Origin of the sequence: Streptomyces sp. NPDC001410 (genome assembly GCF_042895235.1) — a bacterium.
In the GTDB taxonomy this organism is placed as follows: Bacteria; Actinomycetota; Actinomycetes; order Streptomycetales; family Streptomycetaceae; genus Streptomyces.
This window is the reverse complement of record NZ_JBIAWE010000001.1, coordinates 456,387-687,072: the sequence shown is the minus strand read 5'-3', so window position 1 is coordinate 687,072 and position 230,686 is coordinate 456,387. Positions and strand designations below refer to the sequence as shown.

The window sequence follows — 230,686 nt, the reverse complement described above, 5'->3', positions numbered from 1 at the left end:
GGGCCGGGTCGAGGAGGACGACACCGACCCGGTGGCCGTCGCCCTCACCCATGCCTCCCACGCCTTCCCGATCCCGCTCGGCGGCCTTGACGAGCTGATCGACGGCGTCCAGATGGACGTGCGCGGGGAGAGCTACGAGACCTGGGACGACCTGAAGGTCTACTGCCGCTGCGTGGCCGGCGCCATCGGCCGCCTCTCGCTCGGCGTGTTCGGCACGGAACCGGGGGCGCGCGGCGCCGAGCGCGCGTCCGAGTACGCCGACACGCTCGGTCTCGCACTGCAGCTCACCAACATCCTCAGAGACGTCCGCGAGGACGCCGAGGGCGGCCGTACCTATCTGCCCGCCGACGACCTCGCGAAATTCGGGTGCTCGGCCGGTTTCAACGGGCCGACCCCACCGGAGGGCTCCGACTTCGCGGGCCTCGTGCACTTCGAAGTGCGGCGGGCCCGCGCCCTTTTCGCCGAGGGATACCGGCTCCTCCCCATGCTCGACCGGCGCAGCGGCGCCTGCGTCGCCGCCATGGCCGGCATCTACCGCCGCCTGCTCGACCGCATCGAGCGCGACCCGGAGGCCGTGCTGCGCGGCCGTGTCTCGCTGCCCGGACGCGAGAAGGCGTACGTCGCCGTACGCGGACTGTCGGGCCTCGACACCCGGCACGTGTCCCGGCGGACCCTCAGGAGGCGCGCCTGATGGACTCTGTTGACGAGGCGGATTCCGACGGCCCGATGCGGCGGGCAACCCTCCGCTGCGGCGTGGCGTCCCTGACTGCGACGGCCGAGCGTGCACCGTTCATCCAGCACGCCCGGCAGGCACGGAAGGACGCACGATGAGCGACGGCGCACACCACTCGCAGGCGCACGCCGACACCCCGGCACCGGCAGGACGCAGCGCCGTCGTGGTCGGCGGCGGCCTCGCCGGGATCACCGCTGCGCTCGCGCTCGCCGACGCGGGCGTCCGGGTCACCCTGCTCGAAGGCAGGCCGAGACTGGGCGGCCTCGCCTTCTCCTTCCAGCGCGGCGAACTGACCGTCGACAACGGCCAGCACGTGTACCTGCGCTGCTGCACCGCCTACCGCTGGTTCCTCGACCGCATCGAGGGCGCGGCGCTGGCACCGCTGCAGGATCGTCTCGACGTGCCCGTTCTCGACGTGAACCGGCCCGAGGGACGCCGGCTCGGCAGGCTGCGGCGCGACGCCCTGCCCGTACCCCTGCATCTGGGCCGGAGCCTGGCCACCTATCCGCACCTGTCGCTCGCCGAGCGTGCCGCGGTCGGGCGTGCCGCGCTCGCGCTCAAGGGGCTCGACCTCGCCGATCCGACCCTGGACACCCAGGACTTCGGCAGCTGGCTGGCCGCCCACGGCCAGTCGGCGCGTGCCGTCGAGGCCCTGTGGGACCTGGTCGGGGTCGCCACCCTCAACGCGGTCGCGGGCGACGTCTCGCTGGGGCTCGCCGCGATGGTGTTCAAGACCGGTCTGCTGTCCGACCCGGGCGCGGCCGACATCGGCTGGGCCCATGTCCCGCTGGGCGAACTGCACGACCGGCTGGCCCGCAAGGCGCTCGACTCCGCGGGCGTCCGTACCGAGGTCCGTACACGCGTCACCTCCGTCTCCAACAACGAAAACGGGACCTGGAGCGTTCAGGTTCCCGGCGAGACGCTCCAAGCTGACGCGGTCGTCCTCGCCGTACCCCAGCGCGAGACGTACGACCTGCTGCCACCCGGCGCCCTCGACGCCCCCGAACAGCTGTTGAGGATCGGCACCGCGCCGATCCTCAACGTGCATGTCGTCTACGACCGCAAGGTGCTCGCCCGGCCCTTCTTCGCCGCCCTCGGCACCCCCGTGCAGTGGGTCTTCGACCGCACGGACGCGTCCGGGCTCGCCGAGGGGCAGTACCTGGCCCTCTCCCAGTCCGCCGCGCAGGACGAGATCGACGCACCGGTCGCCGAGCTGCGCGAGCGCTACCTGCCCGAGCTGGAGCGCCTCATCCCGGGCACACGCGGCGCGGCGGTGAAGGACTTCTTCGTGACCCGGGAGCGCACGGCGACGTTCGCTCCCACCCCCGGCGTCGGGCGGCTGCGGCCCGGCGCCCGCACCAAGGCCCCCGGCCTGTACCTGGCCGGAGCGTGGACCGCCACCGGGTGGCCCGCGACCATGGAAAGTGCGGTCCGCAGTGGAGTGAGCGCGGCCGACGCCGCGCTGAGCACCCTGGGCCGGCCCCGCCCCCGCCGCCTCTTCGAGTTCGAGGAGGCGGCGTGACGCTCGATCAGCACGCGGCAGGCCCCCGCACCCCCGGTACCGCAACAAGAGGAGAGACTGTGCCCACTGTTCCCCCGGCCTCGACGCCCGCTCGGAGGACCGCGGTGGACGTAGCCGCGCTTCTGGAGCGCGGCCGGACCCTGGCCACCCCGGTCCTGCGTGCGGCCGTGGACCGCCTGGCGCCTCCGATGGACACCGTCGCCGCCTACCACTTCGGCTGGATCGACGCGGCCGGCAACCCGGCCGACGGCGACGGCGGCAAGGCCGTGCGCCCCGCCCTGGCCGTCCTCTCCGCCGAGGTCACCGGCGCCGCACCCGAGGTGGGCATCCCCGGGGCCGTCGCCGTCGAACTCGTCCACAACTTCTCGCTGTTGCACGACGACCTGATGGACGGCGACGAGCAACGCCGGCACCGCGACACGGTCTGGAAGGTGCACGGCCCCGCCCAGGCCATCCTGGTCGGCGACGCCCTGTTCGCCCTCGCCAACGAGATCCTGCTGGAGCTCGGCACCGTCGAGGCCGGCCGCGCCACCCGCCGCCTGACCGCCGCCAGCCGCGCCCTGATCGACGGTCAGGCGCAGGACATCTCCTACGAGCACCGCGACCGCGTCAGCGTCGAGGAGTGCCTGGAGATGGAGGGCAACAAGACCGGCGCCCTGCTCGCCGCCTCCAGCTCCATCGGCGCGGTGCTCGGCGGCGCCGACGACCGCACCGCCGACACCCTGGAGAAGTACGGCTACCACCTGGGCCTCGCCTTCCAGGCCGTCGACGACCTGCTCGGCATCTGGGGCGACCCGGACTCCACCGGCAAGCAGACCTGGAGCGACCTGCGCCAGCGCAAGAAGTCCCTGCCGGTCGTGGCCGCGCTCGCCGCGGGCGGCTCCGCCTCCGAGCGGCTCGGCGAGATCCTCGCCGCCGACGCCAAGAGCAGCGACTTCGAGAACTTCTCCGAGGAGGAGTTCGCGGCCCGCGCCGCCCTCATCGAGGAGGCCGGCGGCCGCGAGTGGACGGCCGAGGAAGCACGCCGTCAGCACACCATCGCCATCGAAGCCCTCGGCGCCGTCGACATGCCCGAACAGGTGCGGGCCGCCTTCACGGCACTCGCCGACTTCGTCGTCGTACGAAAGAGATGATCATTATCGGTCGAATAGCCCTCGCGTAGTCGCCGGCCGGTGTCGAGGGACGACGGACACCGGCCGACGGCGGACCCACAGCAGCACGACTCGCACGACTGCACTAAGGGGAAGCCATGACAGCGACGACCGACGGAAGCACCGGGGCGACCATCCCGCCCCGCGCTGCCGCGGCCAGCGAAACCGACATCGCCACCCCCGCGGCGGCCGGGGTACAAGAAGCCGCCGAACGCGCCGCACGGCGCGCCACCGACTTCCTGCTGGCACGGCAGGACGCCGAGGGCTGGTGGAAGGGCGACCTCGAGACGAACGTCACCATGGACGCCGAGGACCTGCTGCTCCGTCAGTTCCTGGGGATCCGCGACGAGGCGACGACACAGGCCGCCGCCCTGTTCATCCGCGGCGAGCAGCGCGCGGACGGCACCTGGGCCACGTTCTACGGCGGGCCCGGCGAACTGTCCACCACCGTAGAGGCGTACGTCGCCCTCCGTCTGGCCGGTGACGCGCCCGACGCCCCGCACATGGCGAAGGCCTCCGCCTGGATCCGCGAGCGAGGCGGGATCGCCGCCGCCCGGGTGTTCACCCGGATCTGGCTGGCCCTGTTCGGCTGGTGGAAGTGGGAGGACCTGCCCGAACTCCCGCCGGAGCTGATCTACTTCCCCAGCTGGATGCCGCTCAACATCTACGACTTCGGCTGCTGGGCCCGGCAGACCATCGTGCCGCTGACCATCGTCTCGGCCAAGCGCCCGGTCCGCCCGGCGCCCTTCCCGCTGGACGAGCTGCACACCGACCCGGCGGACCCCAACCCGGCCAAGCCGCTGGCGCCGGTGGCCAGTTGGGACGGCGCGTTCCAGCGCCTGGACAAGGCGCTGCACCAGCTGCGCAAGGTCGCGCCGCGCCGCCTGCGCAGGGCCGCGATGAACTCCGCCGCCCGCTGGATCATCGAGCGCCAGGAGAACGACGGCTGCTGGGGCGGCATCCAGCCACCGGCCGTGTACTCGGTCATCGCCCTGCACCTGCTCGGCTACGACCTCCAGCACCCGGTGATGCGCGAGGGCCTCGCCTCGCTGGACCGTTTCGCCGTATGGCGCGAGGACGGCGCCCGGATGATCGAGGCCTGCCAGTCCCCGGTGTGGGACACCTGCCTCGCCACCATCGCGCTCGTCGACGCCGGCCTGCCCGTCGACCACCCCCAACTGGTCAAGGCCGCCGACTGGATGCTCGGCGAGGAGATCGTCCGGCCCGGCGACTGGTCCGTGAAGCGGCCCGGACTGCCGCCCGGCGGCTGGGCGTTCGAGTTCCACAACGACAACTACCCGGACATCGACGACACCGCCGAGGTCGCCCTCGCGCTGCGCCGGGTCAGGCACCACGACCCCGACCGGGTGGACGGGGCGATCGGACGCGCGGTGCGCTGGAACCTCGGGATGCAGTCGAAGAACGGCGCCTGGGGCGCCTTCGACGTCGACAACACCAGCCCGTTCCCGAACCGGCTGCCGTTCTGCGACTTCGGCGAGGTCATCGACCCGCCGTCCGCGGACGTCACCGCGCACGTGGTCGAGATGCTGGCCGCCGAGGGCCTCACCCACGACCCTCGCACCCGGCGCGGCATCCAGTGGCTGCTCGCCGAACAGGAGCCGGACGGCTCGTGGTTCGGGCGCTGGGGCGTCAACTACGTCTACGGCACCGGCTCGGTGGTGCCCGCGCTGACCGCGGCCGGGCTGCCCGGTTCGCACCCGGCGATCCGGCGGGCCGTGAGCTGGCTGGAGAGCGTCCAGAACGACGACGGCGGCTGGGGCGAGGACCTGCGCTCCTACAAGTACGTCAAGGAGTGGAGCGGCCGCGGCGCCTCCACCGCCTCGCAGACCGCCTGGGCGCTGATGGCCCTGCTCGCGGCGGGGGAGCAGGACTCCAAGGCTGTCGAGCGCGGTGTCCGGTGGCTGGCCGAGACCCAGCAGGAGGACGGGTCCTGGGACGAGCCGTACTTCACCGGCACCGGCTTCCCCTGGGACTTCTCCATCAACTACCACCTCTACCGGCAGGTCTTCCCGCTCACCGCGCTCGGCCGGTACCTGCACGGCGACCCGTTCGAGCGGCAACTGCTCGCCAAGACCGAGAAGCCGCTCTCCGAGGCCAAGGGGAGCTGAATGAGCGCCCAGCCCGCCCCGGCCCCGCTGCTGATCGCCTGCGCGCTCGGCATCGAGCACCTCGCCCTGCGCACCGGTGATCGGAGCGGTGCGGGTGGGTCGTTCACCGTCGTCCGTACGGGCATGGGTCCCAGGGCGGCGGAACGCTCCGTCACCCGGCTCCTCGCGGACCCGGCGCTGGCCGACGCGGCCGTCCTGGCCACCGGTTTCTGCGCCGGGCTCGCACCCGGGATGCACCCCGGCGACCTGGTCGTCGCCGAGGAGACCCGGGACCCGCACGGGACCGTCCCGTGCGTGGGCACCGACCTGCTCGTCAAGGAACTCGTGCGCATCCTGCCCGGGCGCACCGTCCACACCGGGCCCGTCACCGGCTCCGACCATGTCGTGCGCGGCCATGAGCGGTCCGCCCTGCTCGCGACCGGCGCGATCGCGGTCGACATGGAGTCCGCGGCCACGCTCCTGAGCGCCGTCCGCGCCGGCGAGCGCCCGGTTGCGGCCGTACGGGTGGTCGTGGACGCTCCAGAACATGAACTCGTCCGGATCGGCACGGTGCGCGGTGGAATATCAGCCTTCCGCGTTCTTCGTACCGTCCTTCCTGCTTTTTTCGAATGGCACCGTTCTTTGTTGCTCCCCCGGAGGTGAGCCAGATGGCCATGCCGCTGCGTCAGTCCATCAAGGTCGCTACTTACCTGGCTGAACAGAAGATCCGCAGGCGGGACAAGTTTCCGCTCATCGTCGAGCTGGAACCGCTGTTCGCCTGCAACCTCAAGTGCGAGGGCTGCGGCAAGATCCAGCACCCGGCGGGTGTGCTCAAGCAGCGCATGCCGGTGGCGCAGGCCGTGGGCGCGGTGCTGGAGTCCGGTGCGCCGATGGTGTCCATCGCCGGTGGCGAGCCGCTGATGCACCCTCAGATCGACGAGATCGTGCGCCAGTTGGTGGCCAGGCGGAAATACGTCTTCCTGTGCACCAACGCCATGTTGCTGCGCAAGAAGATGGACAAGTTCACACCCTCGCCCTACTTCGCCTTCGCTGTGCACATCGACGGGCTGCGCGAGCGGCACGACGAGTCCGTCGCGAAGGAGGGCGTGTTCGACGAGGCGGTGGAGGCCATCAAGGAGGCCAAGCGGCGCGGCTTCCGGGTGACCACCAACTCGACCTTCTTCAACACCGACACCCCGCAGACCATCATCGAGGTGCTCAACTTCCTCAACGACGACCTCGAGGTCGACGAGATGATGATCTCGCCCGCCTACGCCTACGAGAAGGCGCCCGACCAGGAGCACTTCCTCGGCGTCGAGCAGACCCGGGAGCTGTTCAAGAAGGCCTTCTCGGGCGGCAACCGCAGGCGCTGGCGGCTCAACCACTCCCCGCTCTTCCTGGACTTCCTGGAGGGCAAGGTCGACTTCCCGTGCACCGCGTGGGCGATCCCGAACTACTCGCTCTTCGGCTGGCAGCGCCCCTGCTACCTGATGAGCGACGGGTACGTGCCGACGTACCGCGAACTCGTCGAGGAGACCGACTGGGACAAGTACGGCCGCGGCAAGGACCCGCGCTGCGCCAACTGCATGGCGCACTGCGGCTACGAGCCCACCGCCGTCCTCGCCACCATGGGCTCCCTGAAGGAGTCGCTGCGGGCCATGCGCGAGACCGTCGCCGGAAACCGGGAGTGACGCCATGACCGCCGTCCCCTTGGGCGTTCCCGAGGTACCGGCCCGGCCGGTCGCACCGCGGCGCGTGTCGCGGCAGATCCATGTCGGTCCGGTGGCGGTCGGGGGCGGAGCCCCGGTGTCGGTGCAGTCGATGACGACGACCCGTACGTCGGACATCGGCGCCACCCTGCAGCAGATAGCCGAACTCACCGCGTCCGGCTGCCAGATCGTCCGCGTCGCCTGCCCCACGCAGGACGACGCGGACGCTCTCGCGACCATCGCCAGGAAGTCGCAGATCCCGGTGATCGCGGACATCCACTTCCAGCCGAAGTACGTGTTCGCGGCGATCGAGGCGGGCTGCGCGGCGGTCCGGGTGAACCCGGGCAACATCAAGAAGTTCGACGACCAGGTGAAGGAGATCGCGCGGGCGGCGAGGGACCACGGCACGCCGATCCGGATCGGCGTCAACGCCGGCTCCCTGGACCGGCGCCTGCTCCAGAAGCACGGCAAGGCGACGCCCGAGGCGCTGGTCGAGAGCGCGCTGTGGGAGGCGTCGCTCTTCGAGGAGCACGACTTCAGGGACATCAAGATCTCGGTCAAGCACAACGACCCGGTCGTGATGATCGAGGCCTACCGGCTGCTCGCCGAGAGCTGCGACTACCCGCTGCACCTGGGGGTCACCGAGGCCGGCCCGGCCTTCCAGGGCACGATCAAGTCGGCGGTGGCCTTCGGGGCACTGCTGTCGCGGGGGATCGGCGACACCGTCCGGGTCTCGCTGAGCGCCCCGCCCGCCGAGGAGGTCAAGGTCGGCATCCAGATCCTGGAGTCCCTGGGGCTGCGGCAGCGGCGCCTGGAGATCGTCTCCTGTCCGTCCTGCGGGCGGGCCCAGGTCGACGTGTACAAGCTGGCCGACGAGGTCACGGCGGGGCTGGACGGCATGGAGGTGCCGCTGCGGGTCGCGGTGATGGGGTGTGTCGTCAACGGTCCCGGCGAAGCCCGCGAGGCAGATCTCGGGGTTGCCTCGGGCAACGGCAAGGGCCAGATCTTCGTCAGGGGCGAGGTCGTCAAGACCGTCCCCGAGTCCAGGATCGTGGAGACCCTCATCGAGGAGGCCATGAAGCTCGCGGAACAGACGAAGTGAGTTGGGGTTGAAGCACGGCACGGACCGAGAGGGGGCCCAGCGTGACGATTCTGGAGAGCATCAGGGGACCACGCGACCTGAAGGCGCTGTCCGAGGCGGAACTCGGTGAACTGTCCGAAGAAATCCGTGAGTTCCTGGTGCACGCGGTGGCGAGAACCGGCGGCCACCTGGGGCCCAACCTGGGGGTGGTGGAACTCTCCATCGCGCTCCACCGGGTCTTCGAGTCGCCGGTCGACCGCATCCTGTGGGACACCGGCCATCAGAGCTATGTCCACAAGCTGCTGACGGGGCGTCAGGACTTCTCCAAGCTGCGCGGCAAGGGCGGCCTGTCCGGCTATCCCTCGCGCGAGGAGTCCGAGCACGACGTCATCGAGAACAGCCACGCCTCGACCGCGCTCGGGTGGGCCGACGGCCTGGCCAAGGCCAACCAGGTGCAGGGGGAGAAGGGCCACGTGGTCGCGGTCATCGGCGACGGCGCGCTGACCGGCGGCATGGCCTGGGAGGCGCTGAACAACATCGCGGCCGCCAAGGACCGGCCGCTGATCATCGTCGTCAACGACAACGAGCGGTCGTACTCCCCGACCATCGGGGGCCTGGCCAACCACCTGGCCACCCTGCGCACCACCGACGGCTACGAGAAGGTCCTCGCCTGGGGCAAGGACGTGCTGCTGCGGACCCCGGTCGTCGGCCACACCGTCTACGAGTCCCTGCACGGCGCGAAGAAGGGCTTCAAGGACGCCTTCGCCCCGCAGGGCATGTTCGAGGACCTGGGCCTGAAGTACGTCGGTCCGATCGACGGGCACGACATCAAGGCCGTCGAGTCGGCGCTGCGGCGGGCCAAACGCTTCCACGGGCCCGTCCTGGTCCACTGCCTCACGGAGAAGGGCCGCGGCTACGAACCCGCCCTCGCCCACGAGGAGGACCACTTCCACACCGTCGGCGTGATGGACCCGCTCACCTGCGCACCGCTCGTGCCGTCCAACGGGCCCTCCTGGACCTCGGTGTTCGGCGACGAGATCGTCAGGATCGGTGAGGAGCGGGAGGACGTCGTGGCGATCACGGCGGCCATGCTGCACCCGGTGGGCCTCGGCAAGTTCGCCGAGCGCTTCCCGGACCGGGTGTGGGACGTGGGCATCGCCGAGCAGCACGCGGCCGTCTCCGCCGCCGGTCTCGCCACCGGCGGACTGCACCCGGTCGTCGCCGTCTACGCCACCTTCCTCAATCGCGCCTTCGACCAGCTGCTGATGGACGTCGCCCTGCACCGGTGCGGGGTGACCTTCGTGCTGGACCGGGCCGGCGTCACCGGCGTGGACGGGGCGTCGCACAACGGCATGTGGGACATGTCCGTCCTGCAGGTCGTCCCCGGCCTCAGGATCGCCGCGCCGCGCGACGCCGACCAGCTGCGCGCCCAGCTGCGCGAGGCCGTCGCCGTGGACGACGCGCCCACTCTGGTCCGCTTCCCGAAGGAGTCCGTCGGCCCGCGGATCCCTGCGGTCGACCACGTCGGCGGCATGGACGTCCTGCACCGCGGCGAAGACCCCGAGGTGCTGCTGGTGGCCGTCGGCGTGATGGCGCCGGTGTGCCTGCAGGCCGCCGAGCTGCTGGCGGCGCGGGGCATCGGCTGCACGGTGGTCGACCCCCGTTGGGTCAAGCCCGTCGACCCGGAGCTGCCGGTGCTGGCCGCCGCACACCGGCTGGTGGCCGTCGTGGAGGACAACAGCCGGGCCGCGGGGGTCGGTTCGGCCGTGGCGCTCGCCCTCGGCGACGCCGACGTGGACGTGCCGGTACGGCGGTTCGGCATCCCGGAGCAGTTCCTCGTGCACGCCAAGCGCAGCGAGGTGCTGGCCGACATCGGCCTCACGCCCGTCGAGATCGCCGGCCGGATCGGCGCGAGCCTGGCCGTCAAGGACCCGGGTCTCGCCGTCAAGGAGACGCGTCAGGCCGTCAAGAACGCGGGGGGCAGAGTCAAGGAGAAAGCTGAATGACCAAGGAGTTCGACCTCGGCGCCCTCCTCGCCGACCGCGGAGCCGAGCGCTACGAGCTGCACGCGAAGTACCTGAACCCGCAGCTCCCGCGCATGCTGCACACCATCGGCTTCGACAAGGTCTACGAGCGCGCCGAGGGCGCCCACTTCTACGACGCGGACGGCAACGACTACCTGGACATGCTCGCCGGGTTCGGGGTGATGGGCCTCGGCCGCCACCACCCGGTCGTCCGCAAGGCGCTGCACGACGTCCTGGACCTCGACCTCGCCGACCTCACCCGCTTCGACTGCCAGCCGCTGCCCGGCCTGCTCGCGGAGCGGCTGCTCACCCACAGCCCGCACCTGGACCGGGTGTTCTTCGGCAACAGCGGCACCGAATCGGTCGAGACCGCCCTGAAGTTCGCCCGGTACGCCACCGGCAGGCCGCGCGTCCTCTACTGCGACCACGCCTTCCACGGCCTGACCACCGGCTCCCTGTCGGTCAACGGCGAGGACGGCTTCCGGGACGGCTTCGCCCCGCTGCTGCCCGACACCGCGGTACCCCTCGGCGATCTCGACGCGCTCGCACGGGAGCTGAAGAAGGGCGACGTGGCCGCGCTGATCGTGGAGCCGATCCAGGGCAAGGGCGTCCACGAGGCCCCGCCCGGCTATCTGCGCGCCGCGCAGGACCTGCTGCACCGGCACAAGGCGCTGCTCATCGCCGACGAGGTGCAGACCGGCCTCGGCCGCACCGGCGACTTCTACGCCTACCAGCACGAGGAGGGCGTCGAACCGGATCTGGTGTGCGTGGCCAAGGCGCTGTCCGGCGGCTACGTCCCGGTCGGCGCGACCCTGGGCAAGGACTGGATCTTCAGGAAGGTCTACTCGTCCATGGACCGCGTCCTGGTCCACTCGGCGAGCTTCGGGTCCAACGCGCAGGCGATGGCGGCCGGCCTCGCCGTGCTGTCGGTGATGGAGGACGAGCAGATCGTCGCCGGGGTGCGCACCACGGGCGACCTGCTGAAGTCCCGGCTCACCGCGCTGATCGACAAGTACGAGCTGCTCGCCGACGTCCGCGGCCGGGGCCTGATGATCGGCATCGAGTTCGGGAAGCCCGGCTCGCTGAAGCTGCGCAGCCGCTGGACCATGCTCCAGGCCGCGCGCAAGGGCCTGTTCGCGCAGATGGTGGTCGTACCGCTGCTGCAACGGCACCGGATCCTCACCCAGGTCTCCGGCGACCACCTGGAGGTCATCAAGCTCATCCCGCCGCTGGTCGTGAACGAGGCCGACGTGGACCGGTTCGTGGACGCCTTCACGGCGGTGATGGACGACGCGCACAGCGGCGGCGGCCTGATGTGGGACTTCGGCAAGACCCTGATCAAGCAGGCGGTGGCCAACCGCTGAAGCCGGGCTTTTGCCTCTGAGGCAAGTAATTTGCCGCAGAGGCAAGGATCCGGCTGAATGGAGGCATGAACGCCTCAGAAGCCGCGCCACCGGCGGGCCACGGCGACGACCTGCCCGCCGTGGCGCCGCAGCTGCGCGCCCTGCGCCGGCGCAACGGCCTCACCCTGGAGGCTGCGGCCCGGTCCGCCGGGCTCTCGCCTGCCCACCTGTCCCGGCTGGAGACCGGGCAGCGCCAGCCCTCGCTGCCGATGCTGCTCGCGCTCGCCCGTATCTACGGTACGACCGTCTCGGAGCTGCTCGGCGAGACGGTCGCCGACCGGGACGCCGTCGTGCGCGCCGCCGACATGGAGCCGACCCACGCGGGCGGCTGGACCTACTTCCAGGCCGGAGCCCCCGGTCGCGGCATGCAGGCGCTGCGCGTCCGGGTGCCGTACGGCACCCAGGGCGACATCGTGCGCGTCCACCCCGGTGAGGAGTGGCTCCATGTCCTCAAGGGGCGGCTCAGGCTGCGCCTGGGGGACACCGAGCACCTGCTGACGCCCGGCGACAGCGCGCACTTCGACTCGCTCACCCCGCACCGCCTCGCCGCCGAGGACCACGACGGCGTGGAGCTGCTGTTCGTCCACACCCTGCTGCAGAGCCCCACGGCCACGCTGTGCCTGGGCCCCGTCACTGGAGAGCTGTCATGAGCAACTTCGAGGAAAAGTTCCCCCGCTCGCTGTGGATCCGGCTGATCATCTACATCGCCGTCGGCCACCTGTTCGCCGCGTTCCTCTATCTGCTGTTCGCGGTGGGCGCCAAGGGCTGACCGCGCCCTCAGTCCAGCAGCCGCTCCCGCAGCCGCTCCCGGGTCTCGGGGGTGAGCCCCAGGCCCTGCGCGAAGTAGGCGTCGGTGCCGCCCCACGTCTCCTCGATGCTCGCGAAGGCCGCCTGGAGATACTCGGCGCGGGCGTCGAAGAGCGGGCTGAGCAGCTCCATCACCTCGGGCGTGTACGCGGTGTCCGGGCTGCCGTTGCGACGGACCTTGTAGCGCCGGTGCTTGGCGTTGGACTCCAGGTAGTCGGCGATGACGGCGTCGCGCTCCACGCCCACGGCCAGGAGTGTGACGGCTATGGAGATGCCCGCGCGGTCCTTGCCCGCCGCGCAGTGCATCAGCGCGGGGACGCTGTCCTCGGCGATGGCGTGCAGGACCCGTGAGTGCTCGGCGGTGCGCTCCTTGACGATCGTCCGGTACGAGGCGACCATCCGGGCCGCCGCCTTGCCGTCCGCGAGGATGCCGCGCAGCTGCTCGATGTCGCCGTCGCGGACCATCTTCCAGAACTCGGCGCCGTCCGCCGGGTCGCTCAGCGGCAGGTTCACGTTCCGCACGCCGGGCAGCTCGACGTCCGGGCCCTCCAGCTTCTGGTCGGCCGCGTTGCGGAAGTCGAAGATCGTGTGCAGGCCCAGGGACGCGAGGAAGGCCGCGTCCTCCTCGGTGGCGTGCGCGAGGTGGCCGCTGCGGAACAGCGCCCCGGGGCGCACCCGCCGTCCGTCCACGGTCGGCAGTCCGCCCACATCGCGGAAATTGCGCACTCCGGCCAGCTCGGGCTCGGTCGAGGGGACCTGCTGCGTCACGGGGGCTCCTCACGGTCGGCCCCGCCGGCGCGGCTCGTCGACGGGCGCTCCGTCGACGATACGACATCGATTACCTCGGGCAATGAGTTGTCCACAGGCGTTGCCACCAGGGGCTGCTGGGCCTAATGATGTTCGCACTTGAGCGGATCTGTTGGCACCTGTGAGGTCTCGATGGTGGACATCGCCGAAGACGGTCGTACCTGGCTCCTGTCGGGCCCCGGCAGCAGCTATGCGCTGCACCTGACCGAGGCGGACGAACTGCTGCACCTGCACTGGGGGCCACGGATCGCACTCGCCGACGCCGAGGCACTGGCGCTGAGCCCGCTGCCCGCCTACTGGCCCTTCGAGTCCCCGCTCGACGGCCGCGAGGAGTACCCCGTCGAGGGCGGCCCCCGCTTCGTCCGTCCGGCTCTGTCCGTGCGCACCGAGGAGCGGCGCGGCACCGAGTGGCGCTTCGTGTCGTACGACACAGAGGGCGGTACCGACGGCGACCAACTGCGGCTGCGCTTCGACGACGACGGGCTCGCCGTCACCCTGCACTACCGGATGCGCGGGGACGTCGTGGAGCGCTGGGTGACCATGGAAAACGGCTCGCACGCGCGCGTGGAGCTGCTGCGTGCCGACGCCGCCACCTGGACCCTGCCCGACCGTGAGGGCTGGCGGCTGTCCCAGCTGCACGGCCGCTGGGCCGCCGAGTCGCTGCTGACCACCGCCCCCCTCACCTACGGCGAGAAGGTCATCGGCAGCCGCCGCGGCCACACCGGCCACCAGCACCTGCCCTGGGTCGCGCTGGACGCCGACGCGACCGAGGAGCGCGGCGAGGTCTACGGCTGCGCGCTCGGCTGGTCCGGCTCCTGGCGGATCGCCGTCGCCCAACTCCCGGACGCGCGCGTGCAGATCACCGGCGGCGCCGGATACGACGACTCGGGCCTGCTGCTGCTCCAGCCGGGGGAGTCGTACACCACCCCCGTCTTCGCCGGCCTGTGGAGCGACGGCGGGTTCGGCGGGGCCAGCCGCACCTGGCACGCCTACCAGCGGGCGTACGTCATCCCGGGCGCGGAGCAGGACCGGCCGGTGCTGTTCAACTCCTGGGAGGCGACCACCTTCGACATCTCCGAGGAGCAGCAGGCCGCCCTCGCCCGGCGGGCCGCCGAGATCGGCGTCGAGCTGTTCGTCGTGGACGACGGCTGGTTCGGTGCCCGCACCAGTGACCGGGCCGGCCTCGGCGACTGGACGCCCAACCCCGACCGCTTCCCGCACGGCCTCAAGCCCCTCGCCGACCAGGTGCACGGCCTCGGCATGCAGTTCGGCATCTGGGTCGAGCCGGAGATGGTCAACCCCGACAGCGACCTCTACCGCGCCCACCCCGACTGGGTGCAGTACCAACCGGGACGTAAGCGGACGGAACTGCGCAACCAGCTCGTCCTCAACCTCGCCCGCGAGGACGTCCAGGAGTACCTCTGGGAGCAGCTGGACACCCTCCTGTCGAGCGCCCCGATCGACTACGTGAAGTGGGACTTCAACCGCTGCTTCACCGACGCCGGCTGGCCCGGGGAGCCGTACCCGCAGCGTCTGTGGGTGGACCACGTCCGCGCCCTGTACGCCCTGCTGGACCGGCTGCGCGCCGCCCATCCCTCGGTCGCCTTCGAGTCCTGCTCGGGCGGCGGCGGGCGGATCGACCTCGGCGTGATGAGCCGTACCGACCAGGTGTGGACCTCCGACAACACCGACCCGCTCGACCGGCTCGCGATCCAGCACGGCTTCAGCCAGATCCATCCGGCGCGGGTCATGGCCGCCTGGGTCACCGACAGCCCGAACACCCAGCTCAACGGGCGGGAGAGCTCGCTGCGGTTCCGCTTCGTCAGCTCGATGGCCGGGGTCCTCGGCGTCGGCGGCGACCTCACCGAGTGGACCGGGGAGGAGCTGGCCGAGGCTCGTCGCTGGGTGGACCTCTACAAGGAGATCCGACCGGTCGTCCAGCGCGGCGACCAGTACCGGCTGCGGCCCCCGACGGGCGGTCTGAGCGCCGTCCAGTACGTCCTCGGGGGCGAGGCCGTGGTCCTCGCCTGCCTCCAGGCGCAGCACTACGGCGAGCCGGTGCCGGCGCTGCGGCTGCGCGGACTCGACCCGAAGGCGTCGTACGAATGCCGCGAAACGAGCGAAGTGCACCGCGGGGTCGTCCTGCTGCACCACGGGCTGCGCACCGGACTGAAGGGTGACCTGGATGCGACGGTTCTCCGGCTACGCCGCATCTGAGTGTTCTGTCCGAATTGGAGCCTTCATTCCAACTCGCTCTGGAGTAAGGGGGCGTGGGAAGTCGGCGCGTGAGGAGCGTCATATTCGTGACCGTGCGTCGCGCGTCATGTCCACGTAATCCCCATAAAAGCGAAGGCAATTGAAAAGGGGGAGGATTCGGGAATTCACGGAGAGTGACCGTGAATTCCCGAATTCGATCACTTGAAACGCCGACGCCGGGAAACTGCTTCTTGTCCGGTTGCGTCTTGCTCGCTTACGTTCGCCACCAATCCGGACGGAACGCCGAATCCTGCCGCCGCCCGGAGTCCCCACACACTTCACCCGTGTTCGGCAGGAGCGGGGGACCCGCCAGGTACGACTGCCTGTCCCGGTCTCCGGAACAGGCTGGGGTGCAGCCACGCACCGCGCGGCCGGGCAGCTCCAGCCCGAACCCGTCAGCTCACCTCGCAGGCGCCGGAGAGGAAAGCGCCATGCCCACGAAGGGTAAGCACCGCCGTCCCAAGACCCCGCGTCTCACCCGCTCGATCGCCGTCGCCGGAACCGGCGGTGCCGCGCTGGCCCTGCCGCTCCTCGGGGCCACCGGAGCGCACGCCGCCACCACGCAGTCCGTTTCCGGAAAGGCCGTGCAGTCCCTTCCGGCCGTGGAAAAGACGACCGTGAAGAAGGCGGCCGCGCAGCTGAATTCGGGTGTGCGCACCTACACGGTGCAGTCCGGCGACTGGCTGGCGAAGATCGCCGACGCGCAGCACGTCAGCGGCGGCTGGCAGCGGCTCTACGACGCCAACCGGCAGGCCGTCGGCCAGGACCCCTCGCTGATCCACCCGGGCCTGAAGCTGTCGCTCGGCGCGAAGGTGGCCCGGACGCACACCGAGCCCTCCGCCCCGGCGCCGGCATCCCCGGCCCGGTCCCAGTCGGGCCAGGCCTCCGGTGCCGCCACCGCACCCTCCGCCCCCTCGGTGCCCTCCGTGCCTTCCACCGGCTACACCCTCCCGGTCGTCGGCGCCACCATCGGCACCGCCTACCACGTGGCCGGCAGCATGTGGTCCAGCGGCCACCACACCGGCGTCGACTTCGTCGTGCCGACCGGTACCCCGCTCAAGGCCGTCGCCGCCGGCACCGTCGTCTCCGCCGGGTGGGGCGGCGCGTACGGCAACCAGGTCGTCATCAAGCTGAACGACGGCTACTACGCCCAGTACGCCCACCTCTCGCAGCTCTCCGTCTCGGCCGGCCAGACCGTGACCGCGGGCCAGCAGATCGGCCTCTCCGGCGCGACCGGCAACGTGACCGGCCCGCACCTGCACTTCGAGATCCGCACCACGCCGAACTACGGCTCGGACATCGACCCGCTCGGCTACCTCCGCTCGCACGGCGTCGCCGTCTGAGCGTGTGCGCACCGTCAACACGCCTGACCGTGGCGTTATTCCAGGATTGGCAAATCATTTAAGGGTGTCTCATCTCACCGTTCGTCAACCCCTGCCTACGGTCGCGTAGGTCACATCCGAAGGTGAATCATGGTCCGACGTGGCAGACGATTCGAAGAATGACAACAGATCACTGATCGGGTCGTACGTGGCGGTGGGGGACAGCTTCACCGAGGGCGTGGGCGACCCCGGCCCCGACGGGGCGTTCGTGGGCTGGGCCGACCGGTTCGCGGTACTGCTCGCGGACCGGCGTCCCGAGGGCGACTTCGCGTACACCAACCTGGCCGTGCGCGGAAAGCTGCTCGACCAGATCATGGCGGACCAGCTCCCGAAGGCCGTCGAACTCGCCCCGGACCTCGTGTCCTTCTGCGCGGGCGGCAACGACATCATCCGGCCCGGCACCGACCCGGACGAGGTGGCCGAGCGTTTCGAGCGGGCCGTGTCCCAGCTCACCGACGTCGCGGGCACCGTGCTCGTGACTACCGGCTTCGACACCCGTGGCGTCCCGCTGCTCAAGCATCTGCGCGGCAAGATCGCCACCTACAACGGGCACGTCCGCGCCATCGCCGACCGGTACGGGTGCCCCGTGCTCGACCTGTGGTCCCTGAAGTCCGTCCAGGACCGCAGGGCGTGGGACGACGACCGGCTCCACCTCTCACCCGAGGGGCACACGCGCGTGGCGCTGCGCGCAGGCCAGGCCCTCGGCCTGCAGATCCCGGCCGACCCGGAGCAGCCCTGGCCGCCGCTCCCGCCCCGGGGCACCCTGGAGGTCCGCCGCGACGACGTCCACTGGGCCCGCGAGTACCTCGTCCCGTGGATCGGCCGCCGGCTGCGCGGCGAGTCCTCCGGCGACCACGTGACGGCGAAGGGCACCCTGTCGCCGGACGACATCAAGATGCGGATCGCGTCGGTGGCGTGACGGCCGGCGTCCGTGCCCCGCACCGCGCGAGCCCGGCGGTGCGGGGCACATCCGTACCACCGCACCGACCGGACGCTCACCGCTTCGGCTCGGTCAACGCCTCCCGGCCCAGCCCGAGTTCCCGGGCCAGGGCCTCGTCCGCCCACTGCCGCGCCCGGGACCGCGGCACCGAGCCCGGGTACGACGTGAGCTGCACCGCGAGACCGTCGAGGAGCGCGGTGAGCCGCAGCGCCGCTCCCGCGGGGTCGGCGCACTCGAACTCGCCCCCCGCCACGCCCTCCGCGATGACCGCGGTGATCGCCGCCTTCCACTGCTGGTCCAGATCGCGGGTGACCTGCCGGAGGGCGGGCTCGCGCAGTGCCACCGCCCAGCCCTCGATCCACAGTCGCCAGCCCTTGGCCTGGCCCGTGGGCGCGTACCAGCGCACGGCGGCCCGCAGGCGGCGCAGCGCGGAGGTCCGCCGGTCCAGCAGCCCCCGCAGATGCGCGAGGTCGTCCGCGGCCGCATAGGTGAAGGCCTCGGCGACCAGCTTCTCCTTGGTCGAGAAGTGGTACAGCACCAGCGCGTTGCTCACACCGAGCGCAGAGGCCACGTCGGCGATCCTCACCGCCGCCACGCCCCGCGCCTCGATCTGCTCGATGGCGGCCCGCAGCAACTCCTCCCGCCGCTCGGCCACACTCAACCGCACTCTCGCCACGCGGTCACCCTAATCCGTCGCCCAGGGCCGCACCGAAAGAGCCCGGCTCCCGCGGCCACTTCGCGTGCCGCGGTCCCGTGGGCGCCCGGCCTGTGTCAGCGGTACCACCCGAAGCGCTCCGCGATCACCGGCAGTCGGTCGGTCACCAGGGCGTGGGCGCCGGCTCGCGGCGTCGTACCGTCGGCCTCCGCGCGCGTGAGCATCAGGTCGACCAGGGCGCGCATCGAACGGCGGATGTGCGCGAACGCCTCGTCGGCGTCCGGGCCGATGTCGCCGAACAGGGTCCACCACCACCAGGCGTTCGTGGCGGAGTTGACCACCACGTCCGGCAGCACGGTCACCCCGCGCGCGGCCAGCAGAGCCTCCGCCTCGGGCAGGACGGGCATGTTGGCCGCCTCGACGATCCAGGGGGCGGTGATCCGCTCCTGTTCGGCGGTGCCGATCGCGTACGACACCGCGGCCGGCACCAGCACCTCCGCGTCCGCGGACAGCCACGCGTCGCCGGGCAGTTCACGGTCGCCGGGGCGCAGCACCGAGCGGTCGACCGTGCCGTAGGCGTCCCGCGCGGCCAGTAGCGCCTCCACGTCGAGACCGTCCGGGTTGGCGACGGTCCCCTTGATGTCGGCAACGGCCACCACCGTGAGGCCCGCGCGCGCGAGGAAGCGGGCCGTGGCCCCGCCCATCGTGCCCAGGCCCTGCACGGCCACCCGGGTGCCCCGGTACGGCACCGACGCCCGGTCCAGGGCGGCCAGCACCGACTCGGCGACCCCGCAGCCGCCCGCCAGCTCGTCCAGGCCGATGCCGTCCACCTCGACCGCGAAGGCGTCCGCGAGCCGCTTGCGAGCCGCCGCCTCGTCGTCCAGCAGCGGGTACACGGCCTGCACCGAGGAGACCAGGCCCGCCTCCGCCGCCGCGCGGTCCACCAGGTCCTGGGTGAGGCCCAGATCCTCGCCGGTGGTCCAGAAGCTCTCGATGTACGGCCGCATGGCCCGCAGGTAGCGCACGAGCAGCCCGTACGCCCCGGGGTCCTGCGGATCGCAGTCGATGCCGCCCTTGGCGCCGCCGAGCGGGACATAACGGCCCTCGGGGTTGTAGTGCAGAGCCTCCTTCATCGTCATGCCGCGGGCCAGTCCGGCGACCTCCTCCAGGGTGCAGCCGGGCCGCATCCGCAGCCCGCCGCTGGCCACGCCCCGCACCAGCCGGTCCACCACCAGGAAACCCCGGCGGCCGGTGATGTGGTCGGTCCAGACGAGCGACATCAGAGGGGCGGTCATGGGGGTCTCCCGGGTGAGGGTTACTGAATCGCGAGTCAGTATTCGGAGCCGGTGGACGGCCTGTCAACGTGCGACGGATCCTCAGCTGTGCGCGCAGGACGCCGGACTGTGACCCCGGCCACCCCGGCCTGTCGGGGGCGCCGACCATAATGGAGGACCTCAGCGACTCCACCAGGAGGTACCGTGACCGGTCTGCGTTCCCAGAGCTTCGGGCTCGGCATGCTTCAGCCCGAGGCCTTCGGCGCGGAACCGAGCGGTGAGCGCATGGCCCGCATCCGCCGCTCCCCCCACTTCAAGGACGGCGTCTTCCAGAACCCCGGCGGCACCGCTCGCACCCGGCCCTCCGGTTCCATGCTCGACTTCGCCAAGGTGTTCCTGGACAAGGACACCCGGCCGCTGCGCGCCCCCCGCGGCACCGTCCCGGTGCACGCCACCACCCTGGCCGACCTCGCCAAGCCGCCGGCCACGGGGCTGCGGGTGACGTGGATGGGCCACTCCAGCGTGCTCGTGGAGATCGACGGCCACCGGATCCTGTTCGACCCCGTCTGGGGCGAGCGCTGCTCCCCGTTCCCCTTCGCCGGGCCCAAGCGGCTGCACCCGGTGCCGCTGCCGCTGGCCGCGCTCGGCCCGGTCGACGTGGTGGTCGTCTCGCACGACCACTACGACCACCTGGACATGCCCACGATCAAGGCGCTGGCCGACACGGACACCGTGTTCGCCGTGCCGCTGGGCGTCGGTGCCCATCTCGAACACTGGGGCGTGTCCGCGGACCGGCTGCGCGAACTCGACTGGCACGAGGCCACCAAGGTCGGCGGACTCACCCTCACCGCCACCCCGGCCCGCCACTTCTGCGGCCGCGGCCTGCGCAACAACCAGCACACCCTGTGGGCGTCCTGGGCCGTGGCGGGCGAGGAGCACCGGGTCTACCACAGCGGTGACACCGGCTACTTCGACGGCTTCAAGGACATCGGCGCGGCCCACGGCCCGTTCGACGCCACGATGATCCAGATCGGCGCGTACAGCGAGTTCTGGCCCGACATCCACATGACCCCCGAGGAGGGCCTGCGCGCCCACCTCGACCTCCAGGGCGGCGACCCGCACGGAGTGCTGCTGCCGATCCACTGGGGCACCTTCAACCTTGCCCCGCACCCGTGGGCCGAACCCGGCGAGTGGACCAAGGAAGCCGCCGAGGAGGCCGGCCAGGCGGTGGCGCTGCCCCGACCCGGCGAGCCCTTCGAGCCCGCCGGCAAGCTCCCCGCCGAGCCCTGGTGGCGAGGCGTCTCCGGTACCGTCCGCCGCACCTGGCGGGCGCTCGGGGCACTGGCCGCCGAGCCCGGCGTGCGCAAGGGGCTCGACCACGGGTGATCGATGGCCCGCGTGCGGCGTCTGTCCGACCTTGAGCCAAGGCCATCGCTGATACTCTCCGTGACAATTTCTCGGAGCGGGTGGAGGGTGGCCGGAGCGCTTCGGCGGGGGTCTCGTGTCTCGTGCCGGGATTGAGGTGATGTGGAGGGGGCTCCGGAGCGCGGATCTCCCCCTCGTTCTCGTGACCGCTTTTGAGCAGGTTGTTTCGGTCTCTTTCGGGTTGGATCGATGGGTGCGACACGGTTATCGGTCTGTCGTACGAAGCCTCATACCAGAGCGGGATCCTCTGCGGGTGACTTTGTCAACTGCCCACCGCACGTGATGCTCATGCGACTACTGTGAGTGTCCGGATGGCAGCCCGACGGACCAGTACGAGGACGCAGATGTCTCACCTCCGTGCACCGGCCGCCCGTGCCGACCGCCGTGAGGGCGGTCGCCACGGACGACCGGTCGCCCGACCCGCTCCCGCACTGCCCGAGACGCATATACGGCCTCAGCTCATGCGGCTCGCCGTGCTGCCGCCCGTCGCGGTCGCGCTCAGCGCCAGCGCGGCGGTCCTGTTCAGCATCCGCTCCACCGGCGCACGCCCCGCGCCCACCCTGTGGGTCGTGCTCGCCGGAGCGGTCGCGGTGACCGTCGCGGGCATCATGATCGCCGCCGTGGCCGCGGACCGGGCCGCCCGCTCGGTCAGCGACCGTGTCGTCGCCCTGCGCCGCAGCGCCGCGCGTGGCGAGGCCGATCTGCGTGCCCTCGTCGAGGCACTGCGCCACGGCGAGACCCCGCCGCAGCAGGGGCCGCGCCGCCGCCCGCCGCAGGGCGCCGACGACTTCGAGCTGCTCGCCGCCGACCTGGCCCACGCGTACGACGGCGCCGTCACCGCCGTCGTGCAGGCCAGCCGGCTCTCCAGCCAGGCGGGCAGCGAGCAGAAGCTCGAGGTCTTCGTCAACCTCGCGCGGCGGCTCCAGTCCCTGGTGCACCGGGAGATCTCGATCCTCGACGACCTGGAACACGAGATCGAGGACCCCGCACTCCTCAAGGGCCTGTTCCACGTCGATCATCTGGCCACCCGGATCCGGCGGCACGCCGAGAACCTCGCCGTGCTCGGCGGCGCCGTCTCCCGCCGGCAGTGGAGCAACCCGGTGAGCATGACCGAGGTGCTGCGCTCCGCCATCGCCGAGGTCGAGCAGTACTCCCGGGTCAAGCTGGTGCCGCCCGTCGACGGCGAACTGCGCGGCCACGCCGTCGCCGACGTCATCCACCTGCTCGCCGAACTCGTCGAGAACGCCACGGTGTTCTCCGCCCCGCACACCCAGGTGCTGCTCCGCGCCAACCTCGTCACCTCCGGGCTCGCCGTGGAGGTCGAGGACCGCGGGCTCGGCATGCCGGTCGGCGAACAGAACAAGATGAACGCCCTGCTCGCCGACCCCGACCAGGTCAATGTCGCGAGCCTGCTGGCCGACGGCCGGATCGGCCTCTACGTCGTCTCCCAGCTCGCCCGGCGCCACGGCATCGGCGTGCGTCTGCAGACCAACATCTACGGCGGTGTGCAGGCCGTACTCGTGGTCCCGCAGGCGTTGTTGGGCACGACGCAGGGTGTACGGGGAGCCGCACCGCAGCCCCAGGATCCGGTGGTGACCCCCCAGGTGCCGCAGCAGGGGCGTGCGGCATCCGTCGAGCACCTGCCGGGAGCCGCGGCCGGGGCGGGTCCGGCCGGCGGACCCGGCACGAGTGACCCGGGCAGCGCGCGGGCCGGAGGGCAGGTCGGGAACGGACCGGACCCGGCAGCCGGACGGCGGCGGCACACGCAGTACGGATCCGGACACAGCGGCACCCCCGAAGGCGGGGGCATGCACAACGGGGGTGCCCAGAACGGGGGTTCACAGGGCACGGGTTCACCGCCCCCGCTGCCCGTGCGCGGCGCCCATGAGCAACGACCCAACATCGCCGAAGCCGTGCCCGGCATCAACGCCGAGGACCGGTCGGTGCTCGAGACCCACGCGGGCACCCCGCCCACCCCGCGCACCGGTGCGGTCCGCGGCACCATGGACAAGCCCCAACTGCCCCGCCGGCGCGCCCAGGAGCACATCGTTCCCCAACTGCGCGGCGGCCCGGTTCCCCGCCAGGACGGCGACGTCGTCCCGGGCCACGACCCCGGCCTGATGGCGGCCTTCCAGCGGGGGATCGGACTCGCCGAGGCACAGCAGAACATGGAGTCGGCACACGGGGATTCACCCCGTGTGGAGACCGCACCCGCGGTGCCCGGACACCCGGACGCGGGCCCGGCCCACAGGGCACCGGCCACGGTGTCGCCCCATGTGCACCCCGCACACGTCGACGCAAGCCCACTGGGCGCCAACCCCATGGCTGCCCACCCCATGGACGCGGCCAACCCCCTGGCCCAGACGCCCATAACCCAGATGCACACGCACGCGCCCGTATCCGAGGGCCCCGGCCGGTCCGACGGGAGCGCACCAGCCGGATGACCACCCTCGTCAGTCCCGCACCACCCCCCACCCCCAGCGCTCCCGCTGACCTTCGTACCCCAAGGAGTCGATCCACCATGGCGAGCGACGCGCCGACCGCCCCGGCATCCGACCTCGACTGGCTGCTGAGCGGCCTAGTGCAGCGCGTACCGCACACCAGCAGCGCGGTGCTCCTGTCGTGCGACGGACTGGTGAAGTCCGTCCACGGCCTGGACCCGGACAGTGCCGACCACATGGCGGCCCTGGCCTCCGGCCTCTACTCCCTCGGCCGCAGCGCGGGGGTCCGGTTCGGCGACGGCGGGGACGTCCGCCAGGTCGTCGTCGAACTCGACTCGACGCTGCTGTTCGTCACCACCGCCGGTTCCGGCACCTGCCTGGCCGTGCTCGCAGGCCGCGAGGCCGACGCCGCCGTGCTCGGCTACGAGATGGCGATGCTGGTCAAGAGCGTCCGCCCGTACCTGGTGACCGCACCCCGGCAGCACGCCGTCGAATCCACGGCGATGAGGCCTTGAACGTGGCCGCAGCCGGCGACGGGCCCTGGCTCGACGACGCGGCCGGACGGCTGGTGCGCCCGTTCACGGTCAGCAACGGCCGCACCGAGCCCAGCATCGCCCTCGACCTGATGTCGCAGGTGATGGCCACCGGTGTCACCCCGCTCGGCTACCTCGGCCCCGAGCACGCCCAGGCGCTCGACCTGAGCCGCGCGCCCGTCTCGGTGGCCGAGGTGGCCGCGCATCTGAAACTGCCCGCCGCGGTCACCAAGGTGCTCCTCTCGGACCTCGTCGACTGCGGGGCGCTGACCACCAAGCCCCCCGCGTTCCACCACAACCCCACTGACCGGTCTCTGCTGGAGGCAGTGCTCGATGGACTACGACGACAGCTCTGACCCGTTTCCGACCGCCCTCAAGATCCTGGTGGCGGGCGGGTTCGGGGTCGGCAAGACCACCTTCGTGGGAGCGGTCAGCGAGATCGCCCCGCTCAGCACCGAGGAGCTGCTCACCACGGTCAGCGCCGCCACGGACAACCTCGACGGCATCGAGAACAAGGTCGAGACGACGGTCGCCATGGACTTCGGCCGGATCACCCTCGATCCGGAGCACGTCCTGTACCTGTTCGGCACGCCGGGGCAGGAGCGGTTCTGGTTCATGTGGGACGAGCTGTCGGAAGGGGCGCTCGGCGCGGTCATCCTCGCCGACACGCGCCGTCTGGAGGAGTGCTTCGCGGCCGTGGACTTCTTCGAGGAGCGCGGCCTCGCCTTCATCGTCGCCATCAACGAGTTCGACGGCGGCTACCGCTACGACCCGGAGGAGGTGCGTGTGGCCCTCGACCTCGACCCCGAGATCCCGGTCGTCTGCTGCGACGCACGCATCTCCAGCTCCGGCGTGCAGACCCTGCTCACCCTCGTACGCCACCTCATCGCCCACGCCCCGGCGCCCGCGCCGAGCCACGGCGCCCACATGTGATCCCGCCATACCGCCCACGGAGCCGCCCTATGAGACACACCCACAGCGCCGGAGCCCGGCCATGAGCTACGAGCCGCCCCGACCGGTCCGGGGTCTGCTGCTCACCCCCGAGGACAGGGAGGCGCCCGCCCGCATCTCCCGACTGCGCCGACTCGGCCTGGGGGAGCGGCCCGAACCCGCTCTCGACGCCTTCGCGCACCATCTCGCCCAGCTCACCGGCGCGCCGTACGCCATGGTCAACTTCGTCGGCGAGAACCACCAGTACTTCGCGGGCCTGCGCACCCCGGTCGCCGCGCCGGTGGTCCGGGAGGACGGCAGCAGGCCCGAGGTCGGCCGTGTCCTGCCGCGCGACCATGGCTTCTGCCCCCACGTGGTGGTCCGCCGCAAGGCCCTGGTGCTGGAGGACGTCTGCGACTATCCCCGCTTCGCCTGCAACCCGGTCGTCGACGAGTACGGCATCCGCTCCTACCTCGGCGCCCCGCTCATCGACAGCTACGGCATGGCGCTCGGCACCGTGTGCGCCTTCGACATCGCACCCCGGGCCTGGGGGAGAGCCGGGCTGGAGACCATCAAGGCGCTGGCCGCCGAACTCGTCGTACGCATCGCACGGTCCGCGGACGACGGGCTGACGATCTGAGGTGCCCGCGGGGACGGACACGACCGTGGGGGTCCGGGAGGCGTGAAGGAAAGCTGAGGCGGCGGTTAAGAAAAGCTCGATGGACCCCGGCCCTCGCATACGGCAGATTGCAGGGTGATTCCACCCCTCTGACCCGGTGCGGGCTCCTTCGGCATGCCCTCGACCGGGACCTCACCCACAGGAGTCGTAGCGTTGAAGGCGCTGGTCAAGGAGAAGGCCGAGCCCGGGCTCTGGCTCGCGGACGTACCCGAGCCCGAAATCGGTCCCGGGGACGTACTGATCAAGGTCATGCGGACCGGTATCTGCGGCACCGACCTGCACATCCGGGCCTGGGACGGCTGGGCGCAGCAGGCCATCAGCACTCCGCTCGTGCTCGGACACGAGTTCGTCGGGCAGGTCGTCGAGACCGGCCGCGACGTCACCGACATCCGGGTCGGCGACCGGGTCAGCGGCGAGGGCCACCTGGTGTGCGGCAAGTGCCGTAACTGCCTGGCCGGCCGTCGTCACCTGTGCCGGGCCACCATCGGCCTCGGTGTCGGCCGCGACGGCGCGTTCGCCGAGTACGTCGCGCTGCCCGCGTCCAACGTCTGGGTGCACCGCGTCCCCGTCGACCTCGACGTCGCCGCGATCTTCGACCCGTTCGGCAACGCCGTGCACACCGCGCTGTCCTTCCCGCTGGTCGGCGAGGACGTCCTGATCACCGGTGCCGGACCGATCGGCCTCATGGCGGCGGCGGTGGCCCGCCACGCCGGTGCCCGCAACGTCGTCATCACCGACGTCAGCGAGGAGCGCCTGGAGCTCGCGCGCAAGATCGGCGTGAGCCTCGCCCTGAACGTCTCCCGGACCTCGATCGCCGACGGGCAGCGGGAGCTGGGCCTGCGCGAGGGCTTCGACATCGGCCTGGAGATGTCCGGCCGCCCCGAGGCCATGCGGGACATGATCGCCAACATGACGCACGGCGGCCGGATCGCCATGCTCGGCCTGCCCGCCGAGGAGTTCCCGGTCGACTGGTCCCGGATCGTCACCTCGATGATCACCATCAAGGGCATCTACGGCCGGGAGATGTTCGAGACCTGGTACGCGATGTCGGTCCTGTTGGAGGGCGGCCTGGACCTCGCCCCGGTGATCACCGGCCGGTACGGCTACCGCGACTTCGAGGCGGCCTTCGCCGACGCGGCGAGCGGCACGGGCGGCAAGATCATCCTGGACTGGACCGCGTAACCCCCCTTCTTCCGCCAGCACTTTCAGAGGAGCCCCCTCATGTTCAGCTCTGTCCGCGACGACCTGCGCGCCACGCTCGACGAGATCCGTGCCGCCGGCCTGCACAAGCCCGAGCGGGTCATCGACAGCCCGCAGTCCGCGACCGTCAACGTCAGCGCCGGCGGCCGCCCCGGCGAGGTCCTCAACTTCTGCGCCAACAACTACCTCGGCCTCGCCGACCACCCCGAGGTGATCGGCGCCGCCCACCAGGCCCTGGACCGCTGGGGCTACGGCATGGCTTCCGTGCGCTTCATCTGCGGCACCCAGGAGGTGCACAAGGAGCTGGAGGCGCGCCTGTCCGCGTTCCTCGGGCAGGAGGACACGATCCTGTACTCCTCCTGCTTCGACGCCAACGGCGGTGTCTTCGAGACCCTGCTCGGCGAGGAGGACGCGGTGATCTCCGACGCCCTCAACCACGCCTCCATCATCGACGGCATCCGCCTGTCCAAGGCCCGCCGCTTCCGCTACGCCAACCGCGACCTCGCGGACCTGGAGGCCAAGCTCAAGGAGGCGACCGAGGGCGGCGCGCGGCGCAAGCTGATCGTCACCGACGGCGTCTTCTCCATGGACGGCTACGTGGCCCCGCTCGGCGAGATCTGTGACCTCGCCGACCGCTACGACGCGATGGTCATGGTCGACGACTCGCACGCCGTCGGCTTCGTCGGCCCCAGCGGCCGCGGCACCCCCGAGCTGCACGGCGTCATGGACCGCGTCGACATCATCACCGGCACCCTCGGCAAGGCGCTCGGCGGCGCCTCCGGCGGCTATGTCGCCGCCCGCGCCGAGATCGTCGCCCTGCTGCGCCAGCGCTCCCGCCCGTACCTGTTCTCGAACACCCTGGCCCCGGTGATCGCGGCCGCCTCTCTGAAGGTCCTCGACCTGCTGGAGTCGGCCGACGACCTGCGTGTCCGGCTCACCGAGAACACCGCGCTGTTCCGCCGCCGGATGACCGAGGAGGGCTTCGACATCCTCCCCGGCGACCACGCCATCACCCCCGTCATGATCGGCGACGCGGCCGAGGCGGCCCGCATGGCGGAACTGCTGCTGGAGCGGGGCGTGTACGTGATCGGCTTCTCCTACCCGGTCGTCCCGCAGGGCCAGGCCCGCATCCGCGTGCAGCTGTCCGCCGCGCACTCCACCGAGGACGTCGACCGGGCCGTGGACGCCTTCGTCGCCGCCCGCGCGGAGCTGGCGGCCTGACCAGTGCGGACACCCTGAGATAATTGGTCCCATGATCGAAGCCCGGCGGCTCCACATCCTCCGTGCGGTGGCCGACCACCGCACGGTCACGGCGGCAGCCGCCGCGCTCTATCTCACCCCCTCCGCCGTCTCCCAGCAGCTGGCGGCCCTGGAGCAGGAGACCGGGCACCGCCTGGTCGAGCGCAGCGCCAAGGGCGTACGGCTCACCCCGGCCGGCGAGATCCTGCTCGGCCACACCAACGCGGTCCTGGCCCAGCTGGAGCGGGCCGAGGCCGAGCTGGCGGCCTACGGCTCGGGGGAGGCGGGCACGGTCACCGTGGCCGCCTTCGCGACCGGCATCGCCCAGGTGGTGGCGCCCGCGGTGGCCCGCCTCGCGGCCGCCGCGCCCGGCATACGCATCCGCGTCCAGGACGCCGAGGGCGACGCCAGTCTGCCCATGGTCCTGGACCGGCAGGTGGACGTCGCGGTGGCCGTCGAGTACCGCGGGGCCCCGCCCGCCGACGACCCCCGGCTCACCCATGTGCCCCTGTACGCCGAGCCCTTCGACGCGGTCGTCCCGGTCGGCCACCGCCTCGCCGACGTCCCGGAGGTTCCGCTGGCGGAGCTGGCCAAGGACGCCTGGATCGGCCCGTACCCCGGCAACCCCTGCCACGACGTGGTGGTCCTCGCCTGCGAGAGCGCCGGGTTCCAGCCCCGCCTCGAACACTCCTCCGACGACTTCCGTGCCGTCGTCGCCCTGGCCTCGGCCGACGCCGGCGTGGCCCTCGTGCCGCGCTCGGCCCTGCGCGGGATGGACCTCACGGGTGTGGTCGTCCGCCCCGTGGACGGTGTGGCCCCGACCCGCCGGGTCTTCGCGGCCGTACGGCGAGGAGCCGAGGGGCACCCGCTGATCCGTCAGGTGCTCCAGGCCCTGGAGGAGGCGGCGACTCAGGCGTGAGCCTTGCGTAACGCGCACGTCTCATATTCGGGATAACGTCCCGGATATGAGAAGCGAAGGTCCCGACCCCGTCGACGCCCGGATCGGTGCCCGGCTCGCCGAACTCCGGGCTCAACGCGGCTGGTCCCTGGGGGAGTTGGCCGAGCGGAGCGGAGTGAGCAGGTCGACCCTGTCCCGGGCCGAGCGTGCGGAGATCAGCGCCACCGCGGCCGTCCTCAACCGCCTCTGCCACGTCTACGGACGCACCATGTCGCAGCTGCTCGGCGAGGTCGAGGCGGAACCGGCCCCGCTGGTCCGGGCGGCCGAGCAGCAGGTGTGGCAGGACCGCGCCTCCGGTTTCGTCCGCCGGTCCGTGTCCCCGCCGCACGCCGGCCTGCGCGGCGAACTGGTCGAGGGCCGGCTCGCCCCGGGCGCCGACATCGCGTACGACCGCCCGCCCGTGTCCGGGCTGGAACAGCACCTGTGGGTCCTGGAGGGTGCGCTGGAGGTGACCGTCGGCGACACCGGCCACCGTCTCGACGCGGGCGACTGCCTGCGGATGCGGGTCTTCGGGCCGACGAGGTTCCGCTGCGCCGGGCCGCGAGAGGCCCGCTATGTGCTGGCGGTGGTGCGGCCGTGAGGGTGCTGCGCTGGAGCGAGGCCCAAGTGCGGGACGGCAGCGAGGAGTTGGCCGGACTGCTGACCGACACCGTGGCCGGGGGCGCCTCGGTCGGCTTCCTCGCGCCGCTCGGGCGGGCGGAGGCGGCCGCCTGGTGGCGGGAGCGGGCCGACGCGGTGGCGACCGGGCGGCTGGCGGTGTGGGTGGCCGTGGACGACACGGACCGTGTCGCGGGCACGGTGAGCCTGGCCCTGCCCGACAAGCCCAACAGCCGCCACCGCGCCGAACTCGTGAAGCTGATGGTGCACCGCTCCGCGCGCGGGCAGGGCCTCGGCCGCAGACTCCTTGCCACCGCCGAGGACGCGGCCACCGCCACCGGCCTCACTCTCCTCCACCTGGACACCGAGACCGGCAGCCCCGCCGAACACCTCTACCGCTCGGCCGGCTGGAGCGAGGCCGGCAGCCTCCCCGACTACGCCGCGAACCCGGCGGGCGAACTGCGCCCGACGACCCTCTACTACAAGCGGGTGGGTCCGCCGACCGGGTGACTGTCAGTGGCAGGGGCTACCGTGCGTGGCATGCCGGATGCTGAAGACGTACGCCGTATCGCTCTGTCCCTGCCGGACACCACGGAGAAGATCGCCTGGAGCATGCCCACGTTCCGGGTGGCCGGGAAGATGTTCGCCACGCTGCCCGAGGACGAGACGTCCATCGCCGTGCGCTGCCCCAAGGAGGAGCGCGACGAACTGGTCATGGCGGAGCCGGGGAAGTTCTGGATCGCCGACCATGAGGCCCAGTTCGCCTGGGTGAGAGCGAGACTCGCCGCGCTGGAGGGCGAGGAGGAGCTGCGCGACATCCTCGCCGACTCCTGGCGACAGGCTGCCCCGCCCCGACTCCTGGACGTTTACCCGGAGTTGGGCCTGCCCGGCGGCAGCTGAAAATCCCTCGGCGGAGGCAGGGGCGGCGTGGCATGATCCCGCGCGGCGGGGATGCCCCGGGGTGGGGAGGGGAGCGTACGAGTGACGGGTACGGACGCACGGCGTGACATCGTCGGCACCGGCACCGGCACCGACACCGGCACCGGGGTTCGGCACAAGGCCGGTGCCGAGCCACCGGCCGTCTGGTCGCGGGACTTCGCGCTGTTCTTCGTCGCCCGTGCCGTCGCCCGCCTCGGCGACACCATGCTGCCCGTGGCGCTCGCCGCCGGTCTGCTGGAGCACGGGTACGGCGCGGGCGCGGTCGGTCTCGCCATGGCCTCCTCCGTCGCCGCCTTCGCCGGACTCGTCGTCCTCGGCGGGGTCATCGCCGACCGGTTCAGCACCCGCAGGCTGATGATCGGCGCCGACCTGGTCCGGCTCGTCACCCAGTCCTTCGCCGCCGGTCTCTTCTTCACCGGGCACGTGGTCCTGTGGCAGATCTGCGTCATCGGTGTCGTCAACGGCGTGGCCGCGGCCGTCTTCCAGCCGGGGGTGGCCAGCACCGTGCCCCGTCTCGCCCCCGACATCCAGGGGGCGAACGGTGCGATCCGGATCGCCGAGTCGTCGGCGCAGCTTGCCGGACCGGCCGTCGCCGGCCTCCTGGTCGGCTTCGTCTCGCCCGGCGGCCTGTTCGCCGTGCACGCCACCACCTACGCCACCAGCGCCCTGTGCCTGCTCCTCCTCCGGCTGCCTCCGCTCCCCGCGGCCGCCCGCACCGCCGGTCCCGGCCTGCGCGCCTTCCGGGCCGACCTGGTGGAGGGCTGGCGGGAGTTCCGGTCGCGGACCTGGCTGTGGGGCGTGATCGCCGTGTGGTGCGTGTACATGATCGCCGTCTGGGGGCCGACGGTCCCGCTCGTCGCCACCGAGGTCGTCCAGCACCACGGTCCCCGCGCCTACGGCCTGGTCAACTCGGCCCTCGGCGCGGGCACCGTGATCGGCGGCCTGCTCGCCCTCAGACTGCGCCCCCGCCGCATGCTGCGGGCCGGTGCGCTCGCCCTGTTCGCCTTCTTCGGCTTCCCGGCGACCGTCGGCGCCGGCCTCGGCGTGCCGGCCATGGCGGCCGGGGCGGCGGTGGCCGGGGCCGGGATGTCGTTCTGGGGGGTGATGTGGGCGACCAGCGTGCAGACCCAGGTCCCGTCCGACGTCCTCAACCGCATCCACGCCTACGACGTGGCAGGCTCCCTGGCGATGATGCCCGTGGGCCAGGCCCTCGCGGGCCCGGCGGCCGCAGCCCTCGGCGCCGACCACGTCCTGCTGGTCTCCGCCGTGATGAGCGTGCTGGTGGCCGCGGCCCTGCTCTCGGTCCCGGCGATACGGGGCCTGGTGCGAGCGGAGACGCAGACACCGACGCACTGAGCAGGCGCCGCGGCCGGGCTGGTGTGGGTTCCCGCGGGTGTTCGGGACTGGGGTGCGATGGGCGTGGCGTGTTCGCGTGGCTGCCGTCCGCGTGCTGAGCAGGCGCTCCGGTCGGGTCCGCATGCCCTCCTGCCCGCGCCCCGGTCGGGTCCCCATGGCCCCCCGCCCGCGCCCCGAGCCGCCGCCGGTCTCACGCGCGCACGGATGGCCGCCCCGCCCACACGAACGCGCCGATCCGCTCCCGCAGAGTCCGTGCGTCGAGCCCGTGCGCGGCGATGTGCTCCGCGACCGTGCCGTACCGCCGCAGCTCACGGCGTCCCACGCCGAGGCCGAGCACCCGGTGCGGCGCATCCGCCAGTGCCTCGCTCACCGCTGCCGTCGACGTTCCCGCGAGGTACGGCTCGACGAGGACGACGTCCGTGCCCGCGGACTCCGTGGCCCGGCGCAGCCCGGCCGCGTCGAAGGGTCGTACGGTCGTCGCGTAGAGCACGGTCATGTCCAGGCCCTCCGTGGCGGCGAGTACCGCGTCCAGCATGGGCCCGACCGCGACGACCACCCCGGCGCGCCCCTCGCGGACCGTCACGAAGTGCTCCCCGTCGACCGCCAGCCCCTGCCGGTTGGCCTGCACGGAGAGCCGGACGTAGACCTTGTCGTCCCCCGCAGCGACCGCGCGCCGCAGCAGCGTCTCGGCCTCGTCGGGATGTCCGGGCACGTGCACGGTCCAGCCGTCCAGGGTGTCGAGCAGCGCCACGTCGGCGGGCGCCATGTGGGTGTAGCCCCCGGCCGGCCAGTCGAAGGAGGCGGCCGCGCTCACCAACACCGCTCCGGTGTCCTGGTGCCCGAGGTCCAGCTTGACCTGCTCGAAGGGCCGCTCCACGAGAAAGCTGGCGAAGGTGTGTACCACCGGCCTGAGCCCGGTGAGCGCGAGACCGGCGGCGGCCCCGACCAGCAGCTGCTCGCGGATGCCGACGTTGATCACCCGGTCCGGATGCCGGCGCAGGGCCTCGGCGAAGCCGTCCTTGCCGATCTCGGCGAGGACGACCGCGACCCGCGGATCCTCGTCCAGCAGCCGGGAGACGACGGGGGCGAAACGGTCACGCATGGTGTCCATGAGGGCTGGACCCTTTCCACTGAGTTCTGACGGGAGGGACGGGAGGGGCTAGAGGGGCGAGAGGGACGGGAGGAGCTGGAAGATTCAGGCGTTCTTCGGCTCGACGCGGGCCACGACCACATGCGGGCGCCCCGGGTGCGGCGCGGTGAACGCGGCGTACAGGGCCTCGTGGTCCCGCCCGTCGACGGTCACCGCGGACCAGCCCGCTGCCTCGAACCGGGCGGCGATCCCGCCGGGCCGGGCATGGCTGGCGGAGGAGTTGTCGATCACGATGGTGTGCAGCCGTTCGAGCCCGGCGGGCCCCGCGAAGGCGATCGCCTCGTGGTTGCTGCCCTCGTCCAGCTCGGCGTCCCCGATCAGCACCCAGACGCCCGGCTCGTGCAGCCCCTGCGCGCGCAGCCCCAGCGCGCTGCCCACGGCGATCGGCAGCCCGTGCCCCAGCGACCCGCTGCCGATCTCGGCCCCCGGCACCAGCACCCGGTCGGGGTGGTGCCCGAGCGGGGAGTCGTACGACCCGAACCCTGGCAGCCACTCGACGGGCACGAAGCCCTTCGCCGCCAGCACCGCGTAGTACGCCATCGGCCCGTGCCCCTTGCTCAGCAGGAACCGGTCCCGGGCGGGATCCTCGCGCCGCTCCGGCGTGACCCGGAGCACCCGGTCGTACAGCACCCACAGCGCGTCGAGCGTGGAGGTGGCCGCCGGGCCGTGCTTCTCGTCGCCCGTCATGAGCGCCATGAGCCGGGGCAGGTCGTCGTAGCCGTAGGTGCGGGTGTCGTCCGCTGCGATCTTCATGTCGAAGATCGTGCAACCTCAACCAAGCTTGAGGTCAACAGGAAAGAGTGCGCGACCACCGAGCCGAGTGCGGTATTGTTTCCCTGCACGTTTCGACCGGGGAAACCCCAGGTCAAACGGGCACCGGGACGTGGCGCAGCTTGGTAGCGCACTTGACTGGGGGTCAAGGGGTCGCAGGTTCAAATCCTGTCGTCCCGACCAGCTTTGTTGCCGGTCGGAGGCCGTCTTCTCAGAGATGAGGAGATGGCCTTTTCCGTGTCTGCTTCCGATTCCGTTTCCATTTCCGCGGGACTCTCGGTCTCCCCGTCGGGGAGCATCGGGCCGTGGCCGCCGGTGGCGATCCTGGCCGCCATCCCGGCCAGCTGATGGCAGGCATGCGCGATCTCCCGCTGGGTCGTGTTCCGCTCGCTGACGACTGCCGCGAGCAGCAGTGCGGTCAGCGCGGCGGAGCCGTTGAACGCCTGCAGGGTGATCATGTCGGTGAGCAGGTCGTGACCGGCGAACGGGCCGCTCTGCCGGCCGGCGGCGATGATCGCGAAGGTCGACACGGCCAGTGCGCAGGGCGCGGCCCCGGCCAGCTGGAAGCGGAAGGCCGCCCAGACCAGCAGCGGGAAGCCGAGGAACAGCAGCGGCGTGGGGCCGGTCTCGATGAAACCGATGGTGGCAGTGGCGGCCAGCAGCAGCAGCCCTTCCACCCACCGGGCCGGTGTCGCCTCCCTCGGCCGGCGTGCCGAACTCAGGACGAGCAGGACCGGCGTGACCACCAGGACACCCATCGCGTCGCCGGTCCACCAGACGGACCACGTGGGCCAGAAGTCGCCGGAGGTCAGTACCCCGGAGAGGACCAGGGTCCCGGTGCCCACCGTCGCGCTGACCAGCATCCCGGTGAACGCGCCGAGAAAGATCAGGGCCAGCGCGTCCCGGAAGCTGTCCAGCTCTTTGCGGAACCCGGAACGGTACAGCAGCCCGTAGGAGCACAGGGGCGCGAGGGTGTTTCCCGCCACGATCGCCAGCACGGCCGGGAGCGACGGCCCCAGCGGGATGTTGACCAGGAACGCGCCGAGCGCGATCCCGGGCCAGACCCGCGGGCCGCGCAGGAGCAGGCTCGCCACCGCGATACCGCTGGGCGGCCACAGCGGCGTGACCTGGCCGCGCACCAGCTGCTGGAGCAGTCCCACCTTGGCAGCGCCGAAATACAGCCCGGCGATGACACAGATCTCGAGGACGGCCAGCCCGGCGTGCCCGAGCCGTTCATGCGGTACGACAGCCATCGGGCGACCTCCGCGTCCATCGCCCCGAAGCCCATCATCCGTCGGATCCCGCGGATCCTCCACGCCACCGCTCAGGCGTCCGGAGTGCGCACGGCGAGGATGGCCATGTCGTCGTGACCGTCGCTGGGATGGTGCTCGGCCAGCGCCTGGACGAACTCCTGCAGGGGCAGGGCAGCATGTTCCGTGGCGAGCTTCGCCAGCTCGGCCAGACTCTCGTCGATGGCGTGGCCGGGATGTTCGATCAGTCCGTCGGTGAAGAAGACCACGGTGGCGGCCGGAGGCAGGAAGCGGGAGTGGTCGGGGCGCGTCTGCTCGGTGTCGACCCCGAGCGGCAGCCCGGGCTCGGCGAACAGGAACTCCATGTGGTGCTCGGGGGTGATCAGCAGGGGCGGGACGTGGCCCGCGGTGCTCCAGCGCAGCCGCCAGCCCGATCCCTCGGGTTCGATCCGGGCCAAGGTGGTGGTCGTGACGGGATTGTCCGTGGTGGCCTGCAGGGCCCGGTCGAGCTGGGTGAGGACCGTGCCGGGCGGATTGCTCTGGTCGAACAGCAGCGCGCGCAGCATGTTGCGGGTGGAGGCCATGGCGGCCGCCGCATGCAGGTCGTGCCCGACGACGTCGCCGATGACGACCGCCACGACGTTGTCGGGCAGGGGGATGGCGTCGTACCAGTCCCCGCCGACCTGACTGGGCTCGGCGGCGGGCTGGTAGATGGCGGCGGCGGTGAAGGGCCGCAGGTCGGGCAGGGTGGGCAGCAGCAGCCGCTGGAACTGCTCTTCCCGGACGCGTACCCGTTCGAACAGGCGGACGTTCTCGATCGCGATGCCGGCGGCGCTCGCCAGGGCGAGGACGACGTTCTCGTCGTGCACGTCGAAAGGCTGTCCGTCGCGCCGCTCGGCGAGGTAGAGGTCGCCGTAGATCTCGCCGCGCACGCTGATGGCGACGCCGAGCAGGGTGCGCATGCACGGATGGCCGGGCGGGAAACCGGCGGAGGACGGATGGGCCGGGATGTTCTCGACCCGCAGGGGTTCGGGGTGGCGGATCAGATGGCCGAGGACACCCCGCCCCCGTGGCAGGCCGACGTCGGCCAGATCGTTGCGTTCCTGCTCGGACAGTCCGGCCGTGATGAACTGTTCCAGGCGCTCCCCGGACTCGTTGAGCACCCCCAGTGCTCCGTAGCGGGCGCCGACCAGGTCCATGGCGGTGGTGACGATACGGTGCAGCACCGCGGGCAGCTCCACCTCCCGGCTGATGGCCACCACCGACTCCAGCAGACCCTGCAGCCGGTCCATGGAGGACATCAGGTCGCGCAGGATGTCGTCGATCCGGCCCAGCTCGGAACGCAGGCGCACTTGCAGGTCGGGCAGGCGCGGCTGCCTCGGCAGTCTCCCCGCCCTCTCCCTCGCCATTGGGTTCCGGCCTCCTGACACGATCCGATCAAGCGGCTGCGTTGCCTTTCGATTGTGGCATCGGTGAGCGGATTCAGGCGCTCCGGACGTCCCGCCGGGACAGTGCGAGGTACCCGACCAGCCCGAGGATGGCCACCGTCCAGGACAGCGTCACCGGGCCGAGGCCCAGTCCGAGGCCGCCCCGGTGCGGCTCCAGGGCCATCCAGTCGGCGAGCGAGGCGCCGAGGGGGCGGGTGATGACGTACGCCGTCCAGAACGCGGGCACCGCGCCGAGGGTGCCCGCCCCGTGGGCGAGGGCCGGGACGCAGATCGCCACGGCGAACAGGGCCGCCGAGCCGAGGTAGCCGAAGCCGATGGACGCGGTGAGGTCGCCCGCGGCCGTGCCGAGCGCGAACGTGGCGAGGACGGCGGCCCAGTAGAACGTCTCGCGGCGGCGGGTGCGGATGCTGTGGATCGACAGGGTCCGCTCGCTCGCGTACCAGAGGGCGAAGACGGCGGCCAGGGCGACCATGAAGAGGGGCGTCGAGAAGGCGTAGGGCACGCCGAGGCCCACGTGCAGCACGTCGGCCGCCATCGTGCCGAACACGCTGACCATGACGATCGCCGTCCAGTAGACCCAGGCCACGTACCGGCGGACGGCGAACTGCACCGCGAGCGACGCCGCCAGGGCCAGACCGCCGAGGCCGACCGCCGGGACGGGGCCGAGCAGGTGCGCCAGGAGGTCGGACGCGGTCTCGCCCATGCCGGTGGTGAGGACCTTGATGATCCAGAAGTAGACGGTGACCTCGGGCACCTTGTTCGCGCCCGCACGGATGCGGGCGCGGGCTCCGGCATGGTCGTGGGGCCGCTGGTCGAGGACGTGCTCTGTGCTCATGGCCGCACCCTCGCATGGTCAACTGCCCCTTCCCCAGACCCCTTTGCCATAGTTTTGGGGCTTCTGGTGCAGGTGTTGCCACGGGCCGCCACAGGCCTGAACACAACCTGAACGCATCCGGGAAGGCCCTGGTCAGAGACCTGACTGGCCTGATAGGCAGGCCAGTCACCCAGGCGACCTGCGTCAGGACACGACACCCACGTGGGCGAGGGCCTGCTTCAGCAGCACCCCGTGCCCGCCCGGCATCTCGCTCTCCACGACCGGCGAGAGGGCCTCCTGCGGGCTGAACCACACCAGGTCCAGCGCGTCCTGCCGGGGCCGGCAGTCGCCGGTCACCGGGACGACGTAGGCAAGGGACACCGCGTGCTGGCGCGGGTCGTGGTACGGCGTGATGCCGGCCGTCGGGAAGTACTCGGCGACCGTGAACGGCTGCAGGGAGGCCGGCACCCGGGGCAGCGCGACCGGGCCGAGGTCCTTCTCCAGATGGCGCAGCAGCGCGTCACGGACCCGCTCGTGGTGCAGGACGCGGCCGGAGACCAGGGTCCGGCTGACCGTTCCGTCCGGGCCGATGCGCAGCAGCAGTCCGATGCTCGTGACTTCGCCGCTGTCGTCCACGCGCACGGGCACGGCCTCGACGTACAGGATCGGCATCCGGGCCCTGGCCATTTCCAGCTCGTCCGTGGTCAGCCAGCCGGGCGTGGTTTCGGTCATGTCAGACATTGCTTGATCATACTTTCCGGGTGGGGCGCGCGCTCAGTCACGGGCCGGATCGTTTGCGGGGAGTCCGTACAGTCGGCGGGCGTTGTCACGGCCCGTCCAGGTCGCGATGCGCAGGGCGTCGGGCAGGCTCAACTCGTCGGCGTCCACCCGGGACTGGAGTATTCCGGCCAGTCCCCGCCGGAAGGACAGTGCGCCCAGGTGGTGGAACTCGGCCACACCGTAGGCGTCCGAGCTGTACAGCAGTTTGCGGAACGGGGTGATCTCCAGAGCCTCCTCCAGCACCGCCCGGGAGCGGGCCGGGCCGGTGTAGTGCAGGGCCAGGCCGACGTCCAGGTACACCTGCTCGAACACCGTGGCCAGGTAGGCCGCCTGGCGGTGGTACGGCCAGCAGTGCAGCAGCAGGACCGGGATCGTGCCCGCCGTCAGGTGCAGCCAGTCGGTGAGCAGGGCGGGGTCGGCGCAGTGCAGCCGCAGGTCGGCGTCGCCGAAGCCGGTGTGCAGCTGGAGGGGCAGGCCGAGGTCGACGGCCGTCCACAGCAGGTGCCGTACGAGGACCGGGTCGGTCAGACGCCCACCGCCCGCGAGCCAGTGCCGGGCGGCCTGCGTCACCTCCGCCTGCGCGGGGCGCTCGGGGGCGAGCGCGAAGCCGGTGCGGTAGGCGGCCACCGACTTCACCGCGACCACTCCGGGCCGCCGTACGGCCTCCTCGGCCGCCGCCGGGAACACGGCCGCGTACTCGCCCGCCTCGACACCCCGCGCGGCCACGGCCTCGGCGACCTGTTCGAGCCGTACGACCTCGTGGGCGGCGGCGCCCGCGGCCGCGGCCAGTTCGGCGGGGGAGGTGACGGGGTGCGGGGCGTAGCCGGTGTCGACGCAGAAGACCTCGGCTCCGGCGGCGGTCAGGAACCGGCGGTTGACCTCGCGCCAGCCGAGTTCGGCGCGCCGGGCCAGATAGTCGGCGGGAGGTGCGTGCCGGGGCAGGTCCAGCAAGGGCGCGCAGTGTCGGCGTACGGCCACGCCGACCGGGCTGTCGAAGGTCGAGCTGCCGGGCCAGGCCTCTCCCTCGGTGATCAGCGACTCGAACTGCTCGGGCGCGAGATCGGCCGCGACGGCGCCGTGGCAGTGGTGGTCGACCAGCGGCAGCGCGGCGAGCGCCTCGTGGACGGGGCCGGGGCCAGGGGCGGGCATGGTCAGTACTTCCAGCGGTAGGCGGCCGCCACCTGCGCGTCGTCCAGCCCGTCCACGGCGGCCGCCTCCCCGAGCCGTACGGCGGTCACCGCGTCCGCCAGGACCGGGCCCAGCGCGGCCCGCAGGACCTGGTCGGCACGGAACTCCTCGACGGCCTGCGGCAGCGAGGTCGGCAGGCGCGCGACCCCGAGGGCGGCCGCCTCGTCCGGGCCGTACCGGGCCGGGTCCCCGGTGATCTCCTCGGGCAGCGGCAGGGACGCCGTCATCCCGTCGAGGCCGGCGGCGATGACACAGCCCAGCGCGAGATACGGGTTGGCGGCCAGGTCGACCGGCTTGATCTCCATGTTGGCGTCCTGGTCCCGGCGGCCCGCCGTGCCGGTGACGATCCGCAGCGCGGCCTCGCGGGTCTCCCGGCCCCAGGCGGTGAACACGCCCGCCCAGCGGGAGGGTTTGAGCCGTAGATAGCTGGCCGGGCTAGGCGCGGTGACCGCCGTCAGCGCCGGCAGGTGGGCGAACACTCCGGCCACGAACGACTCCGCCTCGGCCGTCATGCCGTACCGGCCCTCGCCGCCGGAGTGCAGGTTCACCCCGCCGCGCCAGCAGGACAGGTGCAGATGGCCGCCGTTGCCGACGCCCTCGGGGAGGAACGCGGGCGCGAAGGAGACCCGCAGCCGGTGCCGTTGCGCCACCGCCCGGATCGTCTGCCGCACCAGCACGCTGCGGTCGGCCGCCGCCACCGGGTCCCGTGCGCCCACCGAGACCTCGAACTGCCCGGCCGCGTACTCGGGATGGATCTGGTCCACGTCCACGCCCTGTGCCGCGAGCGCCGCCAGCAGGTCGGCGGTGTAGTCGCCCAGCTCGATCTGCCGGGCCGCGCCGTACGCCGGCCCGGACACCGCCGGGACGAACTCCGCACCGGGCGCCGTGTCGAGGCCGACCGCCCACTCGACCTCGACGGCCGCCTTGAAGGCGAGGCCGTGCCGGTCGGCGGCGTCGGCGACGATCCGGCGCAGAAAGGTCCGGGCGCAGCCGGGGTGCCGCTCGCCCTCCTGCGTGATCCGGTCCACGGGCGCCCACGCCCAGCCGGGCTGCCCGGCCAGGACCACCAGCTGGTCGAGGTCGGGGTAGAGCCTGAGGTCGCCGTCGGGGGAGCCGAGGACGTCGGTGGTGACGATCGAGTCGTCGGCCAGGAACGTGTCGAACACCGGTGACATGCCGACACCCCAGGACACGGCGGCCTCCAGGCGTGCCGTCGGGATCGTCTTGACCCGGCCGATGCCCGCCGTGTCCACATAGGCCAGGACGATCCCGTGCACGCCCCGGGCGGCCAGCTCGGCGGTGAGCGAGGCCACCCGACGCAGGTCGCCGGGGCGCCCGCCGGGCACCGGGTCGGCAAGGGTGGTCATACGTCCTCCTCGGCGGGCCAGGTCCGGACAGGGCCCAGGCCCCGGTGTCGTCGGCCTCAGGGTTTCACGGCCACCGCGCCGTACTGCGGTACCGCGGCTGCACCGGGCTCGGCGTGCCATCGCGAGCACGGCACCAGACCCGGTTCGACCGGCTCCAGACCGTCGAGGAACGAGGCGATCTCGGCGCCGCTGCGGGCGGTGATCGGCGGGGTGGCGTTGGCGTTCCAGAACTCCATCGCGGCGATGTTGCCCTCGCCGCCCACCTCGGCGTCGAAGGTCGGGTGGGTGAGCACCAGGTGACTGCCGGACGGGACCGCCGCCATGATCCGCCGCACGATGTCCCGGGCCGCCTCGGTGTCCAGGACGAAGTTGAGGATGCCCAGCATCATCACCGCGACCGGCCGGTCCAGGTCGAGCGTGTCGCCGGCGCGGCGCACGATGGCGTCCGGGTCGTGCACGTCGGCGTCGATGTAGTCGGTGACGCCCTCGGGGGAGCTGGTGAGCAGGGAGCGGGCGTGCACGAGCACGATCGGGTCGTTGTCGACGTACACGATCCGCGACTCGGGCGCGATCCGCTGGGCGATCTCGTGGGTGTTGTCGACCGTCGGGAGCCCGGTGCCGACGTCGAGGAACTGGCGCAGCCCGCGCTCCTCGGCCAGGTACCGCACCGCCCGGCCCAGGAAGTCCCGGTCCGCACGGGCCACCGACCGGATCACCGGGAACATCCCGGCGACGTGCTCGCCGACCTGCTGGTCGACCTCGTAGTTGTCCTTGCCGCCGATCCAGTAGTTCCAGACCCGCGCGTTGTGCGCCACGGAGGTGTTCAGCCTCGCCGGTCCGGCCGTCGGGGAGTCGCCCGCGCTCACGTCGCCGCCCTTCTCCTGTGCGGTTGTCGTGGTCATTGTGCCGCCCGTTGATCTCGCTGTCCCGGGAAACGCGCAGCGTGAGGGTTTGGCCACCCTCCGGGGCATCCGGTTGCACCTCCGAGGCGTCCGGTCGCATGAGGAACACTGGAACCCTCGGTTCCTACCCGCCCGCCCACCGCGTATCCCGTTCCCGACCGGAAGAAGGACATGCCCGCCACGCCCGCGTCCCTGCTCGAAACCCCCGGCCTGCCCGCCGGCTCGGCCGACATCCGGCTCGTCGTCACCGACATGGACGGCACCCTGCTGGACGACGCCAAGCGGATACCCGACGGCCTGTGGCCGACGCTCGCCGAACTGCGCCGCCGCGGCGTGCTGTTCAGCCCGGCGAGCGGGCGTCAGTACGCCACGCTGGCCCGGCAGTTCGCCGAGGTCGCCGAGGGCATGGTGTTCATCGCGGAGAACGGCACCTATGTGGTCCGCGACGGTGTGGAGCTGAGCTCCGACGTGCTCGACCGGTCCGTCGCCGCGGACCTCGCCCGGATGGTACGGCGCCTGGTCGCGGACGGCGTCGACGTCGGCGCGGTGGTCTGCGGCAAGCGGTCGGCGTACGTCGAGCGGACCGACGGGGCGTTCCTGGCGGAGGTGCGCAAGTACTACGTCGAGCACCGGATCGTCGAGGACGTCACCGCCGTCGAGGACGACGTGATCAAGGTGGCGCTGTTCGACTTCGGTTCCGCCGAGCACACCACGGCCCCGGCCCTCGACGCGTTCACCGCCAGCCACCAGGTCGTCGTCTCCGGCGAGCACTGGGTCGACGTCATGAACCGCACCGCCAACAAGGGCGCCGCCCTGCGCGGCCTGCAGCGCGAGCTGGGCATCACGCCCGCGCAGACCATGGTGTTCGGCGACTACCTCAACGACCTGGAGATGCTGGACGCCGCCGACTGGTCCTTCGCCATGTCCAACGCCCACCCGGAGGTCGTCCGCCGGGCCCGCCATCTCGCCCCGTCCAACAACGAGAACGGGGTGCTGCGGACCATCGCGCACGTTCTCGGTCTCTAGCTGCGCCGTACGGCTCGACGGGACTGTCAACTCCTCATACGCGAAGCGCTCCGTCGTCGTCGGGGCCTTGGTTCAGCCGCTCGGGGGAGGGCGGGACCGAGGAGCTCGGCACGATCATCCGTGCCGATCGACTGGCAGGAGTGCTGACGCATGAACAACGCAAGGGCCGTCCGGCTTCTGGCGATCGCCCTCGTGGTGATGTCCGCCGCGCTGATGGCGGTGGTCGCCGCGTGGGGTGCCCGGGCCACCGGGGCGAGCTGGCCCGACGTTCTGCAGCGCGGCGGAGTCGCGTTCGGGGGCACCATAGGCGTGTCTGCCGCGCTCGCTGCTCTGTACCGGGCGATCGGGGGCAGTGGCGGACAGTGGCAGCCGCGCGCGGTTCAGCGCTTCAGGCCGACCGCGCCGTACAGCGAGATCGGTCCGTCCGGTTCGCTCTCGGGGCGCCAGTCCGCCACGGAGACGATGCCGGGCTCCAGCAGGTCGAGCCCCTTGAAGAACGTGCCCACTTCGGCCTGTGAGCGGGCCACCAGGGTCACCCCGCCGGCGGCGTACGCGGCGATGCCCTTGCGGACGTTCTCCGGTTCGAAGTCGGCCGTCATCGTGGACAGCACCAGGCTGCTGCCCGGCGCCAGCGCGTCGACCAGCGTGGTGACCAGTTCGTGGGCGCCGTCCTCGTCGGCGACGAAGTGCAGCAGGGCGATCAGGGACAGGGCGACGGGGCGGTCGAAGTCCAGGACGCGGCCCGCCTGTTCGAGGATGGCGCGCGGATCGCGGGCGTCGGCCTGGACGTACTCGGTCACACCCTCGGGGGTGCCGCGCAGCAGCGCGTTCGCGTGGGCCAGCACGATCGGGTCGTTGTCGACGTAGACGACGCGGGCGTCCGGGGCGACGGACTGGGCGATCTGGTGCAGGTTGGGCTCGGTCGGTATGCCGGTGCCGATGTCCAGGAACTGGCGGATGCCGGCCTCCTGGGCCAGCGCGCGCGTGGTCCGGCGCATGAACCCCCGGTTGGCGAGGGCGGCCCGCGGGGCGCCGCCCCCGTCGATCGCCGCGATCCGGCGGCCGAGTTCCTCGTCGACGGGGTAGTTGTCCTTGCCGCCGAGGAACCAGTCGTACACCCGCGCCGGATGCGGCCGGGTGGTGTCGATCTCCTGAGCGGCCGGCTCGGTCCCCGTCACGTCCTGCTCCTCCGTTCGAGAGGCCCCCTTGCAGTCCGGGGGCATGCCAGCAGTCTGACACGATCTTGGGGTGGGGCGGAGGTGGTCTTCGGTTGCTTGTCCGTCCGGAGTGTTCTGCCAACGTGCCTGTCGGCGCGGCCGGTTGGGGTTCTGATCAGTGGGGGAGTGCCGGATCCGCCGGGCCGGCCGGGTGCGCCGCGTGCGTTCCACCGGGACGCTGACGCAGCTCCGCGTCGAGGAAGCGGAGCACCTCCGCGAAGACGTCCGCGCGGTCCGTCTCGTTGAACACCTCGTGCCGCGCCCCGGCGAAGATCCGCTCGGTCAGCCGGCCGCCGCTGAGGCGCTCCACCCCGACCCTGCTCCCCGGCAGCGGAACCAGCCGGTCGTCGTCCCCGTGCAGCCACAGCAGCGGCAGCGGGCCGATGTCCCCGCCCTCGGCCACGGTCTCCAGGGTGCGGACGAACGCCCGTAGCGTCGGCCGCTTCATCGGGCCGTGCCAGACCAGCGGGTCGGCGGCGTAGGCGGCGCCCACCGCCGGGTCCCGGGAGAGCGCGGCCGGGCTGATCGGGGTGTTCGGGATCTCGGGCAGGGCCAGCAGCCGCCCGGGCAGCTCCCAGACGCCGATCACCGGCCCGGACAGGATCAGCGCGCTCAGCTCCGCGCCGTAGCGCTGGGCGTGCCGGGCAGCGATCAGGCCGCCCATGGAATGGCCGACCACGACGAGGGGCAGGCCCGGATGCGCGGCGCGGGCGAGGTCCGCCGCCGCGTGCACGTCGGTGACGACGTCCTCGAAGTCCTCGATCACCACCCGATCACCGGCAGATTTTCCGTGCCCGACGTGATCGGGCCCGTACACCGCCGCCCCGTGCGCGTTGAGAACGCCCGCCAGTTCGTCGTAGCGACCGGCGTGTTCCCCGTACCCGTGCACCACGAGGGCCAGATAGCGCGGCTCCGGGTGCGGCCACTCGCGTACGACGATGCCGTCGAGGATGTGCTCGCGGACGTCGGCCATGTCTCCTCCGGCTGTCTGGGTGAAGGTTCCGGAGGATCTTCCCAGGGAGCCGCTCGGAGGTCTATAGTCCAAAACTAGCAGTGCTAATTAAGTGCGCCTGGCGCACACCCGTAGATTCGTGCTGATCCACAGCGTCGTAGGTCAGGAGTCCCAGCCGTGCGTCCCGTCCACTTCGCGGCCGCCCGCCGCACCCCCATCGGCAAGCTCCGCGGAGCCCTGTCCGCCGTACGGCCCGACGAACTCGCAGCGACCGTGATCCGCCACCTGGTGGCCGACCTGCCGGCGCTCGACCCCGCCCGCATCGACGACGTCTACTGGGGCGCCGCCAACCAGGCCGGCGAGGACAACCGCAACGTCGCCCGCATGGCCGCGCTGCTGGCCGGCCTGCCCGAGACCGTGCCCGGCGCCACCGTCAACCGGCTGTGCGCCTCCGGCCTCGAAGCCGTCACCACCGCGGCCCGCACCATCGCCGCCGGCGAGGCCGACATCGTGATCGCGGGCGGCTCCGAGTCGATGAGCCGCGCCCCCTTCGTCCTGCCCCGCCCCGACGAGGCCCTGCCGCACCGCATCGAGACCTTCGACACCCGGCTCGGCTGGCGCCTGGTCAACCCGGCCATGAAAGACCTGCACGGCCTGCTGGCCATGGGCGAGACCGCCGAGGAGGTCGCCGAACGGTACGGCGTCTCCCGCGCCCGGCAGGACGAGTTCGCGCTGCGCAGCCACCAACTGGCCGCCGCCGCACGCAAGAACGGCCACTTCGACGACGAACTCCTGCCCGTGGAGCGCCCGGACGGCGTCACGGTCGAGCAGGACGAGTGCGTCCGCGAGGACACCTCACTGGAGAAGCTGTCCCGCCTCAAGCCGGCCTTCCGCGCGGGCGGCACGGTCACGGCGGGCAACGCCTCGCCGATGAACGACGGTGCCGCCGGGCTCCTGCTGGTCAGCGAGGAGGCCCTGAACGAGCTGGGCCTGGAGTCCCTCGGCCGCTACGTCGCCGGTGCCTCGGCGGGCGTCCACCCCGACGTGATGGGCATCGGCCCGGTCCCCGCCACCCGCAAGGTGCTCGCCCGGGCCGGCTGGGAGATCGGCGACCTCCAGGAGGCCGAGTTCAACGAGGCGTTCGCCGCGCAGGCACTCGCCTGCGTCGACCAGCTGGGCATCGACCCCGAGCTGGTGAACCCCACCGGCGGCGCGATCGCCCTCGGCCACCCGCTCGGCTGCTCCGGCGCCCGCATCCTGACGACCCTGCTGCACCGCATGCGCCGCACGGGTGCGGAGCGGGGTCTGGCGACCATGTGCGTGGGAGTGGGACAGGGGAGCGCGGTGCTGGTCGAGCGGCACTAGCGATTCGTCGACAGGGGGCGAGGGGGGCTCCCCGCATGGGGATCAACGGGGTTTTCCCGCAAGGGGATTCGGTACACGAGCCGCAGCAAGGAAACGGAGCACCACTCCATGGCAACCCTGTCCGTCGCCGCCATCCTCGCCGAGAACGCCCGGCGCCGCCCCGAGAAGACGGCTCTGGTCGAAGGTGATCTGCGGCTCACCTTCGCCGAGGTGTGGCAGCGGGCCCTCGCCCAGGCCGGGGCACTGGCCGGACTCGGCGTACGGCCGGGGGACCGGGTGGCGCTGATGGCCCCCAACACCGCCGAGTTCCCGGTCGCCTATTACGCGATCGCCGCGGCCGGCGGTGTCGTGGTCCCCGTGCACCTGCTGCTGTCGACCGGGGAGGTCGAGCACGTTCTGCGCGACAGCGGGGCGACGCTGCTCCTCGTCCACCCGGCCCAGGCCGGGACCGGCCGGGCCGCAGCCGCCGCCACCGGCGTCCAGGCGGTCGCCCTGGGCGAGCAGTTCGAGAAGCTCGCCGCGGACGCCGAGCCGCTCCCGGCGTACCTCACCCGCGCCGCCGACGACCCCGCCGTGATCTTCTACACCAGCGGCACGACCGGCGTCCCCAAGGGCGCCGTGCTCAGCCACTTCAACCTGGTCATGAACGCCACCGTCAACGCCTTCGACGCCAACGACATCCGCGCCGACGACATCGCGCTCGGCGCGCTGCCCCTCTTCCACGCCTTCGGCCAGACCGTCTCGCTCAACTCCACCTGGCGGGCGGGTGCCACGCTCGTCCTGCTGCCCCGCTTCGACGCGGCCCGCGCCATCGAGCTGATGGCGAAGGAGGGCGTGAACACCTTCCACGGGGTGCCGACCATGTTCGTGGCGCTCGCGGCGGCCGCAGCGGAGGCCGGCGCCCTGCCCGCACTGCGTGTGTGCATCTCGGGCGGAGCCTCCCTCCCGGTCGCCGTACTGGAGCGGTTCGAGGCCGCGTTCGGCGCGCGGATCTACGAGGGGTACGGGCTGTCGGAGACCTCGCCGACGGCCACTGTCAACCAGCCCGTCTTCGGCACCAGGGCCGGCACCGTCGGCCACCCGCTGTGGGGCATCGACGTCGAGGTCGCCCGCGCCGAGGTGGAGGACCGGATCGACCTCCTGCCGCCCGGCGAACTGGGCGAGGTCGTCGTCCGCGGCCACAACGTCTTCTCCGGGTACCTCGGCCGCCCCGAGGCCACCGCCGAGGCCCTCGTCGACGGCTGGTTCCGCACCGGGGACCTCGGCACCAAGGACGAGGACGGCTTCCTCCGGATCGTCGACCGCAAGAAGGACGTCATCATCCGCGGCGGCTACAACGTGTACCCGCGGGAGGTCGAGGAGGTCCTGATGCGGCACCCCGAGGTCGCCCAGGTGGCCGTCATCGGCCTGCCCGACGACCTGCACGGCGAGGAGGTGTGCGCCGTCGTCGTGCCGGCACCGGGCACCGCCCCCGACGCCATCGGCATCACCGAGTGGTCCAAGGAGCACCTGGGCCGGCACAAGTACCCGCGCCGCGTGGAGTTCGCGGACGAGCTGCCGCTCGGGCCGAGCATGAAGGTGCTCAAGCGGGAGCTGCGGGCCCGCTACGGCGCCCGCTGAGCCGGGCCCGGCACACCGGTCCCGGCACGCCGGGCGTGCGGACCGCCTTGCGAGACGGTCCTTACGACGCCGGATGCGTGCGCATAGCATCGGTTCCCGCATGAACACGATGACGCTCTGGCACATATCCGGCTGGGAGTTCGCCGCCCTCGCCTTCGCGGCCCTGCTCGTGGGCTTCTCCAAGACCGCCGTCAGCGGGGCCAACACGGTCAGCCTCGCCGTCTTCGCGGCGGTCCTGCCCGCCCGCGCCTCCACCGGCGTGCTGCTGCCGGTCCTGATCGCGGGCGACGTGCTCGCCGTCCTCACCTACCGGCGGCACGCCCACTGGCCCACGTTGTGGCGGCTGTTCCCGGCGGTGGCGGCCGGCGTGGTGGTCGGCACGCTGTTCCTGGTGTGGGCCGACGACGAGGTCGTACGGACCTCGATCGGCGCGATCCTGCTGCTGATGGCCGGGGTCACGCTGTGGCGGCGGCGCGGGGCCGAGGCGGGGGACGAGCCGGACGCGGTGACCACCCGGGCGGGCCGGATGAAGGCCCGCTCGTACGGCGTCCTCGGCGGGTTCACGACGATGGTCGCGAACGCGGGCGGGCCGGTGATGTCGATGTATCTCCTGTCGGCGGGGTTCCGCAAGCTCGGCTTCCTCGGCACGTCGGCCTTCTTCTTCCTCATCGTCAACCTGTCCAAGGTGCCCTTCAGCGCCGGACTCGGCCTGATCGACGGCCGCTCGCTGCTCCTTGACGCGGCGCTCGTGGTGTTCGTCGTGCCCGGCGCGTTGTTCGGCAAATGGGCTGTGAACCGGATCAACCAGCGGTTGTTCGAGCAACTGGTGATCGCCGCGACGATCGTGGGCGGCCTGCAGCTGCTACTGCGCTAGCCCGAGCAGCGCCGGGAGATCCGCGAAGGTGTCCACGACGTGGTCCGGGGTCCCGCTCGCGCCGGCGAGCGTCTCCGGCTGGTACTTCCCCGTACGGACCAGCACCCCCGCGATGCCGACGCGCTGTGCCGCGAGCACGTCCGACTCGACGTCGTCGCCGACCATCAGCGCCTGGTCCGCAGTCACACCCAGCCGGGCCAGTGCCGCCTCGAAGAACGCCGGGGACGGCTTGCCCATGACCTCCGCCTCGACCCGCGCGGCCTTCTCCAGCCCGAGCAGGAAAGCGCCCGAGTCCAGCTGCAGCCCGGCCTCGGTCCGCCAGTACAGGTTGCGGTGCACGGCGAGCAGCCGTGCACCCTGCTGCAGAAACCCGAAGGCCCGGTTGAGCGCGGCGTAGTCGAACTCCGGCCCGGCACCGCCCAGGACGACCACGTCGGGACGTTCGTCGACCAGGGTGATGCCACCGAGATCCTCCTCGATGTCCCCGCTGTTGACCAGAGCGCATCGGGCACCCGGAAAGTGCTCGGCGAGGTGGGCGGCGGTGAGCGCGGGCGCGGTGAGGACGTCCTCGGCATCCACCTCGAAACCGGCTCCCGCCAGGGTTTCTGCGATCGACGCCCGCGTCCGGGACGTCGTGTTGGTCACCAGGGCCACGCCGAGACCGGCCGCGCGGATCCTCCGCAACGCCTCCACCGCACCCGGCAGCGGCTTCCAGGAGACGGTGAGGACACCGTCGATGTCGATCAGCACGGCACGCACGGATTCCACGGATTCCATGGCCGGACCCTAGCGACCCGGGCGGCGGATCGCTGCCGCTGACCTCGTACGCTCACCCCCATGTCCCCGCACATCCTGATCCTCGGCGGCACCACCGAGGCCCGGCGCCTCGCCGCCGACCTCGCCGCCCGCCCCGGAGTCAGGGTCACCACGTCACTGGCCGGCCGGGTCGCCCGCCCAAGCACGCTGGTCGGCGAGGTACGGATCGGCGGGTTCGGTGGCGCGGAGGGCCTTGCCGACTGGCTGCGCACGCATGGCGTGGACGCCGTCGTCGACGCCACGCACCCCTTCGCCGAGTCGATCACGGCGAACGCGGCCCGCGCGGCGACGGCCACCGGAGTGCCGGCGGTCGTCCTGCGCCGCCCCGGCTGGAGCCCGGGCCCCGGTGACCGCTGGTACGAGGTCGCGTCCCTGGCCGCTGCCGCCGAGGCCCTGCCCGGCCTCGGCCGCCGGGTGTTCCTCGCCACCGGCCGACTGGGCCTCGCGGCCTTCGCCCACCTGACGGACCTGCACTTCGTCGTACGGTCGGTCGACCCGCCCGAAGCGCCCCTCCCGCCGCACACCGAAATGATCCTGGCCCGCGGCCCCTTCACCCTCGCCGAGGAGACCGAGCTGCTGCGCGCCCATGCCATCGACGTGCTGGTGACGAAGGACAGCGGCGGCGACGCCACGGCAGCCAAGCTGACGGCCGCCCGGGAACTCGGGCTGCCCGTGGTCGTCGTACGACGCCCCCCGCTCCCCGACGGCGTGACGGCGGTGCCGGACGTGACGGCCGTACTCGACCGGCTGGGGTTCGACGGCTCCTGATCACTGAACCCGTCGGTCCCGTCCTCTCGACCCGCCCGTCAGGACGTCAGGATTCCCGGAGACCGGGGTGCCTGCGCAGCAGATACGTGTCCATGATCCACCCCTTGCGCTCCCGGGCCTCGGCGCGCAACCGCTCGATGCGCGGGGCCGCCTCGGCGAGGGGACCGGAGACCAGGATCTCGTCCGGGGTGCCCAGGTACGCGCCCCAGTAGATGTCGATGTCCTCCTCGGCGTACTTCCGGAAGGTCTGGTGCGCGTCCAGCATCACGACGACGTCGTCCACCCCCTTTGGGAACCCCTCCGCCAGCCGCCGCCCGGTGGTGATCTGGACCGGCCGGGCGACCCGGTTCAGCCCCGTACGATGCCGGGCCACCAGCGAGGAGACGCTGCTGATGCCGGGCACCACGTCGTACTCGAACTCCACCGCGCCCCGGGCCAGCACCTCCTCCAGGATCCCCAGCGTGCTGTCGTACAGCGACGGATCCCCCCACACCAGGAACGCCCCGGTGCCGTCCTCGCCCAGCTCCTCGGCGATCAGCCGCTCGTAGATACCGGCGCGGGCGCTGCGCCAGTCCTCCACGGCCGGCGAGTACGCGGCCCCGCCCGCCCCGCGGTCCCGCTCCGGGTCACGGGCCTCCACCACCCGGTATCCGCCCTCGGGCCGGTGTGCGTCCACCATGTCCCGGCGGAGCTGGGTCAGATCGCTCTTCACCTCGCCCTTGTCGAGCAGGAAGAACACGTCCGTGCTCCGCAGTGCCTTGACCGCCTGCAGGGTCAGCTGGTCGGGATCGCCCGCACCGATACCGATGACATGAATCTTTCGCACACCCCGAGTCTGCCGCATGCCACCGACAGTGAACCCACCGCCTCCGCGGGCCCGCGACGGCGCCGCTCAGGAACGGAGCCGCGGCGCCTCGGCCCCGGCGTCGACGGGCCCCGCCCCCCGCTCCACCCGCCCGGCCAGGCCCCGGGCCCACCCGGCGAGCCCGGCGACATCCATCCCGTACGGCCGCGCATCGCCCCGCTCTGCCGCCCACTCCTCGATCGCACCCGCGCCGCGCCGCAGCAGCCGCGCCCCGCCGGTGGTGTTGCCGCGGGCCGCGTGCGTGAGCCCCACCGCCAGCTGGGCCAGCCCCCGCCACAGCGTGCGCTCCTCGTCGGGACCCGACTTCCAGGCGTCCTCGAACACCTCGTGCGCATGGAAGGGCTTGCCCGCGTCCAGCAGCGCCTGCGCCTCGGCGACCGTCTCCGCCGGGGTCCGTACGACTCCCTCCGGCTGACGCTCGACCCCCTGCGTCCCGTACGGCAGTGGCCGCCCCAGCCCGTCCCGCGGCCGGGCGCTCCGCGCCCGCCCGGCCACGTCCCGGTCCCGGCCGCCCGCCGGCCTCCCCGTTGCTGCGCCCGTGTCTCCCATACGACCGATTGTCCCGCCTCGCCCCGGTCCCTCTTCGGCGCACCCCCGCCGGTGGGGTAAAGTTCTGTTCGCGCGATCACGCGGGTCACCGCGAGTGAGCGCATCGGGACGTGGCGCAGCTTGGTAGCGCACTTGACTGGGGGTCAAGGGGTCGCAGGTTCAAATCCTGTCGTCCCGACTTTGCGAAGTCGCAGGTCGGAGGCCGTGCTGGAGTAATCCGGTACGGCCTCTTGATCATTCTTGGCCGCCGGTCAAGTCGTAGGCGGCAGCGCCTTGTTGTCTTGTGCCGGCTGCCGGGACTGGGCCTCCCGGTAGAGGTAGCCGGCCTGGAATCTGCTCGTCGCCCCCAGGATCGTCATCACCTCGGCCACGTGCCGCTGACAGGTGCGCTGCGATATGCCGAGCCGCTTGGCGATCGACCGGTCGTCGAGCCCGGCGGCGAGCAACGACATGATGGTGGCCCGCACGCCCTCGATCGCGCCCTTCGCGGTTCCGTCCGGTGCGGGTCTGGCGAACGGTTCTGCGGTCAGCCAGGTGCGCTCGAAGACCTGCGTCATGAACTGGACCACGTGGCGGTCGCCGACGATCAGGGCTGCGCTGCTGTTGTCCTGGATTTCGAGCAGCCCGCAGTGGTCGTCGAAGATGATCATCCGGGTGAGTTCCCCCGGGACGATGCGAACCTCCGCGCCCAGCGCGGTTAATCGCTCGACGTACGCGGCGGTCGGCTGGCTGTAACGCGCCGAGTGCTGGTACAGGGTGCGCAGTGAAACTCCGCGGCGGATCAGTGCCTCATCGCGGTACATCGCCTCGGCGAGGGATTCCTCGGGCCGGGCGCCGCCCGGCTGGGCGGTCAGCACCTGGGTGGTCGCCTTGTCGGCCAACTGGCTGATCACCTCAAGCACTGTCGTCAGATCGGTGATCAGCTCGATCGAACGCGAACCGCGGCCGGTCGTTGCGCAGTTCACATACCAGTCGGACAGTTCCTTGAAACCGGCCCGCATTTCGTCGATCGCCACCCGCTGTTCATGCGCCTGCCGCTCCAGCGGGGCCAGCGCCCGCGCCGCCGCCCGCTCCGGATCGACGCAGGTCAGTGAGGTTTTGCAGTGCACGCATGGTTGGACCAGCTGCAACGAGACCAGTTCCCGGACAGCGGATTTGGCTCGCTCCGCGGTGATGCCGAGCTCGATGTGCACTTGGTCCGGGTCGAACTCCACCTGGTTTGCGGCGTGCGCGTAGAGAAGAAGTGCGTCATCACTGGCGATCATTTGCGGCATCCGGTGTATCCAGCTGGTCGATCGGGTCGAGACGGCCGAATTGAGCATGGTGCGGGGCCTGGGTCAGTGAGGAGCGTGCGTCGCATAACCGACAGTCAGGGATACGACACTACCAGGCACCGATCGCCCCAGGTAGCCTCGCTTGCGGAGGTTCGCGGCGCGGCCGTCGATCTCCGTGGCTCCGGCGCGGTACGTGTCCCCGCGCCGGAAGGGCCGGCCCCGCATTCTCGACACCGATGAGGTGTGCTGCGGCAAGGCCGGCAGACATCGGAACGTGGGGCGTTCTGCATGGTGGACACGGATACGGGGGAAAAGTGACGCGTTCGTTGGTGGTATGTCGCTGTCTTGTCGGTGATGGCCAAGACACCGGTTGGGGCGGCAAACCGGTCGGCACCAGAAATCCTTAGCCGTTCCACGGTGGCGCCTATGGGGATGCCGGCTCGTCATAGTCACGGGGGAAGTTCTTGTCCAGAGGTGAGGTAATAGCCGACTGTATTCGGTCGGAACTGGCACGACTGTTGGACGTCGACCCGCGGAGCATCGGCGACGCGGACCGGTTCGCTCAACTCGGGTTGGATTCACTGCGTGCCGCGACTCTGATCCATGCCCTGTCGGATGAACTGGGCAGGCGGCTGTCGCCGGTGCTGCTGTGGCGGTATCCGACCGTCTCGGCGCTCTCCGAATGCCTGGCCTCCGGCGCCGACCTGGCGCTGCCGGAACCGGTCGGCAGCACAGAGCGCGACCGGCCTAGCGCGGTTGTCAACGAACCGATCGCGGTCGTCGGGCTGGCCTGCCGACTGCCCTCGGCGCCTGACGCCGCGGCGTTCTGGCAATTGCTGGAGAGCGGCGGCGACGCCATTCGCGACGTGCCGTCCGGCCGGTGGAACGTCGACGCGCCGCCCGATCCGCGGCTGGCTCCGGTCGCAGCGGCGATCTCCGGCAGAGCCGGATTCCTGGAACATCCCGTCGACGGGTTCGATCCGCTCTTCTTCGGCATATCGCCGCGTGAAGCACGGGAAATGGACCCGAACCAGCGGCTCTTCCTCGAAGTCGCCTGGGAAGCGCTGGAAGACGCCGGCCTGGCGAACGAAGCACTCGAAGGCAGTCGCACCGGTGTGTTCGCCGGGGCGATCTGGCACGACTACGCCGACCTCGCCGAGGAGGGCCGGGAGCCGCTCTCGTTCTATTCCGGTACCGGCCGGGCACTGAACATGGTGGCGAACCGCCTCTCCTACGTGCTCGGACTGCGCGGGCCCAGCGTCCTGGTGGACAGCGCATGCTCGGCATCGCTGCTCGCGGTGCACCTGGCCTGCCAGAGCCTGTGGGCCGGTGAGTCGACGACGGCGCTGGCCGGCGGCGTGAACCTGATGCTGAGCCCGACGACCACGGCGGCGCTGGCGAACATGGGCGGGCTCTCCCCGGATGCGCGCTGCAAGGCGTTCGACGCGGCGGCCGACGGCATCGCCCGCGGCGAAGGCTGCGGCGTCGTCGTGCTGAAGCCGCTGTCGCGCGCGCTCGCCGACGGCGACCGCATCCGGTGCACGATCCGCGGATCGGCCGCGAACAACGACGGAAGCAGCAACGGGCTGACCGCGCCGAGTCCCCTCGCGCAGGAGGAGGTGCTGCGCGCCGCCTACGCACGTGCCCGCGTCTCGCCCGCCGACGTGCACTTCGTCGAGGCTCACGGCACCGGGACCAGCCTGGGCGATCCGATCGAGGCGGCCGCGCTGGGCGCGGTCTTCTCGCCCGGGCGCCCGACCGACAGCCCGCTGCGGATCGGCTCGGTCAAGACGAACATGGGTCATCTGGAAGCCGCCGCCGGCGTCACCGGACTGATCAAGGCGATCCTCAGCCTGCAGCACCGCGCGCTGCCGGCGAACCTGCACTTTCACACCCCCAATCCGCACATCGCGTTCGAGGGCTGGGGACTGCGCGTGCCCACCGCGCTGGAGCCGTGGCCGCAGGACCGCCCGCTGCTGGCCGGGGTGAACTCCTTCGGCTGGGGCGGCACCAATGTGCACATGGTGCTGGAGGGCTGGCAGGAGCCGGCCATGCCCGCGCTGCGCCCGCCCGGCTCCCACGCTCCGGTCGGACCCGATGGCCGGGCGCAGTCCGGTGAGCCGGTCGGACTCCCTGCCCGGGCTTCGACCGGTACTTCGGTGGACCCCGATGCCAGGACGGCGTTCGTCTGCTCCCCGCACGGACATCAGTGGGTCGGCATGGGGCGGAACCTGTTCCGTACGGAACCGGCCTTCCGGGCTGCCGTACAGCGCATCGACGCCGAATTCGCGCCGATGGCGGGATGGTCGATCGCCGACGAGCTGTTCGCCGTGGACGCGGCGGAACGCGTGCACCGGGTCGACGTCGCGCAGCCGGTGTTGTTCGCCGTTCAGCTGGGGCTCGCCGCTGTGCTCCGGGCGCGCGGAGTCGAGCCCGACGCGGTGGCCGGCGCGTGCTTCGGTGAAATCTCCGCCGCGGCGATCGCCGGAATCCTCGACACCTCCGATGCCGTCCGCACGGTGTACCACTACAGCCAGGCACAGCAGCGACTGGCCGGCCAGGGCGGCGGAATGGCAGTCGTGGAGCTGCCCGCGGCCGAACTCTCCGAGTTCGTCACGGAACAGGTCGTCGTCGCCGCCGAGTACGGGCCGCGGTCCACCGGGCTGTCCGGCGAGGCATCCGCGCTGGAGGGCGTGCTCGCCCGGCTGAAGGAACGTGGCGTGCTGTGCGGGATGGTCCGTATCGACGTCGCCGTGCACAGTGCGGCGGTCGAGCCGGTGACCGCGGACTTCGCGGCGGCGACGGCCGGCATCTCCCCACGGCCGGGCCGCGTTCCGATGACTTCCGCGCTGACCGGCGCGGTCGTGCCGTGGCACGAGATGGACGCCGCCTACTTCGCCCGCAGTCTGCGTGCGCCGATGCGGCTGCTGGATGCCACCAGGGCGCTGCTCGCGGAGGGGATCGGGGTGCTGCTGGAGCTGAGCGCGCACCCGGTGCTCGGCTCGGCGCTGCGCCAGACGGTGGCGGACCTGGGCAGCGACGCGGTGGTGCTCGGCAGCATGTGCCGTGGCGAGGACGACCGCGTCGGCGTGCGCGACACGCTCGCCGCCCTCGACAGGCCCGGCCGCGGCCGGCGGCTCAGGCCCGAACTGGTCACCCTCTCCGCCAAGTCACCGTCGGCGCTGCGCGCCCTGGCCGGCCGGGTCGCCGAAGCCGCCGAGGCCGGCACGACCGATGTGGAGCCGCGCGACCTGGCAGGTGCGCTGGCCCGTCGGGCCGGCCAGCCGCACCGGTTCGCGGCGGTGGCCACCACGATGGACGAACTCGTCCAGGGACTACGTGCGTTCGCCGACGGCGCAGACCCGGAGGGCGCCGTTTCCGGGCGGGCCGCCGAGGCGCGGGAGAAGCTCGCGTTCATCTGCTCCGGGCACGGCTCGCAGTGGCTCGGCATGGGCACCGAACTGCTCCGCAGCGAGCCGGAGTTCGAGTCGGCGGTACGTACGTGCGACGCGGCGATCCGGCCCCACACCGGCTGGTCGGTGCTCGCGGAGCTGACCGCGGGCCCGGAGGAATCGCACCTGGACCGGGTCGACGTGGTGCAGCCCGTCGTCTTCACCGTCCAGGTCGCCCTGGCCGCGCTGTGGCGCTCCTGGGGAATCGAGCCGGATGCGATCGTGGGCCACAGCATGGGCGAGGTCGCGGCCGCGCACATCGCCGGTGCGCTGTCCCTCGACGACGCGGCCCGGATCATCTGCCACCGCAGCCGGCTGCTGCAGCGCGCAACCGGCCAGGGCGGTGCGATGCTGGTCGCGGAGCTAGACCTCGAGCAGGCGGCACAGGTGCTCACCGGCCATGAACAGGCCGTGTCCGTCGCGGTGAGCAACAGCCCGCAGTCGACGGTGCTGTCCGGGGACCGGGCAGTGCTCACCCGGATCGGGCAGCTGCTCGATGCGGACGACGTGTTCTGGCGGTGGATCAAGGCGGCGGACGCCGCCGGGCACAGCCCGCAGATGGATCCGCTGTGCGCCGAACTCCAGCCGCTGCTCGAAGGGATCACGCCACGAGCCGCGCGCGTTCCGGTGTACTCCACGGTGACCGGCGAACTGCTCGACGGAACCGAGCTGACCGAGCGGTACTGGGCGCGCAACCTCCGCGAGCCGGTGCTCTTCTCCCGTCAGCTGATGCGGATGATGACCGACGGGGTGCGCACCTTCGTCGAGCTGAGCCCGCATCCGGTGCTCCTTCCCTCGGTGCAGCAGACGGCCGAGTACGCCCGAACGGACGTGACCACCCTGGCGTCGCTGCGCCGGGACCACCCGGAGCGGGCCGCGCTGCTGTCCTCCCTGGGCAGCCTCTACGTGCGCGGTCGAGCCCCGTCGATGCGGCAGGTGCTGACCCCCGGGCGGCACATGACCCTGCCTTCCTATCCGTGGCAGCGGGAGCGGTACTGGCTCGGCCGGTCCGGCGACGGCGTGCCGCGGCCCCGGACGAACGCAGGCGCCCTGCTGGGCGAGCGCATCGACTCGGCGATCGAGCCGGGCACCCACTACTGGCAGATGGACTTCGACGAGAACACCGCGGCCGCGACGGACTACCGGGTGGCCCGCACGCCGGTTCTGCCCGGCGCCGCCATCGCCGAGATGGCGCTCAGCGCCGCGGCGCAGACCGCGCCCGAGGTCCGCTTCACCGTCACGAACCTCCGCTTTCTCCGGCCCCTCGCCCTGTCCGGCGACGCCTGGCGGCGGGTGCAGGCGGTGATCGTCTCCGGGCAGCAGCATGTCTTCCGGGTGTTCGAGCAGCGCGGCACGGACATGGACGAGTTCGCCTCCGCGGTCCTCGTGCCCGGCCGGCCCGAGGAGCCTTCGGCACCGCTGTCCGCCGAGCAGATCGGCGCCCGCCTGCCGGACGCCGTCAGCGGTGCCGACTACTACCGGGATCTGGCGGCCCGCGGCCTCGCCTACGGCCCCGCCTATCGGGGCATCGAACGCACCGCGGTCTCGGACCGGGAAGCACTGGTGCGCTTCGATCTGACGGCGGCCCGCGGCGCAGTGCCCGGGGCGCGCCCCTCCCTCGCGCTGCTCGAAGTCGCGCTCCAGGCAGCCGTCGCGCCCGCACTGCATGGGCAGCAGGACGCCGGGAAACCGCCGACGGCCGTGGTCACCGGCATCAGCGAACTCGACTGGTGGCGTGCACCGGTCACGGTCGGCTGGGTGCATGCCGTGGTGGCATCGCTGCCCGGCGATCCGGACCAACTGCGCGCCGAGCTACGGGTGTTCGGCGACGACGGCGCGGTCGTCCTCACCGCGACCGGCGTGCTGCTCACCCGTGGCGCGCAGCTGCCCGAGCCGGCGACCGCGGTCGCCGACGGCCAGGAGCCGGCGCAGGAGGACGGTGCGGTCCCGGTGCGCGACCTGCTCTCCGGACTGCACCAGGCGGCCGAGCGCCGCGCGGTGCTGCAGTCGGTGCTCTGCGAACAGGTCGCGCGCATCGTGAAACTCGCGGCAGCCCGCATCGAGCCCGAACGCCCCTTGCGGGAACTCGGATTCGACTCGGTGATGGCGCTCGAATTGCGCAACGCCCTGCAGAGCACATTCGGGATGCGGCTGCCCGCAACGGTGTTCTGGAACTACCCGACCATCATCGACCTGACCGCTTTCCTGGCGCAGAAGCTGGGGATCGACACCGAAGGCGCAGCCCCCGGCGAGCTCGTCGGCACTCCCGGTTCGACGGTCGATTCACCACCGATCGGCGGCGACGGAGAAAGTGCCGAAACCCTGACCGAGGAAGAACTTCTCGAGCGTGAGACCGCGGAGCTGATGAGCCGAGTGGATGCGATATAGATGACTACGGTGCCCGACACCACTGGATCCGGAAATTCCGGCCTGCACAAGGCCTTGGCCGCCCTCAAGGAGTTGCGCGGAAAGATCGACTCGCTGGAGCAGGCCAAGCGAGAAGGCATCGCCATCGTCGGCATGGGCTGCCGCTTCCCCGGAGGCGCCACCTCACCGGACCGGTACTGGCAGCTGCTGGAGAACAGCGTGGACGCCATCACCGAGGTCCCGGCCTCGCGGTGGAACCTCGACGACTTCTACGCCGCCGATCCCGATGTGCCCGGCCGTATGCCCATGCGGTTCGGCGGGTTCATCGACGACGTCGACCTGTTCGACCCGTACTTCTTCGGCATCTCACCGCGTGAAGCGGCCCGTATGGACCCGCAGCAGCGGCTGTTCCTCCAGGTCGCCTGGGAGGCGCTGGAGGACGCCGGGCAGACCCGGGACGGCCTGAAGGGCAGCGCGACCGGGGTCTACCTCGCCACCAACTGCCTCGACTACCTGCAGATGCAGATGGCGGACCCCGAGGACATCGACGGCTACACCATCACCGGTGGCCTCAACTGCGTGATTCCCAACCGGCTGTCCTATCTGCTCGACCTGCGCGGCCCCAGCCTCACCGTCGACACCGCCTGCTCGTCGTCGCTGGTGGCCGTGCACCTGGCCTGCCAGAGCCTGCGCAGCCAGGAATGCGACATGGCAGTGGTCGGCGGCGTCAACCTGATCATGTCGCCGATCACCACGATGACCCACGTCAAGGGCCTGCCCATGGCGCAGGACGGGCGGTGCAAGACCTTCGACGCGCGCGCCGACGGCTACGTGCGCGCCGAGGGGGTCGGCGCGGTCGTCCTCAAGCGGCTGTCCGACGCACAGGCGGCGGGCGACCGGGTGGTTGCGGTCATCCGCGGGACGGCCGTCAACCAGGACGGACTGACCAACGGGCTCACCGCGCCGAGCGGCCGGGCCCAGGAGCTGGTGATCAGGCGGGCACTGGAGAACGCCCGTCTGTCGCCGGCCCAGGTGACGCTGGTCGAGGCGCACGGGACCGGCACGGAACTCGGCGACCCGATCGAGGTCGAGGCCCTGAACGAGGTCTACGGCGGGCAGAACGAGGCCGGGGACGCGTGCGCGCTCGGCGCGGTGAAGTCGAACATCGGCCACACGGAGGCGGGTGCCGGGATCGCCGGGCTGATGAAGGTCGCGCTCAGCGTGCAGCACCGGGCGATCGCGCCCAACCTGCACTTCGAGCAGCTCAACCCCCATATCTCGCTGGACGGCAGCAGGTTGTTCGTACCGACGAAGCGCCTGCCCTGGGACGTCGAGGAGGACCGCCGGCACGGTGCGGTGAGCGCCTTCGGCGCGGGTGGCACCAACGCCCATGCGCTGATCGGGCCGGCTCCGGAGGCCGGCCCCGAGACCCGGGACGACGCCGGTACGGGGCCGGTGGTGATCCCGGTCTCCGCCCGGACGGCGCGGGCGTTGACGCGGACGATCGAGGCGTATCGCGACTACCTCGCCTCGCCCGCGGGTGCGGCGTACCCGTTGCGGGACATCGCCTTCACGGCGGCGCGCCGCCGTACACCGCACGAGCACCGGGCCGCCGTGGTGGCGCAGACCGCCGAAGAGGCAGCGGACCGGCTGAGCCGGTGGCTGGCGGACGGGGCCGGCCCGGGGGTGGTGACCGGCCGCACGTCGAGTGAGATCGGCTCCGGGACCGTGTTCGTCTTCCCGGGTCAGGGTTCGCAGCGGCCCGGCATGGGGCGCGAGTTGATGGAGCAGTGCCCGGTGTTCCGTGCGGCGGTCACCGAGTGCGACGAAGCGATGCGCCGGTGGCGGACCGGCTCGGTGATCGAAGAGATCCACGGGTTCCGCGGCGACGAACTCGACCGGATCGACCTCATCCAGCCGGCCCTGTTCGCCATCGGGGTCGGGCTGGCAGCCCGGTGGCGGTCGCTCGGCGTCCATCCGACCGCGGTGGTCGGGCACAGCATGGGCGAAGTGGCCGCCGCTCACGTCGCCGGGGCGCTGAGCCTCGACGACGCCGCCCGCATCATCTGCCGGCGCAGTGCGCTGCTGCGCAAGGTCAGTGGACAGGGCGCGATGCTGGTCGTGGGTCTGTCCATGGAGGATGCGGACAAGGCGATAGCCGACTGCCGCGACCGGGTGTCCGTCGCGGTGAGCAACAGCCCCATGTCGACGGTGCTCTCCGGCGACCCGGCAACGCTGAACGCGCTGGCGGAATCCCTGCGGGACCGCAATGTGTTCTGCCGGCATGTGAGCGTGGACGTCGCGTCGCACAGCCCGCAGATGGACCCGTTGCGCGACGAGCTGGCGGCGGAGCTGGCCGGGCTGACTCCGCGGAGGTCCACCATTCCGATCCTGTCCACGGTCACCGGCGAGCTGTGTGACGGCAGCGGCTTCGACACCGACTACTGGATCCGGAATCTGCGGGAGCCGGTGCTGTTCTGGCCGGCTGTGCGGTCGCTGGCCGAGCAGGGGAGCGGCGTGTTCGTGGAGCTGAGCCCGCATCCCATTCTGCTGCCCGCTGTCGAGCAGGGTCTGGCCCGGCTGGGCGGCGAAGGTGTCCTCCTGCCCTCCATGCGGCGCGACGAACCGGAGAGCTACGGCATGCTGGAGGGCCGCGCGGCGCTGTATGCGCACGGCGGCCGGCTGCCGGACGATCTCGTGCCGGCCACCGGACACGTGGTGCCGCTGCCGGCCTATGCCTGGCAGCAGGAGCGCTTCTGGTTCCACAGCCGGTCCGGTGCCGAGGCCGCGCAGGCCGCTCCGATGCGAGCGGCCACCCCGTCGTCGTCGGCCACCGCCTCGGCGCAGGCCCCCCTCGAACAGCCGGGTGGCGGCCTGCTCACGCGGCTACGCGCCGAGTCGGCCGCCGTACGGCGCGAGACCATGTTCGCCTTCGTGCTCGACGCCGTGGCCGAAGTCCTCGAATACCCGCCAGACCGCCTCGATCCCCGCTCGGGGTTCTTCCAGCTCGGCATGAGCTCCGTGCTGGCAACGCAGGTCCGCGTCCGGTTGGAGGCCGGACTCGAACGCAGGCTGCCCGCCCCGGTGATCTTCGAGTATCCGACGGTGGAGTCACTGGCCGATCACCTGCTCACCCTCGTACTCCCGCCGGAAGACTCGGCGAAGCAGCCCGCGCGACCCATCGGGAACCCCGCGCCCAGCCGCACGGAAGCGATCTCGGACGGGGACATAGACACGATGTCGGAAGACGAACTCATCGCGTTCCTCGCGGAGGAGATCGGAGCACCGCTCGCTCGGCAGGGAGGATCCGATGAGCAGCACGAAGGATGACATGCGGCAGTCCGTCCTGGCGCAGAGCCTGCGGGAGATCAGGACGCTGCGGAGCAGGCTCGAACAGGCCGAGCAGGCGTTGGCCGCGCCGATCGCCATCGTCGGCATGGCCTGCCGGATGCCGGGCGGGGCGCAGACTCCGGACGAGTTCTGGGAGTTCCTGCGCGCCGGCGGCGACGGAATCTCGGACATCCCCGCGGACCGCTTCGACGCGGACGCCTACTACGACCCGGCGCCGGGCGCGCCCGGCAAGACGGTCACCCGGCGGGCGGGTTTCCTGCCCCAGGTCGACCAGTTCGACGCCGGCTTCTTCGGGGTCGCACCCCGGGAGGCCGCATGGCTCGACCCGCAGCAGCGCCTGGTGCTGGAGGTCGGCTGGGAGGCGATGGAGCACGCGGGGATCAGCGCGGCAGGGCTGCGGGGCAGTTCCACCGGCGTGTTCCTCGGCGTGACCAACGGTGACTACGGCCAGCAGCAGCTGCAGCAGGTCGACCTGCCCGACCTGGAGGCGTACGGGCTCACCAGCAGCGCCTCGACGTTCGCCGCCGGCCGGCTGTCGTACTGGCTCGGCCTGTCCGGGCCGAGCATGTCGGTCGACACCGCGTGCTCGTCGTCGCTGGTCGCCGTGCACCTCGCCTGCCAGAGCCTGCGCTCGGGCGACTGCACGACCGCGCTGGCCGGCGGGGTGAACGTGCTGCTGTCGCCCGAGTGGTTCGTCGTCCTGTCCAAGGCGAACATGCTGGCGGCGGACGGCCGGTGCAAGACCTTCGACGCCGCCGCCGACGGCTATGTGCGCGGTGAGGGCGCCGGCATCCTCGTGCTGAAGCGGCTGTCCGACGCCGTCGCCGACGGAGACCGCGTCCACGCGGTGATCCGTGGCTCCGCGGTCAACCAGGACGGGCGGAGCAGCGGGATCACCGTGCCCAACGGGGCGGCCCAGCGGGACGTCCTGAGCCGCGCCCTGCGCGCCGCCTCGGTCACCGCCGCCGAGGTCGGCTATGTGGAAGCCCATGGCACGGGCACGCCCCTCGGTGATCCGATCGAGCTGCGTGCACTGGGTACCGTGCTCGGCGACCGCGGGGACAGCGGCCCGCTGCGGGTCGGTTCGGTGAAGACGAACGTCGGCCACCTCGAACCGGCCTCCGGGATCGCCGGGCTGATGAAGCTGGTGCTCGCGCTGCAGCACGAGGAGATCCCCCCGCACCGCAACCTCAGCACGCTCAACCCGGAGATCGCCCTCGAAGAACTGGGCATCGAGATCCCGACCGAAGTGACGCCCTGGCCGCGCGCGGACAAACCCCGCATCGCAGGGGTGAGTTCCTTCGGTGCGAGCGGCACGAACGCCCATGTGATCGTCGAGGAGGCACCGGCGGCGGCCCGCCCGGAGGCGGCACCGGACCGGCCGGCGCACCTGCTCACCCTGTCGGCCAAGAGCCCGGCGGCCCTCACCGACCTGGCGGCACGCTATCGACGCACCCTCACCCAAGCAGCGGACGGTGCGGCCCTGGCGGACATCTGCTTCACCGCGACCACCGGCCGCGAGCACTTCCCGCACCGGCTCGCCGCGGTCGGCGCGACGGCGGCCGAGCTGGCGGACACCCTGGCCGCGGCCGCCGGCCCGGACCGGGCCGCCGCGGAGGTACGGCGCGGCCACGTGTCGTTCGGCCTCCGGCCCAAGGCCGTGTTCCTCTTCACCGGGCAGGGGGCGCAGTACCCGGCGATGGCCAGGACGCTGTATGCCACCGAACCGGTGTATGCCCGGGTGATCGACCAGTGCGACGAGGTGCTGACGCCCGTGCTGGGGCGTTCGCTGCGGGAGGTGCTGGACGGCGGAGACGGTGGCGGCGCGCTCATCCACCAGACCGAGTACACACAACCGGCTCTGTTCGCGGTGGAGTACGCGCTCGCGCAGTTGTGGAAGTCGTGGGGCATCGAGCCCGCGGCCGTGCTCGGGCACAGCGTCGGCGAGCTGGTCGCGGCCTGTGTCGCCGGCGTGATGTCCCTGGCGGACGGGCTGCTGCTCGCCGCTCGCCGCGGCCAGCTGATGGCGGAGCTGACCGTGCCGGGAGCCATGGCCGGCGTCTTCGCCCCGGCCGAGGTCGTCGCCGAGGCGCTCCGGCCGTTCGCCACCGATGTGTCGATCGCCGCGGTCAACGGACCGCAGAGCGTCGTCGTCTCCGGCGCGGACGCAGCGGTCGGTGAACTGCTGGCCGCGCTCGCCGGGCAGGGCGTGAAGTCCAAGCGGCTGACGGTCTCGCGCGCGTTCCACTCACCGCTGATCGAGCCGATGCTGGACCAGTTCGAACGGGAAGCCGCCAAGATCGAGTACGCGGCGCCGCGCATCCCGGTGATCTCCAACGTCACCGGCAAGCCGCTCACGGGCGAGGGGGCGTTCAGCGCGGCGTATCTGCGGGAGCACGTGCGCGCCCCGGTCCAGTTCCTGGCGGGCATGAACGAGCTGTTCGAGCAGGGCTACCGGACGTTCGTGGAGGTCGGCCCGGCGCCCACGCTCCTCGGCATGGCCAAGCGCTTCGCCCCGGACGACGCCGCGTCCGGCGAAACCGCCGCGTTCCTGCCGTCGCTGCGACCCGGGCAGCAGGACCGGCGGGTGCTGCTGGACAGCCTCGGTGAGCTGTACGTCCGCGGCTTCGAGGTCGACTGGGCCGGCCCGGCCGACGGAGCGGACCGCCGGAAGGTGGTCCTGCCGACCTATCCCTTCCAGCGGAGCAGGCACTGGTTCCAGCCGAGCGACAGGACCGCGTCGCCTGCGCCGGACGCCCCCGCCGGGCCGCGGACGCTGCTCGGCCGGCGCATCCCTTCGCCGCTGGACGCGATCCAGTTCGAGTCCCGTCTCGACGCCGACGTGCACCCATGTCTCGCCGACTGCGTGGTGGACGGCCTCACCGTGGTCAACATCGGCGTCTACCTGGACACGGCGCTGGCGGCAGCCCGTGAACTCGGCCACCAGGGGCCGCTGCTCGTCACCGACTGCCTCATACCGCAGAGCCTGATCCTCGACCCGGAACAGCGGCGGCCGGTGCAGCTGGTGCTCCAGCCGCGGGACGACACCAGCGCCTCGTACCACTATTACGCCGCCGCGGACCAGGCCGGCATCGAGGACCAGTGGGTGCTGCACGCGCAGGGCATGCTCGGTCCGGCCGCTGCCATCGAGCCGTCCGGCACCCGCGCACCGGATCCGCAGACGGTCGCAGCGCAGCTCGCCGGCGAAACGCAGGGGGCCGACTTCTACCAACAGCTCTGGCGGCGCAAGAGCTACCTCGGCCCTTCGGTGCAGTGGATCGACCACATCTGGCACACCCCGGGTGAAGCCGTCGCCCGGATGCGGACACCGCGGCCCGGCGAGACCGACCCGTACCAGCTGCACCCCGGGCTCACCGACGCGGCGTTCCAGCTGCTGTTCGCCTGTCTGCCGCCGGACAGTCCGGCGGACGGGGTGTTCATGCTCGTCGGCATCGACCGGTTCACCTTCCACGGCCATGACGGCGCAGGACAGTTGTACTGCCACGCGAAGCTGCTGCCCGCCTCGGATCCGGCCGCGATGCTCACCGCCGACGTGCGACTGACGGAGGCCGACGGGCGCCCCGTCGCGGAGTTCAGCGGTGTCTACCTCAAGCGGGCCGACCGGTCCTCCCTGCAGCGCAGCGCGCCGGTGCCGGCCGCCTCGCGCCGGACGGCGGCCGAGCATGCCGTGGCGGACAGCACCCCCGTCGCCGCACTGGACGTACCGGCGCTGGTGACCAGCACGGTGGCCCGTGCCCTGCGTGCGCCGGAGGCCGAACTCGACCGGCACGAACCTCTCCCGAACCTCGGCCTCGACTCACTGATGGCGCTGGAGGTCAAGGACAAACTGTCCGCGCAGCTGGGCGTCTCCCTTCCCCTGGCAGCCTTTCTGGAGGGCCGCAGCGTCGCCGATCTCGGCGAGCACGTACGGTCCCTGCTCGCCGGCCCGGACCCGTTGTCCGAGGAGCCGGCGCATGACACGCCGCCCGGGACGGCCGACCGCAAGCTGGTGCACGACCGCGCGGCCCGGTTCGAGCCGTTCACCCTGACCGATCTGCAGCAGGCCTACCTGGTCGGGCGGTCGAGCGCCTTCGAACTCGGCAATGTGTCGACCTATTTCTTCATCGAGGTCGACCTCGACGACGTCGATCTCGACCGGCTGACCGCCGCGTTCCGGCGCCTGATCGACCGGCACGACATGTTGCGCGCGGTCGTCGATCCGGAGGGAACCCAACGGGTGCTCGCGGACGTGCCGCCGTACGAGCCGCATCTCGTCGATCTCTCGCAGTGCACCGAGCAGGAGCGCGAGCGGCGGCTGGCGGAGATCCACCACGAGATGAAGCACCAGGTGTTCGACACCACCGTGTGGCCGCTGTTCGACATCCGCGCCACCCGCATCGACCATCGGCGCACCCGGCTGCACATCGGGCTGGATGCGTTGATCATCGACGCCTGGAGCACCTCGCTGCTGTTCCGGGAGTGGGCGGCCGCGTACCAGGATCCAGGCGGCCGGCTTCCCGAACTGGCGGTCAGCTACCGGGACTACGTCCTTGCGGCCAGAGAGCAGCAGCAGTCGCCGGCCTATGCCGCCTCCCTGTCGTACTGGCGGGAACGCGTCAAGACGCTGCCGCCCGCGCCGGAGCTGCCCCTCGCCATCAGCCCATCCGCCCTCACCCAGCCCGAGTTCACCCATCGCTCCGGCCGGATCGAGGCAGACAGCTGGGCGCGCTTCAAGCAGTACGCCGCCGGCGCAGGGGTGACCCCCTCGGCCGCGCTGTGCACCGCGTACGCCCAAGTACTCGCCGCCTGGAGCAAGTCGAGCCATTTCACGCTCAACTTGCTGGTCTTCAACCGCGCGCCGCTGCACCCCGATGTGGAGAGCGTGGTGGGCAACTTCAGCGCGACCACCTTGCTCGAGGTGCGAGGCCCGGTGGCCGAGGCCTTCACCGCACGTGCCGAGAGGCTGCAGAAACAGCTCTGGCAGGACCTGGAACACAGCCGGGTCAGCGGGGTGCAGGTGCTGCGCGAGCTGCACCGGGCCGGCGGAAACGCGGCCGGCGCCGGCATGCCGGTGGTGTTCGCCAGCACCATCAACTTCGCCGCCAGAGACGGAGCGAGCGCGGCCGGAGGCTTCGCACAGCACCTGCTCGGCATGGGGGCGAACGGCCGGGAGGTGTCCAGCCAGATCCGCACCCCTCAGGTGTGGCTGGACCACCAGGTCGTGGAGGACTCCGGCGCCCTGGTGCTCAACTGGGACTTCCTCGCGGAACTCTTCCCCGCCGGCATGATCGACGAGATGTTCGACGCCTACGTCGACGTGGTGCGCGGCCTGTGCGAGGACGAGGGCGCCTGGCAGCGGCCGGCCGCGGTGCTCGTCCCCGGCGGCCAGCTGGAGGTGCGGCGCAAGGTGAACGCGACGGCAGCGCCCCTGACGGACGAACTGCTGCACGACGCGTTCGCCGGGCACGCGGCGCGCCATCCGGACCGGACCGCGGTCATCGCGCCGGATCGCACCCTGAGCTACGGCGAGCTGGACGGGCTGTCCAACCGGCTGGCCCGCCGGCTGCGGGCCGGCGGCGCGGCCCCGGGCGTCCTCGTCGGCGTGGTCATGGAGAAGGGCTGGGAGCAGGTCGCCGCGGCCGTCGCCGTCACCAAGTCCGGTGCGGCGTATGTGCCGATCGACGCCGCCGTACCGGCCGAGCGGCTGCGGCTGCTCCTCGCCGGCGCCGGCATTTCCCTCGTACTGACCCAGGCCCGGGTGGACGAGCGCTCGCAGTGGCCGGACGGCATCACGCGTATCGCGGTGGACGATCCGGACACCCTGACCGAGAGCGACGAGCCGCTCGCGCCGCCGGCCACCACGGCGAACGATCTGGCGTACGTGATCTACACGTCCGGGTCCACCGGCGTCCCCAAGGGCGTGATGATCGAGCACGCCGGTGCGGTCAACACCATCCGGGACATCAACGAGCGGTTCGGTATCACGAGCCGGGACCGGGTGCTCGCGCTGTCGGCGCTGAACTTCGACCTGTCCGTGTACGACGTCTTCGGCATGCTGGCCGCCGGCGGTGCCGTGGTGCTCCCCGCCGCGGACGCGCAGCGCGAACCGGCGCATTGGGCGCAGCTCGTCGACGACCACCAGGTCACGGTGTGGAACACGGTGCCCGCGCTGATGGAGATGTTCACCGAGCACGCGCCGGCCGGTGCGCGGACGACGCCGCCGCTGCGCGTGGTCATGATGAGCGGGGACTGGATCCCGGTGGCACTGCCCGGGCGCATCCGCCGGCTGCTGCCGGACGTCGCGATCTGGAGTCTGGGCGGGGCCACCGAAGCATCCATCTGGTCGATCGTCCACCCCGTCGAGCAGGTCGATCCGGCCGCGGCGAGCATCCCGTACGGGGTGCCGATGCGCAATCAGCAGTTCCACGTGCTGAACGAGGCGTTGCAGCCGTGCCCGGACTGGGTGCCAGGCCACCTCTACATCGCCGGCGCCGGCCTGGCCCGCGGCTACTTCGGCGACGAGCCGAAGACCCGGGCCGCCTTCATCCGGCACCCGGCCACCGGTGAGCGGCTGTACCGCACCGGCGACCTCGGCCGGTATCTGCCCGACGGCACCATCGAATTCCTCGGGCGCGAGGACTTCCAGGTGAAGATCGGCGGCTACCGGATCGAGCTGGGCGAGGTCGAGGCGGCGCTCACCCAGCAGCCCGGGGTCCGCACCGCGGTCGCCGTCGCGGCCGGCCCGCCCCGGGGCGCCAAACGCCTGGTCGCCTATGCCGTCGCCGACCGCGGCACGGAGTTGACCGAATCCGGTCTGCGGCAGGCGCTCGACCGGCTGCTGCCCGGCTATCTGGTGCCCCAGCGCATCGTGCTGCTCGACGAACTTCCGCTCAGCGCCAACGGAAAGGTCGACCGCGCGGCGCTACCGGAGCCGGACGGCCCGGCCGGCACCGGCAGGCGGATGCAGCCGTGCAACGGCATCGAGGCCCGGCTGGCGGCGATCTGGAAGGAGTTCTTCGGCACGGAATCGGTCGGCATCACCGACAGCTTCTTCGATCTCGGCGGCGACTCGATGCTCGCCGTGCGTCTGATGGCCCAGATCAAGCAGGGCTTCGGCCGCACGCTGCCACTGGCCACCCTGTTCGCGCACCCGACGATCGAATCGCTGGCCACTGTCCTGGGCGAGGCCGGGGCGGAACACAGCCGCAGGGCTCTGGTGCCGATCCAGAGCGGCGGCACTCAGGTCCCGCTGGTCCTCGTGCACCCGGTCGGCGGCGATGTGCTCTGCTATGCGGAGCTGGCCGGGCTGCTCGGCGCCGACCAGCCGGTCTACGCGCTGCAGGTCCCGGACACCGAGACCCCGCTGGCCACCGTGGCCGATCTCGCCGCGCACTACGTCGAGGCGATCACCGCGGCGGTCCCGGACGGGCCCTACCGGCTCGGCGGCTGGTCCATGGGCGGCGTGATCGCGCTGGAGATCGCCCGCCGGCTCACCGCCTCCGGAGCCCAGGTCGACCTGGTGGCGGTGATCGATCTCCTGGAACCGCCGGGTCCGGCGTCCGGCGAGATCACCGAGGCGGCGCTGCTGTCCTGGTTCGCCGGCGACCTGGCCGGGCTCGCGGACAGCGACTGGACCCTGCCGCCGGAGGCCTTCGGCGACGCGCACGGCGCCGATGCGCTGGCCGTGCTGTACGAGCGGGCCCGCACGGCAGGTGTACTGCCGCACGACATCGACGTGGAGAGCCTCGGCCGGGTGGTGCAGCGCTTCACCGTCAACTCCCGGGCCCTGCTGGCCCATCGGCCGCAGCCGTACGAGGGGACCGTCCGGTTCTACCGGGCCGAGAACGGCGGCGCGTCCAAGGAGACCGCCGAGCGGTGGCTGAGCCTGCTGCCCGGTGACGCCGAGGTGGTGGACGTACCCGGCGACCACTTCAGCGTCATGCGCTCGGCGCAGCTGATCACGCTGGCCGGCGAGCTGAGGGATGCGCTGCGCGCACCCGTGGACGGCGCGTCATGAAGGTTCGAATGCGATCACATCATCCGGTTGGGAGGGCCTGTGAGCATGCGGCTGAGTGAGCTGGGGGAGAACCTCCCCCTGGGCGAGATCCCGGAGCAGATGTATGCGTCGGTCATCCGCCCGCAGCGGTACGGCCGCCCGGCGGACGCGTTCCGCACCGAGGTGGTGGACGTGCCCGCGGTGGGCCGGGGCCAGGTCCTGGTGCGCATGATGGCGGCCGGGGTGAACTACAACAACGTATGGGCTGCGCTGGGCAAGCCGGTCGACGTCATCGCGGCCCGACGGCGCGCCGGCGACACCGAGGACTTCCACATCGGCGGGTCCGAGGGCTCCGGCGTGGTGTGGGCGGTCGGCGAGGGCGTGCGGCAGACCCGGGTCGGCGATCACGTGGTGCTCTCCGGCTGCCGCTGGGACGAGTCCGCACCGGACATCCGGGCCGGTGCCGACCCGATGACCTCCGCGACCCAGCGGGTGTGGGGATACGAGGAGAGCTGGGGCGCGTTCGCCCAGTTCACCGTGGTCGACGAGTACCAGTGCCACCCGAAACCCGAGCGGCTGTCATGGGAGGAGGCCGCCGGCTACCTGCTGGTCGGCGCGACAGCGTACCGGCAGCTGCTCGGCTGGCAGCCCCATGTGGTGCGGCCGGGCGATCCCGTGCTCATCTGGGGCGGCGCCGGCGGCCTCGGCACGATGGCCATCCAGATCGTCCGGGCGTTCGGCGGGATCCCCGTGGCCGTCGTCTCCTCCGAGGAACGCGCGGACTACTGCCTTGAACTGGGCGCCAAGGGCGTGATCAACCGGCGCGAATTCAGCCACTGGGGCCGGCTGCCGGACATCGACGACGCCGAGGCGACCGCGGCCTGGCTGAAAGAGGTCCGGCGGTTCGGGAAGCAGTTCTGGGACATCATCGGCGAGAAGCGCTCGCCGAAGATCGTGCTGGAGCACACCGGACAGGACACCATCCCCACCTCGATGTACCTGTGCGACACCGCGGGAATGGTGGTGATCTGCGGCGGCACCACCGGTTTCCACGCCGATGTGGACCTCCGGTTCCTGTGGATGCGGCAGAAGCGCCTGCAGGGATCGCACTTCGCCAACGTCGCCCAGTGCCGGGCGATCACCCAACTCGTGTCGGCCGGACTCGTCGAACCCTGTCTGTCCTGGACCGGGAGCTTCGACGACATCGGCAAAGCGCACCAGATGATGCACGACAACACGCATGCGATGGGCAACATGGCCGTTCTCGTCAACGCTCCCCAGCCCGGCATGACCTCCCTCGACGTGGCTTGAGAAAAGAGTGCGGAGTTCTCCGATGACAGACACCGAGGCCGGAACAGGGGTGTTTCCCCTCGGCCGGTCCTGCCCGTTCGACCCACCGAAGGAATACGAGGTACTGCGCGCCGAACAGCCCATCACCCGCGCGTCGTTGCGCACCGGCGGCCACACCTGGGTGCTCACCAGCCACGAACTGGTCCGGCAGTTGCTGGCCGACTCCCGGCTGACCGCCTACCGGCCGCCCGGCGCCCTGCGGGTGCAGGACCCGGATCAGCTGCCGCCACCGGAGAAGATCCCGCTGGTCGCGCTGGACCCGCCGGAGCACACCGTGCACCGCCGGATGGTGACCAACGAGTTCACCGTCAAGCGCATCCGGGGTATGCGCCCGTTCATCCAGCAGGTGGTGGACGAGTGCATCGACGCGATGCTCGCCGACGGCCGACGCTCCGCCGATCTGTTCACAGCGCTGGCCGTTCCGGTGCCCTCCCAGGTGATCTGCGAGCTGCTCGGCGTGCCCTATGCCGACCGGGAGCGGTTCCTGCACATCGCCGACGTGCTGGTCGACGGGGTCAGCACCGAGCAGGAGGTGGCCTCGGCCATCGGCGAGCTGCGCGAGTTCCTCGCCGAGCTGGTTGCCGCCAAGGCTCAGGCACCGGAGCAGGACCTGCTCAGCCGGCTGATCGTCAGGTACCAGGAGGCGGACGCCTACAACCCGGAACAGGTGATCAGCACGGCCCAGGTGCTGCTCAACGCCGGACACGAGACCACCACCAGCATGATCGGACTCGGCACGCTCGCGCTGCTGGACAACCCGGACCAGCTGGCCGCGTTCAAGGCGGACCCGTCGCTCGCGCCTCAGCTGGTCGAGGAGCTCCTGCGTTTCCTCACCATCGCCGACACCGTGAGTTTCCGCACCGCCACCGCCGACCTCGAGATCGGCGGCGTGAGCGTCCAACGGGGCGATGCGATCCTGCCGTTGTCCGCCGCGGCCAATCGCGATCCCGCCGTATACGAGAATCCCGACACGCTGGACATCCGCCGCAGTGCCCGCAAGCACATCGCATTCGGCTACGGAATCCATCAGTGCCTCGGGCAGAACCTGGCACGGATGGAACTGGAGATCGTGTTCACCACGCTCTTCGCCAGGATTCCCGGCCTGCGGCTCGATGCGCCGCTGGACGGTCTCCCGTACAAGAGCGACGGGATGATCTACGGCGTGACCAAAGTGCCGGTCGCGTGGTGACCGTCGGCCGGCACAGCCTGCGGGTCGCCGCCGACGTCGAGCGGTGCATCGGCGCCGGACAGTGTGTGCTCACCGAGCCGAGGGTGTTCGACCAGAACGACCACGACGGCCGGGTGGTGCTGCTGACCGACGACTTCGACGCGGAAACCGCACGCACAGCCGCGCTGGCGGTGGAGACCTGCCCGGTGCAGGCTCTCTCGCTCCTGCCCGCGCATGCCAGGAAGACCCACTCCCAAGAAGGCCCGCACACAACAATCCCGCACATGGGAAAGGAAGTCATGACCGAGTCGAAGTTCGTCTCGCACACCCCGGAGACCGCGCCGGAGGACAGCAAGCGCATGGTCGCCGGCGCCCAGCAGAAGTTCGGTTTCATTCCGGCCCCGGTGGCCAAGATGGCGGCGTCGCCGGAACTGCTCGCCACCTTCCAGCGCAACCTCGGAGAGTTCGACAAGACCACGCTGACGGCGATGGAACGTGAGGTCATGATCCTCACCATGGCCACCTTCGTGGAGTGCCACTACTGCGTCGCCATGCACTCGACCATGCTGGCCGGGCAGCAGGCCCCGGACGAGCTGATCGAGGCGCTGCGCAACGGCGAGCCGTTGCAGGACGCCCGGCTGGAGGCCATGCGGCAGTTCGCGCTGGCCGTACTGGAGACCAAGGGTGGGGTGGCCGACCAGGACATCGACGCGTTCCTCGGGGCCGGTTACACCCAGCAGAACGCCCTGGAGGTCGTGCTGGGCATCGGCACGTACACCATGTCGACCTTCGCCAACCGGCTGACTCGCGCCGAACTGGACGCGCCGTTCGAGAAGTACCGGTGGGAAGGCAAGTCGCACTGACCGGCTGACACGCGGAGTGGACACGGCGGGGCGGCCGGCAGCGGCCGTCCCGCCGGGGTTCACCCGGTCATCACAGGAAAAGCATTGATCAGACGGGGGTTTGACTGGATGAAGAAGTCGACAATGATCCGGGCCGTGATCGCCGCGGTCCTGTTCGTCTCGATCGCCGCGTTCGCCGAGCAGGGTGCGGCAGGGACCACGAGCGGCGATGTCGCCGACAGAGTCATCGTCGAGAACCGGCTTTCACTGGGCAACGGCTATGTTCAGTCGGTGTATTCGCGCGACGCGGACGGTGCGCCCAAGATGATCGGCATCACCGTCGACGAGGCCGCGGCACAGTCACTGCCGACCAAGCCGGTGAGCGACGGCAACACCTGCTACGACGTCGACGGCAACGGCAGCGTCGACCCGGCCACCGAGTGCAAGAGCGGGCACGAGCGGGTGCTGTGGTTCCCGAAACTCAAGGGGCTGCCGTTCCAGTGGATGATGTTCAACTGGCAGCCGTCCGGGCACGGCCCGGCACACGTCTTCGACAAGCCGCACTTCGATCTGCACTTCTTCATCCAGGACTACTACGCGCGCAACGCCATTCGCACCGGACCGTGCGGCGCGGTGCTGGTGAACTGCGACGACCACAAGAAGGCGATGCTGCCGGTGCCGGAGCCGTTCTACCCGCCGGGGTTCGGCATGCCCGGGGACGCGGGCCGCATGGGCAACCACATTGCCGACCTGAACGCGCCGCCGGTCAACGGCGGGCCGTTCACCCAGGCGTTCGTCTACGGTACGTACAACGCGCACATCTCCTTCTGGGAAACGGTGTTCAACACCGAATGGCTCACCCCGACCAAGCCGAACCGTGACTGCATCGCTCTCAAGCAGGCGCCTGAGGTCGAGCTGAGCGGCTACTACCCGCGCAAGTCGTGCGTGTCCTACCGGCCGGGGCAGCACGACTACCTGATGACGCTCGAGGACTTCGTCCACCGCAGCGCACCGGCGGGCACTCCGCCGCCGGACTGGGGGACCGCGCAGCAGACCGCGGGCACCACGCAGCCCGAGCAGGGTCACGATCATTCGTCGCACTGACCCCGCGTCGAGCCGCCGCCGACCGCCGGAGTCCGGGTCGCCGTCCATCGGTCCCGCGCTGCTCGCCCGCGTGCAGCGCAGGACCGTCGCCGGGCTGTTCGGTGCACAGCTCGTGGGCGGGATCGGCGTGGGGATCGGTGTCGCGGTCGGCGTTCTGTTCGCGGCGCGGCTGGCCGGTGAGTCCACCGCCGGCCTGGCCGGGGCCACGCTGGCCGTCGGCGCGGCGCTGCTCGCCCTGCCGGTCGCCGGCTGGATGCGGGTACGGGGCAGGCGGTTCGGCCTGGCCCTGGGCTATCTGATCGCCGCGGCCGGTGCGGTGCTGCTGGCGGTCACCGCGTGGCTGCGCCCGGTGCCGCTGCTGTTCCCGGCGATGTTCCTGTTCGGCTGCGCCACCACCGCCAACTTCCAGGCCCGGTTCGCCGCGGTCGATCTGGCGCCGCCGGGGGCTCGCGGTCGCAGCCTGTCCGTCGTGGTCTGGGCGACCACCGTGGGGGCGGTCGGCGGCCCGCTGGCCGCCGTACCCGCCGACCGGCTCTGCCGGCGACTCGGCGGCCCGCCGATGGCCGGCCCCTTCCTGCTCAGCGCGCTCACGCTGGCAGTGGCGGCGGCGATCGTCGCGCTGGTGCTGCGCCCGGATCCGCTGCTGCTGGCCCGTCAGGCAGGCCTGGCCGGCCCACCGCCGCGCTCCGGCGGCCGGCGGTCCGCGTTCACCGAGGCCGCCCGGCAGGCGGTGGCCGGCCGAGGTGCCCGGCTGGGTTTCACCGCGGTGGTCAGCGGTCACCTGGTCATGCTTGTCGTGATGTCCATGACCCCGGTCCACCTGGACCATGTGGGGCGCTCCGGCGTGGTCAGCGTGGTGATGAGCGTGCATCTGGCCGGCATGTTCGGCCTGGCGCCGGTGGTCGGTGCTGCGGGGGACCGGTTCGGCCGGCGGGCCGTGATCGGCGCGGGCGCGCTGCTGCTGGTGTGCTCGTGTGCGATCGCCGCCTCGGCCGGTGATGATCCGCTGCTGCTCGGTTTCGGTATCGGGCTGCTCGGACTCGGCTGGTCCGGCACGATGATCGCCGGCTCGACGGTGCTGACCGAGTCCGTCTCCCAGGAGAGCAGGCCGGCCGTTCAGGGGTTGGTCGACCTGGTGATGGGCCTGGCCGGGGCCGGCGGAACAGCCCTGGCCGGCGCGGTCGTTGCGACCGTCGGCTACCCGACCCTGGCCTGGTCCGCCGCCGCGGCGCTGCTGCCCCTGCCGGCTCTGCTCCTGCGCTCACGCGGGTGACTCGGGTTCGTTCACGCCGGCCACGAGCTTTCGACTGGGGCGGGGACGGGGCGTCCGGCTCATGTTCCTGGGACAGGTGGGCCGGAATGTTGGTCCGCGTACCGCACGGCCGGTCCCTCGGGGGCGTGACCGGTCGGCTCAGGAACGAGTAAGACGAGAATCTCTGCGGCCCGCTCGGCCATGGAACGCAGTCCGATGCCGCTTGACTTCGGGCCGGGGTCGTAGCTGAGGTGCAGCTCGATCCGGGTGCGGGCGTGGTCGAACCCCGAGACGAGCTGTCCCAGGGCGCAGCTGAGGCGCAGCTCAACCAGCGGCCCGGGGCCGAGGCGTTCCGTGATCCGCCGGACCTCCTGGATCGCCATGCCGAGTTCGTCGGAAGCGGCCCGGAGCGCGTCGTGTACCGGATCGACGGAGGGCAGGCGCGCGGTGGCGTTCTCGACGCGCAGCCTGAGGCGCGCCAGTGCCGGGCCGAGCCCGTCGTGGATGTCGCGCCGCAGATGGCGCCTCTCCTCCTCCCGCGCGGGCGCTGCACCACAGCGGTGTGGCCGTCCGGATCGCCGGCGCGCTCGGCGCGGACAGCTGCGAGATCCATGCGGACGTCGGCGGCGTCTGCACGGCCGACCCCGGCCTGGTCCGTGGTGCCCGCCCGCTGCCCGAACTGTCCTACGAGACGGCGGCGTTGCTGGCCCGGTACTGGGCGCAGGTGCTCCACCGGCCGTGCGTTCGGGCCGCCGAGCAGTACGGCGTCACGCTGGTCCGCCGCCGCAACCGGGCCCCGTACCCGGTGGCACCCGGATCGGTGCCACCGGAGTCCGGGCGGCCGCCGTCGTGCTCAACCGGAGTCCAGAGTGCTCGGTTACCGCACGGACGCCGAGGCCGACCACGCGTACGGCGTGCTCGGCACCGAGGGCGTCGACAGCGTGCGGCTCACCGGAGGGCCGCACCTCGCCGTCATCGGCGGCCACCGGGACCTCGACCGGCTGCACCGGGTCGAGCTGCCCGAGGCGGAGGTGCTGGGGGTTCTGGTCACCGAGATCACCGGCACCCGTGCGACGCCCCATGTCGCCCGTGACCCCGAGGACGCTGTCAGGCTCGCCCAGCGGCTGCACGACGCGCTCGTCGGTCCGGTGGGCGCACACGCCTGACCACGTGTGCGCCCCAGCGTCGGACGCGGCTCACCGACCGCGCGGCTCCCGCACCACCGCCACGTCCCCGGGCGCGACCGTGACCGTGCCGGCCGTCTTCTTGCCGGTGAGGAGTTCCGTGGCGCCCGGTGCGACGGGCAGGTCCGCGCCCCGGCCGGAGTGGTCGATCACGAAGACGTAGTCCGCCTCAGGGCCGCGCCTGCGGACCACCTCCACACCGGCCGGGGCGGTACGCACCGGCTCCACGCCCGCCTCGGTGCGGATGCGGTCCAGGAGGGCGGTCAGGGTGGCCGGGTCGGGGAGCGTGGCCAGGTACCAGGCGGCCCCGGTGCCGTAGGCGTGCCGGGTGACCGCCGGGACGCCGTCCAGAGGGCCGTCGGCGTAGGAGGCGAGCGCCTCCGCGCCCTCCAGCCGCAGCCGTTCCGACCACAGCGTGCCCGTCGCCCCGTCCGGCACCGCGCCGCTCAGGTCGACCTGCTGTCCGGGCAGCAGCGGGAACGGCTCGTCGGAGCGCACGCCCAGCACGTCCCGGAACGCCCCCGGGTAACCGCCCAGCCGCACATGGCAGTTCTCGTCCACCGCCCCGCTGTGGAAGCCGACGGCGAGGGTGCCGCCCCGCTCGGCGTACGCCGCGAGGTTCGCCGCGCCCGTGTCGTCGACCAGGTACAGGTTCGGCGCCAGGACCAGGCGGTAGGCGGACATGTCCGAGTCGGGGCGGACGAAGTCCACGGCCACGCCCGCCCGCCACAGCGGCTCGTACCAGGCTCGGACCAGGTCCAGGTACCGCAGTTCGCCACTCGGCTGGGAGGGCAGTTCCAGGGCCCAGCGGGCGTTCCAGTCCCAGACGACGGCGACCTCCGCGGGGCCGGTGCTGCCGCGGACCTCGGCCAGGGCCTTCAGGTCGGCGCCCAGGCGGACCACGTCCCGCCAGATCTGGCTGTCGGTGCCCGCGTGCGGCAGCATCGCCGAGTGCCACTGCTCGGCGCCCGCCTTCGCCGCCCGCCACTGGAAGTACGCGATGCCGTCCGCCCCGCGCGCCACATGCGCGAGCGCGTTGCGGCGCAACTCACCGGGATTCTTCGCCCGGTTGACGGGCTGCCAGTTCACCGCGCCGGTGGAGTGCTCCATCAGCAGCCACGGGCCGCCCGCGAGCGAGCGCATCAGATCGCCGCTGAGCGCGATGTCGATCTCCGGCTCGGGGTCGGCGGACATCAGGTAGTGGTCGTTGGCGACGACGTCCAGCTCCGGCGCCCAGCGCCAGTAGTCGAGGGCGTCGAAGGTGGCCATCACCATGAAGTTGGTGGTGGCCGGGATCGCGGGGGCCGCCGCCCGCAGCACCTCCCGCTCGGCCGTGTACAGCGACAGCAGCTCGTCCGAGCAGAAGCGGCGCCAGTCCAGCTGGTGCGTCGGGTTGGGTACGGCGCCGGTGGCGCGCGGCGGCAGGATCTCCTCCCAGTCGTAGTACCACTGGGACCAGAAGGTCGTGCCCCAGGCGTCGTTGAGGGCGCTCAGGTCGTCGCCGTAGCGGGCCCGCAGCCAGCGACGGAAGGCCGCCGCGCTGGTGTCGCAGTAGCAGGCCGCGTTGTGGCAGCCGTACTCGTTGTGCACGTGCCACATGGCGACGGCCGGATGACCGGCGTACCGCTCGGCCAGCGCGCCCGCGATGCGCAGCGCCGCCTCGCGGTAGGCGGGGCTGGACGGGCAGAACGTCTGGCGGCTGCCGTAGGAGAGGGTGCGGCCGTCCCGGTCGACCGGCAGCGCCTCGGGGTGGGCGCGGAAGAACCACGCCGGAGGCGCCGCCGTGGGGGTGGCCAGGTCGGCGGCGATACCGTTCTCGTGCAGCAGATCCAGGATCCGGTCCAGGCGCGAGAAGTCGAACTCGCCCTCGGACGGCTCCAGCAGGGCCCAGGAGAAGATGCCGATGCTGACCATGGTCACCCCGGCCTCGCGCATCAGGCGCATGTCCTCGGCCCACACCTCCTCGGGCCACTGCTCGGGGTTGTAGTCGCCGCCGTAGGCGAGGCCGGGGACGGACAGGGTGCGTTTCACTGGGTTTTCTTCGTTCTCTTTCAAGTGCGCGTGCCTCAGCCCTTGTTGGAGCCCAGGGTGAGACCGCTGACGAACTGGCGCTGGAGCGCGAAGTACACGATCAGCGTCGGGATCGCGGTGAGCAGGGCGCCGGCGGCCACCAGGTTCGGGTCGGTGAAGTACTGGCCGGAGAGGTTGTTCAGCGCCGAGGTGATCGGCATGTTCTCACCGGTCGAGATCAGCACGAGGGCCCAGAAGAAGTCGTTGTAGATCCAGATCGACAGCAGGGTCGCCAGGGCCGCCATCGCCGGCTTGCACAGCGGCAGCGTGATCTGCCAGTACAGCCGCCACACCGAGGCACCGTCGACCAGCGCGGCCTCCGTCAGCTCGTGCGGGAGCGAGCGCATGTAGTTGCTCAGCACGAAGGCGCAGAAGCCGGACTGGAACGCCACATGGATCAGCACGAGCCCGAGCGCGGAGTCGTACAGCTTGCCGCTCGCCGTGATGCCGGGCAGGTCCGTGAGCAGGTACAGCCGGTACAGCGGGGTGATGATGACCTGCTGCGGGAGCAGGTTGCCCGCCGTGAAGACCAGCAGCAGCGCCAGGTTGAGCCGGAAGTCGAACCGGCTGACGTAGAAGGCGACCATCGACGACAGGAACAGCGTCAGCAGCACGGCCGGTACGGCGATGATCAGCGTGTTGCCGAAGTAGTGCATCATGTCCGACTGGACGAACGCGTTCTTGAAGTTGTCGAAGTTCAGCGTGTCCGGCCAGGACACATAGCCCTTGGCGCTGGTCTCGCTGTACGGCCGCAGCGCCGAGAAGATCGCCCACAGCAGGGGCGCGAGCCAGGCCAGGGCCGTGCCGGCGAGGAAGACGTGCAGCATGACGCGAGCCGGCCGGACGGGAGTGCGCCGCTTCAGCGTGACAGTCGTGCTCATGCGCGCCGCTCCTTCCGGAAGGTGGCGATCAGATACGGGATGATCACCGCGAGGGAGATCACCAGCAGGACGAGGGCGATGGCCGAGCCGTAACCGATCCGGCTGGACTCGCCGATGATGTTGTTGGTCACCAGGATCGACAGCAACTCGGTGCCCTGGGCGCCCTTGTTGAAGACGAAGACCAGGTCGAAGGCGCGCAGGGCCTCGATGATGGTGACGACCAGAACCACCGTGTTGGTCGGGCGCAGCGTCGGGAAGATGACGTTCTTGAACGTCTGCCACTCGCCCGCGCCGTCGAGCGCGGAGGCTTCCCTGAGCGACGGGTCGACGCTCTTCAGACCGGCCAGGTACAGGATCATCATGTAGCCGGTGTGCCGCCAGGACGCGGCGATGAGGACGGCCCACAGGTTGAGCTTGGGGTCGCCGATCCAGTCGATGTAGTGGCCGGGCTCGTTGGCCCCGATGATGCTGTTGATCAGGCCCGTGTCCGGGTTGTAGACGAGCTGCCAGACGAAGCCGATGCACGCCATGGAGATGACGACCGGCAGGAAGAACGCGGTCTGGTAGACGCGGCTGAACCGGATCTTCTTGTCCAGCTGCACGGCGAGGAACAGGCCGAGCGGCGTCGGGATCAGGATCAGCACCACGAACCAGATGACGTTGTGCTGGACGGCCGGCCAGAACTGCGGGTTGTCGTTGAAGAGCTGGGTGAAGTTGTCGAGGCCGACCCACTTGATCGAGTCGAACCCGATGCCGTCCCAGGTGGTGAAGGCGAGCGCGATGGAGGCGAGGGCGGTGACCCAGACCAGGGCCACGTGCAGGACCGTGGGCACGCCCGCCATCAGGGCGAGCGTGAGCCGGTCACGGCGGGTCAGCAGGCGCCGGTGGCCCTGCGCGGCCCGCTTGGATGCGGAAGCAGCGCCCGGAGGCGGCACGGCGGCCGCCTCCGGGGTCTTCGTCGTCGTGTCGGTCGTCATGCCGCTGCTCACGAGGACGCGAAGATCTGCTTCTTCTGGCGCTCGATCGACGACAGCAAGCTGTCCACGCCCTTGGGGTTCTGGAGGAACTTCTGCAGTCCGGGCTGCATCACCGTCGAGGTGAAGTCCGGCCGTGAGTCGCGGTCCATGAACTGGGTGAGGCTCTTGGCGCCGCTGATCATGTCGAACGCCTTCTTCTGCAGCGCCGAGTAGGAGGAGGTGTCGGCCTTGCTGGAGGCGGCCACCACGCTCGGGTCGCCCTTGAGGTAGGTCTGCTCGGCGTCCGGGGAGCCCAGGTACTCCAGCAGCTTCACCACACCGGCGTGGTTCTTGGGGGCCTTGCTGACCATGAAGCCGTCGGTGGGCGCCTCGACGGTGTCCTGGCCGTAGGTGGGGTTGATCTCCGGGAAGGGGAAGAAGTCGAGGTCGTCCAGGTCGGCCTTGTTGGTGAACTGCTGGGCCACGAAGGAGCCCAGGAGGTACATGCCGGCCTTCTTGGACACCAGCGACTGGGCGGCGTCCTGCCAGGTGCGGCCCATGAAGCCGTCCTGGTGGTAGGGGAGCAGCTCGGCCCAGTGGTCGAAGGCGGCCTTGACCTTGGCGTCCGTCCAGGAGGCCTTGCCCGCCATCAACTGGACGTGGAAGTCGTAGCCGTTGAGGCGGAAGTTGATCTGGTCGAAGGTGCCCATCGCCGGCCAGGCGTCCTTGTCGCCGAAGGCGATCGGGACCAGGCCGTCCTTCTTCATCTGCTTGCACAGGGCGACCAGCTCGTCCCACGTGGCGGGGACCTTGTAGCCGTGCTGCTGGAAGACGCTCTTGCGGTAGAAGACCGCCCACGGGTACGTGGTCAGCGGCACGAAGTAGTACTTGCCGTCCTCGCCCTTGCTCAGCTTCTTCATCGCGTCGGGGAAGTTGCCCCCGATCTTGGCCCACACGTCGTCGATCGGCGTGGCCAGCTTCTTCGCCGCGAAGAACTGCATGCGGTAACCGGCGAACCAGTTGAACACGTCGTCCGGAGTGCCCTGCAGGTAGGAGTTGATCTGCTCCTGGAAGGTGTTGTGGTCCTTCGTGTTCACATCGACCGTGATGCCGGACTGCTTCTTGAAGGCCGCGTAGACATCCGCGAAGGCCTTCTTCGGCACGGCGTCCGAGGCGTTGGAGCCGAGGGTGACGGTCTTCGGGTCGGAGGACGAGCCACTGCCGCCGCAGGCGGACAGCAGGGGTATGCCGGCACCTGCGAGGAGGGCGGCACCGCCCGCTCCACGCAGCAGCGAGCGACGGCTGGGACCCGGGACCGAAAGACCGGAAGGGGAGAGGCGCATGGCGGCTCCTGAGGCATACAGGGTGCGGTCAAGGGGATGAGTCGATCACCGAAAGGTCCTCGAAACCGATCAGAAACCAACTCGACCGAACATCGTGGCGTAATAACAGCCCCATGTCCGCTCATGCGTCAATAGCTCGGGTCGCCCTGGGGTGTCTCTTGCCCGAAACGTAATCGTCATCGTTACCTGCAACTTTGTTGAAGAACAGGCAGAACGGCCCCCGCGGCAGCTGCGGCCGCGGGGGCTGTGTGAACACGAGTGATTCCGTTTCCTGGTCTGACCAGGACTGTCAGGGTCTGACCAGAAGCTGGAAGTCGAAGGCGTAGCGCGACGCCCGGTAGACATGGGTGCCGTACTCCACCGGCCGCCCGGTGTCGTCGTAGGCGGTGCGCTGCATGGTGAGCAGGGCCGCGCCCTCCTTCTCGTCCAGCAGGGCCGCCTCCTCGGCGGTGGCGCTGCGCGCGCCGACCGTCTGGCGGGCGCTGTGCAGGCTGATGCCCACCGAGCGCATCATCCGGTACAGGCCCGTCGACTCCAGCCGCTCGGTGTCGAGTTCGAGGAGCGCCGCTGGCAGGTAGTTGCACAGGAACGCCACCGGCTGGCCGTGGGTGCAGCGCAGCCGCTCCAGCACGACGACCTCGGCGCCCTCCGCGATGCCGAGGGCCGCGGCCACGTCGGCGCCGGCCAGGACGCGTTCGCCCCGCAGCACCCGGGTGGTCGGGCCCTGCCCGGCCGACTCCAGGTCGTCGTAGAGACTGCTCAGTTCCAGGGGTCGTTTGACCTGGCTGTGCACCACCTGGGTGCCGACGCCGCGGCGTCGCACCAGAAGCCCCTTGTCGACCAGGGACTGGATGGCCTGGCGGACGGTGGGCCGGGACAGGCCGAGGCGCACGGACAGGTCGACCTCGTTGCCCAGGAGGTTCCCGGGGGCGAGGATCCCGTGCTCGATGGCCGCCTCCAGCTGCTGGGCGAGCTGGTAGTAGAGCGGCACCGGACTCGTGCGGTCCAGGTCGAAGTCCAGTGAGTCGAGCGCGGAGCCGGCCACGGGACGAGCGGAGTCACCGGTCTTCGCCACGGGGCACCTCCTTCCAGAGCACGGACAGGGCGGGGCGGTTCACAGGTGCCGGCGGCGGCCGGCGACCTGGCGGTCGTAGTCCTCGCGGGCGTGTACGGCCGCCTCGCGGGTCGCGGTCTCGGCCACCGGTACGTCCCACCAGGCCTCGGCCCCGAGGGCGGTGGGCGCTGGGCCCGAGGTGTCCGTCTCCACGTAGACGCAGGTGGGGGTGTCGGCCGCGCGTGCGGTGGCCAGCGCCGCGCGCAGCTCCCGTACGGTCTTGGCGCGCAGGACGTCCATGCCGAGGCTGGCCGCGTTGGCGGCGAGGTCGACGGGCAGCGGGGCGCCACTGAAGGTGCCGTCGGCCGCGCGGTACCGGTAGGCGGTGCCGAACCGTTCGCCGCCGACCGACTCGGAGAGGCCGCCGATGGAGGCGTACCCGTGGTTCTGGATCAGGACCAGCTTCACGGGCAGCCCCTCCTGTACGGCGGTGACGATCTCGGTCGGCATCATCAGGTAGGTGCCGTCACCGACCAGCGCCCAGACCACCGTGTCCGGGGCCGCCTGCTGCACTCCGATCGCGGCCGGGATCTCGTAGCCCATGCACGAGTAGCCGTACTCCAGGTGGTACTGGCGCCGCGAGCGGGTCCGCCACAGCTTGTGCAGGTCGCCGGGGAGCGAGCCCGCCGCGTTGATGAGCACGTCGTCGTCCCCGACGACCGCGTCCAGCGCGCCGAGCACCTGCGTCTGGGTGGGTACGGCGTCCTCGTCGGCGGCGCCGAAGGCGCTTTCCACGACCTGCTCCCAGCGCTCCTTGCCCGCCCGGTACCCGGCCTCGTACGCCGGGTCGACGCGGAAGCCGGCCAGTTGCTCGGTGAGCGCCTCCAGGGCGGCCCGGGCGTCGGCGACCACGGTCCGCGCGGCGAGCTTGTGGGCGTCGAAGGCGGCGATGTTGAGGTTGAGGAAGCGGACCTCGGGGTGCTGGAACAGGGTGCCGGAGGCGGTGGTGAAGTCGGTGTAGCGGGTGCCGACGCCGATGACCAGGTCGGCGCCGCGGGCGAGGTCGTCGGCGACCGCGGTGCCGGTGTGGCCGATGCCGCCGAGGTCGGCCGGGTGGTCGTGCCGCAGGGAGCCCTTGCCGGCCTGGGTGGCGGCGACCGGGATGCCGGTGGCGTCGACCAGGGCCCGCAGTGCGTCCTCGGCGCGGCTGTGGTGGACTCCGCCGCCCACGACGAGGAGCGGCCTGCGGGCGGCCCGGACCGCCCGGACGGCCTCAGCCAGCTCCGCCGGGTCCGGCGCGGGCCGGCGTACGGTCCACACGCGCTCGGCGAAGAACTCCTCGGGCCAGTCGTACGCCTCCGCCTGCACGTCCTGCGGCAGGGCGAGGGTGACGGCGCCGGTCTCGGCCGGGTCGGCGAGCACGCGCATCGCCTGGAGCGCCGACGGGATCAGCTGCTCGGGGCGGGTGATCCGGTCGAAGTAGCGGGAGACGGGGCGCAGCGTGTCGTTGACGGAGACGTCGAACTGGCCGGGGTGCTCCAGCTGTTGCAGCAGCGGATCGGCCGGGCGGGTGGCGAAGTAGTCGCCGGGCAGGAGCAGCACGGGCAGCCGGTTGATCGTGGCCAGGGCGGCGCCGGTGACGAGGTTGGTCGCGCCCGGGCCGATGGACGTCGTCACGGCCTGCGCCGAGAGGCGGTCGAGCTGGCGGGCGTGGCCGACGGCCGCGTGCACCATCGCCTGCTCGTTGCGGCCCTGGTGGTACGGCATGACATCGCCGTATTCGAGCAGCGCCTGGCCGATCCCCGCCACGTTGCCGTGCCCGAAGATGCCCCAGGTACCGGCGATCAGTCGGTGCCGTTCGCCATCGCGTGCGGTGTACTGGGCGGACAGGAACCGCACCAGTGCCTGGGCGACGGTCAGACGGCTCGTCGATGCGCTCGTCGAGTGGCTCATGCCTCACAGGTGTATGCGGGAACAGGCGGCACTGTCAATGGTTTGTACTTACATTCTGACTAGCTCGTGAAATGATGTCTTAACAAAGTATTGACAGCGGGCTCTGCAGGGGCTTGTATCCCGTCCCAACGCAACAGCGTCCCTTCCCCCGTAGCACAGTGAGGTGCAGGACAGATGGACCGCTCTTCGCACTCCCGCCCCCGCAGACTGGCCCCCGTCGTGGCAGTGGCCGCTGCGGCAGCCCTGACCCTCGCCGGCTGCTCCAGCAGCTCCGGGGGGAAGAAGGCCGAAGAGGGAGGGTCGGGTGCCTCAGCCGGCAAGGCCAACACTCCCCGGATGACGGTCGCGCTGGTCACCCACCAGTCGCCGGGCGACACCTTCTGGGACATCGTCCGCAAGGGCGCAGAGGCCGCCGCCGCGAAGGACAACATCAAGCTGATCTACTCCGCCGACCCGAACGCCGGCAACCAGGCCAACTTCGTGCAGAACGCGATCGACCAGAAGGTCGACGGCATAGCGATCACCCTGGCCAAGCCGGACGCCATGAAGGGCGTGGTCAACAAGGCCGACGCGGCGAAGATCCCCGTGGTCGGCCTGAACTCTGGGCTCAGCGACTGGAAGAAGCTCGGTCTGCTGCAGTTCTTCGGACAGGACGAGACGGTGGCGGGCGAGGCGTTCGGCAAGAGGCTGAACGAGGTCGGCGCCAAGAAGGCCGTCTGCGTGATCCAGGAACAGGGCAACGTCGGCCTCACCCAGCGCTGCGACGGCGTGAAGAAGACGTTTTCCGGCACGACTGAGACGCTGTACGTGAACGGCACCGACATGCCGTCCGTGAAGTCCACGATCACGGCCAAGCTGAAGCAGGACAGCGCCATCGACTACGTGGTCACGCTGGGCGCCCCCTTCGCGCTGACCGCGGTGCAGTCGGTGGGCGACGCCGGCAGCAAGGCCAAGGTCGCCACCTTCGACCTGAACAACCAGCTGACCAGCGCCATCAAGAAGGGCACCATCCGGTTCGCGGTGGACCAGCAGCCGTACCTGCAGGGTTACCTCGCGATCGACTCCCTGTGGCTGTACAAGAACAACGGCAACTACAGCGGCGGTGGCGAGCAGCCGGTGCTGACCGGCCCGGCCTTCGTCGACAAGTCCAACGTCGACCGGATCGCCCAGTTCGCCGCGAAGGGCACCCGGTGATGAGCATGACTCAGCAGGCTGAGCCGGCGGTCGGGAGACCGCCGGCGTCCGGCCCCAAGCAGGCCGACGGCCGTACCGCCCGGCGCCCGCTGGTGATCCGGCTGCTGGCCCGCCCCGAAGTGGGCGTCTTCCTGGGCGCCGTGGCCGTCCTGATCTTCTTCCTGATCGCCGCGCCCTCGCTCCGCCAGGGCAGCTCGATAGCCACGGTCCTCTACCAGTCCTCGACCATCGGCATCATGGCCCTCCCGGTCGCCCTGCTGATGATCGGCGGCGAGTTCGACCTGTCGTCCGGTGTCGCCGTGATCAGCTCCGCGCTCGTGGCGAGCATGATCAGCTACCAGCTGACGATGAACGTGTGGGTGGGCGTGATCGTCGCGCTGTTCGCCTCGCTCGCCGTGGGCGCCTTCAACGGCTGGATGGTGGTCAAGACCGGCTTGCCCAGCTTCCTGGTCACCCTCGGCACCTTCCTGATCCTCCAGGGCGCCAACCTGGCCGTGACCAAGCTGATCACCGACAACGTCGCCACCGACGACATCAGCAACATGGACGGCTTCGACCAGGCGAAGAAGATCTTCGCGTCCTCCGTCGACATCGGCGGCGTCGAGGTCAAGATCACGGTCTTCTACTGGCTGGCCTTCGCGGCCCTGGCCACCTGGCTGCTGCTGCGCACCAAGTACGGCAACTGGATCTTCGCCGTCGGCGGCAACAAGGAGAGCGCCCGTGCCGTCGGTGTCCCGGTGAACTTCACCAAGATCACCCTGTTCATGCTGGTCGGCCTCGGCGCCTGGTTCATCGGCATGCACAACCTCTTCTCGTTCAACACCGTGCAGTCCGGTGAGGGCGTCGGCCAGGAGCTGATCTACATCGCCGCGGCCGTCATCGGCGGCTGCTCGCTCACCGGCGGCGCCGGCTCCGCGATCGGCCCCGTCTTCGGCGCGTTCATGTTCGGCATGGTCAACCAGGGCATCGTCTTCGCGGGCTGGAACCCCGACTGGTTCAAGGCCTTCCTCGGCGTGATGCTGCTCGGCGCCGTCCTGATCAATCTGTGGGTCCAGCGCACGGCGACCCGGAGGTAAGACCCGATGACAAGCAACGGAACCGGAACCCACGGCGCCGTCCTCCAGGACACCGCCCCCGCCGAGGACGGCCCCCTCGTCGAACTGCGCGGCGCGGGCAAGTCCTACGGCAACATCCGCGCCCTGCACGGCGTCGACCTCACGGTCCACGCGAGCCGGGTGACCTGCGTCCTCGGCGACAACGGCGCCGGCAAGTCCACCCTCATCAAGATCATCTCCGGGCTGCACCGGCACACCGAGGGCGACTTCCTCGTCGACGGCCGGCCGGTGCGCTTCAACAGCCCGCGCGAGGCTCTCGACAAGGGCATCGCCACCGTCTACCAGGACCTCGCCACCGTCCCCCTCATGCCGGTGTGGCGGAACTTCTTCCTCGGCTCCGAGGTGACCAAGGGCCCCTGGCCCGTTCGCCGGCTCGACATCGACACGATGAAGAGGACCGCCGACCGGGAACTGCGCAACATGGGCATCGTCCTGGACGACCTGGAGCAGCCCATCGGCACGCTCTCCGGCGGCCAGCGCCAGTGCGTGGCCATCGCCCGCGCCGTCTACTTCGGCGCCCGCGTCCTGATCCTGGACGAGCCCACCGCCGCCCTCGGCGTCAAGCAGTCCGGGGTGGTGCTGAAGTACATCGCCGCCGCCCGCGACCGCGGCCTCGGCGTCATCTTCATCACCCACAACCCGCACCACGCCTACATGGTCGGCGACCACTTCAGCGTGCTGCGCCTGGGCACCCTCGAACTCAGCGCCGACCGCAGCGAGGTCAGCCTGGAGGAGCTGACCAACCACATGGCCGGCGGCGCCGAACTCGCCGCGCTCAAGCACGAGCTGGCCCAGGTCCGCGGTGTCGACGTCGAGGAACTCCCCGAGGAGGAGGACCTCACCGCACCCGTGGCGACCCCCTCGGAAGGGACCTCCTGACATGGCGAACCCGTCTCCGCTCGACCGCATCCGGGTCGGCTCCGCCCCCGACTCCTGGGGCGTGTGGTTCCCGGACGACCCGCAGCAGGTCCCCTGGGAACGCTTCCTCGACGAGGTGTCCGAGGCCGGCTACGACTGGATCGAACTGGGCCCTTACGGCTACCTCCCCACCGACCCGGCCCGGCTCACGGACGAGTTGGGGCGGCGGAACCTGAAGGTGTCGGCCGGTACGGTCTTCACCGGCATGCACCGCGGCCCGTCCGTCTGGGAGGAGACCTGGACCCACGTCAGCCAGGTGGCCTCCCTCACCCAGGCCATGGGCGCGCGGCACCTGGTCGTCATCCCCTCCTTCTGGCGGGACGACAAGACCGCCGAGATCCTGGAGCCGCCGGAGCTGACGGCCGAGCAGTGGGCGCACCTGACCAAGGGCATGGAACGGCTCGGCCACGAGGTGCAGGAGACGTACGGCCTCGAACTCGTCGTGCACCCGCACGCCGACACGCACATCGACACCGAGGAGCACGTCGAGCGGTTCCTCGACTCGACCGACACCGAGCTGGTCAACCTCTGCCTGGACACGGGGCACTACGCCTACTGCGGCGGCGACAGCGTCAAGCTGATCGAGACCTACGGCGAGCGCATCGGCTACCTGCACCTCAAGCAGGTCGACCCGGCGATCCTCGCCGAGGTCGTGGCGAACGAGGTGCCGTTCGGGCCCGCGGTGCAGCGGGGCGTGATGTGCGAACCGCCCTCCGGCGTCCCCGCGTTGGGGCCGGTGCTGGAGGCGGCGCAGCGGCTCGGCGTGGAACTGTTCGCGATCGTCGAGCAGGACATGTACCCGTGCGAGCCGGACAAGCCGCTGCCGATCGCGGTGCGGACACGCAGGTTCCTGAGGTCGTGCGGGGCCTGAGCGGTTCGGCCCCGGGCCTGCCGGGAACGAACGGTGGCGTGCGCGCGTTCTGACCGACAACGGGGAACGCCCGCGAGTACGGGAGGACGGACCACATGGCTCACCGCACGGAACTCCGCGAAACGACCCAGCACGCCGCCGAGGCGGCCGACACCCCCGGCCGCTTCAGCCGGCTGCCCGAGCGGATACGCCCGGAGGACACGGTGGAGACGAGGCCGGCGACCCTGCCGGACCCGGCGCGGGACACGTACAACGCGGACGAGTGGCTGATCCGGTACTGCGGCTGAAGCAGACGCCGTTCCGGTGCGGCGCCTCAGGTGGAACGGGCCTTCCGGCCGGGAGCGGAAGGCCCGTGGCGGTGCGTGGTCAGGTGCCCGCGAGCGCGGGTTCGGGGTCGGACGTGCCCGACGGCGGCCGGGGGTCGTCGTGACGCCTGAACAGCCCGCTGGGCCACCACATCCAGCGGCCCACGTCCAGGGTCAGCGCGGTGACCAGCACCGAGCGGACGATCACGGTGTCCAGCAGCACACCGAACGCCACCGCGAACCCCAGCTCGGCCGCGAACACCAGCGGCAGCGAGGCCATCGCCGCGAAGGTGCCGGCCAGCACCAGACCCGCTGACGTGATCACACCCCCGGTGGCGGACAGACCCGTCAGCGCGCCGCGCCGGGTGCCGTGCAGCAGCGCCTCCTCGCGCACCCGGGTGACCAGGAAGATGTTGTAGTCGATGCCCAGCGCGACCAGGAACACGAACGTCAGCAGCGGGAAGGAGGCGTCCGCCCCCGCGAAGTGGAACACGTGGTCGAACATCAGACTGCTCACGCCGAGGGCCGCCGCGAACGACAGCACCACCGTCGCCATGAGCAGCAGGGGCGCGACGATCGCCCGCAGCAGCAGCGCGAGGATGAGGAACACCATCACCAGCACGATGGGGATGATCACCGCGGAGTCGCGGGCGGCCGCTTCCCGCGTGTCGAGGATGACCGCCGTGTTGCCGCCGACCTGGGCGTTCGCACCCTCGATCCGGTGGACCGCGGTTCTGGCCCGCTCGACGGTGCGCAGCGCGGCCGTACTGCTGGGGTCGTCCTCGAGTTCCCCGAGCAGGATGGCCTCACCGGCCACGACCCTCGGTGTCGACACGTCGACAACTCCCGGTACGCCGGACAGCGCGGCCCGCACCCGCTGCGCCGAGGCGGCCTCGGCCACGACATAGACCGGGTCGCCCGACCCTGCAGGGAAGTGCCTGGACTGGATCTCCTCGCCGACGGCCGTCTGCGGTCTGCCGGTGAACTGGTCCGTGTTGGAGAGCCCGTCGGCCCTGAGCCCGAACAGCCCGGTCGCCATGGCGCCGAGGACGAGCGCGGTGCCGATCCACACGATCCGCGGCCGGCCGGAGACGGCGGTGCCGACCCGCGTCCAGATGCCGTCCCCGGTCGCACCGGCCGATCCGTACGACGGTCGCACCGGCCAGAAGATCCAGCGGCCGCAGATGACCAGCAGGGCCGGCAGCAGGGTGACCATGGCGAGCAGCCCGACGAGGACGCCGACGGCGCAGGCGGGCCCGAGCCCCTTGGTGGAGTTGAGGGTGGCCAGCATCAGCAGCGTCAGGCTGACCGCGACAGTCGCGGCGCTGGCGACGATCGCGGGACCGGAGCGGTGCAGGGCCTCCGCCATCGCCTCGTGCCGGTCCTCGTGCCGCCGCAACTCCTCCCGGTACCGCGAGACGAGCAGGAGCGCGTAGTCGGTGGCGGCGCCGAACACCAGCACCGTCAGAATGAAGCTGGTCTGCTTGTTGACGGTGAGTCCGGCGTTCTTCGCCAGCAGGTAGATCACCGCCTCCGACGTGACCAGGGCGCCGCCCATGGTCAGCAGCGGCAGCACGGGCAGTACCGGGCTGCGATAGGTGAGCAGCAGGATCACGACCACCACCGCCGCGGTGATCGTCGTCAGACCGCCGCCCTTGCCGAACGCCTTGATCGAGTCCGACGCGTACCCGGCCGGTCCGGTGACGTGGAACCCGAGACCGCCCGTGTTCGCCTCGCCGACCCTGCTCATCGCATCGACGACCTTGCCGATTCCCTCCCAGCCCGTCCTGTCCTTGCGCACCTGGACCACGGTCTGGATGGCCTTGCCGTCCTGGGCCCTCACCGGGCCCTGCGGCTGCCCCACGACGTTCCTGATGCTCTTGAAGGCCTCGGCGTCGGCTCGGGCCTTGGCCATGTCGGCAGGGGTGACACCTCCGGGCCGGTCGTAGACCACGATCGCGGGCACGGTGTCGGCGAGCCGGAACTTCTCGGCCCGGTCGACGATCCGTGTCGACTCCGCGTTGCCGGGCAGCCAAGCCGAGTTGTCGTTCTCCTCGACGTCACCGAGCTTGCCGGCCAGCAGGAGGGCCGGGACCAGCAGGAGCGTCCAGAGAGCCAGGACGACCCATTTCGCCACCCTGCCACTGGGCAGGGACGCAAGTTTGCGCACCATGTGGATTCCTCGGCGTTCAGTCGACGTGAGCGAGCTTGTCGGGATTGGCGACGACATAGATCCCGCACACCTGGTCGCCGTCCGCAGTGAGGTCGAGGACGAGGACGGCGTAGAGGGTGTCGCCGGCGAACAGCAGCGCCGACGGGGCGCCGTTGACGGTGCGGTAGGCGATGTCGAGGCCCTTGCCGGAGTGGGGGGCGGCACCGGCGAGCAGACGGGCGACCTTGTCCCGGCCGTGCAGCGGCCGCAGGCCCGCCGGTGCCCGGCCCTTGCCTCCGGCGTCGCCCCACAGGGTCACCTCCGGTGCCAGGATCCTCAGGAGGGCGTCCAGGTCACCGCCGAGCGCGGCGGCCAGGAACCGTTCGGTCACCTGCTGCCGAACCTGCGGGTCGGGCTCGTAGCGGGGGCGGCGCGCGTGGACGTGCTCCCTGGCGCGATGGGCGAGCTGACGAATCGCCGAGGGACTGCGGCCGAGGATGTCCGCTATCTCGGTGTGGGCGTAGCCGAACACCTCGTGCAGGACGAACACCCCGCGCTCCAGCGGAGTGAGGGTTTCCAGGACCACCAGCAGCGCCATCGACACCGACTCGGCGCGTACCGCTGCATCAGCGGCGTTGTCGGGGGCGGGAGTGTCGGCGAGGGGGCCGATGAGCGGTTCGGGCAGCCACGGCCCGACGTAGCTCTCGCGGCGGCGGCTGACGGTGGCCTGGTGGGCGAGGGCCCGGTTCACGGCGATCCGCACCAGATAGGCGCGCGGGTTGTCGATCGGCTCCGCGTCCGGTGCCTGCTTCCTGGCCGTCCACGACAGCCAGGTCTCCTGCAGCACGTCCTCGGTGTCGGCGACGCTGCCGAGCATGTTGTAGACGATGGAGAACAGCAGTTCACGGTGGTCGTGGAACACCTGTGTCGCGGTGTCGGACATCGCGGGGCCTCTCGTCGCGGATGCTTTCCGAACTGAGAGCGCCCCGGGCACCCGGAGTGTGACATTCACTCACGGGATGTGATCCAGATCTCAGACCCCCCGCACCTCCGCGATCGTCACCGGACGGTGCTCGTGCAGGGACAGGGTGCAGGCATCTGCGATCCAGCCCGCCTCCAGGGCGTCCTCGATGGTGCAGGGGGAGGGGCGGGTGCCGGCCACGACCTCGGTGAACGTGGTGAGTTCGGCGCGGTAGGCCTCGGTGAAGCGGTCCATGAAGAAGTCGTGCGGCGTGCCCGCCGGGAACGTCACACCGGGTTCGACCGAGCGGAGCGGGAGCTTGTCGTCCAGGCCGACCGCGATCGAGTCCGCGAAGCCGTGGAGCTCCATGCGGACGTCGTAACCGCGGGCGTTGTGGCGGGAGTTGGAGACCACCGCGATCGTGCCGTCGTCCAGGGTGAGGATCGCGCCGGTGGTGTCGACGTCGCCCGCCTCCCTGATGTAGTCGGCGCCCCGGTTGCCCCCCACCGCGTACACCTCGGTGACCTCGCGGCCGGTCACCCACCGGATGATGTCGAAGTCGTGGACGGAGCAGTCGCGGAAGATGCCCCCGGAGGCGGCGATGTACGCGGCCGGCGGCGGCGCCGGGTCCAGGGTCGTCGAGCGGACCGTGTGCAGCTTGCCCAGCTCGCCGGCCTGCACCGCGGCCCGCGCGGCGACGAAACCGGCGTCGAAGCGGCGGTTGTAGCCGATCTGGATCGGCACGTCGCTGCCCTGCACGGCCCTGAGCACCTCGACGCCCTCCGCCATGGTGCGGGCGACCGGCTTCTCGCAGAAGACGGGGACGCCCGCCTCCACACCCGCCCGGATCAGCGCCGGGTGGGCGTCGGTCGCGGCCGCCACGACGATGCCGTCCACGCCGGCGGCCAGCAGCGCCTCGGGCGAGTCGGCGACCTCGGCCCCGAACCGCTCGGCCGCGGCCTTGGCCGCGTCCGCGAACGGGTCGGTGACGACGAGGGACTCGACGGTGTCGAGCCCGGAGAGAGTCTCGGCGTGGAACGCGCCGATGCGGCCGAGGCCGAGGATTCCAATGCGCATGAGGGTGCAGCTCCTAGGTGCGAGGGTGCTGAAGGAGAGAACTAGTCGAGGCCGCCGAGCACGTTCTGGTCCCAGTCGATCACCGAACCGGTGACCACCCCGGACCGGTCGGACAGCAGCAGGACCACGAAGTCGGCAATCTCGTCCGGTCGGCCGAGCTTGCCCATCGGCAGCCGGGCGGCGGCCTGCTCCTGCCAGTCGTCGCCCGCGTCGTGGAAGGCGCGCTGGGTGGCGTCCTCGCCCTCCGTCGCGGTCCAGCCGATGTTCAGGCCGTTGATCCGGATCCGGTCCCAGCGATGGGCGTGCGCGGCGTTGCGGGTCAGGCCCACCAGACCGGCCTTGGCGGCGACGTACGGCGCGAGGAACGGCTGCCCGCCGTGCGCCGACGAGGTGATGATGTTGACGATCGTGCCGGGCGCCTTCCGCGCCACCATGTCGGCCACCGCCGCCTGCATCGCGAAGAACGGCCCCTTGAGGTTGACCGCGATGTGCGCGTCGAACAGCTCGGGTGTCGTGTCGAGCAGGGTGCCGCGTGAGGTCAGGCCCGCCGAGTTGACCAGGCAGTCGATCCGGCCGTAGGCGTCGACCACCTCGGCCACCGAGGCCTTGGCCTGGTCGGCGTCCGACAGGTCGGCCTGGACGTACATCGCCCTGCCGCCGGCCGCGGACAGTTCGGCCACCAGGGCCTCGCCCGGTTCGGGGCGGCGCCCGGTCACGGCCACCGAGGCGCCCTCACGCACGGCGGCCCGAGCGATCGCCGCGCCGACGCCCTGGCTGCCGCCGTTCACGAGGACGACCTTGTCGTCGAGAAGTCCCATGAGTTCCTTGTTCTTTCAGCTCTCGCGCTACATCGTCGTCCTTCTTCCGTTCCCGGGGCGACGTCGTGCTGTCATTCTTGTCAGTACAAACCCCTCGAACAACCGGCAGCGATCCATCAAAAACCCTTCAAGGAGCCGAGCCGTGGGCCACCCCTTCCCGATCCGCGAGATCGCCCGTCAGGCCGGCCTCAGCGAGGCCACCGTGGACCGCGTGCTCAACGAGCGGGGAGGGGTGCGGGCCAGCACCGCGCAGGAGGTGCACCGGGCCATCGCCGACCTGGACCGGCAGCGCACCCAGGTCCGGCTCGTCGGCCGCACCTTCATGGTCGACATCGTGATCCAGGCGCCCGATCGGTTCACCACGGCCGTACGGGCCGCCCTGGAGGCCGAACTGCCCTCCCTGCACCCGGCCGTGCTGCGCTCCCGCTTCCACTTCCGGGAGACCGCGCCGGTGGGGGAGCTGGTCAGGATCCTGGACCGGATAGCCCGGCGCGGCTCCCAGGGGGTGATCCTCAAGGCCCCGGACGTACCCGAGGTCACGGCGGCCGTCGGACGGCTCACCGCGGCCGGCATTCCGGTCGTCACCCTGGTGACCGACCTGCCCGCGAGCGGCCGGCTCGCCTACGTGGGCATCGACAACCGCGCGGCCGGTGCCACCGCCGCCTACCTCATGGGCCAGTGGCTCGGCGACCGCCCCGGCAACGTCCTCACCAGCCTGAGCAGCGGCTTCTTCCGCAACGAGGAGGAGCGCGAGATGGGCTTCCGCAGCGCCATGCGCGCCCGGCACCCCGGCCGCGTGCTCGTGGAGCTGACCGAGGGGCAGGGCCTGGACGCCACGCAGTACGACCTGGTCCGAGCCGCCCTGGAGCGGGACCCGGAGATCCGGGCCGTCTACTCGATCGGCGGCGGCAACATCGCGACGCTGCGGGCCTTCGAGGACCTGGGCCGCGCGTGCGCCGTGTTCGTCGCGCACGACCTCGACCACGACAACACCCGGCTGCTGCGCGAGCACCGCCTGTCCGCCGTGCTCCACCACGACCTGCGCCAGGACATGCGCGAGGCCTGCCATCTCGTCATGCGCGCCCACGGCGCCCTGCCCCCGGCGGGACCCACCCTGCCGTCCGCGATCCAGGTGGTCACGCCCTACAACATGCCTACGGCGTCCGCAGGCTGACCCACGCCCCGCTCTCGGCCGACACCGCCATCGCGTCGAGCACGGCCGCGCTGTGCACCGCGTCGGCCAGGGTGGCGCCGTACGGCCGGCCCTCGGCGATCGAGCGCAGGAAGCGGTACGCCTCGATCACCTTCAGGTCGTCGTAGCCCATCGCGTTGGCCGCGCCCGGCTGGAACGCGGCGAACTCGCCGTCGCCCGGGCCGACGTACACCGTGCTCACCGGCTGGTCCTGGTACGTCGCACCGCGGCTGACCGCCAGCTCGTTCATCCGGCGGAAGTCCCAGAACACCGCGCCCCGGGTGCCGTGCACCTCGAAGCCGTAGTTGTTCTGCTCGCCGACCGAGACCCGGCAGGCCTCCAGGACGCCGCGGGCGCCGGAGGCGAAGCGCAGCAGGCAGCTGACGTAGTCCTCGTTCTCGACCGGGCCCGGCTCGCCGCCGGAGGCCAGCGCGTGACCGGCGGTGGCGCCCGTGGGGCGGGCCCGCTCCGGGACGAAGATCGCCGTGTCGGCGGTCAGGGAGGCGATGTCGCCGAGCAGGAAGCGGGCCAGGTCGGCGCCGTGCGAGGCCAGGTCGCCGAGCACCCCGCTGCCGCCGCGCTCCCGCTCGTACCGCCAGGTCAGAGCGCCGTCCGGATGGGCCGCGTAGTCGCTGAACAGACGGATGCGGACATGTGTGACCGTGCCGATCTCACCGGAGGCGATCAGGTCGCGGGCGGCCTCCACGGCGGGCGCGTTCCGGTAGTTGAAGCCGACCGTGCCCTGGACCCCGGCCTTGGCGACCGCGTCGGCCACCGCGCGGGCGTCCTCGCCGGTCAGACCCACCGGCTTCTCGATCCACAGGTGCTTGCCCGCCTCGGCCATCGCCACGCCGATCTCCCGGTGCAGGAAGTTGGGCGCCGTGACGCTGACGGCCCGGACCCGCGGGTCGGCGGCCACCGCACGCCAGTCGCGGGTGGCGCAGGCGAACCCGAACTGCTCGGCGGCCTCCTCGGCCCGGCCCGGCACCTCCTCGGCCACCGCCACCAGCTCGGGTCTCAGGGCGAGTTGCGGATAGTGGTGCCGGACGCGGGCGTAGGCCTGGGTGTGCACCCGCCCCATCCAGCCGAACCCGACGACGGCGACACCGAGAGCATCCACCATGACAGCCCCTCTTTGGACCGGTCCACATTCTGTCCGAGCCACCTTTGTACGGACATGGCGCGCACGTCAACCCATCCGTCAGGGAGAACGGACCCGTGTCAACCCTTTGACAGCTCGGCACACCACATGGAACGGTCCATCCCATGAGACCGCCGACGATCCGCGACGTGGCCGAACGAGCCGGAGTGTCGAAGTCGCTGGTCTCGCTGGTGCTGCGCGGCTCCGGCCAGGTACGCGCCGAGAAACGGGACGCCGTCCTCAAGGCCGTACGCGAGCTGGGCTACCGGCCGAACGCCGCCGCGCGCAGCCTCAGCGAGCAGCGCACCCGCACGGTCGGCGTCCTCCTCGACGACCTGCGCAACCCCTGGTTCGTCGACCTGCTCGACGGCCTGAACTCGCTGCTGCACACGGCCGGCCTGCACATGCTGCTCGCCGACGCCCGGCTGAACCGGCGCATGGGCCACGACCTCGCCGAACCCTTCCTGGACCTGGGCGCCGACGGCCTGGTGGTGGTCGGGACGGTGCCGGACGCGGGCGGACTCGGCGTGCTGGCCCGGCGGATGCCGGTGGTCGTGGCGGGCGCCCGCGAGCCGCAGCCGCCGGGTGTGGACGTCGTCGCCGGAGACGACGAACTCGGGGCCCGGCTGGCCACCGAGCACCTCCTCGGTCTCGGCCACCGCCGGATCGCCCATCTCGCGGGCCACGGCGCCGTCGGCGAGCTGCGGCGGCGCGGCTTCGAGGCGGCCATGCGGGCGCACGGCGCCGAACCGCTGGTCGAACCCGGCGACCTGACCGAGGAGGGCGGCTACCGGGGCACCGTACGGCTGCTCAGCCGCCCAGAGCGGCCCACGGCGGTCTTCGCCGTCAACGACATGGCCTCGGTCGGTGCGCTCTCGGCGGCCGGGGAGCTGGGCCTCACCGTCCCGCGCGACCTGTCGGTGGCCGGGTACGACAACACCAGCATCTCCCGGCTGCGGCACGTCTGGCTCACCACCGTCGACACCGCCCCGCACGAGGTCGGCCGGCGCGCCGCCGACTGCCTCCTGGACCGCTTCGAGCGGCCGGAGGGCGAGGGGAAACTGCATCTGGCCGCACCGACCCTGGAGATCCGGGGCACGACGGCGGCGCCGCCCCGCCTCACAGGTTGATCGCGTACGCCTTGCGCAGCGTCTCGTGCACGGTCCACGTCGTACGGTCGCCCGCGCGCAGCACCGCCATGTCCCCGGGACCCACCCGCAGCGTCGGCCCGCCCTCGACCTCGATCGTCGCCGACCCGCTGATCACCACGAACAGCTCGTCCGCCTCGGTGTCGGTGACCACGCCCGGGGTGATCTGCCAGATCCCGCGGATCTGCCGGCCGTCCGGCGACTCCCAGACCACCTTCCCGGTCACCTCCGGGTTCCCGGAGACGATCTGCTCCGGGTCGAGAGGCTCGGGTTCGAGGTCGGCGCCCGGGATGTGGAGCGCGAAGCTGTGCGTCATGGGCTGACCCTAACCAGCGCCGGCGCCGTCCGACCGTCGACAGAGTGTGCGGCATCGGGCCTGGTGGGAGGACACTTCGTCGGGCCGCGCGGACCGGCCGCGCGAACTGGCGGCGGCCCGGGGCGCGGGTGATCGTGGGGTGCATGGCTGACTCCACGGCGGCCGCCACCGAGCCGCACCGGCAGCACACCACGCGCGAGGCCGTCCTGTTCGGCGGGGTCTACGGCGCCGTCCTGGCCAGCTCGATGGTCGCCGCGCTCACCCAGTACGGCCACGGCTCCGCCGCCGACCGCCGCTACGACGCCCTCTGGCTGCTGGTCACCGCATGCGCCTCCGCACTGGCCCACGGCTACGCCCACTACATCGCCGAGCGCTCCTCGCACCGCCGCTGGGACGTCCTGCGCACCCTCGTCGACGAGTGGCCGCTGGTCATGGCCGTCGTACCGACGGTGTTCCTGCTCGTGGGCGCGGGCTGGGGCTGGTGGCCCCCGAGCGGCGTCGAGTACCCGGTGTTCGCCCTGAACATCGCGATCCTCTTCGCCCTCGGCCTGGTCACCGCCCGCTGGTCGAGGCGCAGTTGGCCGGCCGCCGTCGGTATCGGCCTGGTGGACTCGGTGCTCGGGGTGGTCGTGGTCGTGGCCAACGCGGTCATCAAGTAGGCGACCGGTGTGCTGCTGGGCATGGAGTCGGTATGACCACCGAAGACGCCGTAGCCGCGGCAGCCGCGACCGTAGAAGCCGTGAGCACAACCACCGCATCCGAAGCGGCCGTCGACGCCGTGACCCGCCAGGCCGTCGACAGCCTGTCCGCCACCGCCGCCCCCCGGCTGCGCGACCTGCTCACCGCCCTCGTCCGGCACCTGCACGCCTTCGCCCGCGAGACCCGGCTGACACAGGCGGAGTGGGAGCAGGCCGTCGGCTTCCTCACGGCCACGGGACAGGCCTGCACGGACACCCGGCAGGAGTTCATCCTCCTGTCGGACGTCCTCGGCCTGTCCATGCTGGTCGAGACGCTGCATGGCCACAGCGCGCCCGGCACCACCGAGTCGACGGTCCTCGGCCCCTTCCACCTCACACAGTCCCCGGACCGCGAACTGGGCGACAGTATCGACCTGGTGGGCGACGGCGAACCCTGCGTGGTCAGCGGCCGGGTCCGCACCGCCGACGGCACCCCGCTGCCCGGCGCGGCCGTGGACGTCTGGCAGGCCGACGCGCACGGCTTCTACGACGTGCAGCGCCCGGACGCCCAACCCCCCGGCAACGGACGCGGACTGTTCACCGCCGACGCCGAGGGTGCCTTCTGGTTCCGCACCTGCGTGCCCAGCCCGTATCCGATCCCCACCGACGGACCCGTGGGTACCCTGCTCAAGGCCTCCGGCCGCCACCCCTACCGGCCCGCCCACATCCACTTCATCGCGACGGCCGACGGCCACGCCCCGGTCACCACCCACATCTTCGTGGCGGGCGGCGCCCACCTCGACTCGGACGCGGTGTTCGCCGTGAAGGACAGCCTGGTCAAGGACTTCACCGCGACTGACGATCCCTCCCTGGCCCGCGAGTTCGGCGTACCGAACCCCTTCCGGCACGCCCGCTTCGACCTCGTACTGGAACGGGAGTGAGACGCCCCTCGTGCTGCGGGCCGGACGGGACGGGGGCACCCTGGAGACATGCTGGGCGCGGTGGGCCGTACGGCTTCCGACGCGGTACGGGACGCGGAGGTCTCCCGGGGCGTGCGGCGGTCACCCTCGCGCCGCGCCCGGACGGCGGCCCTGTGTGCCGCCGCGCTGCTCGCCGCGACGCTGCAGACGACGACGGCCGCGGCTGCCCCGCCCCCGGACAACGGCTGCGTCGCCACTGCGGGCAAGCCCGCAGGCACGGCCGGCCAGATCCTCGACATCGTGCGCAAGGCGCGCAGCGACCTCGATGTGAAGGCCGCGCTGGTCCGGGTCACGCAGGACGGGCGGGAGGTGGCCACCTTCGCGGACGGCAACTCGATGAACGGTGTGCCGGCCACCCCGGCGATGCACTTCCGGTCCGGCTCGGTCGCCATCGCCTTCATGGGCACGGCGCTGCTCCAACTCGTCGACGAGCACCGGGTCGGCCTGGACGATCCCGTCTCCCGCTGGCTGCCGGACCTGCCGCACGGCGACCAGATCACCCTGCGGATGCTCGGCGACTCGGCCTCGGGCCTGCATGACTACGTCACCGACCCGGCCTTCGTGAAGCAGCTCTACGCGGACCCGTTCCAGCACTGGACGCCGCAGGAGCTGGTCGCCTTCTCCCTCGCCCATCCCCTCTGGTACGAGCCCGGCACCGGCTGGAGTTACTCGCACGCCAACTTCGTGCTGCTCGGCCGCGCCCTGGAGAAGATCACCGGAACCCCGCTGGACAAGCTGCTGCGTGAGCACATCATGGATCCCCTGGGGCTGGGCGAGACCAGCAACGGCTTCACGCCCGAGATCCCGGCGCCCGTACTGCACGCCTACGACGACGAGCGCGGCCCCTACGAGGACGCCACCTACTGGGATCCGTCCTGGACCACCGCACCCGGCGCCGTACAGACCACGAACATCTGCGACCTGGCCCGCTCCGCCCAGGGCATCGGCTCGGGACAACTGCTCTCCCGCAGCTCCTACCAGGTGCAGCTGAACCCCGGCACCGTCGGCCTGGGCGCGCCGACCGCGAGTTGCCCCGCCACCGTGTGCTTCAAGCAGACCGAGGACTTCCACTTCGGGGTGGGCGTCGTCGTCAAGAACGGCTGGGTCCTGCAGAATCCGTCGTTCGCCGGGTTCGCGGCCGTGCAGGCCTACCTGCCGGCGCAGCGGCTGGCCATCGCCGTGTCCACGACCGTCGGGAAGAAGGCGCCCGAGGGCAACACGGCCCAGACGATCACCGAGCGCATCGCGGAGGCCCTCGCCCCCGACCACCAGCTGACCGGCTGACTCAGCGGCCGGTGCGCACCCCGTCCAGGGCGATCGCGAGCACCCGGTCGCGCTGGGCCTCGTTCTCGAACGCCGTCGCCGTGATGCCGGCGACCATCCGCAGCAGGTCGCCGAAGTCCATGTCCGCGCGGGCCACGCCCGCCTTCTGGGCACGTTCCAGCAGGGGGCCGCCGGCCGCGTACATCGACTCGCGGCAGGCGATGAAGATGTCGGACTCGTCGTTCAGGGCCTCTCGGACCGCGCGCTTGGTGACCATGTAGCCCGTGAACCGGTCCAGCCAGGCCGTCAGGGCCTCCCACGGCTCCCGTTCCGCCAGCTCGACGGCCGCCCGGCACAGGGCGTTGACCTCGTCCGCGTAGACGGTCTCGAAGAGGTCGCGGCGGGTGGGGAAGTTCCGGTACAGGGTGCCGATGCCGACGCCGGCCCGGCGGGCGATGTCCTCCAGGGAGGCCTCCGCGCCGTGCTCGGCGAACGCCTCGCGGGCGGCCGCGAGCAGCGCGTCGTAGTTGCGGGCGGCGTCCTTACGGTGCGGCCGGCGGGTCGCGACGATCTCGCTGACGGGGAACGGCGTGGCCGTCACTGCTGCCTCCCGGAAGGGAATCGGTTGAACCGGAGGTTGGCCTCCGTTACAGTGGAGGGGTACCTCCACTTTAGCAGTGCGGGGGTGGCTTCGCCGTGGACGGACGCGTCCCGGCGCCGGCCTCCCGCACCCCCGTGAGCACGGGCCCTGCGCGTCGCGCACCGCCCGTCCCCCAAGACATCCACCCTCCGCGTCCCGATTCCGGAGAGGCTTCTTCATGCCCCGCAAGTCCACCCGCCTCACCTTCGCGGTCCTGGCGACCGGTGCCGGCGTGTTCGCCATGCTGCAGTCGCTGATCGCACCGGCCCTGCCGACCGTCCAGCACGCACTGCACACCTCGCAGTCCACCGCGACCTGGGTGATGACGGCGTACCTGCTGTCCGCCTCGGTGTTCACCCCGATCCTCGGCCGCGTCGGCGACCTCGTCGGCAAGAAACGCACCCTCGTCGCGGTCCTGGTGACCGTGCTCGCCGGCTGTCTCGTCGCCGCGCTCGCCCCGAACATCGGCGTGCTGATCGTCGCCCGGGTCGTCCAGGGTGTGGGCGGCGCCCTCTTCCCGCTCTCCTTCGGCATCATCCGCGACGAGTTCGCCGCGTCCCGGGTGAGCGGCAGCATCAGCAACCTGTCCGCCGTGATCGCCGCGGGCGGCGGAGTCGGCATCGTGGCCGCCGGGCCCATCGTCTCCGCCCTCGACTACCGCTGGCTGTTCTGGATCCCGGTGGCCGTCGTCGCCGCGACCGTCCTGATCGCCCTGCGTTACATCCCCGAGTCACCCAACAAGGGCCAGGGGAAGGTCAGTTGGCTCGGTGCAGTGCTGCTCTCCGCCTGGCTGGTGGCTCTCCTGCTCCCGCTCAGCCAGGCCGGGCAGTGGGGTTGGGGCTCGCCGAAGGTGCTCGGTCTGTTCGCCGCCGCCGTCCTGCTGTTCGCGCTGTGGCTGACCACCGAGGCCCGCTCCGGCTCCCCCCTCATCGACCTGCGCGTGATGCGGCTGCCCGCGGTGTGGACGACCAACGCGGCCGCCCTGCTGTTCGGCGCGGGCATGTACGCGATCTGGTCCTTCCTGCCGGGCTTCGTCCAGACACCGACCGCGGCCGGCTACGGCTTCGGCGCGAGCGTCACCGAGTCCGGCCTGCTCATGCTGCCGATGCTCGTCGCGATGTTCCTGTCGGGCGTCCTGTCCGGGCGGCTCGAACCCCGCGTCGGCGCCAAGGCGTTGCTCACCGCGGGCGCCGCGCTCGGCGCACTGGCCTGCGGCTTCCTGACCCTCTGGCATGACGCGCAGTGGCAGATCGCCGTCGTCGCGGGCCTGTTCGGCCTCGGCATCGGACTCGCCTTCGCCTCGATGGCCAACCTGATCGTGGGCAGTGTCCCGCCCGAGCAGACGGGCGCGGCCACCGGCATGAACGCCAACATCCGCACCATCGGCGGCTCCATCGGCGCGGCCCTCACCAGCGTCCTGGTCACCGCCCACCTCCAGCCCTCCGGCCTGCCCCAGGCCTCCGGCTACACCCACGGCTGGGCCCTGCTCGCCCTCCTCTGCCTGGCCGCGACCGGCGCCGCCCTCCTGGTCCCGGTCCGCCGCGCCGCCCGTACGGCGGACCCCGTTGCGGCGGGGGCGACACCGGCACCCGTGCGCGTGCGGTAGGGTTGACCTGCGTGATCACGCGGAACACCCCGCGTGAGCCCGCAACGGGACGTGGCGCAGCTTGGTAGCGCACTTGACTGGGGGTCAAGGGGTCGCAGGTTCAAATCCTGTCGTCCCGACGTAAAGTCGCAGGTCAGAGGCGGTTTGCTCACACAGAGCAGGCCGCCTTCGACGGTTCTCGCGACAAGGGCATGCCTCGCCACCGATCAGGGTGATCGCACGGGTGCCCAGTTCTTTCCGCCTACCTCGTTTCCAGAGGGCCGCACGACTGGGGGCACAGCAGCGGGTCGCACGGGCAGGAGAGATCGGGCCCGCAGGACTGGGGACACCGTGCGGTATCGGCCTTCTTCTGCCAGACCGTGTCGTGGATCTCGCGGCGGATCTGCGCCAGCTCGTCCCCGTGCAGGATCTCCTGAAGCGTCTGCTCGAGGACGTCGCCGACAGCCCAGTCGCGGGACATCACGCAGGGGAACACCTTGCCGTCCGGCGCGACGGCGAGGTTGCCGTTCCAGCAGTGCCCGCACAGGCCCGACAGGCTCGCGCTCTGTCCGAGTAGGTCCTGCCCCCGGCCGAACTCCCGTACCTCCGACGTCCGTACCGGGCCGTCCACCCCGAGGTCGAGCAGGAACTGCCGGGTGCGTTCCGCGGCCTCGGTGTCACCCTTGACCGCGATGACACCCACCCGCGTCGGCACCCCCTTCTCGACGAGCCGGCGAAGGTTGGCAACGGTACGCCGGTGGCTGCCGCGCACGGTGGTGACGGCATCGTGCACCTCGGGGTCGTCGGAGTAGACCGAGGTCGCGAAGTGCACGGCGTTCTCCGCCGAGAACGTGAGCGTCTCCTCGTCCAGCCGGGTGAGGTTGGTGAACACCTCCACGAAGTCGAAACCGGTGTCCACACCACGGCGCAGCAGCTCGTCGAAGTCCGGGTGCAGCTGGGGCTCGCCCCCGATCAACTGGATCCGGCGACAGCCCAGGTCGTAGGCCTGGCCCAGCACCGACCCGTAGTCCTCCGTGGTCAGCACGTCCCGGTCGCCGCTGAGCGGATGCGACTCCGTGTAGCAGTGGACGCACCGCAGATTGCAGCGGTTCGTCAGTTCCAGCCAGAGGAAGTCCAGGACTCCGTCGACGTCTTCGAGCGTCGTGGGGGTCTTGGTCCGTGTAGTTTCCTGAGTGCTCACCGGCTTCCCTCCGCCTGATCCGGAATCGGCATCAGGGCCAGCTCCCCGTCCCAGTTCACCGGCGTCATCGTGAACCGGAGCCGGTACGCGACACCGTCGTCGGCCCGGAACTCCCACCCCTGGCCGATGGTGAACCACACATCACCGCCGGGCTTGGTCCTCGCCCGGACGGCGAACTGCGGGGGACCGGAAATGGTCGGCAGAGATTCCTCGTCCTGGGACACGGCTGTCGCCCTCCTGGCGGTCATGCGCTCGATGGACGCGACCCAGCATCACCGCATACCTGGGCACCGCGATCAGGGCACGCCCGCTTCAGGCACCGCATCGCCCGAACGGGCGCCGCCCGGACAAGTCCTAGTCCCGCGCCGCCCACAAGCTGCGCACATGCCCCAGATGCCGGGTCATGACCTCCTGTACGGCCTTCCCGTCGCGCTCCAGCAGTGCGTCCAGGAGTTCCAGGTGCTCCTCGGCCGAGGCGAGCAGGCGGCCCGCCTCGACCAGGGCGGTGAGGCCGTAGAGGCGGGAGCGCCCCCGCAGGTCGGCGACCACGTCGACCAGGTGGGTGTTGCCGGCCAGGGCGAGGAGACCGAGGTGGAAGCGGGTGTCGGCCTCGACGTAGGCGATCAGGTCGCCCGCCGCCGCGGCGGCGACGATCTCCCGGGCCGCCGGGCGCAGCGCCTCCAAGGAGACCCGGTCGGCCGTGCGGGCCAGGTCCACCACGGTGGGGATCTCGATCAGGGCGCGGATCTGCGTGTACTCGTCCAGCTGCCGGTCGGAGACCGCGGTGACCCGGAAGCCCTTGTTGGGCACCGTGTCGACCAGGCCCTCCTTGGCCAGATCCAGCATTGCCTCCCGCACCGGCGTCGCCGAGACGCCGAAGCGGGCCGCGAGCGACGGCGCCGAGTAGACCTCGCCGGGCCGCAGTTCGCCCGCGATCAGCGCGGCCCGCAGCGCGTCGGCGACCCGCTCGCGGAAGCTGCTCCGCCGGCCGCCCAGCAGGGGGAGTACGGGTGCGTCCGCGTCCTGCGGTTTCTGTGCCATGTCACGCATCATCGAAGTCTAGTCGGTGGCTAGAGGACGAACCCCTCCGGGAACGGGTCGGTCGGGTCGAGCAGGTACTGGGCCGTGCCGGTGATCCAGGCGCGGCCGGTGAAGCTCGGCAGGACGGCGGGGATGCCGGCGACCTCGGTCGTGCCCAGCAGCCGGCCGGTGAACCGGGTGCCGATGAAGGACTCGTTCACGAACTCGGTGTGCAACGGGAGTTCGCCCCGCGCGTGCAGTTGTGCCATGCGCGCGCTCGTCCCCGTGCCGCACGGCGAGCGGTCGAACCAGCCGGGGTGGATGGCCATCGCGTGCCGGGAGTGACGGGCGGTGGCACCGGGCGCGTACAGGTGGACGTGGTGGCAGCCGCGGATGGACGGGTCCTCCGGGTGGACCGGCTCCTCCTCGGTGTTGATCGCCTCCATCAGTGCCAGCCCAGCGGCGAGGATGTCGTCCTTGCGGGCCCGGTCGAAGGGCAGGCCGAACTCCTCCAGCGGCAGGATGGCGTAGAAGTTGCCGCCGTAGGCGAGGTCGTACGTCACCGTCCGCCCGTCGGCGAGCACCGCCTTGCGGTCCAGCCCGACGCTGAAGGACGGCACGTTGCGCAAGGTGACGGCGGTGGCCGCGCCGTTCTCCACCGCCACCTCGGCCACCACGACCCCAGCGGGGGTGTCCAGGCGGATGGTCGTCACCGGTTCCACGACCTCCACCATGCCCGTCTCGACCAGCACGGTCGCCACGCCGATCGTGCCGTGCCCGCACATCGGCAGATAGCCCGAGACCTCGATGTAGATCACACCCCAGTCGCAGTCGGGGCGGCTCGGCGGCTGCAGGATCGCACCGCTCATCGCGGAGTGCCCGCGCGGCTCGTTCATCAGCAACTGTTTGACGGGGTCGCGGTGTTCACGGAAGTACAGCCGCCGCTCGTTCATCGTCGCACCGGGTACGGTGCCGATCCCGCCGGTGATCACCCGGGTCGGCATGCCCTCGGTGTGCGAGTCGACGGCGTGCAGGACGAGCTTGCTGCGCATCTCCGGTTTCCTTCCCGTGGTCGGTCGTGGTGCCTTCCTTCCTGTCGTGCGTCACGCGAGTCCCGAGGCGGCCGCCTTTTCCGTGGCCGCGCGGACCGCTGCCTCCTGCTCGGGCAGCAGCGGGACGCGGGGCGGGCGCACCGGGCCGCCGTAGCGGCCTACCACGTCCATGGACAACTTGATGGCCTGCACGAACTCCACGCGAGAGTCCCAGCGCAGCAGCGGGTGCAGCTGCCGGTACAGGGGGAGTGCGGTGGTGAGGTCCCCGGCCACGGCGGCGCGGTACAGCTCGACCGAGGCCCGGGGGAGTGCGTTGGGGTAGCCGGCCACCCAGCCCTTGGCGCCGGCCACGGCCAGCTCCAGCAGGACGTCGTCGGCGCCGATCAACAGGTCCAGGTCCGGGGCGAGTTCGGCGATCCGGTAGGCGCGGCGGACGTCGCCGGAGAACTCCTTGACGCCGTGGATGTGGCCCTCCCCGTGCAGGCGGGCGAGGAGTTCGGGTACGAGGTCGACCTTGGTGTCGATCGGGTTGTTGTACGCCACCACCGGGACGCCCGCCCCGGCGACCTCCGCGTAGTGGGCGAGCACGGACCGCTCGTCGGCGCGGTAGGCGTTGGGCGGCAGCAGCATCACGGACGCGCAGCCGGCCTCGGCCGCCTGCTCGGCCCAGCGCCGTGCCTCGGCGGAGCCGTACGCGGCGACGCCCGGCATCACCCGCTCGCCGCCGATCGCGGCCACGGCCGTCTCCACCACCCGGGCGCGCTCCTCGGGTGTGAGCACCTGGTACTCACCGAGGGAGCCGTTCGGTACGACGCCGTCGCAGCCGTTCTCCACCAGCCAGGCGCAGTGCTCGGCGTAACGGTCGTAGTCCACCGAGAGGTCGGCGCGCAGCGGGAGCGCGGTGGCGACGAGGACACCGCGCCAGGGGCGGTTCTCCGGAAGGGTCATGAGTGGTCCCCAATCCAATAGAGTGTGACATATTACTGAGATCCGGAGGCGTGTGCACGCCCCCGGCACCGGTCAGTCGATACACCGGTCAGTCGGTGGGCCGGTCAGTCGGTCTCCTGCTCGGGCAGGCCCGCCAGCACCCCGAGCGGCACCGGCCGGGCGAACGGCCGGCGCCCGGGTGTGAGCGGGCATCCGGTCAGTCCGGCCACCGCGGGGCCGCACATCCGGCCCTGGCACCAGCCCATCCCGGCCCGGGTGAGCAGCTTGACGGTGCGCAGGTCCCCGGCTCCGAGCGTGCCGACGGCCGTACGGACCTGTCCGGCGCTGACCTCCTCGCAGCGGCACACCACCGTGTCGTCCGTGATCCGGTCGGCCCAGTCGGCGGGCGGGGCGTACACCGTGTCGAGCGCTGCGAAGAACTCCCGCAGCCGAGTGCGGGCGCGGGAGGCCGCGGCCCATCGGCGCGGGTCGGGCGTGGCGCCGTGCAGCCGGGCGGCGACGGAGCGGCCGGCGATGTGTCCCTCGGCGAGTGAGAGGGCGGCGCCGCCGATCCCGGTGGTCTCGCCGGCCGCCCAGACGCCCGGTACGTCGGTGCGCTGCTCGTCGTCGACACGGACGTCCGTACCGGACAGGGTGCAGCCGAGGGTCTCGGCGAGGTCGGTGTGCGGCAGCATGCCGTGTCCCACCGCGAGGGTGTCGCAGGGGATGCGGCGGGCGCTGCCGGGCCTGAGCCGTCCGTCCCGGTCGAGCGCGGCGACGGTGACCGCCTCCAGCCGGTCGGTGCCGTGCGCCTCCACGACGGTGTGCCGGGGCAGGGTGCGGACACCGTGCCGTATCAACCGACCTGCGTAACAGGCGCCTTCGGCGAGCTTGCCGGGCTGCGCGACCAGTGCCGGGGCCTGCCGCAGCAGGTCCTTCGGGTCGGCGGACTCGACCAGGGCGGCCACGCGGGCGCCCGCCGCCGCGAGTCCCGTGGCCACGGGCAGCAGCAGTGGTCCGGTCCCGGCGACCACGGCGGTCCGGCCCGGCAGCACGAGGCCGCCCTTGAGCATGGCCTGCGCGCCGCCCGCGGTGATGACACCGGGGAGCGTCCAGCCCGGGAAGGGCAGTACCCGCTCGCAGCCGCCGGTGGCGAGCAGGACGGCGTCGGCGCGGACGGTGACCCCCTCCTCCTGCGCGGGACCGCGCAGCGCGTGCACCGCAAAGGCCCCGGACTCACCTTCCACACACCAGACATGGTGATCCGTCAGGTGCGTGACCCGCCCGGCCGCGATGTGCCGGTCGAGTCCGTCCCGCAGCCGTTCCCAGGTGCGCCACTGGTGGTGCAGGGCCTGGGGGCGGCGGGCGCCGAGTGCGGCGGCGGGCTGCCGGTAGAACTGCCCGCCCGCCTGTTCGGCGGCGTCGAGCAGGGTCACACGCACGCCGCGCGCGGCTGCGGCCAGCGCCCCGGCCAGCCCCGCAGGGCCCGCCCCGACGACGGCGAGATGCGGTCGCTCAGTCATCGTCCCGACCCGTCCCCTCCTGTGTGCGGATCACATCACCCGGCCGTACCGGGACCAGACAAGCCCGCCTGTTCACTTGGCCGTTGACGGTCACCAGGCAGTCGAAGCACACCCCGATCCCGCAGAACACCCCGCGCGGCCGGCCCGCTCCGCGCGTACTGCGCCAGGAGGTCACGCCGGCCGCCCACAGCGCGGCCGCGACCGTCTGGCCGGGCAGCGCCTCGACGGGCCGGCCGTCGAAGGTGACGGTGAACGCGGCACCCGGCCGAGCCTGGGCCAACTCCCTCGGATTCATGGGGTGTCGTCTCCGTTCGTCCCAGGGGTGGCGGCCGCCTCGAACCGCTCCGGACGGAAGGGCGCGAGATTCAGGTCCGGCGTCTTCCCGGTCAGCGCCCGGGCGATGGACTGCCCGGTGCCGGTGGCCAGTCCGATGCCCGCGCCCTCGTGGCCGCAGGCGTGGTACAGGCCGGGCAGCCGGGGGTCGGGGCCGATCGCCGGGAGGTGGTCGGGCAGGTAGGGCCGGAAACCGGCGTACGTCCGCAGGGCGCACACCCGCTCCAGGAAGGGGAACAGCCCGATCGCCCCGGCCGCGAGCGCCCGTACCGCCGGAAGGGACAACGAGCGGTCGAAGCCGACCCGTTCACGGGTGGCCCCGATCAGGACCGGCCCGGCGGCCGTGCCCTCGACGACCGGCGAGGTCCGGAGCGCGGCCGTGTCGCTCGCCACGTCCGCCACATAGTCGGCGGCGTACACCTTGTGCCGGACCATGCGCGGCAGCGGCTCGGTGACCAGGACGAAGCCGCGCCGGGGGAGGACCGGCAGGTGCACGCCCGCCAGTGCGGCGAGGTCGCCGCCCCAGGTCCCGGCCGCGTTCACCACCGCCGGCGCGTGGATGTCGCCCTGGTCGGTACGGACGCCGAGCACCGCCCCGTCCGCCGTGCGCAGCACCCCGGTCACGGTCTGCCCGGTGAGCAGGCGGGCGCCGGAGGCGCGGATCAGGTGGGCGGCGGCCAGCGCGGGCATGACCTGCGCGTCCTGCGGATAATGGACACCGCCCGCCATGCCGGGGGCCAAGTAGGGTTCCAGCTCGTGGAGTTCGGTTGCGTCGACGGTCTCGGCGATGACACCGGCGGCGCGCTGGCCCGCTGCGAAGTCCGTCAGCGCACCGAGTGTGCCGGGCGTCGAGGCGACCACCACACCGCCCTTGGGCTCGTACTCGACCGACGCCCCCAGTTCCCCGGCCAGCTCCGCCCACAAGCGGGCCGACAGCAGGGCGAGTTCCAGTTCGGGGCCCGGCTCCTTGTCGGAGACCAGCAGGTTGCCCTCGCCCGCGCCGGTGGTGCCGCCGGCCACCGGGCCCCGGTCCACCACCGTCACGTCGAGGCCGGTCCGCGCGGCGTACAGCGCACAGGCCGCGCCCACCATCCCGGCTCCGACGACCACGACATCGCAGGTCAGTCGCTTCGCCACATCAGTACTATGTCACATGTCGCACTGCCTGAGGAGTCCCGCGCACCGTTCTCGTCACCCGCCTGCACATCGACCTGCTGCGCGTCTGCAGTGCGATCAGCCTTCGTGGCTGAGCCTTCGGGTTGAGCCTTCGGAGCCGAGGCAGGCCTTTCATGGCTCAGCGGGCCCACCGTTGCACCGAACCTGGTCCGGCACCCACCCCAACCCTCCGCACCCACCGACCGACGACGCTTCCGCCGCGCGTACCTCCACGCGCCCGCTTCAGGGGAGACGCATGTCCACCACTCCGCTCGCCGCCGTCCCGACCGCCCACCGCACCGCTCCCGCCTTCCGGGGCCGGATCGGCCGGGACGCGCGCAGCGGCCACTACGCCGTGCCGCACCGCTACCGGCTCCATCTGTCCACCGCCTGTCCCGACGGACTGCGCCTCGCCATCGGCCACAGCCTCCTCGGCCTCGACGACAGCTGTCCGGTCGCCTTCCTGCCCGCCGTCCCCGACCGTCCCGGCGGCGGCCACTCCGCCCTGCGCCCGCTGTACGAGGCGAGCGCCCACCACTGCACCGGACCGGCGCTCGCACCGGTGCTCAGCGACGACTGGTCCGGACGCATCGTCAGCACCCGCACCTCCGACATCCTGCGCGACCTGGACCGCTTCCCCCCAGGCGGGCTCCCCTTCCTGTACCCGTGTGGCACGGAGAGCCAGGTCGAGGCCGTCGAACGGCTCTGCGCCGAGGGGATCGAGGAGGCCGCGCAGCGTGCCGGACGGGCCGACGCCGACCCTGCCGAGCGGGCCGCCGCGCTCGATCTGCTGCTGGACACGCTGGGCCGGATCGAGCGGTACCTGGCGGGCGAGGAGTACGTCGTCGACGGCCGGCTCACCGCAGCCGACGTCGAGTTGTGGGTGACGCTGGTGCAGCTGGACACCGTGCACCGCTGCCATCTCGACGCCAGTGCCGTGCACCGTATCGCCGGCCACCCGGCGCTGTGGGGCCACGCCCGCCGCCTGGCCGCCCACCCCGCCTTCGGTGCCCACCTGGACCTCGACGGCATCGCCCGCCGCCACCACGGGCGCTGCCGGGGGCTGGAGGCCGCCGGAGCCGCCGGCCAGATCCTGGACTGGACGGGCCACGCCGCGGACGCCTCGGGTACTTCCAGCAGGTGAGAGCGGGTCGGGCGGGCGGTCTCGTGAAGCCGGTCAGGAGCAGAACCCGATGACACCGAACCCGGGCCGGGACTCCGCGTGCCGCATCCAGCCCAGGCACTGCATGACGGCGTCGACGACCTCGGGTTCGAGCGGGGGAGCGTGGCCGGCCGCCTTGGTGGCCTCGAACTGCTTCAGCGCCCGGGCCATCTGACCGGGCGTCCACTCACCGCATCCCGGAATGTACGTGTACGGCAGCGGATCGGGCAGGTCGGAGTAGCTGAAGGACTCCACGGACACGGCGGTCACGCGCAGCGCGGCGAGACCCTCGTCCACCACCGACAGCCAGTCGCCCCGGAACGGCATGAAGGAGTCGTTGGGCAGGAAAGAGCCGGTCAGCTCGCACAGCCGCCGGTACGCGTAGCCGTACTGGAAGGCGTGCTCCTTGTCCTCGCTGAAGGGCCCGCCGTGCACGACGGCCCGCAGCGCCTCGTACGCGGTGGGGGCGCCCCGCTCGATCTGGTACCGGAAGTAGTCGTCGTCGCGGGCGAGTTCGTCGCCGAAGCTGTCGCGGACGACCTGGAGGAGCTGGTCGTCACCCGAGCCGACCAGGGCCCGCGTCGCGGCGACGTCCAGCAGATACACGCTCAGTCCCGAACTCATGCCACGAACCTATCGGCCACCACCGACATCACGGTTCCGGGCAGCCGCAGACGCCGTTCGCCCAGGAGGCGAACGGCGTATCGGCGTGGTCGAGGGACGTCTCCCTCCCCCGAAGGCGACGTCCCTCGACCCGCTCCCCCGGTGCCGGACTGTGGCCTGGACTGACAGACTGCCGCCCCCGGGTGCCGGACGCCTGAGTCGGGGGCTACTCAAGTCGCCCTGTATCAAACCTGAGTAGTCGTGCTCCAGTTTGTGTGACGACTTACGAGCAGGCCGCGAAGACGCTCGAACTGCCCTGGCCCTTCACCGGCCGCGAGGACGAACTGGAGCTGGTGCGCAGGTCGTTGGCGGCCGGACGACCCGGCATCGTGGTGACCGGACCGGTGGGCTGCGGCAAGACCCGGCTGATCACGGAGGCGGTCCGGGGCACGGACTGCGCCCGGGTGACCGGGACACCCGAGACCCGCGGAGTGCGCTTCGCCGCCTTCGCGCACCTGCTGCCCGACACCGTCTCGCTGCACCGCGCAGTGCACCTCCTGTCCGGCGTACGGCTCCTGGTCGTCGACGACGCCCAGCTGCTCGACGAGGCCTCCGCCGCGCTCGTCCACCAGCTAGCCGTGCACGGACGCACCCGCCTGGCCGTGACCGCCACGGACGACGTGCCGGCGCCCGGCGCGGTGTCCCGCCTGTGGACGGGGGAGCTGCTGCCCCGCCTGACGCTGGAGCCGCTGCCCCGCGAGGACACCGCCCACCTGCTCGCCCCGGCCGGTCTGGAACCGCTCACCATGGGACGGCTGCACCGGATGTGCCGGGGCGATCTACGGCTGCTGCGCGACCTGCTGGGCGCACTGCGCCAGTCCGGCGGGCTCGCCAGGGTTCCGGGCAGCGACGAGTGGGCGTGGCGCGGACCGGTCCCGGTCACCGCGAGCGTCCGCGACCGCCTCGCCCCCGCCCTGGAGCGGCCCGACACCGCCGAGCGCGAGACACTCGATCGGCTCGCCTTCGCCGAACCCCTGCCGCTCGCCCTGGACGAGCTGGACCTGGACGTCCTCGAACGGCTGGAGTCGAACGGCCTGATCGACGTGGACGACGAGGGTTCCGTCACCCTTGCCCACCCCCTGCACGGCCCGGCCCTGCGCGCCACCGCCGGCCGGCTGCGGGCCCGGCGGCTGACCCGCGCACCCGACCGGTGCGGCCAGGCGCTGCAAGCCGAACAGGCTTCTTTGGAGCGCGGGTTGGAGCGGCAGGACGTGCGGGCCGTACCGACCCCGGTGGGGGACTGGCTGCTCTCCGAGGGACTACCCGTCCCCGCCGGGTACGCGGTCGTACGGGCCCGGTACGCCCGGCTGCGCGGAGAACTGCGGGAGGCGGCGGCATGGGCGCGGGAAGGGCTGCGGGCGGCTCCGGACGACACCGATTGCGTCACGGAACTCGACTTAATCGCAGGCCAGTTGGGGGAGACGACGGGAGCGGGCGTGTGGGCGGCGGCAGCCCGCGGTGACATCGAGAGCGCCCTGGCCACCACCACCGGGGACGATGTGTTCGCCCGCTACGACGCCGTACGCCTCGGCGCTCCCGAGCGGGTCGCAGGGCGGCTGCCGGACGACGGGGTGTTCGCCCGACACGCCGAAGCGCTCGCCCGGGGTGACGGGCCCGCGCTGGACCGAGTCGCCGAGGCGCTCGAAGGGCGCGGCTTCCTGCTGTTCGCGGCCGAGGCGCACGCGCAGGCGGTACGCGCCCACCGGGACCCGCGCGCCGCCCGCCTCTCAAGGACCCGCGCGGTCGCGCTGGCCCGCCGCTGCCAGGGTGCCCGCACCCCGGCGCTGTCCGGACTCGCTCTCGGCGAACTCACCGCACGGCAACGGCAGATCGTCACCCTCGCGGCGGCCGGACTGAGCAACCGGCAGATCGCCGAGAAGCTGACGCTGTCCGTCCGGACCGTCGGCAACCATCTGTACGGCGCGTACGCCAGGCTCGGCGCCAGCGACCGTGGGGCCCTGCCGTGGCTCACGGACCTGCTGGAGGCGGAACCCGCCTGAGCAGCACCACCGCTCAGGGCCGAGGGGCCCTCACGCCGCCCCGAACGCCGCGAACGCCCACCCCGTCGCCTGGTGGACCGGGTCGCCGGGCTGGGCGGCGCGGGCGTCGCGCAGGGCCTCGGCCAGGCTCAGGCCCGCGTCGAGGCCCTTGTGCAGGGCGAGCATCAGGGGGACCACCGCGGCGTCGTTGACGGGTGCGCTGCTCGCCACCACTCCGGCCGTGCCCAGCGGGAGCAACGCGGTGACCAGACCGAGGAGTTCGTCGGCGCCGACCGAGGCGAGGCGGGCGGTGTCGCAGCTGGAGAGGATGATCCGGTACGGGCTGCGGGCGAGGCGCTCGAAGTCGTGCACGATCAGCGGGCCGTCGGCCATCCGGAGAGCCGAGAACAGGGGGCTGTCGGCACGGAACGTGCCGTGCGCGGCCAGGTGTGCGAGGGCCGCGCCGTCGAGATCCTCCAGTACCTGGGGGACCTGTGCCGCCTCGCCCTCCAGGACCGTCGCCGTGCCGTACCGGTCGGCCAGTTCGGGCACCTCGGCGCCGCCCGTGGCGAGGCCGGGGCCGCGCACCAGGACGGGCCGGCCGCCGGGCGGCGGCTCGGTCTCCCGGGCCCGCAGCCAACTGCCCGCCGACGGCGACACGCTGAGCACCCGCTCCCGCAGCGCGGGCAGCAGCGCCCACGGCACCCGGTGCAGCGCGCCGGGCGGCACGATCACCACCGGCCCGGACCCGAGGTGCGGTACGGCACCGCCCAGCAGCAGCTCCTGCAGGCGCCGGCCCGCCGCCTCCACCAGCGGCAGCCGCGCCTCTCCTCCGGGGTGCGCGAGGCGGCGCAGCCCGGCCTGTACGTGCTCGGCCTCGGCCACCGCCTCCGCGAGCCGGCCGCCCGGGAACCGTCGTACCCGGCCCTGCCCGCACAGCAGGATATGCACCTGACCGTCCACGACGGCGAGTTCGACCAGCCGCGCCTCGCCCAGCCGATCCAGCAGGCGGCCCGCGTCGAAGCGGTCGCCCTCGCCGGGCCCGTCGCCGCGCATGTGGTGGGTGCGGGAGCGGATCTCCCGTTCCAGCCGCCGCTGTTCACGCTCCAGGGCCGGGACCGGGCGGCCCTCCCTGCGTGCCTCCTCCGCGCGGGCCGCTATCTCCCGATAGGCGGTGAGGCAGCCGAGCAGCGCCGGGTCGGCGGGCGGCCGGGCGGGCGGCGCGGACAGCACGGTCGCCCGCCAGCGCTCGCTCCACTCCAGCAGCCGCCGCGGACCGCCGTTCACGAGGCTCGCCTCCTGGGCGAGCGCGGCCAGTTCGGCGCCCTGCGCGGTGGCGCGGGCCCGCAGCTCGGAGGCGCCGAGCGTCATCCGGTGGTCGTCGAGGACGTCCAGGCCGCGCCGGCAGGCCTCCAGCACGCCGCGCCCGGAACCGGCCGCGCGGGCCCGCAGCGCCTGCGCGGCCCAGCCCGTCACCCGGGCCGGCGGGGGACCGGCGTGCCGGCTGCGCGCGGCCACCGCCAGGTGCCGCTCCGCCTCGGCCGTCCGGCCGAGCGCGAGCGCGATCCGGCCGGCGAGCAGCGAGGCCTCGGGCGCCACGGGCGAGCCGGAGGCGGCCAGCCGCCCGGCGACCGCCGCCGCGTCCGCGACCAGGCGACCCGAGCCGCGCCCGGCCGCAGCCCGCGCCTCGATGAGCACCAGCCGGGCATGCGTCTCCCACCAGGTCCGCCGCTGCCCCGCGAACAGCCGTACGGCATGGGCGGCGCGGGCGATGGCGGTGTCCGGGTCCCCGGCCGAGCGGGCGGCGCGCGCGGCCGCCAGCAGCAGCTCTGCCTTGCGGGTGGACTGCCCGCCCATCCGGTCCAGCAGCGCGATCGCCGTGTCCGCCTCCGCGAGCGCCTCCGGGGCGAGCCCCGCCGCCATGAGCACCTCGCAGCGCCGGATGGACAGCATGAACGTGGGCGTGCCGAGCTTGCCGTACCGCTCCTCGGCCTCGTCCAGCAGCCGCAGCGCCGCCGGGATGTCCCCGGACCGGAACGCGGCGAGGCCCCGGCTCTCCACGGCGTCCGCCTTGTCGTGCTCCTGGCCTGTGGTCTCCCACAACCGCTCGGCGGCCGTGAAGTCCGCGACCGCCCGGTCCACCGCGCCCTGCGCCAGATGCACCGTGGCCCGCAGGGTCAGCGCCCGCGCGGTCCAGATCCCGTCGCCGGCGTGCCGCAGCACCGGAAGCGCCCGCCGTACGTCCTCCAGAGACTCCCGGTGATGCCCCAGCACCCACCACACATAGGCCCGCCGGTACAACACCCGTGCCCTGGTGTGTCCGCTGCCCCGCGCGACACCCTGCTCGAACGACGCCAGTCCCTGGCGCGTGCGCCCCGCGTGCACCAGTGCGACCCCCAGCGTGGCGAGCACGTCCGCCTCGCGCTCGGCCGACTCGGCGCGCGCGGCGAGGTCCCGGGCCCGGCGCAGATGCCGGAGGGCGATCTTCAGGTCGCCGAAGTCCCGCTGCCAGATGCCGAGTACCTGATGCGCGACGCTGGCGTGCAGCGGCGACGGATCGGTGTGCAGTACCTGATCCGCGCGTGCCCGGGCCTCGCCCGGGTCGGCGAACACCATCGGCAGCAGCTGAAGAACCGACTCGCTTCCCGCTGTCACCCCTCGCATGGTAGTGGCCTGGGCAAACCCGTCACACGGGTTCTCCGCGGTCTCCTCGGGCTGTACCGGACTCAGGCCCTGTCTGACAAATTCCCGCCTGCCCCGCGGGCGGACGACGGGAATTTGTCAGACAGGACCTACTTGCGGGCTGTATCAATCGGTCGACGGGCGACTCTGACTGTCGGAGCACCGCCTCAGGGGGAGGACACACCATGGCACCACAGCGATTCCGCGAGCAGTTCCACCACATCCAGCGCTCGATGCCCGACGTGCCCCTGGCCATGGGCCCGGACGACGACGCCCACTTCCTCTACGAGAAGGGTGTCGTCCTCGCCCGCGACGGCGAGGAAGCCCGCCTGGTCGAGGACACCGTGCGCACCCATTTCACCGACACCCAGGGCCTGGTCCCCGACCACGTGCGCCGCACCGGCCCGGACACCAACCGCACCGGCGTCACCCGTATCCGGGTCGGCGACCCCACCCAGGGTGACGACGTCGTCCCGCACGCCCTGCGCGCCCTCACCGAGGCCGAGGGACGCCAGGGACGCCGGCTGGTCCGCCGCAACCACGTGATCCACATCGCCCCGGTCAACGCCTGCCCCGGTGACGAGCCCGTGCCCGCGCCGCGCAGCGAGCCGCCCAACCCGGCGTCCCAGGAAGGCGTCCACGACCCGGACACCGCCGTCGGCGTCCTCGTCATCGACACCGGTCTGGTGCACGACTACCGGTCCTACCCGCTCCTCGCCCACACCACCGGCGATCCGCAGGTGACCGAGACCGGCCCCGACGGAGTGCTCCGGCAGTACGTCGGCCACGGCACGTTCATCGCCGGGATCGTCGCGGCCGTCGCACCCAACACCGACGTCACCGTGCGGGGCACCCTCAGCGACGTGGGCGCCATGCTGGAGTCGGAGTTCGGCGCGAAGCTGTTCGAGGCCGTCGACGAGGGCGGCTGGCCCGACATCATCAGTCTCTCCGCGGGCACCACCACCGGGTCGGGTGAAAGCCTCATCGGTCTTGAGGCGTTCATGCGCGAACTCCGCGAGCGGCGCACGCTGCTGGTCGCCGCCGCGGGCAACAACGGCAGCGACGCCCCGTTCTGGCCCGCCGCCTATGGTGCCCTGCCGGAGTACGCGGACAGCGTGCTGTCGGTCGGCGCGCTGCGCGGGGACGGCGAGTCGGGCGCCTGCTTCAGCAACCACGGCCCCTGGGTGCACGTCTACGCCCCGGGCGAGCGCCTGACCAGTGCCCTCACCGGCTTCGACATCCCGGTGCCGTACGTGTACCAGCACTCCACCTACGACGCCTGCCGGTTCGGCTCCACCTACGCCTGCACCTGCCAGTACCCGCGCCACACCGGCCTGTTGAGCGAGACGGGCGAGGACAGCGCGGCCAAGCCCGACCAGGTGATGTTCCACGGTCTCGCGCAGTGGAGCGGCACCTCGTTCGCCACCCCGGCCGTCGCCGCGCTCGTCGCCGCCCACATGACGGCGCACAAGGAGCGCGACCCGCGCGCGGCCCGCGCGCAACTGCTCGCTTCCCTCACGGAATCCGCCGACGTGCGCGGGGCGCACGTTCCGGCGCTCCGGCCGCCCACCTGGCGCCCGGTTCCGGTCGCGATCCCGGCCCGGCCCGCATGAGTGCCGGAACCCTCCGCTCCACGGCGTACGATGACGTGCCGTACACGAGGGGTGGAGCCGTGGACCGTACAGAGGTCGGGGCGCTGGTCAGGTCAGCCGTCGACGGCGACGCCGCGGCCTGGAAGGCGCTGGTGGAAGGCATGAGTCCGCTGGTGTGGTCGGTGGTGCGCGCACACCGGCTCTCGGACGCGGACGGGCACGAGGTCTACCAGACCACATGGTTCCGTTTCGCCCAGCACCTCGGCCGGCTCCGGGAGCCCGACAAGGCGGGCTCCTGGCTGGCCAGCACGGCCCGGCACGAGTGCCTGAAGGTGCTCAAAGGGCTGGCGCGGCTGACGCTGACGGACGATCCGCAGGTGCTGGACCGGGCGAGCGAGGAGCGGACGCCGGAGCAGACGCTGATCGACGCCGAAGAAGACGCGGACCAGGCCGAGCGGATCCGTCGGCTGTGGCAGGAGTTCGAGGCGCTGGGCGAGCGGTGCAGGCAACTGCTGCGGGTGCTGATGGCCTCGCCGCCGCCGAGCTATCTGGAGGTGTCGGCCGCGCTCGGTATCGCGGTCGGCAGCATCGGGCCCCTGCGCCAGCGCTGTCTGCGCCGGCTGCGGGCCCGGTTGGACGCACGGGGGGCGGCGTGAGCGGCGTGAACGGGAACGGATTTCCCGAAGAGGACTTCGACGACGCCGGGTTCGACGGCGATCTGCTGGAGGAGGAGCTGCGCCAGGCGGCCGCCGTCCTGGACCCCGTCCCGGTCGAGCTGCGCCAACTGGCGCTCGACGCCTACGCGTTGCACGACCTGGACGCCCGGATCGCCGAGCTGACCTTCGACTCGCTCGTGGACGCGCTGCCGGTCAGGGGAGTACCGGACGCCCCGCGGATGCTGACCTTCCGCGCGGGCGAGCTGACCGTCGACGTCGAGGTCACCGGGGAAGGGCTGATCGGCCAGGTGCTACCGCCGCAGTCGGCGCGCATAGAGGTGCTGGGCGGCCCGCAGACGACCCGGCCGGTCACGGTCGACACCCTCGGCCGCTTCACCAGCGAGCAGCCGCCCGCCGGCCCGTTCGCCCTGCGACTGCGGACCGGCGGCGAGGTGATCGTCACGGAGTGGCTGCGGGCCTGAGCCGGCTCGCCGGGTCCCGAACCGGGTCACCAGGTGACGGGCAGCGTCCGCGGCCCGCGGATCATCGTCTTTTGCCGCCGGCGCACCTGCCCGGGCTCCACCGCGAGGCGCAGCCCGGGCAGCCGGTCCGGCAGCATGTCGACCGGCAGTTCGGTCTGCAGCCGGGCGAGCACGGCACCGGTGCAGTGGTGCGGGCTGCTACCGAAGGCCAGGCGCGGGTCGGGGGCGCGGCCGGGGTCGATGCGGTCCGGGTCCGGGAAGACCTCCGGGTCGCGGTCGGCGGCGAGGCAGGAGACGTACACGGGCTCGCCCGCCGTGATCCGGTGGTCGGCCGGCTCCACGTCCTCCAGCGCGATCCGGGCGAGCCCGACCGTGCGGTGGTGCGGGATGTGCCGCAGCAGCTCGTCCAGGACCGGTACGCGCGCCTCGGGACGGGCACGCATGTGTTCCATCAGCTCCTCCTGCGCGGTCTCGCCGCGCGTCACGGCCGCGCCGAGCAGCGCGTACACGCCCGCGCCCACGCCGTCGGACCGGGCCCGTACGGTCTCGGTGATCCAGCCGTACAGGCCCTGCTCGGCGGCCTCGGCGTCCTCATGCACCCCCCTTGTACGCGCCCCGCCCGCTGTCCTGCGGGAGTGCGCTCCAGCCGGAGTGCTACAGGGCGTTGACGAGCGTGGCCAGCGCGGTGGCGAGTCGCTCCAGGCCCGGTCCGGCCGGGCCGCCCGGCTCGGTCATGTACGTGTCCCGCCGGATCTCCACCATCAGCGCGCTCACCCGCCGGTCGCGCCCGTAGTACTCCAGCGGTACGTAGGTCCCGCTGAACGGGCTGTCCAGCCCCGTCTCCCCGCACGCGGAGAACGCCTTCCACGCCGCCTCCCGCAGCTCGGGCGGTGTGTGGAAGGCGTCCGTGCCGAGGCACACGGGCGGCCGCGGACCCGTGCCGTGCAGCTCGTACGGCAGCGCCTGGCCCGGGTAGGAGTGGACGTCGATCACGACCGCCCGCCCGGTCGCGGCGAGCCGCCCGGCCACCGCCTCGGTCATCGCCTGCGCGTAGGGCCGGAAGTACCGCTCGATCAGGGGCTCGGGGTCGGTGTCCGCAGCCCGCAGCTCGCCCCGGTGCGTGGTCCGCGTGTACACGGCCCCCATGCCGACGGCGAGCATCTCCTCCCGCTCGTCCGGGAACCGCTCCGGGTCCACGACCAGCCGCGACAGCCGGTTGACGAACCGCCAGGGGGTGAGCCCGGCCAGCCCCGCCGCCCGCTCGGCGATCCGGGAGGTGTGCGCGTCGGTGATGTGGTCGAGCTCCAGCCCGAGCGCCGTGTCGTCGAGCAGGATCCCCTTGCGGACGTCCTCCGGGATCGCCCGCGCGGAATGCGGCACGTGCAGCAGCACGGGCGACTCGGCGGCGCCGGGGAGGAGTTCGAACGAGGGGGCTGACTCGGTCACGGGCTGCTCCAGGGGCGTTGTCGGTGGCGCGGTGCAGGATCAAGCGGTGCAGGATCAAGGTGTCACACCGGCACCGGCGCCGGACACGACTCCGCCCCGGCCGGGGGCAACCCGACCGGGGCGGAGTCCGCTCACAGCTGCGGCTCAGGTGCCGCGGGCGTCAGCTCAGCGAGGCGAGGGCCTCGTTCCAGGTGGCCGACGGGCGCATGACCGCGTCCGCCTTGGCCTTCTCCGGCTGGTAGTAGCCGCCGATGTCGGCCGGGGAGCCCTGGACCGCGAGCAGCTCGTCGACGATCGTCTGCTCGTTCGCCGCGAGGGACTCGGCGAACGCGGCGAAGGCCTTCGCCAGGTCGGCGTCGTCGGTCTGCGCGGCCAGCTCCTGCGCCCAGTACAGGGACAGGTAGAAGTGGCTGCCGCGGTTGTCGATGCCGCCGACGCGACGGGTCGGGGACTTGTCCTCGTTGAGGAAGGTCGCCGTGGCGCGGTCGAGGGTGTCGGCGAGGACCTTGGCGCCGTTGTTGCCGGTGAACGTCGCGTACTGCTCGAAGGCCGGCACCAGGGCGAAGAACTCACCGAGCGAGTCCCAGCGCAGGTAGTTCTCCTTGACCAGCTGCTGGACGTGCTTCGGCGCGGAGCCGCCGGCGCCCGTCTCGAACAGGCCGCCGCCCGCCATCAGCGGGACGACCGACAGCATCTTGGCGCTGGTGCCCAGCTCCAGGATCGGGAACAGGTCGGTCAGGTAGTCACGCAGCACGTTGCCGGTCACCGAGATGGTGTTCTCGCCGCGGCGGATGCGCTCCACCGAGAGCTTGGTGGCCTCGACCGGGGACAGGATCCTGATGTCCAGGCCCTCGGTGTCGTGCTCCGTCAGGTACTGCTTCACCTTGGCGATCAGGTTGGCGTCGTGCGCGCGGTTCTCGTCCAGCCAGAACACGGCCGGGTCGCCGGTGGCGCGGGCGCGGGTGACGGCCAGCTTGACCCAGTCGCGGATCGGGGCGTCCTTGGCCTGGCAGGCGCGGAAGATGTCGCCGGCGGAGACGGTCTGCTCCAGGACGACGTTGCCGGCCTGGTCGACCAGGCGGACGGTGCCGGTGACCGGGATCTCGAAGGTCTTGTCGTGGCTGCCGTACTCCTCGGCCTTCTGCGCCATGAGGCCGACGTTCGCGACGGAGCCCATGGTCGACGGGTCGTAGGCGCCGTTGGCGCGGCAGTCCTCGATCACGGCCTGGTAGACGCCGGAGTAGGAGGAGTCCGGCAGCACCGCGAGGGTGTCGGCCTCCTGGCCGTCGGGGCCCCACATGTGGCCCGAGGTGCGGATCATGGCCGGCATGGAGGCGTCGACGATCACGTCGGACGGGACGTGCAGGTTGGTGATCCCCTTGTCGGAGTCGACCATCGCCAGCGCGGGGCCCTCGGCCAGCTCGGCCTCGAAGGAGGCCTTGATCTCGGCGCCCTCCGGCAGGGCCTCGATGCCCTTGAGGATGCCGCCCAGACCGTCGTTCGGGGTCAGACCGGCCGCGGCGAACGTCTCGCCGTACTTCGCGAACGTCTTCGGGAAGAAGGCGCGCACCACGTGACCGAAGATGATCGGGTCGGAGACCTTCATCATCGTGGCCTTCAGGTGCACGGAGAACAGGACGCCCTCCTGCTTGGCGCGGGCGACCTGCGCGGTCAGGAACTCGCGCAGCGCGGCGACGCGCATCACGGAGGCGTCGACGACCTCGCCCTCGAGCACCGGTACGGACTCGCGCAGGACGGTGGTGGAGCCGTCGTCGCCCTTCAGCTCGATGCGCAGCGCACCGGCCTCGGAGATCACCACGGACTTCTCGGTGGAGCAGAAGTCGTCCGCGCCCATGGTCGCCACGTTGGTCTTGGAGTCGGAGGTCCAGGCGCCCATGCGGTGCGGGTGGGTCTTGGCGTAGTTCTTCACCGACGCCGGGGCACGGCGGTCGGAGTTGCCCTCACGCAGGACCGGGTTCACGGCCGAACCCTTGATCTTGTCGTAGCGGGCGCGGATCTCGCGCTCCTCGTCGGTCTTCGGGTCGTCCGGGTAGTCCGGCAGCGCGTAGCCCTTGCCCTGCAGCTCGGCGACGGCGGCACGCAGCTGCGGGATGGACGCCGAGACGTTCGGCAGCTTGACGATGTTGGCCTCGGGAGTCTTGGCCAGGTCACCCAGCTCGGCCAGCGCGTCCGGGACCCGCTGGTCCTCGTTCAGGTACTCCGGGAAGTGGGCGATGATGCGTCCGGCCAGCGAGATGTCCCGGGTCGTCACGGGCACACCGGCCTGCGAGGCGTACGCCTGGATCACCGGCAGGAACGAATGCGTCGCCAGGGCCGGGGCCTCGTCTGTGTAGGTGTAGATGATGGTCGAGTCAGTCACCGGGTGCTCCGCTCCACGTCTGCAACATTGCTCGACATCAAGATATCTCGTGATCGGGCTGGGCTCGACAGGGGTCCTGGCCGGAAAACGTGCCGTACGGGTGCAACCGCTCGTTGCACCGGTCGGACCGGGCGGTCACGTGGGAGGGAGCGGCAAGGAGATCGGCTTCGGCTTCGTCAGCCGTCGGGGTTTCCTGGGTGCCTCCGCCGCCGGAGTGGCCGCCGTCGTGTCACCGGCGGCGGCCCCGGCGGTGGGCCGGCCGGCCGCCGATGCCGGGGAGCAGGGCCTCACCTACCGCGAGACGACCGGAGGATCGGTCACCGCCTGCCGGGCGGCTCGGTGGTGATCGCGGAGGTACAGGGAGTCCTGTGGCACGTCCCGCCCGCAGGCGGGGCGGCCCGCCGGCTGACGGACTGGACGCTGGAGGCGACCCGCCCGGCGCTGTCGCCGGACGGCACGCGGCTCGCCGTCTGCGGGTACCGGGGTGGCGCCTTCCCTCTGTGGTCGATGCGGCCGGACGGCAGCGCGCCGCGGCAACCGACCGACGGGCCGTGGGACGACCGTGGGGCGGCCTGGTCACCGGACGGGACGTACATCGCCTTCTCGTCCGAGCGCGGCGGCGACCCCGTGACCGGCACCGCGTTCGGCCTGTGGACCGTGGATCCGGACAGCGGCCGACTGCGTCGGCTGACCGGCGGGGACTTCGAGGACCTCGATCCGGCGTGGTGGCCGGACGGGCGGTCGCTGGTCTGCCTACGGGCGGCGCACCGGCCGACGGCGGAAGCGACGCCGGCCTGGCCCTGGTACGGGTGTCCGCCGCCGACGGCACGGCGGAGGCGGTGCGCACGGTGGCGGAGGGCAGGCTGCTGTGCCCGTCCGTCTCGCCGGGCGGACGGATCGCCCACCTGCACCTGTCCGGTGCGGCCGACTCGCCGTCCCTGCCGCCCACGCGGGCGGCGCTGATATTCGACGGGCACGTCGCAGCAAGCGTCCCGCCAGGTTGTGACAGGCCAGTCGGGAGCCGTCGCCGCCGTCCGCGAGCGTGCCCGGACCGCCCCCCACCCCGCAGCAACTGAGCGCCCTGGCAGATGGCCGACCAGCGGCGGCCGGCCGGCCAGGGCGCCGTGCTCGCCCTGGGCACCGACGTCCCGCTGGTTCCCGTCGGCCTGTCCCTGCATCTGGCGCTGCGTGCCCTGCACGCCCACGGGTTCACCGTGGCGCAGGCCCTGCACTGCGCCACGTCCGTCCTGGCCCGTCTCTTCGGCCTGGACGGCGACCTCGGCACCGTCGAGGAGGGCAGGATCGCCGACCTGACCGTCGTGAATGGCTCGAGGTCGCCCGCGCTCACCGGCGCGACTCGTGCTGCCACGCCGGAGACGGGGACACGTACTAGTCGGTCAGAGCCGGACCCGACACCGCGTCCTCCCCGCTGCGCTGCTGCGGGATCACCACCGCGCCCTGCTGCAGCGCCACCGTCCGGGTCGGGGCCGGGATGCGGATGCCCTCCTCGCGGTAGCGGCGGTGCAGGCGCTTGATGAACTCGTGCTTGATGCGGTACTGGTCGCTGAACTCGCCGACGCCGAGGATCACCGTGAAGCCGATGCGGGAGTCCCCGAAGGTGTGGAAGCGGATCGCGGGCTCGTGGTCCGGGACGGCGCCGGTGATCTCGGTCATGGTCTCGGCGATGACCTCGTGCGTGACACGCTCGACGTGGTCCAGGTCGCTGTCGTAGCTCACGCCCACCTGCAACAGGATCGTCAACTGCTGCTCGGGACGCGTGAAGTTGGTCATGTTGGACTTGGCCAGCTCGCCGTTGGGGATGACCACCAGGTTGTTGGACAGCTGGCGCACCGTGGTCTGGCGCCAGTTGATGTCCACGACGTACCCCTCCTCGCCGCTGCTCAGCCGGATGTAGTCGCCCGGCTGGACGGTCTTGGAGGCGAGGATGTGGATGCCCGCGAACAGGTTGGCGAGGGTGTCCTGGAGGGCGAGGGCTACGGCCAGACCACCGACACCGAGGGCGGTGAGCAGGGGCGCTATGGAGATGCCCAGCGTCTGCAGCACCACCAGGAAGCCGATCGCCAGGACCAGGACCCGGGTGATGTTGACGAAGATGGTCGCCGAGCCCGCCACGCCCGAGCGGGACTGCGTGACCGAGCGGACCAGACCCGCCACGACCCGGGCCGCGGACAGGGTCACCACGAAGATCAGCCACACCTGGAGGAGCTGGTTGGTGTGGTGCTGGACGGTGTGGGTCAGCGGCAGCACCGCCGCGGCCGACGCGAGGCCGCCCACGATCGCCGCCCAGGGGACGACGGAGCGCAGCGTGTCCACGATGACGTCGTCACCGCTCCACTTGGTCCGCTTGGCGTGCTTGGCCAGCCAGCGCAGCACCGTGCGGGACAGGAAGGCCAGCACCAGGCCGGCGGCCAGGGCGATGCCGGCGAGGACGAGGTCGTCCAGGGTCAGCGCGCGGTTCACCGGTCACCTCCAGGGCGCAAAGCTGCTGCGGAGAGCCTGATGTGAAGTGTCGTCACGTTGCCACCTGCTCGATGTCCGGAATGTGCGATCGCGCCGCCGCCGGGACAACGGCGGTCGGCGCGATCGCTCATCCTGCCGTATCCGGCGCACCAGTTCGTACCCGGACCGGTGCGCCGGGCGACGTCTCAGACGATGCCCTCCGCGAGTTCGGCCTGGTCGCGGTCGCTGCCGTAGGCGGCGGTGGTGGGCGTGCCGTACGAACGGCGGGCGACGTACCACCAGATGCTGGCCAGGACCAGCACGACGACGAGGGCCACGGCCGCGTAGTTCATGGTGTCGACGGTGACCGGCGAGGACTGCGGCAGGCAGAACAGCACCGTCACACAGGCCACCCACACCACCGCGATCCAGCCGACCGGTCTGCTCCACCGGCCCAGGTGCCACGGACCCGGCTGGAAGCGGTCGCCCGCGCGCAGCCGGAGCAGGACGGGGATGGCGTAGGCGGGGGTGATGCCGATGACGTTGATGGCGGTGACCGCGCCGTAGGCCGTAGCCGAGTACAGGGACGGCAGGGCCAGGACGCCCGCGACGATCACCGACAGCCACACGGCCGCGACCGGGGTCTGGGTGCGGCTGCTCACCTTGCGCCACAGGTGCGAGCCCGGCAGGGCGCCGTCCCGGCTGAACGCGAACACCATGCGGCTGGCCGCGGCCACCTCGGCGTTCCCGCAGAACAACTGGGCCACGATCACGACGAGCAGCAGCGCGCTCGCGCCGTCGGTGCCGAGGCCGTCGAGCAGGATCTGCGCGGGCGGCACGCCGGTGTCGGTGGTGCGCGTGGCGTCGTAGTCCTGGATGGCGAAGGTCAGGCCGGCGAGCAGCACGAAGCCCGCGATCCACGACACCCAGATGGACCGGACGATGCCCTTCGCCGCGGACACCGAGGCGTTGGAGGTCTCCTCGGAGAGGTGGGCGGAGGCGTCGTACCCGGAGAACGTGTACTGGGCGAGCAGCAGGCCGATCGCGGCCACGTAGAGCGGGTTCGACCAGCCCGTGTCGTTGACGAACTTGGTGAACACGAACGACGGCGACTGGTGGTGGTCCGGGACGATCGCCAGCGCCCCGACGATGAGCGCGACACCGGCCAGGTGCCACCAGACGCTGACCGAGTTGAGCACGCTGACCAGGCGGACGCCGAACAGGTTCAGCACGGCGTGCAGCAGCAGGATCGCGCAGAAGATCAGCATGGTCTTGCCCGGGGTCGGCTCGAAGCCCCACTGGAGGTTGGCGAAGGCCCCCGTGAACAGGGCGGCGCCGTAGTCGATGCCGGCGATCGCGCCGAGCAGACCGAGCAGATTCAGCCAGCCCGTGTACCAGCCCCAGCGTCGGCCGCCGAGCCGGTCGGCCATGTAGTACAGGGCGCCGGAGGTCGGATAGGCGCTGGTGACCTCGGCGAGCGCGAGGCCCACGCACAGCACGAACAGGCCGACACCCGCCCAGCCCCACAGCATCACGGCGGGCCCGCCGGCGCCCAGACCGAAGCCGTACAGGGTCATGCAGCCGGACAGGATCGAGATCACCGAGAAGCTGATCGCGAAGTTGCCGAAGCCGCCCATGCGGCGGGCCAGCACCGGGCGGTAGCCCAGCTCGCGCAGCCGCCGCTCCTCGTCGTGCTGCGGCCGGGCGGGCGTGGGCGATGGATCGGGGGACATGCTGAAACCTCCGGGGGTGAGGAAGGAGAACGGGCGTCAGGCGCCCTCGACGGCCGTGCGGCAGCGGTCCCTGGCCTGTAGGAAGACCTCCACGGCACGGCCCCGGTCCGGGGTGCGGTACATCCACGGCGGCGGCGTGACATACGGGCCGATCGAGTCGAACACCCGGGCCGCGTCCGGGAACTGATGCGCACCCCACAGGGCGTGCGCCAGATGGTTGAGGTCCAGCAGCGAGCGCTCGGCCCGGGGCGTCTGCTCGAACCAGGAGTGCAGCGCGCGCCGCGCCTCGCGGGTCGCGTCCTCGGCCACCCAGTGCAGGTCGAGCGCCGCGTCGTGCCCGCTGGAGCGCCGGTAGCGCTCGACCCGGACGTACAGCGGCAGCAGGTGCAGCGCGGACCCGGGCGGCGCCGAACCGGCCGCCCACTGGGCGTAGCCCGCGGCCTCGGCGAGCCGGCCCGAGGAGCCGATCGTGTACAGGAACTGCAGCATCCGGTGGTGGGCCTCGCGGTTGTGCGGGTCACGCCGGCCGGCCTCGGCCAGCAGCCCCCACGGGCCCGGCGGCAGTATCGGTTCCGGCGGCGGCGCCCGGTGTTCGTCCCAGCGCTGCTCCGGGTCCAGCTGGGCCAGCGCCAGCAGACAGACCCAGGGCACGGGGTCGTGCGGGGCGGTCTGGGTGGCGGACTGCGCGGCGTCCCACGCCTCGATCCACAACTCGTGTGTACGGCGGTGCCCCTCGCGCTGCGCCCGCAGGGCCCGCTCCACGCCGACCCGGGCGTGCATCACCGTGGCCGGCACGCTGTGCGGTTCCTCCGCGAGCCAGGCCCGCACCACGTCGGTACCGGCCGCGGCGGCCGCGAGGACCTGGGTGCGCTGGGTCCACTGCCACCAGCTCGTGGTGTCGGCGAGCAGTGCGCGCATCGCCATCCAGCGCCCCGTGCGCAGATCCTGGAGGGCGGTGCGTAAGGCCCCGTCGTGGCCGGCGGGGTCGTAGGAGGGGCGTGCTCCTTCTCTGGCCATCAGCCACCCGCCCCGGTCCGCGAGCGGACGGGCGGGGTGGCGGGGTGCGGTAGCAACAGCCCTCCTCTGGGCGGTGGTCGAGCGCCTCCTGCGGGTCGGCGGTCACTATAGGGGTGTCACTTCCGCCTTGCCATTGTTATCAACTCAACTATCTGGAGTGGTAGTTGGCCGAGAAACGGCCCAGCTTGACGCCGGACGCGGCCCGACGGCAGGCTGGTCGCGCCGATCTTCGAAGGGGCGTGCGGGAGGATGCGATGACGGGGCCTGTGCTCGCCGTCGACCAGGGCACGTCCGGCACCAAGGCCCTGGTGGTCTGCCCCGAACGCGGCGTACTCGGCACCGGGTTCGCTGATGTGACGCCCCGCCACCTGCCGGGCGGTCTGGTCGAGGTGGATCCGGCCGAGCTGTACGCCTCGGTCGTCGACGCCGGTCACCGCGCACTCGCCGAGGCGGGCGAGGACGTCGTGGCGATGGGCCTGGCCAACCAGGGCGAGACCGTCCTCGCCTGGGACCCGACGACCGGACGCCCGCTGACCGACGCCCTCGTCTGGCAGGACCGGCGCGCCGAGACCGTCTGCGCCGAACTCGCCGATCACGCCGAGGAGTTGCGGCAGCTGACCGGCCTGCCCCTCGATCCGTACTTCGCCGCACCCAAGATGGCCTGGATCCGCCGCCATCTCACCCGCGAGGGCGTCGTCACCACCTCCGACGCCTGGCTGGTCCACCGCCTCACCGGCGCCTTCGTCACCGACGCGGCCACCGCCGGCCGCACCCAGCTCCTCGACCTCGACCGCGCCCAGTGGTCGCCACGGGCGCTGGAGGCCTACGGGCTGTCGGACGAACGGCTCCCGGAGGTGGTCGACAACGCCCAACCCGTCGGCGCCACAAGTGTGTTCGGCCCCGAGATCCCGCTCACCGGACTCGCCGTCGACCAGCAGGCCGCCCTGCTCGCCCAGCGCATCACCGGACCCGGCGCCGCCAAGTGCACCTACGGCACCGGCGCGTTCCTGCTCGCGCACACCGGCAGCGCCCCCCGGCGCGGCACCTCCGGCCTGGTCAGCTGCGTCGCCTGGCGGCTCGCCGGAGACACCGGCTACTGCCTCGACGGACAGGTCTACACGGCCGCCTCCGCCGTGCGCTGGCTCACCGACCTCGGCGTCATCTCCTCGGCCGCCGACCTCGACCCGGTCGGCGGCGCCGTCCCCGACAGCGGCGGCGTCACCTTCGTCCCCGCCCTCGCCGGGCTCGCCGCCCCCTGGTGGCGCGGCGACCTGCGCGGCTCCATTACCGGGCTCGGCCTCGACACCGGACCCGGACACCTGGTGCGCGCCCTGTGCGAGGGCCTGGCGGCCCAGGTCGTCGAGCTGGCGGAGGCCGCCGCGGCCGACCTCGGCACTCCGCTAGGGCCTCCTGCGAAAGTCCCGCCTGCCCCGCGACGCCCGGCACGTACTCTCGCCGCACCGGGCGCAAGCCCAAGTACGTCCAGTACGAGGGCTTACACCCGGCACGCCGAGAGCACGCACCGGACGCCGCGGGGCCCGGCCTTCGGCCGGACGACGGGACCTTCGCAGCAGGCCCTGGACGCGCTGCGCGTCGACGGCGGCCTGACCCGCTCCGCCCTCCTCATGCAGACCCAGGCCGACCTGCTGCAACGCCCCGTCGAGGTCTCCGCGCTGCACGATGCCACCGCACTCGGCGCCGCCACCCTCGCCCGGCTCGGCGCGGACCCTACGCTGAGTGTGGAAGACGCCCTGCCCGACTGGAAGCCCGCCACCGTGTACGAGCCCCGTATCCCGGCCGACCAGGCCGCCGAACGCCTGGCCGGCTTCCGCAGCGCGGTCGCAGCCCTGCTCGACTCATGACGGTCACCGCGGAGGGGCCGCTGCCCGGGCAGACGTACGACGTGGTGGTCGTCGGCGCCGGAGTCGTCGGCTGCGCCGTCGCCCGCGAACTCGCCCGCCACCCCCGGCTGCGCATCGCGCTGGTCGAGGCCCAGGACGACGTCGGCCAGGGCACCTCCAAGGCCAACACCGCGATCCTGCACACCGGTTTCGACGCGACCCCGGGCACCCTGGAGGCCCGGCTGGTCCGCGAGGGCCACCAGCGGCTCGCCGCGTACGCCGCCGAGTCCGGCATCCCCGTCGAAGAGGTCGGCGCCCTGCTCGTCGCCTGGGACGAGGAGCAGCTCGCCGCGCTGCCCCGCCTCGCCGAGAAGGCCGAGCGCAACGACTACCCGCACACCCGAATCCTCGGCGCCGACGAGCTGTACGCCCGCGAACCGCACCTCGGCCCCGGCGCGCTCGGCGGCCTGCACGTGCCCGGCGAGAGCATCATCTGCCCGTGGACGACGACCCTGGCGTACGCCACCCAGGCGGTCCGCGCCGGAGTCGACCTGCACCTGAACACCCGTGTGGAGCAGGTGGGCCGGGACGCCCAAGGGCACCTCCTGACCCTCTCCAGAGGCACCCTGCACACCCGCCACCTGGTCAACGCGGCCGGACTGCACGCCGACACCCTCGACCGGGCGCTCGGCCACGACGACTTCACCGTCACCCCGCGCCGCGGCCAGCTCATCGTCCACGACAAGCTCGCCCGCCCCCTGGTCCGGCACATCCTCCTCCCCGTCCCGACCGCCCTCGGCAAGGGCGTCCTGGTCGCCCCCACCGTCTACGGCAACGTCCTGCTCGGGCCCACCGCCGAGGACCTGCACGACAAGCGGGCCACCGGCTCCACCGCCGAAGGCCTCGCATTGCTGCGGGAGAAGGGCGGCCGCATCCTGCCCGCGCTGCTGCGGGAGGAGGTCACCGCCGTCTACGCCGGCCTGCGCGCGGCCACCGAGCACGAGGACTATCGCATCACCGCCCACCCCGAGCAGGCGTACGTCACCGTCGGCGCCATCCGCTCCACCGGCCTGACCGCGTCCCTGGCCATCGCCGCCCACGTCCTCGGCCTGCTGACCGAGACCGGGCTCGACCCCGGACCGGCGCGCGACCTCGACCCGGTCCGCATGCCCAACCTCGGCGAGGCCTTCCCGCGCCCCCATCAGCGGCCCGAACGCATCGCCGCCGACCCGGAGTACGGCACCCTCGTCTGCCACTGCGAGCGCGTCTCCCGCGGCGAGATCCGTGACGCCCTCGCCAGTACGATCCCGCCGCGCACCCTGGAGGGCCTGCGCCGCCGCACCCGGGCCCGGGCCGGCCGCTGCCAGGGCTTCTACTGCGGGGCGGCGGTACGGCAGCTGTTCGAGGAGGCACGCACATGACCGCTGACCGCAGGGTCGACGTTCTCGTCGTCGGCGCCGGTCCCGCCGGACTCGCGGCCGCGGCCCGACTGGCCGCCGCCGGTGTCGGCCGGGTCGAGGTGCTGGAGCGGGAGGCACAGGCCGGGGGAGTGCCCCGGCACTGCGCCCACGGCGGCTTCGGCACGTGGACGCGGCGGCTGACCGGACCGGAGTACGCCCGGCTGCTCACCGAGGGCGCCACACACACCGGGGCCGTGCTGCGGACCGGTGTGACGGTCCTGGACTGGGCGGGCCCGCGCACGCTCACGACGGTCTGCCCGCAGGGACTGGAGACGATCGAGGCCGAAGCCGTCGTCCTCGCCACCGGCTCCCGTGAACGCCCCCGCGCGGCCCGGCTGGTGCCCGGCACCCGGCCGGCCGGTGTCTACACCACCGGCGAACTCCAGCAGGCGGTGCACCTGTTCGGGCAGCCGATCGGCACCCGCGCGGTGGTGGTCGGCGCGGAGCGGGTCTCCTACTCCGCGGCCGACACCCTGCGCACGGCCGGTGCGGCGGTCGTCGCCCTGCTGACCGAACACCCTCGGGCCCAGGCCCCGCTGCTGCGCGCCCAGTCGACCCGCCTCGGCCACCGCGTCCCGCTCCTCACGGACACCACGGTCACCGAACTCCTCGGCCACGGCCGCCTGTCCGGCGTCCGCGTCCGGCACCGCGACGGCCGTACGGCCACCCTGCCCTGCGACACGGTCGTCTTCACCGGTGACTTCGTCCCCGAGAACGAACTCGCCCGCCGGGCCGGCATCACGCTGGACGGCACCCCGCACACCTCGCGGCCGGGCGTCTTCGCCGTCGGCGCCGTGCTGCACCCCGGACAGCGGGCCAGGGCGGCGACCTGGGCCGGTGCGGAGGCGGGCGGCGCGATGCTGGAGTGGCTGGCGGGAGAGGAGTGGCCGGCTCACGGGCCCGGGTAGGACCGGTGCTTGCAGGTCCGGGTGGGACCGGTGCTTGCAGGTCCGGGTGGGACCGGTGCCTCCAGGTCCGCGTGGGGCCGGTGCTCCCAGGCCCGGGTGGGACCCGTGCTCCCAGGCCCGGGTGGGACCAGTGCTCGCAGGTCCGCGTAGGACCGGCGCTCACAGGTCCGTGCAGGGCCCCTGCTCACAAGTCCGCGTAGGACCGGTGCTCCCAGGTCCGCGTAAGCCCCCTGCTCACAGGTCCCCGTAAGACCCGTGCCGCCCCGCACCCCCGGCGAAGCGTGCCGCTCCCTCCAAGCCCTCCGCCAGCACGCTCATGCCGTACCGCAGCTCGCCGCGCAGGGCGCTCCGCTCGTCCATGCCCTCCTGGTCCAGCGCCGAGGCCCGGTCGCCGCGCAGGCAGGCCTGCGGGAAGCGGGCGATCCGGGCCGCCAGCTCCTCGGCCTCCGCGCGGGCGTGGCCGGTCGGGACGATTCGGCTGGCGAGCCCGATGTCGTAGGCCTCGCGGGCCGGGACCGGGCGGCCGGTGAGGATCATGTCCATGGCCCGGCCGGCGCCGATCAGCCGGGGCAGCCGTACCGTGCCGCCGTCGATCAGCGGTACGCCCCAGCGGCGGCAGAACACCCCGAACACGGCGTCCTCCTCGGCGACCCGGAGGTCGCACCACAGGGCCAGTTCGAGGCCGCCCGCCACGGCGTGCCCGGCGACGGCGGCGATCACCGGCTTGGACAGCCGCATCCGGGTCGGCCCCATCGGGCCGTCGCCCTCCTCGGCGACCCGGTTGCCGCGCTCGCCGCCCATCGCCTTCAGGTCGGCGCCCGCGCAGAACGTGCCGCCCTCGCCCCACAGCACCGCCACCCGCGCGTGCTCGTCGGCCTCGAACTCCCGGAAGGCCGTGGCGAGTTCGGCGGCCGTGGGCCCGTCCACCGCGTTGCGGACCTCGGGGCGGGACAGGACGATCGTGGTGACGTGTTCCTTGTGCTCCACACGGACCGGCACGGCGGATGCTCCTTCTGAGGGGGCGGCTCGGAGGGCCACTCTGCCTCAGATGACCTTCAGCCGCACCAGTGCCCCCAACGTCAACGCGCCCGGCAGCAGCGGGACCCAGACGGTGATGATGCGGTAGGCGAGCACCACCGCCGTGGCCACCGCCACCGGGCCGCCCGCTGCCACCAGCGCCACGATCAGTGCCGCCTCGACCGAGCCGAGCCCGCCCGGCGTGGGCACCAGCGCCACCGCGACCGTCGCGGCCAGGTACGCGAGCGCCATGTGCGCGGGCGGCACCGGCAGCCCCAGCGCCTGCCCCACCGCCACCAGGCCGGCCGCCTGGAGCGCGGGGAAGGCGAGCGAGCCGCCCCACAGCGCCAGCGCCCGGGCCGGACGCGTGTGCACCGAGCGGGCCTCGCCCAGGGCGGTGCGGACGAAGCCGAGCACGGGCGTGCGCAGGCGTCGTACGAGCGCCAGCGCCGCCACCGCCACCACGAGCACCGCGCCCGCGATGGCCAGCACCGGTCCGACATCCCCGTCGGGGAGGAGGGTGCCGAGTCGCAGCGCGTCGGGGAAGGCGACCAGCAGCGCGGCCAGCAGGCTCAGCCGGCCGACCGACTCGGCGAGCAGGTACAGCGCGAGAGCCGCGGAGGAGCGGGCCAGCGGCACCCCGCACACGCTCATGAACCGCAGGTTGACCGCGCCCGCGCCCAGACCCGTCGGCAGCAGGTGGTTGGCCGAGCCCGCCGCGAACTGCGTCGCCAGCAGCCGCCACCGGGGCAGCCGCTGGACGACGGCGCCCTGCCGGGTCACGGCCGCGGCCACCCAGGTCAGACAGGTGGCGCCGGCCGCCGCCAGCAGCCAGGGCCACGAGGCGGTCCGCAGCTGTCCGAAGCCCTCGGCGAGCACCGACCGGTGCCGCACCGCGACGACGGCGACGAGCAGGAGCGGAAGCAGGCACAGGATCTGCCGCACGGGGACGCGCCGGGCGAGCCGGGGGAGGCGTCCCTCATGGAGGTCGGGGAGTCGTACCGCTGTCACATCGGGAGAGGTTTTCCGCGCCGTGCCAACGGCGGGTGGCCGAAGCGGGGACGGCGGCTTACGGACGGGCAGCGGATGAGAGGGGAGGGTCATCGGGGCCTTCGCGTGCGAGGACGTAGAGGACGTAGATGGGGATGAAATGACGCGGACCTTGACCTCAACGAAGCTTGAGGTCCTACGTTCTCTCCCATGAGCATGGAGACCACCGCCTGGACGCAGCTGCACAGCGTGATGACCGCGCAGCAGGAACGCCGCCCCTTCGCCCGCGCCACGCTGCGCCGTATCGCCGCCTTCGCCCGCCCGCACCGCGCGGGCATCGTCCGCTTCGTACTGCTCGGGGTGGTGACCGCACTGCTCGCGGTCGCCACGCCCGTGCTCGCCGGCAGCGTCGTCGACACGATCGTGGCGGGTCACGACTCCGGGAAGGTCGTCCGGCTCTCGTTGCTCATCGCGCTGGTCGCCCTCGCGGAGGCGGGGCTCGGCATCCTCGGTCGGCGCCTGTCGGCGACGCTCGGGGAGGGACTCATCCTCGACCTGCGCACGGCCGTGTTCGATCATGTGCAGCGCATGCCTGTCGCGTTCTTCACACGTACCCGTACGGGTGCGCTGGTCAGCCGTCTCAACAACGACGTGATCGGCGCCCAGCGGGCGTTCGCCAACACCCTGTCGGGCGTGGTGACCAACCTGGTGACCCTGGTGCTCACCCTCGCCGTGATGCTCACCCTGTCCTGGCAGATCACCCTGCTCGCGCTGGTGCTGCTGCCGGTGTTCGTGCTGCCGGCCCGCCGCATGGGCAGCCGGATGGCCCGGATGCAGCGGGAGGCGGCGGCGCTGAACGCGGCCATGGGCACCCGGATGACCGAGCGCTTCTCCGCGCCCGGCGCCACCCTGGTCAAGCTGTTCGGCCGCCCGGAGGAGGAGTCGGCCGAGTTCGCGGACCGCGCCCGCCGGGTGCGCGACATCGGGGTGCGCACGGCGACCGCCCAGTCGGTGTTCATCACCGCCCTCACCCTCGTCTCCGCCCTCGCCCTGGCCCTCGTCTACGGCCTCGGCGGCTGGTTCACGCTGCGCGGCACCCTGGAGGCGGGCGCGGTCGTCTCCCTCGCCCTGCTGCTGACCCGGCTCTACGCCCCGCTCACCGCGCTCGCCGGAGCCCGCGTGGAGGTGATGAGCGCGCTGGTCAGCTTCGAGCGGGTCTTCGAGGTGCTCGACCTGAAGCCGCTCATCGAAGAGAAGCCGGACGCCGTCGAGGTGCCCGAGGGCCCGGTCGCGGTCGAGTTCGAGGACGTCACCTTCTCCTACCCGTCCGCCGACCAGGTCTCCCTCGCCTCCCTGGAGGAGGTCGCCGTACTCGACACCCGCGGCGGCGCCGAGGTCCTGCACGGCATCTCCTTCCGCGCCGAACCCGGCCGGACCGTCGCCCTCGTCGGCTCCTCCGGCGCCGGCAAGTCCACCATCGCCCAGCTGCTGCCGCGCCTGTACGACGTCGACGCCGGGGCCGTGCGCATCGGCGGGACCGACGTCCGGGACCTGACCGCCGCCTCCCTGCGGGCCACCCTCGGCATGGTCACCCAGGACGGCCACCTCTTCCACGACACCGTCCGCGCCAACCTGCTGCTCGCCCGCCCGACCGCCACGGACGAGGAGCTGTGGGACGCCCTCGGCCGCGCCCGCCTGGCCGAGGTCGTACGGTCCCTGCCCGACGGTCTGGACACGGTCGTCGGCGAACGCGGCTACCGGCTCTCCGGCGGTGAGCGCCAGCGCATGACCATCGCCCGGCTGCTGCTGGCCCGCCAGCGCGTGGTCATCCTCGACGAGGCCACCGCCCACCTGGACAACACCTCCGAGGCGGCCGTGCAGGAGGCGCTCACCGAGGCCCTGGAGGGCCGTACCGCCGTGGTGATCGCCCACCGTCTGTCCACCGTCCGGGCCGCCGACCAGATCCTGGTCGTCGAGGCCGGCCGGATCGTGGAGCGGGGCACGCACGACGAACTCCTCGCGGCGGGCGGCCGGTACGCGGAGCTGCACCGCACGCAGTTCGCCCAGAAGGACGACGAGGTGACCGCGGTCTGAGCCGGAAGCGGGGGGGTGGGCTGCTTCCCGGCTGCCGCCCACCCCTTGCTGCCCACCCCCTTGACTCCAGTGGTCCGGACCTTTAACTTCACGCCTTAAACAAAGACTCCGGATGCGCTCAACACCCAGCTGCCACACCTGTGTTGGGCATGCGCCCGGGCACCCCCCCACGCGAAAGGCCGCCCCCGCACATGGCCAGACCACTCCCCGCAGCCGTCTCGCTCGCCGCCCTGTCCCTCGCCACCGGCCTGCTCACCGCGGCCCCGGCCCAGGCCGCCACCGGCACCATCACCGGTCTCGCCGGAAAGTGTCTCGACGTCGCCGGGGCGAGTTCCGCCAACGGCACGGCCGTTCAGCTCTACGACTGCAACGGCACCGCCGCCCAGCAGTGGACGGTCGGCAGCGACGGCACCGTCCGCGCCCTCGGCAAGTGCCTCGACGTCACCGGGAACCCCACCGCCGACGGCGCCAAGGTCCAGTTGTGGTCCTGCACCGGCGGCGCCAACCAGAAGTGGACCGTCACCGCCGCCCACGACATCGTCAACCCGCAGGCCGACAAGTGCCTGGACGTCACCGACAACTCCTCGGCCAATGGCGCCCGCGCCCAGATCTGGAGCTGCAGCGGCGGCGCCAACCAGAAGTGGAACGCGCCCGCGGCAGACGGCGGCACCGCCCCGTCCGCACCGATGGCCGTGGCGCCGTACCTCTACAACGGCTGGGGCAGCCCGCCGAACCCGAGCACGATCACCCAGGCCACCGGCGTGAAGTGGTTCACGCTCGCCTTCGTGCTCAGCAACGGCTACTGCAACCCCCAGTGGGACGGCAGCCGCCCGCTGACCGGCGGAGTCGACCAGCAGACCGTCAACACCGTGCGGGCGAACGGCGGTGACATCATCCCGTCCTTCGGCGGCTACAGCGGCAACAAGCTGGAGAGCTCCTGCTCCAGCGCGGGCGAACTCGCCGCCGCCTACCAGAAGGTGATCAACGCCTACGGCCTGAAGGCGATCGACATCGACATCGAGGCCGACGCCTACAGCAACCCCACCGTGCAGCAGCGCACCGTGGACGCGCTCAAGACCGTGAGGGCCAACAACCCCGGTCTGAAGGCGTACATCACCATCGGCACCGGGCAGAGCGGCCCCGACACCAGCCTCATCAACCGGGCCGCCTCCTCCGGGCTGACCGTGGACGCCTGGGCGATCATGCCGTTCGACTTCGGCGGCGCCGGACAGAACATGGGCAACCTGACCACACAGGCCGCCGAAGGCCTGAAGAACGCGCTGAAGAACGCCTACCACTACAGCGACGACCAGGCCTACCGGGACATGGGCATCTCGTCCATGAACGGCATCACCGACAACAACGAGACCGTCACGGTGAGCGACTTCCGCACCATCCTGGCCTACGCCCAGCAGCACCACCTCGCCCGGCTCACCTTCTGGTCCGCCAACCGCGACCGCCCGTGCACCGGCGGCCCCGCCGACAGCTGCTCCGGCGTCTCCCAGTCCGCCTGGGACTACACCCGCGTCTTCGCCGGCTACACCGGCTGATCCCGCCCGCTAGGAGAACCCGTGCTTCCCCTCACCCGCCGTCGCAGACCGACGACCGGCGCGCTGGTCGCCGTGGCCGCCGCGTCCCTGCTCACCGCGGCACCCGCGCGGGCCGCGACCTCCGTGGCCGCCGCCCTGCCCACCGGCCTCGCCACCGTCGTCAACGCCGCGAGCGGCAAGTGCCTGGACGCCAAATCGGCCGGCACCGCCAACGGCACCGTCGTGCAGCAGTACACCTGCAACGGCACCACCGCACAGGAGTGGAGCTTCACCGCGACCGGCGACGGCTACGTCCGTATCGGCAACGGCAACAACACGGGCCAGGTCGTGGACGTCGCCGACGTCTCCACCGCCGACAACGCCCAGGTGCACCTGTGGAGTTACGGCGGCGGCGCCAACCAGCAGTGGCTGCCGGTGGACGACGGCGGCGGCGCCTTCCACTTCGTCAACCGGGGCAGCGGCAAGTGCCTGGACGATCCGGGCGCCTCGCTCGCGGACAGCGTGCAGTTCGTGCAGTACACGTGCAACGGCACCGCCGCCCAGCGCTTCCAGGTGGTCCCGGTGACCCAGTCCGCCGGCAACCCCGACCTCGGCCCGAACGTCGTCGTCTTCGACCCGTCGATGTCGTCCTCGGCCATCCAGGGCAAGCTCGACACCGTCTTCAAGCAGCAGGAGACCAACCAGTTCGGCTCCCAGCGCTACGCCGTGCTGTTCAAGCCCGGCGCCTACAGCGCGGACGTCAACGTCGGCTTCTACACCCAGGTGCTGGGCCTCGGCCTCACCCCCGACGCCGTCTCCGTCAACGGCGCGGTGCACGCGGAGGCGGACTGGTTCCAGGGCAACGCCACCCAGAACTTCTGGCGCGGAGCCGAGAACCTGTCGGTCAACCCCAGCGGCGGCAGCGACCGTTGGGCGGTCTCGCAGGCGGCGCCGTACCGGCGCATGCACCTGCGGGGCAACCTGGCCCTGGACGACGGCGGCTGGTCCAGCGGCGGCTACCTCGCCGACAGCAAGGTCGACGGACAGGTCAATTCCGGCAGCCAGCAGCAGTGGCTGACCCGCAACTCCCAGCTGGGCAGCTGGACCGGCTCCAACTGGAACATGGTCTTCGTCGGCAGCCAGGGCGTACCGTCCACCAGCTTCCCCAAGCCCCCGTACACGACGGTCGCGCAGAGCCCGGTCACCCGGGAGAAGCCGTTCCTGTACGTCGACGGCAAGGGCGCCTACCAGGTGTTCGTGCCGGCGGTGCGGTCCAACTCCACCGCGACCGGCTGGGCCGGCTCCGGCCCGGCGGGCAGCTCGCTGTCCCTGGACACGTTCTACGTGGTCAAGCCGGGCGCGACCGCCTCCCAGATCAACTCCGCGCTCGCCGCGGGCAAGAACCTCCTCGTCATCCCGGGCGTCTACCACCTGGACCAGACCCTTAAGGTGACCCGCCCCGACACCGTCGTCCTCGGCCTGGGCCTCGCCACCTTCGTCCCGGACAACGGCATCACCGCGATGACCGTCGCCGACGTCGACGGCGTGAAGATCGCGGGCCTGCTCTTCGACGCCGGCACCACCAGCTCGAAGACCCTGCTCGAGGTCGGGCCGACCGGCTCCGCCGCCTCCCACGCGGCCGACCCGACCTCCCTGCACGACGTCTACGTCCGCGTCGGCGGCGCGGGCGTCGGCAAGGCCGCCACCGGCATCGTCGTCAACAGCGACAACGTCATCGGCGACCACATGTGGATCTGGCGCGCCGACCATGGCAGCGGCGTCGGCTGGACCAGCAACACCGCCGACACCGGGCTCGTGGTCAACGGCGACGACGTGACCATGTACGGGCTGTTCGTCGAGCACTTCCAGAAGTACCAGGTGCTCTGGAACGGCAACGGCGGCCGCACCTACTTCTTCCAGAACGAGATGCCCTACGACCCGCCGAACCAGGCGGCGTGGATGAACGGCTCCACCCAGGGCTACGCCGCCTACAAGGTCGCCGACTCCGTGACCAGCCACCAGGCCTACGGCCTCGGCAGCTACTGCTACTTCAACGTCAACCCCTCCGTCACCGCCGCGCACGCCATCGAGGCACCGAACACCTCCGGCGTCCGCTTCACCAGCATGGTGACCGTCTCACTCGGCGGCACCGGCACCATCAGCCACGTCGTCAACAACACGGGCGGCCCCTCCAACTCCGCCACCAACGTGGCCGACCTCGTGAGCTACCCCTGACCGGTGCGACGGGCGAGGACAGGGGGACCTCGCCCGTCGCCCCCCTTCCGCAGGCCGATCTCCCGACACCGAGGCAGACTGGACCGAGGAGGACGGAAGGACCGCTTCGGTGACGGGTCTGCTGTGGGAGTACGACGGCTACGACCCCGCGGAGGAACGCCTGCGGGAGTCCCTGTGCACCCTCGGCAACGGCTACTTCGCCACCCGCGGGGCGCTGCCCGAGTGCGCCGCGGACGCGGTGCACTACCCCGGCACCTACGCGGCCGGCTGCTACAACCGGCTCACCTCCGAGATCGCCGGGCGCCGGGTCCAGAACGAGGACATGGTCAACCTGCCCAACTGGCTGCCGCTCCGCTTCCGCCCCACCGGGAGCGACTGGCTCACCCCCGACACCGCCCCAGTCATCGAACACCAGCAGGTCCTGCACCTGGACCCGGGCGTACTGGAGCGCCGTACCCGCTACCGGCTCGGCGCCGACGGCACACTCCTCGTCCGCCAGCTCCGCCTCGTCCACATGGCCGACCCGCACCTCGCCGCCCTGCGCACCGACCTCACCACCGAGGGCCGCACCGCCGAGCTGGACGTCGAGGCCGCGCTCGACGGGAGCGTCACCAACTCCGGCGTGGCCCGCTACCGGGACCTGGACGGCCGCCACCTCACCCATGTGGAGACGGGCAGCGGGACCGCGCCCGCCACGATGTGGCTGCGCTGCCACACCCGCACCTCGGACATCGCCGTCGGGCTCGCCTCCCGGCTGGTCGCCGACGTGCCGGTGTCGGACGCCCACGAGACGTTGCGGGCCGTACAGCACCTGCGGCTGTCCCTGGAGCCCGGACGTACGGTCACCGTCGACAAGACCGTCGCCCTGCACACCTCCCACGACCCCGCCATCAGCGACCCGCTGTGCGCGGCCCTCGACCGGGTCGCCGACGCGCCCGGCTTCGACGAGCTGCTCACCTCGCACCTCACCGCCTGGGAGCAGCTGTGGCGGCGGGCCGAACTCGACGTACCCGGAGATCCCGGCCGCATCCTGCGCCTGCACCTCTTCCACGTGCTGCAGACCCTCTCCCCGCACACGGCCGACCTCGACGTCGGCGTGCCCGCACGCGGACTGCACGGCGAGGCGTACCGGGGACACGTCTTCTGGGACGAGCTGTTCGTCCTGCCCTACCTCAACCTCCATCTGCCCGAGGTCTCCCGCGCCCTGCTCCACTACCGCCACCGCCGCCTGGACGCGGCCCGGCACGCGGCCCGCGAGGCCGGCCTGCGCGGCGCTCTGTACCCGTGGCAGAGCGGCAGCGACGGCCGCGAGGAGACCCAGGAGCTGCACCTCAACCCCCGCTCGGGGCGCTGGCTGCCCGACCACTCCCGGCTGCAGCGGCATGTCGGCTCGGCCGTGGCGTACAACGTGTGGCAGTACTGCGAGGCCAGCGGCGACATGGACTTCCTGCACACCGAGGGCGCCGAGACGCTCCTCGAGATCGCCCGCTTCTGGGCCGACTCGGCCACCTACGACGAACACCTCGGCCGGCACCGCATCCGGGGCGTGGTCGGCCCCGACGAGTACCACGACGCCTACCCCGGCGCACCCGAACCCGGCCTGGACGACAACGCGTACACCAACGTCACCGCCGCCTGGGTCCTCATCCGCACCCTGGACCTGCTGCGCTCCCTGCCCGAGCCGCGCCGCCGCGAACTCGTCGAGAGCACCGGCCTGGAGGAGGGCGAACTCGCCCGCTGGGAAGAGGTCTCCCGCACCCTCCACGTGCCCTTCCACGACGGCGTGGTCAGCCAGTTCGACGGCTACGGCAACCTCGCCGAACTGGACTGGCACGGCTACCGCGAACGGTACGGCAACATCCGGCGCCTGGACCGGATCCTGGAGGCGGAGGGCGACACCGTCAACCGCTACAAGGCGTCCAAACAGGCCGACGTCCTGATGCTCGGCTACCTGTTCCCACCGGCCGAACTCCACTCCCTCTTCGCCTGGTTGGGCCACCGCCTCGACGAGGACACCTGGACCGCCACGGTCGATTACTACCTGCACCGCACCACGCACGGCTCCACCCTCAGCGGACTGGTCCACGGCTGGATCCTGGCCCGCGCCCGCCGCGCCGACGCCTGGTCCTTCGTCCAGGAGGCGCTGCGCGGGGACATCGCCGACGTCCAGGGCGGCACCACCGGCGAGGGCATCCACCTCGGTGCCATGGCCGGCACCCTCGGCCTCGTCCAGCGCTGCCTCACCGGCCTGGAGACCCGCGACAGCGAACTCTGGCTCGACCCGGTCCCGCTCCCGGAACTCTCCTCGTACGGCTTCTCGTTGCGCTACCAGGGCCACTGGGGCGTACGGCTGCGGCTGCGCCACGGCCAGCTGGAGGCCGCCATGCCGAAGGCCTCGGGGCCCACACCCATCGACATCCGGCTGCCGGACCGCGTGGTGCGCGTCGGTCCGGGGGAGAGGGTGCGCATGCGGCTGCCGGACTGACAGTCTGGGTGTTCGCAGGGAAGCGGAGACGAGGAGATGCGGGAGATGCTGCGCGCACTCGCGGTGGACGACGAGGAACCCGCCCTGGAGGAGCTGCTGTACCTGCTGGGCGGGGACCCGCGGATCGGCACCGTCCTGCCCGCCCCGGACGCCACCGAGGCGCTGCGCCTGCTCGAACGGGCCAGGGTGTCCGGGCCGGACGGCGCCGAGGCCGTCGACGTCGTCTTCCTCGACATCAACATGCCCGGCCTCAGCGGCCTCGACCTGGCCGACCTGCTCGGCGGCTTCGCCGCACCGCCGCTGATCGTCTTCGTCACCGCCCACGAGGACTTCGCGCTGAGGGCGTTCGACCTCAAGGCCGTGGACTATCTCCTCAAGCCCCTGCGCAAGGAGCGCTTCGCGGAAGCCGTACGGCGCGTCACCGAGCTGACCCGGGCCGTGCAGGGCCCGGCGGGCGCGCTCGGCGACCAGGTGCCCGTGGAACTGGGCGGGGTGACACGCTTCGTCCCCATCGCCGACATCACCTACGTCGAGGCGCAGGGCGACTACGCGCGCCTGCACACCCCGCACGGCAGCCACCTGGTGCGGATCCCGCTGTCCGCGCTGGAGGAACAGTGGCGCTCCCGCGGCTTCGTCCGCATCCACCGCAGCCGCCTGGTCGCCCTCGGCCGCATCGAGGAACTGCGCCTGGACGGCGGCAACCTGACCGTCCGCGTCGGCGACCGGATCCTCGCCGTGAGCCGCCGCAACGCCCGGGAACTGCGGGACCTGCTGGCGCGGCAGGCCCAGGGCGCGGTGGGCAGGCCGCGATGACCGCGGCCGGCTGTGGCGAGCGTGTGCGAACCTCGTCCGGCGTCTACCTCACCGATGACGCGCTGCGTACACTCGCCGCAACAAGGTGATCACCGCGGCGTCGGGGAGTGCGTCATGGGTGCGGAGTCCGTCCCTCGCAGGGAAGTGGTCACCGGACGGCCCAGCACCGACCGCACCGACCGAACCAGCCTGCCTCGGCCCCGCCCCGCGGCCACCCGAGCCGACGACGACTCGGCCGTAAGATCGTTGATGCGCCGTCAGATCCGGGCGGCGCTCACCGCCACCCTCCTGCTCGCGGCCTCGCTGGGCCTGCTCCCCGTACTGCTGCGGATGCTTCCGCCCGCCGACACCTGGCCGAGCGTCTGGCTCGTCCTGGGCGTGGCGCCGTATCCCGCCCTGCTGTGCACCGGCGCCTGGTACGTCCACCGTGCCGAGCGCAACGAGGGTGACGTGACCGCGCGTTGAACCAGACGTACGGAATAGCCGGCGTGACGGCCGTGGTCCTGGCCACGGTGCTCGTCGGCGCGCTGGGTCTGCGGATCTCCCGGACCACCTCGGACTTCTACGTCGCCTCGCGCAGCGTGCCGCCCCGGCTCAACGCGTTCGCCGTCAGCGGCGAGTACCTGTCCGCCGCCTCCTTCCTCGGCGTCACCGGACTGGTCCTCGCCCAGGGCGTCGACATGCTGTGGTTCCCGATCGGCTACACCGCCGGATTCCTGGTCCTGCTGGCCTTCGTCGCCGCCCCGCTGCGCCGCTCCGGCGCCTACACCCTGCCCGACTTCGCCGAGGCACGGCTGGAGTCCCGGGCCGTCCGCCGGATCGCGAGCGTGCTCGTCGTCGGCGTCGGCTGGCTCTATCTGCTGCCCCAACTGCGCGGCGCCGGACTGACCCTGCGGCTGCTCACCGGCGCGCCCAGCTGGTTCGGCGGCCTGGTCGTCGCCGCCGTGGTCACCGTGGCGGTGGCCGCCGGAGGCATGCGCAGCATCACCTTCGTCCAGGCGTTCCAGTACTGGCTGAAACTCACCGCCCTGCTGGTGCCCGCCGTGTTCCTGCTGCTCGCCTGGCGCGCGGACCACACCCCGGCCCCGTCCTGGGACGAACGGCCCCTCTTCCACCGCTCCACACCGGTGCGGTTCGACAGTCCGCTGACCCTCACCGTCCATGAGCCGGTACGGATCACCGCGACCGGAACCGTCGACGGACGGGCCCTGGACGGCGGCCCGCTCACCCTCGACGCAGGCCCCCACCGGATCGGCGCCGACACCACCCTGCGCTTCCCGCCCGGCGCCCGCGTGCCCCGGCCCGACGAAGGCATTGCCCGGGCGGCCCCGTCGAGCTGGGCGAACCCGCTCTCGGCCGGCCGCGAACAGCAGGGCCTGTACGCCACCTACGGGCTGATCCTCGCCACGTTCCTCGGCACCATGGGCCTGCCGCACGTCGTCGTGCGCTTCTACACCAACCCCGACGGCCGCGCCGCCCGCCGCACCACCCTCGTCGTACTCGGCCTGCTCGGCGCCTTCTACCTGCTGATCCCGCTCTACGGTGCGCTCGGCCGCCTCTACGCGCCCGACCTGCTGCTCACCGGCGACACCGACGCGGCCGTCCTCGTGCTGCCGCAGCGGCTGATCGGCGGGGTCGGCGGCGACCTGCTCGGCGCCCTCGTCGCGGGCGGCGCCTGCGCGGCGTTCCTGTCCACCGTCTCCGGACTCACCATGTCCGTCGCCGGCGTCCTCGCCCAGGACGTGCTGCCGACCCTCGGCATCCGGCACTTCCGGCTGGCGACACTGCCGGCGATCGCCGTACCCACCGCCGCCAACAGCGTCGTCAGCGACCTGCCCGTGGCCGACGCGGTCGGCCTGGCCTTCGCCGTGTCCGCCTCCTCGTTCTGCCCGCTGCTCCTTCTCGGCATCTGGTGGCGCGGCCTCACCCCGCCCGGCGCCGTCGCCGGACTGCTCCTCGGCGGCGGCTCGGCGCTCACCGCGGTGACTGTGACCATCGCGGGCGGCGCCCGCTCCGGCCCGCTGCACACCCTGATGGCCTGGCCCGCCGTCTGGTCGGTGCCCGTGGGGTTCGCGGCGATGGTCCTGATCTCCCTGGCCACCCGCGCCCGCGTCCCGGCGAGCGCCGCCGCCACGATGGCCCGGCTCCATCTGCCGGAGACGCTCGCCGGGAGGCCCGCCCTGCTCGACGACTCCCAGGGGCGCCTGTGAGCGCACTCGGCACCGTCGTCCTGGCCGTCCGCGTCTGCGTCGCGGCGAGCGGCGCCGCCACGATGGCCCGGCTCCATCTGCCGGAGACGCTCGCCGGGAGGCCCGCCCTGCTCGACGACTCCCAGGGGCGCCCGTGAGCGCACTCGGCACCGTCGCTCTGGCCCTCGCCGCGCTCGCCCTGTTCGTGCTCGGTGCCGCCCTCGGTCATGCCGGCGCCCGCCGGCAGCAGGAGAACCCGGCGGGTCCCGGCACCCCCGTCGAACGGGCCACCTTCCACACCCTGCACACCGCCTCGCTCGCCGCACCGCCCCTGCGCGCCGGCCTCACCCCGGACACCGCCCGCAAGGCGGCTCGGCGACTTCGCCCCCTGCTCGGCACGGTCGCCCTCGCCCTCACCGACGAGGAGGCCGTGCTGGCCTGGGACGGCGTCGGCGACCACCACCGGGACCAGGCCGAGGCGCACCTCGCCCAGGCCCTGCGCACCGGCCGTACCCAGACCTTCGCGCTGTCCTGCGAAGACGACACCTGCCCCGTCCGCCGGGGGGTCGTGGCACCGCTCAGCGTCGACGGCCGGGCCCCCGGCACGCTCGCCGCGTTCGGCGACCAGGAGTCCGCCGTGATCGTGCGGGCCGCCGAGGAAGTGGCCCGCTGGGTCTCCGTCCAGCTCGAACTCGTCGACCTGGACCGGGCCCGCTCCGGCGTGATCGAGGCCGAGATCCGGGCCCTGCGCGCCCAGATCTCCCCGCACTTCATCTACAACTCCCTGGCGAGCATCGCCTCGTTCGTCCGTACCGACCCCGAGCGGGCCCGCGAACTCCTCCTGGAATTCGCCGACTTCACCCGCTACTCCTTCCGTCGGGGCGGCGACTTCACCACCCTCGCGGAGGAGTTGCGCTCCATCGAGCAGTACCTCGAACTCGCCCGCGCCCGCTTCGGCAGACGCCTGGAGGTGACCCTGCGGATCGCCCCCGAGGTGCTGCCGGTCACCCTGCCCTTCCTCTGCCTGCAACCCCTCGTCGAGAACGCGCTCAAACACGGTCTGGAGGACTCCGTCGAGCGCAGCCGCATCACGATCATCGCGGAGGACGAGGGCACCGAGGCCCGGGTCGTCATCGAGGACAACGGCGTCGGCATGGACCCGCAGCGCCTGCGCGAGATCCTGCGCGGCAGGAGCGACCCGTCCGCCGGCATCGGCCTGAGCAACGTGGACATGCGGCTGCGCCAGGTGTACGGCGACGCGCACGGCCTGGTCATCGAGACCGGCGTCGGGGCCGGCACGAAGATCACCGTACGCGTCCCGAAGTTCCGCTCCGGCGTCCGTCCGGCCCACCCGACGACGTGACGGCTACGACGTGACCGCTACGACATGAACGCGACGACCTGGGAGAGAAAGAGCGCATGGACACGAACACGGAGCCCGCCTTCCCCGCCGCCGACCGGGCCGTGGCCCTGCTGCGCGACCTGGGAGCGGAAGGCATGGCGCACCCCGGCGGCACCCTCCTCGCGCACCTGAGGCGCGTCCAGGACCGGCTCGCCCTGTGGCAGGCCCGCCCCGCCCTCCAGCTCGCCGGGCTCTGCCACGCGTTCTACGGCACCGACGGCTTTCCCACCGGACTGCTGCCCGTGGACCGCCGTACGGACCTCGCGGCGGTGATCGGCGCCGAGGCCGAGGAGATCGTCTACGTGTACGCCTCCTGCGACCGTAAGGCCACCTACCCGGACCTCGCCCGGCCCGGCGCCCCCGTCCACGACCGCTTCACCGGCCTCTCCCGGGTTCCGGAGCCGCAGCTGCGCCGGGACTTCGCAGAACTGTCGGCCGCGAACGAACTCGACCTCGCCCGCATCGACACCGCCTTCCGCGACCGGTGGGGCCCCGACCTCCTCGCCCTCTTCACCCGGCTCCAGGACCTGCTCAGCGCCGACGCCTGGCGCGACTGCCGCACGGTCCTGGCCGCGCCCGCGCAGTGATTCCTGCTTGCCTGTGCCGGGTGCCCGACGCAGGCTGTTCATATGGGCGCTCAGGACGGCCCGACGCTCATCACGTCCGTGCAGCGAGCCTTCCGGCTGCTGGAGGCGGTGAGCGCGCACGAGAACGGCGCGCCGGCGAAACAGCTGGCACGCGAGACCGGGCTGCCCCTGGCCACCGCCTATCACCTGCTGCGCACCCTGGTCCACGACGGATACCTGCGCAAACTCGACGACGGTGTCTTCGTCCTGGGCGAGAAGCTGGCGTCGCTGCACGCGGCGGGCAACACACAGGCCCTGCTCACCCGCGTCCGCCCGACGCTCGCCGGGCTGCGGGACGAGCTGGCCTGCGCCGCCTACCTCACGTTCTACGAGGACGGCGAGATCAGGGTCGCCGAGATCGTCGACGGCCCCCGCGCGCCCAGGGCGGAGCTGTGGGTGGGGTTCGAGGACGCCGCACACGCCACCGCGCTGGGCAAGTCCGTGCTGCGGGAACTGGACGGGGACGGCCGCCAGGAATACCTGTCCCGGCACCGCCTCCCCGATCTCACGCCGCGGACCATCACCAGCCGTCCGGAACTGCTGCGCAGGCTCGACACCTCCCCGCTGGCACCGGCCGTCACGGACCTGGAGGAGTACGCACTCGGCACGGTGTGCGTCGCCGTGCCCGTCTACTGCGGGGACACGCTCGGCTCGCTCGGTGTCTCCCTGCCGGTGGAGCGGCATGCGCAGCTCCAGGAGATCCGGTCCCGGCTGATCACGATCGCGAGCCGTGTGACCAGGAGCCTCTCGCTCACTATCTGAAAATCCACGCCTTGTGGCTGCCCACGCTCAGCCCGTTTCCTGGACTGACCGGACATTCCGGGATGTGTACCCCGTAAAGGCGAGGACTTCGGACTAGACATGAGCCAGGCGCGACACCACTGGCCGATACGGCTGTCGAGCAAGCGAGCGGACCTGCCCCGGACAGCCGCCCACCGGCGTGCCGCCGGGCCGCTCGCCGCCGGACTGCCCGTGCTGCCGGTGCTGATCGTCTCTGCCATCGTCATCGTCGACCTCGCCGGTGGCGCGGGGATGATCTGCCTGCCGCTGCTGGTGGCCGGGCCCGCGCTGGCCGCGACCACCAACGGGCCGCGTGGCGTGCTCTGCGTCGGTCTCCTGGCCGTGGTGCTGGGCGCGGTGCTGGGCACCAGTGGTGGGGTTCCCGCGCGCGAACTGGCGGCCGTGCTGTCCGCCCTGCTGGCCGTCACCGGGGCGAGTGCCCTGGCCAGCGCGCTGCGCGGCCGCCGGGAACGGGTCCTCGCGGCCGTCCGCACGGTCGCCGAGGCCGCCCAGCACGCCCTCCTCCAGCCCGTCCCGGAGACCGTCGGTCCGTTCCAGGTGGCCGTCCGCTACAGCGCGGCCGCGGCCGAGGCCCGGATAGGCGGGGATCTCTACGCCCTCGTGTCCACCCCGCACGGGGTCAGGCTGATCGTCGGCGACGTGCGGGGCAAGGGGCTGCCGGCGGTGGGGACCGCCGCACTGGTGCTCGGCGTCTTCCGTGAGGCCGCCTACGACGAGCCCGACCTGCTCGCCGTCGTCGGCCGGATCGAGCGGAGCCTGGCGCGCAATCTCGGCCCCGACGACTTCGTGACCGCCGTGGTCGCCGGCTACCCGGGGACGGGGCGGCTGGAGGTCGTGAACTGCGGACACGCGCCCCCGCTGATGATCTCCGCGTCCGGTGAGGTCGAGGCGGTGGAGGCCGACGATCCCGCTCCGCCGCTCGGGCTGCGCGCCCTGTCGGGTCAGGCCCCGCGCCTCCAGGTCCTGCCCTTCGCCGACGGAGACCAGCTGCTGCTCTACACCGACGGGGTGACCGAGGCCCGGGATCACGCTCGCGAGTTCTACCCGCTGGCCGAAGGAGTGGCCCGGCACGCGTGCGACGAGCCGGCGCGGACGCTCACCGCGCTCCATGACGAACTGCTGGCCCACGTGGGCGGGCGGCTGCACGACGACGCCGCCCTGCTTCTGCTGCGCAAGGAGACCGTGGCCGAACCCGTCTTTGCGCAGTCCCGGTCGGAGGCCGGGCCTCAGGCGGCGACGAGGTCGGCCCAGCGGGTGACCCCGCCGGCGTGGACGCGTATGCCGTGACGCGTCGCGAGGGCGTGCACGATCGCCTCGCCCCGGCCGTGCTCGTCCGGGTCGATCCCGGCCCGGGACTGTCCGCCCAGCAGTGCGGGACCGGTGTCGGTGACCTCGACGCGCAGGGCGCAGCGCTCGTCGGACCGCATCCACGACAGGCGGAGCCTGGCCGGGGGCAGGGCGTGCACGATCGCGTTGGTGACCAGCTCGGACACCATGAGCAGAGCGTCGTCGACGATCTCCGAGGACACGTCCCAGTCGGCGAGGACGGCGCGCACACGGCGGCGTACGGCCGGGACGGCGCCGGTGACGGGAGGCAGCGGACACACGTGTTCGCACGCCTCACGCACCAGCGTGTTGAGCTGAGCCGCCATGTTCACTCCTCGGGTGTTCCTGCCTGCCGCGCGCCGTTCCGTGGTCGCTTTTCCGGGCTGTGAAGCACGTTATGGAGACAAACCGGGCGGGTCAATGAACGACGGTCGGCATTACCGAACGCCCCGCGTCCCGCCCGAAGCCTCGGCGCCCCATCCGCCCGTGAAGCGAAGCGCCTGTGGCGGTAATACGCTCGCTACATGGCCGGCCCAGTCCAGTCGATCGAACGGGCGGCGGCGATCCTGCGGCTGCTGGCCGCCGGGCCCCGCCGACTCGGGCTAGGCGAGGTGGCGGCCTCGCTCGGCCTGGCCAAGGGCACCGCCCACGGCATCCTGCGCACACTCCAGCACGTGGACTTCGTGGAACAGGACGCGGCGACCGGAAAGTACCAGCTCGGGGCCGCCCTGCTGCACCTCGGCACCAGCTACCTGGACGTCAACGAGCTGCGGTCGCGCTCCCTCAACTGGGCCGACGCCCTCGCCGCCCGCAGCGGGGAATCGGTGCGCCTCGGGACCCCGCTGGAGGGCCGGGTTCTCGTGGTCCATCACGTGTTCCGGCCGGACGACACCTTCCAGACCCTGGAGGTGGGCTCGCTGCTGCCCCTGCACGCCTCCTCGCTCGGCAAGGTACTGCTGGCCTACGGGGCGGCGTCCCTGGAGCCGGGCCAGGAACTGCAGCTGGAGTCGTACACCCGGCACACCCTGGTCACTCCCGAGCAGCTGACCCGGGCGCTCGCCGAGGTCCGGGAACTCGGCTGGGCCGCGGAGATCCAGGAGATGAGCATGGGCGAGGCGGGGCTCGCCGCGCCGATCCGGGGCCACGGCGGCCTCGTCGTCGGCGCCATCGGGCTGTCCGGGCCCGTCGAGCGGATCTGCGACAGCCAGGGCCACCCCCGCCCGAGTCAGATCACCCTGATCCGCGAGGCCTCGCGGGCGATCTCCAGAGACCTGGGGGCCACTCGCTGGTAGACCCGGACCCGCCGCTCCCCGACCCGTCGGAAGGCAGACCCGATCATGGCTGAACGGTACGTAATGTCCATCGATCAGGGGACCAACTCCACCCGATGCATTCTGTTCGACCACCGTGGACGGCTGGTGTCGGTCGCGCAGAGGGAGCACCAGCAGCACTTCCCCCGGCCCGGCTGGGTCGAGCACGACGCCGTCGAGATCTGGCACAACCTGCGGCGGGTCGTGCCCGAGGCCCTGTCCGGCGTCGGCCTCGACACGGGACAGGTCGCCGCCATCGGCCTGGCCAACCAGCGGGAGACCACCGTGCTCTGGGACCGGCGCACGGGCGCCCCGCTGGGCCGGGCGATCGTCTGGCAGGACACCCGCACGGCGCCGCTCGTCGAGGCGCTCGGACAAGAACCCGGAGAGGAGTTCTTCCTGGAGCGGTGCGGTCTGCCGCCCTCCACCTACTTCTCGGCGCTGCGGATCCGCTGGCTGTTCGACCACGTCAAGGGCCTGGAACAGCGTGCCAAGGACGGCGAGGTGCTGTTCGGAACGATCGAGAGCTGGCTGATCTGGAACATCACCGGCGGCGCCGACGGCGGCCTGCACATCACCGACCCCACCAACGCCAGCCGCACGATGCTGATGAACATCCGCAGCCTCACCTGGGACGAGGAACTCCTGGCCTTCTTCGGCGTGCCCCACTCGATGCTGCCCGAGATCAGGTCCTCCGCCGAGACGTACGGCGACGCGCGCTCGCTGCTTCCGGGCGTCTCCATCACGGGCGCCCTCGGCGACCAGCAGGCCGCCCTCTTCGGCCAGACCTGCTTCTCCCCGGGCGAGGCGAAGTGCACCTACGGAACGGGCAGCTTCCTGCTGCTCAACACCGGCAACGACCTCGTACGGTCCCGGAACGGACTCCTCACCACCGTCGCCTACAAGATCGGGGACTCGCCGCCCGCCTACGCCCTGGAAGGTTCGATCGCCGTCACCGGCGCACTGGTCCAGTGGTTCCGCGACCGGCTGGGACTGATCAGCAGCGCTCCGGAGATCGAGACCCTCGCGCGGTCGGTCGAGGACAACGGCGGCTGCTACATCGTGCCCGCCTTCTCGGGTCTGTTCGCGCCCCACTGGCGCAGCGACGCGCGCGGGGTCATCGTCGGCCTCACCTCGTACATCACCAAGGGACACCTGGCCCGAGCCGTCCTGGAGGCCACTGCATGGCAGACGCGCGAGGTCGTCGACGCCATGAACGCCGACTCCTCGCTCGCCCTCAAGCAGCTCAAGGTGGACGGCGGTATGACGGCCGACAACCTGCTCATGCAGTGCGTGGCCGACGTGCTCGACGTCCCCGTGGTGCGGCCGATGGTCGCCGAGACCGTCTCCCTCGGCGCCGCCTACGCGGCCGGCCTCGCCGCCGGCTACTGGTCGGACCTGGAGGTACTGCGCCGCAACTGGCACCGGGCCGGCCAGTGGCTGCCCGACATGGACCCCGAGGTGCGGCAGTGGGAGTACGAGAACTGGCAGCGGGCCGTGGAGCGGTCGCTGGGGTGGGTGAGACCGCCGCGGCCTTCCTGAGCCGGGCTCTGCGTCAGGGCTGCGGTCCGGCCTGGGCGGCCAGGGCCGCGGACGTGGCGAGTGCCTGCGCGAAGGCTCCCACACGCGGGGCAGCAGACCCCCGCAGGACATGGCGGGCCTGTCCGCCTACCTGCTCGACCGGGAACGCCGGCACTGGACCCGGCTCTACGAACTCCGGCTGGAGGGCCTCGGCTTCGAGACCCCGCCCAGCTCCATGAGCCAGGTGGTCTTCACCGCGGCCCTCACCGGCGCCGCCGCGCACTCGGACGGCACCGCGCTGCTGGGCGGTCTCGGTCTGGAGCGTCCCGGGCGGCTGCTCACCGACCACACCACCTGTTACCCGCCCGAGGAGCCCGGCGCCGTCCTCGAACCGCTCTACCCCGACCGGCTCGCCGAGGACTTCCTCGCCCTGAGCCTGCCCGGACACCAGGTGACCGGCCATCCCACCGCTCCCTGGGCGGCGGACGTCGTCGGCGCGCTCGTCGCCCGCGCCCCGGACGGCTCGCCACCCGCCCACCTCGCCCGCGCCCTGACCTTCCTGGCCTCGGCGGCCGCGCCGCACCGCTGGCCGCACGCCGTCCGGCACCTGGAAACCCTGCTGCACGCGGACCCGGCCCTGGCGGTCGACGCCGGCGGTGCCGCCCTGACCGCGCTCGCCGCCCTCGACCTCGCCCCCGCCGTCCTGGAAGCCGTCGACGCGCATCTGCCCCGCCAGGGTCAGCCGGACCTCGACGCCGGGATCGCCGCCTTCACCCGGCGCCTCACCGACCACCGGCTCGCCGCCACCGACGACCCCGCCGAACACGCCCGGCTCTACCAGGACCTCGGGTTCCGCATGCTGCGCGCAGGCCATCGGGACGACGCCATGGCCGTCACCGAGCAGGCGGTCGCCATCCTCCTGCGGCTGGCCGCCGCCGACGGCGGTGCGTACGAGCCGGCTCTGGCCACCGCCCTGGCCGAGCTGAGCGAGCGAGCCTTCGCGGCGGACCGTGCGGAGGCGAGCCGCCGCGCCGTCGAGGAGGCCGTCGGTATCTTCCGGCGGCTGACCGCCGTCGACGCGGCGTACGAAGGGGGCCTCGCCGTCTCCCTGTCCTACCTGGGTCAGGGCATGACGGAGGCACGCGAGCCCGAGGAGGGCCTCGCGGCGACCGAGCGGGCCATGGGGATCTTCCAGCGGCTGGCGGCCACCGACCCCGCGACCTACGAGCCGGGTCTCGCCATGACGCTGTCGAACGCGGCCATCTACTCCTGGCGGTTGCGGCGTTGGTCGGACGCCCTGACCGCTGCCGAGCGCGCGCTGGCCGTCGTCCGGCGACTGGTGGCCGCCGGACCCGCGGCCCACGCGTCCGACCTCACCCGGGCCGTCGCGGTGGACGAGTCCGACCTGGCGACAGCCCTGTCCAACTTGGGCTTCTACCTGTGGGGCGCGCGCCGCCGGGACGAGGCGGTGATCGCCCTGAGGGAGGCGGTCGGGATCAACCGGCGGCTGGCCGAGGCCAATCCCACCGCCCATGAGGCCGAGCTGGCCAGGGTCCTGTCCTCCCCTCGGCACCTACCTCTCGCACAGCGGGCAGGGGAAGGAGGCCCTGGTCGTCAGCGAGGAGGCCATGGACCTCTGTCGGCGGCTCGCGGCGGAACGCCCCGCCGAGTTCGAGAAGCTGCTGCGCAAGGTGTCCGAGGCCCACGAGGCGGTGGGGAACCGGCTGAGCGGCGAGGGGAACAGGACCTGGACGCTGGAGGAGCACTACGTGACCCTCCTCAACCAGGACGAGGTCTGGCAGGACGCGCAGGACCGCCGCCACCGGCTCGACGACATGGACCCCGGTTACTGCGGGAACGTGCTGCGCTTCCTGCTCCGGCGGGCCGACGTCGTCTTCGAGACGCTGGCCGACGGGCTCGTCGTCTCCGCCGAGTCGCTCGGCCGGTGGGACGGCGAGGACGCCGAGGCGTGGCTCGCCCGGCAGCCGCTCGTGGTCGCGCTGCGCCGCCGCTCGGAGGGCAGGCCCGCCCGGCCGGAGTCCTGCCACTGCGGATACGCGATCCAGCCCGGCTGGAATCATGATCACTGCTATCCCGGCATCATCGTCGACTGAAGGCGCAGCCGGCCGGACGGACAAAGGGGGACTCGTGGGGGACGCGGCCGAGCTCGGCCAGACGGTGGTGGAGGTCGTACGCGAGCGCTGGGGCGTCAAGCTCGACGGCGACGGCCTCATCGCCCGCTTCACCGAACCGGGGTGGAGCTACGAGGAGGAGGTGCCGCGGCCCTGCCCCGAGTGCGACGGCAGGATGCACACACTGCGCAGGCCCTACGAGTCGGGCGGGCGCGTCTACCGCTACGTGGCCGTGGTCTGCCCGGTCTGCCCCGCGGCCTACACGCTCGCAGACCTCGGCGTGAAGACGTACGACAAGCTCGTCGCCCGGCCCGGGGTGCAGGCGAAGTCCACGCCGGAGGCGAAGAAGCCGACGGCCCCACGGCTGCGGGTGTCGCGGCCGACGACCGCGGCGCGGGTGTCGTCCCTGCTCCTCGGGCCGTGCCCCACGGAGCCCGGCGTCACCATCACCCCCCTCCACGCCTCCTCGCGCCCCGCATGGCCCGCCGACCTGCCGGTGCCGACGCAGAGCGAGGAGCGCCGGCTGCTGTGGTGCAAGGTGACCGACCCGGCCTGGCGGCCGCCCGAGGGGGCGGTGGCGGCGGCCGACGACGTCCGGGTCGTCCTGCCCGAGGGCCCCGCCTTCGCCGATCTGCGCGGCCACCTCGCCGACCGGGGAGTACCGTTCCGTGCCGTCCGGCACTGGACGGAGAGCGAACAGGTCGGCACGGTCTCCGACTTCGGCTCCGCCACCGGGCTGACGGCCCACCCCGCCCGTTCGTTCCCCACGGGCTCCGCGATGCCGCCCTCGCCCGTCGCCGGGCCCGGCGCCCATGCGGCCCGGGACGCGTTCGAGGCCCAGTGGGACGCCCTGGAGGACGTCCCGGACGCCGACGGCATCCCGTATGTGTCGGTGACCGACCTCGTCCCCGAGGGCTGGGCCCGGCTGCTGCCGCACCCCACCTTCAACCCGGCCCAGGCCGACGCCGTCCCCGCGGTGATGGAGGGGGACGACCATCTGATCGTCGTCGCCCCGACCGGCGCGGGCAAGACACCCATCGGCATGGTCGCCGCGCTGCGGGCCCACGCCGACGGCCGCAAGGCGGCCTGGCTGGTGCCCCAGCGGTCGCTGACCGACGAACTCGACCGCGAACTGGAGATCTGGCGGCGGCACGGGCTCACGGTCGTCCGGCTCACGGGGGAGTACGCCGTCGACGTCGACCTCATCCGCGAGGCCGACGTCTGGGTCGCCACCACCGAGAAGTTCGAGGCGATCTGCCGCAACGGCTCGCTGGGCGGCGCCCTCGCCGAGGTCGGTTGCCTGGTCGTCGACGAGATCCACCTGCTCGGCGATCCGGCGCGCGGCGCCGTGCTGGAGGCCGTGCTCACCCGGGTGCGCGAGGACAGCGCCCGCACACGCATCGTCGGACTGTCGGCGACCGTGGCCAACGCCGACGAGGTCGCCGACTGGCTGGGCGCCCGGCTGGTCCGTACCGCATGGCGGCCCACCCGGCTGACCTGGCAGATCCCCCTGCTCCCCGCGCCACGGGACGGCGAACGGACGACGCGGGCCGCCGTGGCCCGCACCGCCGCGGCCGTGCGGCTGGCCCGCACCGTCACCGACGAGGGCGGCAGCGTGCTCGTCTTCTGCAGCAGCAAGCGGGGCGTGCGCGCGACGGCCCTCGCCCTCGCCGCGGACCGGGGCGTGCCGACCCGCGGCGTCGACGCGGACGACACGGAACTCGTCGAGCGGCTGTGCGGCCAGGCCGGTGTGGGACTGCACTACCGCGACTGGCCGTTCAAGCGCGAGGCCGAGCGGGCGTTCCGGGCCCGCGAGACCGACGTCCTCGTGGCGACCTCGACCGTGGCCGCCGGCGTGAACCTCCCCGCCCGCGCCGTGATCGTGCGTGACGTCAAGCTCGGCCAGGCCCGGATCGAGGTGTCCATGGTGCAGCAGATGTTCGGCCGTGCCGGGCGGGTCGGCGCGGGGGAACGGGAGGGCTGGGCCTTCCTGCTGGCGGACGAGACGGAGCGCCCGGAGTGGCAGGCCCGGCTGACCGCCGGATACACCGTGCGCTCGCGGATCGGCGACCGGCTGCCCAACCACCTGCTCGCCGAGGTGGTGCAGGGACGGGTGGAGTCGCTGGAGGAGGCCGAGGACTGGTGGACCGGGACGTTCGCCTTCCACCAGGGGCACGACAGCGTGGAACCGCTCCACGACGCCGCGCAATACCTGGCGGAGGCCGGTCTCCTGCGCTCCGCCCGCGGGCCGCAGGGCCAGGAGTTCCTGCAGGCGACCGAACTCGGCATGCTGACCAGCCGGTTCATGGTCGATGCCGAGCTGGCGTACGAACTGGCCGAAGGGGTCGGCAGGTTGCCCGTACCGCAGGACGCGGACCGGGCCGAGCAGCTGCTGACGAGACTGCTGACCATGCAGCTCCCCGACCTGGCGGACGCGGCCTTCAGCGACCGGGCGCGGGCGACGCTGCGGCGGGTGCTGCGCCACCAGGGCCGGGTGGAGCAGCTGGAGCAGGACCAGGAGAAGCCGGACCAGGACGAGGGGCTGCTTCCCGGGGAACTGGCCTACGCGGTACTCCTGCTGGTGGCATCCAGCCCGCAGGCGTTCGCCACGCGCGGCGGTTACGTGCTCGGCATCCCGGCCGACAGCCTGACCGGCATCCTGGACGAGGCCCAGCGCTATCTGGCCTGGCTGGGCGCCCAGGGTGAGCTGGGCACCGTCCACCCCTGGGCGGCCGTCGTGGCCGCGGACCTCGCCGAACGCATCCGCTGGCGCACGCTGGGGCCGGGCCGCGGGGCCGGGCGGCTGCTGTGGATGTGCGGGCGCATGGCCACGCCCCAGCTCGCCCCCCGCCTCGTACCGCGGATGTGGCGGGCGGCGCGGGACCGCGGGGTCGGCGCCCCGGACTGGACGGGCACCACCCCGCCGCGCGACAGCGCGCTCCCGCCGGCGCGCTACGAGGCGCTGCTGAAGCAGCGGACCACCGGCACCGTCCTCACCCAGAACTCCGGTTCCGTGCAGGTGACGGCCCCGCACGGCGCGGTGATCTGCCTCTGGGACGGTGCGACGACGGTCCGCTACGCGTCGGACGGCACCCCGGCCCGGCTGGACCATCCGCCCGCCGCCCCTGACGATCCCTCGGAGGGCCGGCGCGGCGCGGCCGTCTTCACCCGCGGCGACCACCTGGCCGCCGGCTGGCTCGCGGCCTACAACGCGACCGGGAGCGGGTCATGAAAACGGGTCATGAACCGGTCACATGTGCGCGGCCCCGGCCTTGATGGCTTCGCGGATGCGGAAGTAGGTGCCGCAGCGACAGATGTTGCGGATGCCGTCGAGGTCGGCGTCGGTGATCTCGCGGCCCTCCTGCGCGGCTCGGCGGACCAGCGCCACGGCGGCCATGATCTGGCCCGGCTGGCAGTAGCCGCACTGGGCCACGTCATGGTCGAGCCAGGCTTGCTGCATCGGGTGCAGGTCTGCGCCCACCGTGGCCGCAAGGCCTTCGATCGTGGTCACTTCGTCGGTCGGCTTCAGGTTCTTGACCGGAATCGCACAGGGGTTGACGGCCTTGCCGTTGAGGTGACTGGTGCACGCCTTGCAGACGTTGATGCCGCAGCCGTACTTGGGTCCGGTGACGCCCAGGATGTCGCGCAGCACCCACAACAGCCGCAGGTCGTCGTCGACGTCGACGACGACCTGCTCGCCGTTGAGGCGGAATGTGTGCTCGGGCACGGGAGCTCCTTGCGTCAGTAGGCGTGGTCCAGGCCGTCGGCCGGGGACGGAGGGATCGGCGGGACGGTCGGTTTGGGCGTGAAGGAGAGCGTGCCGTGGTTGATCGGGAAGCGGGTGGGCATGGTGCCGGTGGCGCGGCCGTAGGCGCAGGCGACCGCGGCCATCGACGCGGCGACGCCGAGTTCCCCCGCACCGCCGGGTTCGCCGGTGGTGGTCGGCATGACGATGATCTTCAGCTCGGGTGGGGTGTTCCACTGCCGGGTGTAGAAGTAGTTGTCCCAGCTGGCTTCGAGGAAGTAGCCGTCGCGCAGATGCAGGCTGGACGTCAGGGCCAGCGCGATGCCGTCCATGACGCAGCCCATCATCTGGGCTTCCAGTCCGCGCGGGTTGACGGCGAGGCCGACGTCCACGGCGAAGACCGCCTTGGTGACGCGGGGGCCGGTCACACCGTCGCGGACGGGGCGGTCGACGGTCTCTGGCCGGCAGTCGATCTCCACCAGCGCCGCGCTGACGGAGTGGTACTCGGAGTGGAAGGCGATGCCCTGTGCGGTGCCGGCCGGCATCGTCCGGCCCCAGTCGCCGACTTCGGCGACCTTCTCCAGCACCGCCCGGGCGCGCTCGTCGTGCAGGAACTCGTGGCGGAACCGGAAGGGGTCCTTGCCCATCCTCCCCGCGAGCCGGTCGACGACGAGTTCTCGGGCGCAGGTGACGTCCGGCGAGTAGACGTTGCGCATGCTCCCGGTGTTGAAGTCCTTGTTCGTCTCGCTGAGCATCCGGCTGCTCGCACCGAACTCGTAGGGCATCGACTGGGAGAGCTGGAAGAACGTCTCGGAGAAACCGACGTCGCCCACGGGCAGCCTCGCGGCCAGGGAGGTGAAGACCTCGCCGAGCCCATGGCCGAGGTCGGTGGCGACGCTGGTGTGCCGCTGCTGGTAGCCGAGCACGGTGTCGCCGAGGTAGGCGATGCGCACGCGTGACGTGGCCATGGGGTGGGTGCGCCCCTGGCGGCAGTCGTCGGCCCGGTGCCACATGAGCTTGACGGGTTTGCCCATCTTCTGGGAGGCCTCCGCTGCTTCCAGCGCGGCGTCGAAGAACAGTTTCCGTCCGAAGGAGCCACCGCCCTGGGTGACGTGCACGCTGACCGCGTGCGCCGGAAGCCCGAGCCTGGCGGCGATGCTCTCCTGGGCGACGATCGGCGACTTGAGGGACGCCCAGATCTCGGCACGGTCGGATCGCACGTCGGCTATCGCACAGTTGGGCTCCAGCGCGCTGTTGCCGCGGAAGTGGAACGTGAACTTCCCTTCCACACCGGGGGTCAGCGGCGGGAGCCCGAGGGGCAGTTCGGCGGCTCGCAGATCGTCGAGCACGGACTCGTCGGACTGCCCTTCCGCGGTACCGGGCCGCCAGTCGACGTGCAGGGCGCGTACGGCGTCGATGCACTGGCCGAAGGTCCTCGCGCGCACCGCCACCCCGGTGGAGATCACGACGGCGTCGGTGACGCCCGGCATGGCGCGCACCTCGTCCAGGTTGGACACCGATCCGACCGTGCCGTTGACGGTCGGCGGACGGCACACCATGGTGGGCCCGGCGTCCGGGACGTCGAGGTCCATCGCGAACTTCTTGCGTCCGGTGACCGCGGCGAGCGCGTCGACCCGGCTGCGCGGTGTGCCGATGACGGTGAAGTCCTCGCGCGGCTTGAGCTCCACGGCCACCTGCTGGGTCCGTATGCTCGCCGCCTTCTCGGCGAGCGCGCCGATGCCGATGCTCCGGCCCACGAGATCGGTGACGACCCCGGCTTTCAGGGTGAGGTCGGTGACCGCCGCGCCGAGTTCGATCGCCGCGGCCTGCAGCAGCCGGCCCCGGGCGACCGCGGCGGCGACCCGGATCGGACGGTAGGTCGAGACGGTCGTGTTGGACGCGCCGGTGAGCTGGTTGAACAGCAGCTCCGGCCGCGCGTCGGCCAAGGTGACCCGTACCCGCTCCAGGGGTACGTCCAGTTCCTCGGCGATCAGCATGGCCGTCGACGTGGTGATCCCCTGCCCGACCTCGGCCCGCGGCAGCGCGAACGACACGGTGCCGTCCGCGTGGACCTCGACGGTGATCAGGTTCGAGGTCGGCAGAGCCGCCGCGGTCATCACGTCGTTGAGGTCGAGCAGTTCCGTGGGCTCCGGCGAGGGAATGCCGGCATCGGCCTCCGGTGCCGTACCCAGTTCGGCGGCGGCCACCAGGGTCGGGGCCGCCAGCACGTACCCGAGGAACCGTCTGCGCCCGACGCCGTGCGTCCCGGACTTCGGGTGCGTCGAACGATCAGCGCTGGTCATCGACGGAGACCTCCGCTCTGCGCCACTACGGCCCGCTCCGTGACCGCGTCACACTGTCACCACTCAACTCGGTGGTTCTATCACGGACTTCCGGCTCCTACACCTGGTCGGTGGCGGGTACGGAAGTCGTCATCACGCGGCTCCCTCGGCGCCGTTGCCCGACTTGACGAGGTCGGCGGCCTTCTCCGCGGCCATGATCGTGGGCGCGTTGGTGTTTCCGCGCGGCACCGACGGGAACACCGAGGCGTCGACGACCCGCAGGCCGGCCACGTCGTACACGCGCAGCTCGGGGTCGACCACCGCGCCGATGGCACAGGTCGACGTCGGGTGGTACAGCGTCTGCCCGGACCGCCGCGCCCAGGCGAGGAGGTCCGCGTCGGAGTCCGAGGCCGGCACGTCGCCGTACGGCCCCGTGACGACGTCGGCCACCGCCTGCTGCGCCGCGATCTCCAGGGCGATCCGGATCCCGGCGACGATGCAGTCCCGGTCCTCGGCCGTCACCAGGTAGTTGTGCAGGATCCGGGGCGCGGCGTCCGGCCGCGGGGAGCGCAGGCTCACCGCGCCGCGGCTGGTCGGGGCCACCACGCACGGGCCGAAGGCGAAGCCGTGCTCGGCGACCGCGCCGAGCCCCTCCTGATGGAAGAGCACGGGGGCGGCGTGGAACTGCACGTCCGGGGCTTCCAGGCCGTCCCGGCTGCGGAAGAAGCCGCCTGCCTCCCCGATGTTGGAGGTCAGCGGGCCGCGCCCCTCGCTCTGGAGCAGCGCGGCGTTCTCAGGGCTCGCCGCGCTGATCAGCGACTCGACATCGGTACGGAAGTTCAGCAGCGTCATGTAGTGGTCCTGCAGGCCCTGGCCGACCGGCAGATCGCGTACGACGTCGACGCCGAACGCGGACAGGGCGGCGGCGGGACCGATCCCGGACAGCATCAGCAGCTTCGGCGACTCGTAGGCACCCGCGGACAGGATCACCTCGCGCTCGGCGCGGATCACCTCGACGCTGCCGCCCCGCTCCACCTCCACACCCGTCGCCCGGCCGCCCTCGATCACCACGCGGTGGGCCCGGGCCGAGGAGAGCACGGTGAGGTTCGGCCGTTCGAGCGCGGGATGCAGATAGGCGACGGCCGTGCTGCAGCGCATGCCGCCGCGCTGCGTCAACTGGTAGCGCCCGACGCCGAACTGCGTCTCGCCGTTGAAGTCGTCGTTCGCCTTGTGCCCGGCCTGCTGGGCGGCCTGTACGAAGGCCGAGGAGAGCGGGTGCACGGACCGGCCGTCACTGACCGTCAGCGGCCCGCCCACCCCGTGGAACTCGTCCGCGCCGCGCTCGTTGTCCTCGGCGCACCGGAAGTACGGCAGCACGTCGGCGTACGACCAGCCGGTGGCCCCGGCCGCGGCCCAGCCGTCGTAGTCGGCGCGGCTGCCCCGGATGTAGATCATCGCGTTCATCGAGCTGGAGCCGCCGAACATCTTCCCGCGGGGCAGGTAGGTCCGCCGGTCGCCGATCCCCGGTTCCGGGTCGGAGTCGAGGTCCCAGTCGAGGCCGGACTTGAACAACTGCGGGAAGGCGGCCGGGACATGGATCTCCTGCGCGGTGTCGGGGCCGCCCGCCTCGATCAGCGCCACCCGGACCTCGGGGTCCTCCGACAGCCGGGCCGCCAGCACGGAGCCCGCGGATCCGGCGCCGACGATGACGTAGTCGTACATGCTCATTCCGTCCCCTTTGCTTGAAGCGTGCATTGCCTGCGCTCCCGGGCCGCTACGTCCGGGGAGCCCGGTGCCGTCCCCGCTGACCGGCCGAGGACGACTGCCACGGTCCCTGGTGGACGTCGAAGTGGTCGAGGGGGTATTCAGGCCAGGCAGGTGGCTCAGGAGGTTCCCCCGGCGGGGAGGGACTGCTGCGCCCAGATGACCTTTCCCTCGCGGCCGTGCCGCGTGCCCCAGCGGTCGGCGAGCTGGGCGACCAGCAGCAGGCCGCGGCCGCCCTCGTCGAAGGTCCGGGCGCGGCGCAGGTGCGGAGCGGTGCTGCTGGAGTCGAAGACCTCGCAGGTGAGCGTGGACTGGAGGATCATCCGCAGCTGGACGGGGCTCCTGCCGTAGCGGATCGCGATCGTCACCAGTTCGCTGACCACGAGTTCCGTGGTGAAGGACAGCTCTTCCAGGCCCCAGTCGGCCAGCCTGTCCGAGGCGTAGGCGCGGGCCCCGGAGACGGCCGCCGGGTCGGACGGGAGGTCCAGCGTGGCCACGTGGCCGGGATCGAGCGCGCGGGTGCGCGCCACGAGAAGGGCGACGTCGTCGGAAGGGCGGCTCGGCAGCAGCGCGGCCAGCAGCCGGTCGCAGGTCTCGTCCAGCGACTGCGGCGCCCGGACGAGGACGTCGCGCAGCATCGTGCGAGCGGTGTCCACGTCACGGACGCGGCTCTCGATCAGGCCGTCGGTGTACAGCGCCAGCAGACTGCCCTCCGGCAGCTCGAACTGGGTGGTCTCGAAAGGGAGTCCGCCCAGACCCAGGGGTGGGCCGATCGGCATCCTTGGGAAGACGACGGAACGGGACACCGGGGCATCGCCGTCCGTGGTCAGGGGAGTTGCCACGGCCGGCAGCACATGACCGGCACTGGCCAGGGAGCACAGCCGGGAGACGGGGTCGTAGACCGCGTACAGGCAGGTGGCGCTGATCTCGCCCTCGTCCCGGGCCTCCTCGCGCTGCAGGCGGATGACCACGTCGTCCAGATGCGTGAGCAGCTCGTCGGGCATCAGGTCGATGTCCGCGAAGGCCCGGACGGCCGTGCGCAGGCAGCCCATGGTGGCGGAGGCGTACAGGCCGCGGCCGACGACATCGCCCACGACGAGGGCGACGCGGGCCCCGGACAGCGGAATGACGTCGTACCAGTCACCGCCGACGCCCGCGCGGGACCCGGTGGGCAGATAGCGGGAAGCTGTCTCGACGGCGGACTGTTCCACCGCGCGCTGGGACAGCAGGCTGCGCTGGAGCGTGAGCGCGATGGACCGCTCGTGGGTGTACCGGCGGGCGTTGTCGATGTACACCGCCGCCCTGGCCGCGATCTCCTGGGCCAGGAGGAGATCGTCGTCGAAGGGGGCCGCGGTGCGATGGCGGAAGAACTGGGCGAGGCCCAGGGTGTTTCCGCGAGCCCGCAGCGGCAGCAGCAGGGCGGAGTGGAAGCCGAGGGAGCGCAGCGCGTCTTCGTGGTCAGGGGAGGGTGCCAGCCACGCGGGGAGGTCCGAGGCCGTGACGCGGTGCAGGAGGGGCTGCCTGGTGGCCAGCGCGTGAGCGGGCTCCGACTCCGCCGGGTAGGTCGACGGTGACGAGATCGGCGAAGTCGTCGGTGCCGACGTCCGCCGGCTCCTGAGCGGTGCGGGCGGTGTCGAGCGTGGTCCCGATCCGCCTGCTGGCCTCGTTGGTCAGGATCAGCCGCCGCTGCAGCCGGCGGTCGCGCTCGTCCTGGTATGCGGCGACGGTCTGTGCGGAGCTGCGGTCGACGTAGGCGAAAGCCGTCTCGACGAGCTTGATCGTCGCCTCGTTGACCAGCTAGCAGGCTCACGTGGCCGAGCCGGAAGGCACGCAGGAGCTTGCTGATCGATACGCCACGCTGGGCGAACGTGCGACCGACCTCCATGGAGTCGGGAGGCGCCTCGATCATCACGTCGACCGACTGGTCCACCCGTGGCCTGAGCACCTGAGCCAGCCGACGAAGGAACGCGTCGACATCGGTCCCCATGCTGAAAAACGTACCGAAGGACCCGAACCCGCGCCCCTCGCGGCAGCCGCGATGAAGCTCGACACCCCTGGTCCGGGTGCGGGCGACTCCGTGTGCAGGAATCCGGCTGCTGCCGGATGGTGGGGAGATGCGGACGTCCCAGGTGATGAGCGAGGCCGACTTCCGGTCGCTGTACCGACGGTTGAGGGACGCGGCACCCGGCGGCGGCGCGGGCCGGGGCGCCCTCGGGACGATCACCGAGGCACAGGTGCTGGCGGCCGTCCGCGAGGTGCGGTCCGGACGTTCGGTGTCGCTCGCGGCCCCCGTGAACACGCGTGTCGCACCGGACGACGCCGAACCGGCCGAGCACCGGCTCACCGCCCCGGAAGGCGGCCGCCCGGCTGCGAGCGGCCTGGATTTCGCACGCGACCGTTTCGCCATGAACGTTCACGGTGACATGAACAGCCACCTTGACGCGTTGTGCCACGTCATCTACGACGGCACGCTGTACGGCGGCCTGCCGGCGGCGGACGTGCTCTCGCCGGACGGCGCCGGGGCCCTGTCCGTCGAGCTGGCCCGCGACGGCATCGTCGGCCGTGGGGTTCTCCTGGACATCCCCCGACTGCACGGGGTGCCCTGGCTCGAACCCGGGTCGCACGTGACCGCCGACGACCTCGCAGCCGCCGAGGCCGAGCAGGGGCTTCGCGTGGGCCGGGGCGACATTCTCCTCGTGCGGGTCGGGCACCGCCTGCGGCGCGAGGAACTCGGCCCCTGGGACGTGTCCGGCGCTCGTGCCGGGCTCCATCCGGCCGCGATGGAGTTCCTGGCGGAGCGGGAGGTGTCGGTGCTCGGGAGCGACGGCAACAACGACACCGGCCCCAGCGCCGTGCAGGGGGTCGCGTACCCGGTGCATGTGCTTGCCGTCCACGCGATGGGGCTGCATCTGCTCGACTACCTGCGGTTCGAGGACCTCGCGCCGGTCTGCGCCCAGGAGGGCCGCTGGTCCTTCCTCTGCGTGATCGCCCCGCTCCGGCTGCCCTCGGCCACCGGTTCCCCGGTCAATCCCCTCGCCATCCTGTGACGGGCGCCCCGGCCCGGAAAGCCACTGCGCCCCGGCTCACCCGAACAGCCCAACTCGCCGGGTAGATCACCCGGAGCTACGTTGGTGTGCGGGGCGGGACGACGGCTGGGGTTGATTTCTTCACCCCGGGCAGGACCGGACGAGGCTCCTAGGGCGGTGGCCTGCATGACCGAAGCGCAGCACTACGACGTCATTGTCATAGGCACCGGTGCGGGCGGCGGCACCATCGCCCACCGGCTGGCGGGCACGGGAAAGCGGATCCTCCTTCTCGAACGTGGCGGCTATCTGCCCCGCGAACGCGACAACTGGGACTCGACCGCGGTGTTCGTCAAGGGCAAGTACCGCGCTCCGGAGTTCTGGTTCGACAAGAGCGGCAACACGTTTCCGCCCGAGGTCAACTACTACGTGGGCGGCAACACCAAGTTCTACGGCGCCGCGCTCTTCCGCATGCGCCCGGAGGACTTCGGCGAGATCCGCCACCACGACGGCATCTCGCCCGCCTGGCCGCTGCGCTACGAGGACTTCGAGCCCTACTACACGCAGGCCGAACACCTCTACCTGGTGCACGGCCGGCACGGCGAGGACCCCACCGAGGGTCCCACCAGCGCTCAGTACGCCTACCCGCCGGTCCAGCACGAGCCGCGCATCGAGCAGCTCAGCCATGACCTGGAGAAGCAGGGGTTGCACCCCTTCCACCTCCCGATCGGTGTGAACCTCACCCAGGACGACCGGGGTCGGGCCGTCCACACCAGCGCCTGCATCCGCTGCGACCGCGTCGACGGCTTCCCCTGCCTGGTCGGCGCGAAGTCCGACGCCCAGGTCATCTGCGTCGACCCCGCCCTGGAACAGGCCAACGTCGAGATGGTCACCCACGCGGACGTACGGCGCCTGGAGACGGACGCGACGGGCCGGAGTGTCACCAAGGTCGTCGCCACCGTGGGGGACCCAGACCCCGCCACCGTGGAGTTCAGCGCCGACATCGTGGTCGTGGCCTGCGGTGCCGTCAACTCCGCCGTTCTGCTGCTGCGTTCGGTCGGCGACCGGCATCCGCAGGGTCTGGCCAACAGCTCGGACGTGGTGGGCCGGCACTACATGCGGCACAACAACATGGCCCTCATGGCCGTGTCCCGGGAACCGAACGACACCAAGTTCCAGAAGACTCTGGCGCTGCACGACTGGTACCTGGGGTCCGACGACTGGGACTACCCCCTGGGCGGGATCCAGATGCTCGGCAAGTCCGACTCCGAGCAGATCCACGGCGAAGCGCCCCGCTGGGCCGGGGCGGTCGCCCCGGACATGCCGTTCGAGGTGCTGGCCCACCACGCGGTCGACTTCTGGCTGTGCGGGGAGGACCTGCCGGCCGCCGAGAACCGCGTCACCCTGGACCGGGACGACGGGATCCACCTCGCCCTCGACGAGAAGAACAACATCGCCGGTCTGGAGCGCCTGCGGCACAAACTGCAGGGCATGCTCAGCCACTTGGGCATGCACGAACACCATCTCCTGTCGCGCAGCATCTACCTGCACAAGGGGATGCCCATCGGCGCCACGGCACACCAGGCGGGCACGGTCCGCTTCGGCAGCGACCCCGCGACGTCGGCCCTGGACGTCAACTGCAAGGCCCACGACCTCGACAACCTCTACGTCGTCGACACGAGCTTCTTCCCGAGCATCGGAGCGGTCAATCCCTCGCTGACCGCCATGGCCAACGCCCTGCGGGTCGGCGACCGCATCGCGGAGCGGCTGCGATGACCTCCCACCCCGCGGCGGACGGCAGCATCCGGCACCGTACGCCGCAGGAGCGAGCCGCACTCGGCAAGGTGGCCCGGAGTTCCGTACCCCGCTCCAGCCACGCCGAGTTCGCCCCCGCGGAGAAGCGGCCCGACCCGGTGGACGTCATCGAGGCGCAGTCGGCGAAGCGGGTGCCCGAGCTGGTACCGATCCGGTACGGAAGGATGACCGAGTCACCCTTCCGCTTCTACCGGGGGGCCGCCGCCATCATGGCCGGGGACCTGGCCGGCACCCCGCGGTCCGGGATCACGGCGCAGCTGTGCGGTGACGCGCATCTGCTGAACTTCCGGCTGCTGGCCTCGCCCGAGCGCCGCCTGATGTTCGACATCAACGACTTCGACGAGACCCTGCCCGGCCCGTGGGAGTGGGACGTCAAGCGGCTGTCGGCCAGCTTCGTCATCGCGGGCAGGGCCAACGGCTTCAGTGCGAAGGAGCGCGCCCGCGTCGTACGGGCGACGGTGCGGTCCTACCGCGAGTGGATGCGGGAGTTCGCCACGATGGGCAATCTCCCCGTGTGGTACGCCCAGTTCGAGGAGCAGGGGGTGGAGTCCCGGTTCGTCAAGGACATGAGCGAGCGGGCTCGCGCCGTCTGGTCGGAGGCAGTGGCGAAGGCACGAACCCGGGACAGCCTCCAGGCTTACCGCAAGCTCACCCACGTCGTCGACGGGGAGGTCCGCATCGCGCCCGATCCGCCGCTGATCACGCCGTTCCAGGACCTGCTTCCGGACGCCGAGCGCGACACGCTGGAGAAACAGATCCGCCGGCTGCTCGAACGGTACGCGAAGACTCTGCAGCCGGACCGGCGGTTTCTGCTGGAGCAGTACCGGATCGTCGACATGGCTCGCAAGGTGGTCGGAGTCGGCAGCGTGGGCACCCGTTGCTGGATCGCGCTGCTGCTCGGCAGGGACGGCGAGGACCCGCTGTTCCTGCAGGCCAAGGAGGCCGACGAATCGGTGCTGGCACCCTTCGCCGGCGCCGGCCGCTTCCGGTCGCAGGGCGAACGCGTGGTCTTCGGCCAGCGGCTCATGCAGGCCACGAGCGACCTCTTCCTGGGCTGGGAGCGGGCCGACGGCATCGACGGCCGCCGACGGGACTTCTACGTCAGGCAGTTGCGCGACTGGAAGGGCATCGCCGATCCCGGGCGGATGCTGCCGCAGGGACTGCAGGCCTTCGGCGAGATGTGCGGTGCCTCGCTGGCTCGCGCGCACGCGAGGTCGGGTGACCGGATCGCCATCGCCTCGTATCTGGGCAGCGGTGACGCCTTCGACCGGGCGCTCGTGACGTTCGCCGAGCTGTACGCCGACCAGAACGAGAGGGACCACCAGGCACTCGTCGACGCCGTCCGTACCGGACGCGTCACGGCGGCAGCGGCCTGAGCAGGGGACCAGCAAGGAGACCGCCATGGATCGCTACCCGCCCATCGCCGACCACGGGCTCATCGGGGACCTGCAGACCGCGGCTCTGGTGTCGTCGCACGGCGTGATCGACTGGTTCGCGTCGCCACGCTTCGACTCGCCCAGCGTCTTCGCCGCCCTGCTCGACCACGACCGCGGCGGCTACTTCCTGCTTGCGCCGGAGCACCCCGAAGGGACCTGGAAACAGCTCTACTACCCGGACACCGCCGTCCTGGTGACCCGCTTCATGTCTCCCGACGGAGTCGGCGAGATCATCGACTACATGCCGGTCCAGCCGGGTTCGACGGCGAGCGACCGGCACCAACTGGTGCGGATCGCCCGCACGGTGCGCGGCACCGTGCGCTTCGAGCTCGTGTGCCGGCCGCGGTTCGACTACGCGCGGGCCGACCACCGGCTCGACCTCACGCCCGAACGGGCGACGTTCCACGCCCCGGGCTCGACCGCCCACCTGCAGAGCGCGATCCCGCTCGAACAGGACGGGCAGGACGTCCGGGGCGCCCGCACGCTCAACGCCGGGGAGACGGCCGCCGTGGTGTTCACCATGTGCCCGCCGGGCGGAGAGGCGCCGCCACCACCCACCACCGAAGAGGCCAGCGCAGACCTCTGGGCGAACGTCGACTTCTGGCAGCTGTGGGTGCGCACCTCGCGCTACCGCGGCCGCTGGACGGACACGGTGTACCGCTCCGCCATCACGCTCAAGCTCCTGACCTACGCCCCCACGGGCGCTCCGGTCGCCGCCGCCACCATGGGGCTGCCCGAGCAGGTCGGGGGTGAGCGCAACTGGGACTACCGGTACACCTGGGTGCGGGACGCGTCCCTGTCGGTCCGGGCCCTGCTCGATCTCGGCTTCGTGGAGGAGGCGACCAGCTTCACTCGCTGGCTCGGCGCCCGCCTCGGCGCTCACGGGGGACCGGACGGCGAACCCCTGCAGATCATGTACCGGGTGGACGGTGACCCTCATCTGACGGAGGAGATCCTGGAGCACTTCGAGGGGTACCGCGGCTCCTACCCGGTCCGGGCCGGCAACGCCGCCTCCGACCAGCTGCAGCTCGACATCTACGGCGAGGCCCTGTACGGCCTGGCCGAGGGCCATGAGATCGGCGAGCAAGTGGGCTATCACGGGTGGAAGGGCCTTACGGCCACCCTGGACTGGCTCGCCGACTCCTGGGACCGGCCCGACGAAGGGATCTGGGAGACCCGGGGCGGACGCAAGGACTTCACCTACAGCCGGGTGATGTGCTGGACCGCATTCGACCGTGGTCTGAAGCTGGCGGCCCGGTTCAGCAGGCCGGCCGACACCGTGCGCTGGACCCGCGCCCGGGACGAGATCCTGGAACAGGTCATGCAACGCGGCTGGAACGAGAAGGAGCAGGCCTTCGTCCAGTACTACGGAGGCGACGTCCTGGACGCGTCCCTCCTGCTCGCCCCCCGGGTCGGATTCATCTCCCCCCGAAGCCCCGGCTGGCTCACCACCCTGGACGCCATGGACCGGGTCCTCGTCTCCGACAGCCTGGTCTACCGCTACGACCCCCAGGCGTCTCCCGACGGACTGCGCGGGAGCGAAGGAACATTCAGTCTCTGCACGTTCCTGTACGTCGACGCCCTCGTCCGCGCGGGGCGGCTCGCCGAGGCCCGCTACGCCTTCGAGAAGATGCAGACCTACGCCAACCACGTCGGCCTGTTCGCCGAGGAGATAGGTCCGAGCGGAGAACAACTCGGCAATTTCCCGCAGGCTTTCACCCATCTGTCCCTCATCATGGCCGCCACGACGCTCAACGACGCGCTCGACCGGCTCTGGCGGACCCCCGACTGAACCCCGACCCGCGACCCCGCCTCCGATCGGGCGAAGATCGTCAGTCGGTCGGCCCAACGCGCGCTCACTCCCGCTGCGGCTCCTTGTCCACGGTGTTTGTGTGGCGCCTGAACCTCCGGGCCACGGCCCGGCTGATCCGGGCCACGCAGTGGAGGAGACAGACATCGTGAGTGCCGCCGCGGGTGCACCGCAGAACGTGATCCCCGCACATCTGCTCAAGGGACAGAAAGCGCTGGTCACCGGTGCCAACTCCGGGATCGGCCGGGCCACGGCCGTCGCCCTGGGCCGGGCCGGCGCCGACGTGGTCGTGAACTACGTGGCCGGGCGTGAGGACGCCGAGCAGGTGGTCGAGGAGATCACAGCCCTTGGGGTGAAGGCGGCGGCCTACGAGGCGGACGTGTCCGACGAGGCCCAGGTCGTGGCCATGATGGACCGGATGGTCCAGGAGTTCGGCACGATCGACATCCTGGTCGCCAACGCCGGACTGCAACGCGACGCCCCGTTCACCGAGATGACCGTCGCCCAGTGGCAGAAGGTGCTGGACGTCAACCTCACCGGGCAGTTCCTGTGCGCGCGCGAGGCGACGAAGGAGTTCCTCCGGCGCGGCGTCGTGCCCGAGGTCTCACGTGCCGCCGGAAAGATCATCTGCATGAGTTCGGTGCACCAGATCATCCCGTGGGCGGGGCACGTGAACTACGCCTCCTCCAAGGGCGGTGTCCAGATGATGATGGAGACCCTCGCCCAGGAACTCGCCCCGAAGAAGATCCGGGTGAACGCGGTCGCCCCCGGGGCCATCAAGACCCCCATCAACCGCAGCGCCTGGGAGACCCCGGAGGCCCAGAAGGACCTTTTGCGGCTGATCCCCTACGACCGTGTCGGCGAACCCGAGGACATCGCCAACGCGGTCGTCGGCATCGCCTCCGACCTCATGGACTACGTCGTGGGCGCCACCCTCTACGTGGACGGCGGGATGACCCTCTTCCCCGGCTTCGCCACCGGCGGCTGACTAGCCCTCTTCCCGTCGGCCCACCGAGAGACGCCCATGCACTTCACGGTCACCCTGCTGGCGGACGCGCCGGCGCAGATGCTCCCGGCCAGATCCCAGATGGCCTTCACCCTCGCCTCCCACATCATCCTGGTCCCGCTGGGCGTGGCCCTGCCGCTGATCACGCTGATCATGCACGGCTACGGCCTGCGCCGCGACGACGAGACCGCCCTGCTGCTGGCGCGCCGCTGGTCGGCGGTGATGGCGGTCCAGTTCGCCATCGGCGTCGTCACCGGCACCGTACTGTCCTTCGAGTTCGGGCTGCTGTGGCCGGGCATGATGGGCAGGTGGGGCGACGTCTTCGGCATCGGCTTCGGGGTCGAGGCATGGGCCTTCTTCCTGGAGGCCGTCCTCATCGCCATCTATCTGTACGGCTGGCGAAGGCTTCCCGCCCGCACCCACTTCCTGCTCGGACTGCCCCTGCCGTTCGCGGCCCTGCTCGGCGCCTTCGGCATCCTGGCCGCCAACTCGTGGATGAACACCCCGCGGGGCTTCACCCTGGACGCCGCCGGCAACCCCGTCGACGTGAAGATCTGGAAGGCGATCTTCACGCCCATGTTCGGTCCGCAGTACTGGCACTTCGTCATGGCGATGTTCGTGACGGCGGGCTACGTCGTGGCCGGCGTCTACGCCGTCGGCTGGTTGCGCGGGCGCCGGGACCGGTACCACCGGCTCGGTTTCGCGATCCCCTTCACCCTGGCGGCGGTGTGCACACCGGTGCAGTTCATGCTCGGTGACTCCATCGCCCGGCAGGTCTTCCACAAGCAGCCGGTGAAGTTCGCGGCCATGGAGATCGTCTGGAACACCGACACCCATGTCCCGGAGTACCTGTTCGGCCGGCTGCACCCGAACGGGACCATCTCCGGCGGCATCAAGATTCCCCAACTCGACTCGATCCTCGCCGGTTTCCGCCCGGACACCAAGGTCACCGGTCTGACGTCGGTGCCGGCCGGCGACCGGCCGACGGCCGCCGAAGCCACCATCACCCACTTCGCGTTCGACGCCATGGTCGGCCTCGGCTCACTGCTGCTCCTGCTCGCGCTCTGGTACGGCCTCGTGTGGCTGCGCCACCGCCGGCTGCCGGCCTCCAAGTGGTTCTACCGCAGTGCCGCGTGCGCGGGCGTGGCCTCCGTCGTGGCCGTCGAATGCGGCTGGGTCACCACCGAGGTGGGACGCCAGCCGTGGATCGTGTACCAGAACATGCGCGTCGCGGAAGCGGTGACGTCGACGCGTGCCAGCAGCTTGTGGATCATGTTCGGGCTGGTCGTCCTGGTGTACGTCTTCGTCTTCGGGTCGTTGCTGGTGGTGCTGCTGAAGATGCGCACACGCTGGCGGCTCGCCGACGCGCGGGGCGCACCGCAGGCTCCGGAGACGGACACGCCGTACGGGCCGCGCTCCGCGGTCGGGTCCGCGGGCACGCCCGGATCCGGAGGCGACGCGACCGCCTCGTCCGAGGGAGGCCGGACGTGATCGCCGGAGTCGTCGCCGTCGTCCTGCTGCTCGCGGTCGCCGCGTACGCCTGCGGTGGCGGCACCGACTACGGTGCCGGCTTCTGGGATCTGACCGCCGGCGGAGCGGAACGCGGCAAGCGTCCCCGATGGCTGATCGACCACGCGATGGCTCCGGTGTGGGAGGTCAACAACGTCTGGCTGATCTTCGTCCTGGTCATCATGTGGACGGGCTTTCCCGTGTTCTTCCAAAGGGTGTTCACGGCGATGTGGCTGCCGCTGGCGCTGGCCGCCGTCGGCACCGTGCTCCGCGGAGCCGGCTTCGCCCTGCGCAAGCCCCTGACGAGGCTGGCCGGCCGACGTCTGTACGGTGCGATCTTCGCCGTCGCCTCGCTGCTGACGCCGTTCTTTCTGGGCGCCGCGGCCGGGGGAGTGGCCTCGGGCCGGGTGACCGCTGCTGCGACGGCGTCGACGGACGCCTGGGCCAACCCCACCTCGCTGCTGTTCGGCCTGCTCGCCATCGCGGCCACGGCGCTGCTCGGGGCCGTGTTCCTGGCCGCCGACGCCCGGCGCTTCTCCGCGCCGGACCTCGACGGCTACTTCCGGCGGCGGGCGCTTGCGGCACTGGCGGTCGTCGCCGTCCTCGCCGTGATCACCATGGTCGTCACGCACGGGGACGCCCCCTATGTGTGGCACGGGCTCACCCACGGAGTGGGACTCGTCTTCGTGATCGTGGCCGTGGTGGCCACCCTCGCGACCGCATGGCTGCTCACCCGCCCCTCCGCGGACTGGTCCCGGGTCACGGCGGTCGGGGTGGTGGCGTCCGCCGTCATCGCCTGGGGCATGGCCCAGCGCCCCTACCTGATCCCGACCTCACTCACCGTCGCCGACGGGGCGGGCGCGCACACCACACTGCGCTGGCTCGGGCTCGTCACCCTCGTCGCCGTCCTCTTGGTCTTTCCCGCGGTCGTCCTGCTGTACTGGCTGGACACCCACGGCGAGCTGGAGGATCTCACCGACGCCGAGTTGCAGCGCGGCGGAGCAGGTCGCGAGAGATGACCTCGTGGGGCCCCTGGCGATCGGTGTGACAGGCCCGGATCGCTAGTGCTGCGGCCGCGCGGCGGCACGACGAGCCGCGCGGCGCCACAGATGCCGCTGCACGCGAAGGGTGATGACACCCATGGCCACCAGAACGACCACGTTGAGCAGGAGCTGGAACAGCGAGCCCCGCGCCTCGTGCCATTCGGAGAAGGCGAGCGAGACGGCGATGTCCGAGGCGGCGGGAATCGTGGTCACGGAGATGAAGACACCGAGCAGCGCACTGGTGCGTGCCTCCGTGAGCGAGACGACTCCGACCACGCCGGCGAGGACGGCGACGACGACCGAGAAGGTGTCCGGTGTGTCGATGAGGTGGGAGACGGGTCGCAGGCCCAGGTCGAAGGCCGTGGACTGCAGGTCGGCAGCCCGCGCCAGCAGGGCGAAGACCAGCGTGATCGCGATGGCCAGCAGGAAACCGGTCGTCAGCGCGCGGGTCCCCTCCCGGACCCGGCGACGGTGACGACGGTCGAGCCCGAGCGCGATGCTGGTGATCGCGTTGTACTCGGGGCCGACCACCATGGCCGCCACGATGAGGATCTGCGAGTTGGTCATGATGCCCACCGAGCCGATGAGGCCGGCGATGACCAGGAACAGGTAGAAGGACGGCGGGTACGTCCCGCCGGCCCGGATGTGGGCCTCGACCGCGGCCCACAGCGGCGCGTGGACGAGCGCGCTCGGCTGGTCGTCCTCGATCTGCTGCGCACGGTGCGAGAACATCAGGTCGACGTCGTCGACGGCGATCGCCCCCGCACGGTCGATCCCCAGCTTGCGCAAGCCGTCCAGCACGCCGTTCGCGGCACCCTTCACCACGTCGCACTCCAGCACGTCGCCGTCCGGTACGTGGGCCGACTTCACGACCACCAGGTTGAGGACGCGGTCGTTCGAGGTCAGCAGGTCGACGGCCCGCTCGGTGAGCGCGGGCGGCATGACCATGCGGAAGTGGATCAAGTCCATCCGAACCTCCTGTGGGGCGCGGACTACCGGGGCAGCTCGGCCGCTGCGCGCAGTGCCTGAGCCAGCACCTGCTCCCGGTCGCCGGACGCGTCGATGGTGACGCCCGGCTCGTCGGCCTCCAGAGGATCCAGAATCTCGTACTGGGAGTCGAGCAGCTGCGGGGGCATGAAGTGACCCCTGCGGCGCGCGATCCGCTCCGCGGCCACGTCACGGGCCAGCGCGAGATGGATGAACCACAGGTCCGCCCCGGTGCGCCGGAACTGGTCCCGGTACGCGCGTTTGAGCGCGGAACACGTGGCGACCCCCCCGTGCCCACCTGCCGCGGTCGCGCGAATCCACTCCGTGAGAGCCGCCAGCCAAGGCACCCGATCGGCGTCGTCGAGGGGTTGTCCCGACGCCATCTTGGCGCGGTTGGCCGCGGGGTGGAGGTCGTCGCCTTCCAGGAAGGGCACGCCGAGTCGCTCTGCGAGCCGTGGTCCCACGGTGGACTTGCCGGAGGACGACACGCCCATCACGATCACCACGCGTGAACCGCCGACCGCGCTGGTCAACGAGCCTCCCTGAGGTGACGGTGGAACACTGGTGCACATCCACTATCACCCGTCATTCCATGACGTGCTGCACGAGCCGACCCGCTGTCCCCCGACCGCAGCCGGCCGTCGCGCCAGGAGTCCGCCCGATGACCTCCGCCAAGACCTCGGACAGAGAGCGGCTCCTGCTGCCGTTCACGCCCGCCGACCTCGGCGGTCTGCCTCCGGGATGGCATGCGCTGGTCTGGGACGGCACGGGTCGGGCCCCCGACGGCCGGGCCCTGGACGCCGTCGAGTTCTTCGTCATCCCGTACACCTTCACCAGCGCGGCGCTGCCTCTGCTGCCCGCACTGCCGGCCCTGCGCGTGCTGCAGTCCCTGAGCGCGGGCGTCGACGACGTACTGCCCCACCTGCCCGCCGGAGTCACGCTCTGCAACGCCAGAGACGTCCACTCGACCAGCACGGCCGAACACGCGGTGGCGCTGACGCTCGCCGCACTGCGGGGCATCCCCGACTTCGTCCGCTCCCAGGACGCGCAGCGCTGGACACCCGGCTTCCGTCCCGCGCTGGCCGACCGGACGGTACTGCTGCTCGGCTACGGCTCCATCGCCGCCGCCGTCGAAACGCGCCTGACGGCGTTCGAGTGCAACGTGCTGCGCGTGGCCCGCACCGCACGACAACTGCCCCAAGGGCCGGTGCACTCCATGGACGAGCTGGAGTCCCTGCTCCCGCAGGCCGACGTGGTGGTGCTGACCGTGCCGCTCACGGACGCGACCCGCGGACTGGTCGGCACACGGTTCCTGGCACGGATGAGGGACGGAGCCCTGCTGGTCAACATCGCCCGAGGCCCGGTGGTGGACACCACGGCACTGGTCAGCGCCCTGCACAGCGGGCGATTGAGCGCGGCACTCGACGTCACGGACCCGGAGCCGCTGCCACCGGGCCATCCCCTGTGGACGACCCCCCACACCCTGATCAGCCCCCATGCGGCCGCAACCACCTCAGCGTTCCGCCCCCGAGCACTTTCGCTGGTCCGTGCCCAGCTGACCCGCTACACGGCCGGAGAGCCCCTGGCCAACGTGGTGACCACGCCCCAGGACCAGGGGAGAGACCGGCGAGCGTGACACGGCGGCGGTGTGCCGCCACGGGGTTGCGCGCACGCTCACGAGCGACCCCGGAGGGGTCTCCGTCTTCCACGACTCAGGAAGTCGCCCTGAGGAAGTCGATGAGCGCCGCGTTCACCTCGTCCGGGCGCTCCTGCTGGGTCCAGTGGCCGCAGCCCGCCAGCTTGAGGGGCTCGCGCCACAGGTTGGGCATCAGGGCGGGCAGGCGCTCGATGAGTTCGGGCGTGCCGGGGAAGGCGGGGACGACGTCACGGTCGCCGTAGACGTACAGGGCGGGCGGGGTGACGACGGCGCCGTGCCACGCAGCGGTCAGTTCCCAGTTGCGGTCGAGATTGCGGTACCAGTTGAGCGCCCCGGTGAAGCCCTGGGAGAAACTCTCGGTGAGCGCGTCGAGGTCGTCCTCGGTGAACCACTCGGGCAGTACCTCGGGGTCGGGCATGACCGCGAGCCAGCCGCGCTCGGGGTCGACCAGCGGCTGCCCGCCCTCGCCGGCGCCGGGAGCGTCGCCGGAAGCCCAGTAGAAGATCTTCCGCAGAGCGGTGCGCGTGTCCTTCGCCAGCTCGGCGTCGGCGACGCCGGGCCGGTTGAAGTAGTTCCAGTAGAAGCGGCCGCCGAACCGCTCGTCCATGGCGGCCAGCGGAGGCTGTGTCCCACGGAAGGGGGGCGGCACGCTCAGGCCGGCCACCCCGAGCACCATGTCCGGTCGCAGCAGGGCGGTGTGCCAGGCGACCGGCGCGCCCCAGTCGTGCCCGACGACGTACGCCTTCTCCTCACCCAGGGCCTGGACCAGTCCGACGACGTCGCCGACCAGGTGGAGGATGGTGTAGGCGTCGACATCGCGGGGGTGGTCGCTGCGTCCGTATCCACGCTGGTCGGGCGCGACCACTCGGAACCCCGCGTCGGCCAGGGGACCGAACTGGTGGTGCCAGGAGTGCCATGACTCGGGGAAGCCGTGCAGCAGCACGACCAGGGGGCCGTCGCCCTGCTCGGCGATGTGCAGCCGAACGCCGTTCACGTCAACCATGCGATGCTCAACCATGCACCTGAGCGTAGGCGCCGTGATCTTCGGGCGGCGGCTTCACCCGCCGACCGGACGGAAGCCGCACGCACCCCTGCGTCAACGGGGGAGGGCCTGCTCCCTCACGCGCCCCAGAGCGTGACGTACACCGGGGGCCGGAACCGGGAGGGCGGGACGCCCGCGCCGGGCGCGCGCATGATGCGGGTCGCCGCGGGCGTGTGCAGGAAGTGCAGGAACGCGTCGGTGGCCGGGGAACGCTGCTCCGGCTGCAGGACGGTGGCGTGCCACGTGGCGTCCGACGGCGTGGCCGGGGTCTCCAGGATGCGCAGCTCGTCACGGAGGATGCGGGGCGACACCAGATGGGCCAACGCCGGTGCCACCCCCGCGCCCTCGGCGGCGGCCGCCCAGGTCGCGGCCTGGTTGGGGAACACCCACACATGCCCTTCGGCCACACCGAGCCGACGCAGCAGCCGCCCGGAGTCCGCGTCCGGATCGGTCCCGGAGGAATCGACCAGCCACGACCACTGCGGCGGCGGACCGGGCGGCCGCGGCGACCTGGCGCCGGTCACCACGACCAGCTGGGTGCGGAACAGCGGCTCGCTGACCAGCTCGCCCCTGCGGGCGGCACCGGGATACGGCCCGAGCGCGACGTCGGCCAGCCGGTTCTCCACCAGTACGCGTATCTCGTTGCCGGAGGCCACCCCGAACGACGTCTCGGTCCTGCGCCCCGAGCGGCAGGCGAAGGCCTCCACGAGCGACGGGAGCACGAACTCGGCCAGCGTGCTCGTGGCGACGACCCGCAGTTCGTCGGGCGCACCCCGTGCCGCCCGCACCGCGGCCTCGGCCTCCGCGCTCAGTGCGACCATCCGCGACGCGACCGGCAGCAGCCGCGCCCCGGCGGGCGTCAGACGCATCCCACCGCCGCCGGTGCGCCGGATGAGCGGATCGCCGTAGTGGCTCCGCAACGCGGCGAGCGCCTGCGACACCGCGGACTCGCTCACGTCCAGAGCCCGCGCCGCGGCGCCCACCGAACCGAGCCGGGCAACCAGCACGAAGGTGCTGAGCTGCGTGACGGTCACCGTCCGATTTTCTCGCGTTCGCAGTGATAAGTGAATGCTTATCCACCCATTGCCTGGCCGGTCCGGAAGAGCGCAGCATCACTTCAGCAACGGGCACAGCGATCCAGGAGGGCCCGATGCAAGTACCGGCGGCATTCCAGTACGAGAGGGCCACCAGCCTTGAGCAGGCCATCGAGCTGCTCACACGGTACGGCCCCGAGGCCCGGGTGGTGGCGGGCGGACACAGCCTGCTGCCGATGATGAAGCTGCGGCTGGCCCAGCCCGAGGCCCTGATCGACATCAACGGCCTCGGCGAGCTGGCGCGGATCCGGGTGGACGGGCACGACCTGGCCGTCGGAGCGATGGTCCGCCACGCGGAGCTGCTCGCCTCGCCGGTCGTCGGCGAGCACTTCCCCATCCTGCGGGACGCGGAACGGGTCATCGCCGATCCGCTCGTCCGCAACCGCGGCACCGTGGGCGGCTCGCTGTGCCAGGCCGATCCGTCGGAGGACCTGTCCGCGGCGTTCTCGGCACTGCGGGCGACCCTCGTCGCCCAGGGCCCCGGCGGCAGGCGCACCATCGCGATCAGGGAGTTCTTCCTCGGACCGTACGAGACCGCGCTGGACGAGGCGGAGCTACTGGTGGAGATCCGCGTGCCCATCCGCTCGCACGCCAGCGCCTACCGCAAGGTCGAGCGCCGGGTCGGCGACTGGGCGGTCGTCGCCGCGGGCGCGGTGCTGGAGATCTCAGAGGGGGTCATCACCGAGGCCGGGATCGGGCTGACCGCGGTGGGTGCCCCACGGTTCGTGGCTGTGCAGGCCGAGGACTTCCTGCGCGGCGGACGGCCGGACGACGAAGCCTTCGCCGAGGCGGGCCGGATCGCCGCGCAGGAGTGCCGGCCGACGGCGGACCAGCGCGGTCCGGTCGACTACAAGCGGCATCTGGCCGGGGAGCTGACGACGCGGGCGCTGCGCGCCGCCGCCGCACGTGCCCAGGGGCAGGAGGCATGACATGCGGATCACCGTGACCGTGAACGGCGAGCAGCACACGAGGGACGTCGAACCCAGGCTGCTGCTCGTGCACTTCCTGCGCGACGAACTCGGACTCACCGGCACCCACTGGGGCTGCGACACCTCCAACTGCGGGGTGTGCACCGTCTGGCTGGACGGGACGCCGGTCAAGTCCTGCACCGTGCTCGCGGTGATGGCCGACGGCCATGAGGTGCGCACCGTCGAGGGCTTGGCGCACGGGACCGAACTCGACCCGGTGCAACAGGGGTTCATCGCCTGCCACGGGCTGCAGTGCGGCTTCTGCACGCCGGGGATGATGATGACCGCCCGCTGGCTGCTCGACCACAACGCCGATCCGTCCGAGGAGGAGATCCGCGAGGCCATCTCCGGACAGGTGTGCCGCTGCACCGGTTACGAGAACATCGTGCGCTCCATCCGCTGGGCCGCCGAGCACGGCGGCGGGGCGCGGACCGCGGACGCGGGCACCGAGCCGGCGCCCGCTCGCGAAGAGCCGGCGCCCGGCCGCGAGGAGGTGCGGGCATGACGACCACCGAGGAGCGGCCGGTCGGTTTCGGACGGATGCCCCGCAAGGAGGACGCGCGGTTCGTCCGCGGCCACGGCACCTACGTCGACGACGTACGGCTGCCCGGCATGCTGCACGGCGCCATTCTGCGCAGCCCGCTGGCGCACGCCCGGATCGTGTCGATCGACACCAGCGCCGCCGAGGCGCACCCCAAGGTCAAGGCCGTGATCACCGGGGAGACCCTGGCCGGTCTCGGGCTGGCCTGGATGCCCACGATCTCGTACGACACCCAGGCGGTGCTGGCCACCGACAAGGTGCGCTTCCAGGGCCAGGAGGTCGCCTTCGTCGTCGCCGAGGACCCCTACGCCGCACGGGACGCTCTCGAGCTGATCGATGTGGAGTACGAGCCGCTGCCACCGGTCGTCGACGCCCTGCGGGCGATGGAGCCGGACGCACCGGTGATCCGCGACGACAAGGAGGGCCAGCGGGACAACCACATCTTCGACTGGTCGGCGGGCGACAAGGAGCGCACCGACGAGGTCTTCGCGGGCGCCGAGGTCGTGGTGGCGCAGGACATGCTGTATCCGCGGGTGCACCCGGCGCCGCTGGAGACCTGTGGCACCGTCGCGGACATGGACGCCATCACCGGAAAGCTGACGGTGTGGTCCACCACGCAGGCCCCGCACGCCCACCGCACGCTGTACGCGATGGTGGCCGGCATCCCGGAGCACAAGATACGCATCATCTCCCCGGACATCGGAGGCGGATTCGGCAACAAGGTCGGCATCTACCCGGGTTACGTGTGCGCGGTCGTCGGCTCGATCGTCACCGGCAAGCCGGTCAAGTGGGTGGAGGACCGCTCGGAGAACCTGATGAGCACGTCCTTCGCCCGCGACTACCACATGCACGGCGAGATCGCGGCGACCAAGGACGGGAAGATCCTGGGCCTGCGCGTCCACGTCATCGCCGACCACGGCGCGTTCAACGCCACCGCGCAGCCGACGCAGTTCCCGGCCGGCTTCTTCGGCGTGTTCACCGGCTCGTACGACCTGGCCGCCGCGCACTGCACCGTGACCGGCGTCTACACCGACAAGGCGCCCGGCGGTGTCGCCTACGCCTGCTCGTTCCGCGTCACCGAGGCCGTGTACCTGGTCGAGCGGATGGTCGACGTGCTCGCCGCCGAACTCGACATGGACCCGGCCGAGTTGCGGATGCGCAACCTGCTGCGGCCCGGGCAGTTCCCGTACCAGACGCAGACCGGATGGGAGTACGACTCCGGCGACTACCCGCGCGCCCTGCGCCTCGCGATGGACATCGCGCACTACGAGGACCTGCGCCGGGAGCAGACCGAAAAACGTGAGCGTGGCGAGCTGATGGGCATCGGGGTCAGCTTCTTCACCGAGGCCGTCGGCGCCGGCCCCCGCAAGCACATGGACATCCTCGGTCTTGGCATGGCCGACGGCGCCGAACTGCGTGTGCACCCCACCGGCAAGGCCGTCCTGCGGATCTCCGCGCAGACCCAGGGGCAGGGCCACGAGACGACGTTCGCGCAGATCGTCGCCGAGGAACTGGGTATCCCGCCCGAGGACGTCGAGGTGGTGCACGGCGACACCGACCAGACCCCGTTCGGGCTCGGCACCTACGGGTCGCGCTCGACACCGGTGTCCGGAGCGGCGGCCGCGATGGTCGCCCGCAAGGTGCGCGAACGCGCGAAGATCGTCGCCTCCGCCATGCTCGAAGTGAGCCCGGACGACCTGGAATGGGAGAAGGGCCGCTGGTTCGTCACGGGAGACCCCGACCAGGGACGGACCATGGCCGAGATCGCGCTCGCCGCACACTCCAACCTGGAGCTGCCCGAGGGCGTCGAGGGCCACCTGGACGCCACCTGCGTCTACAACCCGCCGAACCTCACCTTCCCCTTCGGCGCGTACATCTGCGTCGCCGACGTGGACGCGGACACCGGCCAGGTGAAGGTCCGCCGGTTCGTCGCCGTGGACGACTGCGGCAACCGGATCAACCCCATGATCGTCGAGGGTCAGGTGCACGGCGGACTCGCCGACGGCCTCGGCATGGCGCTCATGCAGGTGATCGCCTTCGACGAGGACGGCAACTGCCTCGGCGGGTCGTTCATGGACTACCTCCTGCCCACCTCGGTCGAGTGCCCGTCCTGGGAACTCGGCGAGACCGTCACCCCCTCCCCGCACCACCCCATCGGAGCCAAGGGCGTCGGCGAGTCCGCCACGGTGGGCTCGCCCGCCGCGGTGGTCAACGCCGTGGTCGACGCGCTGAAGCCGCTCGGCGTACGCCATGTCGACATGCCGCTGACGCCCGCCGCGGTGTGGCGGGCCGCCCAGGGCCGGCCCCTGCGCACGGACCTGGCGATCACCTGAGGCGCCCGCGATGACGAACCCCGAACTCCTGACCCGGGCGGACGCGCTCCGGCACGGCCGGACCCCGTTCGTGCTGGCCACCGTCGTCCACGCGGAACGGCCCACGAGCGCCAAGCCCGGGGACAGCGCGCTGGTGCTGCCCGACGGCACCATCGAGGGCTTCGTGGGCGGCACCTGCGCCGAGACGACGGTGCAACTGCAAGGCCTGCGGGTGCTGCAGACAGGCGAGTCGCTGCTGCTGAGGATCACACCCGGCGTGGCCACCGGCACCGAAGGCGCGCAGGAGTCCGTCGAAGGCCTGGTCACGGTGGCCAATCCCTGTCTGTCGGGAGGGACGCTCGACATCTTCCTGGAGGCCAACCTCCCCCCGGCGCTGGCGTATGTCTACGGACACGCCCCCATCGCCCGCGCCCTGCTCGACGTCGGTCGCGTGCTCGGCCTCGACGCCCGGCCGGCCTCGCCCGGGGAGCCGCTGCCGCCCGACCTGGACGTCGTCGTCATCGCCACACACGGCCGCGACGAGGAGACCGTACTGCGCGAGGCCGCACGCGCCGGTGTCCCGTACATCGGGCTGGTGGCCAGTCCGAAGCGCGGCGCGGCGGTGCTCGCCGGGCTGGACGTCACCGAGGAACAACGCGCGCGCGTCCACACTCCGGCCGGTCTGGACATCGGCGCGCGGACCCCCGGGGAGATCGCGCTGTCGGTGTACGCCGAGTTCGTCGCCCTGCGTCCGAAGACGGCCCGAGCAGCGCGCCCCGGGATCGACACCGCCGCGCCGCAGACCGTGGCCGAGGGAGTGGATCCCGTGTGCGGCATGACCGTGGCGATCACGCCCGACACCCTCTCACTGGACCGGGCCGGCAGCAGGGTGTACTTCTGCGGGCCGGGGTGCCGGCACGCCTTCGCCGACGACCCCTCCCGTTACGCGCATGCCTGACCTCGACCCCCTCGTACCCGATGTCCCCGCCCTGCGCACGCGTCTCGACGCGGTCGGCTACCTGGCCGACGACGCCCTGGCCACGGCGCTGCTGCTGGCCGTGCGCATGCGGCAGCCGATCCTGCTGGAGGGCGAGCCGGGCGTCGGCAAGACCGAGGCGGCCCGCGCGCTCGCCGCCGTGCTGGACACCCCGCTGATCCGGCTGCAGTGCTACGAGGGCCTGTCCTCGGCCGAGGCTCTCTACGAGTGGAACTACCCACGGCAACTGCTCGCCATCAGGCTCGCCGAGTCCCGTGGGGAGCCCCTGCGGGACGCCGACCTGTTCACCGAGGACTACCTGCTGCCACGGCCGCTGCTCGCCGCGATCTGCCACCCGGGACCGCGGCCCGCGGTGCTCCTCATCGACGAAGTGGACCGCGCCGACGACGAGTTCGAGGCGTTCCTGCTGGAACTGCTCGCCGATGCCGCCGTCACCATCCCCGAACTCGGCACCCGCACGGCCGCGGTACCCCCGGTGGCCGTACTGACCTCCAACCGCACCCGGGATCTGCACGACGCGCTCAAACGCCGCTGCCTCTACCACTGGATCGACTACCCGGACACCGCACGAGTCGCCGCGATCATCCGCAGACGGGTGCCCGAGTCGGCCGAGTGGCTGGCCCCGCGCGTGGCGCACGCAGTGGCGCGCCTGCGGGCCCGGCAGCAGCTCACCAAGCCGCCCGGCATCGCCGAGGCGATCGACTGGGCCGGTGCGCTGCACACACTGGGCCTGACCGTCCTCGACGCCGACGCCGCCGACCGCACCCTGGGGGCCGTGCTCAAGTACGCCGAGGACCTCGAGGCCGTGCGCCGGGCGGGACTGGCGGAGCTGATCGACGCCGAGGCAGGCACCGATGCCTGATCTGCCGGAACTGGCCGCCTCGTTCACCGCCGCCCTGCACGACGCGGGGATCGAGGTGGGCCCCGACCGCACCCGCAGCTTCGCCCGGGCGCTCACCCTGCTGGCACCGTCGACGACGCGCGAACTGCGGCACTGCGCGCTCGCCACCCTGGTGTCCGACCCCGAGCAGATCGAGCCGTTCGACGCGGTCTTCCGGGACGTCTTCGGCGGCCCGGCCGACCGCGAAGTACAGCGCGGGCAGCCCGGTGACCCGGCGCGCGCGCTCCCGCGCACCCTTCCCGGCCGCGTCCCCGGCGCCCGCGCCGCCACCGCGGACGGACGCGGCCGGGAGGCCGACGCACAGCCGCGGCAGGCTCCGGTCCCGCTCGCCGCCAGTCCGCTCGACCGTCTCGCGAGCCGCGACTTCGCGGACCTGTCCGCCGAGGAACTGGCGCTGCTCTCCGAGGCGATGCGCACCCTCGTGCTCCGCACCCCGACCCGGCCGTCCCGCCGACACCGCACCGCACACCACGGTCCGCGCATCGATGTGCGCCGCACCCTCTGCGACAGCCGGCGCACCGGCGGACACCCGCTGCGGCTACGCCGCTTCGTGCCCCGCACCCGACCCCGCGACCTCGTCGTGCTCTGCGACATCTCCGGCTCGATGGAGCCCTATGCCCGCGCGATGCTGCAACTGCTCTACTGCGCCGCCCGCGCCACCCGCGCCGAGGTCTTCACCTTCGCCACCCGCCTCACCCGCCTCACGCCCGTCCTCCGGCGGGCCGGACCCGACGACGCCCTGGCACGGGCCGGACGGGCGGCCCCGGACTGGTCCGGGGGCACCCGGATAGCGGAGTGCCTGGCGGAGTTCAACGAGCGGTTCGGACGGCGCGGCATGGCGCACGGCGCCGTGGTCGCCATCGTCTCCGACGGCTGGGACACCGGCCCGCCCGCCGACCTCGCCACCCACATGGCGCGGCTGTCCCGGGTCGCCTACCGCGTCGTCTGGGTCAACCCGCGCACGGCGAGCCCGCGCTACCGTCCGCTCGTGGCCGGCATGGCCGCGGCACTGCCCTACTGCGATGTTGTCGTCAGCGCCCACAACCTCGCGGCCCTGGACGACTTCACCGCCGCACTGTCCGCGCCGCGCCGACGCCGATGACCACCGCTGAGGCGATCGTCACGCAGGTCTTCCAGGGCCGTTGAGTATCCGGTCACTGCGGCGCGCGGCCGGACGGCCGGCTCAGTCGGCGGTCGCCCAGGTGTGGCGTGCCCAGTCGGCGAAGCCGGTCCAACGGATCTCCGGGTGCGCGGCCCGGAGCGCGGGGATGTCGACGCGGTAGCCGGGCCCGTTCAGGAACGTCCACATCGCGTGCATGTCCGGATTGCCGATGGCCGCCAGCGGTACGTACTCATGGCGGACCTCCCGCCCCAGCGCCGCGCCGAGCGCGGCCGCCATCTGTGTGGGCGTGGGCGCATCGCTCGCCAGTTCGATGCGCTGCCCGACATATCGAGCGGGGCTGAGCAGCACTTCCGCGGCGAACGCGCCGAGGTCGGGCCGGGCGAGCTGCTGCAACGGCCGGTCGGGCGGCAGTGGCAGATCGAGCACGCCGTCGAGGATGCGCTCGGCTCCGCCGAGCGCGTTGTCGAAGAAGTACGTCGGACCCAGGATCGTGTACGGCACGTCTCCCGCGGCCAGTTCCGCCTCGATGCGCGCCTTGCTCTCGAAATGAGGTACCCCGCTGTCCTGGTCGGCCCCGGCGACCGAACTGAACACGAGGTGCGCAACGCGCTCCCGCGCCGCGGCGTCGACGATGGCCCGCCCCTGCTCCACCTCCGCCTCGACACCGGCCTCGAAGGGCGTGGTGAACGCGAAGACACCGGACACCCCCCGCATGGCCGCGGCGAGCGACCCGGCATCGCTCAGCGAGCCCGCGACCACGTCCACACCCTGGTCGGCCAGTTGCCGCGCGGCACTCCGGGCGGGGTCGCGGACCAGCGCCCTGATCCGGGTCCCGCGGGCCAGCAGCGCGTCGGTCACGGCCCTGCCCTGACCACCGGTCGCCGCAAGCACCAAGACCGGTTCATCGACCATCGAAGAACTCCTTTCCGAGCGGCAGGGGCGGCGGATCCGCGGCCGGCCCCGGCGTTCATCATCCGCGCCGGACGACGGCGCACGGTGCCGACAGGCGGGAGCGGGGCGCTGGAGGACTCGACATGGTGCACGCACAGTCATGGCGCTCGTGCGGCGGGCGCCTGTCGTTCCCCCATGTAGTTCGGCATCTTCACGGTCGGGGCCGCGCCCGAACCCTCAGGAACGCACCAACGGAGTGTCGACCAGGTGCTCGGCCAGGAACCAGGCCTGGAGTTCGCCGGTGCGGATGATCTGCGAGACCAGCAGGTCGTTGGTGCCGTCGTCGCCCAGCTCGGCGGTGCGGGCGGCCGCGTCATGGGCCTCGGTCAGGATGACCTCGTGGGCCTCCAGCAGCCGCGACAGCATGGCCGGTACCTCCTCCACACCGTCCGGCGGACGCGGGATCGAGGTGATCTCGGCGACGTGCCGGGAATCGCCCACGGCGACGCCGCCCAGGGTCTGGACGCGCTCGGCGAGGGCGTCGACGAGTTCCAGCTGCTCGCCGGCGTGCTTGTCCAGCAGCAGGTGCAGCTGGTAGAAGGTCGCGCCCCGCATGATCCAGTGGTGCTTCTTGTAGAGGCCGTAGAGGATCTGGGTGTCCGCCAGCACTTTGTTCAGGCGCTGGCAGGAGTACATGCGCGCCTCGTAGGACAGAGCGAGGGGGAACTGCTTGACGGTCCCGAACTCCTGGATGACCGCGCCCTTCTGGTGCAGCCGCGGCTGACTGCCGGCGGGCTTGGAACTGGTGGTCATGACGTGCCTCCTGTGATGTCGGTGCCGGATGCGCGGTCGACGCTAGGTGCCTGACCGGCGGTCGCGTTGCCCGGGAGTGCACGCGTTGATGCCCGTCAGCGCACCGGGTCCGGCGAGGGCGAGTGGGGTCGATGTGATCGTGCTCGGTGCAGGTGGCGGCGGAGGGGGCGCCCAGGGACAGGCACACGGCATAGGGGTCCGCAGCGGCGTACCGGAGAGCACGACGGGAAGGCTGGAGGCGGTTTGCACGAAGTGTCACCAGCGCGGCGCATGCGATGCGGCCCGGCGGCGCAGTGGCGCCGGCCGGCGATCCGCAGCCGCTCCTGCGCTGCGGCGAACGTCCGTCACCGGGCCCGCCGGCGCTGAACAGGACAGGCCGAGGCGTTCCCCGGGGGCAGGGAGGCCTCGGCCTGTCCGACGCAGCAGCGCGCCCCTTCCTCAGGACGGCGGCCGGACCCAGGCGGCATCGGTGCCGGAGAGCCGGTGCGTCACCATGGAGACGAGCGCCAGGAGCAGCAGGGCGAGTCCCAGGGTGAGCACGAGATGGCCGTGCAGGACGAGTTCGGCTCCGACCAGGGCGCCGAGCAGCATGGCCAGCACGGACAGCATCCGGCGGCCGGGCCTCGGCGCCGCGCCGCCGGCCGGGGTGGAGTCCGCCGCGAGCCCCGTGAGGGTCAGCGTCAGCACGGTCGTGGTGAGGTCGGGGACCCCGAGACGCCGGGCGACCGCGTTCTGCAGACCCAGGCCGAGCCCGAGGCACACGATCAGCGTGTACTGGACACCCGTGGTGACCCGGCCACCGGTGACCGCCGTGACGGCGACCGTGACGGCCACCAGGACCGTCTGCGCGGCGGTGGCCGTCCGCAGGAGGTGCCCGCGGTGGGTGGCGTACCGGGTTCCCATCCTGCCCCCGGCCAGCGCCCCGAGGAGGAACACCGCCAGCGCGACGACCGAGGCGAGTGCGGAGAGGTTCGGGGCACCCGCCAGCGCGAAGCCGAGGAACACCACGTTGCCGGTCATGTTGGCGACGAAGACGTGCCCGAGCGATAGGTAACTCACCGCGTCGACCAGACCGGTGACCACGGTCAGCGCCAGCATCAGGGGAGGCAATGGGCCATGGCGGTCTTCCCTGAGCGGTGCCAGCGTGCGGACCGCGTCAGTCAGCAGCCGGTGCATGGGCCTTCCCTCCCGGGGCCGAGGGCTGACGGTGCAGCACCAGGCGGGTCATCAGCCCGCTGGCGGGCCCGATCACGATCGCCGCGAGGGCGACCCACAGCGGCCACGGGGTGACGCCCAGCGCGTGGTCCGCGGACCACCGGCCCGGACCGGTGAGGGCCAGTGCCGCGCAGACGACGACGAGGACCATCGGGTACTCGTAGCCGTCGTTCTGCACCCACAGGCCCTTGGGCCACTTGACAGTGCCCGCGACCGTCATCACGCCCATGGCGGCCATCGCCGCGAGGGGCGTGAGCAGTCCGGCGGCAAGGAACAGGCCGGCGCCGATCTGACTGGCCCCCGCGACGACCGCGGTCAGCCGGCCGCCGCGGAACCCGTCGTGACGGAACTCCTCGGTTCCGCCTGCCAAGCCGTGGCCTCCCAGCCGGAAGCTCACCTTCTGCACTCCGTGGCCGGCGATGAGAAGTCCCGTCACCAGCCGGAGGACCAACAGTCCCGCGTCCATTTCTTCCCGCCTGTTCCTGACTCAGTCCGTGACCGTCGTGCGCGAGGGCGCGGATCAGCCGGCGGCGTGTTCGCCGATGACGGCCTGGGCGTACATCAGGCCGAGGCCGTACGCGCCGCCGTGCTGCTTGACGACCTCCGTCACCGGCACGTACGTCTCGGTGCGGGCCCAGTCACGCTGCAGCTCCAGCAGCACCTGCACCCAGGTGACCGGGACGGCGCCGGCCTGGATCATGCGCTGGACGGCGTGCTCGTGCGCCTGCGGGCTGACGCCGCCGCACGCGTCGGTGACGACGTAGACCTCGTAACCCTGAGCAAGGGCGGACAGCGCGGGCAGGACGACGCAGACCTCGGTCCACAGACCGGCCATGACGATCCTTCTGCGGCCGGTCGCCTTGACGGCCTCGACGAACGCGGCGTCCTCCCAGGCGTTCATCGTGGTGCGGTCGACGATCTTCTGGTCGGGGAAGACGTCCGCGAGCTGCGGCATGAGCGGGCCGGAGAAGGACTCGGCGGCCACGGTGCTCAGCACGACCGGGACGTCGAACACCTTGGCGGCCTTGGCCAGACCCACGGTGGCGTTGATGATCGCGGTGCGGTCGCCGCTGCCCGTCCCGAAGAACATCTGCGGCTGGTGGTCCACGAACAGGACCGCACAGTTGTCGGGCGTCAGCAGGTCGGGGCTCGGGGACGCGGTGACCTCGGCGATGTCGGTCATGAGGGTGTGCCTTTCCATGAGTAGCGGCGCGGACGGACGTCCGCGTCGGGAGAGAACCGTCCGGTGGACGGCTCGCTGAGTGGTGTCCCGGAAGGGGCGGCTCGTGGCCCGGCCCCCCTCCGGGAGCACTAGAGGGCGAAGCAGGGATCGAACGGGGCACTGGCGGTGTCCGGGAAGAGACCGCGTCGTACGCGCCACGCACGGTGCTGCTCCGATTCGGCGACGGCCTCGCCGAGCGACTCCGCCTGCCGCGCCCCCGCGGAGTACGGCCGCGACGCCTGGTAGCCGCCGAAGTGCGCCACCGGACTCCAGCCGGGGCTGACCGGCGGCAGCTCCTCGTCGAGCCCCTCGTACTCGCCGGCGGCGTAGACGATCCGCCCGCCGGTGACCGTGAGCAGCGACTCGATGTGAGCGATCTCCGGCTCCGGCACGGTGAAGTAGTCGTCGGAAAGCACCGCGAGGTCGGCGTAACACCCCGGTCGCAGTGCGCCCTTGACGTCCTCCTCGCCGGTCAGCTCGGCGCCGGACCGGGTGAACATCCGCAGTGCCGTCTCCCGGTCGACCCGGTTGGTCCGCGGACGGAGCACGAGGTCACCGACGGTGCGCCCGCTGACCAGCCAGTGCAGGGCCACCCAGGGGTTGTACGTGGACACCCGGGTGGCGTCGGTGCCGGCGGCCACGGTCAGCCCGCGCTCCAGCATCGCCCGGATCGGCGGAGCGTCGGCGGCCCGGCCGGGGCCGTAGCGGCGCAGGAAGGCCTCGCCCTGGAACGAGAGCCGGTTCTGGACGGACACGGCACCGCCGAGCGCGGCGACCCGGTCGAGACTCTCTCGGGACACGGTCTCCGCGTGGTCGAACAACCACCGGTTCCCCGCCGGGAAAAGCCCCTCGGCGGCCAGCTTCTCGAAGACCGCGAGGTCCCGGCGGATGGTCTCGTCGTACGTGGCGTGCAGCCGGAATCCCCAGCCGTTCTCCATGAGAAGACGCACTGCCTTCTCGAATTCCGCTTCGTAGTCCCCGAGTTCTGGACGCGGCTGGTTGAAGTTCTCGAAATCCGCCGCCGCCCAGGTGAGATTCTCGCCCGCGCCGTTGAGGCGCAGCCATGCGTCCCCGTCCTCGGGACGGACCATGTCGATCCAGCGGGCGAGGTCGGCTGTCTCCTGGCCCGCGGTCTGCGGGAAGAGGTGATAGGCGATGCGCAGCGACAACTGACCGGCTTTCGCCAGCTCGATGACGGTCCGGTAGTTGTCGGGGAAGTTCTGGAACCCGCCGGCGGCGTCGATCGCCGAGGTCAGTCCGAACCTGTTCAGCTCGCGCAGGAAATGACGGGTCGAGAGCTTCTGGTCCGCCTCTTCCAGAACCGGAGCCTTGGCCAGGGTCGAGTAGAGGATGAGGGCACCGGGCGCGGCCAGCAGCATGCCCGTCGGTTCCCCGTCCCGGCCGCGTACGATCTGCCCGCCCCTGGGGTCGGGGGTGTCCTTGTCGAATCCGGCGGCCTTCACCGCGGCCCGGTTGAGCACGGCGGACTGGTACAGGTGCAGGACGAAGACCGGCGTGTCGGGGGCGGCGGCGTTCAGCTCCGCGACGGTCGGCAGCCGCCGTTCGGCGAACTGCTCGGCCGACCAGCCTCCCACCACCCGAACCCACTGGCCCTTCGGGGTACGCGCGGCCTGGTCCCGCAGCATCGCCAGGCCCTGGCGCAGCGTGGGAACCCCGTCCCAGCGCAGTTCCAGCACGTAGTTGAGCCCGCCGCGAATGACGTGCAGATGGGCGTCGTTGAGCCCCGGGATCATCCGCCGGCCGAGCGCGTCCACCACCTTCGTGCCGGCCCCGACGTGCGGGGCCACGTCCTGGTCGTCACCGACGACCGTGAGGACACCACTTTTGACGGCGAGCGCCTCGGCCTGCGGGCGATGCGGATCCCCGGTATGGATTCTCGCGTTGCGGACGACGAGCTCCGCGGCATCGTCGGTGGCCTGGGGAACCAGTCCGCCGACCGGCATGGGAGACACGTGCGCAGGACCCCCTTTCGGAATGGGCGAATTCGATGTCCGCTGTGTTGGTCCGGCGGACGGGAAGAACGGCGATGGCGCGACGTCTCGCTGTGGAATCCCTGAGCGAATCGCGACCGCCGAGCCGACGCTAGGCGGGGTCACCGACGTCGTGTGTCCTGTCAGCGCACCGGAACATTGCTCACAGCGCAGGGGACGTGCGGCGGGAAGAGGGGGAGGCCTACACCGACAAGCGGCACAGCTGATGGGCGACGGGGATCATCCCGGCCGGCCGGAGACGGCCTTGGCCCAGCCCTTGGTGACGGTCTCCTTCGCCTTCTCCAGTTGCGCGTCCGTCGGGAACTGCGGCGTTCCCTCAACCGTCGGCAGTCGTTCGGCGGCGGCCTTGTCGAGGGTGCCGTCCTGCCTCATGGCGTCCATGAGGACCGGGCGGGCATAGGCGCGCAGCCGGAGGTTCTGGCCCTCCGGGCTGAAGAGGTACTCCTGCCAGAGGCGGGCAGCCGCCGGGTGCGGGGCGTTCTTGTTGACCGCGAGCGCGAAATACTGGGCGAAGCTGCCGTCGAAGGGGATCGCGACCTGCCAGTTCACGCCCTTGTCACGGAGCGTGTCGGCGTAGTGGAGGTTGATGTAGTCCCAGTTGATGCTGATGGGGGTCCGGCCGCTCGCGACCGTCGCCGAATTGGAATTGACGGGGGTGAAGTTGCCACGATTGTTGAGTTCGGCGAAGAAGTCGAGACCGGGCTGCACGTCGTCGAACGACCCGTTGTTCGCCAGCGCGGCCGCGTAGACACTGGCGAAGGCGGTGGCCGACCGGGGCGGGTCGCCTTCGAGTGCGACCTTGCCCCGGTAACCGGGCTTCAGCAGATCGGCGAAGGTCGCCGGACAGGGTTCGACCCGGTTGGCGTCGCAGCCGATGGAGATGTAGCCCCCGTAGTTGTTGGACCAGCGTGCCTTCGAGTCCTTCTGATTGGCGGGAATCGAATCGTAAGAGGCCACCTTGTACGGCGCGAGAAGATTCTGCGCCGCTGCTTTCCGTGCGAACGTGTCGCCCACGTCGATCACGTCGGGCGCTGTCGGCCGGTTCCCCCTCTTCCGCAGGGCGTCGATCTCGTCCTCGCTGTGGCCCAGCGGATTCTCGACCGTGACCTTGATCCCGTACTTCTTCTCGAAGCCGCTGATCAGGCGGCCGTAGTTGGCCCAGTCATGCGGCAACGCGATCGCTCTGAGCGTGCCCTCCTGTTGCGCCGCGGCGATCAGCGCGTGCATGCCGCCCATGCTCGCGGCGGACGTGGCCGTCGACGGCTTCGCGAGGCCGGCGGTCGGTGTGTCCTCGCAAGCGCTCGGGCCCAGTGCCACGAGAGCGAAGCAGCCGAGGACCGCCGCTGCTCGGGCACACGGTGTAGTCACGGCTGCTCCCGGACGTGGGGGATGAGGTGGTCGCCTCGACCGGCTGCCGGCAGCGCCACCGGGTCCGCAGTGGCGGGCCTCCCGCCGCGCCTCCCGGTCTCCTCGGCTACTCGGCGCCGACGAAGTGGCCATCGAGGCCAGGGTACCCGGCCGCCTCGACGGCGGAATGCCGCCCGGGAAGCCCGTGATCAACGTCTTCTCCCCGGCACTCGGCTTCTCCGTACGTTCTCCGTACGCCCCGGCCCCCCGCCCGGCCCAGCTCGGCACGCGGGCGTGCGCGACGGTGGCGGGAGGGGACGTACCGGCTCACCTCACAGCGCGGTGTCATCCCATTGGTCGAGCAGCAGCTCGCCGAGTCCTTCCGCCTCCGGCGTGGCGTCGTGATGCAGGGACTGTTCGGCCCAGATGACCTTGCCGGTGGTCGTGTAGCGGGTCCCCCAGCGTTCGGCGAAGCGGGCCACCAGGAAGAGTCCGCGGCCGCCTTCGTCGGTGACCTTCGCCCGGCGCAGCCGCGGCGAGGTACTGCTGCCGTCGGCGACCTCGAAGATCAGGCTGCCCGCCTCGGGGCTGCTGACCGGCTCCGTGCGGAGCAGCCGCACGGCGATGGGCTCGGCTCCGTAGCGGATGGCGTTGGTGATCAGCTCGCTGAGGATGAGTTCGGCGGTGAAACCGACCTGCTCCAGCCCCCACTCCGCCAGCCGGCGGGCACAGGCGGAGCGTACGGGGGCCACCGCCGCCGGGTCGCGGGGCACCTCCCACTCGGCCACCTGATCCGGTCCGAGCCGGCGCGTGCGGGCCACCAGCAGCGCGATGTCATCCCGGGGCCGGTCGGACAGCATGGCCTCCATCACCGCCGAGCAGATGGCCTCCGGCGTGCGACCAGGCCCTGCCAGAGCGTCGCGCAGGGCCTCCAGGCCGGCGTCCAGGTCGCGGGTGCGGTCCTCGATCAGCCCGTCGGTGTAGAGCACCAGGCGGGAATCCTCGGGCACGGTGAGCTCGGCGGTCTCGACCGGCAGGCCGACTCCGAGTCCCAGCGGCGGGGAGACGGGCAACTGAGGGAAGTCGACGGTGCCGTCGGGCCGGACCACCGCCGGCCCCGGGTGGCCGGCGGTGGCGATGGCCAGTCGGCCCGAGGTGGGGTCGTAGACGGCGTACTGGCAGGTCGCCCCTGTGACCAGCCCCTGTCCGTCCTCCGCCGCGGCGACCTCCTCGGCGTCGATCTGCGCCACCAGCTCGTCCAGCCGGCCCAGCAGCTCCTCCACGGGCATGTCCAGGCTGGCGAAGTTGTGCACGGCGGTGCGCAGCCGGCCCATCGTGGCGGCGGCGTGCAGACCGTGACCGACGACATCGCCCACGACCAGCGCCACCCGGGTACCGGACAGCGGGATGACATCGAACCAGTCCCCGCCCACCCCGGCCTGGGCCGGCAGATAGCGGTAGGCCACGTCGAGCGCGGACTGCTCGGGAAGCGCGCGGGGCAGCAGGCTGTGCTGCAGGGTGACGGCCATGGTGTGCTCGCGGGTGTAGCGGCGGGCGTTGTCGATGGACACCGCTGCCCGGGCGGCCAGCTCCTCGGCGAAGGACACGTCCTCGTCCTCGAACGGCTGGGAGCCCTGCGCGCGCCAGAAGTACACCACGCCCAGCACCACGCCGCGGGCGCGCAGGGGCACCACGAGCATGGAGTGGATGCCGTGATCGAGGATCCGCCGGGCACGTTCGGGCTGCTGGGCCCGCCAGGCGTCGGAGGCGCTCAGGTCCGCGACCAGGACCGGGCGGCCCTCGGCCATCGCCGTGGAGACGGGATGGGCGGGAACGAGCCGGATCAGCTCGCGGACGGGGTGGAAGGGATGGTCCGCGTCGAGACCGGCGACGGCGCTGCGGCGCAGCTCGGTGATCCCGGTGGGCGCACCGGAGGTTTCCTCGCCGTGCAGGACCGGGTCCAGCAGATCGACGGTGACGATGTCGGCGAACCGGGTCGCCGCCACCTCGGCCAGTTCCTCGGCCGTGCGCTTCACATCGAGTGTGGTGCCGATCCGCAGTCCGGCGTCGTAGAGCGACTGCAACCGTTCGCGCGCCACCTCCGCCCGGCCGGACAGGGCCCGCAGCTCTGTGGTGTCCCGGAGCGTGACCACGCTGCCGCCCGGTCCGTGAGGTGCGGTGAGCCGCTTGCTGACCGCGAGCAGCCGGTCGGCCGCCAGGTACACCTCGTCGGTGGCGGGGCGGTCGGAGGCCAGCAGCCCGGCGAGGTCCTCGTCCAGCCCCAGATCGGTGATGTGCCGCCGCTCCGTGTCCGCCGGCAGGTCCAGAAGCCGTCGTGCCTCGTCGTTGGCCAGCAGCAGCCGGCCGTCACCGCCGACGATCAGCACTCCTTCCCGCACCGCGTGCAGCACCGCGTCGTGGTGTTCGTACATCCGGGTCATCTCGGTCGGCCCCAGGCCGTGGGTCTGCCGCCGCAACCGCCTGCTCACCAGGCCCGACCCGCCTGCGGCGACCACCAGGGCCGTGGCGGCGCCGCCGAGGAGGAACGGCAGCTGCCGGTTCACCCGCTGCTGCACCGTCTCGACCGTGACGGGCACGGAGACGATGGCGATGACCGAGCCGTCGGGACCCCTGACGGGCACCGCCGAGATCACGGAGAGCCCCAGCGAGCCCTTGAACGTACTCGTGAACGGCTTGCCGGTCGCCGCCGCCGCGTAGGGCCCGATGACACGTTTCCCGATCTGACTCGGGTCGCTGTGGGCGAGGGTGATCCCGTTCAGCCCGTACACGATGACGGCGTCGACGTCTGCGGCCGTGCGGGCCGCCTGGACGTGCGGCTGCAGCGCCGCGGTCGGGTTCGCGCTGTCCAGGGCCGCCACGATGCCCGGGGAGTGCGCGAACGTCTGTGCCGCGGTGAGCGTCCGGTGGCGGGCGTCGGCCATCACGTCGCGTTGAGCCTGCACCACGAGCGCCACCAGGGCGGCGGCGACGAGCAGCATCACAACCGCCAGCTGGAACAGGAAGACCTGGCCCGCGACGCTGTGCACGCTCAGCAGTGAGCCCGACCGCCACGCCTGGCCCGCCTTACGGGGCCGACCGGGGCGCCGAGTCCTCTTGGACGCATCAGGCTCATCCCGCCCGGATTGACCTGAAACTCCGCTCATGTCCCCTTTCTATCGTTTCTGGGTGGCCGACCGCGAAGCGACCGGGACGGACTGGTCCACTCAGGGACGGCGACGCGCGCATGGCCCTGCCGGGTGCCCGAGGTCACCCGCAGCCTCTGATGTCCGGCTCAAGCCCACGGGGCGACGTCAATCAGCACCAGCACCGGCGGTCTTCCCTGTTCACGCGGGGAACGTCGGAGCCTGCCCGACCGAACGCGGAGACCGGTTCGGCTTCAATCCATGAGTTCACCGACGGTCACGGAGCGGACTTACCCGTGCGTATGCGAGTCGTGGAGTTCTACCGAGTGATCTCCCTGGCCACCATGGGCCCGGCGGTGCGCGGCATCGGGCTTCGTGCACAACGCCTACATGCTGGAAGACGTGGACAAGACCGTACTGCGCGCGCCGTTTGCACCCGCACCACGCGGCCTGCTCACCGGCTCTCCCTCCCTCTCGCCCCGCCCGCCGTACTTCGTCACCAGCCGTACGGGCCGTACGACGACGCAGCGCCTCATCGCGTACACCACGGACCCGCAGACGCCCAAGCTGGGAGGCATCTTCGTCTCGGCCCTGCGCGGCTGAGCGCGCTCGTGGGCACGCGTCCGTCGGCGCGGTCGAGGATCCGGTCGACGTCTTCGGCGGGCAGGGCGACGACGCTGTCGACGCCCCCGACGACGAGGTCGCCGGTGCGTACGGTGACGCCGCCGACCTTGACTGGACGTCCGAACACGCCGCGGAATCCTTGCGGGTGCCGAGGATCGCGTTTCGGTCTCGCCCCCAGTGGCCGAAGCGGGCGCCGCCGAGGTCGGCGACCAGGACGGATCCGGCGGGAGCGCGAAGCACCGCATGGTGCAGCGCCACGTCGTCGCCGGCCCCCTGCACGGTGAGGGCCGGGGCCGCACAGCCGGGCGCCGACCCACACCGACCGGATGCGGGGGGACAGGGTGATGGACAGCCCGGACGCCTCGGACAGCGTCGCGCTGGAGTGTCCGCGGGCGGCGTCGTTCGTCAGGCTGACGTGCACGAGGGGTCTTCCCGGGGCTGGAGCGAGCGGTAGCCGAGCTTTACCCTCGCTCCGCGGAGCGTGGCGCCTGCGCGCACGGTCTCGACGACGGCCTCTTCGACCCGGTCGATGTGCCGGGCGATGTCCGTGACCTCGTCCCACCGCGAGGCTGGGACCACTACGGCGCCGTCGTCGGCCACGAGGATGTCGCCGGGGTGGATGACGACGTCGTCGACGGTGAGGGCCGTCTGGACTGCGGCCACCCGGACGCGGTCCTTGCCGGTCCGCATGAACTGGGAGACCGACCCGATGGGGTCGTCGACCGGTTCGTAGGCGACGGTGCACACGGGCCCGACGATCCGCCGGCTGGGCGCAGCGCCCGCATGCCGTGGAAATGGAGGGCTACGAGGAGAAGCATGGCACCACGCATGAGGGCTGTCTCCGGGACAGCGCGGCGTCGTTCAGGGGCAGCTTGCGCAGGCCGGTGGCCGCCGGGTCGAGGCGGTCGGCGTGCCCACCGGCGCGGGCGATGCCGCAGCCGTGGATCCGGTCCTCGGTACGTTCGCCGGCAGCGCCGCAGCTCCAGCTGCGTGATGGCTCCACGACCTGACTCGACGCTTCGAACGCTCGACGAGTCGCACGGCCACCGTGCGGACACTTGTCTGTCGTCAGGCACCCTGATCAGTCCGGGGGCCTCCACCCTGTGCCCGGGCAATGCCGGGCACAGCGTGGAGGGCCGGGTGTCGCGTTACGGCGTCGGTGTCTTCCAGATGCCGCGGCCGTGCGTGGCCACGTACAGCCGGCTGCCGTCCGGGCTCGGCGAGAGGTAGACCGCCGGCGAGGTGGGCAGGTTCGTGCCCAGGCGCGCCCAGTGGCCCGCCGACGTGCTGGTGAACACGCCCAGGTCGGTGGCGACCACGAGGGTGCCGTCCTCGGTGACCAGCGCCGCGTTGGCCGGGGCGTCCGGGAAGGAGTCCGCGGCCGAGGCGTCGCCGCTGATGTCCGTCCAGGTCGTGCCGCCGTCCGTCGTCTTCCAGACGTGGCCGTAGCCCGCGCCGGGGCCCTCGTTCCAGTGCCGCGAGAAGCCGTTGATCACCGCGTAGACCGTCTTGCCGGAGGCGTCGGACGGGTCGATGGCCAGACCGGAGATGTAGCGGTTCGGGAAGGCGGCGGGCAGGTTCACCTCGTGCCAGGTGCCGCCGTAGTTGGTGGCGATGCCGCGCCCGAAGGAGCCGTCGACCCGGGAGCAGGGGCCGCACCAGGCCGCCCACGTCACGTGGTTGCGGCTGGCGACCGCCGAGGCGGAGTGGCCGGCGCCCAGGTCGTAGAGCTTGGTCCAGTCGGCGCCGGAGGTGCTGTTCCAGGTTTTGGTGTTGCCCCACACGTACTGGCCGCCCGCGACCCAGTAGCTGTTCGGGTCGGTCTCGTCCGCGCTGAACGGGGCGATGAAGCGGGCTCCCGGGTCGCCCGGCGCGATGTCGGTGATCACGTCCTCGGAGCCGTCGTCGCTCGCGGTGTAGCCGCAGTTGTTCGTGATCTGCAGTGCGAGGTCGACGTATTCGCCGACCGTCTGGCAGCCGTTGGCGGGGTTGACCAGTTGGTCGCCGCCGTCGCCGCCGAACGGGGAGACCATCTCGCCGTCCGGGTTGAGTTGCTGACCCTGGTAGGTGGCGCCCTTGGGTGCGAGCAGCGAGACGCCGTTGTCCTGGAGGCCGCCCCATACGGCGTCGCCGCTGCCGTCGGTCATCTTGCCCGCGCGCACCGAGTAGTACTGGAGGTTGCGCAGGGTGCCCGATTCGTTGAGGTTGCGCCAGCCGGCGGTGGTCTGCGTGGTGGGGCGGGCGTAGGCGCCGCCGTCGTTGCCGACGAACACCTCCGGCGTGCTGCCCTTCCACTGCGAGAAGGCGAGGGCGTGCTGGTCGGAGTGCATCACGTCGCCGTCGCAGGAGTTCGCGGCCGGGTCGTACGAGAAGCACGGCATGCCGAAGTTCCAGTACCGGCCGATCGACTTCCAGGTGGCGCCGCCGTCCCGGGACTCGAACATCTCCTCAAGGCCCAGGTAGACGTGGTCAGGGTCGCTCGGGTCGACCGCGATCACCTGGTCGTACCAGGACTGGGAGCCGGGCTGGTAGCCGGTGCCGATCTCGTTGACCTTCATCGCCGAGCCGCTCGTCGACAGCGACGAGGAGGTCGCTATCTGCTTGAACGAGCCGCCGGCGTTGCCGCTCTGGCTGACGTACACGCCGGCGAGGACCGAGTACACGCCGGAACCGGAGGCCTTGTTGAGGAGCTTCGGGGACTCCATCGAGACGTACAGCCTGCTGCCGTCGGCCGCGTAGGCGAAGGCGGCGTTGCCGATCTCGGCGGGGTTGATCGCACCGGTCGGGTTGGCGCGCTTCCACGAGGTGCCCGCGTCGTCGGAGTAGTAGAAGCCGTTGTAGTCGGCGCCGCTGCGCCAGGCCACGTTGGCCAGCAGCTTCTTCCCGCCGCTGCCGGGCTGTACGGCGATGTCGTTGGCGATGTCCGCGTAGTGGCCGTCCACCCCGCAGCTCACGCTGCTGATGCCGACGCCCGCGCAGGGGGCGAGGACCTTCGTCCAGGCGGTGGATCGGCCGGCCGACAGCGGGCGCCGGAAGACGCCGTGCGAGGAGGCCGCGAAGACATAGCCTGCTGCCTTGTCGAAGGTGACGGTGTGGATGGAGGACGAGTCCAGTTCCGTGCCGCCCACCTTGTCGCTCTCGCCGAAGGTGCCGGTGACCGGGTCCGCGAGACGGTAGACGCCGCTGCCGAGGTAGTTGTCGGAGGCGGTGGTGGCCTCGCCGGTGGCCAGCCACAGCGAGCCGTCGGGGGCAACCGCGAGGGCGCCCACGGACAGGGCGGGCAGCCGGTCGGCGATCGGCGTCCAGGTTCTGCCGTCGTCGGTGGAGCGGAACACGCCGCCGCCGGCGGCGCCCGCGTAGACCACGCCCTGGTGCGTCGGGTCGGTGGCCAGAGCGGCGATACGGCCCGCCGAGTGGCCTGCACCACCACCGGAGTTGGAGGCCGACTGGTCCCGGTAGTGCAGCGCGTCCTCGTTGTACGGGGAGGTGGTGACCTCGGACCAACTGCCGGCCTTGATCGGCATGTTCTTGATGTGCGTCCAGGCGTCGGCGTACGCGCCCGGCGCGATCTGGCCGCTGGGGGAGAGCCTCGGCTCGTTGAACGCGTCGAGGGATTCCATCAGTTCATGGGACTCCTCGCCCGCCACGTCATGGCGGCTGGAGTCCGTGTCGCTCGCCCCGAACGCGGCGACGGGTCCCGTCCCCGCTATCAGGAGTGCGGCGGCTGCGGCGGCGAGTGTCCTTCTGCCGCCGCTCTCCGCCCCGCGGCGCGGTCTGCGCCGTGCGGAATACCCACGCATGGATGTCTCCGGCTTCTTCGGCGTAGGCCGCGGCCGCCCCTACGGCCGCACTTGATCTCCTACTGCCGAGCGCCGGAACCGTACTCCCGCGCCCACCCTCAACCCCAGGGGTTTACAGCAATTTTATAGCCTGACAAACGTAACGATTGCCAAAAATGGCCTCGTTCGCCATCCGGCCTCTCCGAGTGACGGCACCCCTCATTACTTGCAGCGCAGCCGGCCGGTTCTCCATCACCCCAGCCCCTGCCACGGTCGACATCAGGCCTGGACCACTTCGAAGGCAGTCCAGGCCGGGCTCGCACTACACCGCCGCCAAGAGCGAGAAAGACCTGACGGAGTCCTACTAGGGCAGGGCGATCGGGAAGGTGAGGGACGGCTCCTCCAACAGGCTCAGCAGGGTGGGCAGGGCTTGCCGGTCGCCCTTGACGCTGATCGTTCCGGCGGACTCGGCCGCGGCGAAGGCCGCCGTGCCCATGAGCGCCCGGTCGAACTCGGCTCTGGTCAGCCGGAGTACGGCGTCCGGCTGCCCGCCGCCGGGGGCGTCGCCGCGCATGGGGGTGAGCACCCCGTTGGCCAGCAGCAGCGTCCAGGTCTCCGCCGTGTCGGTGAACTCCCACCGCAGCAGCAGCCGGTGGGCCGCGGCCGCCGGACCGTCGAGGCGGACCGCCCACGACTGGAAGATCTGCTGCGTGGAGAGGGCCGGGACCATCGCCAAGCCGGAGCTGCCTGCCGTGGCGCGCCGGGCCTCGGCAGGCTGGCGAAGTTCGCGGGCGCCACAGAGGTAGAAGTTGCGCCAAGTGCCGTTCTCCGCGCCGTGGGCGAGCCGTTCGAAGGTCGCGGCCTGCAGCTCCCGGGCCCCGGCGTGGTCGGGCTCGGCGAACAACACGTGATTGAGCACCTCCGCGACCCAGCGCAGGTCGCCGGCGTCGAAGGACTCGCGCGCCTTCTTCACCACGGCCTCGGCGCCGCCCATGAAGTCGACGTAGCGCCGGCCCGCCTCCTCGGGCGGGAGCTGCCACAGATGGGCCGGGTTGCCGTCGTACCAGCCCATGTAGCGCTGGTACACGGCCTTGCTGTTGTGGCTGAGCGAGCCGTAGTAGCCCCGGGCGTGCCAGGCGCTGCCCAGGTCTCCCGGGAATTCCTGCAGCTCCTCGGCGATCTCCGTCGCGGTCAGGCCGCGGTTCATCAGCCGTACGGTCTGGTCGTGGAGGTAGGCGTAGGCGTCCCGCTGCTCGCAGAGGAGCGTGGTGAGCTCCACGCGGCCCCAGGTGGGCCAGTGGTGGGAGCCGATCAGCACCTCGGCGCGGTCGGCGAAGAGCTGGACGGTCTCCGTCAGGTATCCGGCCCAGGCCTGGGCGTCGCGAACCTCGGCGCCGCGCAGGGTCAGCACGTTGTGCAGTGTGTGGTTGGCGTTCTCGGCCACCAGCAGGACCCGGTGGTCGGGCAGCAGGAAGTTCATCTCGCTGGGCGCCTCGGTGCCCGGCGTCAGCTGGAAGACCATCCGGACCCCGTCGACGACCATCTCCTCCCCGGTGCGGGTGATCAGCGCGGTCGGGGCGATCAGGCCGACGCGCCCGCTGGAGGTGCCCTGGCCCAGGCCGAAACCGATCATTCCCCCGGGATCGGCCGACAGCCACGTGCCGTACATGTAGGCGGCGCGGGCGAGCATGGCGGGCCCGGCGATGACGTTCTCGCCGACCGCGTGCTCCATGAAGCCCTCTGGGGCGATCACCGGCACGCGGCCGGCGGTGACGTCCGGACGGTCCACCACGCCGCCCACGCCGCCGAAGTGGTCGAGGTGGCTGTGGGTGTAGACGACGGCGCTGACCGGCCGCTCACCGCGGTGGCTGCGGTAGAGGGCGAGCCCGGCGGCGGCACACTCCTCGCTGATCAGCGGGTCGATGACGACCAGTCCGGTGTCGCCCTCGACCAGGGTCATGTTGGAGAGGTCGAAGCCGCGGATCTGGTACACGCCCGGCACGACCTCGAAGAGGCCGTCGAGGGCATTCAGCCGGGCCTGCCGCCACAGGCTGGGGTTGGCGGTCTCCGGGCAGTCCTGCTCCAGGAACGACCACCGCTCGTTGTCCCAGACGACACTGCCGGTCGCATCACGGATGATGCACGGGTCGAGACGTCCGACCAGGCCCCGAGTGGCGTTCTTCAGGTCGGTCGGGTCGTCCCAGTCGAGTTCGCTCGCGTTCAAGATTCCTGCTTTCGGTCGGTGGTGGTCAAACGTGAGTTGATCGGCGACGCTCTCGCGCCAGGCAAGCCACATGCTCAGTGGAGGCTGTCGGTGGTCTCCGTGCCGACGGTGGGCATGGGGAGGAGCGGGAGGCGCAGGGCTGCGAAGGCGGTGTGGGGCACGACGGGGCGGGTCGGCTCGACCGGAGGGGTGTAGCGGTAGGACTCGCCCTGGGCGGGCCGGGAGTCGCGTTCGCCCTTGTTGGGCCACATGGACATGGCGCGCTCGGTCTGGGCGGTGATGGTGAGGGAGGGGTTGACGCCCAGGTTGGCGGAGACGGTGGAGCCGTCGACGACGGTGACCCCCGGGTGCCCGTAGAGGCGGTGGTAAGGGTCGACCACGCCGGTTTCAGGGCTGTCGCCGATGGGGCAGCCGCCGATGAAGTGCGCGGTCAAGGGGATGTCGAGGAGTTCACCGACGGTGTGGCCCGGGAAGCCGTTGATCTCGTCGGCGAGCAGGCGGGCGGCCTGCTCGGCGGCGGGGATCCAGCTCGGGTTGGGGGCTCCATGGCCCTGGCGGGAGGTCAGCACGCCCTTGCCCCGGCGCACGCGCTTGAGGGAGACGGTGAGGGAGTTGTCCAGGGACTGCATGACCAGGCCGATGATGGCCCGCTCCGACCAGCGGCGTTTGCTCAGCGAGCGGGCGAAGAGGACCGGGTGCCGGACGGAGGTGGCGAGGAAGCGCAGCCAGCGCGGGCCGCGACCGCCGCCCGGGGCCTGGAGCACGGCCAGCAGACCCATGGAGTTGGAGCCCTTGCCGTAGCGGACCGGCTCGATGTGGGTGTTCTCGTCCGGGTGCATGGAGGAGGTGATGGCTACGCCCTTGGTGAAGTCGGCACGGCGTCCGTAGCGGCGATCGGTGGTCTGTGCGGTGACGATGGCCTCGGAGTTGGTCCGGCTGAGGTGGCCCAGCCGGTCGGAGATGTGCGGAAGGTCGCGGCGTGCCTTGAGGGTGTGCAGCAGGGTCTGGGTGCCGTAGGTGCCTGCGGCGACCACGACACGGCGGGCGGTGAAGCTGCGCTGCCCGCGCCTGCGGGAGTCGCTGCGACGGGTGTCGATGATGTAGCCGTCGCCCTCCTCCCTGATCCGGGTGACGGTGGTCAGCGGGTGGATCTCGGCGCCGCCGCGCTCGGCGAGGTGCAGGTAGTTCTCGGTGAGCATGTTCTTGGCGCCGTGGCGGCAGCCGGTCATGCACTCACCGCACTCGGTGCAGGCCCGGCGAGCAGGTCCCGCGCCGCCGAAGTACGGATCGTCGACCTCCTCACCCGGCTGCACCCGGCGGCTGCAGTCCGAGTCCCCGCCGTCCCCGAAGAACACGCCGACCGGTGCCAGATGGAAGCTGGACCCCACCCCCATGTTCTCGGCAACCGCCTTCAGATGGACGTCGGAAGGGGTGAGCGTGGGGTTGAGACGCACCCCGAGCATGCGCTGCGCCTGGTCGTAGAAGGGCGCCAGCTCCTCCTGCCAGTCGGTGATGTGGCCCCACTGGGGATCGCTGAAGAACGCCTTCGGCGGCACGTACAGGGTGTTCGCGTAGTTGAGGGAGCCGCCGCCGACGCCCGCGCCGGCCAGGACGAGCACGTTGCGCAGCAGGTGGATGCGCTGGATGCCGTAGAGGCGCAGAGCGGGGGCCCACAGGTAGTTGCGCAGGTCCCACGAGTTCTTCGGCAGGTCGGCGGCGGTGAAGCGGCGGCCGGCCTCCAGGACGGCGACACGGTAGCCCTTCTCGGTCAGGCGCAGCGCGGCCACCGAACCGCCGAAGCCGGAGCCGACCACGACGACGTCGTAGTCGAGCTCGTTCTCCTCCGGCGGCCGGCCGTGGTCACGGGGGGCGTCGGGAGTTGTCATGGTCAGCCTCCGAGGGAAGAGACGAGGGCGGCCACCGTCCGGGGAAGAGCGGAGCCACTGCGGCAGGCCGCCCCACGGGATTCGTCCGCGAGCGGTCGTCACTGGCGACCGCTGTGCGCCTCCCGCGACAGGTGTGGCCATACGTTAAGCCGGAACGACAGACCGGAAGGATGTGCGGCTGCCCAGCACCAGCAGTGTCCGTTGTGCCGCTGCACCAGTGTGGGTACCGTGAGGGCATGGAGTCGGCCGCCTCGGACATCGCGTCCTTGATCAAGCTGGTCGCCGGACGGCTCCTCGACGAGGTCGACGCCCTCCTCCTGGACATTGACGCGGCCATCTTCGAGGTGGCCCCGATCTTGGCCGAGGACCCGACGCTGGCCGCGGAGAGCCGGGCCAGCAGCCGGGCGAACGTGCTGCGCTGGCTGACCGCCATGCAGGTGCGTCCCGGCGAGCCGGTCTCCCGGGACGCACCTTTGGAGACCCTCGACCTGGCCCGGACGCTGGTGCGCCGTGGCGCCGAACTCGATGCCCTCGTGCAGTCCTATCGCAGGGGCCAGAACGTGGCATGGCGGCGGTGGATGGACCTCGCGGCCGCCGCCATCCCGTCCCGCGGCGACCTGGTCGAGGTGCTCCAGGTGTCCTCGGCCCTGATGTACGAATACGTCGACCGTGTGCTGGACGCCGTCATCACGCGCATGCAGCAGGAACGCCAGGACCTGCTCTCCGGGGCACTGGCTCGGAGAGCCGAGACGATCCGGCTCCTTCTCGACGGAGCCCCCATCAGCGCCGAACGAGCCGGCCGGCAGCTCAACTACGACCTCACCGGAAGGCACGTCGCCGCGGTGCTGTGGTCCGATCCGCCGGGCGAGGTCCACGGGATGCTCGAGCAAGCTGCCGGAACCCTCTCCACGGCGGCCTGCTCACGGCCGCCCCTCACCCTGCCTGCCGGCACGCGCACGCTGTGGGCCTGGCTTCCCGTCCGCCACGAACCTGACTGGCAGGAACTCCGCGATGCCATGGCCCACGCGGCTCCCAGGGTTCGCGCGGTCCTCGGACCGCTCCGCGACGGCGTCATCGGGTTCAGACGCAGCCACGCCGCTGCGCTCGCCGCCCAGCGGCTCCTCGTCGGCACACCCGACGGAGAGCAGCTCACCGCCTACCACGAGATCGAAGCCGTCGCCCTCGTCAGCCAGAACGAGGAGCGCATGGCGGAGTTCATCACCTCCACCCTGGGGCCTTTGTGCGGCGCCGACCCGACGCACCTCACTCTGCGGTCCACCCTGCGGGTCTACCTCGACGAAGGCGGAAACGCCCCGCGGGCAGCCGAGCGACTGCACACCCATCGCAACACCGTGCTGCACCGGGTCGCCCGCGCCGAAACGCTCCTGGGATACCGGGTCACCGAGCGCCGCCTGGCCGTGTCCCTCGCCCTGGAACTCCTCCACCGCCTCGGCAGCCGGGCGCTGCCGCGGTGAGCGCCGCCTCATCGGGGCGGAAGCTGTTCGGCAACGGCAACGCCGGCCCCTCCGGCGCGCGCCCCCTCCGTGAACCGAGCACCGGTTCCACGGCCTCCGCGGACCCCGGCGCGGACGCGCGTGACGGCGGGCAGCAGCTGCGGAGCTGCGAGTCGGGGTGGCCCACGTCAAGCGTGCGCTGCCGCCGTCTCGGACGTCCCGCTCTGCCGCTCCGTGCGCCGTACGGCGGAGGGCGTCATGCCGAACCAGCGCCGGCAGGCACGGGACAGGGCGCTCTGCTCGGCGTAGCCCAGCCGGCGGGCGATCCGGCCCAATGCCATGTCCGTCTCCGCGAGCAGCCGCTCGGCGGTGTCCCGACGCACCACGTCGACCAGGTCCGTGACGGACAACCCCTCCGCTGAGAGGCGTCGTTGCAGGGCGCGCGGGTGCAGACCCAGGCGGACGGCGATGTCCTCGACGGTAGGCACTCCCTTGGGCAGCATCTGCTCCGCCAGCTCGGTGACCGGGCGTACGAGGCAGGCACTGTTCCGCGGGGTGGTGTCGGCGAGGTGCTCCACGAGCACGCGGTGGGCGACCGGGTCGTGCTCCAGGGGGTGGCCCAGGTCTGCGGCGCTGATGGTGAAGCCCGGCCGGGGCTGGTTGAAGAGCACCGTGGTGGAGTAGTCGCTCTCATAGTCCGCCTGAGGCGTCAGCGGGCGGTGCGGAACGTGGATGTCGACAGGACGGAAGGACGAACCGGCCAGCAACTGAAGCACCGTCAGCGCACGCGCCAGGATCGCCTCGGCTCCCTGGGGATGGATCCACCGCCGGCCGAGGGTGCTGCGGAACTCCACAAACGCCAGGCCTTCGCCGGGTCGGGGGACCAGCCGGAGCGAGCAGGCCGTGGAGTAGGTTCCGAGGTAGCGGCTGAAGACCTCGACCGCCTCCGCGAGGGTACGGGCGGTGCGCGCGGCGGGTACCACGGGTCCGAGGATGTCTGCACTCTGCCGCCGGCCCAGCCTGCGCCCCAGATCCGGTGTGCCGGTGCTCTCGGCGGCGGCCTCCAGCACCTCCATGACTCGCCGAAAGGGCAGGTACTCCTCGTACCGGCCCGCCGCCACGGGCTCGATCCCGGCGGAGTGGAGCAGCTCGTCCGGCGCGCCGCCCAACTCCGTGACCAGCTCACGGAATTCGCTCAGCGCGGAACCGCGGACCAGCCCATGTCCTGCGGCGGTGTGCGGGCGGTTCGGCCGGCAGGCCCGGCTCTCGCCATGCACGCCGGTGGAGCGGCCCGGCCCAGGGCCCTGCGCGACAGCTGCTTCTCGGCTCATCGGCGACCGTACCTCCTCATCGGGCCACTGTGGTCCACCGGCACCGACCTGCGGCTCCGTATCGGCTGCGGGGTGCCGGGCCACGCCGTCGAGACCGCTGTGGACAGCGCGGGGAGGCGGCCTCGACCGGCGCGGGACGTCGTCGCCAGGGCATTTCGGAAAAGCCTAAGCAGCCGAGCGGGGAGTGACACTGTGCACGCGCACAATGTCGGGGTGGCAGACCGTGCGGTCGCACATGGTCGTGCGATCCCTTCCGTCCTGCCCCGCACAGCGCGGCGCCACCGGCACACGGTGTCGCGCGAAGCCAAATTGTCGGCACCCCAAGGCAAGACCCACCGCAGGGTTCTTCGCGATGGTGATGGCGGGCGCACCTCGCGGGGCTCATGCCGACACCGACGTGGCCGCTTGTGATCCGTACTGACCAGCGCTCGAAAAGGAACCATCCCGTGGTGAACCCGGCCCACCACGCCACACTGCCGATCAACGAGCCGGGGCGGCCGATGGCCACGCAGATGGAGCCTCGTCCTCGTTCGGTGGCCCCTGCCGGATGACCGACCAAGGCACCCCGGGCGCATCACGATCGCCGGCGTCCCGCTCGTCCGAGCCCCGTCCGATTCCTGTCCGCAACAGTCACCTTCCCGGAGCCATCGTGACCGACAACGACGTCGCCCCCGTCAGAACCACCGACCTCTCCCTACCAGGACCCCACTCCAGGCGACGGGCGTGGATCGTCACCGGGTTGCTCGTGGTCTTCATGATGGTCAATTTCGCCGACAAGTCCGTCGTGGGCCTTGCGGCCGACTCGATCCGCCGTGACCTCGGCCTGTCGGCGACTTCCTTCGGACTGGCCAACAGCGCGTTCTTCCTGCTGTTCTCCGTCTGCGGCGCGGCGGTCGGGCTGCTGGCGGACCGGGTACGGCCGCGGTGGCTGCTGCTCGGGATGGCGCTGCTGTGGTCGGTCGCCCAGCTACCCATGGCACTGGGCGGCGGGGTGGCCGTGCTGGTCGCCTCCCGGATCCTCCTCGGGGCCGCGGAGGGGCCGGCCTTCCCCGTCGCCCAGCACAGCGCCCTGTCCTGGTTCCCCAACCACAAGCGCAACCTGCCCGGCTCCCTGATCAGCGTCGGTACCACCCTGGGCGTCGTGGTGGCGGCCCCCGGGCTGACCTGGGTGATCCACCACCACGGCTGGCGCGCCGCCTTCGGCCTGGTCGCGGCCGTGGGCGTGGTCTGGGCCGCGGTCTGGGCCACCCTCGGCCGGGACGGCAGCCACGCGGCCGACACCCCCGTGAATGCCGTTACGGAGGCCGGCGACCCGGGCCCCGCCGACGCCCCCTACCTGCGCATCCTCCGCACCGGTAGCTGGATCGGCAGCACGGTCGCCTTCTTCAGCACCTACTGGTTGACGGCGCTGGCGCTGGTGTGGGTGCCCTCCTACCTGCGCGACGGGCTGGGTTACTCGGACACCGCCGCGGCGAACCTGGTCGCTGTGCTCTGGGCCGTCAACGGCGTCGCCATGCTGGGCCAGGCCGGACTGACCGGATGGCTGCTGCGCCGCGGCGTGCGCAGCCGCTGGGCCCGCGCCCGCGTCGGCGGCATCACGCTGATCGTGTGCGCCCTGTGTTGTCTCGGCCTGTCGGGACTGGCGGGCGGAGCACTCGCCGTCGTGTTGCTGATCGTCGGGTTCGGCCTGCCCGGGCTCATGGTGAGCGTGGCGGTGACCTCGGTGGCCGAAGTGGTCCCCGGTCGGCGCCGCGGGGGCGCCCTGGGCCTGATGACCGCCGTCGTCACGACGGCCGGCCTGGTCGCCCCCGTCCTGACCGGCCACCTCGTCGACACCCAGGGCACGGCCGGTTACCGGCACGCCGTGCTGCTCGTGGGCGCACTCCTGCTGATCGGCGGTACCGCTGCCGTCACCCTGATCGACCCGGCCCGCGACGCACGCCGCCTGGCTGCATGACGCACTCCGTTCCCTCTGTCCGCCACCAAGGAGTGACGTGAACAGCACCACCCTCGACACCTCCGCCCTCGACCGGGCCCTGCACGAACTGCGGGAGAACGCCGCGTCCTGGGCCGCCGCACCGCTCGCCGAGCGGATCGGCCTGCTGGAGCGGCTGATGCCGCGGATCCGCGCCGCCGCGGCCGAGCTGGCCGCGGCCGGCGCCCGCGCCAAGGGGTACAGCCCCGACTCCCCCTGGGCTGCCGAGGACTGGGCGGGCGGCCCGTGGGCGCTGGCCCAGAACGTCAGCGCCCGCCTCCGGGTACTGCGGCGGATCGCCGCCGGCCAGGACCCGCTGCCCGCGCGGGCGGTCCACGAGCACGGCGGCCGTACCTGGGTGGACGTCTTCCCCGCCACCGGCTGGGACCGGTTGCTGCTCAGTGGCTATTCGGCCCAGGTCCGGATGGGGGCGGGCACCACCGCCGAGCAGGTGCGCCACCGGGCGGCCGGACTGCACCGCGGCCGTCCGGAGCCGGCCGGGGTGGCGCTGGTCCTCGGCGCGGGAAACGTCGCCGCCCTGACCGCCGTCGACATCCTGCACAAGCTGTACGCCGAGGGCCAGGTCGTCGTCGCCAAGATGAACCCGGTCAACGCCTATCTGCGGCCCCACTTCGAGCGCATCTTCGCCGAGTTCACCGAGCGCGGCTGGTTGCGGTTCGTCGACGGCGGCCCCGCGGAGGGCGCGTACCTCACCACCCACGACGGCGTGGACTCCATCCACGTCACCGGCAGCGACCGCACCCACGACGCCATCATGTGGGGCACCGACGACCAGGCCGAGCAGCGCCGCCACGACGACCAGCCGTTGGTCGACAAGCCGTTCACCAGCGAGCTGGGGGGAGTCAGCCCGTGCATCGTGGTGCCGGGACAGTGGAGCGCAGCGGACTTCCGCTTCCAGGCGGAGCACATCGTCACCAGCAAGATGAACAACTCCGGCCACAACTGCATCGCCAGCCAGGTGCTGGTTCTGCCCCGCTCCTGGGCCGGCACCGAGCGCCTGCTCGACGAGATCCGCACGGTGCTGCGCACCCTGCCGGCCCGCAGCGACTACTACCCCGGCGCCGACCGGCGGCTGGCCGCGGTCCGCGCGGCACATCCGGAGACCGAGAGCTACGGCGACGGCGGCCGGCTGCTGGTGCCGGACATCGCCGACCACGATGACGTGCTGCTCAGCAGTGAGGTGTTCGCCAGCGCCCTCGGCGTGGTACGCCTGCCCGGCGAGACCCCGGCCGAGTTCCTGGGCAACGCCGTCGACTTCGCCAACGGCACCCTCCCCGGCACGCTCGGCGCGACCCTGATCGTCCACCCGGCCACCGAGCGGGCCCACCGGGCCGTGGTGGAGTCGGCCATCGCCGAGCTGCGCTACGGCACCCTGGGCGTCAACTGCTGGTCCGCCGTCGGTTTCCTGCTCGGCTACACGCCCTGGGGCGCCTACCCGGGCAACACCCGGCAGGCGATCGGCAGCGGCATCGGCTTCGTCAACAACGCCTTCATGCTCGAGGACGTCGAGAAGACCGTGGTGCGCGCGCCCTTCGCGCCCGCCTCGCGTGGCCTGTTCACCGGCTCGCCGTCACTCTCGCCCCGCCCCCCGTACTTCGTCACCAACCGCACCGGGCGCACCACCCTGCAACGCGTCACCGGCTTCACCACCGCACCCGGTATCACCCGACTGCCCGCCGTCTTCGCCTCCGCACTCCGCGGCTGATCAGGAACCGATCCCCTCATGAACCTCAACGACTTCCTCGCCCGCGCTGCCACCGAGCACGGCCACCGCCGCGCGGTCGAGCTGGGCGAACAAGGGCTGAGCTACGCCGAGCTGGCAACCCTCGCCGGTCGTACCACCGCACTCCTCGCCGCCCGTGGTGTCGGCCCCGGCGACCGGGTCGGCCTGATGCTGCCCAACCTTCTCGAGTTCCCCGTCCTCTACTACGGCGTGCTGGGCGCCGGTGCCGTCGTGGTGCCGATGAACCCCCTGCTCAAGCCGCGCGAGATCGCCCACCAGGTGTGCGACTCCGGCATGGCGCTGCTCCTGGCCCGGGACGGCGTCGCCGACCAGGCCCGGGCCGGCGCCGACGACACCGGAACCCCTGTGGTGCCGATCGTGCCCGGTGGGCTGGAGACGCTGCTGGCCGAGCACCCGGACCCGACAGCGGCCGTCCCGCGCAAGGACGACGACCTCGCCGTCGTCCTCTACACCTCCGGCACCACGGGCGCGCCCAAGGGCGCCATGCTCACCCACGCCAACGTGGCCCGCAACGCCGAGATCGGCGGGCTCACCCTGCTCCGGCTCACCCCCGACGACGTGGTGATGGGCTGCCTGCCTCTCTTCCACGCCTTCGGACAGTCCTGCGCCATGAACGCCGCCGTGGCGGCGGGTGCCCGACTCACCCTGCTCGCCCGCTTCGACCCGGGCCAGGCCCTGCGCACCATCGACGAGCGGCGAGTTACCGTCTTCGAGGGCGTGCCGACCATGTACGCCGCCATACTCGCCGAACACGAGCGCAGCGCGGAGCAACGCGACACGAGCTCGCTGCGCAGGTGCATCTCCGGCGCCGCCTCCCTCCCCGTCGAGCTGCTGCGCGCCTTCGAGGCCGCCTTCGGATGTCCGATCCTGGAGGGCTTCGGCATGTCCGAGACCTCCCCGATCGCCTCCTTCAACCACCCCGACCGTCCCCGCAAGCCCGGCTCCGTCGGCACGCCCGTCGAGGGTGTCGAGATGTGCCTCCTCGACCCGGTCGACGGCGTCGGCGAGCTCTGCGTCCGCGGCCACAACGTGATGGCCAGCTACTGGAACCGTCCCGAGGCGACCGCCGAGACCGTCGTCGACGGCTGGCTGCGCACCGGCGACCTGGCACGCGTCGACGAGGACGGCTACTACTACATCGTCGACCGCAAGAAGGACCTCATCATCCGCGGCGGCTACAACGTCTACCCGCGCGAGATCGAGGAGGTGCTGTACGAGCACCCCGCAGTGGCCGAGGCCGCAGTGATCGGCATCGCGCAGCCTTCCCTCGGCGAGGAGGTGGCCGCGGTGGTCGCGCTGCGCCCGGGCGCAGCGGCGGACGCGGACGAGCTGCGGGGGTTCGTCCGCGAGCGTGTGGCGGCCTACAAGTACCCGCGTGAGGTCTGGCTCGTCGACGCTCTGCCCAAGGGGCCCACCGGCAAGATCCTCAAGCGGCAGATCGCCGCCCCCGAGAGCCGCTGACCCGGCGCCTCTCGTCCCGGAACCGCCGCAACGGCGCGAAGTGCGCGCGATCCACCGGGAGTCGAGCCCACCCGCATCAAGCCCGCGGCTGCCGAGTCCCGGCGCGCACTGCGTCAGCAGACGGTCGCGGAACACGCGAAGCAGGTGGGCCCGATCGTGGCCGAGCGCGGACAAGGGCTGCCCGGACGGTGCGGAACCCGTGCTGCCGGAGGCGTCCTCGTCGGACTTCCGCTCATGCGATCACCGTTCCTGAGGTTCCGTCGTGGTTCCGTCCGACAACCGGGGTCGCGCGAGCCCCCAATGGACCGGCGTCGTGCCCGGCCCGGTGGGGACTTGGGCGCGCCGGCTCTCTCCGCGGGCGCGGACGACGACCCGTACCCGGTCCAGGCATACGATGCTCGGCGGACAGCGCGGGCGCTCGGGGCGGCAGACCTCGACGACGCGTTCACCAGCGTCTTCGGAATTCCGCCGCGCGACGGATGCCGGGCGGGTCGGTGTGAGGCCTCGAACACCCGGCGACAGCTGACCGGACATGCGAAACGAGGTAGCCTCCGGAGACCGCCCTTGACCTGCAGAGGCAGGCAGGGAGCAGACGAATCGGGAGTTTCTTCGTGCTTCGTACCATGTTCAAGTCCAAGATCCACCGCGCCACCGTCACCCAGGCCGACCTGCACTACGTGGGATCGGTGACCATCGACGCCGACCTCCTCGACGCCGCCGACCTGCTGCCCGGCGAGCTGGTCCACATCGTCGACATCACCAACGGTGCCCGCCTGGAGACGTACGTCATCGAAGGCGAGCGCGGTTCGGGAGTCATCGGGATCAATGGTGCGGCCGCCCACCTGGTGCACCCCGGAGACCTGGTGATCATCATCAGCTACGCTCAGGTAACCGACGCCGAGGCGCGGGAGCTGAAGCCGCGGGTCGTGCATGTCGACGGCGGCAACCGGATCGTGTCCCTCGGCGCCGACCCGTCCGAGCCGGTGCCCGGCTCGGACCAGGAGCGCAGCCCGCAGGCCGTCTCGGCCTGACCGGCGGACGAGGACCAGGAGTGTGCGCGTACCCATGAGTGACTTCGAGATCCGTGACGACCGGGCGGCGGGCCGCCTGGAGGCCGTCGGCGACGGCGAAGTCGTCGGCCACATCGAGTACTTCGTCCTCGAGTCACCCGCGCGCGCCCTGGTCCCGGTCCACACCATCGTGGAGCCCGCCCACGAGGGCAAGGGCATCGCGGGCTCACTGGCCCGTGAGCTGTACGCGGTGTCCGAGCGCGAGGGCATCCCGGTCGCCCCGCTGTGCCCGTACGTCATCAAGTGGGCCGAGCGCCACCCCGACGTGGCCCCGACCGCCGACCCGGAGCTGCTGGAGGCCGCGAAGGACTGGCTGCGGGCCCACCCCGGACGCTTCTGAGCACACCGACGCCATCCGGCCACCCGGGCCCGTCGCCCGCCGCCGTCGGGTGAGTGGCCGAGCGGGCCCCGGGTACGCGGGGAGTAGTCCAGGCGACGCCGGCGACTGCTCGGAGGCCCCCGATGACGAGCCCGTACCCCGATCCAGCATCCCCGGGACCACCACCGGCCCCGGGCCCCACTCCACCGGACCCTTACCCGACCCCCGTCCCACCCCCGGAACCGGGCCCGGCCCCGGCCCCGGAGCCCGTAGAACCGCCGGTGCCCACCCCACCACCGGCCCCCGGCCCTCCGGAACCCTCACCGTCCCCGATCCCCCCAGGCCCGGAACCCGAACCAAGCCCGGAACCGGGTCCACCCCTCACCTGAAAACCCCGGGCGGATCCAGCGCCCCGAAGGGGCGCGGGGCTGTGTCGATTTGCGGCTCCGCCGCGTGTGCGCGACCAGCCACAAAGCACCCGCACTCGCGCGACGACAGTTCCCCTCGCCCCATTAGGCGCACAGAACGTCCCTACGCGGAAACCTCACTCCGGTCCCCACCCCACAGCGTGTGGAACGACCCCTCCCGGTCCACCCGCCGATACGTGTGCGCCCCGAAGAAGTCCCGCTGCCCCTGCGTCAAAGCCGCCGGCAGGCGTTCCGCACGCAGCGCGTCGTAGTACGCCAGCGCCGCAGCGAAACCGGGCGTGGGCACCCCCTGCCGGGTCGCCGCGATCAGCACCTCGCGCCAGTCGTCCTGCGCCGCGGCGATCTCCTGCGCGAAGGCGTCGTCCGACAGCAGGCTCGGCAGATCGGCCCGGGCGTCGTACGCGGCACGGATGCGGTCCAGGAAGGCCGCCCGGATGATGCACCCGCCGCGCCAGATCGAGGAGACCGCGCCCAGGTCGATGTCCCAGTCGTACTCCTCGCTGCCCGCGGCGATCTCGTGGAAGCCCTGCGTGTACGACACGATCTTCGAGGCGTACAGCGCCTGCTCCACCTGGTCGGCGAACGCGGCCGCCTCCGACTCGCTCAGCGGCGAGGGCTTCGGCCCGGCCAGGCCCTGCGAGGCGGCCCGCAGCGCCGCGTGACCCGACAGCGACCGGGCGAACACGGCCTCGGCGATACCGGACACCGGCACCCCCAGGTCCAGCGCGATCTGCACCGTCCAGCGGCCGGTGCCCTTCTGCTCGGCCTGGTCGACCACCACGTCCACGAACGGCCTGCCGGTCGCCGCGTCCACGTGGGACAGCACCTCGGCGGTGATCTCGATCAGGTACGAGTCCAGGCGGCCCGTGTTCCAGGTGCGGAAGATGTCCGCGATCTGTGCGGGGGAGTACCCGGCGACGTCCCGCAGCAGCTGGTAGGCCTCGCCGATCAGCTGCATGTCGGCGTACTCGATGCCGTTGTGGACCATCTTCACGAAGTGACCTGCGCCGTCGGGGCCCACGTGCGTGACGCACGGCGCGCCGTCGGCCGCCTTCGCGGAGATCTTCTCCAGCATCGGGCCGAGCGAGTCGTAGGACTCCTTCGGGCCGCCCGGCATGATGCTCGGACCGTGCAGCGCGCCCTCCTCGCCGCCGGAGACGCCCATGCCGACGAAGTGGATGCCCTGCTCGCGCAGCGCCTTCTCACGGCGGCGGGTGTCCGCGAAGTGCGCGTTGCCCCCATCGATGATCATGTCGCCAGGCTCCAGGAGCGGGGCGAACTCCTCGATCACCGCATCCGTCGGGCCGCCGGCCTTGACCATGATGACGAGACGGCGCGGGCGCTCCAGGGCCGCCACGAAGTCCTTGGCGGTCTCGGCCGCGATGAAGTCGCCCTCGTGTCCGAACTCCTCCACCAGCTCCTGCGTCCGCGACACCGTGCGGTTGTGCACGGCGACCGTGTAACCGTTGCGCGCGAAGTTCCGGGCGAGGTTGCGGCCCATGACCGCGAGGCCCGTAACACCGATCTGCGCTGAAGTGCTCATACCGCCTGCTTCCTAACTGCCTCGTGACTACGGCTCCGTCAGTACGGGCCCGTTAGAGCCTGTCGTCACATTCCCGCCTGCCGTTCGGGCGGACGACGGGAATGTGACGACAGGCCCTAGCCCATCCTGACGTGCTGCTACGGCGAGCGCACATCCGACCCGCCACGCATGTGTACGCACGGAAGGCGCCCGTCTCCTCAGTGCCGCCGTCGCTCGCCGCCGAACTCGCCAAGGAAGGCCCGTTCCCGGCCACTTGGGAGCGGCATGCGGCTGATTTGCCGTCTTGTCATGGCCTGTTCGCGGCGCTTACTTTTGCCGCTCCTGACGCATGCCGAGGGGATTTCGGACATGGCCGTACGCGGCCGGCATCGCCGGTACCAGCCGAACAGGATCAACCGCGCCTCACTCACGGTCACGGCGGGCGGCGCCGGTCTCGCCATCCCGCTGGTCGCCGCCGGCACCGCAGACGCGGCCGACGCGTCCACCTGGCACAAGGTCGCCGCCTGCGAGTCCAGCGGCAACTGGAGCATCAACACCGGCAACGGCTACTACGGCGGGCTGCAGTTCACCCTGTCCACCTGGGAGGCCTACGGCGGCACCCGGTACGCGCCGCGCGCCGACCTCGCCACCAGGGACCAGCAGATCGCCGTCGCCGAGAAGGTCCTGGACGGGCAGGGGCCCGGCGCCTGGCCGGTGTGCTCGGTACGGGCCGGACTGACCCGGGGCGGCGAAGCGCCCGAGCTGCACACGGACAGTGCCGCGACCCGCCCGGCGAAGACCGGCAGGACCGGCTCCGTGCCGGACGTGCAGCCGCAGACGACCCCGCAGTCCCGTGCCGGCAAGGCCGAGATGTACACGGTGGTGCACGGCGACACGCTCTCCGGCATCGCCGGCGAGCACCACGTCCAGGGCGGCTGGCGCCGGCTGTACGCGGGCAACCGCGCCGCCATAGGGTCCGATCCCGACCTGATCCTGCCGGGCCAGCGGCTCAGCCTGCGCAGCGCCGCCTCCCCGGCGCCCGACACGCACACCGACGGCAAGTCCAAGTCTCCCAAGCGGAAAGCCCCTTCGGACAAGAAGACGCACCAGCGCCCGAGCCACGGCAGCGGCCACTCGCTCGTCGCCCCGGTGCACGGCGGCATCGGCACCGGCTACCGCGTGGCCGGGTCGCACTGGTCGAAGGGCTATCACACCGGCGTCGACTTCCTCGTGCCGACCGGTACCTCCGTCCACGCGGCGGCGGCCGGACACGTGGTCGCCGCGGGCTGGGGCGGCTCCTACGGCTACCAGGTGGTGATCCGGCACGCCGACGGGCGCTACACCCAGTACGCCCACCTGTCCGCCATCTCCGTGCGGGCCGGGCAGAGCGTGTCCACGGGCCAGCGCATCGGCCGCTCCGGGTCCACCGGAAACGTCACGGGCCCGCATCTGCACTTCGAGGTGCGGACGGGGCCCGGCTTCGGCTCGGACATCGACCCGGTCGCCTATCTCCGGGCCGGCGGCGTCAGGATGTGACCCGCGTACGGTGCCGCTCCACGACGGGCACCGGGATGTGGAAGCTGGCGGACAGCGGGAGGTACGAGGCGGGGAGGGCGTAGACGGCCGGTATGACGCCGCCGCGCCCTTCGCGACCGCCGTCCGGAGCCGCCACGAGCACGTCCTCGAAGGCGGGCATGTCCGGGAGGGCACGTACGTCCGGGAGGGCGGGCACGTCCGGGAGGAGGGAGCTGTCGGGCACGCCCAGGTCCTCCGCGGCAGGATCGCCCCCGGCCTCTCCGGCCTCCCCGTCCTTCCCAGCCTCCGACGGTTCCGCCGCCGACCGCTGCCGGGGCACGCTCCCGAGCACCTCCGCGGCGCCGGCCCCCGTCTCCGCGACCGGCTCCGCCGCCGGGGCGGGCTCCAGCCGCTCCGTCGTCAGCAGGATGAGACCGCCCGCGGCCACCACGCCGCAGCCCAGGGCGAGCACGGTGCCCGTGGAGGCGTAGCGGAACGTCTCGCCGAACATCATGATGCCGACCGCGGCGGCCAGCACCGGGTTGACCACCGTCAGCGTGGCCAGCGGCGCGGCGAGGCCGCCGCCCCGGTAGGAGGCCTGGGAGAGCATGATGCCGGCGGTCGCGAACACTGCGATCACCGCGAGGGAGGGCAGGTCGCCGAGGCTGATCCCGCTGTCCCAGTCGACCGCCACGGTCTTGGTGAACACGGACGACATGCCGAAGGCTATGCCGGAGCCGGTGGCCAGCAGCACGCTGCGCACGGCCGGGTGCCGGTGCACGGCCCGGCCCGCGATCATCAGCGCCACGACCGCTCCGCCGGTGACCAGCGCGACGGCCGTCCGCTGGGCGCCGTCGAGGGAGTGCGCGTCGGACGTGCCGACCAGGGACAGCAGGCCCGCGAGGCCCACGGTGGCCATGATGGCGCCGCGCCAGGCGGCCGCCCCGGCCCTGCGGGAGACGAAGAGCGCCGCCATGGGCAGGGCGAAGACGATGGTCAGCGCGCCCAGCGGCTGCACCAGGCTGAGCGGGCCGTAGGCCAGCGCCACGACGTGCAGCACGCCGCCGAGCCCGTTGAGTGTCAGCGCCGCCCACCAGCCGGCCCGGCGCAGTGGCATGTACGAACCGTCGGGGGAGGACACCGCGACCTGCTCCTGCACGATCGCTCCGCCGGCGTAGGCGACGGCGGAGACGAACGACAGGAGCACGGACAACGCCAGGGCGCTCATCTGCAGCTCCTCTGCGTGAGCCGGGACCCCCGGGTCCGGCGCGGCGTACGGTCGGCTTCCATGGTCGACACTCTGCCCGCTCGGGTCTCTTCCCGTCGTCGTACCTGAGCACGCAATGCGTCCTACTACCGATGGAGTACGCCGACCGCGCGATCATCCCCAAGAGGGGTGACCGCGGGTGGACACCCCGGGGTCCGCGCCGCGAACAAGCCTGGTACTAGTGCTCCTCGTGGACCTCGACCCCGAACTCGCCGCCCTCCGCCCGCTCGGCGGATTCTTCGTCCTCCGCACCGTCGGAGCGGTGCCGGAGCCGGCTTCCGAGCCCCTGCCGACGCTCGCGGAGACCTATGAAGCGGGGCCATCGGATGTTTATGGAAATCAGCTGACTTTCCGTGTCGAGACAGTGGGGCAGCGCCTGCGCACGACCGAGCCGCGGGTCGCCGCCTCCATCAGCCAGCAGGGACTCGCCGCCCGCCTGTGGTCCCCGGCCCTGGCCTGTGCGGCCCTGTACGGCCTCCTGCCCGACCTCGATCCGCGCCTGCTGCGCTGGGACGCCGCCGCCACCGCCCCGGACGACCTGTGGCTGACCGAGGTGCGCCCGCTGCCGGGCGACGCGGCGACGCTCGCGGACACCGTGCTGCACGGCCATCTCGAACCCCTAGGGGAGACCCTGAGAGCCCGCTACGGTGTCGCCGCCGGCCTGCTGTGGGGCAACGCCGCCTCGGCGCTCGCCGGAGCCGCCCGCGAGCTGGACCGCTGGGCCCGCGCGAGGGATCGTACCGAGGTGGCGGACCGGGCCCGCCGCCTCACCGGCGAACTCTTCGCCCACCCCCTCCTGCGCACCACCGGCACCCGCAGCGGCACGGCCTTCCGCCGCCGCAGCTGCTGCCTGTACTACCGCGTCCCCGGCGGCGGAGTCTGCGGCGACTGCTGCTTCACCCGCCCGCCGCGCTCTTCCCCGGAGGCCGCTTCTGGGTGACCATGAAGGGAACGTGCCGCCGTGGCAAGGGGGTTGTCGGGTGCGTGTGGGACTGCTGACCCGGGAGTACCCCCCGGACGTGTACGGCGGCGCCGGCGTCCATGTGGAGTTCCTCGCCCGCGAGTTGACCTCCCTGGTGGACCTGGAGGTGCACTGCTGGGGCGAGGGGCGCGGCGTCGGTGTCGTACGCCACCGCCCCTGGACCGTCCTCGACGGCTCCAACGACGCGCTGCGCACCTTCTCCGTGGACCTCTCCATCGCCGCCGCCCTGGAAGGCCGCGAGCTCGTCCACTCCCACACCTGGTACGCCAATCTCGCCGGCCACCTCGCCAAGCTCCTCCACGGCATCCCGCACGTGATGACCGCCCACTCGCTGGAGCCCCTGCGGCCCTGGAAGGCCGAACAACTGGGCGGCGGATACGCCCTGTCGAGCTGGGCCGAGCGCACCGCGGTCGAGGCCGCGGACGCGGTGATCGCCGTGTCGGGAGCCATGCGGGAGGACATCCTCGCCTGCTATCCGACGCTGGACCCGGCGAAGGTCCACGTCGTGCACAACGGCATCGACACGACGCTCTACCGGCCGAACCGGGGCACCGACGCCCTCATCCGCACCGGCCTCGACCCCGCCCGCCCGTACGTCCTGTTCGTCGGCCGGATCACCCGCCAGAAGGGCGTGCCCCATCTGCTGCGCGCGGTACGGGAGATCGACCCGCGCGCACAGGTCGTGCTGTGCGCGGGAGCACCCGACACCCCGGAGATCGACCGCGAGTTCCGGGATCTGTACGAGGAGCTGAGCCGGGTCCGCGAGGGAGTGTTCTGGATCCCGCAGATGCTGCCGCGCACGGATGTGATCCAACTCCTCACGCACGCCGCCGTGTTCGTCTGCCCGTCGGTGTACGAACCCCTCGGCATAGTCAACCTGGAGGCCATGGCGTGCGGCACACCCGTGGTGGCCTCCCGGGTCGGTGGCATCCCCGAGGTCGTCGAGGACGGTCGCACGGGCCTCCTCGTCGACGTGGACGACGACTTCGAGGCGGGCCTCGCCCATGCACTGGACGCCGTCCTCGGCGACCGGGAGACGGCCCGAAGGATGGGCGAGGCCGGACGGGACCGTGCGGTGGGCGAGTTCGGCTGGGACGCGGTGGCCCGGCGCACCGCCGGGCTGTACGAGGAGATCCTCAAGCAGGCCTAGTCCGGTCTGTTCGGGGCAGCCATGGTTCAACCAGGGTGAGGGGAGCGGCCATGCGTCGTGGTGGACCTTCGGTTCTCGGAATCGTTCTGGCGGGCGGAGCGGGCAAGCGCCTGATGCCGCTCACCGCGGACCGCGCCAAACCAGCCGTCACCTTCGGCGGCACCTACCGGCTCGTCGACTTCGTCCTGTCCAACCTCGTCAACGCCGACGTCCTGCGCATCTGCGTGCTGACCCAGTACAAGTCCCACTCCCTGGACCGGCACATCACCACCACCTGGCGGATGTCCAGCCTGCTCGGCAACTACGTCACCCCGGTCCCGGCCCAGCAGCGCCTCGGCCCGCGCTGGTACCTGGGCAGCGCCGACGCGATCCTGCAGTCGCTGAACCTCGTCCACGACGAACAGCCCGAGTACGTGGCCGTGTTCGGCGCCGACCACGTCTACCGCATGGACCCGCGGCAGATGCTGCAGCAGCACATCGAGGGCGGCGCGGGCGTGACGGTGGCGGGCATCCGGGTGCCGCGCTCGGAGTCCTCCTCCTTCGGGGTGATCACGCCGGGCTCGGACGGCATCGGTGTCGAGCGCTTCCTGGAGAAGCCCGCCGACCCGCCCGGGCTGGCGGACGACCCCGAGTGCGTGTTCGCCTCGATGGGCAACTACGTCTTCTCCACCAAGGCCCTCATCGAGGCGCTGCAACGCGACGCCGAGGACAGCCAGTCGGTGCACGACATGGGCGGCTCGATCCTGCCCCAGCTCACCGGCCGCGGCGAGGCACAGCTGTACGACTTCAGCGCCAACCACGTGCCCGGGGAGACCAGCCGCGACCAGGGCTACTGGCGGGACGTAGGCACCCTGGACGCCTACTACGAGGCCCACATGGACCTGATCGCCGAGCGGCCCGCCTTCAACCTCTACAACCGGCAGTGGCCCATCTACACCCACTCCAACCAGCTCTCCCCGGCCCGCTTCAACGCGGGCGGCATGGCGAGCGAGTCCATCATCAGCGCGGGCTGCCTGATCCGCGGTCAGGTCACCCGGTCCGTGCTGTCGCCGGGGGTCCGGGTCGACCCGGGCGCGGTCGTGCAGGGCTCGGTGCTGCACGACAACGTGCACATCGGCCGGGGTGCGGTCGTCCGCGGTGCCGTCCTGGACAAGAACGTCGAGGTGCCGCCCGGCGCGACGATCGGCGTCAACCCGGAGCGGGACGCCGAGCTGTACACCGTCTCCAAGGGCGGGGTGATCGCCCTGGGGAAGGGACAGCGGGTCTCCTGAGATCCCCTGCCCCCTTGACCTCCTGATCTCCTGGCCCCTGATCTCCTGCCCTCCTGGCGGACGCGCCGTCAGACCGCTTCCGACCGCGACGCGTTTGTCATCACCGTCCCGGAATGCCGGGGTTCGCCTCGTTCGGCCTTCACGATGCAGGCAACGATGTCGAACCTTCGGAGGTCATCCGACATGAGAGGGACCCGGCGCACGCGGCTGTGCCTGGCCGGGGTGCTGGCAGCGTCCACGCTGATCGCCACCCCCGCCGCACGGGCCGCCGAGCGGACCGACGGCCACCTCACCGACCTGGTCAACCCCTTCATCGGGAGCCAGAACGAGGGCAACACCTTCCCCGGCGCGGCCGTGCCCTTCGGCATGGTGCAGCTCTCCCCGGACACCGGGCACAGCACCGGCTACGACTACACGCAGCACACCGTCCGCGGCTTCTCGCTGGTCCATCTCTCGGGCGTCGGCTGCCGGATCGGCGGCGACCTGCCCGTGCTGCCCACCACGGGCGAGGTCACGCAGACGGACTACGCCAAGTACGCGGCGGGCTTCTCGCACGCCGACGAGGAGGCGAGCCCCGGCTACTACCGTGTCGGCCTCGACTCCGGCATCCGCGCCGAGCTGACCGCGAGCAGGCGCACCGGAGTGCAGCGCTTCACCTTCCCGGCCACCGACAAGGCCAACGTCCTGCTGAACGCGCGTCAGTCGCTGCACAAGCCGGTCGGCAGTACGGTCGAGATCCTCGACGACCACACCGTGCGCACCGCGATCACCGGCCACGGCTTCTGCCGTGACACCGGCCCCTACACCGTCTACACGATCACCCGCTTCAGCCGGCCCTTCACCGCGTACGGCACCTGGAACAGCGCCACGGTCACCCCGGGCGCCCGCACCGGGGGCGGCGGCGCCTACGTCCGCTTCGACGCGACGAGGGACCGTACCGTCGAGGCGACCACCGCCCTGTCGTACGTCGACGCGCGCGGCGCCGCCGTCAACCTGCGCGCCGAGGGCGGCCGGTCCTTCGACGCCGTACGGGACCGGGCCCGCGAGGCGTGGGAGCGGCGGCTCGCCACGGTCCGTGTCGAAGGCGGCGACCCGATCCTGCGCCGCACCTTCTACTCGTCGCTGTACCGCTCGTTCCTCGCGCCCAACATCGGCAGTGACGCGGACGGCCGCTACACCGGCTGGGACCGCCGTGTCCACCGGGCGGAGCGATTCACGTACTACCAGAACTGGTCGCTGTGGGACACCTACCGCACCCAGGCCCAGCTCCTCGCGCTGCTCGCGCCCCGCGAGGCGCGCGACATGGCCCTGTCGGTGGTGAAGGTCGACGAGGACGGCGGCTGGCTGCCCAAGTGGGGCTACGGCCCGGTCGAGACGAACACCATGAGCGGCGACCCCGTCACCCCGTTCCTCACCACCGCCTACCAGATGGGCCTGCTCAAGGGGTTCGAGGAACGCGCCTACCGGGCGCTGCGGAAGAACGCCGACGGGGTGCCGCCCACCGGCTACCCGGGCATCGGCCGGGAGGCCAACGCCGAGTACATCGCGCACGGCTTCGCGCCCTACGACAAGAGTCACCCGCTCGCCAAGATGGGCGACTCCGACTACCACCACGGCGCCTCCGTCACCCTGGAGTACGCCCTCGCCGACGCCGTGCTCGCCCAGATGGCCCGTGGCCTCGGCCACACCCACGACGCGGCCCGCTACGCCGCCCGGGCGCAGAACTACCGGACCGTCTTCGACCCCTCCACCGGCTTCTTCCGCGCCCGGGACGCCGCCGGCGCCTTCACGGGCTCGGCCGACCCGGCCCGCGGCATCGGCTTCCACGAGGGCACCGCCTGGCAGTACCAGTGGCTCGTCCCGCAGGACCTGCCCGGCATGATCGGCCTCATCGGCGGCGAGCGTGCGGCCAACGACCGCCTGGACTCCTTCTTCGCCTACGACCGGCTGCTGGCCGACCCCGGGAGGACCGCCCGCGAGGTGTGGGTGCACGGGGACGCGTACAACTACTACAACGCCGACAAGTACAACCCGATGAACGAGCCCGACCTCATCGCGCCCTACACCTACCTGGCCACCGGGCAGCCCTGGAAGACCACGGACGTCGTCCACGCGGCGCTGACCCTCTTCACCGACGGACCCGCCGGCATGACCGGAAACGACGACCTCGGCACCATGTCCGCCTGGAACGTGCTGTCCTCGATCGGGCTCTTCCCGATCCAGCCCGGCTACGACACCTGGGGCCTGTCCACTCCGGTCTTCGACCGCGTCGACCTCACCCTGGACCGCCGCTTCTGGCCCGGCGGCCGGCTGACGGTCACCGCGCCAGGCACCTCGGCGAGCGACCGCTACGTCCAGGCCGTCCGCGCGGACGGGACGCCCCACACGCGGACCTATCTGACGACCGACGCGCTGCGCTCCACGCGCTCCCTCGCGTTCACGGTCGGCCCGCGCCCGTCCGAGTGGGGTACGTCACCCCAGGCGGCACCACCGGTGCTGAAGTGACCTCAGGAGTCTCCTGAGTCCCGCCCCTCTCACAGGGGCGGGACTTAATCTGCTGTTAACTGAGCGTAGCCTGATCATACTTGACCGTAATCGAGGGTCGGGGATTGACTGCATATATCCAACCGTCGACGACGTGCGAGGCAAGCCCTTGACTTCCGACCTGCTTGCTCCCCTCGACCTGGCCTTCTGGAACATGGAGTCCGAACGGCACCCGATGCACCTCGGCGCACTCGGCGTGTTCACCGCACACTCGCCCACCGCCGGAGCCCACGCCGCCGACCTGCTCGCCGCGCGCGCCGCCGCCGTGCCCGGTCTGCGCATGCGCATCCGGGACATCTGGCAGCCCCTCGCCTTCGGCGGCGCCGCCCGGGAGACCGATCCGGACTTCGACCCGCTCAACCACGTACGGCTGCACGCCCCGACGGCCGACTTCCAGGAGGCCGCGGGACGGCTGATGGAACGCCCGCTGGAGCGCGGCCGGCCGCCGTGGGAGGCGCACGTCCTGCCCGGCGAGGACGGCGTGTCCTTCGCCGTGCTGTTCAAGTTCCACCACGCCCTCGCCGACGGACTGCGCGCGCTCAAGCTCGCGGCCGGCGTCCTGGACCCGGTGGACCTGCCCGAGCGCGGCCCCCGTGCCATCGAGCCGCCGCGCAACCTGCTCTCCGACGTGCGCCGGCTGCCCGGACTCGTCCCCGAACTGGTCAAGGGCACCCTCTCCGACGTGGGCCGGGCCCTCGACATCGGCGCCTCCCTGGCCCGCTCGACCCTGGGCATGCGCCCCTCGTCCGCGCTGACCTCCGCGCCCAGCGGTACCCGTCGCACGGCCGGGGTCGTCCTGGACATCGACGACGTCCACCGGGTCCGCAAGAGCGCCGGCGGCACCGTCAACGACGTCCTCATCGCCGTCGTCGCCGGCGCGCTGCGCCGCTGGCTGGACGAACGCGGCGACGGCAGCGAGGGCGTCGCGCCCCGCGCCCTCATCCCCGTCTCCCGGCGCCGCCCGCGCGCCGCCCACCCACAGGGCAACCGGCTCTCCGGGTACCTGATACGGCTTCCGGTGGACGACCCCGATCCGCTCCGCCGGCTCGACACCGTGCGTACGGCGATGGTCCGCAACAAGGACGCGGGCCCCAACCGGGGCGCCGGGGCCGTCGCCCTGCTCGCCGACCATGTGCCCGCACTCGGACACCGGCTCGGCGGGCCGCTGGTCGGCCAGGCCGCGCGGCTCTGGTTCGACATCCTCGTCACCAGCGTGCCGCTGCCCGGGCTCGGGCTGAAGCTCGGCGGGAACCAGCTCGCCGAGGTCTACCCCTTCGCCCCGCTCGCCCCCGGTCAGTCCCTGGCGGTCGCGATCTCCACGTATCGCGGCCGCGTGCACTACGGGCTCGTTGCCGACGCGCGGGCCGTGCCGGACCTCGATGTGTTCGCGCGGGCGGTGTCGGACGAGGTGGAGATGCTGCTGTCCGTCTGCGAGGCCTGAACACCACCCGGCCTTCGGCCGGGCCCGGTTTCCCACCCGCACCACCCGTGCGGCTTTCGTCGCCGGGTGCGGGTGGCCCCGGTGGGGCGGATGCGCCGTCGGCGGCTGACGGGTCTGCTGTGGTGTGTGTGACCGATGGGGCCGTAGTGGTGTGGTCCTCGGGCCCGGTGAAGCCCGGTGTGTGGGAGCGGTTTGGCGGGTGGGCCCCGTGCTCCGTAAAATTCCCCGTTCGAAAGCGGGCGCGAGTCGGAGCGCTGCGCGGGTGATCAGGGAAGCGGCAGCGCGATGACGGTGACAGAGGACGGCCCGACGGCCATGGACGAGGTCGAGTACGGCCCCGGCATCGACCCTGAGCGCCTGGCCGTATGCCTCAGCGTGCTAGAGGAGCTCGACAAGCTGGAGGTCGACCACCCCGACGCCATCACGGTGCGCCGGGCCACGGCCGGCATCTACCGCACGGTCAAGCAGCGCCGCCGCCAGGAGCGCCGCGCCGCCAAGACCGCCCACGACAAGGCGGTCACCGAGGCCACCGCGACCGGCTCCGCCCAGCGCATCGACGACGAGACCGAGGGCATCCTGCCGTCGTCGGTCACCGAGGCCGGGAAGATCGCCGGGATACTCCAGCGCCCGCGCTCCTGCTACACCTGCAAGACGCGGTACGTGGAAGTCGACTACTTCTACCACCAGCTCTGTCCGGACTGCGCGGGTCTGAACCGGACCAAGCGCGACGCCCGCGCCGACCTGACCGGCAAGCGCGCCCTGCTCACCGGCGGCCGCGCCAAGATCGGCATGTACATCGCGCTGCGCCTGCTGCGCGACGGCGCGCACACGACCATCACCACGCGCTTCCCCAAGGACGCCATCCGCCGGTTCAAGGCGATGGAGGACTCGGCGGACTGGATGCACCGGCTGGAGGTCGTCGGCATCGACCTGCGCGACCCGGCGCAGGCCGTGGCCCTGGCCGAGCGGGTCGCCGAGGCGGGTCCGCTCGACATCCTGATCAACAACGCGACGCAGACCGTACGCCGCCTGCCCACCGCGTACGCCGCCCTGGTCGAGGGCGAGAGCGCCCCGCTGCCCGCCGGTGAGCTGCCCGCCCACCACGTCATCGGCGCCTTCAACTCCGGCGCCGTGGACGGCATCGCCGCACTGCCCCTCGGCACCAGCGGCCTGGACGCGCAGAAGGTCGCCGACCTCGCGCTGGTCGCGGGCAACGCCAGCGTCGCCCGGCACCTCGACGGCACCGCCATCGACGCGGGCGGCCTCGTCCCCGACGTCGTCGACACCAACACCTGGGTGCAGACCATCGACCAGATCTCGCCGGTCGAGCTGCTGGAGACCCAGCTGTGCAACTACACGTCGCCGTTCATCCTGATCAGCGCCCTGCGCCCGGCGATGGCGGACGCCGCGAAGAAGGCCACCAGCGGCCGTTCCTACGTCGTCAACGTCTCGGCGATGGAAGGGGTCTTCGGCCGCGGCTACAAGGGCGCCGGACACCCGAACACCAACGCCGCGAAGGCCGCCATGAACATGGTCACGCGGACGAGCGCCCAGGAGATGTTCGAGACCGACGGCATCCTCATGACCTCCGTCGACACCGGCTGGATCACCGACGAGCGTCCCCACTACGACAAGCTGCGCCTGGCGGAGGCCGGCTTCCACGCGCCGCTCGACCTGGTGGACGGCGCGGCCCGCGTCTACGACCCTGTCGTGCGCGGCGAGCAGGGCGAGGACGTGTACGGCGTCTTCCTGAAGGACTACGTGCCCGGCAAGTGGTGAACCGGGGGCGGGAAACCGGTGGCCCGTCGGGCCACCGGTGATCTAGCCTCCAAGAGTCGTGCCGGGGTGCCCGGTGCGCAGGCGACGCGTTCTTCGTGGTTGAACTCCCATTGCAGGCCCCAGAGGGCCTGTGGCCCTTCGGGGGCCGGCTCGCGTCGCCGTCTAGACCTCGGGCACCCGGCGCAGACGTTCGTGCACGGCGTACACCCCCGCCCCGGAAGCGGCCCGCACCCGCGTCCCGCCGTCCACCAGCAGATCGGCGCCCGTGATCCAGTCGGCCGCGTCCGAGACCAGCCACACCACGGCCCGTGCCACGTCCTGCGGCTCCCCGATCCGCCCGAGCGGCAGCCCCGCGGCCACCTCCGCCTCGCCCGGCTCCCACACGAACCGCGCCATCTCGGTGCGGACGAGCCCGGGGGAGACCGAGTTGACCCGTACCCGGGGCGCGAGTTCGCCCGCGAGCTGCCGGGTGAGATGCAGCAGGGCCGCCTTGGTGGTGCCGTAGGCGCCGACGTGCGGCCCCACATGCCCGGCACCCTCCGTGCACACGTTGACGACGGCTCCGCCGTGCTCCCGCATCCACCCGCGCCAGGCGCACTGCACCAGCCGCAGCGGCGCCTCGACGTTGACCGCGAACGCCTCCCGCCAGGCCGCCGCTCCGGCCTCCATCAGCGGCCCGTACGGCCGGTTGGTCGCCGCGTTGTTGACGAGGACGTCCAGCCGCCCGAACTCGCGCAGCGCGAGATCCGTCAGCTCCTCGGGATGCCCCGCATCGGCCACGCTCCCGGCCAGCCCGATCCCGCCCAGCTCGGCGGCCGTGCGCCGCACCTCGCCGGCGTCCCGCGCGGTCACGCAGACCAGCGCACCGGCCGCGGCGAGAGCCTCGGCGACGGCACGCCCGATCCCACGCGTCCCGCCGGTGACGACTGCCGCCCTGCCCCTGAGCCCGTACGTCGAGGTCATCGCCGTACCGTCTCATGACGGTCTGTCAGAAACCAGGGGTGCGCGCGCCCGAAGGGGCGCGGGGCTGTGCCGATGTGCGGCTTGGCCGCGTGGGCGCGACCAGCCACGACGGCGCCGCAGACAAACGACGTCACCGCGCGGCACCTCCAGCGGAGCGCTAAGCGCCGAGCCGCGAATGCCGGGCCGCGACCAGCTCCAGTACGGTGCGCCAGTCCTCCAGCACCCCGGCGTCGAAGCCCGCGGTGCGGCCCTCCTCGGCGGCCTGGCGCAGCCGC

General features: G+C 71.8%; 180 protein-coding genes, 3 tRNA genes, 5 pseudogenes and 1 riboswitch (2 of these 189 only partly in view). Of the genes and pseudogenes, 111 read left to right on the top strand and 77 right to left on the bottom strand.

What is annotated here, in order from left to right; genetic code table 11:
- The 12 genes from hpnD to ACFY3C_RS02930 form a co-directional block, all read left to right on the top strand.
- Positions 1-691: the 3' portion of a presqualene diphosphate synthase HpnD gene (gene hpnD / locus ACFY3C_RS02985; protein ID WP_390769467.1), read on the top strand. The gene continues 260 nt to the left of window position 1, outside the view; only the last 691 of its 951 coding nucleotides appear in the window; the start codon falls outside the window, past its left edge; the stop codon is at positions 689-691.
- On the top strand, positions 691-831 hold the full coding sequence (locus ACFY3C_RS02980; RefSeq protein ID WP_390769466.1) for a DUF6380 family protein: 141 nt from the start codon (positions 691-693) through the stop codon (positions 829-831). The genes hpnD and ACFY3C_RS02980 overlap by 1 nt, the downstream gene beginning before the upstream one ends.
- Positions 828-2,255, top strand: coding sequence for a hydroxysqualene dehydroxylase HpnE (gene hpnE, locus ACFY3C_RS02975; RefSeq protein WP_390769465.1), 1,428 nt, complete (start codon positions 828-830; stop codon positions 2,253-2,255). Before ACFY3C_RS02980 ends, hpnE begins: the two co-directional genes overlap by 4 nt.
- A gap of 59 nt (positions 2,256-2,314) precedes the next feature.
- On the top strand, positions 2,315-3,388 hold the full coding sequence (locus tag ACFY3C_RS02970) for a polyprenyl synthetase family protein (RefSeq protein ID WP_386577807.1): 1,074 nt from the start codon (positions 2,315-2,317) through the stop codon (positions 3,386-3,388).
- Between the two features lie 116 nt (positions 3,389-3,504).
- On the top strand, positions 3,505-5,535 hold the full coding sequence (gene shc / locus ACFY3C_RS02965) for a squalene--hopene cyclase (protein ID WP_390769464.1): 2,031 nt from the start codon (positions 3,505-3,507) through the stop codon (positions 5,533-5,535).
- Positions 5,536-6,177 carry a 1-hydroxy-2-methyl-2-butenyl 4-diphosphate reductase gene (locus tag ACFY3C_RS02960; protein WP_390769463.1) on the top strand — a complete coding sequence of 214 codons (642 nt, stop codon included), beginning with the start codon at positions 5,536-5,538 and terminating at the stop codon, positions 6,175-6,177.
- A 5-nt stretch (positions 6,178-6,182) separates the two neighbouring features.
- Positions 6,183-7,205 (top strand): adenosyl-hopene transferase HpnH, encoded by a 1,023-nt coding sequence (hpnH, locus tag ACFY3C_RS02955; RefSeq protein WP_386577810.1) that lies wholly within the window; start codon positions 6,183-6,185, stop codon positions 7,203-7,205.
- Between the two features lie 4 nt (positions 7,206-7,209).
- A complete protein-coding gene (ispG, locus tag ACFY3C_RS02950; RefSeq protein ID WP_386577811.1) occupies positions 7,210-8,325 on the top strand; it encodes a flavodoxin-dependent (E)-4-hydroxy-3-methylbut-2-enyl-diphosphate synthase in 1,116 nt (371 codons plus the stop codon).
- Between the two features lie 41 nt (positions 8,326-8,366).
- Positions 8,367-10,310, top strand: coding sequence for a 1-deoxy-D-xylulose-5-phosphate synthase (gene dxs, locus ACFY3C_RS02945; RefSeq protein ID WP_390769462.1), 1,944 nt, complete (start codon positions 8,367-8,369; stop codon positions 10,308-10,310).
- On the top strand, positions 10,307-11,692 hold the full coding sequence (locus tag ACFY3C_RS02940) for an aspartate aminotransferase family protein (RefSeq protein ID WP_390769461.1): 1,386 nt from the start codon (positions 10,307-10,309) through the stop codon (positions 11,690-11,692). Before dxs ends, ACFY3C_RS02940 begins: the two co-directional genes overlap by 4 nt.
- Positions 11,693-11,757: 65 nt before the next feature.
- Positions 11,758-12,381: a helix-turn-helix domain-containing protein gene (locus tag ACFY3C_RS02935; RefSeq protein WP_390769460.1), complete on the top strand. Its 624-nt coding sequence runs from the start codon at positions 11,758-11,760 to the stop codon at positions 12,379-12,381.
- The gene (locus tag ACFY3C_RS02930; RefSeq protein ID WP_386577815.1) at positions 12,378-12,500 is read left to right on the top strand and encodes a DUF6126 family protein; all 123 of its coding nucleotides are present in this window, start codon (positions 12,378-12,380) and stop codon (positions 12,498-12,500) included. Before ACFY3C_RS02935 ends, ACFY3C_RS02930 begins: the two co-directional genes overlap by 4 nt.
- A gap of 8 nt (positions 12,501-12,508) precedes the next feature.
- Here the strand turns inward: ACFY3C_RS02930 and ACFY3C_RS02925 are convergent, their stop codons facing one another.
- Positions 12,509-13,306 (bottom strand): tyrosine-protein phosphatase, encoded by a 798-nt coding sequence (locus ACFY3C_RS02925; protein WP_390769459.1) that lies wholly within the window; start codon positions 13,304-13,306, stop codon positions 12,509-12,511.
- A gap of 171 nt (positions 13,307-13,477) precedes the next feature.
- Here ACFY3C_RS02925 and ACFY3C_RS02920 point away from each other — a divergent pair, with 171 nt between their 5' ends.
- The 3 genes from ACFY3C_RS02920 to ACFY3C_RS02910 all read left to right on the top strand — a co-directional run bounded on the left by ACFY3C_RS02920 (position 13,478) and on the right by ACFY3C_RS02910 (position 17,902).
- On the top strand, positions 13,478-15,562 hold the full coding sequence (locus ACFY3C_RS02920; RefSeq protein WP_390769544.1) for an alpha-galactosidase: 2,085 nt from the start codon (positions 13,478-13,480) through the stop codon (positions 15,560-15,562).
- A gap of 303 nt (positions 15,563-15,865) precedes the next feature.
- Positions 15,866-16,028, top strand: a riboswitch (cyclic di-AMP (ydaO/yuaA leader).
- A 4-nt stretch (positions 16,029-16,032) separates the two neighbouring features.
- Positions 16,033-16,944, top strand: a complete 912-nt coding sequence (locus tag ACFY3C_RS02915; protein WP_390769458.1) for a peptidoglycan DD-metalloendopeptidase family protein — start codon at positions 16,033-16,035, stop codon at positions 16,942-16,944.
- Between the two features lie 172 nt (positions 16,945-17,116).
- Positions 17,117-17,902 (top strand): SGNH/GDSL hydrolase family protein, encoded by a 786-nt coding sequence (locus ACFY3C_RS02910; protein WP_386577899.1) that lies wholly within the window; start codon positions 17,117-17,119, stop codon positions 17,900-17,902.
- 76 nt (positions 17,903-17,978) lie between these two features.
- Here ACFY3C_RS02910 and ACFY3C_RS02905 read toward each other — a convergent pair whose 3' ends face one another.
- Together ACFY3C_RS02905 and ACFY3C_RS02900 are read right to left on the bottom strand one after the other, a co-directional pair.
- The gene (locus tag ACFY3C_RS02905; protein WP_386577818.1) at positions 17,979-18,599 is read right to left on the bottom strand and encodes a TetR/AcrR family transcriptional regulator; all 621 of its coding nucleotides are present in this window, start codon (positions 18,597-18,599) and stop codon (positions 17,979-17,981) included.
- Between the two features lie 95 nt (positions 18,600-18,694).
- On the bottom strand, positions 18,695-19,873 hold the full coding sequence (locus ACFY3C_RS02900; RefSeq protein ID WP_386577819.1) for a Glu/Leu/Phe/Val dehydrogenase dimerization domain-containing protein: 1,179 nt from the start codon (positions 19,871-19,873) through the stop codon (positions 18,695-18,697).
- Between the two features lie 183 nt (positions 19,874-20,056).
- On the opposite strand from ACFY3C_RS02900, the gene ACFY3C_RS02895 reads away from it, so the two are divergent.
- The 13 genes from ACFY3C_RS02895 (at position 20,057) to ACFY3C_RS02835 (ending at position 32,149) form a co-directional block, all read left to right on the top strand.
- Positions 20,057-21,238, top strand: a complete 1,182-nt coding sequence (locus ACFY3C_RS02895; RefSeq protein WP_390769457.1) for an MBL fold metallo-hydrolase — start codon at positions 20,057-20,059, stop codon at positions 21,236-21,238.
- A 383-nt stretch (positions 21,239-21,621) separates the two neighbouring features.
- Positions 21,622-23,721 carry an ATP-binding protein gene (locus ACFY3C_RS02890; RefSeq protein ID WP_386577821.1) on the top strand — a complete coding sequence of 700 codons (2,100 nt, stop codon included), beginning with the start codon at positions 21,622-21,624 and terminating at the stop codon, positions 23,719-23,721.
- A gap of 77 nt (positions 23,722-23,798) precedes the next feature.
- Positions 23,799-24,233: a roadblock/LC7 domain-containing protein gene (locus ACFY3C_RS02885; RefSeq protein WP_386577822.1), complete on the top strand. Its 435-nt coding sequence runs from the start codon at positions 23,799-23,801 to the stop codon at positions 24,231-24,233.
- A gap of 2 nt (positions 24,234-24,235) precedes the next feature.
- Positions 24,236-24,607 (top strand): DUF742 domain-containing protein, encoded by a 372-nt coding sequence (locus tag ACFY3C_RS02880; RefSeq protein ID WP_386577823.1) that lies wholly within the window; start codon positions 24,236-24,238, stop codon positions 24,605-24,607.
- The gene (locus ACFY3C_RS02875) at positions 24,585-25,184 is read left to right on the top strand and encodes an ATP/GTP-binding protein (RefSeq protein ID WP_386577824.1); all 600 of its coding nucleotides are present in this window, start codon (positions 24,585-24,587) and stop codon (positions 25,182-25,184) included. The genes ACFY3C_RS02880 and ACFY3C_RS02875 overlap by 23 nt, the downstream gene beginning before the upstream one ends.
- A gap of 61 nt (positions 25,185-25,245) precedes the next feature.
- Entirely contained in the window at positions 25,246-25,821 is a 576-nt protein-coding gene (locus ACFY3C_RS02870; RefSeq protein ID WP_390769456.1) for a GAF domain-containing protein, read from the top strand.
- A 192-nt stretch (positions 25,822-26,013) separates the two neighbouring features.
- The gene (gene tdh, locus ACFY3C_RS02865; RefSeq protein WP_389184625.1) at positions 26,014-27,042 is read left to right on the top strand and encodes an L-threonine 3-dehydrogenase; all 1,029 of its coding nucleotides are present in this window, start codon (positions 26,014-26,016) and stop codon (positions 27,040-27,042) included.
- Between the two features lie 39 nt (positions 27,043-27,081).
- Positions 27,082-28,281: a glycine C-acetyltransferase gene (locus ACFY3C_RS02860; protein ID WP_390769455.1), complete on the top strand. Its 1,200-nt coding sequence runs from the start codon at positions 27,082-27,084 to the stop codon at positions 28,279-28,281.
- 31 nt (positions 28,282-28,312) lie between these two features.
- Complete coding sequence (locus ACFY3C_RS02855; RefSeq protein ID WP_386577828.1) at positions 28,313-29,218, top strand: LysR family transcriptional regulator; 906 nt, start codon at positions 28,313-28,315, stop codon at positions 29,216-29,218.
- A 46-nt stretch (positions 29,219-29,264) separates the two neighbouring features.
- Positions 29,265-29,837, top strand: coding sequence for a helix-turn-helix domain-containing protein (locus tag ACFY3C_RS02850; RefSeq protein WP_386577829.1), 573 nt, complete (start codon positions 29,265-29,267; stop codon positions 29,835-29,837).
- The gene (locus ACFY3C_RS02845; protein ID WP_390769454.1) at positions 29,834-30,364 is read left to right on the top strand and encodes a GNAT family N-acetyltransferase; all 531 of its coding nucleotides are present in this window, start codon (positions 29,834-29,836) and stop codon (positions 30,362-30,364) included. Before ACFY3C_RS02850 ends, ACFY3C_RS02845 begins: the two co-directional genes overlap by 4 nt.
- A gap of 30 nt (positions 30,365-30,394) precedes the next feature.
- A complete protein-coding gene (locus ACFY3C_RS02840) occupies positions 30,395-30,754 on the top strand; it encodes an MmcQ/YjbR family DNA-binding protein (protein WP_386577831.1) in 360 nt (119 codons plus the stop codon).
- Between the two features lie 81 nt (positions 30,755-30,835).
- Complete coding sequence (locus tag ACFY3C_RS02835; RefSeq protein ID WP_390769453.1) at positions 30,836-32,149, top strand: MFS transporter; 1,314 nt, start codon at positions 30,836-30,838, stop codon at positions 32,147-32,149.
- A 190-nt stretch (positions 32,150-32,339) separates the two neighbouring features.
- On the opposite strand, the gene ACFY3C_RS02830 is transcribed toward ACFY3C_RS02835, so the two are convergent.
- Positions 32,340-33,260, bottom strand: a complete 921-nt coding sequence (locus ACFY3C_RS02830; protein WP_390769452.1) for a transketolase family protein — start codon at positions 33,258-33,260, stop codon at positions 32,340-32,342.
- Positions 33,261-33,344: 84 nt separating this feature from the next.
- Positions 33,345-34,052 carry a transketolase gene (locus ACFY3C_RS02825; RefSeq protein ID WP_390769451.1) on the bottom strand — a complete coding sequence of 236 codons (708 nt, stop codon included), beginning with the start codon at positions 34,050-34,052 and terminating at the stop codon, positions 33,345-33,347.
- Positions 34,053-34,176: 124 nt separating this feature from the next.
- On the opposite strand from ACFY3C_RS02825, the gene ACFY3C_RS02820 reads away from it, so the two are divergent.
- Positions 34,177-34,253: transfer RNA gene (locus tag ACFY3C_RS02820), tRNA-Pro, on the top strand.
- Here the strand turns inward: ACFY3C_RS02820 and ACFY3C_RS02815 are convergent.
- From ACFY3C_RS02815 to ACFY3C_RS02785, 7 genes are all read right to left on the bottom strand, one after another.
- Positions 34,232-35,323, bottom strand: coding sequence for an MASE1 domain-containing protein (locus tag ACFY3C_RS02815; protein ID WP_386577836.1), 1,092 nt, complete (start codon positions 35,321-35,323; stop codon positions 34,232-34,234). The genes ACFY3C_RS02820 and ACFY3C_RS02815 overlap by 22 nt on opposite strands.
- 71 nt (positions 35,324-35,394) lie before the next feature.
- Positions 35,395-36,729: a PP2C family protein-serine/threonine phosphatase gene (locus ACFY3C_RS02810; protein ID WP_390769450.1), complete on the bottom strand. Its 1,335-nt coding sequence runs from the start codon at positions 36,727-36,729 to the stop codon at positions 35,395-35,397.
- Positions 36,730-36,802: 73 nt separating this feature from the next.
- The gene (locus tag ACFY3C_RS02805; RefSeq protein WP_390769449.1) at positions 36,803-37,603 is read right to left on the bottom strand and encodes a hypothetical protein; all 801 of its coding nucleotides are present in this window, start codon (positions 37,601-37,603) and stop codon (positions 36,803-36,805) included.
- A 183-nt stretch (positions 37,604-37,786) separates the two neighbouring features.
- Positions 37,787-38,314, bottom strand: coding sequence for an NUDIX hydrolase family protein (locus ACFY3C_RS02800; protein WP_386577900.1), 528 nt, complete (start codon positions 38,312-38,314; stop codon positions 37,787-37,789).
- Positions 38,315-38,356: 42 nt separating this feature from the next.
- On the bottom strand, positions 38,357-39,511 hold the full coding sequence (locus ACFY3C_RS02795) for an amidohydrolase family protein (RefSeq protein WP_390769448.1): 1,155 nt from the start codon (positions 39,509-39,511) through the stop codon (positions 38,357-38,359).
- 2 nt (positions 39,512-39,513) lie between these two features.
- Complete coding sequence (locus tag ACFY3C_RS02790) at positions 39,514-40,917, bottom strand: glutamine synthetase (protein WP_390769447.1); 1,404 nt, start codon at positions 40,915-40,917, stop codon at positions 39,514-39,516.
- A gap of 56 nt (positions 40,918-40,973) precedes the next feature.
- On the bottom strand, positions 40,974-41,819 hold the full coding sequence (locus ACFY3C_RS02785; RefSeq protein WP_386577841.1) for an SAM-dependent methyltransferase: 846 nt from the start codon (positions 41,817-41,819) through the stop codon (positions 40,974-40,976).
- A gap of 171 nt (positions 41,820-41,990) precedes the next feature.
- Here ACFY3C_RS02785 and ACFY3C_RS02780 point away from each other — a divergent pair, with 171 nt between their 5' ends.
- Positions 41,991-42,845 carry a Cof-type HAD-IIB family hydrolase gene (locus ACFY3C_RS02780; RefSeq protein WP_386577842.1) on the top strand — a complete coding sequence of 285 codons (855 nt, stop codon included), beginning with the start codon at positions 41,991-41,993 and terminating at the stop codon, positions 42,843-42,845.
- A 380-nt stretch (positions 42,846-43,225) separates the two neighbouring features.
- On the opposite strand, the gene ACFY3C_RS02775 is transcribed toward ACFY3C_RS02780, so the two are convergent.
- Together ACFY3C_RS02775 and ACFY3C_RS02770 are read right to left on the bottom strand one after the other, a co-directional pair.
- Positions 43,226-44,023: an SAM-dependent methyltransferase gene (locus ACFY3C_RS02775; RefSeq protein ID WP_390769446.1), complete on the bottom strand. Its 798-nt coding sequence runs from the start codon at positions 44,021-44,023 to the stop codon at positions 43,226-43,228.
- 154 nt (positions 44,024-44,177) lie between these two features.
- Entirely contained in the window at positions 44,178-45,035 is an 858-nt protein-coding gene (locus tag ACFY3C_RS02770) for an alpha/beta hydrolase (protein ID WP_386577844.1), read from the bottom strand.
- A gap of 156 nt (positions 45,036-45,191) precedes the next feature.
- On the opposite strand from ACFY3C_RS02770, the gene ACFY3C_RS02765 reads away from it, so the two are divergent.
- The 3 genes from ACFY3C_RS02765 to ACFY3C_RS02755 all read left to right on the top strand — a co-directional run bounded on the left by ACFY3C_RS02765 (position 45,192) and on the right by ACFY3C_RS02755 (position 48,873).
- Entirely contained in the window at positions 45,192-46,379 is a 1,188-nt protein-coding gene (locus ACFY3C_RS02765; protein ID WP_390769445.1) for a thiolase family protein, read from the top strand.
- Positions 46,380-46,487: 108 nt separating this feature from the next.
- Positions 46,488-47,999, top strand: coding sequence for a long-chain fatty acid--CoA ligase (locus ACFY3C_RS02760; RefSeq protein WP_390769444.1), 1,512 nt, complete (start codon positions 46,488-46,490; stop codon positions 47,997-47,999).
- Between the two features lie 100 nt (positions 48,000-48,099).
- Complete coding sequence (locus ACFY3C_RS02755) at positions 48,100-48,873, top strand: sulfite exporter TauE/SafE family protein (RefSeq protein ID WP_390769443.1); 774 nt, start codon at positions 48,100-48,102, stop codon at positions 48,871-48,873.
- Here the strand turns inward: ACFY3C_RS02755 and ACFY3C_RS02750 are convergent.
- Positions 48,862-49,641 carry a TIGR01458 family HAD-type hydrolase gene (locus tag ACFY3C_RS02750; protein ID WP_390769543.1) on the bottom strand — a complete coding sequence of 260 codons (780 nt, stop codon included), beginning with the start codon at positions 49,639-49,641 and terminating at the stop codon, positions 48,862-48,864. The genes ACFY3C_RS02755 and ACFY3C_RS02750 overlap by 12 nt on opposite strands.
- Before the next feature lie 69 nt (positions 49,642-49,710).
- Between ACFY3C_RS02750 and ACFY3C_RS02745 the strand changes: the two genes are divergently transcribed.
- The gene (locus ACFY3C_RS02745) at positions 49,711-50,457 is read left to right on the top strand and encodes a cobalt-precorrin-6A reductase (protein ID WP_390769442.1); all 747 of its coding nucleotides are present in this window, start codon (positions 49,711-49,713) and stop codon (positions 50,455-50,457) included.
- Positions 50,458-50,503: 46 nt separating this feature from the next.
- Here the strand turns inward: ACFY3C_RS02745 and cobF are convergent, their stop codons facing one another.
- Together cobF and ACFY3C_RS02735 are read right to left on the bottom strand one after the other, a co-directional pair.
- The gene (gene cobF, locus ACFY3C_RS02740) at positions 50,504-51,283 is read right to left on the bottom strand and encodes a precorrin-6A synthase (deacetylating) (protein ID WP_390769441.1); all 780 of its coding nucleotides are present in this window, start codon (positions 51,281-51,283) and stop codon (positions 50,504-50,506) included.
- A gap of 66 nt (positions 51,284-51,349) precedes the next feature.
- Positions 51,350-51,871 carry a DUF309 domain-containing protein gene (locus tag ACFY3C_RS02735; RefSeq protein ID WP_390769440.1) on the bottom strand — a complete coding sequence of 174 codons (522 nt, stop codon included), beginning with the start codon at positions 51,869-51,871 and terminating at the stop codon, positions 51,350-51,352.
- Between the two features lie 104 nt (positions 51,872-51,975).
- Between ACFY3C_RS02735 and ACFY3C_RS02730 the strand changes: the two genes are divergently transcribed.
- Positions 51,976-52,049, top strand: a tRNA-Pro gene (locus ACFY3C_RS02730).
- 73 nt (positions 52,050-52,122) lie between these two features.
- On the opposite strand, the gene ACFY3C_RS02725 is transcribed toward ACFY3C_RS02730, so the two are convergent.
- Entirely contained in the window at positions 52,123-53,193 is a 1,071-nt protein-coding gene (locus ACFY3C_RS02725; RefSeq protein ID WP_390769439.1) for a LuxR C-terminal-related transcriptional regulator, read from the bottom strand.
- 416 nt (positions 53,194-53,609) lie between these two features.
- Here ACFY3C_RS02725 and ACFY3C_RS02720 point away from each other — a divergent pair, with 416 nt between their 5' ends.
- The 8 genes from ACFY3C_RS02720 (at position 53,610) to ACFY3C_RS02685 (ending at position 76,048) form a co-directional block, all read left to right on the top strand.
- The gene (locus tag ACFY3C_RS02720) at positions 53,610-58,985 is read left to right on the top strand and encodes an acyltransferase domain-containing protein (RefSeq protein ID WP_390769438.1); all 5,376 of its coding nucleotides are present in this window, start codon (positions 53,610-53,612) and stop codon (positions 58,983-58,985) included.
- Positions 58,986-62,294, top strand: a complete 3,309-nt coding sequence (locus tag ACFY3C_RS02715) for a type I polyketide synthase (RefSeq protein WP_390769437.1) — start codon at positions 58,986-58,988, stop codon at positions 62,292-62,294.
- The gene (locus ACFY3C_RS02710) at positions 62,275-70,332 is read left to right on the top strand and encodes an amino acid adenylation domain-containing protein (RefSeq protein ID WP_390769436.1); all 8,058 of its coding nucleotides are present in this window, start codon (positions 62,275-62,277) and stop codon (positions 70,330-70,332) included. The genes ACFY3C_RS02715 and ACFY3C_RS02710 overlap by 20 nt, the downstream gene beginning before the upstream one ends.
- Before the next feature lie 45 nt (positions 70,333-70,377).
- On the top strand, positions 70,378-71,622 hold the full coding sequence (gene ccrA, locus ACFY3C_RS02705) for a crotonyl-CoA carboxylase/reductase (protein WP_386577855.1): 1,245 nt from the start codon (positions 70,378-70,380) through the stop codon (positions 71,620-71,622).
- Between the two features lie 22 nt (positions 71,623-71,644).
- The gene (locus ACFY3C_RS02700) at positions 71,645-72,850 is read left to right on the top strand and encodes a cytochrome P450 (RefSeq protein ID WP_390769435.1); all 1,206 of its coding nucleotides are present in this window, start codon (positions 71,645-71,647) and stop codon (positions 72,848-72,850) included.
- On the top strand, positions 72,844-73,692 hold the full coding sequence (locus ACFY3C_RS02695; RefSeq protein ID WP_386577857.1) for a 4Fe-4S domain-containing protein: 849 nt from the start codon (positions 72,844-72,846) through the stop codon (positions 73,690-73,692). Before ACFY3C_RS02700 ends, ACFY3C_RS02695 begins: the two co-directional genes overlap by 7 nt.
- Positions 73,693-73,800: 108 nt before the next feature.
- Entirely contained in the window at positions 73,801-74,775 is a 975-nt protein-coding gene (locus ACFY3C_RS02690) for a hypothetical protein (protein ID WP_386577858.1), read from the top strand.
- Between the two features lie 70 nt (positions 74,776-74,845).
- The gene (locus tag ACFY3C_RS02685; RefSeq protein ID WP_386577859.1) at positions 74,846-76,048 is read left to right on the top strand and encodes an MFS transporter; all 1,203 of its coding nucleotides are present in this window, start codon (positions 74,846-74,848) and stop codon (positions 76,046-76,048) included.
- Positions 76,049-76,107: 59 nt separating this feature from the next.
- Here the strand turns inward: ACFY3C_RS02685 and ACFY3C_RS02680 are convergent, their stop codons facing one another.
- Positions 76,108-76,545, bottom strand: a complete 438-nt coding sequence (locus ACFY3C_RS02680; protein WP_390769542.1) for a histidine kinase — start codon at positions 76,543-76,545, stop codon at positions 76,108-76,110.
- Between ACFY3C_RS02680 and ACFY3C_RS02675 the strand changes: the two are divergent.
- Positions 76,509-76,787: pseudogene (locus ACFY3C_RS02675) on the top strand (aspartate kinase); the annotation flags it as partial. The gene ACFY3C_RS02680 and the pseudogene ACFY3C_RS02675 overlap by 37 nt on opposite strands.
- A gap of 109 nt (positions 76,788-76,896) precedes the next feature.
- Complete coding sequence (locus ACFY3C_RS02670; protein WP_390769548.1) at positions 76,897-77,193, top strand: hypothetical protein; 297 nt, start codon at positions 76,897-76,899, stop codon at positions 77,191-77,193.
- A 30-nt stretch (positions 77,194-77,223) separates the two neighbouring features.
- On the opposite strand, the gene ACFY3C_RS02665 is transcribed toward ACFY3C_RS02670, so the two are convergent.
- From ACFY3C_RS02665 to iolD, 6 genes are all read right to left on the bottom strand, one after another.
- Positions 77,224-79,242, bottom strand: coding sequence for a beta-galactosidase (locus ACFY3C_RS02665; protein ID WP_390769434.1), 2,019 nt, complete (start codon positions 79,240-79,242; stop codon positions 77,224-77,226).
- Between the two features lie 35 nt (positions 79,243-79,277).
- Positions 79,278-80,162: a carbohydrate ABC transporter permease gene (locus tag ACFY3C_RS02660; protein WP_390769433.1), complete on the bottom strand. Its 885-nt coding sequence runs from the start codon at positions 80,160-80,162 to the stop codon at positions 79,278-79,280.
- Positions 80,159-81,139, bottom strand: coding sequence for a carbohydrate ABC transporter permease (locus ACFY3C_RS02655; RefSeq protein WP_390769432.1), 981 nt, complete (start codon positions 81,137-81,139; stop codon positions 80,159-80,161). The genes ACFY3C_RS02660 and ACFY3C_RS02655 overlap by 4 nt, the downstream gene beginning before the upstream one ends.
- A gap of 8 nt (positions 81,140-81,147) precedes the next feature.
- Complete coding sequence (locus tag ACFY3C_RS02650; protein ID WP_390769431.1) at positions 81,148-82,461, bottom strand: ABC transporter substrate-binding protein; 1,314 nt, start codon at positions 82,459-82,461, stop codon at positions 81,148-81,150.
- 289 nt (positions 82,462-82,750) lie between these two features.
- Entirely contained in the window at positions 82,751-83,536 is a 786-nt protein-coding gene (locus ACFY3C_RS02645; protein WP_390769430.1) for a GntR family transcriptional regulator, read from the bottom strand.
- A gap of 39 nt (positions 83,537-83,575) precedes the next feature.
- Entirely contained in the window at positions 83,576-85,468 is a 1,893-nt protein-coding gene (gene iolD, locus ACFY3C_RS02640) for a 3D-(3,5/4)-trihydroxycyclohexane-1,2-dione acylhydrolase (decyclizing) (RefSeq protein ID WP_390769429.1), read from the bottom strand.
- A 174-nt stretch (positions 85,469-85,642) separates the two neighbouring features.
- Here iolD and ACFY3C_RS02635 point away from each other — a divergent pair, with 174 nt between their 5' ends.
- From ACFY3C_RS02635 to ACFY3C_RS02615, 5 genes are all read left to right on the top strand, one after another.
- Positions 85,643-86,662, top strand: a complete 1,020-nt coding sequence (locus tag ACFY3C_RS02635; protein ID WP_390769428.1) for a sugar ABC transporter substrate-binding protein — start codon at positions 85,643-85,645, stop codon at positions 86,660-86,662.
- Entirely contained in the window at positions 86,662-87,738 is a 1,077-nt protein-coding gene (locus tag ACFY3C_RS02630) for an ABC transporter permease (RefSeq protein WP_386577867.1), read from the top strand. Before ACFY3C_RS02635 ends, ACFY3C_RS02630 begins: the two co-directional genes overlap by 1 nt.
- A gap of 6 nt (positions 87,739-87,744) precedes the next feature.
- On the top strand, positions 87,745-88,656 hold the full coding sequence (locus ACFY3C_RS02625; RefSeq protein ID WP_390769427.1) for an ATP-binding cassette domain-containing protein: 912 nt from the start codon (positions 87,745-87,747) through the stop codon (positions 88,654-88,656).
- Between the two features lies 1 nt (position 88,657).
- Complete coding sequence (locus ACFY3C_RS02620; protein WP_386577869.1) at positions 88,658-89,566, top strand: sugar phosphate isomerase/epimerase family protein; 909 nt, start codon at positions 88,658-88,660, stop codon at positions 89,564-89,566.
- Positions 89,567-89,661: 95 nt separating this feature from the next.
- A complete protein-coding gene (locus ACFY3C_RS02615) occupies positions 89,662-89,853 on the top strand; it encodes a hypothetical protein (RefSeq protein WP_386577871.1) in 192 nt (63 codons plus the stop codon).
- 79 nt (positions 89,854-89,932) lie between these two features.
- Here the strand turns inward: ACFY3C_RS02615 and ACFY3C_RS02610 are convergent, their stop codons facing one another.
- The 4 genes from ACFY3C_RS02610 to ACFY3C_RS02595 form a co-directional block, all read right to left on the bottom strand.
- Entirely contained in the window at positions 89,933-92,044 is a 2,112-nt protein-coding gene (locus ACFY3C_RS02610) for an MMPL family transporter (protein WP_390769426.1), read from the bottom strand.
- A 16-nt stretch (positions 92,045-92,060) separates the two neighbouring features.
- Entirely contained in the window at positions 92,061-92,966 is a 906-nt protein-coding gene (gene sigJ / locus ACFY3C_RS02605; RefSeq protein WP_390769425.1) for an RNA polymerase sigma factor SigJ, read from the bottom strand.
- Positions 92,967-93,056: 90 nt separating this feature from the next.
- Positions 93,057-94,061 (bottom strand): Gfo/Idh/MocA family oxidoreductase, encoded by a 1,005-nt coding sequence (locus ACFY3C_RS02600; RefSeq protein WP_390769424.1) that lies wholly within the window; start codon positions 94,059-94,061, stop codon positions 93,057-93,059.
- 41 nt (positions 94,062-94,102) lie between these two features.
- Positions 94,103-94,879, bottom strand: a complete 777-nt coding sequence (locus tag ACFY3C_RS02595) for an SDR family oxidoreductase (protein ID WP_386577875.1) — start codon at positions 94,877-94,879, stop codon at positions 94,103-94,105.
- A gap of 142 nt (positions 94,880-95,021) precedes the next feature.
- Here ACFY3C_RS02595 and ACFY3C_RS02590 point away from each other — a divergent pair, with 142 nt between their 5' ends.
- Positions 95,022-96,053, top strand: a complete 1,032-nt coding sequence (locus ACFY3C_RS02590) for a LacI family DNA-binding transcriptional regulator (protein ID WP_386577876.1) — start codon at positions 95,022-95,024, stop codon at positions 96,051-96,053.
- On the opposite strand, the gene ACFY3C_RS02585 is transcribed toward ACFY3C_RS02590, so the two are convergent.
- Positions 96,034-97,194 (bottom strand): Gfo/Idh/MocA family protein, encoded by a 1,161-nt coding sequence (locus tag ACFY3C_RS02585; RefSeq protein ID WP_390769423.1) that lies wholly within the window; start codon positions 97,192-97,194, stop codon positions 96,034-96,036. The genes ACFY3C_RS02590 and ACFY3C_RS02585 overlap by 20 nt on opposite strands.
- Before the next feature lie 143 nt (positions 97,195-97,337).
- Here ACFY3C_RS02585 and ACFY3C_RS02580 point away from each other — a divergent pair, with 143 nt between their 5' ends.
- Positions 97,338-98,342, top strand: coding sequence for a LacI family DNA-binding transcriptional regulator (locus tag ACFY3C_RS02580; RefSeq protein WP_390769422.1), 1,005 nt, complete (start codon positions 97,338-97,340; stop codon positions 98,340-98,342).
- On the opposite strand, the gene ACFY3C_RS02575 is transcribed toward ACFY3C_RS02580, so the two are convergent.
- Complete coding sequence (locus ACFY3C_RS02575; protein ID WP_390769421.1) at positions 98,332-98,676, bottom strand: cupin domain-containing protein; 345 nt, start codon at positions 98,674-98,676, stop codon at positions 98,332-98,334. The two genes, ACFY3C_RS02580 and ACFY3C_RS02575, sit on opposite strands and share 11 nt — an antisense overlap.
- 143 nt (positions 98,677-98,819) lie before the next feature.
- On the opposite strand from ACFY3C_RS02575, the gene ACFY3C_RS02570 reads away from it, so the two are divergent.
- From ACFY3C_RS02570 to ACFY3C_RS02560, 3 genes are read left to right on the top strand one after another with little or no spacing between them, the layout of a single operon-like run.
- Positions 98,820-99,335, top strand: coding sequence for a hypothetical protein (locus tag ACFY3C_RS02570; protein WP_386577880.1), 516 nt, complete (start codon positions 98,820-98,822; stop codon positions 99,333-99,335).
- 32 nt (positions 99,336-99,367) lie between these two features.
- Entirely contained in the window at positions 99,368-100,294 is a 927-nt protein-coding gene (locus ACFY3C_RS02565; protein ID WP_390769420.1) for a dioxygenase, read from the top strand.
- A gap of 48 nt (positions 100,295-100,342) precedes the next feature.
- Positions 100,343-101,617, top strand: a complete 1,275-nt coding sequence (locus ACFY3C_RS02560) for a serine hydrolase domain-containing protein (protein ID WP_390769419.1) — start codon at positions 100,343-100,345, stop codon at positions 101,615-101,617.
- Between the two features lies 1 nt (position 101,618).
- Here the strand turns inward: ACFY3C_RS02560 and ACFY3C_RS02555 are convergent, their stop codons facing one another.
- Positions 101,619-102,197, bottom strand: coding sequence for a TetR/AcrR family transcriptional regulator (locus tag ACFY3C_RS02555; RefSeq protein ID WP_386577883.1), 579 nt, complete (start codon positions 102,195-102,197; stop codon positions 101,619-101,621).
- Between the two features lie 217 nt (positions 102,198-102,414).
- On the opposite strand from ACFY3C_RS02555, the gene ACFY3C_RS02550 reads away from it, so the two are divergent.
- Positions 102,415-103,842 carry an MFS transporter gene (locus ACFY3C_RS02550; RefSeq protein WP_390769418.1) on the top strand — a complete coding sequence of 476 codons (1,428 nt, stop codon included), beginning with the start codon at positions 102,415-102,417 and terminating at the stop codon, positions 103,840-103,842.
- 45 nt (positions 103,843-103,887) lie between these two features.
- Positions 103,888-103,961: transfer RNA gene (locus ACFY3C_RS02545), tRNA-Pro, on the top strand.
- Between the two features lie 122 nt (positions 103,962-104,083).
- On the opposite strand, the gene ACFY3C_RS02540 is transcribed toward ACFY3C_RS02545, so the two are convergent.
- The 8 genes from ACFY3C_RS02540 to ACFY3C_RS02505 all read right to left on the bottom strand — a co-directional run bounded on the left by ACFY3C_RS02540 (position 104,084) and on the right by ACFY3C_RS02505 (position 111,014).
- Positions 104,084-105,022: a radical SAM/SPASM domain-containing protein gene (locus ACFY3C_RS02540; protein WP_386576937.1), complete on the bottom strand. Its 939-nt coding sequence runs from the start codon at positions 105,020-105,022 to the stop codon at positions 104,084-104,086.
- A complete protein-coding gene (locus ACFY3C_RS02535; RefSeq protein WP_386576936.1) occupies positions 105,019-105,246 on the bottom strand; it encodes a hypothetical protein in 228 nt (75 codons plus the stop codon). Before ACFY3C_RS02535 ends, ACFY3C_RS02540 begins: the two co-directional genes overlap by 4 nt.
- A gap of 130 nt (positions 105,247-105,376) precedes the next feature.
- Positions 105,377-106,075 carry a GntR family transcriptional regulator gene (locus tag ACFY3C_RS02530; protein WP_390769417.1) on the bottom strand — a complete coding sequence of 233 codons (699 nt, stop codon included), beginning with the start codon at positions 106,073-106,075 and terminating at the stop codon, positions 105,377-105,379.
- Positions 106,076-106,092: 17 nt separating this feature from the next.
- Positions 106,093-107,094: a proline racemase family protein gene (locus ACFY3C_RS02525; protein ID WP_386576934.1), complete on the bottom strand. Its 1,002-nt coding sequence runs from the start codon at positions 107,092-107,094 to the stop codon at positions 106,093-106,095.
- A 51-nt stretch (positions 107,095-107,145) separates the two neighbouring features.
- The gene (locus tag ACFY3C_RS02520; protein WP_386576933.1) at positions 107,146-108,042 is read right to left on the bottom strand and encodes a dihydrodipicolinate synthase family protein; all 897 of its coding nucleotides are present in this window, start codon (positions 108,040-108,042) and stop codon (positions 107,146-107,148) included.
- Between the two features lie 104 nt (positions 108,043-108,146).
- Positions 108,147-109,544, bottom strand: coding sequence for an FAD-dependent oxidoreductase (locus ACFY3C_RS02515; protein WP_390769416.1), 1,398 nt, complete (start codon positions 109,542-109,544; stop codon positions 108,147-108,149).
- Complete coding sequence (locus ACFY3C_RS02510) at positions 109,537-109,839, bottom strand: (2Fe-2S)-binding protein (protein WP_390769415.1); 303 nt, start codon at positions 109,837-109,839, stop codon at positions 109,537-109,539. Before ACFY3C_RS02510 ends, ACFY3C_RS02515 begins: the two co-directional genes overlap by 8 nt.
- On the bottom strand, positions 109,836-111,014 hold the full coding sequence (locus tag ACFY3C_RS02505; protein ID WP_390769414.1) for an NAD(P)/FAD-dependent oxidoreductase: 1,179 nt from the start codon (positions 111,012-111,014) through the stop codon (positions 109,836-109,838). The genes ACFY3C_RS02510 and ACFY3C_RS02505 overlap by 4 nt, the downstream gene beginning before the upstream one ends.
- A 274-nt stretch (positions 111,015-111,288) precedes the next feature.
- On the opposite strand from ACFY3C_RS02505, the gene ACFY3C_RS02500 reads away from it, so the two are divergent.
- On the top strand, positions 111,289-112,176 hold the full coding sequence (locus tag ACFY3C_RS02500; protein WP_390769413.1) for a glutathione S-transferase C-terminal domain-containing protein: 888 nt from the start codon (positions 111,289-111,291) through the stop codon (positions 112,174-112,176).
- A 33-nt stretch (positions 112,177-112,209) separates the two neighbouring features.
- Here the strand turns inward: ACFY3C_RS02500 and ACFY3C_RS02495 are convergent, their stop codons facing one another.
- On the bottom strand, positions 112,210-112,818 hold the full coding sequence (locus tag ACFY3C_RS02495) for a hypothetical protein (RefSeq protein WP_390769412.1): 609 nt from the start codon (positions 112,816-112,818) through the stop codon (positions 112,210-112,212).
- 254 nt (positions 112,819-113,072) lie between these two features.
- Between ACFY3C_RS02495 and ACFY3C_RS02490 the strand changes: the two genes are divergently transcribed.
- Positions 113,073-114,857 (top strand): LuxR C-terminal-related transcriptional regulator, encoded by a 1,785-nt coding sequence (locus ACFY3C_RS02490; RefSeq protein ID WP_386576927.1) that lies wholly within the window; start codon positions 113,073-113,075, stop codon positions 114,855-114,857.
- A 30-nt stretch (positions 114,858-114,887) separates the two neighbouring features.
- Here ACFY3C_RS02490 and ACFY3C_RS02485 read toward each other — a convergent pair whose 3' ends face one another.
- Entirely contained in the window at positions 114,888-117,500 is a 2,613-nt protein-coding gene (locus ACFY3C_RS02485; RefSeq protein WP_390769411.1) for a CHAT domain-containing protein, read from the bottom strand.
- 203 nt (positions 117,501-117,703) lie between these two features.
- Here ACFY3C_RS02485 and ACFY3C_RS02480 point away from each other — a divergent pair, with 203 nt between their 5' ends.
- Genes ACFY3C_RS02480 through ACFY3C_RS02470 form a run of 3 tightly spaced genes read left to right on the top strand, consistent with a single transcriptional unit; the run spans position 117,704 to position 120,248 of the window.
- On the top strand, positions 117,704-119,131 hold the full coding sequence (locus ACFY3C_RS02480) for a S8/S53 family peptidase (protein WP_386576925.1): 1,428 nt from the start codon (positions 117,704-117,706) through the stop codon (positions 119,129-119,131).
- Entirely contained in the window at positions 119,128-119,766 is a 639-nt protein-coding gene (locus tag ACFY3C_RS02475; protein ID WP_390769410.1) for an RNA polymerase sigma factor, read from the top strand. Before ACFY3C_RS02480 ends, ACFY3C_RS02475 begins: the two co-directional genes overlap by 4 nt.
- A gap of 5 nt (positions 119,767-119,771) precedes the next feature.
- Positions 119,772-120,248 carry a hypothetical protein gene (locus ACFY3C_RS02470; RefSeq protein WP_386576956.1) on the top strand — a complete coding sequence of 159 codons (477 nt, stop codon included), beginning with the start codon at positions 119,772-119,774 and terminating at the stop codon, positions 120,246-120,248.
- A 26-nt stretch (positions 120,249-120,274) separates the two neighbouring features.
- Here ACFY3C_RS02470 and ACFY3C_RS02465 read toward each other — a convergent pair.
- The 3 genes and pseudogenes from ACFY3C_RS02465 to ACFY3C_RS02455 all read right to left on the bottom strand — a co-directional run.
- Positions 120,275-120,856, bottom strand: a pseudogene (locus ACFY3C_RS02465) (cytochrome P450); the annotation flags it as partial.
- A gap of 46 nt (positions 120,857-120,902) precedes the next feature.
- Positions 120,903-121,694: an N-formylglutamate amidohydrolase gene (locus ACFY3C_RS02460; RefSeq protein ID WP_390769409.1), complete on the bottom strand. Its 792-nt coding sequence runs from the start codon at positions 121,692-121,694 to the stop codon at positions 120,903-120,905.
- A 160-nt stretch (positions 121,695-121,854) separates the two neighbouring features.
- Positions 121,855-124,074 carry an NADP-dependent isocitrate dehydrogenase gene (locus ACFY3C_RS02455; protein WP_386576922.1) on the bottom strand — a complete coding sequence of 740 codons (2,220 nt, stop codon included), beginning with the start codon at positions 124,072-124,074 and terminating at the stop codon, positions 121,855-121,857.
- Between the two features lie 139 nt (positions 124,075-124,213).
- Between ACFY3C_RS02455 and ACFY3C_RS02450 the strand changes: the two genes are divergently transcribed.
- Positions 124,214-124,420: a twin-arginine translocation signal domain-containing protein gene (locus ACFY3C_RS02450; RefSeq protein ID WP_390769408.1), complete on the top strand. Its 207-nt coding sequence runs from the start codon at positions 124,214-124,216 to the stop codon at positions 124,418-124,420.
- A gap of 742 nt (positions 124,421-125,162) precedes the next feature.
- Positions 125,163-125,435 (top strand): annotated as a pseudogene (locus ACFY3C_RS02445) (amidohydrolase family protein); the annotation flags it as partial.
- Between the two features lie 28 nt (positions 125,436-125,463).
- On the opposite strand, the gene ACFY3C_RS02440 reads toward ACFY3C_RS02445, so the two are convergent.
- The 3 genes from ACFY3C_RS02440 to ACFY3C_RS02430 all read right to left on the bottom strand — a co-directional run bounded on the left by ACFY3C_RS02440 (position 125,464) and on the right by ACFY3C_RS02430 (position 129,284).
- Positions 125,464-126,555, bottom strand: coding sequence for a mechanosensitive ion channel family protein (locus tag ACFY3C_RS02440; protein WP_386576919.1), 1,092 nt, complete (start codon positions 126,553-126,555; stop codon positions 125,464-125,466).
- Between the two features lie 185 nt (positions 126,556-126,740).
- The gene (locus ACFY3C_RS02435; protein WP_386576918.1) at positions 126,741-128,267 is read right to left on the bottom strand and encodes an amino acid permease; all 1,527 of its coding nucleotides are present in this window, start codon (positions 128,265-128,267) and stop codon (positions 126,741-126,743) included.
- A gap of 36 nt (positions 128,268-128,303) precedes the next feature.
- Entirely contained in the window at positions 128,304-129,284 is a 981-nt protein-coding gene (locus ACFY3C_RS02430; protein ID WP_386576917.1) for a hypothetical protein, read from the bottom strand.
- Positions 129,285-129,538: 254 nt separating this feature from the next.
- Between ACFY3C_RS02430 and ACFY3C_RS02425 the strand changes: the two genes are divergently transcribed.
- The 3 genes and pseudogenes from ACFY3C_RS02425 to ACFY3C_RS02415 all read left to right on the top strand — a co-directional run.
- On the top strand, positions 129,539-131,146 hold the full coding sequence (locus tag ACFY3C_RS02425) for an FGGY family carbohydrate kinase (protein ID WP_390769407.1): 1,608 nt from the start codon (positions 129,539-129,541) through the stop codon (positions 131,144-131,146).
- The gene (locus ACFY3C_RS02420; RefSeq protein WP_390769406.1) at positions 131,143-132,546 is read left to right on the top strand and encodes an FAD-dependent oxidoreductase; all 1,404 of its coding nucleotides are present in this window, start codon (positions 131,143-131,145) and stop codon (positions 132,544-132,546) included. The genes ACFY3C_RS02425 and ACFY3C_RS02420 overlap by 4 nt, the downstream gene beginning before the upstream one ends.
- A pseudogene (locus ACFY3C_RS02415) lies at positions 132,543-133,481 on the top strand (NAD(P)/FAD-dependent oxidoreductase); the annotation flags it as partial. The gene ACFY3C_RS02420 and the pseudogene ACFY3C_RS02415, both read left to right, overlap by 4 nt.
- 246 nt (positions 133,482-133,727) lie before the next feature.
- Here ACFY3C_RS02415 and ACFY3C_RS02410 read toward each other — a convergent pair.
- On the bottom strand, positions 133,728-134,492 hold the full coding sequence (locus ACFY3C_RS02410; protein WP_386576914.1) for a crotonase/enoyl-CoA hydratase family protein: 765 nt from the start codon (positions 134,490-134,492) through the stop codon (positions 133,728-133,730).
- A gap of 45 nt (positions 134,493-134,537) precedes the next feature.
- Entirely contained in the window at positions 134,538-135,521 is a 984-nt protein-coding gene (locus ACFY3C_RS02405) for a YbhN family protein (protein WP_390769405.1), read from the bottom strand.
- A gap of 195 nt (positions 135,522-135,716) precedes the next feature.
- Here ACFY3C_RS02405 and ACFY3C_RS02400 point away from each other — a divergent pair, with 195 nt between their 5' ends.
- The 12 genes from ACFY3C_RS02400 to ACFY3C_RS02345 all read left to right on the top strand — a co-directional run bounded on the left by ACFY3C_RS02400 (position 135,717) and on the right by ACFY3C_RS02345 (position 150,961).
- Positions 135,717-137,594, top strand: coding sequence for an ABC transporter ATP-binding protein (locus ACFY3C_RS02400; RefSeq protein WP_390769541.1), 1,878 nt, complete (start codon positions 135,717-135,719; stop codon positions 137,592-137,594).
- Between the two features lie 191 nt (positions 137,595-137,785).
- Entirely contained in the window at positions 137,786-139,144 is a 1,359-nt protein-coding gene (locus ACFY3C_RS02395; RefSeq protein ID WP_390769404.1) for a lectin, read from the top strand.
- Positions 139,145-139,165: 21 nt separating this feature from the next.
- Entirely contained in the window at positions 139,166-141,358 is a 2,193-nt protein-coding gene (locus ACFY3C_RS02390; RefSeq protein ID WP_390769403.1) for an RICIN domain-containing protein, read from the top strand.
- 109 nt (positions 141,359-141,467) lie between these two features.
- A complete protein-coding gene (locus tag ACFY3C_RS02385) occupies positions 141,468-143,843 on the top strand; it encodes a glycoside hydrolase family 65 protein (protein WP_390769402.1) in 2,376 nt (791 codons plus the stop codon).
- A gap of 45 nt (positions 143,844-143,888) precedes the next feature.
- On the top strand, positions 143,889-144,656 hold the full coding sequence (locus ACFY3C_RS02380) for a LytR/AlgR family response regulator transcription factor (RefSeq protein ID WP_390769401.1): 768 nt from the start codon (positions 143,889-143,891) through the stop codon (positions 144,654-144,656).
- Between the two features lie 249 nt (positions 144,657-144,905).
- Positions 144,906-145,121, top strand: coding sequence for a hypothetical protein (locus tag ACFY3C_RS02375; protein WP_390769400.1), 216 nt, complete (start codon positions 144,906-144,908; stop codon positions 145,119-145,121).
- The gene (locus ACFY3C_RS02370; protein WP_390769399.1) at positions 145,118-146,866 is read left to right on the top strand and encodes a cation acetate symporter; all 1,749 of its coding nucleotides are present in this window, start codon (positions 145,118-145,120) and stop codon (positions 146,864-146,866) included. Before ACFY3C_RS02375 ends, ACFY3C_RS02370 begins: the two co-directional genes overlap by 4 nt.
- Positions 146,863-147,003 (top strand): hypothetical protein, encoded by a 141-nt coding sequence (locus ACFY3C_RS02365; protein ID WP_390769398.1) that lies wholly within the window; start codon positions 146,863-146,865, stop codon positions 147,001-147,003. Before ACFY3C_RS02370 ends, ACFY3C_RS02365 begins: the two co-directional genes overlap by 4 nt.
- Complete coding sequence (locus ACFY3C_RS02360; protein WP_390769397.1) at positions 147,000-148,208, top strand: sensor histidine kinase; 1,209 nt, start codon at positions 147,000-147,002, stop codon at positions 148,206-148,208. The genes ACFY3C_RS02365 and ACFY3C_RS02360 overlap by 4 nt, the downstream gene beginning before the upstream one ends.
- 56 nt (positions 148,209-148,264) lie before the next feature.
- Positions 148,265-148,834, top strand: coding sequence for a DUF6817 domain-containing protein (locus ACFY3C_RS02355; protein WP_390769396.1), 570 nt, complete (start codon positions 148,265-148,267; stop codon positions 148,832-148,834).
- A gap of 42 nt (positions 148,835-148,876) precedes the next feature.
- Positions 148,877-149,635, top strand: a complete 759-nt coding sequence (locus tag ACFY3C_RS02350; protein ID WP_390769395.1) for an IclR family transcriptional regulator — start codon at positions 148,877-148,879, stop codon at positions 149,633-149,635.
- Positions 149,636-149,734: 99 nt separating this feature from the next.
- A complete protein-coding gene (locus ACFY3C_RS02345) occupies positions 149,735-150,961 on the top strand; it encodes a PP2C family protein-serine/threonine phosphatase (protein ID WP_390769394.1) in 1,227 nt (408 codons plus the stop codon).
- Here ACFY3C_RS02345 and ACFY3C_RS02340 read toward each other — a convergent pair.
- Positions 150,901-151,326, bottom strand: coding sequence for an ATP-binding protein (locus tag ACFY3C_RS02340; protein ID WP_390769393.1), 426 nt, complete (start codon positions 151,324-151,326; stop codon positions 150,901-150,903). The genes ACFY3C_RS02345 and ACFY3C_RS02340 overlap by 61 nt on opposite strands.
- 198 nt (positions 151,327-151,524) lie before the next feature.
- Between ACFY3C_RS02340 and ACFY3C_RS02335 the strand changes: the two genes are divergently transcribed.
- The 4 genes from ACFY3C_RS02335 to ACFY3C_RS02320 all read left to right on the top strand — a co-directional run bounded on the left by ACFY3C_RS02335 (position 151,525) and on the right by ACFY3C_RS02320 (position 159,195).
- Entirely contained in the window at positions 151,525-152,292 is a 768-nt protein-coding gene (locus ACFY3C_RS02335) for an IclR family transcriptional regulator (RefSeq protein WP_386576900.1), read from the top strand.
- Positions 152,293-152,337: 45 nt separating this feature from the next.
- Complete coding sequence (gene glpK / locus ACFY3C_RS02330; RefSeq protein WP_390769392.1) at positions 152,338-153,852, top strand: glycerol kinase GlpK; 1,515 nt, start codon at positions 152,338-152,340, stop codon at positions 153,850-153,852.
- Positions 153,853-153,961: 109 nt separating this feature from the next.
- Positions 153,962-155,914, top strand: a complete 1,953-nt coding sequence (locus ACFY3C_RS02325) for a tetratricopeptide repeat protein (protein WP_390769391.1) — start codon at positions 153,962-153,964, stop codon at positions 155,912-155,914.
- 65 nt (positions 155,915-155,979) lie between these two features.
- Positions 155,980-159,195 (top strand): DEAD/DEAH box helicase, encoded by a 3,216-nt coding sequence (locus ACFY3C_RS02320; protein WP_390769390.1) that lies wholly within the window; start codon positions 155,980-155,982, stop codon positions 159,193-159,195.
- Between the two features lie 18 nt (positions 159,196-159,213).
- Here ACFY3C_RS02320 and ACFY3C_RS02315 read toward each other — a convergent pair whose 3' ends face one another.
- From ACFY3C_RS02315 to ACFY3C_RS02300, 4 genes and pseudogenes are all read right to left on the bottom strand, one after another.
- The gene (locus tag ACFY3C_RS02315) at positions 159,214-159,690 is read right to left on the bottom strand and encodes a (2Fe-2S)-binding protein (RefSeq protein WP_390769389.1); all 477 of its coding nucleotides are present in this window, start codon (positions 159,688-159,690) and stop codon (positions 159,214-159,216) included.
- 14 nt (positions 159,691-159,704) lie between these two features.
- Complete coding sequence (locus ACFY3C_RS02310) at positions 159,705-162,011, bottom strand: molybdopterin cofactor-binding domain-containing protein (RefSeq protein ID WP_390769388.1); 2,307 nt, start codon at positions 162,009-162,011, stop codon at positions 159,705-159,707.
- Positions 162,012-162,143: 132 nt separating this feature from the next.
- Entirely contained in the window at positions 162,144-163,718 is a 1,575-nt protein-coding gene (locus tag ACFY3C_RS02305) for a GMC family oxidoreductase (protein ID WP_390769387.1), read from the bottom strand.
- Positions 163,719-163,873: 155 nt separating this feature from the next.
- Positions 163,874-165,741: pseudogene (locus tag ACFY3C_RS02300) on the bottom strand (SpoIIE family protein phosphatase).
- Between the two features lie 127 nt (positions 165,742-165,868).
- Here ACFY3C_RS02300 and ACFY3C_RS02295 point away from each other — a divergent pair.
- From ACFY3C_RS02295 to ACFY3C_RS02265, 7 genes are all read left to right on the top strand, one after another.
- The gene (locus ACFY3C_RS02295) at positions 165,869-166,801 is read left to right on the top strand and encodes a cyclase family protein (protein ID WP_390769386.1); all 933 of its coding nucleotides are present in this window, start codon (positions 165,869-165,871) and stop codon (positions 166,799-166,801) included.
- A 165-nt stretch (positions 166,802-166,966) separates the two neighbouring features.
- Positions 166,967-168,553 carry a GMC oxidoreductase gene (locus ACFY3C_RS02290; protein ID WP_390769385.1) on the top strand — a complete coding sequence of 529 codons (1,587 nt, stop codon included), beginning with the start codon at positions 166,967-166,969 and terminating at the stop codon, positions 168,551-168,553.
- Positions 168,550-169,968 (top strand): DUF2252 domain-containing protein, encoded by a 1,419-nt coding sequence (locus tag ACFY3C_RS02285; protein ID WP_390769384.1) that lies wholly within the window; start codon positions 168,550-168,552, stop codon positions 169,966-169,968. Before ACFY3C_RS02290 ends, ACFY3C_RS02285 begins: the two co-directional genes overlap by 4 nt.
- Before the next feature lie 25 nt (positions 169,969-169,993).
- Entirely contained in the window at positions 169,994-171,820 is a 1,827-nt protein-coding gene (locus ACFY3C_RS02280; RefSeq protein WP_390769383.1) for a glycoside hydrolase family 15 protein, read from the top strand.
- Between the two features lie 166 nt (positions 171,821-171,986).
- Positions 171,987-172,826 carry an SDR family oxidoreductase gene (locus ACFY3C_RS02275; protein WP_386576893.1) on the top strand — a complete coding sequence of 280 codons (840 nt, stop codon included), beginning with the start codon at positions 171,987-171,989 and terminating at the stop codon, positions 172,824-172,826.
- A 36-nt stretch (positions 172,827-172,862) separates the two neighbouring features.
- Positions 172,863-174,335, top strand: coding sequence for a cytochrome ubiquinol oxidase subunit I (locus tag ACFY3C_RS02270; protein WP_390769382.1), 1,473 nt, complete (start codon positions 172,863-172,865; stop codon positions 174,333-174,335).
- Positions 174,332-175,372, top strand: a complete 1,041-nt coding sequence (locus tag ACFY3C_RS02265) for a cytochrome d ubiquinol oxidase subunit II (protein ID WP_386576890.1) — start codon at positions 174,332-174,334, stop codon at positions 175,370-175,372. Before ACFY3C_RS02270 ends, ACFY3C_RS02265 begins: the two co-directional genes overlap by 4 nt.
- A gap of 42 nt (positions 175,373-175,414) precedes the next feature.
- Here ACFY3C_RS02265 and ACFY3C_RS02260 read toward each other — a convergent pair whose 3' ends face one another.
- Together ACFY3C_RS02260 and ACFY3C_RS02255 are read right to left on the bottom strand one after the other, a co-directional pair.
- A complete protein-coding gene (locus ACFY3C_RS02260; protein ID WP_386576889.1) occupies positions 175,415-176,365 on the bottom strand; it encodes a DUF389 domain-containing protein in 951 nt (316 codons plus the stop codon).
- Positions 176,366-176,388: 23 nt separating this feature from the next.
- The gene (locus ACFY3C_RS02255; protein WP_390769381.1) at positions 176,389-176,916 is read right to left on the bottom strand and encodes a gluconokinase; all 528 of its coding nucleotides are present in this window, start codon (positions 176,914-176,916) and stop codon (positions 176,389-176,391) included.
- Positions 176,917-177,044: 128 nt separating this feature from the next.
- Here ACFY3C_RS02255 and ACFY3C_RS02250 point away from each other — a divergent pair, with 128 nt between their 5' ends.
- Positions 177,045-178,019, top strand: coding sequence for a 2-hydroxyacid dehydrogenase (locus ACFY3C_RS02250; RefSeq protein ID WP_390769380.1), 975 nt, complete (start codon positions 177,045-177,047; stop codon positions 178,017-178,019).
- A 76-nt stretch (positions 178,020-178,095) separates the two neighbouring features.
- Here the strand turns inward: ACFY3C_RS02250 and ACFY3C_RS02245 are convergent, their stop codons facing one another.
- Together ACFY3C_RS02245 and ACFY3C_RS02240 are read right to left on the bottom strand one after the other, a co-directional pair.
- Positions 178,096-179,058 carry an alpha/beta fold hydrolase gene (locus ACFY3C_RS02245; RefSeq protein WP_390769379.1) on the bottom strand — a complete coding sequence of 321 codons (963 nt, stop codon included), beginning with the start codon at positions 179,056-179,058 and terminating at the stop codon, positions 178,096-178,098.
- A gap of 101 nt (positions 179,059-179,159) precedes the next feature.
- Positions 179,160-180,116 carry a LysR family transcriptional regulator gene (locus tag ACFY3C_RS02240; protein ID WP_390769378.1) on the bottom strand — a complete coding sequence of 319 codons (957 nt, stop codon included), beginning with the start codon at positions 180,114-180,116 and terminating at the stop codon, positions 179,160-179,162.
- Positions 180,117-180,232: 116 nt separating this feature from the next.
- Between ACFY3C_RS02240 and ACFY3C_RS02235 the strand changes: the two genes are divergently transcribed.
- The 6 genes from ACFY3C_RS02235 to ACFY3C_RS02210 are packed head-to-tail and all read left to right on the top strand — an operon-like array spanning position 180,233 to position 186,997.
- A complete protein-coding gene (locus tag ACFY3C_RS02235; protein ID WP_386576884.1) occupies positions 180,233-181,105 on the top strand; it encodes an FAD binding domain-containing protein in 873 nt (290 codons plus the stop codon).
- 1 nt (position 181,106) lies between these two features.
- Positions 181,107-181,649 carry a (2Fe-2S)-binding protein gene (locus ACFY3C_RS02230; RefSeq protein ID WP_386576883.1) on the top strand — a complete coding sequence of 181 codons (543 nt, stop codon included), beginning with the start codon at positions 181,107-181,109 and terminating at the stop codon, positions 181,647-181,649.
- Complete coding sequence (locus ACFY3C_RS02225; RefSeq protein ID WP_390769377.1) at positions 181,646-184,018, top strand: aerobic carbon-monoxide dehydrogenase large subunit; 2,373 nt, start codon at positions 181,646-181,648, stop codon at positions 184,016-184,018. Before ACFY3C_RS02230 ends, ACFY3C_RS02225 begins: the two co-directional genes overlap by 4 nt.
- Before the next feature lie 10 nt (positions 184,019-184,028).
- Positions 184,029-184,955: an XdhC family protein gene (locus ACFY3C_RS02220; RefSeq protein WP_390769376.1), complete on the top strand. Its 927-nt coding sequence runs from the start codon at positions 184,029-184,031 to the stop codon at positions 184,953-184,955.
- Positions 184,948-185,856 (top strand): AAA family ATPase, encoded by a 909-nt coding sequence (locus tag ACFY3C_RS02215; protein ID WP_389184920.1) that lies wholly within the window; start codon positions 184,948-184,950, stop codon positions 185,854-185,856. The genes ACFY3C_RS02220 and ACFY3C_RS02215 overlap by 8 nt, the downstream gene beginning before the upstream one ends.
- On the top strand, positions 185,849-186,997 hold the full coding sequence (locus ACFY3C_RS02210; RefSeq protein WP_390769375.1) for a VWA domain-containing protein: 1,149 nt from the start codon (positions 185,849-185,851) through the stop codon (positions 186,995-186,997). The genes ACFY3C_RS02215 and ACFY3C_RS02210 overlap by 8 nt, the downstream gene beginning before the upstream one ends.
- Positions 186,998-187,078: 81 nt before the next feature.
- Here the strand turns inward: ACFY3C_RS02210 and ACFY3C_RS02205 are convergent, their stop codons facing one another.
- The 8 genes from ACFY3C_RS02205 to ACFY3C_RS02170 all read right to left on the bottom strand — a co-directional run bounded on the left by ACFY3C_RS02205 (position 187,079) and on the right by ACFY3C_RS02170 (position 197,682).
- The gene (locus ACFY3C_RS02205) at positions 187,079-187,930 is read right to left on the bottom strand and encodes an NmrA/HSCARG family protein (RefSeq protein ID WP_386576878.1); all 852 of its coding nucleotides are present in this window, start codon (positions 187,928-187,930) and stop codon (positions 187,079-187,081) included.
- A gap of 216 nt (positions 187,931-188,146) precedes the next feature.
- Positions 188,147-188,722: a Dps family protein gene (locus ACFY3C_RS02200; protein WP_390769374.1), complete on the bottom strand. Its 576-nt coding sequence runs from the start codon at positions 188,720-188,722 to the stop codon at positions 188,147-188,149.
- Between the two features lie 438 nt (positions 188,723-189,160).
- Positions 189,161-189,898, bottom strand: a complete 738-nt coding sequence (locus tag ACFY3C_RS02195; RefSeq protein WP_386576876.1) for a YoaK family protein — start codon at positions 189,896-189,898, stop codon at positions 189,161-189,163.
- Positions 189,879-190,403 carry a DoxX family protein gene (locus tag ACFY3C_RS02190; RefSeq protein ID WP_390769373.1) on the bottom strand — a complete coding sequence of 175 codons (525 nt, stop codon included), beginning with the start codon at positions 190,401-190,403 and terminating at the stop codon, positions 189,879-189,881. Before ACFY3C_RS02190 ends, ACFY3C_RS02195 begins: the two co-directional genes overlap by 20 nt.
- 54 nt (positions 190,404-190,457) lie before the next feature.
- Positions 190,458-191,120: a hydrolase gene (locus tag ACFY3C_RS02185; RefSeq protein WP_390769372.1), complete on the bottom strand. Its 663-nt coding sequence runs from the start codon at positions 191,118-191,120 to the stop codon at positions 190,458-190,460.
- Between the two features lie 128 nt (positions 191,121-191,248).
- Complete coding sequence (locus ACFY3C_RS02180; protein ID WP_390769540.1) at positions 191,249-193,123, bottom strand: amidohydrolase; 1,875 nt, start codon at positions 193,121-193,123, stop codon at positions 191,249-191,251.
- Between the two features lie 267 nt (positions 193,124-193,390).
- Positions 193,391-194,539 carry an ABC transporter substrate-binding protein gene (locus tag ACFY3C_RS02175; protein ID WP_386576873.1) on the bottom strand — a complete coding sequence of 383 codons (1,149 nt, stop codon included), beginning with the start codon at positions 194,537-194,539 and terminating at the stop codon, positions 193,391-193,393.
- 311 nt (positions 194,540-194,850) lie between these two features.
- Positions 194,851-197,682, bottom strand: a complete 2,832-nt coding sequence (locus ACFY3C_RS02170) for a SpoIIE family protein phosphatase (RefSeq protein WP_390769371.1) — start codon at positions 197,680-197,682, stop codon at positions 194,851-194,853.
- A 381-nt stretch (positions 197,683-198,063) separates the two neighbouring features.
- On the opposite strand from ACFY3C_RS02170, the gene ACFY3C_RS02165 reads away from it, so the two are divergent.
- Positions 198,064-198,264, top strand: a complete 201-nt coding sequence (locus ACFY3C_RS02165) for a hypothetical protein (RefSeq protein ID WP_390769370.1) — start codon at positions 198,064-198,066, stop codon at positions 198,262-198,264.
- Between the two features lie 426 nt (positions 198,265-198,690).
- Here the strand turns inward: ACFY3C_RS02165 and ACFY3C_RS02160 are convergent, their stop codons facing one another.
- From ACFY3C_RS02160 to ACFY3C_RS02140, 5 genes are all read right to left on the bottom strand, one after another.
- Positions 198,691-199,032 (bottom strand): hypothetical protein, encoded by a 342-nt coding sequence (locus tag ACFY3C_RS02160; protein ID WP_390769369.1) that lies wholly within the window; start codon positions 199,030-199,032, stop codon positions 198,691-198,693.
- Between the two features lie 55 nt (positions 199,033-199,087).
- Positions 199,088-199,288, bottom strand: a complete 201-nt coding sequence (locus tag ACFY3C_RS02155; protein ID WP_390769368.1) for a hypothetical protein — start codon at positions 199,286-199,288, stop codon at positions 199,088-199,090.
- Between the two features lie 145 nt (positions 199,289-199,433).
- Positions 199,434-202,085, bottom strand: a complete 2,652-nt coding sequence (locus ACFY3C_RS02150) for a glycosyl hydrolase (protein ID WP_390769367.1) — start codon at positions 202,083-202,085, stop codon at positions 199,434-199,436.
- A gap of 343 nt (positions 202,086-202,428) precedes the next feature.
- The gene (locus tag ACFY3C_RS02145) at positions 202,429-204,288 is read right to left on the bottom strand and encodes an alkyl/aryl-sulfatase (protein ID WP_390769366.1); all 1,860 of its coding nucleotides are present in this window, start codon (positions 204,286-204,288) and stop codon (positions 202,429-202,431) included.
- Positions 204,289-204,362: 74 nt separating this feature from the next.
- Positions 204,363-206,174 (bottom strand): GMC oxidoreductase, encoded by a 1,812-nt coding sequence (locus tag ACFY3C_RS02140; RefSeq protein ID WP_390769365.1) that lies wholly within the window; start codon positions 206,172-206,174, stop codon positions 204,363-204,365.
- A 236-nt stretch (positions 206,175-206,410) separates the two neighbouring features.
- On the opposite strand from ACFY3C_RS02140, the gene ACFY3C_RS02135 reads away from it, so the two are divergent.
- Positions 206,411-207,649, top strand: a complete 1,239-nt coding sequence (locus ACFY3C_RS02135) for a PucR family transcriptional regulator (RefSeq protein ID WP_390769364.1) — start codon at positions 206,411-206,413, stop codon at positions 207,647-207,649.
- Between the two features lie 167 nt (positions 207,650-207,816).
- Here ACFY3C_RS02135 and ACFY3C_RS02130 read toward each other — a convergent pair whose 3' ends face one another.
- Positions 207,817-208,959 carry an AraC family transcriptional regulator gene (locus ACFY3C_RS02130; protein WP_390769363.1) on the bottom strand — a complete coding sequence of 381 codons (1,143 nt, stop codon included), beginning with the start codon at positions 208,957-208,959 and terminating at the stop codon, positions 207,817-207,819.
- A 649-nt stretch (positions 208,960-209,608) separates the two neighbouring features.
- On the opposite strand from ACFY3C_RS02130, the gene ACFY3C_RS02125 reads away from it, so the two are divergent.
- The 5 genes from ACFY3C_RS02125 to ACFY3C_RS02105 all read left to right on the top strand — a co-directional run bounded on the left by ACFY3C_RS02125 (position 209,609) and on the right by ACFY3C_RS02105 (position 215,570).
- On the top strand, positions 209,609-210,916 hold the full coding sequence (locus tag ACFY3C_RS02125) for an MFS transporter (RefSeq protein WP_390769362.1): 1,308 nt from the start codon (positions 209,609-209,611) through the stop codon (positions 210,914-210,916).
- Between the two features lie 37 nt (positions 210,917-210,953).
- Positions 210,954-212,660 carry an aldehyde dehydrogenase family protein gene (locus ACFY3C_RS02120; protein WP_390769361.1) on the top strand — a complete coding sequence of 569 codons (1,707 nt, stop codon included), beginning with the start codon at positions 210,954-210,956 and terminating at the stop codon, positions 212,658-212,660.
- Between the two features lie 18 nt (positions 212,661-212,678).
- Positions 212,679-214,160 (top strand): long-chain fatty acid--CoA ligase, encoded by a 1,482-nt coding sequence (locus tag ACFY3C_RS02115; protein WP_390769360.1) that lies wholly within the window; start codon positions 212,679-212,681, stop codon positions 214,158-214,160.
- 611 nt (positions 214,161-214,771) lie between these two features.
- Positions 214,772-215,191 carry an aspartate 1-decarboxylase gene (gene panD / locus ACFY3C_RS02110; protein WP_386576860.1) on the top strand — a complete coding sequence of 140 codons (420 nt, stop codon included), beginning with the start codon at positions 214,772-214,774 and terminating at the stop codon, positions 215,189-215,191.
- A 34-nt stretch (positions 215,192-215,225) separates the two neighbouring features.
- Positions 215,226-215,570 carry a GNAT family N-acetyltransferase gene (locus tag ACFY3C_RS02105; protein ID WP_390769359.1) on the top strand — a complete coding sequence of 115 codons (345 nt, stop codon included), beginning with the start codon at positions 215,226-215,228 and terminating at the stop codon, positions 215,568-215,570.
- A gap of 510 nt (positions 215,571-216,080) precedes the next feature.
- Here the strand turns inward: ACFY3C_RS02105 and gndA are convergent.
- Positions 216,081-217,520 carry an NADP-dependent phosphogluconate dehydrogenase gene (gndA, locus tag ACFY3C_RS02100; protein ID WP_386576858.1) on the bottom strand — a complete coding sequence of 480 codons (1,440 nt, stop codon included), beginning with the start codon at positions 217,518-217,520 and terminating at the stop codon, positions 216,081-216,083.
- A 348-nt stretch (positions 217,521-217,868) separates the two neighbouring features.
- On the opposite strand from gndA, the gene ACFY3C_RS02095 reads away from it, so the two are divergent.
- Entirely contained in the window at positions 217,869-219,035 is a 1,167-nt protein-coding gene (locus tag ACFY3C_RS02095) for a transglycosylase family protein (RefSeq protein WP_390769358.1), read from the top strand.
- Here ACFY3C_RS02095 and ACFY3C_RS02090 read toward each other — a convergent pair.
- The gene (locus tag ACFY3C_RS02090) at positions 219,025-220,242 is read right to left on the bottom strand and encodes a DMT family transporter (protein ID WP_390769357.1); all 1,218 of its coding nucleotides are present in this window, start codon (positions 220,240-220,242) and stop codon (positions 219,025-219,027) included. The two genes, ACFY3C_RS02095 and ACFY3C_RS02090, sit on opposite strands and share 11 nt — an antisense overlap.
- Positions 220,243-220,471: 229 nt before the next feature.
- Here ACFY3C_RS02090 and ACFY3C_RS02085 point away from each other — a divergent pair, with 229 nt between their 5' ends.
- From ACFY3C_RS02085 to ACFY3C_RS02060, 6 genes are all read left to right on the top strand, one after another.
- On the top strand, positions 220,472-221,221 hold the full coding sequence (locus ACFY3C_RS02085; protein ID WP_390769539.1) for a (2Fe-2S)-binding protein: 750 nt from the start codon (positions 220,472-220,474) through the stop codon (positions 221,219-221,221).
- A gap of 40 nt (positions 221,222-221,261) precedes the next feature.
- Positions 221,262-222,413 carry a glycogen synthase gene (gene glgA, locus ACFY3C_RS02080; RefSeq protein WP_390769356.1) on the top strand — a complete coding sequence of 384 codons (1,152 nt, stop codon included), beginning with the start codon at positions 221,262-221,264 and terminating at the stop codon, positions 222,411-222,413.
- A 50-nt stretch (positions 222,414-222,463) separates the two neighbouring features.
- The gene (gene glgC / locus ACFY3C_RS02075; protein WP_386576854.1) at positions 222,464-223,684 is read left to right on the top strand and encodes a glucose-1-phosphate adenylyltransferase; all 1,221 of its coding nucleotides are present in this window, start codon (positions 222,464-222,466) and stop codon (positions 223,682-223,684) included.
- A gap of 183 nt (positions 223,685-223,867) precedes the next feature.
- Positions 223,868-226,189, top strand: coding sequence for a GH92 family glycosyl hydrolase (locus ACFY3C_RS02070; RefSeq protein ID WP_390769355.1), 2,322 nt, complete (start codon positions 223,868-223,870; stop codon positions 226,187-226,189).
- A gap of 148 nt (positions 226,190-226,337) precedes the next feature.
- Positions 226,338-227,669 (top strand): wax ester/triacylglycerol synthase family O-acyltransferase, encoded by a 1,332-nt coding sequence (locus tag ACFY3C_RS02065; RefSeq protein WP_386576952.1) that lies wholly within the window; start codon positions 226,338-226,340, stop codon positions 227,667-227,669.
- Positions 227,670-227,954: 285 nt separating this feature from the next.
- Positions 227,955-229,448: an SDR family NAD(P)-dependent oxidoreductase gene (locus tag ACFY3C_RS02060; protein ID WP_390769354.1), complete on the top strand. Its 1,494-nt coding sequence runs from the start codon at positions 227,955-227,957 to the stop codon at positions 229,446-229,448.
- 162 nt (positions 229,449-229,610) lie between these two features.
- Here ACFY3C_RS02060 and ACFY3C_RS02055 read toward each other — a convergent pair whose 3' ends face one another.
- Positions 229,611-230,411, bottom strand: coding sequence for an SDR family oxidoreductase (locus ACFY3C_RS02055; RefSeq protein ID WP_386576851.1), 801 nt, complete (start codon positions 230,409-230,411; stop codon positions 229,611-229,613).
- A 157-nt stretch (positions 230,412-230,568) separates the two neighbouring features.
- A protein-coding gene (locus ACFY3C_RS02050) for a hypothetical protein (RefSeq protein ID WP_390769353.1) crosses the window boundary here: on the bottom strand, positions 230,569-230,686 show its final stretch. It continues 281 nt past the right edge of the window; only the last 118 of its 399 coding nucleotides appear in the window; its start codon lies off the right edge, out of view; the stop codon is at positions 230,569-230,571.

Excerpts from the sequence above, each read along its gene's own strand:
- ACFY3C_RS02860 (WP_390769455.1), top strand. The coding sequence starts at position 27,082 with ATGTTCAGCTCTGTCCGCGACGACCTGCGCGCCACGCTCGACGAGATC.
- ACFY3C_RS02825 (WP_390769451.1), bottom strand. The coding sequence starts at position 34,052 with ATGAAGATCGCAGCGGACGACACCCGCACCTACGGCTACGACGACCTG.
- ACFY3C_RS02770 (WP_386577844.1), bottom strand. The coding sequence starts at position 45,035 with ATGGCCGACGTCCGCGAGCACATCCTCGACGGCATCGTCGTACGCGAG.
- ACFY3C_RS02345 (WP_390769394.1), top strand. The coding sequence starts at position 149,735 with ATGAGCCAGGCGCGACACCACTGGCCGATACGGCTGTCGAGCAAGCGA.
- ACFY3C_RS02715 (WP_390769437.1), top strand. The coding sequence starts at position 58,986 with ATGACTACGGTGCCCGACACCACTGGATCCGGAAATTCCGGCCTGCAC.
- ACFY3C_RS02940 (WP_390769461.1), top strand. The coding sequence starts at position 10,307 with ATGACCAAGGAGTTCGACCTCGGCGCCCTCCTCGCCGACCGCGGAGCC.
- ACFY3C_RS02290 (WP_390769385.1), top strand. The coding sequence starts at position 166,967 with ATGACCGAAGCGCAGCACTACGACGTCATTGTCATAGGCACCGGTGCG.
- ACFY3C_RS02435 (WP_386576918.1), bottom strand. The coding sequence starts at position 128,267 with ATGTCCCCCGATCCATCGCCCACGCCCGCCCGGCCGCAGCACGACGAG.
- ACFY3C_RS02875 (WP_386577824.1), top strand. The coding sequence starts at position 24,585 with ATGGACTACGACGACAGCTCTGACCCGTTTCCGACCGCCCTCAAGATC.
- ACFY3C_RS02070 (WP_390769355.1), top strand. The coding sequence starts at position 223,868 with ATGAGAGGGACCCGGCGCACGCGGCTGTGCCTGGCCGGGGTGCTGGCA.
- ACFY3C_RS02500 (WP_390769413.1), top strand. The coding sequence starts at position 111,289 with ATGTCCACCACTCCGCTCGCCGCCGTCCCGACCGCCCACCGCACCGCT.
- ACFY3C_RS02710 (WP_390769436.1), top strand. The coding sequence starts at position 62,275 with ATGAGCAGCACGAAGGATGACATGCGGCAGTCCGTCCTGGCGCAGAGC.
- ACFY3C_RS02960 (WP_390769463.1), top strand. The coding sequence starts at position 5,536 with ATGAGCGCCCAGCCCGCCCCGGCCCCGCTGCTGATCGCCTGCGCGCTC.
- ACFY3C_RS02815 (WP_386577836.1), bottom strand. The coding sequence starts at position 35,323 with ATGGCTGTCGTACCGCATGAACGGCTCGGGCACGCCGGGCTGGCCGTC.
- ACFY3C_RS02755 (WP_390769443.1), top strand. The coding sequence starts at position 48,100 with ATGAACACGATGACGCTCTGGCACATATCCGGCTGGGAGTTCGCCGCC.
- ACFY3C_RS02530 (WP_390769417.1), bottom strand. The coding sequence starts at position 106,075 with ATGATGCGTGACATGGCACAGAAACCGCAGGACGCGGACGCACCCGTA.
- ACFY3C_RS02245 (WP_390769379.1), bottom strand. The coding sequence starts at position 179,058 with ATGGTTGAGCATCGCATGGTTGACGTGAACGGCGTTCGGCTGCACATC.
- ACFY3C_RS02375 (WP_390769400.1), top strand. The coding sequence starts at position 144,906 with ATGCGCCGTCAGATCCGGGCGGCGCTCACCGCCACCCTCCTGCTCGCG.
- iolD (WP_390769429.1), bottom strand. The coding sequence starts at position 85,468 with ATGAGCCACTCGACGAGCGCATCGACGAGCCGTCTGACCGTCGCCCAG.
- glpK (WP_390769392.1), top strand. The coding sequence starts at position 152,338 with ATGGCTGAACGGTACGTAATGTCCATCGATCAGGGGACCAACTCCACC.
- ACFY3C_RS02485 (WP_390769411.1), bottom strand. The coding sequence starts at position 117,500 with ATGCGAGGGGTGACAGCGGGAAGCGAGTCGGTTCTTCAGCTGCTGCCG.
- ACFY3C_RS02525 (WP_386576934.1), bottom strand. The coding sequence starts at position 107,094 with ATGCGCAGCAAGCTCGTCCTGCACGCCGTCGACTCGCACACCGAGGGC.
- ACFY3C_RS02350 (WP_390769395.1), top strand. The coding sequence starts at position 148,877 with ATGGGCGCTCAGGACGGCCCGACGCTCATCACGTCCGTGCAGCGAGCC.
- ACFY3C_RS02850 (WP_386577829.1), top strand. The coding sequence starts at position 29,265 with ATGAGAAGCGAAGGTCCCGACCCCGTCGACGCCCGGATCGGTGCCCGG.
- ACFY3C_RS02480 (WP_386576925.1), top strand. The coding sequence starts at position 117,704 with ATGGCACCACAGCGATTCCGCGAGCAGTTCCACCACATCCAGCGCTCG.
- ACFY3C_RS02260 (WP_386576889.1), bottom strand. The coding sequence starts at position 176,365 with ATGGACTTGATCCACTTCCGCATGGTCATGCCGCCCGCGCTCACCGAG.
- ACFY3C_RS02190 (WP_390769373.1), bottom strand. The coding sequence starts at position 190,403 with ATGGACGCGGGACTGTTGGTCCTCCGGCTGGTGACGGGACTTCTCATC.
- ACFY3C_RS02395 (WP_390769404.1), top strand. The coding sequence starts at position 137,786 with ATGGCCAGACCACTCCCCGCAGCCGTCTCGCTCGCCGCCCTGTCCCTC.
- ACFY3C_RS02795 (WP_390769448.1), bottom strand. The coding sequence starts at position 39,511 with ATGCCCGCCCCTGGCCCCGGCCCCGTCCACGAGGCGCTCGCCGCGCTG.
- ACFY3C_RS02230 (WP_386576883.1), top strand. The coding sequence starts at position 181,107 with ATGCGGATCACCGTGACCGTGAACGGCGAGCAGCACACGAGGGACGTC.
- ACFY3C_RS02615 (WP_386577871.1), top strand. The coding sequence starts at position 89,662 with ATGGCTCACCGCACGGAACTCCGCGAAACGACCCAGCACGCCGCCGAG.
- ACFY3C_RS02055 (WP_386576851.1), bottom strand. The coding sequence starts at position 230,411 with ATGACCTCGACGTACGGGCTCAGGGGCAGGGCGGCAGTCGTCACCGGC.
- ccrA (WP_386577855.1), top strand. The coding sequence starts at position 70,378 with ATGCGGCTGAGTGAGCTGGGGGAGAACCTCCCCCTGGGCGAGATCCCG.
- ACFY3C_RS02285 (WP_390769384.1), top strand. The coding sequence starts at position 168,550 with ATGACCTCCCACCCCGCGGCGGACGGCAGCATCCGGCACCGTACGCCG.
- ACFY3C_RS02210 (WP_390769375.1), top strand. The coding sequence starts at position 185,849 with ATGCCTGATCTGCCGGAACTGGCCGCCTCGTTCACCGCCGCCCTGCAC.
- ACFY3C_RS02690 (WP_386577858.1), top strand. The coding sequence starts at position 73,801 with ATGAAGAAGTCGACAATGATCCGGGCCGTGATCGCCGCGGTCCTGTTC.
- ACFY3C_RS02610 (WP_390769426.1), bottom strand. The coding sequence starts at position 92,044 with ATGGTGCGCAAACTTGCGTCCCTGCCCAGTGGCAGGGTGGCGAAATGG.
- ACFY3C_RS02805 (WP_390769449.1), bottom strand. The coding sequence starts at position 37,603 with ATGAGCACAGAGCACGTCCTCGACCAGCGGCCCCACGACCATGCCGGA.
- ACFY3C_RS02700 (WP_390769435.1), top strand. The coding sequence starts at position 71,645 with ATGACAGACACCGAGGCCGGAACAGGGGTGTTTCCCCTCGGCCGGTCC.
- ACFY3C_RS02885 (WP_386577822.1), top strand. The coding sequence starts at position 23,799 with ATGGCGAGCGACGCGCCGACCGCCCCGGCATCCGACCTCGACTGGCTG.
- ACFY3C_RS02800 (WP_386577900.1), bottom strand. The coding sequence starts at position 38,314 with ATGACCGAAACCACGCCCGGCTGGCTGACCACGGACGAGCTGGAAATG.
- ACFY3C_RS02220 (WP_390769376.1), top strand. The coding sequence starts at position 184,029 with ATGACGAACCCCGAACTCCTGACCCGGGCGGACGCGCTCCGGCACGGC.
- ACFY3C_RS02930 (WP_386577815.1), top strand. The coding sequence starts at position 12,378 with ATGAGCAACTTCGAGGAAAAGTTCCCCCGCTCGCTGTGGATCCGGCTG.
- ACFY3C_RS02980 (WP_390769466.1), top strand. The coding sequence starts at position 691 with ATGGACTCTGTTGACGAGGCGGATTCCGACGGCCCGATGCGGCGGGCA.
- ACFY3C_RS02105 (WP_390769359.1), top strand. The coding sequence starts at position 215,226 with ATGAGTGACTTCGAGATCCGTGACGACCGGGCGGCGGGCCGCCTGGAG.
- ACFY3C_RS02140 (WP_390769365.1), bottom strand. The coding sequence starts at position 206,174 with ATGACAACTCCCGACGCCCCCCGTGACCACGGCCGGCCGCCGGAGGAG.
- ACFY3C_RS02430 (WP_386576917.1), bottom strand. The coding sequence starts at position 129,284 with ATGGCCAGAGAAGGAGCACGCCCCTCCTACGACCCCGCCGGCCACGAC.
- hpnE (WP_390769465.1), top strand. The coding sequence starts at position 828 with ATGAGCGACGGCGCACACCACTCGCAGGCGCACGCCGACACCCCGGCA.
- ACFY3C_RS02170 (WP_390769371.1), bottom strand. The coding sequence starts at position 197,682 with ATGAGCGGAGTTTCAGGTCAATCCGGGCGGGATGAGCCTGATGCGTCC.
- ACFY3C_RS02580 (WP_390769422.1), top strand. The coding sequence starts at position 97,338 with ATGAGACCGCCGACGATCCGCGACGTGGCCGAACGAGCCGGAGTGTCG.
- ACFY3C_RS02235 (WP_386576884.1), top strand. The coding sequence starts at position 180,233 with ATGCAAGTACCGGCGGCATTCCAGTACGAGAGGGCCACCAGCCTTGAG.
- ACFY3C_RS02060 (WP_390769354.1), top strand. The coding sequence starts at position 227,955 with ATGACGGTGACAGAGGACGGCCCGACGGCCATGGACGAGGTCGAGTAC.
- ACFY3C_RS02340 (WP_390769393.1), bottom strand. The coding sequence starts at position 151,326 with ATGGCGGCTCAGCTCAACACGCTGGTGCGTGAGGCGTGCGAACACGTG.
- ACFY3C_RS02420 (WP_390769406.1), top strand. The coding sequence starts at position 131,143 with ATGACGGTCACCGCGGAGGGGCCGCTGCCCGGGCAGACGTACGACGTG.
- ACFY3C_RS02785 (WP_386577841.1), bottom strand. The coding sequence starts at position 41,819 with ATGACCACGACAACCGCACAGGAGAAGGGCGGCGACGTGAGCGCGGGC.
- ACFY3C_RS02935 (WP_390769460.1), top strand. The coding sequence starts at position 11,758 with ATGAACGCCTCAGAAGCCGCGCCACCGGCGGGCCACGGCGACGACCTG.
- ACFY3C_RS02595 (WP_386577875.1), bottom strand. The coding sequence starts at position 94,879 with ATGGGACTTCTCGACGACAAGGTCGTCCTCGTGAACGGCGGCAGCCAG.
- ACFY3C_RS02520 (WP_386576933.1), bottom strand. The coding sequence starts at position 108,042 with ATGACCCTTCCGGAGAACCGCCCCTGGCGCGGTGTCCTCGTCGCCACC.
- ACFY3C_RS02570 (WP_386577880.1), top strand. The coding sequence starts at position 98,820 with ATGGCTGACTCCACGGCGGCCGCCACCGAGCCGCACCGGCAGCACACC.
- ACFY3C_RS02790 (WP_390769447.1), bottom strand. The coding sequence starts at position 40,917 with ATGACCACCCTTGCCGACCCGGTGCCCGGCGGGCGCCCCGGCGACCTG.
- ACFY3C_RS02195 (WP_386576876.1), bottom strand. The coding sequence starts at position 189,898 with ATGCACCGGCTGCTGACTGACGCGGTCCGCACGCTGGCACCGCTCAGG.
- ACFY3C_RS02550 (WP_390769418.1), top strand. The coding sequence starts at position 102,415 with ATGCCCCGCAAGTCCACCCGCCTCACCTTCGCGGTCCTGGCGACCGGT.
- ACFY3C_RS02355 (WP_390769396.1), top strand. The coding sequence starts at position 148,265 with ATGGACACGAACACGGAGCCCGCCTTCCCCGCCGCCGACCGGGCCGTG.
- ACFY3C_RS02200 (WP_390769374.1), bottom strand. The coding sequence starts at position 188,722 with ATGACCACCAGTTCCAAGCCCGCCGGCAGTCAGCCGCGGCTGCACCAG.
- ACFY3C_RS02185 (WP_390769372.1), bottom strand. The coding sequence starts at position 191,120 with ATGACCGACATCGCCGAGGTCACCGCGTCCCCGAGCCCCGACCTGCTG.
- ACFY3C_RS02585 (WP_390769423.1), bottom strand. The coding sequence starts at position 97,194 with ATGGTGGATGCTCTCGGTGTCGCCGTCGTCGGGTTCGGCTGGATGGGG.
- ACFY3C_RS02335 (WP_386576900.1), top strand. The coding sequence starts at position 151,525 with ATGGCCGGCCCAGTCCAGTCGATCGAACGGGCGGCGGCGATCCTGCGG.
- ACFY3C_RS02900 (WP_386577819.1), bottom strand. The coding sequence starts at position 19,873 with ATGACCGCCCCTCTGATGTCGCTCGTCTGGACCGACCACATCACCGGC.
- ACFY3C_RS02295 (WP_390769386.1), top strand. The coding sequence starts at position 165,869 with ATGCGGACGTCCCAGGTGATGAGCGAGGCCGACTTCCGGTCGCTGTAC.
- ACFY3C_RS02650 (WP_390769431.1), bottom strand. The coding sequence starts at position 82,461 with ATGCGCCTCTCCCCTTCCGGTCTTTCGGTCCCGGGTCCCAGCCGTCGC.
- ACFY3C_RS02270 (WP_390769382.1), top strand. The coding sequence starts at position 172,863 with ATGCACTTCACGGTCACCCTGCTGGCGGACGCGCCGGCGCAGATGCTC.
- ACFY3C_RS02495 (WP_390769412.1), bottom strand. The coding sequence starts at position 112,818 with ATGAGTTCGGGACTGAGCGTGTATCTGCTGGACGTCGCCGCGACGCGG.
- ACFY3C_RS02310 (WP_390769388.1), bottom strand. The coding sequence starts at position 162,011 with ATGACCAGCGCTGATCGTTCGACGCACCCGAAGTCCGGGACGCACGGC.
- ACFY3C_RS02280 (WP_390769383.1), top strand. The coding sequence starts at position 169,994 with ATGGATCGCTACCCGCCCATCGCCGACCACGGGCTCATCGGGGACCTG.
- ACFY3C_RS02780 (WP_386577842.1), top strand. The coding sequence starts at position 41,991 with ATGCCCGCCACGCCCGCGTCCCTGCTCGAAACCCCCGGCCTGCCCGCC.
- ACFY3C_RS02830 (WP_390769452.1), bottom strand. The coding sequence starts at position 33,260 with ATGGACACCATGCGTGACCGTTTCGCCCCCGTCGTCTCCCGGCTGCTG.
- ACFY3C_RS02250 (WP_390769380.1), top strand. The coding sequence starts at position 177,045 with ATGACCTCCGCCAAGACCTCGGACAGAGAGCGGCTCCTGCTGCCGTTC.
- ACFY3C_RS02620 (WP_386577869.1), top strand. The coding sequence starts at position 88,658 with ATGGCGAACCCGTCTCCGCTCGACCGCATCCGGGTCGGCTCCGCCCCC.
- ACFY3C_RS02400 (WP_390769541.1), top strand. The coding sequence starts at position 135,717 with ATGGAGACCACCGCCTGGACGCAGCTGCACAGCGTGATGACCGCGCAG.
- ACFY3C_RS02130 (WP_390769363.1), bottom strand. The coding sequence starts at position 208,959 with ATGAGCCGAGAAGCAGCTGTCGCGCAGGGCCCTGGGCCGGGCCGCTCC.
- ACFY3C_RS02560 (WP_390769419.1), top strand. The coding sequence starts at position 100,343 with ATGCTGGGCGCGGTGGGCCGTACGGCTTCCGACGCGGTACGGGACGCG.
- ACFY3C_RS02575 (WP_390769421.1), bottom strand. The coding sequence starts at position 98,676 with ATGACGCACAGCTTCGCGCTCCACATCCCGGGCGCCGACCTCGAACCC.
- ACFY3C_RS02515 (WP_390769416.1), bottom strand. The coding sequence starts at position 109,544 with ATGACTGAGCGACCGCATCTCGCCGTCGTCGGGGCGGGCCCTGCGGGG.
- ACFY3C_RS02855 (WP_386577828.1), top strand. The coding sequence starts at position 28,313 with ATGATCGAAGCCCGGCGGCTCCACATCCTCCGTGCGGTGGCCGACCAC.
- ACFY3C_RS02625 (WP_390769427.1), top strand. The coding sequence starts at position 87,745 with ATGACAAGCAACGGAACCGGAACCCACGGCGCCGTCCTCCAGGACACC.
- ACFY3C_RS02215 (WP_389184920.1), top strand. The coding sequence starts at position 184,948 with ATGCCTGACCTCGACCCCCTCGTACCCGATGTCCCCGCCCTGCGCACG.
- glgC (WP_386576854.1), top strand. The coding sequence starts at position 222,464 with ATGCGTCGTGGTGGACCTTCGGTTCTCGGAATCGTTCTGGCGGGCGGA.
- ACFY3C_RS02660 (WP_390769433.1), bottom strand. The coding sequence starts at position 80,162 with ATGAGCACGACTGTCACGCTGAAGCGGCGCACTCCCGTCCGGCCGGCT.
- hpnH (WP_386577810.1), top strand. The coding sequence starts at position 6,183 with ATGGCCATGCCGCTGCGTCAGTCCATCAAGGTCGCTACTTACCTGGCT.
- ACFY3C_RS02920 (WP_390769544.1), top strand. The coding sequence starts at position 13,478 with ATGGTGGACATCGCCGAAGACGGTCGTACCTGGCTCCTGTCGGGCCCC.
- ACFY3C_RS02510 (WP_390769415.1), bottom strand. The coding sequence starts at position 109,839 with ATGAATCCGAGGGAGTTGGCCCAGGCTCGGCCGGGTGCCGCGTTCACC.
- ACFY3C_RS02635 (WP_390769428.1), top strand. The coding sequence starts at position 85,643 with ATGGACCGCTCTTCGCACTCCCGCCCCCGCAGACTGGCCCCCGTCGTG.
- ACFY3C_RS02745 (WP_390769442.1), top strand. The coding sequence starts at position 49,711 with ATGTCCCCGCACATCCTGATCCTCGGCGGCACCACCGAGGCCCGGCGC.
- ACFY3C_RS02305 (WP_390769387.1), bottom strand. The coding sequence starts at position 163,718 with ATGAGCATGTACGACTACGTCATCGTCGGCGCCGGATCCGCGGGCTCC.
- ACFY3C_RS02225 (WP_390769377.1), top strand. The coding sequence starts at position 181,646 with ATGACGACCACCGAGGAGCGGCCGGTCGGTTTCGGACGGATGCCCCGC.
- ACFY3C_RS02725 (WP_390769439.1), bottom strand. The coding sequence starts at position 53,193 with ATGCTCAATTCGGCCGTCTCGACCCGATCGACCAGCTGGATACACCGG.
- ACFY3C_RS02565 (WP_390769420.1), top strand. The coding sequence starts at position 99,368 with ATGACCACCGAAGACGCCGTAGCCGCGGCAGCCGCGACCGTAGAAGCC.
- ACFY3C_RS02870 (WP_390769456.1), top strand. The coding sequence starts at position 25,246 with ATGAGCTACGAGCCGCCCCGACCGGTCCGGGGTCTGCTGCTCACCCCC.
- ACFY3C_RS02180 (WP_390769540.1), bottom strand. The coding sequence starts at position 193,123 with ATGCCGGTCGGCGGACTGGTTCCCCAGGCCACCGACGATGCCGCGGAG.
- ACFY3C_RS02095 (WP_390769358.1), top strand. The coding sequence starts at position 217,869 with ATGGCCGTACGCGGCCGGCATCGCCGGTACCAGCCGAACAGGATCAAC.
- ACFY3C_RS02810 (WP_390769450.1), bottom strand. The coding sequence starts at position 36,729 with ATGGCGAGGGAGAGGGCGGGGAGACTGCCGAGGCAGCCGCGCCTGCCC.
- ACFY3C_RS02915 (WP_390769458.1), top strand. The coding sequence starts at position 16,033 with ATGCCCACGAAGGGTAAGCACCGCCGTCCCAAGACCCCGCGTCTCACC.
- shc (WP_390769464.1), top strand. The coding sequence starts at position 3,505 with ATGACAGCGACGACCGACGGAAGCACCGGGGCGACCATCCCGCCCCGC.
- ACFY3C_RS02325 (WP_390769391.1), top strand. The coding sequence starts at position 153,962 with ATGGCGGGCCTGTCCGCCTACCTGCTCGACCGGGAACGCCGGCACTGG.
- ACFY3C_RS02735 (WP_390769440.1), bottom strand. The coding sequence starts at position 51,871 with ATGGGAGACACGGGCGCAGCAACGGGGAGGCCGGCGGGCGGCCGGGAC.
- ACFY3C_RS02090 (WP_390769357.1), bottom strand. The coding sequence starts at position 220,242 with ATGAGCGCCCTGGCGTTGTCCGTGCTCCTGTCGTTCGTCTCCGCCGTC.
- sigJ (WP_390769425.1), bottom strand. The coding sequence starts at position 92,966 with ATGTCCGACACCGCGACACAGGTGTTCCACGACCACCGTGAACTGCTG.
- ACFY3C_RS02425 (WP_390769407.1), top strand. The coding sequence starts at position 129,539 with ATGACGGGGCCTGTGCTCGCCGTCGACCAGGGCACGTCCGGCACCAAG.
- ACFY3C_RS02840 (WP_386577831.1), top strand. The coding sequence starts at position 30,395 with ATGCCGGATGCTGAAGACGTACGCCGTATCGCTCTGTCCCTGCCGGAC.
- ACFY3C_RS02135 (WP_390769364.1), top strand. The coding sequence starts at position 206,411 with ATGGAGTCGGCCGCCTCGGACATCGCGTCCTTGATCAAGCTGGTCGCC.
- ACFY3C_RS02655 (WP_390769432.1), bottom strand. The coding sequence starts at position 81,139 with ATGACGACCGACACGACGACGAAGACCCCGGAGGCGGCCGCCGTGCCG.
- ACFY3C_RS02890 (WP_386577821.1), top strand. The coding sequence starts at position 21,622 with ATGTCTCACCTCCGTGCACCGGCCGCCCGTGCCGACCGCCGTGAGGGC.
- gndA (WP_386576858.1), bottom strand. The coding sequence starts at position 217,520 with ATGAGCACTTCAGCGCAGATCGGTGTTACGGGCCTCGCGGTCATGGGC.
- ACFY3C_RS02475 (WP_390769410.1), top strand. The coding sequence starts at position 119,128 with ATGAGTGCCGGAACCCTCCGCTCCACGGCGTACGATGACGTGCCGTAC.
- ACFY3C_RS02630 (WP_386577867.1), top strand. The coding sequence starts at position 86,662 with ATGAGCATGACTCAGCAGGCTGAGCCGGCGGTCGGGAGACCGCCGGCG.
- ACFY3C_RS02150 (WP_390769367.1), bottom strand. The coding sequence starts at position 202,085 with ATGCGTGGGTATTCCGCACGGCGCAGACCGCGCCGCGGGGCGGAGAGC.
- ACFY3C_RS02115 (WP_390769360.1), top strand. The coding sequence starts at position 212,679 with ATGAACCTCAACGACTTCCTCGCCCGCGCTGCCACCGAGCACGGCCAC.
- ACFY3C_RS02600 (WP_390769424.1), bottom strand. The coding sequence starts at position 94,061 with ATGCGCATTGGAATCCTCGGCCTCGGCCGCATCGGCGCGTTCCACGCC.
- ispG (WP_386577811.1), top strand. The coding sequence starts at position 7,210 with ATGACCGCCGTCCCCTTGGGCGTTCCCGAGGTACCGGCCCGGCCGGTC.
- ACFY3C_RS02760 (WP_390769444.1), top strand. The coding sequence starts at position 46,488 with ATGGCAACCCTGTCCGTCGCCGCCATCCTCGCCGAGAACGCCCGGCGC.
- ACFY3C_RS02380 (WP_390769401.1), top strand. The coding sequence starts at position 143,889 with ATGCTGCGCGCACTCGCGGTGGACGACGAGGAACCCGCCCTGGAGGAG.
- ACFY3C_RS02205 (WP_386576878.1), bottom strand. The coding sequence starts at position 187,930 with ATGGTCGATGAACCGGTCTTGGTGCTTGCGGCGACCGGTGGTCAGGGC.